Annotated in this window: 206 protein-coding genes, 3 rRNA genes, 3 pseudogenes and 1 riboswitch (1 of these 213 cut by a window edge); of the genes and pseudogenes, 129 read left to right on the forward strand and 83 right to left on the reverse strand. The window is 69.8% G+C overall.

Annotated elements, in window-relative coordinates; all coding sequences use genetic code 11:
* Nucleotides 1-17 precede the first annotated feature (17 nt).
* The 4 genes from secG (at nt 18) to pgi (ending at nt 3957) form a co-directional block, all read left to right on the forward strand.
* On the forward strand, nt 18-248 hold the full coding sequence (secG, locus tag OG787_RS37995) for a preprotein translocase subunit SecG (protein WP_055529234.1): 231 nt from the start codon (nt 18-20) through the stop codon (nt 246-248).
* A 243-nt stretch (nt 249-491) separates the two neighbouring features.
* Nucleotides 492-827, forward strand: a complete 336-nt coding sequence (locus OG787_RS38000) for an RNA polymerase-binding protein RbpA (protein ID WP_003957010.1) — start codon at nt 492-494, stop codon at nt 825-827.
* Between the two features lie 134 nt (nt 828-961).
* On the forward strand, nt 962-2248 hold the full coding sequence (locus tag OG787_RS38005; RefSeq protein ID WP_369033712.1) for an MFS transporter: 1287 nt from the start codon (nt 962-964) through the stop codon (nt 2246-2248).
* Nucleotides 2249-2304: 56 nt separating this feature from the next.
* Nucleotides 2305-3957: a glucose-6-phosphate isomerase gene (gene pgi / locus OG787_RS38010; protein ID WP_405538285.1), complete on the forward strand. Its 1653-nt coding sequence runs from the start codon at nt 2305-2307 to the stop codon at nt 3955-3957.
* Between the two features lie 282 nt (nt 3958-4239).
* On the opposite strand, the gene pgl is transcribed toward pgi, so the two are convergent.
* Genes pgl through tkt form a run of 5 tightly spaced genes read right to left on the reverse strand, consistent with a single transcriptional unit; the run spans nt 4240 to nt 10856 of the window.
* On the reverse strand, nt 4240-5025 hold the full coding sequence (pgl, locus tag OG787_RS38015; protein WP_369037489.1) for a 6-phosphogluconolactonase: 786 nt from the start codon (nt 5023-5025) through the stop codon (nt 4240-4242).
* On the reverse strand, nt 5022-6092 hold the full coding sequence (opcA, locus tag OG787_RS38020) for a glucose-6-phosphate dehydrogenase assembly protein OpcA (RefSeq protein ID WP_369037490.1): 1071 nt from the start codon (nt 6090-6092) through the stop codon (nt 5022-5024). Before opcA ends, pgl begins: the two co-directional genes overlap by 4 nt.
* Nucleotides 6089-7612: a glucose-6-phosphate dehydrogenase gene (gene zwf, locus OG787_RS38025; protein ID WP_369037491.1), complete on the reverse strand. Its 1524-nt coding sequence runs from the start codon at nt 7610-7612 to the stop codon at nt 6089-6091. Before zwf ends, opcA begins: the two co-directional genes overlap by 4 nt.
* 4 nt (nt 7613-7616) lie before the next feature.
* Entirely contained in the window at nt 7617-8735 is a 1119-nt protein-coding gene (tal, locus tag OG787_RS38030) for a transaldolase (protein ID WP_369037492.1), read from the reverse strand.
* A 33-nt stretch (nt 8736-8768) separates the two neighbouring features.
* Nucleotides 8769-10856 carry a transketolase gene (tkt, locus tag OG787_RS38035; RefSeq protein ID WP_405538286.1) on the reverse strand — a complete coding sequence of 696 codons (2088 nt, stop codon included), beginning with the start codon at nt 10854-10856 and terminating at the stop codon, nt 8769-8771.
* 428 nt (nt 10857-11284) lie between these two features.
* Here tkt and OG787_RS38040 point away from each other — a divergent pair, with 428 nt between their 5' ends.
* The 4 genes from OG787_RS38040 (at nt 11285) to OG787_RS38055 (ending at nt 14658) form a co-directional block, all read left to right on the forward strand.
* Nucleotides 11285-12202: a heme o synthase gene (locus OG787_RS38040; protein ID WP_405540709.1), complete on the forward strand. Its 918-nt coding sequence runs from the start codon at nt 11285-11287 to the stop codon at nt 12200-12202.
* A 130-nt stretch (nt 12203-12332) separates the two neighbouring features.
* On the forward strand, nt 12333-12647 hold the full coding sequence (locus OG787_RS38045; protein ID WP_369037494.1) for a hypothetical protein: 315 nt from the start codon (nt 12333-12335) through the stop codon (nt 12645-12647).
* Nucleotides 12648-12766: 119 nt separating this feature from the next.
* Nucleotides 12767-13894, forward strand: a complete 1128-nt coding sequence (locus OG787_RS38050; RefSeq protein WP_405538288.1) for an amidohydrolase family protein — start codon at nt 12767-12769, stop codon at nt 13892-13894.
* Nucleotides 13891-14658 carry a nucleotidyltransferase gene (locus OG787_RS38055; RefSeq protein WP_405538289.1) on the forward strand — a complete coding sequence of 256 codons (768 nt, stop codon included), beginning with the start codon at nt 13891-13893 and terminating at the stop codon, nt 14656-14658. The genes OG787_RS38050 and OG787_RS38055 overlap by 4 nt, the downstream gene beginning before the upstream one ends.
* A 15-nt stretch (nt 14659-14673) precedes the next feature.
* Here the strand turns inward: OG787_RS38055 and OG787_RS38060 are convergent, their stop codons facing one another.
* Genes OG787_RS38060 through OG787_RS38070 form a run of 3 tightly spaced genes read right to left on the reverse strand, consistent with a single transcriptional unit; the run spans nt 14674 to nt 17451 of the window.
* Nucleotides 14674-15690 (reverse strand): COX15/CtaA family protein, encoded by a 1017-nt coding sequence (locus OG787_RS38060; protein WP_405538291.1) that lies wholly within the window; start codon nt 15688-15690, stop codon nt 14674-14676.
* A gap of 58 nt (nt 15691-15748) precedes the next feature.
* Nucleotides 15749-16531, reverse strand: coding sequence for an ABC transporter permease (locus OG787_RS38065; RefSeq protein ID WP_405538292.1), 783 nt, complete (start codon nt 16529-16531; stop codon nt 15749-15751).
* Entirely contained in the window at nt 16528-17451 is a 924-nt protein-coding gene (locus OG787_RS38070; protein ID WP_369037499.1) for an ABC transporter ATP-binding protein, read from the reverse strand. The genes OG787_RS38065 and OG787_RS38070 overlap by 4 nt, the downstream gene beginning before the upstream one ends.
* Before the next feature lie 229 nt (nt 17452-17680).
* Here OG787_RS38070 and OG787_RS38075 point away from each other — a divergent pair, with 229 nt between their 5' ends.
* Genes OG787_RS38075 through OG787_RS38110 form a run of 8 tightly spaced genes read left to right on the forward strand, consistent with a single transcriptional unit; the run spans nt 17681 to nt 24286 of the window.
* Nucleotides 17681-18457, forward strand: coding sequence for a helix-turn-helix transcriptional regulator (locus OG787_RS38075; RefSeq protein ID WP_369037500.1), 777 nt, complete (start codon nt 17681-17683; stop codon nt 18455-18457).
* On the forward strand, nt 18454-19878 hold the full coding sequence (sufB, locus tag OG787_RS38080; RefSeq protein WP_369037501.1) for a Fe-S cluster assembly protein SufB: 1425 nt from the start codon (nt 18454-18456) through the stop codon (nt 19876-19878). Before OG787_RS38075 ends, sufB begins: the two co-directional genes overlap by 4 nt.
* 59 nt (nt 19879-19937) lie before the next feature.
* Nucleotides 19938-21125: a Fe-S cluster assembly protein SufD gene (sufD, locus tag OG787_RS38085; protein WP_405538294.1), complete on the forward strand. Its 1188-nt coding sequence runs from the start codon at nt 19938-19940 to the stop codon at nt 21123-21125.
* On the forward strand, nt 21125-21448 hold the full coding sequence (locus tag OG787_RS38090) for a non-heme iron oxygenase ferredoxin subunit (protein WP_105975095.1): 324 nt from the start codon (nt 21125-21127) through the stop codon (nt 21446-21448). The genes sufD and OG787_RS38090 overlap by 1 nt, the downstream gene beginning before the upstream one ends.
* Nucleotides 21449-21455: 7 nt before the next feature.
* On the forward strand, nt 21456-22220 hold the full coding sequence (gene sufC / locus OG787_RS38095) for a Fe-S cluster assembly ATPase SufC (protein ID WP_369037503.1): 765 nt from the start codon (nt 21456-21458) through the stop codon (nt 22218-22220).
* Nucleotides 22217-23473 (forward strand): cysteine desulfurase, encoded by a 1257-nt coding sequence (locus tag OG787_RS38100; RefSeq protein WP_369037504.1) that lies wholly within the window; start codon nt 22217-22219, stop codon nt 23471-23473. Before sufC ends, OG787_RS38100 begins: the two co-directional genes overlap by 4 nt.
* Nucleotides 23474-23489: 16 nt before the next feature.
* Complete coding sequence (gene sufU / locus OG787_RS38105; protein WP_369037505.1) at nt 23490-23957, forward strand: Fe-S cluster assembly sulfur transfer protein SufU; 468 nt, start codon at nt 23490-23492, stop codon at nt 23955-23957.
* Nucleotides 23954-24286, forward strand: a complete 333-nt coding sequence (locus tag OG787_RS38110; protein ID WP_053741509.1) for a metal-sulfur cluster assembly factor — start codon at nt 23954-23956, stop codon at nt 24284-24286. Before sufU ends, OG787_RS38110 begins: the two co-directional genes overlap by 4 nt.
* A gap of 76 nt (nt 24287-24362) precedes the next feature.
* Here OG787_RS38110 and OG787_RS38115 read toward each other — a convergent pair whose 3' ends face one another.
* Nucleotides 24363-25235, reverse strand: coding sequence for an AbfB domain-containing protein (locus OG787_RS38115; RefSeq protein WP_369037506.1), 873 nt, complete (start codon nt 25233-25235; stop codon nt 24363-24365).
* A 224-nt stretch (nt 25236-25459) separates the two neighbouring features.
* Here OG787_RS38115 and OG787_RS38120 point away from each other — a divergent pair, with 224 nt between their 5' ends.
* From OG787_RS38120 to OG787_RS38135, 4 genes are all read left to right on the forward strand, one after another.
* Nucleotides 25460-25780, forward strand: coding sequence for a multidrug efflux SMR transporter (locus OG787_RS38120; RefSeq protein WP_369037507.1), 321 nt, complete (start codon nt 25460-25462; stop codon nt 25778-25780).
* On the forward strand, nt 25780-26319 hold the full coding sequence (locus OG787_RS38125) for a TetR/AcrR family transcriptional regulator (protein WP_369037508.1): 540 nt from the start codon (nt 25780-25782) through the stop codon (nt 26317-26319). The genes OG787_RS38120 and OG787_RS38125 overlap by 1 nt, the downstream gene beginning before the upstream one ends.
* Nucleotides 26320-26600: 281 nt before the next feature.
* The gene (gene dapD / locus OG787_RS38130; RefSeq protein WP_369037299.1) at nt 26601-27590 is read left to right on the forward strand and encodes a 2,3,4,5-tetrahydropyridine-2,6-dicarboxylate N-succinyltransferase; all 990 of its coding nucleotides are present in this window, start codon (nt 26601-26603) and stop codon (nt 27588-27590) included.
* A 161-nt stretch (nt 27591-27751) separates the two neighbouring features.
* Nucleotides 27752-27976 carry a hypothetical protein gene (locus OG787_RS38135; protein WP_369037298.1) on the forward strand — a complete coding sequence of 75 codons (225 nt, stop codon included), beginning with the start codon at nt 27752-27754 and terminating at the stop codon, nt 27974-27976.
* 68 nt (nt 27977-28044) lie between these two features.
* Here OG787_RS38135 and dapA read toward each other — a convergent pair whose 3' ends face one another.
* Nucleotides 28045-28959 (reverse strand): 4-hydroxy-tetrahydrodipicolinate synthase, encoded by a 915-nt coding sequence (gene dapA, locus OG787_RS38140; protein ID WP_405538297.1) that lies wholly within the window; start codon nt 28957-28959, stop codon nt 28045-28047.
* A gap of 160 nt (nt 28960-29119) precedes the next feature.
* Between dapA and OG787_RS38145 the strand changes: the two genes are divergently transcribed.
* From OG787_RS38145 to OG787_RS38165, 5 genes are all read left to right on the forward strand, one after another.
* On the forward strand, nt 29120-29251 hold the full coding sequence (locus tag OG787_RS38145; RefSeq protein ID WP_369037296.1) for a hypothetical protein: 132 nt from the start codon (nt 29120-29122) through the stop codon (nt 29249-29251).
* Nucleotides 29248-29949: a hypothetical protein gene (locus OG787_RS38150; protein ID WP_369037295.1), complete on the forward strand. Its 702-nt coding sequence runs from the start codon at nt 29248-29250 to the stop codon at nt 29947-29949. The genes OG787_RS38145 and OG787_RS38150 overlap by 4 nt, the downstream gene beginning before the upstream one ends.
* A gap of 98 nt (nt 29950-30047) precedes the next feature.
* Nucleotides 30048-30752 carry a hypothetical protein gene (locus OG787_RS38155; protein WP_405538298.1) on the forward strand — a complete coding sequence of 235 codons (705 nt, stop codon included), beginning with the start codon at nt 30048-30050 and terminating at the stop codon, nt 30750-30752.
* 77 nt (nt 30753-30829) lie between these two features.
* Nucleotides 30830-31426 carry an ArsR/SmtB family transcription factor gene (locus OG787_RS38160; RefSeq protein ID WP_369037293.1) on the forward strand — a complete coding sequence of 199 codons (597 nt, stop codon included), beginning with the start codon at nt 30830-30832 and terminating at the stop codon, nt 31424-31426.
* A gap of 25 nt (nt 31427-31451) precedes the next feature.
* A complete protein-coding gene (locus OG787_RS38165; RefSeq protein ID WP_405540710.1) occupies nt 31452-32186 on the forward strand; it encodes an SRPBCC domain-containing protein in 735 nt (244 codons plus the stop codon).
* A 21-nt stretch (nt 32187-32207) separates the two neighbouring features.
* Here the strand turns inward: OG787_RS38165 and OG787_RS38170 are convergent, their stop codons facing one another.
* Nucleotides 32208-34037 carry an endonuclease/exonuclease/phosphatase family protein gene (locus OG787_RS38170; protein ID WP_405538299.1) on the reverse strand — a complete coding sequence of 610 codons (1830 nt, stop codon included), beginning with the start codon at nt 34035-34037 and terminating at the stop codon, nt 32208-32210.
* 515 nt (nt 34038-34552) lie between these two features.
* On the opposite strand from OG787_RS38170, the gene OG787_RS38175 reads away from it, so the two are divergent.
* From OG787_RS38175 to OG787_RS38195, 5 genes are all read left to right on the forward strand, one after another.
* On the forward strand, nt 34553-36016 hold the full coding sequence (locus OG787_RS38175) for a hypothetical protein (RefSeq protein WP_369037291.1): 1464 nt from the start codon (nt 34553-34555) through the stop codon (nt 36014-36016).
* Nucleotides 36017-36277: 261 nt separating this feature from the next.
* Nucleotides 36278-37717, forward strand: coding sequence for an alkaline phosphatase PhoX (locus tag OG787_RS38180; protein ID WP_405538300.1), 1440 nt, complete (start codon nt 36278-36280; stop codon nt 37715-37717).
* 471 nt (nt 37718-38188) lie between these two features.
* A complete protein-coding gene (locus OG787_RS38185; RefSeq protein WP_405538301.1) occupies nt 38189-39772 on the forward strand; it encodes a TROVE domain-containing protein in 1584 nt (527 codons plus the stop codon).
* 101 nt (nt 39773-39873) lie between these two features.
* Nucleotides 39874-40548, forward strand: coding sequence for a GntR family transcriptional regulator (locus OG787_RS38190; protein ID WP_369037301.1), 675 nt, complete (start codon nt 39874-39876; stop codon nt 40546-40548).
* A gap of 15 nt (nt 40549-40563) precedes the next feature.
* Complete coding sequence (locus OG787_RS38195) at nt 40564-41580, forward strand: 1-aminocyclopropane-1-carboxylate deaminase (RefSeq protein ID WP_369037288.1); 1017 nt, start codon at nt 40564-40566, stop codon at nt 41578-41580.
* On the opposite strand, the gene OG787_RS38200 is transcribed toward OG787_RS38195, so the two are convergent.
* Together OG787_RS38200 and OG787_RS38205 are read right to left on the reverse strand one after the other, a co-directional pair.
* Complete coding sequence (locus OG787_RS38200; protein WP_369037287.1) at nt 41577-42770, reverse strand: GDSL-type esterase/lipase family protein; 1194 nt, start codon at nt 42768-42770, stop codon at nt 41577-41579. The genes OG787_RS38195 and OG787_RS38200 overlap by 4 nt on opposite strands.
* 20 nt (nt 42771-42790) lie before the next feature.
* Entirely contained in the window at nt 42791-43372 is a 582-nt protein-coding gene (locus OG787_RS38205; protein ID WP_369037286.1) for a TetR/AcrR family transcriptional regulator, read from the reverse strand.
* A gap of 85 nt (nt 43373-43457) precedes the next feature.
* Between OG787_RS38205 and OG787_RS38210 the strand changes: the two genes are divergently transcribed.
* A complete protein-coding gene (locus OG787_RS38210; RefSeq protein ID WP_369037285.1) occupies nt 43458-43952 on the forward strand; it encodes an FBP domain-containing protein in 495 nt (164 codons plus the stop codon).
* 66 nt (nt 43953-44018) lie between these two features.
* Here the strand turns inward: OG787_RS38210 and OG787_RS38215 are convergent, their stop codons facing one another.
* From OG787_RS38215 to OG787_RS38245, 7 genes are all read right to left on the reverse strand, one after another.
* Entirely contained in the window at nt 44019-45212 is a 1194-nt protein-coding gene (locus OG787_RS38215) for a TerD family protein (protein ID WP_405540711.1), read from the reverse strand.
* Between the two features lie 339 nt (nt 45213-45551).
* A complete protein-coding gene (locus OG787_RS38220) occupies nt 45552-46541 on the reverse strand; it encodes a zinc-dependent alcohol dehydrogenase family protein (protein ID WP_405538303.1) in 990 nt (329 codons plus the stop codon).
* Nucleotides 46538-47398 carry a carbohydrate ABC transporter permease gene (locus OG787_RS38225; protein WP_405538305.1) on the reverse strand — a complete coding sequence of 287 codons (861 nt, stop codon included), beginning with the start codon at nt 47396-47398 and terminating at the stop codon, nt 46538-46540. The genes OG787_RS38220 and OG787_RS38225 overlap by 4 nt, the downstream gene beginning before the upstream one ends.
* Nucleotides 47395-48333, reverse strand: coding sequence for a carbohydrate ABC transporter permease (locus OG787_RS38230; RefSeq protein WP_405538307.1), 939 nt, complete (start codon nt 48331-48333; stop codon nt 47395-47397). Before OG787_RS38230 ends, OG787_RS38225 begins: the two co-directional genes overlap by 4 nt.
* Nucleotides 48330-49700 (reverse strand): ABC transporter substrate-binding protein, encoded by a 1371-nt coding sequence (locus OG787_RS38235; RefSeq protein WP_405538308.1) that lies wholly within the window; start codon nt 49698-49700, stop codon nt 48330-48332. The genes OG787_RS38230 and OG787_RS38235 overlap by 4 nt, the downstream gene beginning before the upstream one ends.
* A 92-nt stretch (nt 49701-49792) precedes the next feature.
* Entirely contained in the window at nt 49793-50560 is a 768-nt protein-coding gene (locus tag OG787_RS38240; protein WP_369037280.1) for a DeoR/GlpR family DNA-binding transcription regulator, read from the reverse strand.
* A 307-nt stretch (nt 50561-50867) separates the two neighbouring features.
* A complete protein-coding gene (locus tag OG787_RS38245) occupies nt 50868-51677 on the reverse strand; it encodes an NAD-dependent epimerase/dehydratase family protein (protein WP_405538309.1) in 810 nt (269 codons plus the stop codon).
* 257 nt (nt 51678-51934) lie between these two features.
* Here OG787_RS38245 and OG787_RS38250 point away from each other — a divergent pair, with 257 nt between their 5' ends.
* Nucleotides 51935-52930: a 5-dehydro-4-deoxyglucarate dehydratase gene (locus tag OG787_RS38250; RefSeq protein ID WP_369037278.1), complete on the forward strand. Its 996-nt coding sequence runs from the start codon at nt 51935-51937 to the stop codon at nt 52928-52930.
* Nucleotides 52927-54090 (forward strand): hypothetical protein, encoded by a 1164-nt coding sequence (locus OG787_RS38255; RefSeq protein ID WP_405538311.1) that lies wholly within the window; start codon nt 52927-52929, stop codon nt 54088-54090. The genes OG787_RS38250 and OG787_RS38255 overlap by 4 nt, the downstream gene beginning before the upstream one ends.
* Before the next feature lie 284 nt (nt 54091-54374).
* Here OG787_RS38255 and OG787_RS38260 read toward each other — a convergent pair whose 3' ends face one another.
* Nucleotides 54375-55589, reverse strand: coding sequence for an MFS transporter (locus OG787_RS38260; protein ID WP_405538312.1), 1215 nt, complete (start codon nt 55587-55589; stop codon nt 54375-54377).
* A 289-nt stretch (nt 55590-55878) separates the two neighbouring features.
* Between OG787_RS38260 and OG787_RS38265 the strand changes: the two genes are divergently transcribed.
* From OG787_RS38265 to OG787_RS38350, 18 genes and pseudogenes are all read left to right on the forward strand, one after another.
* Complete coding sequence (locus OG787_RS38265; RefSeq protein ID WP_369036988.1) at nt 55879-56631, forward strand: MBL fold metallo-hydrolase; 753 nt, start codon at nt 55879-55881, stop codon at nt 56629-56631.
* A 184-nt stretch (nt 56632-56815) separates the two neighbouring features.
* Nucleotides 56816-57484 carry a GntR family transcriptional regulator gene (locus OG787_RS38270; protein ID WP_369036987.1) on the forward strand — a complete coding sequence of 223 codons (669 nt, stop codon included), beginning with the start codon at nt 56816-56818 and terminating at the stop codon, nt 57482-57484.
* Nucleotides 57481-58392 carry a dihydrodipicolinate synthase family protein gene (locus tag OG787_RS38275; RefSeq protein ID WP_369036986.1) on the forward strand — a complete coding sequence of 304 codons (912 nt, stop codon included), beginning with the start codon at nt 57481-57483 and terminating at the stop codon, nt 58390-58392. Before OG787_RS38270 ends, OG787_RS38275 begins: the two co-directional genes overlap by 4 nt.
* On the forward strand, nt 58389-60128 hold the full coding sequence (gene araD, locus OG787_RS38280) for an L-arabinonate dehydratase (protein ID WP_405538315.1): 1740 nt from the start codon (nt 58389-58391) through the stop codon (nt 60126-60128). The genes OG787_RS38275 and araD overlap by 4 nt, the downstream gene beginning before the upstream one ends.
* 150 nt (nt 60129-60278) lie before the next feature.
* Nucleotides 60279-61214: a carbohydrate ABC transporter permease gene (locus tag OG787_RS38285; protein WP_369036984.1), complete on the forward strand. Its 936-nt coding sequence runs from the start codon at nt 60279-60281 to the stop codon at nt 61212-61214.
* Complete coding sequence (locus OG787_RS38290) at nt 61211-62110, forward strand: carbohydrate ABC transporter permease (RefSeq protein ID WP_405538316.1); 900 nt, start codon at nt 61211-61213, stop codon at nt 62108-62110. Before OG787_RS38285 ends, OG787_RS38290 begins: the two co-directional genes overlap by 4 nt.
* Nucleotides 62107-63405 carry a polysaccharide lyase family 1 protein gene (locus OG787_RS38295; protein ID WP_369036983.1) on the forward strand — a complete coding sequence of 433 codons (1299 nt, stop codon included), beginning with the start codon at nt 62107-62109 and terminating at the stop codon, nt 63403-63405. The genes OG787_RS38290 and OG787_RS38295 overlap by 4 nt, the downstream gene beginning before the upstream one ends.
* Complete coding sequence (locus tag OG787_RS38300) at nt 63402-64598, forward strand: Gfo/Idh/MocA family protein (protein WP_405538317.1); 1197 nt, start codon at nt 63402-63404, stop codon at nt 64596-64598. The genes OG787_RS38295 and OG787_RS38300 overlap by 4 nt, the downstream gene beginning before the upstream one ends.
* On the forward strand, nt 64598-65449 hold the full coding sequence (locus OG787_RS38305) for a PmoA family protein (RefSeq protein WP_405538318.1): 852 nt from the start codon (nt 64598-64600) through the stop codon (nt 65447-65449). The genes OG787_RS38300 and OG787_RS38305 overlap by 1 nt, the downstream gene beginning before the upstream one ends.
* Nucleotides 65446-66981, forward strand: coding sequence for a glycoside hydrolase 43 family protein (locus OG787_RS38310; protein ID WP_405538319.1), 1536 nt, complete (start codon nt 65446-65448; stop codon nt 66979-66981). Before OG787_RS38305 ends, OG787_RS38310 begins: the two co-directional genes overlap by 4 nt.
* Before the next feature lie 46 nt (nt 66982-67027).
* Nucleotides 67028-68970 (forward strand): annotated as a pseudogene (locus OG787_RS38315) (pectinesterase family protein).
* A 62-nt stretch (nt 68971-69032) separates the two neighbouring features.
* Nucleotides 69033-70370, forward strand: coding sequence for an ABC transporter substrate-binding protein (locus OG787_RS38320; protein WP_405538320.1), 1338 nt, complete (start codon nt 69033-69035; stop codon nt 70368-70370).
* 111 nt (nt 70371-70481) lie between these two features.
* Nucleotides 70482-71267: a rhamnogalacturonan acetylesterase gene (locus OG787_RS38325; RefSeq protein WP_369036978.1), complete on the forward strand. Its 786-nt coding sequence runs from the start codon at nt 70482-70484 to the stop codon at nt 71265-71267.
* Nucleotides 71268-71319: 52 nt separating this feature from the next.
* Entirely contained in the window at nt 71320-72642 is a 1323-nt protein-coding gene (locus tag OG787_RS38330) for a polysaccharide lyase family 1 protein (RefSeq protein ID WP_405538321.1), read from the forward strand.
* Between the two features lie 2 nt (nt 72643-72644).
* Nucleotides 72645-73766, forward strand: a complete 1122-nt coding sequence (locus OG787_RS38335; protein ID WP_405538322.1) for a pectinesterase family protein — start codon at nt 72645-72647, stop codon at nt 73764-73766.
* A 1-nt stretch (nt 73767) separates the two neighbouring features.
* Nucleotides 73768-74799 carry a pectinesterase family protein gene (locus tag OG787_RS38340; RefSeq protein WP_405538323.1) on the forward strand — a complete coding sequence of 344 codons (1032 nt, stop codon included), beginning with the start codon at nt 73768-73770 and terminating at the stop codon, nt 74797-74799.
* Nucleotides 74800-74859: 60 nt separating this feature from the next.
* Nucleotides 74860-75993 carry a right-handed parallel beta-helix repeat-containing protein gene (locus tag OG787_RS38345; protein WP_405538325.1) on the forward strand — a complete coding sequence of 378 codons (1134 nt, stop codon included), beginning with the start codon at nt 74860-74862 and terminating at the stop codon, nt 75991-75993.
* 123 nt (nt 75994-76116) lie between these two features.
* Nucleotides 76117-76914, forward strand: coding sequence for an HAD family acid phosphatase (locus tag OG787_RS38350; RefSeq protein ID WP_369036973.1), 798 nt, complete (start codon nt 76117-76119; stop codon nt 76912-76914).
* Between the two features lie 3 nt (nt 76915-76917).
* Here the strand turns inward: OG787_RS38350 and OG787_RS38355 are convergent, their stop codons facing one another.
* Nucleotides 76918-79188, reverse strand: a complete 2271-nt coding sequence (locus OG787_RS38355) for a family 43 glycosylhydrolase (RefSeq protein ID WP_405538326.1) — start codon at nt 79186-79188, stop codon at nt 76918-76920.
* A gap of 245 nt (nt 79189-79433) precedes the next feature.
* Between OG787_RS38355 and OG787_RS38360 the strand changes: the two genes are divergently transcribed.
* A complete protein-coding gene (locus tag OG787_RS38360; protein WP_405538327.1) occupies nt 79434-80588 on the forward strand; it encodes a right-handed parallel beta-helix repeat-containing protein in 1155 nt (384 codons plus the stop codon).
* 174 nt (nt 80589-80762) lie between these two features.
* On the opposite strand, the gene OG787_RS38365 is transcribed toward OG787_RS38360, so the two are convergent.
* From OG787_RS38365 to OG787_RS38380, 4 genes are all read right to left on the reverse strand, one after another.
* Nucleotides 80763-82445, reverse strand: coding sequence for a rhamnogalacturonan lyase B N-terminal domain-containing protein (locus OG787_RS38365; protein ID WP_405538329.1), 1683 nt, complete (start codon nt 82443-82445; stop codon nt 80763-80765).
* Nucleotides 82446-82477: 32 nt separating this feature from the next.
* Nucleotides 82478-83314, reverse strand: coding sequence for a pectate lyase (locus OG787_RS38370; protein WP_369036969.1), 837 nt, complete (start codon nt 83312-83314; stop codon nt 82478-82480).
* A 108-nt stretch (nt 83315-83422) separates the two neighbouring features.
* Nucleotides 83423-84304 carry a hypothetical protein gene (locus OG787_RS38375; RefSeq protein WP_405538330.1) on the reverse strand — a complete coding sequence of 294 codons (882 nt, stop codon included), beginning with the start codon at nt 84302-84304 and terminating at the stop codon, nt 83423-83425.
* The gene (locus tag OG787_RS38380) at nt 84301-84867 is read right to left on the reverse strand and encodes a SigE family RNA polymerase sigma factor (RefSeq protein ID WP_369036967.1); all 567 of its coding nucleotides are present in this window, start codon (nt 84865-84867) and stop codon (nt 84301-84303) included. The genes OG787_RS38375 and OG787_RS38380 overlap by 4 nt, the downstream gene beginning before the upstream one ends.
* 286 nt (nt 84868-85153) lie before the next feature.
* Between OG787_RS38380 and OG787_RS38385 the strand changes: the two genes are divergently transcribed.
* Nucleotides 85154-86605 carry an NCS2 family permease gene (locus OG787_RS38385; protein ID WP_369036966.1) on the forward strand — a complete coding sequence of 484 codons (1452 nt, stop codon included), beginning with the start codon at nt 85154-85156 and terminating at the stop codon, nt 86603-86605.
* A 90-nt stretch (nt 86606-86695) separates the two neighbouring features.
* On the opposite strand, the gene OG787_RS38390 is transcribed toward OG787_RS38385, so the two are convergent.
* The 3 genes from OG787_RS38390 to OG787_RS38400 all read right to left on the reverse strand — a co-directional run bounded on the left by OG787_RS38390 (nt 86696) and on the right by OG787_RS38400 (nt 89689).
* Nucleotides 86696-88150, reverse strand: coding sequence for a peptidoglycan D,D-transpeptidase FtsI family protein (locus OG787_RS38390; RefSeq protein ID WP_405538331.1), 1455 nt, complete (start codon nt 88148-88150; stop codon nt 86696-86698).
* 270 nt (nt 88151-88420) lie between these two features.
* Complete coding sequence (locus tag OG787_RS38395; protein WP_369033808.1) at nt 88421-88912, reverse strand: GNAT family N-acetyltransferase; 492 nt, start codon at nt 88910-88912, stop codon at nt 88421-88423.
* Between the two features lie 3 nt (nt 88913-88915).
* Nucleotides 88916-89689: an IclR family transcriptional regulator gene (locus OG787_RS38400; RefSeq protein WP_369033807.1), complete on the reverse strand. Its 774-nt coding sequence runs from the start codon at nt 89687-89689 to the stop codon at nt 88916-88918.
* A gap of 168 nt (nt 89690-89857) precedes the next feature.
* On the opposite strand from OG787_RS38400, the gene OG787_RS38405 reads away from it, so the two are divergent.
* From OG787_RS38405 to OG787_RS38435, 7 genes and pseudogenes are all read left to right on the forward strand, one after another.
* Nucleotides 89858-91387 (forward strand): aldehyde dehydrogenase (NADP(+)), encoded by a 1530-nt coding sequence (locus OG787_RS38405; RefSeq protein WP_369033806.1) that lies wholly within the window; start codon nt 89858-89860, stop codon nt 91385-91387.
* A 108-nt stretch (nt 91388-91495) separates the two neighbouring features.
* Nucleotides 91496-92104, forward strand: coding sequence for a DUF1349 domain-containing protein (locus tag OG787_RS38410; RefSeq protein ID WP_369033805.1), 609 nt, complete (start codon nt 91496-91498; stop codon nt 92102-92104).
* Between the two features lie 39 nt (nt 92105-92143).
* The gene (locus tag OG787_RS38415) at nt 92144-92650 is read left to right on the forward strand and encodes a GNAT family N-acetyltransferase (RefSeq protein ID WP_369033804.1); all 507 of its coding nucleotides are present in this window, start codon (nt 92144-92146) and stop codon (nt 92648-92650) included.
* An 86-nt stretch (nt 92651-92736) separates the two neighbouring features.
* Nucleotides 92737-93465 (forward strand): DsbA family oxidoreductase, encoded by a 729-nt coding sequence (locus OG787_RS38420; protein ID WP_369033803.1) that lies wholly within the window; start codon nt 92737-92739, stop codon nt 93463-93465.
* Between the two features lie 71 nt (nt 93466-93536).
* Nucleotides 93537-94631: an aminotransferase class V-fold PLP-dependent enzyme gene (locus OG787_RS38425; protein WP_405538332.1), complete on the forward strand. Its 1095-nt coding sequence runs from the start codon at nt 93537-93539 to the stop codon at nt 94629-94631.
* Nucleotides 94632-94677: 46 nt separating this feature from the next.
* A pseudogene (locus OG787_RS38430) lies at nt 94678-95300 on the forward strand (RNA polymerase sigma factor).
* A gap of 31 nt (nt 95301-95331) precedes the next feature.
* Nucleotides 95332-96423, forward strand: a complete 1092-nt coding sequence (locus OG787_RS38435; protein ID WP_405538333.1) for a maleylpyruvate isomerase family mycothiol-dependent enzyme — start codon at nt 95332-95334, stop codon at nt 96421-96423.
* A gap of 191 nt (nt 96424-96614) precedes the next feature.
* Here OG787_RS38435 and thpD read toward each other — a convergent pair whose 3' ends face one another.
* The 5 genes from thpD to OG787_RS38460 all read right to left on the reverse strand — a co-directional run bounded on the left by thpD (nt 96615) and on the right by OG787_RS38460 (nt 101091).
* A complete protein-coding gene (gene thpD / locus OG787_RS38440) occupies nt 96615-97502 on the reverse strand; it encodes an ectoine hydroxylase (RefSeq protein WP_369033799.1) in 888 nt (295 codons plus the stop codon).
* A gap of 1 nt (nt 97503) precedes the next feature.
* Nucleotides 97504-97914, reverse strand: a complete 411-nt coding sequence (locus OG787_RS38445) for an ectoine synthase (protein WP_369033798.1) — start codon at nt 97912-97914, stop codon at nt 97504-97506.
* Between the two features lie 33 nt (nt 97915-97947).
* Nucleotides 97948-99228 carry a diaminobutyrate--2-oxoglutarate transaminase gene (gene ectB / locus OG787_RS38450; protein ID WP_369033797.1) on the reverse strand — a complete coding sequence of 427 codons (1281 nt, stop codon included), beginning with the start codon at nt 99226-99228 and terminating at the stop codon, nt 97948-97950.
* 31 nt (nt 99229-99259) lie between these two features.
* Nucleotides 99260-99805 (reverse strand): diaminobutyrate acetyltransferase, encoded by a 546-nt coding sequence (gene ectA, locus OG787_RS38455; protein ID WP_369033796.1) that lies wholly within the window; start codon nt 99803-99805, stop codon nt 99260-99262.
* 185 nt (nt 99806-99990) lie between these two features.
* Complete coding sequence (locus OG787_RS38460; protein WP_405538335.1) at nt 99991-101091, reverse strand: pyridoxal-phosphate-dependent aminotransferase family protein; 1101 nt, start codon at nt 101089-101091, stop codon at nt 99991-99993.
* Between the two features lie 212 nt (nt 101092-101303).
* On the opposite strand from OG787_RS38460, the gene OG787_RS38465 reads away from it, so the two are divergent.
* From OG787_RS38465 to OG787_RS38485, 5 genes are all read left to right on the forward strand, one after another.
* Nucleotides 101304-102158 (forward strand): transporter substrate-binding domain-containing protein, encoded by an 855-nt coding sequence (locus OG787_RS38465; protein ID WP_405538336.1) that lies wholly within the window; start codon nt 101304-101306, stop codon nt 102156-102158.
* Entirely contained in the window at nt 102155-103003 is an 849-nt protein-coding gene (locus tag OG787_RS38470; protein WP_369033793.1) for an amino acid ABC transporter permease, read from the forward strand. The genes OG787_RS38465 and OG787_RS38470 overlap by 4 nt, the downstream gene beginning before the upstream one ends.
* Complete coding sequence (locus OG787_RS38475; RefSeq protein WP_369033792.1) at nt 103000-103794, forward strand: amino acid ABC transporter ATP-binding protein; 795 nt, start codon at nt 103000-103002, stop codon at nt 103792-103794. Before OG787_RS38470 ends, OG787_RS38475 begins: the two co-directional genes overlap by 4 nt.
* 10 nt (nt 103795-103804) lie before the next feature.
* On the forward strand, nt 103805-104902 hold the full coding sequence (locus OG787_RS38480) for an amidohydrolase family protein (protein WP_405538337.1): 1098 nt from the start codon (nt 103805-103807) through the stop codon (nt 104900-104902).
* A 179-nt stretch (nt 104903-105081) separates the two neighbouring features.
* Nucleotides 105082-105966, forward strand: coding sequence for an SCO1860 family LAETG-anchored protein (locus OG787_RS38485; RefSeq protein WP_405538338.1), 885 nt, complete (start codon nt 105082-105084; stop codon nt 105964-105966).
* 211 nt (nt 105967-106177) lie between these two features.
* On the opposite strand, the gene cobC is transcribed toward OG787_RS38485, so the two are convergent.
* The 5 genes from cobC to cobM form a co-directional block, all read right to left on the reverse strand.
* A complete protein-coding gene (gene cobC / locus OG787_RS38490; protein WP_405538339.1) occupies nt 106178-107257 on the reverse strand; it encodes an Rv2231c family pyridoxal phosphate-dependent protein CobC in 1080 nt (359 codons plus the stop codon).
* Nucleotides 107247-108188, reverse strand: a complete 942-nt coding sequence (locus OG787_RS38495) for a sirohydrochlorin chelatase (RefSeq protein ID WP_369033788.1) — start codon at nt 108186-108188, stop codon at nt 107247-107249. Before OG787_RS38495 ends, cobC begins: the two co-directional genes overlap by 11 nt.
* A gap of 124 nt (nt 108189-108312) precedes the next feature.
* Nucleotides 108313-110022, reverse strand: a complete 1710-nt coding sequence (gene cobJ, locus OG787_RS38500) for a precorrin-3B C(17)-methyltransferase (RefSeq protein WP_405538340.1) — start codon at nt 110020-110022, stop codon at nt 108313-108315.
* Nucleotides 110019-111290: a precorrin-6y C5,15-methyltransferase (decarboxylating) subunit CbiE gene (gene cbiE / locus OG787_RS38505; protein ID WP_405538341.1), complete on the reverse strand. Its 1272-nt coding sequence runs from the start codon at nt 111288-111290 to the stop codon at nt 110019-110021. Before cbiE ends, cobJ begins: the two co-directional genes overlap by 4 nt.
* Complete coding sequence (cobM, locus tag OG787_RS38510) at nt 111287-112126, reverse strand: precorrin-4 C(11)-methyltransferase (protein WP_405538343.1); 840 nt, start codon at nt 112124-112126, stop codon at nt 111287-111289. Before cobM ends, cbiE begins: the two co-directional genes overlap by 4 nt.
* 115 nt (nt 112127-112241) lie before the next feature.
* Here cobM and OG787_RS38515 point away from each other — a divergent pair, with 115 nt between their 5' ends.
* Entirely contained in the window at nt 112242-112970 is a 729-nt protein-coding gene (locus OG787_RS38515) for a ZIP family metal transporter (RefSeq protein WP_369033784.1), read from the forward strand.
* A gap of 5 nt (nt 112971-112975) precedes the next feature.
* Here OG787_RS38515 and cobI read toward each other — a convergent pair whose 3' ends face one another.
* From cobI to OG787_RS38565, 10 genes are all read right to left on the reverse strand, one after another.
* Nucleotides 112976-113719 (reverse strand): precorrin-2 C(20)-methyltransferase, encoded by a 744-nt coding sequence (gene cobI, locus OG787_RS38520; protein ID WP_405538345.1) that lies wholly within the window; start codon nt 113717-113719, stop codon nt 112976-112978.
* The gene (locus tag OG787_RS38525) at nt 113716-115191 is read right to left on the reverse strand and encodes a cobyrinate a,c-diamide synthase (RefSeq protein WP_405540713.1); all 1476 of its coding nucleotides are present in this window, start codon (nt 115189-115191) and stop codon (nt 113716-113718) included. The genes cobI and OG787_RS38525 overlap by 4 nt, the downstream gene beginning before the upstream one ends.
* A gap of 10 nt (nt 115192-115201) precedes the next feature.
* Nucleotides 115202-115801, reverse strand: coding sequence for a cob(I)yrinic acid a,c-diamide adenosyltransferase (cobO, locus tag OG787_RS38530; RefSeq protein WP_369033782.1), 600 nt, complete (start codon nt 115799-115801; stop codon nt 115202-115204).
* Entirely contained in the window at nt 115801-117816 is a 2016-nt protein-coding gene (locus OG787_RS38535; RefSeq protein ID WP_405538347.1) for a putative cobaltochelatase, read from the reverse strand. Before OG787_RS38535 ends, cobO begins: the two co-directional genes overlap by 1 nt.
* The gene (gene cobN, locus OG787_RS38540; RefSeq protein WP_405538349.1) at nt 117813-121469 is read right to left on the reverse strand and encodes a cobaltochelatase subunit CobN; all 3657 of its coding nucleotides are present in this window, start codon (nt 121467-121469) and stop codon (nt 117813-117815) included. Before cobN ends, OG787_RS38535 begins: the two co-directional genes overlap by 4 nt.
* On the reverse strand, nt 121466-123007 hold the full coding sequence (locus OG787_RS38545) for a cobyric acid synthase (RefSeq protein WP_369033779.1): 1542 nt from the start codon (nt 123005-123007) through the stop codon (nt 121466-121468). Before OG787_RS38545 ends, cobN begins: the two co-directional genes overlap by 4 nt.
* Nucleotides 123004-123951, reverse strand: coding sequence for a cobalamin biosynthesis protein (locus tag OG787_RS38550; RefSeq protein WP_405538350.1), 948 nt, complete (start codon nt 123949-123951; stop codon nt 123004-123006). The genes OG787_RS38545 and OG787_RS38550 overlap by 4 nt, the downstream gene beginning before the upstream one ends.
* 99 nt (nt 123952-124050) lie before the next feature.
* A riboswitch (cobalamin riboswitch) is annotated at nt 124051-124193 on the reverse strand.
* A gap of 90 nt (nt 124194-124283) precedes the next feature.
* Entirely contained in the window at nt 124284-124505 is a 222-nt protein-coding gene (locus OG787_RS38555; RefSeq protein ID WP_369033777.1) for a hypothetical protein, read from the reverse strand.
* A gap of 43 nt (nt 124506-124548) precedes the next feature.
* Entirely contained in the window at nt 124549-125793 is a 1245-nt protein-coding gene (locus OG787_RS38560) for an anion permease (protein WP_405538352.1), read from the reverse strand.
* 183 nt (nt 125794-125976) lie between these two features.
* Nucleotides 125977-126750 (reverse strand): lysozyme, encoded by a 774-nt coding sequence (locus OG787_RS38565; RefSeq protein ID WP_405538353.1) that lies wholly within the window; start codon nt 126748-126750, stop codon nt 125977-125979.
* Between the two features lie 195 nt (nt 126751-126945).
* Between OG787_RS38565 and OG787_RS38570 the strand changes: the two genes are divergently transcribed.
* From OG787_RS38570 to OG787_RS38580, 3 genes are all read left to right on the forward strand, one after another.
* Nucleotides 126946-127683, forward strand: coding sequence for a class II aldolase/adducin family protein (locus tag OG787_RS38570; RefSeq protein ID WP_405538355.1), 738 nt, complete (start codon nt 126946-126948; stop codon nt 127681-127683).
* Between the two features lie 184 nt (nt 127684-127867).
* Nucleotides 127868-129004 (forward strand): alpha/beta hydrolase, encoded by a 1137-nt coding sequence (locus tag OG787_RS38575; RefSeq protein ID WP_369033773.1) that lies wholly within the window; start codon nt 127868-127870, stop codon nt 129002-129004.
* A 254-nt stretch (nt 129005-129258) separates the two neighbouring features.
* Complete coding sequence (locus OG787_RS38580) at nt 129259-130665, forward strand: hypothetical protein (RefSeq protein WP_369033772.1); 1407 nt, start codon at nt 129259-129261, stop codon at nt 130663-130665.
* A 173-nt stretch (nt 130666-130838) separates the two neighbouring features.
* On the opposite strand, the gene OG787_RS38585 is transcribed toward OG787_RS38580, so the two are convergent.
* Nucleotides 130839-131252 carry a VOC family protein gene (locus OG787_RS38585; RefSeq protein WP_369033771.1) on the reverse strand — a complete coding sequence of 138 codons (414 nt, stop codon included), beginning with the start codon at nt 131250-131252 and terminating at the stop codon, nt 130839-130841.
* A gap of 265 nt (nt 131253-131517) precedes the next feature.
* Here OG787_RS38585 and OG787_RS38590 point away from each other — a divergent pair, with 265 nt between their 5' ends.
* The 9 genes from OG787_RS38590 to amaP all read left to right on the forward strand — a co-directional run bounded on the left by OG787_RS38590 (nt 131518) and on the right by amaP (nt 138625).
* On the forward strand, nt 131518-133116 hold the full coding sequence (locus OG787_RS38590; RefSeq protein WP_369033770.1) for an ABC-F family ATP-binding cassette domain-containing protein: 1599 nt from the start codon (nt 131518-131520) through the stop codon (nt 133114-133116).
* 353 nt (nt 133117-133469) lie between these two features.
* Nucleotides 133470-133691 carry a helix-turn-helix domain-containing protein gene (locus OG787_RS38595; protein ID WP_006123601.1) on the forward strand — a complete coding sequence of 74 codons (222 nt, stop codon included), beginning with the start codon at nt 133470-133472 and terminating at the stop codon, nt 133689-133691.
* 122 nt (nt 133692-133813) lie between these two features.
* Complete coding sequence (locus OG787_RS38600) at nt 133814-134620, forward strand: enoyl-CoA hydratase/isomerase family protein (RefSeq protein ID WP_405538356.1); 807 nt, start codon at nt 133814-133816, stop codon at nt 134618-134620.
* Nucleotides 134621-134959: 339 nt separating this feature from the next.
* Nucleotides 134960-136057, forward strand: a complete 1098-nt coding sequence (locus OG787_RS38605; protein ID WP_405538357.1) for a pyridoxal-phosphate dependent enzyme — start codon at nt 134960-134962, stop codon at nt 136055-136057.
* 140 nt (nt 136058-136197) lie between these two features.
* Complete coding sequence (locus OG787_RS38610) at nt 136198-136698, forward strand: Asp23/Gls24 family envelope stress response protein (RefSeq protein WP_369033767.1); 501 nt, start codon at nt 136198-136200, stop codon at nt 136696-136698.
* A 53-nt stretch (nt 136699-136751) separates the two neighbouring features.
* Nucleotides 136752-136937 (forward strand): hypothetical protein, encoded by a 186-nt coding sequence (locus tag OG787_RS38615; protein WP_369033766.1) that lies wholly within the window; start codon nt 136752-136754, stop codon nt 136935-136937.
* 54 nt (nt 136938-136991) lie between these two features.
* Nucleotides 136992-137342, forward strand: a complete 351-nt coding sequence (locus OG787_RS38620) for an Asp23/Gls24 family envelope stress response protein (protein WP_405540714.1) — start codon at nt 136992-136994, stop codon at nt 137340-137342.
* Nucleotides 137339-138040 carry a DUF6286 domain-containing protein gene (locus tag OG787_RS38625; protein ID WP_405538359.1) on the forward strand — a complete coding sequence of 234 codons (702 nt, stop codon included), beginning with the start codon at nt 137339-137341 and terminating at the stop codon, nt 138038-138040. The genes OG787_RS38620 and OG787_RS38625 overlap by 4 nt, the downstream gene beginning before the upstream one ends.
* 6 nt (nt 138041-138046) lie before the next feature.
* The gene (gene amaP, locus OG787_RS38630; protein WP_405538360.1) at nt 138047-138625 is read left to right on the forward strand and encodes an alkaline shock response membrane anchor protein AmaP; all 579 of its coding nucleotides are present in this window, start codon (nt 138047-138049) and stop codon (nt 138623-138625) included.
* A gap of 81 nt (nt 138626-138706) precedes the next feature.
* Here amaP and OG787_RS38635 read toward each other — a convergent pair whose 3' ends face one another.
* The 5 genes from OG787_RS38635 to OG787_RS38655 form a co-directional block, all read right to left on the reverse strand.
* Entirely contained in the window at nt 138707-139462 is a 756-nt protein-coding gene (locus OG787_RS38635) for an SDR family oxidoreductase (RefSeq protein ID WP_369033763.1), read from the reverse strand.
* A 5-nt stretch (nt 139463-139467) separates the two neighbouring features.
* Entirely contained in the window at nt 139468-141318 is a 1851-nt protein-coding gene (locus OG787_RS38640) for a glycoside hydrolase family 15 protein (protein WP_405538362.1), read from the reverse strand.
* A gap of 44 nt (nt 141319-141362) precedes the next feature.
* A complete protein-coding gene (locus OG787_RS38645) occupies nt 141363-142175 on the reverse strand; it encodes an SURF1 family protein (protein WP_405538363.1) in 813 nt (270 codons plus the stop codon).
* A gap of 55 nt (nt 142176-142230) precedes the next feature.
* Nucleotides 142231-142464, reverse strand: coding sequence for a hypothetical protein (locus OG787_RS38650; RefSeq protein WP_369033760.1), 234 nt, complete (start codon nt 142462-142464; stop codon nt 142231-142233).
* A gap of 79 nt (nt 142465-142543) precedes the next feature.
* Nucleotides 142544-143548, reverse strand: a complete 1005-nt coding sequence (locus OG787_RS38655) for a DEDDh family exonuclease (protein WP_405538364.1) — start codon at nt 143546-143548, stop codon at nt 142544-142546.
* Nucleotides 143549-143691: 143 nt separating this feature from the next.
* Here OG787_RS38655 and OG787_RS38660 point away from each other — a divergent pair, with 143 nt between their 5' ends.
* Both OG787_RS38660 and OG787_RS38665 read left to right on the forward strand, forming a co-directional pair.
* Nucleotides 143692-144564: a sterol desaturase family protein gene (locus tag OG787_RS38660; protein ID WP_405538365.1), complete on the forward strand. Its 873-nt coding sequence runs from the start codon at nt 143692-143694 to the stop codon at nt 144562-144564.
* Nucleotides 144561-145262, forward strand: a complete 702-nt coding sequence (locus tag OG787_RS38665; protein ID WP_405538367.1) for a lysoplasmalogenase — start codon at nt 144561-144563, stop codon at nt 145260-145262. The genes OG787_RS38660 and OG787_RS38665 overlap by 4 nt, the downstream gene beginning before the upstream one ends.
* On the opposite strand, the gene OG787_RS38670 is transcribed toward OG787_RS38665, so the two are convergent.
* From OG787_RS38670 to OG787_RS38685, 4 genes are all read right to left on the reverse strand, one after another.
* Nucleotides 145228-146301 carry a CopD family protein gene (locus OG787_RS38670; RefSeq protein WP_405538369.1) on the reverse strand — a complete coding sequence of 358 codons (1074 nt, stop codon included), beginning with the start codon at nt 146299-146301 and terminating at the stop codon, nt 145228-145230. The two genes, OG787_RS38665 and OG787_RS38670, sit on opposite strands and share 35 nt — an antisense overlap.
* Before the next feature lie 89 nt (nt 146302-146390).
* Complete coding sequence (locus tag OG787_RS38675) at nt 146391-147785, reverse strand: CoA transferase (RefSeq protein WP_405538371.1); 1395 nt, start codon at nt 147783-147785, stop codon at nt 146391-146393.
* A 78-nt stretch (nt 147786-147863) separates the two neighbouring features.
* On the reverse strand, nt 147864-149393 hold the full coding sequence (locus OG787_RS38680) for a S8 family serine peptidase (protein ID WP_369033754.1): 1530 nt from the start codon (nt 149391-149393) through the stop codon (nt 147864-147866).
* Between the two features lie 68 nt (nt 149394-149461).
* Nucleotides 149462-151003: a S8 family serine peptidase gene (locus OG787_RS38685; protein WP_405538373.1), complete on the reverse strand. Its 1542-nt coding sequence runs from the start codon at nt 151001-151003 to the stop codon at nt 149462-149464.
* Nucleotides 151004-151462: 459 nt separating this feature from the next.
* Between OG787_RS38685 and OG787_RS38690 the strand changes: the two genes are divergently transcribed.
* The 3 genes from OG787_RS38690 to moaA all read left to right on the forward strand — a co-directional run bounded on the left by OG787_RS38690 (nt 151463) and on the right by moaA (nt 154609).
* Nucleotides 151463-151819, forward strand: a complete 357-nt coding sequence (locus OG787_RS38690) for a DUF485 domain-containing protein (protein WP_369033752.1) — start codon at nt 151463-151465, stop codon at nt 151817-151819.
* Nucleotides 151816-153441: a cation acetate symporter gene (locus OG787_RS38695; protein ID WP_369033751.1), complete on the forward strand. Its 1626-nt coding sequence runs from the start codon at nt 151816-151818 to the stop codon at nt 153439-153441. Before OG787_RS38690 ends, OG787_RS38695 begins: the two co-directional genes overlap by 4 nt.
* 178 nt (nt 153442-153619) lie before the next feature.
* Nucleotides 153620-154609, forward strand: coding sequence for a GTP 3',8-cyclase MoaA (moaA, locus tag OG787_RS38700; protein WP_405538376.1), 990 nt, complete (start codon nt 153620-153622; stop codon nt 154607-154609).
* Between the two features lie 92 nt (nt 154610-154701).
* Here the strand turns inward: moaA and OG787_RS38705 are convergent, their stop codons facing one another.
* Complete coding sequence (locus tag OG787_RS38705) at nt 154702-154929, reverse strand: hypothetical protein (protein WP_405538377.1); 228 nt, start codon at nt 154927-154929, stop codon at nt 154702-154704.
* Between the two features lie 220 nt (nt 154930-155149).
* Complete coding sequence (locus OG787_RS38710) at nt 155150-155548, reverse strand: DUF3099 domain-containing protein (RefSeq protein ID WP_405538379.1); 399 nt, start codon at nt 155546-155548, stop codon at nt 155150-155152.
* A 244-nt stretch (nt 155549-155792) separates the two neighbouring features.
* Between OG787_RS38710 and OG787_RS38715 the strand changes: the two genes are divergently transcribed.
* A complete protein-coding gene (locus OG787_RS38715; protein ID WP_369033747.1) occupies nt 155793-156071 on the forward strand; it encodes a GlsB/YeaQ/YmgE family stress response membrane protein in 279 nt (92 codons plus the stop codon).
* 57 nt (nt 156072-156128) lie between these two features.
* Here the strand turns inward: OG787_RS38715 and tyrS are convergent, their stop codons facing one another.
* The 3 genes from tyrS to OG787_RS38730 form a co-directional block, all read right to left on the reverse strand.
* Nucleotides 156129-157394: a tyrosine--tRNA ligase gene (tyrS, locus tag OG787_RS38720; RefSeq protein WP_405538381.1), complete on the reverse strand. Its 1266-nt coding sequence runs from the start codon at nt 157392-157394 to the stop codon at nt 156129-156131.
* 74 nt (nt 157395-157468) lie between these two features.
* A complete protein-coding gene (locus OG787_RS38725; RefSeq protein WP_369033745.1) occupies nt 157469-158863 on the reverse strand; it encodes a metallopeptidase TldD-related protein in 1395 nt (464 codons plus the stop codon).
* Nucleotides 158860-160383, reverse strand: coding sequence for a TldD/PmbA family protein (locus tag OG787_RS38730; RefSeq protein WP_369033744.1), 1524 nt, complete (start codon nt 160381-160383; stop codon nt 158860-158862). Before OG787_RS38730 ends, OG787_RS38725 begins: the two co-directional genes overlap by 4 nt.
* A 257-nt stretch (nt 160384-160640) precedes the next feature.
* Here OG787_RS38730 and fabG point away from each other — a divergent pair, with 257 nt between their 5' ends.
* The 3 genes from fabG to OG787_RS38745 all read left to right on the forward strand — a co-directional run bounded on the left by fabG (nt 160641) and on the right by OG787_RS38745 (nt 162660).
* Entirely contained in the window at nt 160641-161345 is a 705-nt protein-coding gene (fabG, locus tag OG787_RS38735) for a 3-oxoacyl-[acyl-carrier-protein] reductase (RefSeq protein WP_369033743.1), read from the forward strand.
* Nucleotides 161346-161350: 5 nt separating this feature from the next.
* Complete coding sequence (fabI, locus tag OG787_RS38740; RefSeq protein ID WP_369033742.1) at nt 161351-162118, forward strand: enoyl-ACP reductase FabI; 768 nt, start codon at nt 161351-161353, stop codon at nt 162116-162118.
* Between the two features lie 182 nt (nt 162119-162300).
* Nucleotides 162301-162660 carry a hypothetical protein gene (locus OG787_RS38745; protein WP_369033741.1) on the forward strand — a complete coding sequence of 120 codons (360 nt, stop codon included), beginning with the start codon at nt 162301-162303 and terminating at the stop codon, nt 162658-162660.
* Here OG787_RS38745 and OG787_RS38750 read toward each other — a convergent pair.
* Nucleotides 162635-163324, reverse strand: a complete 690-nt coding sequence (locus tag OG787_RS38750) for a FadR/GntR family transcriptional regulator (RefSeq protein ID WP_369033740.1) — start codon at nt 163322-163324, stop codon at nt 162635-162637. The two genes, OG787_RS38745 and OG787_RS38750, sit on opposite strands and share 26 nt — an antisense overlap.
* A 58-nt stretch (nt 163325-163382) precedes the next feature.
* On the opposite strand from OG787_RS38750, the gene OG787_RS38755 reads away from it, so the two are divergent.
* From OG787_RS38755 to OG787_RS38770, 4 genes are all read left to right on the forward strand, one after another.
* Nucleotides 163383-164702: a CynX/NimT family MFS transporter gene (locus tag OG787_RS38755; protein ID WP_405538382.1), complete on the forward strand. Its 1320-nt coding sequence runs from the start codon at nt 163383-163385 to the stop codon at nt 164700-164702.
* Nucleotides 164703-164777: 75 nt separating this feature from the next.
* Nucleotides 164778-164894 carry an SGM_5486 family transporter-associated protein gene (locus OG787_RS38760; RefSeq protein ID WP_105974872.1) on the forward strand — a complete coding sequence of 39 codons (117 nt, stop codon included), beginning with the start codon at nt 164778-164780 and terminating at the stop codon, nt 164892-164894.
* 157 nt (nt 164895-165051) lie between these two features.
* The gene (locus tag OG787_RS38765) at nt 165052-165258 is read left to right on the forward strand and encodes a hypothetical protein (RefSeq protein ID WP_369033738.1); all 207 of its coding nucleotides are present in this window, start codon (nt 165052-165054) and stop codon (nt 165256-165258) included.
* An 85-nt stretch (nt 165259-165343) separates the two neighbouring features.
* The gene (locus OG787_RS38770) at nt 165344-165862 is read left to right on the forward strand and encodes a SixA phosphatase family protein (RefSeq protein WP_405538383.1); all 519 of its coding nucleotides are present in this window, start codon (nt 165344-165346) and stop codon (nt 165860-165862) included.
* Between the two features lie 219 nt (nt 165863-166081).
* Here the strand turns inward: OG787_RS38770 and serB are convergent, their stop codons facing one another.
* Both serB and OG787_RS38780 read right to left on the reverse strand, forming a co-directional pair.
* Complete coding sequence (gene serB, locus OG787_RS38775) at nt 166082-167284, reverse strand: phosphoserine phosphatase SerB (protein WP_369033736.1); 1203 nt, start codon at nt 167282-167284, stop codon at nt 166082-166084.
* 105 nt (nt 167285-167389) lie between these two features.
* Nucleotides 167390-169555, reverse strand: coding sequence for a streptophobe family protein (locus tag OG787_RS38780; RefSeq protein ID WP_405538385.1), 2166 nt, complete (start codon nt 169553-169555; stop codon nt 167390-167392).
* 238 nt (nt 169556-169793) lie between these two features.
* Here OG787_RS38780 and OG787_RS38785 point away from each other — a divergent pair, with 238 nt between their 5' ends.
* Nucleotides 169794-172313 carry an FHA domain-containing protein gene (locus OG787_RS38785; RefSeq protein WP_369033734.1) on the forward strand — a complete coding sequence of 840 codons (2520 nt, stop codon included), beginning with the start codon at nt 169794-169796 and terminating at the stop codon, nt 172311-172313.
* 76 nt (nt 172314-172389) lie between these two features.
* On the opposite strand, the gene OG787_RS38790 is transcribed toward OG787_RS38785, so the two are convergent.
* From OG787_RS38790 to OG787_RS38800, 3 genes are all read right to left on the reverse strand, one after another.
* Nucleotides 172390-173145, reverse strand: a complete 756-nt coding sequence (locus OG787_RS38790) for a transglycosylase SLT domain-containing protein (protein WP_405538386.1) — start codon at nt 173143-173145, stop codon at nt 172390-172392.
* 341 nt (nt 173146-173486) lie between these two features.
* Nucleotides 173487-174536, reverse strand: a complete 1050-nt coding sequence (locus OG787_RS38795) for an S-adenosylmethionine:tRNA ribosyltransferase-isomerase (RefSeq protein ID WP_405538387.1) — start codon at nt 174534-174536, stop codon at nt 173487-173489.
* Nucleotides 174533-175228: an SDR family NAD(P)-dependent oxidoreductase gene (locus tag OG787_RS38800; protein ID WP_369033731.1), complete on the reverse strand. Its 696-nt coding sequence runs from the start codon at nt 175226-175228 to the stop codon at nt 174533-174535. Before OG787_RS38800 ends, OG787_RS38795 begins: the two co-directional genes overlap by 4 nt.
* A gap of 186 nt (nt 175229-175414) precedes the next feature.
* Here OG787_RS38800 and OG787_RS38805 point away from each other — a divergent pair, with 186 nt between their 5' ends.
* The 4 genes from OG787_RS38805 (at nt 175415) to OG787_RS38820 (ending at nt 177975) form a co-directional block, all read left to right on the forward strand.
* Nucleotides 175415-176560: a GAF domain-containing sensor histidine kinase gene (locus OG787_RS38805; protein WP_369033730.1), complete on the forward strand. Its 1146-nt coding sequence runs from the start codon at nt 175415-175417 to the stop codon at nt 176558-176560.
* Nucleotides 176553-177194, forward strand: coding sequence for a response regulator (locus OG787_RS38810; protein WP_369033729.1), 642 nt, complete (start codon nt 176553-176555; stop codon nt 177192-177194). Before OG787_RS38805 ends, OG787_RS38810 begins: the two co-directional genes overlap by 8 nt.
* Before the next feature lie 147 nt (nt 177195-177341).
* On the forward strand, nt 177342-177587 hold the full coding sequence (chpE, locus tag OG787_RS38815) for a chaplin ChpE (RefSeq protein WP_330291998.1): 246 nt from the start codon (nt 177342-177344) through the stop codon (nt 177585-177587).
* A 148-nt stretch (nt 177588-177735) separates the two neighbouring features.
* The gene (locus OG787_RS38820; protein WP_369033728.1) at nt 177736-177975 is read left to right on the forward strand and encodes a chaplin; all 240 of its coding nucleotides are present in this window, start codon (nt 177736-177738) and stop codon (nt 177973-177975) included.
* Between the two features lie 240 nt (nt 177976-178215).
* Here OG787_RS38820 and OG787_RS38825 read toward each other — a convergent pair whose 3' ends face one another.
* The gene (locus OG787_RS38825) at nt 178216-178998 is read right to left on the reverse strand and encodes a hypothetical protein (RefSeq protein WP_405538389.1); all 783 of its coding nucleotides are present in this window, start codon (nt 178996-178998) and stop codon (nt 178216-178218) included.
* Between the two features lie 129 nt (nt 178999-179127).
* Between OG787_RS38825 and OG787_RS38830 the strand changes: the two genes are divergently transcribed.
* The 3 genes from OG787_RS38830 to OG787_RS38840 all read left to right on the forward strand — a co-directional run bounded on the left by OG787_RS38830 (nt 179128) and on the right by OG787_RS38840 (nt 181555).
* The gene (locus OG787_RS38830) at nt 179128-179919 is read left to right on the forward strand and encodes an ABC transporter ATP-binding protein (RefSeq protein ID WP_369033726.1); all 792 of its coding nucleotides are present in this window, start codon (nt 179128-179130) and stop codon (nt 179917-179919) included.
* Between the two features lie 104 nt (nt 179920-180023).
* A complete protein-coding gene (locus OG787_RS38835; RefSeq protein ID WP_369033725.1) occupies nt 180024-180455 on the forward strand; it encodes an NfeD family protein in 432 nt (143 codons plus the stop codon).
* Between the two features lie 149 nt (nt 180456-180604).
* Nucleotides 180605-181555, forward strand: coding sequence for an SPFH domain-containing protein (locus tag OG787_RS38840; protein WP_369033724.1), 951 nt, complete (start codon nt 180605-180607; stop codon nt 181553-181555).
* 133 nt (nt 181556-181688) lie between these two features.
* On the opposite strand, the gene OG787_RS38845 is transcribed toward OG787_RS38840, so the two are convergent.
* Nucleotides 181689-182195: an HNH endonuclease gene (locus OG787_RS38845; RefSeq protein WP_369033723.1), complete on the reverse strand. Its 507-nt coding sequence runs from the start codon at nt 182193-182195 to the stop codon at nt 181689-181691.
* Nucleotides 182196-182379: 184 nt separating this feature from the next.
* Nucleotides 182380-182919 (reverse strand): YbhB/YbcL family Raf kinase inhibitor-like protein, encoded by a 540-nt coding sequence (locus OG787_RS38850; RefSeq protein WP_369033722.1) that lies wholly within the window; start codon nt 182917-182919, stop codon nt 182380-182382.
* A gap of 112 nt (nt 182920-183031) precedes the next feature.
* On the opposite strand from OG787_RS38850, the gene OG787_RS38855 reads away from it, so the two are divergent.
* Complete coding sequence (locus tag OG787_RS38855; protein WP_405538391.1) at nt 183032-186397, forward strand: LamG-like jellyroll fold domain-containing protein; 3366 nt, start codon at nt 183032-183034, stop codon at nt 186395-186397.
* Between the two features lie 68 nt (nt 186398-186465).
* Here OG787_RS38855 and OG787_RS38860 read toward each other — a convergent pair whose 3' ends face one another.
* A complete protein-coding gene (locus OG787_RS38860) occupies nt 186466-187248 on the reverse strand; it encodes a sporulation protein (RefSeq protein WP_369033720.1) in 783 nt (260 codons plus the stop codon).
* 146 nt (nt 187249-187394) lie between these two features.
* Here OG787_RS38860 and OG787_RS38865 point away from each other — a divergent pair, with 146 nt between their 5' ends.
* The 6 genes and pseudogenes from OG787_RS38865 to OG787_RS38890 all read left to right on the forward strand — a co-directional run bounded on the left by OG787_RS38865 (nt 187395) and on the right by OG787_RS38890 (nt 196229).
* On the forward strand, nt 187395-188036 hold the full coding sequence (locus tag OG787_RS38865) for a DNA-3-methyladenine glycosylase (protein WP_369033719.1): 642 nt from the start codon (nt 187395-187397) through the stop codon (nt 188034-188036).
* A 532-nt stretch (nt 188037-188568) separates the two neighbouring features.
* A 16S ribosomal RNA gene (locus tag OG787_RS38870) occupies nt 188569-190095 on the forward strand.
* A 315-nt stretch (nt 190096-190410) separates the two neighbouring features.
* Nucleotides 190411-193532, forward strand: a 23S ribosomal RNA gene (locus OG787_RS38875).
* A 106-nt stretch (nt 193533-193638) separates the two neighbouring features.
* Nucleotides 193639-193755: ribosomal RNA gene (gene rrf, locus OG787_RS38880) — 5S ribosomal RNA — on the forward strand.
* Together the 16S, 23S and 5S rRNA genes form the textbook arrangement of a ribosomal RNA operon.
* Before the next feature lie 98 nt (nt 193756-193853).
* A pseudogene (locus OG787_RS38885) lies at nt 193854-195110 on the forward strand (hypothetical protein); the annotation flags it as partial.
* Between the two features lie 282 nt (nt 195111-195392).
* Nucleotides 195393-196229 carry a hypothetical protein gene (locus OG787_RS38890; RefSeq protein ID WP_405540715.1) on the forward strand — a complete coding sequence of 279 codons (837 nt, stop codon included), beginning with the start codon at nt 195393-195395 and terminating at the stop codon, nt 196227-196229.
* Nucleotides 196230-196293: 64 nt separating this feature from the next.
* On the opposite strand, the gene OG787_RS38895 is transcribed toward OG787_RS38890, so the two are convergent.
* The gene (locus OG787_RS38895; protein ID WP_369032955.1) at nt 196294-197598 is read right to left on the reverse strand and encodes a DUF1015 domain-containing protein; all 1305 of its coding nucleotides are present in this window, start codon (nt 197596-197598) and stop codon (nt 196294-196296) included.
* A gap of 73 nt (nt 197599-197671) precedes the next feature.
* Between OG787_RS38895 and OG787_RS38900 the strand changes: the two genes are divergently transcribed.
* The 4 genes from OG787_RS38900 to OG787_RS38915 all read left to right on the forward strand — a co-directional run bounded on the left by OG787_RS38900 (nt 197672) and on the right by OG787_RS38915 (nt 201758).
* The gene (locus OG787_RS38900; RefSeq protein ID WP_405538393.1) at nt 197672-198700 is read left to right on the forward strand and encodes an HAD hydrolase-like protein; all 1029 of its coding nucleotides are present in this window, start codon (nt 197672-197674) and stop codon (nt 198698-198700) included.
* A gap of 87 nt (nt 198701-198787) precedes the next feature.
* On the forward strand, nt 198788-199831 hold the full coding sequence (locus OG787_RS38905; protein ID WP_405538395.1) for a FecCD family ABC transporter permease: 1044 nt from the start codon (nt 198788-198790) through the stop codon (nt 199829-199831).
* Nucleotides 199828-200904: a FecCD family ABC transporter permease gene (locus tag OG787_RS38910; RefSeq protein WP_405538397.1), complete on the forward strand. Its 1077-nt coding sequence runs from the start codon at nt 199828-199830 to the stop codon at nt 200902-200904. Before OG787_RS38905 ends, OG787_RS38910 begins: the two co-directional genes overlap by 4 nt.
* Nucleotides 200901-201758 (forward strand): ABC transporter ATP-binding protein, encoded by an 858-nt coding sequence (locus OG787_RS38915; protein WP_405538398.1) that lies wholly within the window; start codon nt 200901-200903, stop codon nt 201756-201758. Before OG787_RS38910 ends, OG787_RS38915 begins: the two co-directional genes overlap by 4 nt.
* On the opposite strand, the gene OG787_RS38920 is transcribed toward OG787_RS38915, so the two are convergent.
* The gene (locus OG787_RS38920; RefSeq protein WP_369032950.1) at nt 201742-202089 is read right to left on the reverse strand and encodes an alkyl sulfatase C-terminal domain-containing protein; all 348 of its coding nucleotides are present in this window, start codon (nt 202087-202089) and stop codon (nt 201742-201744) included. The two genes, OG787_RS38915 and OG787_RS38920, sit on opposite strands and share 17 nt — an antisense overlap.
* 42 nt (nt 202090-202131) lie before the next feature.
* On the opposite strand from OG787_RS38920, the gene OG787_RS38925 reads away from it, so the two are divergent.
* The 5 genes from OG787_RS38925 (at nt 202132) to OG787_RS38945 (ending at nt 207470) form a co-directional block, all read left to right on the forward strand.
* A complete protein-coding gene (locus OG787_RS38925) occupies nt 202132-202443 on the forward strand; it encodes a hypothetical protein (RefSeq protein WP_369032949.1) in 312 nt (103 codons plus the stop codon).
* Nucleotides 202444-202450: 7 nt separating this feature from the next.
* Nucleotides 202451-203266, forward strand: a complete 816-nt coding sequence (locus OG787_RS38930; protein WP_369032948.1) for a TlyA family RNA methyltransferase — start codon at nt 202451-202453, stop codon at nt 203264-203266.
* Nucleotides 203263-204168 (forward strand): NAD kinase, encoded by a 906-nt coding sequence (locus OG787_RS38935; protein ID WP_369032947.1) that lies wholly within the window; start codon nt 203263-203265, stop codon nt 204166-204168. Before OG787_RS38930 ends, OG787_RS38935 begins: the two co-directional genes overlap by 4 nt.
* 185 nt (nt 204169-204353) lie before the next feature.
* On the forward strand, nt 204354-206096 hold the full coding sequence (gene recN / locus OG787_RS38940) for a DNA repair protein RecN (protein WP_369032946.1): 1743 nt from the start codon (nt 204354-204356) through the stop codon (nt 206094-206096).
* A 243-nt stretch (nt 206097-206339) separates the two neighbouring features.
* The gene (locus OG787_RS38945; protein ID WP_405538399.1) at nt 206340-207470 is read left to right on the forward strand and encodes a glycosyltransferase family 4 protein; all 1131 of its coding nucleotides are present in this window, start codon (nt 206340-206342) and stop codon (nt 207468-207470) included.
* A 15-nt stretch (nt 207471-207485) separates the two neighbouring features.
* Here OG787_RS38945 and OG787_RS38950 read toward each other — a convergent pair whose 3' ends face one another.
* The 3 genes from OG787_RS38950 to OG787_RS38960 form a co-directional block, all read right to left on the reverse strand.
* Nucleotides 207486-209129, reverse strand: a complete 1644-nt coding sequence (locus tag OG787_RS38950) for a PucR family transcriptional regulator (protein ID WP_405538400.1) — start codon at nt 209127-209129, stop codon at nt 207486-207488.
* Nucleotides 209130-209195: 66 nt separating this feature from the next.
* Complete coding sequence (locus tag OG787_RS38955) at nt 209196-210578, reverse strand: FAD-binding oxidoreductase (protein ID WP_405538402.1); 1383 nt, start codon at nt 210576-210578, stop codon at nt 209196-209198.
* A gap of 125 nt (nt 210579-210703) precedes the next feature.
* Nucleotides 210704-212506 carry a glycoside hydrolase family 15 protein gene (locus OG787_RS38960; RefSeq protein ID WP_369032961.1) on the reverse strand — a complete coding sequence of 601 codons (1803 nt, stop codon included), beginning with the start codon at nt 212504-212506 and terminating at the stop codon, nt 210704-210706.
* Between the two features lie 535 nt (nt 212507-213041).
* On the opposite strand from OG787_RS38960, the gene OG787_RS38965 reads away from it, so the two are divergent.
* The 11 genes from OG787_RS38965 to OG787_RS39015 all read left to right on the forward strand — a co-directional run bounded on the left by OG787_RS38965 (nt 213042) and on the right by OG787_RS39015 (nt 226139).
* Nucleotides 213042-214709 (forward strand): CTP synthase, encoded by a 1668-nt coding sequence (locus OG787_RS38965; RefSeq protein WP_369032942.1) that lies wholly within the window; start codon nt 213042-213044, stop codon nt 214707-214709.
* Nucleotides 214710-214801: 92 nt separating this feature from the next.
* Nucleotides 214802-215431, forward strand: a complete 630-nt coding sequence (locus OG787_RS38970; RefSeq protein WP_369032941.1) for an NUDIX domain-containing protein — start codon at nt 214802-214804, stop codon at nt 215429-215431.
* 171 nt (nt 215432-215602) lie between these two features.
* On the forward strand, nt 215603-217687 hold the full coding sequence (locus OG787_RS38975; protein WP_405538403.1) for a tetratricopeptide repeat protein: 2085 nt from the start codon (nt 215603-215605) through the stop codon (nt 217685-217687).
* 145 nt (nt 217688-217832) lie between these two features.
* Nucleotides 217833-218948 (forward strand): alanine dehydrogenase, encoded by a 1116-nt coding sequence (gene ald / locus OG787_RS38980; protein WP_369032960.1) that lies wholly within the window; start codon nt 217833-217835, stop codon nt 218946-218948.
* A 447-nt stretch (nt 218949-219395) separates the two neighbouring features.
* Entirely contained in the window at nt 219396-220532 is a 1137-nt protein-coding gene (locus OG787_RS38985; protein WP_369032939.1) for a ParA family protein, read from the forward strand.
* Entirely contained in the window at nt 220517-221113 is a 597-nt protein-coding gene (locus tag OG787_RS38990) for a hypothetical protein (RefSeq protein WP_405538405.1), read from the forward strand. Before OG787_RS38985 ends, OG787_RS38990 begins: the two co-directional genes overlap by 16 nt.
* A 17-nt stretch (nt 221114-221130) precedes the next feature.
* A complete protein-coding gene (locus OG787_RS38995; protein WP_369032937.1) occupies nt 221131-222189 on the forward strand; it encodes a ScpA family protein in 1059 nt (352 codons plus the stop codon).
* Nucleotides 222186-222836, forward strand: a complete 651-nt coding sequence (gene scpB, locus OG787_RS39000; protein ID WP_369032936.1) for an SMC-Scp complex subunit ScpB — start codon at nt 222186-222188, stop codon at nt 222834-222836. Before OG787_RS38995 ends, scpB begins: the two co-directional genes overlap by 4 nt.
* Nucleotides 222837-222847: 11 nt before the next feature.
* On the forward strand, nt 222848-223972 hold the full coding sequence (locus tag OG787_RS39005) for a pseudouridine synthase (protein ID WP_405538406.1): 1125 nt from the start codon (nt 222848-222850) through the stop codon (nt 223970-223972).
* Nucleotides 223973-224277: 305 nt separating this feature from the next.
* Nucleotides 224278-225120: an NUDIX hydrolase gene (locus OG787_RS39010; protein WP_405538407.1), complete on the forward strand. Its 843-nt coding sequence runs from the start codon at nt 224278-224280 to the stop codon at nt 225118-225120.
* Complete coding sequence (locus OG787_RS39015) at nt 225117-226139, forward strand: ADP-ribosylglycohydrolase family protein (protein WP_369032933.1); 1023 nt, start codon at nt 225117-225119, stop codon at nt 226137-226139. The genes OG787_RS39010 and OG787_RS39015 overlap by 4 nt, the downstream gene beginning before the upstream one ends.
* A 54-nt stretch (nt 226140-226193) precedes the next feature.
* Here OG787_RS39015 and OG787_RS39020 read toward each other — a convergent pair whose 3' ends face one another.
* From OG787_RS39020 to OG787_RS39035, 4 genes are read right to left on the reverse strand one after another with little or no spacing between them, the layout of a single operon-like run.
* On the reverse strand, nt 226194-226922 hold the full coding sequence (locus tag OG787_RS39020; RefSeq protein ID WP_405538409.1) for a DNA polymerase beta superfamily protein: 729 nt from the start codon (nt 226920-226922) through the stop codon (nt 226194-226196).
* Nucleotides 226923-226944: 22 nt separating this feature from the next.
* On the reverse strand, nt 226945-227355 hold the full coding sequence (locus tag OG787_RS39025; RefSeq protein WP_369032931.1) for a Rieske (2Fe-2S) protein: 411 nt from the start codon (nt 227353-227355) through the stop codon (nt 226945-226947).
* On the reverse strand, nt 227352-227936 hold the full coding sequence (locus tag OG787_RS39030; RefSeq protein WP_369032930.1) for a DUF6529 family protein: 585 nt from the start codon (nt 227934-227936) through the stop codon (nt 227352-227354). Before OG787_RS39030 ends, OG787_RS39025 begins: the two co-directional genes overlap by 4 nt.
* A 43-nt stretch (nt 227937-227979) precedes the next feature.
* Nucleotides 227980-228651, reverse strand: a complete 672-nt coding sequence (locus tag OG787_RS39035; RefSeq protein ID WP_405538411.1) for a hypothetical protein — start codon at nt 228649-228651, stop codon at nt 227980-227982.
* 233 nt (nt 228652-228884) lie between these two features.
* Here OG787_RS39035 and aroH point away from each other — a divergent pair, with 233 nt between their 5' ends.
* The 3 genes from aroH to cmk all read left to right on the forward strand — a co-directional run.
* Nucleotides 228885-229247 carry a chorismate mutase gene (gene aroH / locus OG787_RS39040; protein ID WP_369032928.1) on the forward strand — a complete coding sequence of 121 codons (363 nt, stop codon included), beginning with the start codon at nt 228885-228887 and terminating at the stop codon, nt 229245-229247.
* Nucleotides 229244-230329 (forward strand): prephenate dehydrogenase, encoded by a 1086-nt coding sequence (locus tag OG787_RS39045; protein WP_405538412.1) that lies wholly within the window; start codon nt 229244-229246, stop codon nt 230327-230329. The genes aroH and OG787_RS39045 overlap by 4 nt, the downstream gene beginning before the upstream one ends.
* Before the next feature lie 242 nt (nt 230330-230571).
* A protein-coding gene (gene cmk / locus OG787_RS39050; RefSeq protein ID WP_369032926.1) for a (d)CMP kinase crosses the window boundary here: on the forward strand, nt 230572-230686 show its start. The gene runs 563 nt beyond the window's last position; only the first 115 of its 678 coding nucleotides appear in the window; its start codon is at nt 230572-230574; its stop codon lies off the right edge, out of view.

A 230686-nucleotide genomic window follows, 5' to 3' on the forward strand; every position in this document is an offset into this window, starting at 1 on the left:
TTGGTCCAGCCGTGGTTTTGGGGTTCTCGATCGCCCTGATCGTCTTCAGCCTGCTGCTGATGCTGCTCGTGCTGATGCACAAGGGGAAGGGCGGCGGCCTCTCCGACATGTTCGGTGGCGGCATGCAGTCGTCCGTCGGCGGCTCCTCGGTCGCCGAGCGCAACCTCGACCGCATCACCGTCGTGCTCGGTCTGCTGTGGTTCGCGTGCATCGTGGTGCTCGGCATCCTGATGAAGGTGAACAACTGATCAGCGGCTGACACCGGTCGTCAAATACCGGTACGACAGCACATTACGCACGCACATTCCGCACGTAAGGCCCCATGTTCGGTACGCCCCGCCAAGGGCGGCCTATCATGGGGCTTGCGTCTTGGTGCGGGGCTGTAACTCCAAGCACTGGACGCGCGTTGGGCCTTACGTAGACTGAGGCGCTCGCAACGAAGCGAAAACGCCGACTCGCTTCGCGGCACCATTACGCAGGGAGTTACGACCGTGGCAAGTGGCAACGCGATCCGAGGAAGCCGGGTCGGGGCGGGGCCGATGGGCGAGGCGGAGCGTGGCGAGTCCGCGCCACGGCTGCGCATCTCCTTCTGGTGCTCCAACGGGCACGAGACGCAGCCCAGCTTCGCCAGCGACGCGCAGGTCCCCGACACCTGGGACTGCCCGCGCTGCGGCTTTCCCGCCGGACAGGACCGGGACAACCCGCCGGACCCGCCGCGCACCGAGCCGTACAAGACGCACCTGGCGTACGTACGGGAGCGGCGCAGCGACGCGGACGGCGAGGCGATCCTCGCCGAGGCGCTCGCCAAACTGCGGGGCGAGATCTAGGAATTGACGGCCGGCCAGGCACCGAGAAGGTGCCTGGCCGGACCCGTCTGACGGGGCGTCGCACACCGGCTCCCCGACCGATTGTCAGTGGTGCCCTCTACGGTTTGTGAATCGGCGAACCGCGAGGGGGAGTTGTGACGACGGTCGAGACGGCGGGAGCGTGTGCGCCCGCGTGGCGCGGGGGATTCGGGCGGCTGTGGAGCGCCGCCGTCCTCTCCAGCTTCGGCGACGCGCTGCGCACGGCCGCCCTGCCCCTGCTCGCCACGACCCTCACCGACCAGCCCCTGCTCATCGCCTCCGTGACGGCCTGCGGCTATCTGCCCTGGCTGGTCTTCGGACTGCTCGGCGGAGCCGTCGCGGACCGCGTGGACCAGCGGCGCGCGATGTGGACGGTCGATGCGGTACGAGGGCTGCTGGTCGCCTGCTTCGCCGTGGCCGTCGGCCTCGGGCACGCCTCGATCGGCCTGCTCATCGCGCTCGCCCTCGCGCTGACCACACTCCAGACCCTCTTCGACAACGCCTCGACGGCCCTGCTGCCGACCCTGGTCGACAAGGAAGCGCTGGGCGGCGCGAACGCCCGTCTGATGACCGGCCAGCGCATCGCGGGCGGTCTGCTGGCCGGCCCTGTGGTGCCCGTACTGCTCGTGCTGGGAGCGGCCGTGCCCTTCGCGGCCGACGCCGTCACCTTCCTGGTCGGGGCGGCCCTGGTCGCCTCGCTGCGGCCCGACGTGCCCGCGCGGACACCGAGACCGGCGGGCAGCACCCTGCGCGCGGAGATCACGGCCGGCCTGCGCACCCTGTGGCACGACAGACCGCTGCGTGGCCTGTGCGTGGCCACGGCACTGTGCAACGTCGGCATGGGCGCCCTCATCGCCACGATGGTCCTGCTGGTGACGGGCTGGCTGGACGCGGGCAACGGAGGGTACGCGGCGGCGATGACCGCGTACACCGTCGGCAGCCTCGCAGGCGGCGCGCTGAACGGCCGGCTCGTGAACCGGATCGGGCGGATACGGGCCGTGCTGCTCGCCGGTACGGTGCAGACCGGCGCGCTGGTCGTCATGGGGACGGTGCGCAGCCTGGCCGCGCTGGTGGCGGCCCTGGCGGTGTTCGGGGTCATGGGGATGGTGTGGAACGTCAACACGACGACCCTGATGCAGCGTCGCAGCCCCGCCGGGATGCTGGGCCGGGTCAGCTCGGCCTTCCGGACGCTGGCGGTCGCCGGAGCACCCCTGGGCGCGCTGCTGGGCGGAGCCGTCGCGACGGCGTGGGGACTGAACACGCCGGCGCTGCTCGCCGCGGCTTTCTTCGTCCTGTCGGTCGCCTCGCTGATACCGGGGCTGAAGCCGGACGTATCTGTGGGTGAGGACGTGTCTGTTGTTCGACCGGATGACGGTCCGACGACAGTTCGACCAGCGCGTTGATCAATTAGGTTGGGACCGGCAGCGGGGCCCAGGCACGAAAGAGGCGGAAGTCCGAGATGAACGCAGACAGCCGTAGCAGGCTCAACCAGACGCCCGAGTGGACGGCACTGGCCAAGCACCATGAGGAGCTGGCGGACACCCATCTGCGGGACCTGTTCGCGACCGACCCAGGGCGCGGCACCGGCTACACGCTCCAGGTCGGTGATCTGCACATCGACTACTCCAAGCACCTGGTCACGGACGAGACGCTGCGACTGTTGCGCGAGCTGGCCGCCGCGACGGACGTGTTCGGGCTGCGGGACGCCATGTTCCGGGGCGAGCGGATCAACACGACCGAGGACCGCGCGGTGCTGCACACCGCGCTGCGGGCGCCGCGGGACGCGGTGGTCGAGGTCGACGGGGAGAACGTCGTGCCGGCTGTGCACGGGGTGCTGGACAGGATGGCCGGGTTCGCGGAGCGGGTGCGTTCGGGTGCGTGGACGGGCCACACCGGCCGTCGTATCAAGAACGTGGTCAACATCGGTATCGGGGGCTCGGACCTCGGTCCGGCGATGGCGTACGAGGTGCTGCGGGCGTTCACGGCACGGGAGTTGACGTTCCGGTTCGTGTCGAACGTCGACGGTGCCGACCTGCACGAGGCGGTGCGGGACCTGGACCCGGCGGAGACGCTGTTCATCATCGCGTCGAAGACGTTCACGACGATCGAGACGATCACGAACGCGACCTCGGCCCGTTCCTGGCTGCTGGCGGGGCTGGGCGGTGAGGAGGCGGCGGTCGCGAAGCACTTCGTGGCGCTGTCGACGAACGCCGGGAAGGTCGGCGACTTCGGGATCGACACGGCGAACATGTTCGAGTTCTGGGACTGGGTCGGTGGGCGGTACTCGTACGACTCGGCGATCGGGCTGTCGCTGATGATCGCGATCGGGCCTGAGCGGTTCCGGGAGATGCTGGACGGGTTCGCGCTGGTCGACGAGCACTTCCGGACGGCTCCGGCGGAGGAGAACGTGCCGCTGCTGCTGGGGTTGTTGGGGATCTGGTACGGCAACTTCTTTGGTGCGCAGTCGCATGCTGTGCTGCCCTACTCGCACTATCTGTCGAGGTTCACGGCCTACTTGCAGCAGTTGGACATGGAGTCCAACGGCAAGTCGGTCGGGCGGGACGGGCTGCCGGTGGAGTGGGAGACCGGGCCGGTGGTGTGGGGGACGCCGGGGACGAACGGGCAGCACGCGTACTACCAGTTGATCCATCAGGGGACGAAGCTGATCCCGGCCGACTTCATCGGGTTCGCCGAGCCGGTGGGGGAGTTGAGCGACGAGCTCAAGGGTCAGCACGATCTGTTGATGGCGAACTTCTTCGCGCAGACGCAGGCGTTGGCGTTCGGCAAGACGCCGGAGGAGGTGCGGGCGGAGGGGGTGCCGGAGGAGCTGGTGGCGCACAAGACGTTCCGGGGGGACCATCCGACGACGACTGTGCTGGCTCGGGAGTTGACTCCGTCGGTGCTGGGGCAGTTGATCGCTTTGTACGAACACAAGGTGTTTGTGCAGGGGGCTGTGTGGAACATCGACTCGTTCGATCAGTGGGGGGTCGAGTTGGGGAAGGTGTTGGCGAAGCGCGTCGAACCCGCGCTCACCACAGGAGCTGATGTCCCCGGCCTCGACTCGTCCACCGTCGCCCTGGTGGCCACGTATCGGGAGTTGCGCGGGAGGTAGGGGTTGTCTCGCCCCCGCCGCCCCTACCCGTCCCATCCCGTTCCTGGGGGCTGCGCCCCCAGACCCCCCTTTCGGCCTGAACGGCCTCGTCCTCAAACGCCGGACGGGCTGGGTGGTGCCGGCCGGTGCTTGATCTTTTAGCCCGTCCGGCGTTTGAGGACAAGGCCCGTTCAGGGCCGTGGCGGGGGTTCGGGGGCGGTAGCCCCCGAGGATGGGAATGGGTAGGGGCGGCGGGGGCGAAGAAAACTCGCCCCCGCCGCCCCTACCCGGTGTCGACGTTCCTCAGGGGGACGCCGGTGGGTACAGCGTCCGTGGGAGTTGGGACGCTGCTGCCGCGTCCAGGAGCCACAGGGTGCGTTGTCTGCCGTACGCGCCTGCTGCGGGGGCCTGGATCTCGCCCGCGCCCGACAGCGCTATCGACGCCGCCCCCGCCTTGTCCTCTCCCGCCGCCAGCAGCCATACCTCCCTGGCCGCCCGGATCGCCGGGAGGGTCAGGGTGACCCGGGTCGGTGGGGGTTTCGGGGCGCCGTGGACGCCCACGACCGTGCGGTCCGTTTCCCGTACCGCCGGTAGCTCCGGGAACAGGGACGCCACATGCGTGTCCGGGCCCACGCCCAGCATCAGGACGTCGAACGTGGGGACCGGACCGTGGTTCTCCGGGCCCGCTGACTTCGCCAGCTCCGCCGCGTACGCCTCCGCCGCCGCGTCCACGTCGGAGCCGTACGGGCCGTCCGACGCGGGCATGGCGTGGACACGCGTCGGATCCAGCGGCACCGCGTCCAGCAGTGCCGCCTTCGCCTGGGTGACGTTGCGGTCCGGGTCGCCCTCGGGCAGGAAGCGTTCGTCGCCCCACCACAGGTCGAGCCGGGTCCAGTCGATCGCGTCCCGGGCCGGTGCGGCGGCCAGGGCGGCCAGCAGGCCGTTGCCGTTGCGGCCGCCCGTCAACACCACTGACGCCGAGCCACGAGACGCCTGCGCGTCCACGATCTTCGTGATCAGGCGGGCCGCGGCGGCCTCGGCCATCAGCTCCTTGTCGCGGTGGACGACGAGCTGCGGTGCCGTACTCACTTCGCCGACACCTTCTTCACCGGCGGCATCAGGGCGGGGGTGGCCCTGTCCGTGTCCTCTGCCGCAGGGGCCTTCCTCGCCGGTTCCAGCGCCAGTGCCGACGACGGTACCGGGGCCGCCTTCGGCGGTTCGGGGGGCGTCGGAGCCGCCAGTCGGTCCACCCCGAAACGCAGCGCCGACGCGTACGTGTCGTCCGGGTCCAGGCGGCGCAGTTCCTCCGCCATCAGCTCGGACGTCTCGCGGCGCTTGAGCGCCACCGCGCGGTCGGGCTGACCCTGGATGGAGAGGGTGGCGAGAGAGCCGTCGGCCCGGTCCAAGGTGATCGGGCCCGTGCTCGTCCGCATGCGTACCGCCGTCAGGCCGGGGCCCGAGGACAGGGAGCGCTTCACCGGGACGTCGAGGCGGTCCGCCAGCCACATCGCCAGCAGCTCGCAGCTCGGGTTGAACTCCTCGCCCTCCACCTCGACCGCGTCCACCTCGCAGGTGACCTGGTCCAGGGCGGCGGCCAGCATCGAGCGCCACGGGGTGATCCGGGTCCACGACAAGTCCGTGTCGCCCGGCGTGTACGCGTCCGCTCGCGCCGCCAGTTCCCTTACCGGCTGCTCTGCCGCGTACGTGTCCGTCACCCTGCGCTGTGCCAGGGCGCCCAGCGGGTCCTTCGCAGGGTCCAGCGGGGCGTTCACCGGCCACCAGACGACCACGGGGGCGTCCGGCAGCAGGAGAGGGAGGACCACCGAGTCGGCGTGGTCCACTACCTCGCCGTACAGGCGCAGGACGACCGTCTCGCCGGTGCCCGCGTCCACGCCGACCCTGACCTCGGCGTCCAGGCGGGACGTCGTACGGTCGCGGGGGGAGCGGGAGACGCGCTTGACGACGACCAGGGTGCGTGAGGGGTGCTCGCGCGAGGCGTCGTTCGCGGCCTTCAGGGCGTCGTACGCGTTCTCCTCGTCGGTGACGATGACGAGGGTCAGCACCATGCCTACGGCCGGGGTGCCGATGGCACGCCGCCCCTTCACCAGCGCCTTGTTGACCTTGCTGGCCGTGGTGTCCGTGAGGTCTATTTTCATGGGCGCCGCCAGCTCCGTCCGTCTCGTTCGAGCATTTCGTCGGCCTCGACGGGACCCCAGGTGCCCGAGGGGTACTGGGCGGGCTTGCCGTGCTTGTCCCAGTACTGCTCGATCGGGTCGAGGATCCGCCAGGACAGCTCGACCTCCTCGGTGCGCGGGAAGAGGTTCGAGTCGCCGAGGAGGACGTCCAGGATCAGGCGCTCGTACGCCTCGGGGCTGGACTCCGTGAAGGACTCGCCGTACGCGAAGTCCATGGACACGTCCCGGATCTCCATCGAGGTGCCGGGCACCTTGGAGCCGAAGCGGACCGTGATGCCCTCGTCGGGCTGGACGCGGATGACGATCGCGTTCTGGCCCAGCTCCTCCGTCGCCGTGTGGTCGAAGGGGGAGTGCGGCGCCCGCTGGAACACGACCGCGATCTCGGTCACCCTGCGGCCCAGGCGCTTGCCGGTCCTCAAGTAGAACGGGACGCCCGCCCAGCGGCGGTTGTCGACCTCCACCTTGATCGCCGCGTACGTGTCGGTCTTCGACTTGGGGTCGATGCCGTCTTCCTGGAGGTAGCCGATGGCCTTCTCGCCACCCTGCCAGCCCGCCGCGTACTGCCCGCGGACCGTGTCCTTGCCCAGGTCCGGCGGGAGCTTGACCGCGCCGAGGACCTTGGTCTTCTCGGCGGCCAGCGCGTCCGCGTCGAAGGAGGCCGGCTCCTCCATGGCCGTCAGGGCCATCAGCTGGAGGAGGTGGTTCTGGATGACGTCACGGGCCGCGCCGATGCCGTCGTAGTAGCCGGCCCGGCCGCCGATGCCGATGTCCTCGGCCATCGTGATCTGTACGTGGTCCACGAAGGACCGGTTCCAGATCGGTTCGAACATCTGGTTGGCGAAGCGGAGCGCCAGGATGTTCTGGACGGTCTCCTTGCCGAGGTAGTGGTCGATCCGGAAGACCTGGTCCGGGGCGAAGACCTCCTCGACGGTCGAGTTCAGCTCCTCCGCCGACCTGAGGTCGTGGCCGAAGGGCTTCTCGATGACCGCGCGCCGCCAGGAACCGCTGTCCTGGTCCGCCAGACCGTGCTTCTTCAGCTGCTTGATGACCACCGGGAAGGCGGACGGCGGCACGGAGAGATAGAAGGCGAAGTTGCCGCCCGTCCCCTGCGCCTTGTCCAGCTCGTCGATCGTCGAGCGCAGCCGCTCGAACGACTCGTCGTCGTCGAAGGTGCCCTGGACGAAGCGCATCCCCTGGATGAGCTGCTGCCAGACCTCCTCGCGGAACGGCGTACGGGCGTGCTCCTTGACGGCGTCGTGGACCTCCGCCGCGAAGTCCTCGTTCTGCCACTCACGCCGGGCGAAGCCGACGAGGGAGAAGCCTGGTGGCAGCAACCCGCGGTTGGCGAGGTCGTACACGGCAGGCATCAGCTTCTTGCGTGACAGGTCGCCGGTGACCCCGAAGATGACCAGGCCCGACGGCCCCGCGATACGCGGGAGCCGTCGGTCTGCGGGGTCACGCAGCGGGTTGCTGCTTGACAAGGTTTCAGCCCTCCGAGGGGGCGAGGCGCGCCAGTTCCGCCTCGGTCGACTTGAGCAGGTCGGTCCAGGACGCCTCGAACTTCTCGACGCCCTCGTCCTCCAGCAGCTGGACCACGTCGTCGTACGAGATCCCGAGCTTCTCGACCGCGTCGAGCTCGGCGCGGGACTGCTCGTACGTACCGGCGATGGTGTTGCCGGTGATCTGACCGTGGTCCTCGGTGGCGAACAGGGTCGCCTCCGGCATGGTGTTCACGGTGTTCGGCGCGGCCAGGTCGTCGACGTACAGGGTGTCCTTGTACGCCTTGTCCTTGACGCCGGTCGAGGCCCACAGCGGACGCTGCTTGTTGGCCTGCGCCTTGTCGAGGGCCGCCCAGCGGTCGGTCGAGAAGACCTCCTCGTACGCCTGGTAGGCGAGCCGCGCGTTGGCGAGACCGGCCTTGCCACGGGCGGCCTTGGCCGCGTCGGTGCCCAGGGCGTCGATCCGCTTGTCGATCTCGGTGTCCACGCGGGACACGAAGAAGGACGCCACGGAGTGGATCTTCGACAGGTCGAGGCCGCGGTCCTTGGCCTTCTCCAGACCGGCCAGGTAGGCGTCCATGACCTCGCGGTAGCGCTCCAGGGAGAAGATCAGCGTGACGTTGACGCTGATCCCGAGGCCGATGACCTCGGTGATCGCCGGGAGACCCGCCTTGGTGGCCGGGATCTTGATCAGGGTGTTCGGACGGTCGACGAGCCAGGCCAGCTGCTTGGCCTCGGCGACGGTCGCGGCGGTGTTGTGGGCGAGACGGGGGTCGACCTCGATCGACACCCGGCCGTCCTGGCCCTGCGTCGAGTCGAAGACCGGACGCAGGATGTCGGCGGCGTCACGGACGTCCGCCGTCGTGATCATGCGGATCGCCTCTTCGACGGTGACCTTGCGGGCGGCGAGGTCGGTGAGCTGCTGCTCGTAACCGTCACCGCTGCTGATCGCCTTCTGGAAGATCGACGGGTTGGTCGTGACGCCCACGACGTGCTGCTGGTCGATCAGTTCGGCGAGGTTGCCGGACGTGATCCGCTGGCGCGACAGGTCGTCCAGCCAGATCGCGACGCCTTCCTCGGAGAGGCGCTTGAGTGCGTCTGTCATGGAATTACATCTCCTACGTGTCGTATGTGAGCGTCAGCGCTGGGCGTCGGCGAGGGATTCCCGAGCCTTGGCGGCCACGTTCTCGGCAGTGAAGCCGAACTCCTGGAAGAGGACCTTGCCGTCGGCCGACGCACCGAAGTGCTCCAGGGAAACGATGCGACCCGCGTCACCGACGTACTTGTGCCACGTGAGACCGATACCGGCCTCGACGGAGACACGCGCCTTGACGGCGGCCGGGAGAACGCTCTCGCGGTACTCCGGGGACTGCTCCTCGAACCACTCCACCGACGGCATCGACACCACGCGCGTGGGCGTGCCCTCGGCCTCCAGCAGCTCACGCGCGGCGACCGCGACGTGCACTTCGGAGCCGGTCGCGATCAGGACGACCTCGGGGGTGCCGTTCGACGCCTCGAACAGGACGTAACCGCCCTTCGCGGCATCCTCGTTGGCCTCGTACGTCGGTACGCCCTGACGGGTCAGCGCGAGGCCGTGCGGGGCGCCCTTGCCGAAGACCTTCGTCCAGCGCTTGAGGATCTCGCGCCAGGCGATGGCCGTCTCGTTGGCGTCCGCCGGGCGGACGACGTTCAGGCCTGGGATGGCGCGCAGCGACGCGATGTGCTCGACCGGCTGGTGCGTCGGGCCGTCCTCGCCGAGGCCGATGGAGTCGTGCGTCCACACGTACGTCACCGGCACGTGCATCAGCGCGGACAGCCGTACCGCGTTACGCATGTAGTCGGAGAAGACGAGGAAAGTACCGCCGTAGACACGGGTGTTGCCGTGCAGCGCGATGCCGTTCATCTCGGCGGCCATCGAGTGCTCACGGATACCGAAGTGGATCGTGCGGCCGTACGGGTCCGCCTCCGGCAGCGGGTTGTCCGCCGGGAGGAACGAACTCGACGCGTCGATCGTGGTGTTGTTCGAGCCGGCCAGGTCGGCCGAGCCGCCCCACAGCTCCGGGATGACGGCGCCCAGTGCCTGGAGGACCTTGCCGGACGCGGCACGCGTCGCGACACCCTTGCCCGCCTCGAAGACCGGGAGCTTCTCCTCCCAGCCCTTGGGCAGCTCACCCGCGGAGATACGGTCGAACTCGGCGGCGCGCTCGGCGTTGTTGTTGCGCCACTCCTGGAACGACTTCTCCCACTCCGCCTTCGCCTGGCGCCCGCGCTCCAGGGCCTCACGCGTGTGGTTCAGCACCGCGTCCGAGACCTCGAAGGACTGCTCCGGGTCGAAGCCGAGGACACGCTTGGTGGCCGCGACCTCGTCGTCGCCGAGCGCCGAGCCGTGCGCGGCCTCGGTGTTCTGGGCGTTCGGGGCGGGCCAGGCGATGATCGAGCGCATCGCGATGAACGACGGCTTGTCCGTCACCTTCTTCGCGGCCTGGACGGCGTTGTAGATGGCGTGCGGGTCGAGGTCGCCGTCCGGCTTCGGGGCGATCCGCTGGACGTGCCAGCCGTACGCCTCGTACCGCTTGACGACGTCCTCGGAGACCGCCGTCTCGGTGTCGCCCTCGATCGAGATGTGGTTGTCGTCCCACAGCAGGACCAGGTTGCCGAGCTTCTGGTGGCCGGCCAGCGAGGACGCCTCCGCGGAGATGCCCTCCTGGAGGCAGCCGTCACCGGCGATCGCGAAGATGAAGTGGTCGAACGGGGACTCCCCTTCGGGTGCCTCCGGGTCGAACAGACCGCGCTCGTAGCGGGCGGCCATGGCCATGCCCACGGCGTTGGCGACACCCTGGCCGAGCGGACCGGTCGTCGTCTCGACGCCTGTCGTGTGCCCGTACTCGGGGTGGCCGGGGGTCTTCGAACCCCACGTCCGGAACGCCTTCAGGTCGTCCAGCTCCAGGCCGAAACCGGCCAGGTACAGCTGGGTGTAGAGGGTCAGGGACGAGTGGCCGGCGGACAGCACGAAACGGTCGCGCCCGACCCAGTCGGCGTCCGCCGGGTCGTGCCGCATCACCTTCTGGAAGAGGGTGTACGCGGCGGGGGCCAGGCTCATCGCCGTACCGGGATGGCCGTTGCCGACCTTCTGTACGGCATCGGCGGCCAGGACGCGGGCGGTGTCGACGGCCCGCTGGTCCAACTCGGTCCACTCGAGGTCTGTGGTGGTCGGCTTGGTGCTCACCCTGGGTCAGGGCTCCTCTCCACATGTCTAATGCCGGCGTCCTCGGTGTCCACCGGCTGCCGGGGGCTGACACCCTCGGCCTTTGTCGAGCCTACCCTCGTAAGAACGTGCAGCTTTTCGAGTCATTCCAGACTGCCGGGACTGCTTCGGATCCGCCTCCCGGCCTCTGCCGGACCGCTGCCCGACCAGTGTGATCGGCATTCGGCTGGTGAATACGAAGCGGGCGGTCCAACTGCTCAATCGAGCCACGTCACGCCCATCACAAAGCACCCCTCAACACGACCCCACCCCCGCGAAGGGCGGGGTCTGGGCAACGTCTAGAGTGGCGTGGTAAGCGCGAGCCTTTACCGGGACTTCACACCGGGAGGCTTGTTGGAATGTCTCTGTCAGGGGTGTGCGTGACGGCCGTTGAATCCCGTCCAGCGGGGATGATCGGGACGAGCCAGAGCCCGAGCCGACGGCCGTTCGGGGCCCGGGTCATGGCGTTCGTGGCATTGACGAAGCCGCGGATCATCGAGCTGCTGCTCATCACCACCGTTCCGGTGATGTTCCTCGCGGAGCAGGGGGTGCCGGACCTGGGTCTGGTGCTCCTCACCTGTGTCGGCGGCTATCTCTCCGCGGGCGGCGCGAACGCGCTCAACATGTACATCGACCGTGACATCGACGCGCTGATGGACCGCACGTCGCAGCGTCCGCTGGTCACCGGCATGGTCAGCCCGCGCGAGTGCCTGGCCTTCGGCATCACCCTCGCCGTCGCCTCCACCCTCCTCTTCGGCCTCACGGTCAACTGGCTGTCGGCCTGGCTGTCGCTGGGCGCCCTCCTCTTTTACGTGGTCATTTACACGATGATCCTCAAGCGGCGTACGTCACAGAACATCGTGTGGGGCGGCATCGCGGGCTGTATGCCGGTCCTCATCGGCTGGTCCGCCGTGACGGACTCGCTCTCCTGGGCGCCGCTCATCCTCTTCCTGGTCATCTTCTTCTGGACCCCGCCGCACTACTGGCCGCTGTCCATGAAGGTGAAGGAGGACTACGCGCGCGTGGGCGTGCCGATGCTGCCGGTGATCGCCTCCAACAAGACGGTGGCGCGGCAGATCGTGGCGTACAGCTGGGCGATGGTCGTGGTCTCGCTGCTGCTCACCCCGCTCGGTTACACCGGCTGGTTCTATACGTCGGTGGCGCTCGCGGCGGGGGGCTGGTGGCTGTGGGAGGCGCATGCCTTGCAGGGGCGGGCGCGGGCTGAGGTGGCCGGCGGGAAGCTCAAGGAGATGCGACTGTTCCACTGGTCGATCACCTATGTGTCGCTGCTGTTCGTGGCTGTGGCTGTGGATCCCTTCCTGCGGTGATGGGCTCATAGTCGGCTACGGGTTCGGTGGGGGCTGGTCGCGCAGTTCCCCGCGCCCCTGAAGGGCTCGTGGCCAAGGCCACTTCGCCCTGCCGTCGCCAGCCGGTCTACCCGTCGGTAGCATCCTCGGCATGGCAGATACGCAGGAGCGGACGGCGGCCAAGCTCGCCAAGCAGATCAACGGGTTCGCCAAGCAGCATGGTGGGGCCGAGGGGCAGGTGGCGTACATCGGGGAGCGTGGGGCCCGGATCGTGCTCGTCGGTGAGGACGGTGGCTGGGGCGACCTGGTGGCTCCCTCGTACGAGATCGCCCAGCAGGCCGTCGAGAAGGCCGGCATCACCGTCCACGAGGACTTCGACGGCGAGTTCGCGGCCAAGGTGACGACCGGCCCGTACGAGTGGACGCGCATGGCGGGGATCCAGGTCGGCGGGCCCAGCAACTCATGAGGCGTGGGGAGTGGCCGATCGGCGCCGCTCATTCCCACGGGGTGTGCGAGAGCAACACCTGACAGTCGGTTCACCCGTTAGGACCTTAGGAACACACGGTCCAGACACGGGGAGCCCGGATGATCGAAACGCCGTCCCTCGTGGACCAGTACTGCCACGGCGTACTGAGAACAGAGCTGGGCCTCGGCACCTTCGAGGCCCAGCTCGCGCGTACCGAGGGGCCGCCCGCCGCCGGGACGACCCTCTTCGACACCCAGACCGGGTTCGCCGTACGCCGTTGGTGCCCCCCGCTGCTCGGCCTGGAGCCGCACGCTCCCCCCGCCCGCTATCTCGCCCGGCGTCGTGAACTCGGCGTACTGGAGTCGGGCCGGCGGCTGCTGCGGGGCAGCGGAATCACGACATATCTGGTCGACGCGGGGCTGCCCGGCGACCTCACCGGGCCCGATGAGATGGCCTCCGCCGGCGCTGCCGAGGCCCATGAGATCGTCCGGCTCGAACTCCTCGCCGAACAGGTCGCCGACACCTCCGGCACCGTCGAGTCCTTCCTAGCCAACCTCGCCGAGTCGGTGCACGGCGCGGCCACGAGCGCCGTGGCCTTCACCTCCGTGGCGGGCGTACGGCACGGACTGGCGCTCGCGCCCGATCCGCCGGGGCCGGGAGAGGTGCGGGGCGCGGCGGGCCGCTGGCTGGCCGGACGCCGGGTCGGCGGCGCGCTCAGCGACCCGGTGCTGCTGCGCCATCTGCTGTGGATCGCGGTCGCCTCGGGCCTGCCGCTCCAACTCCACGCCGGGCTCGGCGAACCCGGCATGCGCATCGACCGTACGGACCCGGTCCTGCTCACCGACTTCGTCCGCGCGACGGCCGGACTCGGCACCGACCTGGTGCTGCTGCACGGATACCCGTACCACCGCCACGCGGCCCACCTCGCCGGTGTCTTCCCGCATGTGTACGCCGATCTGGGCGCCGCCATGGTCCGTACCGGTGCCCGGGCCGCCGCCATCCTCGCCGAGATCCTCGAACTCGCCCCCTTCGGCAAGATCATCTTCTCCAGCGGTGCCCAGGGCCTGCCCGAACTCCATGTGGTGGGCGCCCGGCTCTTCCGCGAGGCCCTCGGCCGGGTGCTCGGCGGCTGGGTCGCCGAGGGGGCCTGGTCGCTGGGGGACGCGCAACGGGTGGCCGGGTTGATCGCCGCGGGGAACGCGCGACGGGTGTACGGGCTGGGCCAGCTGTACAGACAGGGGGCATGACGACACACGGGACCCGGACGAACGCCCTGACCGAAGCCTTACTGGACCGCTTCCTGGGTGAGGTGCGCGCGCTCGCCCCGGTCGCCGTCTGGGCCCACGGATCACTGGGCGGCGGCGACTACCAGGAGGGCCGCAGCGACCTCGACATGATCGCCGTCCTGGCCGGGCCGATCGGACCGGCCACCGCCTGGAACGTGGCCGAGCTGCACGCCCGTCTCCGCACCCACCCGCTCGCCCCGCTGCTGCACTGCACCTACCTGTCCGACGCGACGACGGCCAATCCCGAGTGGCGGCACCTCACCTGGGCGCACAGCCAGCTGTTCCGGCGGACCGTCTCCCCGGTGACCCGGCGCGAGCTGCACTCCTTCGGACGGGTGCTGTACGGGAAGGTGCCAGGGGAGCTGCTTCCGCTGGTGCGGGACCGGCAGTTGACCGACTACGTCGTGCGTGACCTGCGCGACAATTACCGACCCGCTGTGGACAAGGCCCGGCTCTGGACGCGAGACGTGTGGGTCGACCTGGGCCTGGTCACCTTCGCGCGGGCGACCATGACCGTGCGGGAGGGCAGCCTGATATCGAAACGGGAGGCGCTGGACCTGCTGCCGGGGCTGGGGGCGCCGATGGAGGTCGTCGAGGACATCGCACGGCGGCGGTACCGGCAGGAGGGCCGGCCTGTGGGAGACGGGTGGCCCGAGCGGCGCGCAGAGCTGACGCGGGGCTTCCTGGGGCCCGCGATCGACCGCCTGGTGGCCTCGTACGGCTGATGTCCTGAAAAACGTCTACGCGCGCGTGCCGACCGTCGCCTCGGTCGCCGGGCCGGGTACGTCGGCCAGGGCGGCGGTGTCCCGGCGCTCGCGCAGGGCCAGCCGGACGCGGAGGACCGCGATCCACACCAGCGCCGAGCCGAGCATGTGGAGGCCGACCAGGACCTCGGGGAGGTTCGTGAAGTACTGGACGTATCCGATGATTCCCTGCGCGAGCAGGATCAGGAACAGGTCCCGCGTGCGGTCCAGCGGGCCCTTGGGGGAGTCGACCGCCTTCAGGACGAACCACAGGGCGAATGTCAGCGTCACCACGACCCAGGCGAGCACCGCGTGCAGCTTGCTGACGTTCTCCCAGTTCAGCGGCATGCGTTCGATCTCGCTTGAGTCGCCCGCGTGCGGGCCCGAGCCGGTCACCACCGTGCCGACCGCGATCAGCAGCACCGTGGCGGCCACCAGGAACCACACCAGCTGCTGCACGGCCTTGCCGACCAGCGGGCGGGGCGCCTCGTCGCCCTCCTTCGTGCGCTGCCACATCACCGCGGCGACCGCGATCAGGGCCGAGGAGAGCAGGAAGTGGGCCGCGACCGTGTACGGGTTGAGACCGACCAGGACGACGATCCCGCCCAGGACCGCGTTGCTCATGACGACCCAGAACTGCGCCCAGCCGAGCCGGGTGAGGCTGCGGCGGTACGGCTTCTCCGAGCGGGCGGCGATGATCGCCCAGCCGACGGCCGCGCACAGGACGTACGTCAGCATGCGGTTGCCGAACTCGATGACGCCGTGGACGCCCATCGCGCTGGTCGTCGTCAGCGAGTCGTCGGTGCACTTGGGCCAGGTCGGGCAGCCGAGCCCCGATCCGGTCAGCCGTACGGCACCGCCGGTCACCACGATGACCACCGACATGACGAGCGCGGCGAGCGCGGCGCGCTGCACGGTCCGAGGGGTCGGCGTCCAGCGGGCGGCGATGAAGGCGAGGGGGTTCCGCAGGGCGGACAGGGCCTCGGCGGGGGTCATCTTTGGCACGCGTCCCATCGTAGGCGGCTGCTTGTGCACGCTTTCACGAGGGGTACCCGGGGGTCTGCTCCCTCGGTCACTCCCAGCGGAAGAAGCGGCCCGCCGCCGCCAGCCCCACGACCGCCCACACTCCGAGGATCCCCAGGTCGCCCCACGGCATCCCGGCGCCGTGCTGGAGCACGTCCCGCAGGCCGTCCGAGAGGGCCGAGATCGGCAGCAGGGCCAGGGCGTCCTGGGCGCCGGGCGGGAACTTGTCCAGCGGGACGATCACCCCGCCGCCCACCAGGAGCAGCAGGAAGACGAGGTTCGCGGCGGCCAGCGTGGCCTCCGCCTTCAAGGTGCCCGCCATCAGCAGGCCGAGGCCCGAGAAAGCGGCCGTGCCGAGGAGGAGCAGAAGGAGCACGGCGAAGGGATTGCCGTGCGGGGACCAGCCGAGCGCGAAGGCGATCGCCGTCAGCAGGGCGACCTGGAGGATCTCGGTGACCAGTACGGATGCCGTTTTCGCCGTCATCAGGGCCCAGCGGGGGAGCGGGGAGGAGGCGAGTCTCTTCAGGACGCCGTAGCGGCGTTCGAAGCCCGTCGCGATCGCCTGGCCCGTGAACGCCGTCGACATCACGGCCAGCGCGAGGATGCCGGGAGCGAGGAAGTCGACCGCCTTGCCGGCTCCCGTGTCGACGATGTCGATCGAGCCGAACAGGAGGAGGAGCAGGGCCGGGATGATCACCGTCAGGAGCAGCTGCTCGCCGTTGCGCAGCAGCATCTTCGTCTCCAGGGCCGCCTGCGCCCCGATCATGCGGGGGAGCGGGGCGGCGCCCGGCTGCGGGATGTAGGTGCCTGTCGCGGTCGTGGTGGTCGTCATGAGCGCAGTTCCTTGCCCGTGAGCTCCAAAAAGACGTCTTCCAGGGTGTGCCGTTCCACCGAGATCCGGTCCGGCATCACCCCGTGCTGTGCGCACCACGACGTCACCGTCGCGAGGAGCTGCGGGTTGACCTTGCCGCCGACGCGGTAGGCGCCCGGGGTCAGCTCGGCTGCCGTGCAGTCCGCGGGGAGGGCCTTGAGCAGGGAGCCCACGTCCAGGCCCGGGCGGCCCGTGAAGCGCAGGGTGTTCTCGGCGCCGCCCCGGCACAGTTGTTCCGGGGTGCCCTGGGCGATGACCTTGCCGGCGTCGATGATCGCGACGTCGTCGGCGAGCTGCTCGGCCTCGTCCATGTGGTGGGTGGTGAGGATGACCGAGACGCCGTCGGTGCGCAGGTCGCGGACCAGGTCCCAGGTGGCGCGGCGGGCCTGGGGGTCCAGGCCGGCGGTCGGTTCGTCGAGGAAGACCAGTTCCGGGCGGCCGACGACCGCCATCGCGAGCCCCAGGCGCTGCTGCTGGCCCCCGGAGAGGCGGCGGTAGGTCGTCCGGCCGCAGCTGCCGAGGCCCAGGCGTTCGATGAGGGCGTCCACGTCGAGCGGGTGGGCGTGGAGTCTGGCGACGTGGCGGAGCATTTCGTCGGCGCGGGCGCCCGAGTAGACGCCGCCGGACTGGAGCATCACGCCGACCCGGGGGCGGAGAGCGGCGGCTTCCCGTACGGGATCGAGGCCCAGCACACGTACCGTCCCGGAGTCCGGTCTGCGGTATCCCTCGCACGTCTCGATGGTCGTCGTCTTGCCCGCGCCGTTCGGACCGAGTACGGCGGTGATGCCCGCCGGGGCCACCAGGTCGAGGCCGTCCACCGCGGTCTTCGTGCCGTACCGCTTCACCAGGGCCTGGACCTGGACCACGGGCTCGCTTCGCATGGGTCCAGAGTCTAGGTACGGGAGGTGTCACCCAGGTGCGCGGGGGCCTGATCCGGCATCGGTGCGGGCCAGGGGTCGGGCGTGCTCCCGTGCTGCTCGGGGGCGGTCCGGTGATCGATCAAAGATCGTTTGCGCAGGTCAGGTTAGGTGAGCCTAAGTGATGCAGGGCACCGTCGTGAGGGGTGGACGCGGCTTGCCGCGCTCTGAGGAATTACGCAACAATGGTGTTGTGAAATACGTCGGCGAGGATCGGGAGGCTCCCATGGGTGCCCCTCAGGAGGAACTCGCGACCGGTGAGCGCTCGACGCGCAACCGGGTCGCGCGGTCCATCCTGGACCACGGTCCGTCGACCGTCGCCGAACTCGCCGGGCGACTGGGCCTGACCCACGCGGCCGTACGCCGTCACCTTGACGCGCTGGTCGCCGATGACGTCGTACAACCGCGAGAGCAGCGGGTCTACGGGGCACGTACCCGTGGCCGGCCCGCCAAGGCCTTCGCGCTCACCGACTGCGGACGCGACGCCTTCGACCAGTCGTACGACACGCTCGCCATGGACGCGCTGCGCTGGATCGCCGCGCGCGAGGGCGGCGACGAGGCGGTGCTCGCCTTCGCGCGGGCCCGGTTCGCCGAGCAGGCCGAGGGCTACCGCGAGGCGATCGAGGCCGCAGGCCCCGAGAAGCGCGCCGAAGCCCTGGCCAAGGCCCTGAGCGCGGACGGGTACGCTGCTACGGCGCGCAGCGCACCGGTCGGAGAGCAGCTCTGCCAGCACCACTGCCCGGTGGGCCATGTCGCGGAAAAGTTCCCGCAGCTCTGCGAGGCGGAGACGGAGATCTTCTCCCAGCTGCTCGGCACGCATGTCCAGCGGCTCGCGACCATCGCCCACGGCGACGGTGTGTGCACGACGTTCATCCCCAAGGCCTCACACGCCTCAGCTTCACCCGCCCCACAGTTGTCCACCACCACCCATAAAGCATCTGCACGTACCGCCGGGAGGAACCCAGCATGACGCTCCCCATCGAGGAGACTGCCCACCCCGAGCTGGAGGGTCTGGGCACGTACGAATACGGCTGGGCCGACTCCGACGCGGCCGGTGCCGCTGCCAAGCGCGGCATCAACGAGGACGTCGTCCGCGACATCTCCTCGAAGAAGTCCGAGCCCGAGTGGATGACCAAGCTCCGCCTCAAGGGCCTGCGCCTCTTCGAGAAGAAGCCCATGCCGAACTGGGGCTCGGACCTGTCGGGCATCGACTTCGACAACATCAAGTACTTCGTGCGCTCCACGGAGAAGCAGGCGGAGTCCTGGGAGGATCTGCCCGAGGACATCAAGAACACCTACGACAAGCTCGGCATCCCGGAGGCGGAGAAGCAGCGCCTGGTCGCCGGTGTCGCCGCGCAGTACGAGTCGGAGGTCGTCTACCACCAGATCCGTGAGGACCTGGAGGAGCAGGGTGTCATCTTCCTCGACACCGACACCGCGCTGAAGGAGCACCCGGAGCTCTTCAAGGAGTACTTCGGGACCGTCATCCCGGTCGGCGACAACAAGTTCGCCTCGCTGAACAGCGCTGTGTGGTCGGGCGGCTCGTTCATCTACGTGCCCAAGGGCGTGCAGGTCGAGATCCCGCTCCAGGCCTACTTCCGTATCAACACGGAGAACATGGGCCAGTTCGAGCGGACCCTGATCATCGTCGACGAGGGTGCCTACGTGCACTACGTCGAGGGCTGTACGGCGCCGATCTACAAGAGCGACTCCCTGCACTCCGCGGTCGTCGAGATCATCGTCAAGAAGAACGCCCGCTGCCGCTACACGACCATCCAGAACTGGTCGAACAACGTCTACAACCTGGTCACCAAGCGCGCCGTCGCCTACGAGGGCGCGACCATGGAGTGGATCGACGGCAACATCGGCTCCAAGGTGACGATGAAGTACCCGGCCGTCTACCTCATGGGCGAGCACGCCAAGGGCGAGACCCTCTCCATCGCCTTCGCGGGCGAGGGCCAGCACCAGGACGCAGGCTCCAAGATGGTCCACATGGCGCCGAACACCTCCTCCAACATCGTCTCGAAGTCCGTGGCGCGCGGTGGCGGCCGTACGTCCTACCGCGGTCTCGTCGAGATCGGCGAGGGCGCCCACGGCTCCAAGTCCAACGTGCTGTGCGACGCGCTGCTGGTGGACACCATCTCCCGCTCCGACACGTACCCGTACGTCGACGTCCGCGAGGACGACGTGTCCATGGGCCACGAGGCGACCGTCTCCAAGGTCTCCGACGACCAGCTCTTCTACCTGATGAGCCGCGGTCTGACCGAGTTCGAGGCGATGGCGATGATCGTGCGCGGCTTCGTCGAGCCGATCGCCAAGGAACTGCCCATGGAGTACGCGCTCGAACTCAACCGGCTGATCGAGCTCCAGATGGAGGGCTCGGTCGGCTGACGTGCCGACCGTCCTCCCCATCAAGCCACTTACGCAGGAAAGAGAGCAGACCGACAGCCATGGCTGAGGTTCAGAACATCCCGGTGGGCAGCACCACCGCCGGCTCGATCGCGGTTGCGGCCGCGGCCGAGTCGACCGTCGCCACGCGCATGAGCGCGCCCCCCTCCTTCGACGTGGCGGACTTCCCCGTCCCCCACGGCCGCGAGGAGGAGTGGCGGTTCACCCCGCTGGACCGGCTGCGCGGGCTGCACGACGGCACCGCGGTCGCCACCGGCGCCGGAGTGAAGGTGGACGTCCAGGCACCCGAGGGCGTCACCGTCGAGGCCGTCGGCCGTGACGACGCGCGCCTCGGCCGGGCCGGCACCCCCGTGGACCGCGTCGCCGCCCAGGCGTACTCCTCCTTCGAGGTGGCCGGTGTGATCACCGTCCCCAAGGAGGCGGTCCTCGCCGAGCCGATCCGCGTCGCCGTGCACGGCGAGGGTGGTGTGGCCTACGGCCACCAGGTCATCGAGCTGGGCGCCTTCGCCGAAGCCGTCGTGATCATCGACCACACCGGTGACGCCGTGCTCGCCGCCAACGTCGAGTACGTCCTGGGGGACGGTGCCAAGCTCACCGTCGTCTCCGTCCAGGACTGGGACGACCAGGCCGTGCACGTCGCCCAGCACAACGCGCTGATCGGCCGCGACGCCACCTTCAAGTCCTTCGTGGTCACCTTCGGCGGCGACCTCGTACGCCTCCACCCGCGCGTCTCCTACGCCGGCCCCGGTGGCGAGGCCGAGCTGTTCGGCCTGTACTTCACGGACGCCGGGCAGCACCAGGAGCACCGCCTCCTCGTCGACCACAACACCCCGCACTGCAAGTCGAACGCCGTCTACAAGGGCGCGCTCCAGGGCCAGGACGCCCACGCGGTGTGGATCGGTGACGTGCTCATCGAGGCCAAGGCCGAGGGCACCGACACCTACGAGATGAACCGCAACCTGGTCCTCACGGACGGGGCCCGCGTGGACTCCGTACCGAACCTGGAGATCGAGACCGGTGAGATCGTCGGCGCCGGGCACGCCAGCGCGACCGGGCGGTTCGACGACGAGCAGCTGTTCTATCTGATGGCCCGCGGTATCTCGGCCGACGAGGCCCGCCGGCTGGTCGTGCGCGGCTTCTTCGCCGAGCTGGTCCAGCAGATCGGCGTCGACGACATCCAGCAGCGCCTTCTCACGAAGATCGACGAGGAGCTGGAGGCGTCGGTCTGATGTCGACCACCTTTGTGCGGGCCTGCGGGCTGAGCGAGCTGGACGAGGACACCCCGAAGCGGGTGGAACTCGACGGCACGCCGGTCTCGGTCGTCCGTACCGAGGGTGAGGTGTTCGCGATCCACGACATCTGCTCGCACGCGAACGTCTCGCTCTCCGAGGGCGAGGTGGAGGACTGTCAGATCGAGTGCTGGCTGCACGGCTCCAGCTTCGACCTCCGCACCGGCAAGCCGTCCGGCCTTCCCGCGACGCGCCCCGTCCCCGTATACCCCGTAAAGATCGAAGGGGACGACGTGCTCGTCTCCCTCACCCAGGAGTCCTGAGGAACCCATGGCAACGCTTGAAATCCACGACCTGCACGTCACCGTCGAGGCCGACAACGCCACGAAGGAGATCCTCAAGGGCGTCGACCTCACCGTGAAGCAGGGCGAGACCCACGCCATCATGGGCCCCAACGGCTCCGGCAAGTCGACCCTCGCCTACTCGCTCGCCGGTCACCCGAAGTACACGATCACCGGCGGTACCGTCACCCTCGACGGCGAGGACGTCCTGGAGATGTCCGTCGACGAGCGCGCCCGCGCGGGCCTGTTCCTGGCGATGCAGTACCCGGTCGAGATCCCCGGTGTCTCCGTCTCCAACTTCCTTCGTACGTCCGCCACCGCCATCCGCGGTGAGGCGCCGAAGCTGCGCACCTGGGTGAAGGAGGTCAAGGAGACCATGCAGCGTCTCAACATGGACCCCGCCTTCGCCGAGCGCAACGTCAACGAGGGCTTCTCCGGCGGTGAGAAGAAGCGCCACGAGATCCTCCAGCTGGAGCTGCTCAAGCCGAAGATCGCGATCCTCGACGAGACGGACTCCGGTCTGGACGTCGACGCGCTGCGGATCGTCTCCGAGGGCGTCAACCGCGTCCGCGAGACCGGTGAGGTCGGCACCCTGCTGATCACCCACTACACGCGCATCCTGCGCTACATCAAGCCCGACCACGTCCACGTCTTCGCGGACGGCCGGATCGCCGAGTCCGGCGGTCCGGAGCTGGCCGACAAGCTGGAGAACGAGGGCTACGAGGCTTACACGAAGGGTGGCGCATCCGAGTGACCCAGCTGCCGGGCCTCCTCGATACCGAGGCGATCCGTAAGGACTTCCCGATCCTCGATCGGGTGCTCCACGACGGCAAGAAGCTCGTGTACCTGGACAACGCGGCGACCTCCCAGACGCCCCGCCAGGTCATCGACACCCTCTCCGAGTACTACGAGCAGCACAACGCCAATGTGCACCGTGGCATCCATGTGCTCGCCGAGGAGGCCACGGCGCTGTACGAGGGCGCGCGTGACAAGGTCGCCGCGTTCATCAACGCGCCCAGCCGCGACGAGGTGATCTTCACCAAGAACGCCTCCGAGTCGCTCAACCTCGTGGCCAACATGCTCGGCTGGGCCGACGAGCCCTACCGGGTCGACCACGAGACCGAGATCGTCATCACGGAGATGGAGCACCACTCCAACATCGTGCCGTGGCAGCTGCTCGCGCAGCGCACGGGCGCGAAGCTGAAGTGGTTCGGCCTCACGGACGACGGCCGGCTCGACCTCTCGAACATAGACGAGGTCATCACGGAGAAGACGAAGATCGTCTCCTTCGTGCTGGTCTCCAACATCCTGGGCACGGTCAACCCGGTCGAGAAGATCGTGCGCCGGGCGCAGGAGGTCGGGGCCCTGGTCCTGATCGACGCCTCGCAGGCCGCGCCGCACATGCCGCTGGACGTACAGGCCCTCCAGGCCGACTTCGTGGCCTTCACCGGCCACAAGATGTGCGGTCCGACGGGCATCGGCGTGCTGTGGGGCCGCCAGGAACTCCTGGAGGACCTGCCGCCCTTCCTCGGCGGCGGCGAGATGATCGAGACCGTGTCGATGCACTCGTCGACGTACGCTCCCGCCCCGCACAAGTTCGAGGCGGGCACCCCGCCGATCGCCCAGGCGGTCGGCCTGGGAGCGGCGATCGACTACCTGTCGGCGATCGGCATGGACAAGATCCTCGCCCATGAGCACGCGCTCACCGAGTACGCGGTGAAGCGGCTCGGCGAGGTTCCCGACCTGCGGATCATCGGCCCGACCACGGCCGAGGACCGGGGCGCGGCGATCTCCTTCACGCTCGGTGACATCCACCCGCACGACGTGGGCCAGGTCCTCGACGAGCAGGGCATCGCCGTCCGGGTCGGCCACCACTGCGCCCGCCCGGTCTGCCTGCGCTACGGAATTCCCGCGACCACGCGAGCGTCGTTCTATCTGTACTCCACGCCCGCCGAGATCGATGCTTTGATCGACGGTCTGGAGCACGTACGGAACTTCTTCGGCTGAGGGGCTGGCTGGAATCGTGAAGCTGGATTCGATGTACCAGGAAGTCATCCTGGACCACTACAAGCACCCGCACGGCCGGGGCTTGCGGGACGGCGATGCCGAGGTGCACCACGTCAACCCGACGTGCGGCGACGAGATCACCCTGCGCGTGAAGTACGACGGCACGACGATCAGCGACGTCTCGTACGAGGGCCAGGGCTGCTCGATCAGCCAGGCCTCGGCCTCCGTACTGAACGAGCTGCTGGTCGGCAAGGAACTGTCCGAGGCGCAGAAGATCCAGGAGACCTTCCTGGAGCTGATGCAGTCCAAGGGCAAGGTCGAGCCGGACGACGAGATGGAGGAGGTGCTGGAGGACGCGATCGCGTTCGCCGGTGTCTCCAAGTACCCGGCCCGGGTGAAGTGCGCGCTGCTCAGCTGGATGGCGTGGAAGGACGCGACGGCCCAGGCCCTGGGCTCGGACGCCGCCGAAAGGAAGACGGCATGAGCGAGACCATTGAGATGAAGCCGGCCTCGGAGGACGAGGTCCGCGAGGCGCTGTACGACGTCGTCGACCCCGAACTGGGTATCGACGTCGTCAACCTCGGCCTGATCTACGGCATCCACATCGACGACGCGAACATCGCGACGATCGACATGACCCTGACGTCCGCGGCCTGCCCGCTCACGGACGTCATCGAGGACCAGGCCAAGTCCGCCACGGACGGCATCGTCAACGAACTCCGCATCAACTGGGTGTGGATGCCGCCGTGGGGCCCGGACAAGATCACGGACGACGGCCGGGACCAGCTTCGGGCGTTGGGGTTCAACGTCTGAGAAGCACTCGAACGACGCGTGCGACATACGAGAGCGGCGGCACCCTTGCTCGGGTGCCGCCGCTCTCGTATGCATATCAGGCCAGTGGGGCCACCAGGCGGAAGAGGAAGTCCTTCCGGTTGGTCGTGTTGTAGCCGTACGGGTCCAGGCGCAGCTGGAAGTTCTTGTGACGCAGCGCGTAGTTGGGGTAGTTCACCGACGTGAGCATCGCCTCGCCGGTGTACCCCGAGTACCCGCCGCAGAAGGTGGCGTCCTGCTTGAACAGCGAGGAGCCGTCGTTGCGTTCGGCGCGCAGGATGAAGTCGCGGTGGCGCAGGTACTTGCCGTCGTTCGTCTTGAACGAGTAGCAGGAGCTGTTGGACAGCCCCTTGACCACGTCGAAGGTGCTGTCCTCGCGGGATTCCGAGCCACGGACCTGGTCGAGCTTCACCAGGCCGTTCGACACGTGCCAGTACCGGCCGGGGTAGTTGACCGACTCGACGGACCTCGAGGTGGAGGCCGGCTTGGCGGGAGCGGCCGAGGACTTGCTGGGGGACGGGGAAGCGGCGGGCTTCCCCGGGGCCTCCGAGACGGCCGCGGAGGCGGAGCCCTCGGCGTTCGGGGCGGGGGCGGCGGGCGCGGGGGCCGTGGCGGCCGGCGTGGTCGGCTGCGCCGACGACAGGCCGCTCTTTCCGCTCGGCGGTGCGGCTCCGGTCGCCGACGGGGAGGCGTAGGTGAGGAGCCCGGGGTACGTGGAGCCCGGCGACGGCAGCGGGGCCTTCGCCACGGGCGTCGGCTCCACGGACTGCCGCTCCGTGACGATGATCGCGGTCACACAGGCGGCCACGACCGACAGGGCCAGGGTGCCCGCCATCCAGAGCCGCCGCGTCCCGGGCACACGTGAGGTGTCCGGGGCCCAGCCGTTCTCCCACGGTTGAGTTGGGATGAGCCGGGGCTTTTCTTCTGTCATGCGCTGTTCCTCCGGCGTCGCCTGTGGCGAACGTGTGAACGAGTAGTTGAAACAGTAATGGACGCGAGGCTAGGGGACTGTCCATTGCTGTGAGAAGGGTTGTTTCCTCAATGAGACCGGGGGGTGCGGGAGTTGGTGGTCGGTGCGGGCGGGGTGGGGTGGTTGGGGGTGGTTTTGGGCGGTGCTGTGTACGGGCGTACATATCGATGCGTACACTCGTACACATGGGATATCTGCTGCTGGTCGGAGCCATCGCCGCCGAGGTGGGCGCCACGACCGCCATGAAGTACAGCGACGGCTTCAGCCGGCTGTGGCCGTCCGTGCTGACCGGTCTGGGGTACGCCGTCGCGTTCGTGCTGCTCGCGCAGACGCTGAAGACCGTGTCGGTGGGGACGGCCTACGCGATCTGGTCCGGGATAGGGACCGCTGCCGTCGCGACGATCGGCGCGGTGTTCCTGGGGGAGGGGATGGGCTTGGCGAAGGTCGCCGGGATCGTGCTCATCATCGGCGGGGTCGTCGTGCTGAACATGGGCGGTGCGCACTGATGGGGCGGCGGTACGACCCCGAGCGGCGGCAGCGGATCATCGACGCGGCGATTCGGGTGGTGGGGAAGAAGGGGATCGCGGGGCTCAGTCATCGGTCGGTCGCGGCCGAGGCGGATGTGCCGTTGGGGTCGACGACGTATCACTTCAGCACGCTGGACGAGCTGCTCGTCGCCGCGCTTCGGCAGGCGAACGAGGGGTTCGCGAAGGTGGTGGCGGCGAGGGGTGGGCTGCGGGACGGGGCGGGGGATCTGGCGGGGGAGCTTGCCGGGTTGTTGGGGGAGTGGCTCGGTGGGGATCGGGCGGGGGTGGAGCTGGAGTGCGAGTTGTATCTGGCGGCGGTTCGGCGGCCGGCGTTGCGGCCTGTTGCGGCTGAGTGGGTGGAGGGGGTGGGGGAGTTGTTGGTGGGGCGGACGGATGCGGTGACCGCGCGGGCGTTGGTGGCGGTGATGGACGGGATGTGTCTTCAGGTGCTGCTCACCGGGCGGGAGTATGAGGAGGGGTTTGCTCGGGAGGTGTTCGGGCGGGTGTTGCGGGGGTGAGGTGGGGTGTTTTCTCGCCCCCGCCGCCCCTACCCGTCCCATCCTTCTGGGGGCTGCGCCCCCAGGCCCCCCTTGTCCTCAAACGCCGGACGGGCTGGAGGGTGGTGGCAGGCGGGTGGGTGGGAAGGTCGCGCTGAACGGCCTTGTCCTCAAACGCCGGACGGGCTGGAGGGTGCCGGACGGGCTGGATGGTGTCAGCCCGGCTGGATGGTGTGACCGGTCCTTGAGATCTGGTCTGTGCTGGTTCGCTCGGGTGGGGTCCCTCAAGTTAGGTTTTCTCTATGACCGATACGACTGCTTCTCGTACCACCGGCGCCGTGGCCGCCGGGCTTGCCACCGTCGCCGCTGACGGGACTGTTCTCGACACCTGGTTCCCCGCCCCCGTGCTGTCCGCCGAGCCCGGTCCCGCCGGTACCGAGCGGCTGTCCGTCGAGCGGGCCGTCGAGGCGCTCGGCGAGGGTGCGGCCAAAGCGGTCGGTCCTGACGCTCGCCGGGGTGTCGAAGTGGTCGCGGTTCGTACGGTCATCGCCTCCCTCGACGACAAGCCCCTCGACACGCACGACGTCTACCTCCGCCTCCACCTGCTCTCGCACCGGCTCGTACAGCCGCACGGGCAGAGCCTGGACGGCATCTTCGCCCACCTCGCCAACGTCGCCTGGACCTCGCTCGGCCCGGTCGCCGTGGACGACATCGAGAAGGTGCGCCTCAACGCCCGCGCCGAGGGCCTGCACCTCCAGGTGACGTCCGTCGACAAGTTCCCCCGGATGACCGACTACGTGGCCCCCAAGGGCGTCCGCATCGCCGACGCCGACCGGGTGCGCCTCGGCGCGCATCTCGCCGAGGGCACGACCGTCATGCACGAGGGCTTCGTCAACTTCAACGCGGGCACCCTTGGTACGTCGATGGTCGAGGGCCGTATCTCCGCCGGTGTGGTGGTCGGGGACGGGTCCGACATCGGTGGTGGTGCCTCCACCATGGGCACTCTGTCGGGTGGCGGCCAGGTCCGTATCACCATCGGCGAGCGCTGCCTGGTCGGTGCCGAGGCCGGAGTGGGGATCGCGCTCGGCGACGAGTGCGTGGTCGAGGCCGGGCTGTACGTCACCGCAGGCACCCTCGTCACCATGCCCGACGGTCAGATCGTCAAGGCCCGCGAACTCTCCGGCGCCTCCAACATCCTCTTCCGACGCAACTCCGTCACCGGCAAGGTCGAGGCCCGCCCGAACAACGCGGTCTGGGGCGGTCTGAACGAGGTTCTCCACAGCCACAACTGACGTATCCGTACCCGTATGGGTTCGTACGGCAACCCCCCAAGATCACGTACGGGTTGCTCCGCGTGACCTCGTCCGGCTTCTGGCAGATGAACGGGTGGACACAGTGTCCGACGATCAGATGTCGAATGTCGAATGTCGAAGCAGGACGAGGGGCGGATCTCATGACGAACGAGCGGGCCAGGATCGCCGCACGCTGGCTGACGGGGGCGGCCGCCGCGGCCGTGGTCTGCGGGCTCTCCGCAGGGACGGCGTGCGCGGACGAGTACAACACGAACTCGCACAACGGTCCCAAGATCGGGCTCGTCAACGTCGGTCAGATCGACGACCCGATGGAGGACGTGCTGGAGCACTTCCTCCTGCTGGGTGACGGGTATCGCTGGGATTGATTGATCCGTGGCTTTCTTGGGAGGGGCGAGGTTCGGTTCGGACCTCGCCCCTCTCTCGTCGCCGGGATCTACGCGGTCAACTCCTCGTACGCCGCCAGCAGTTCGTCCTTCGTCCGCTCGGTCGCCGGGCGCAGTGGTGGCCTCACCGGGCCCGAGGGCAGGCCCAGCCGGCCCAGCAGTGCCTTGGTCGTCACCGCTCCCGGCAGGTCCTTCGCCATCATCAACTCGGTGAGGGGGAGGGCTCGTTGCTGTAGGCGGGCCGCCTCGGCCGTCTCTCCCGCGTCGAACCTGTCGATGATCGACCGGAAGTGGCGGGGGGCCGCATTCGCCACCGTGCTGATGTACCCGGCGCCGCCCAGCGCGTACAGCGCCAGTACGTACTCGTCGCAGCCCGTGTAATACGCCAAGTCGGTCCGGGCCAGCACCTTCTGAGTGCCCATCAGGTCGTACGCACAGTCCTTCACGGCAACGATCCTCGGGTGACCGGCCAGGCGGATCATCGTCTCCGGCTCGATGCGTACGCCGGTGCGGCCCGGGATGTCGTACAGCGTGAGGGGGAGGGCGGTGGCGTCCGCCAGTTCTCGGAAGTGGGCCTCGATCGCGTCCTGCGGGGGTCGGCTGTAGTAGGGCGCCACCGCCAACAGGCCGTCCGCGCCCGCCTTTTCGGCCGCCCGGGCCAGTTCGACGGAGTGGCGGGTGTCGGCTGTTCCCACTCCCGCCACGATCGACGCCCGCGCACCGACCGCCTCCCGCACCGCCCGTACCAGCGCCGACTTCTCCGTGTCCGTCGTGGTCGGGGACTCGCCCGTCGTGCCGGAGAGCACCAGGCCGTCGCAGCCCCCGGCCACCAGCCGGTCGGCGAGCCGCTGGGCGCCGTCGAGGTCCAGGGCGCCTTCGGCGGTGAAAGGGGTGACCATCGCGCACAGGGCACGGCCGAAGGGCGTCGGTGTCCGTGTTGATGTCGGTGTCGGTGGTGTCTTCATACGGGTAGTCTCGGCGCGTTGTCGGTGAAGCTCTACTTAGTTTTTCTGCCTTTTATTGGTAAGTGATGCTACGTGGAAGGTGGAGGCACTAGTGCCAAATCGGGCTCCCATGAGTCACCATGGCCGGAACGGCAACCGAACAGCAGTCATGGGAGGCGTCATGAAGCTCGGCAAGGCACTCGCCACCGGTGTCGCGGAGGAGCAGGTTCCCGTCCAGGACGAAGAACTCCAACTGCCTGACGAAGTGCAGGAGTTGGCAGCCTCCGTCGAAGAGGCTCCGGTCGCCCGATGAGGCTGCGGCTCCCCGAGGAACGTCCGGCGGAGCCGCCGACCGGATACAAGATCGCCCACCCGGTGCTGTCCCAGGACGGCACCCGGGCCGGGTTCACCGGGGTGTCGCTGGGCGGCGCGCTGCCGTACGGAGTCCTCGCCGACGCGTCCTGCGTCTACGGGCTGCGGCACCGTGCGCCGAATCGCCGCTGCGACTGCGGGTTCCACTGTGTGCACGACCGGGCAACGGCTGAGGGGCTGCTGTGCACCGGCGAGCACCGGGCGGCCGTCCTGCTCGACGTCACCGTCCTCGGTGCCTACATCCGCTTCGAACTCGGCTTCCGGTACGCCCGTCAGCGGGTGCGCGTCGCGACCGTCGGGCCCTGTGCCTGCGGTGCGGTCGCCGTCGCGTTCGCCGACGCCGGCTGGGGCAGGCCCGGTTGGCTTGGCCTGGCCGCCGTGTGCGCGGGCTGCGTGCGAGGGCGTACGTCCGTGTCGCTCGCCGGGTTCGCCCGGCTCGCCGGGGACGGGCTGCGGGTCGTGGCGGGGGGCGGTGGTCGTGGGGTGGCGGGCGCTGTCGGTCAACTGGACTCCGCCGAGGGGCTCGGGGTGCCCGAACTCGTCGCCGAGGCCGCGCTGTTGCAGGCCCGGCTCGACTGGTTCCAGAGTCGGTTGGCGGGGCTGGAGGACGGCGGGTCCGGCAACGGGCCAAAGGGGTAGGGGAGTTGGTCTCGGCTTCCGGTAGGGCTTGACCTCAATCTTGGTCGAGGTCGGAGGCTGGTCGGCGTACACACGTTGCCGATCACCCGGAGGCCGCCATGGCCCGTCGTACGCACACACACCCCGATCTCACCCGCCCCGACGCCCGGGCGCCCTTCTTCAGCACCTGGCGGGTCGGTACACCCGAGCGGCAGCGGGAGACCGTCGAGGCCATCGCCGCGGCCTGGGAGCGCCGGGCCTGGCCCGCCGAGGGAGGGCTCGGCTACTTCGTCTACGCCGGGCACGACGGGACCACCCTTCTCCACCACTCCCAGTGGGCCCGCGAGCAGGACTACGAGGCCTTCGTCAAGACGCAGCGGCAGGAGCGCGTCGACGAGATCGACATCGCTGTGCCAGGGATCGAGCGGGTCGCCCTCGATCGGTACCGGCGGTACCGGAGCCGGGAGCGGGCCGTCGGTGACACGCGCGTGGCCGGGCTCGTCGTGATCGTTCGGATCGACTTCGAGGAGGGCGGAGTCGAGGAGCGGCGTCCGTGGGTCGATCTGGTGCTCGACGCCCTCGTCGAGCCGCCGGAGAGCGATCGCGGGCTCATCTCCGCGCACTTCCATCTGAGCCAGGACGGCACCCACGTCCTGAACTACGCCGAGTGGGAGAGCGTGGAGTCCTATGACGCGGCCATCGCCGCGCCGGGGGAGGGCATCGGCTCGCCCGGTCCGGAGTGGGAGCGCATTCGGACGTATCCCGCGGTGAAGGCGTTCACGGCCCGCCGGTACTCGTACGCCCTCGGACTCGTTCCTGAGTGATCCGGGCCTCCCGCCCGTCTCTCACCGAAGACTTTTCTCCCCTGGACAAAAAAAGTGTTCGGTGAGACGGTGGAGCCATGTTGGACGTCACCGTGATCGAGGACCCGGCCGCCGCCGCCGTCTCGCTGGATCCCATACGGGGCCGGCTGCTCGCCGAGCTGGCCGCCGGGCCCGCGTCGGCCGCCATGCTGGCCGGCAAGGTCGGACTGCCCCGGCAGAAGGTGAACTACCACCTCAAGGCGCTGGAGCGGCACGGACTGGTCGAGCTGGCCGGGGAGCGCCGCAAGGGCAATGTCACCGAGCGGCTGATGCGGGCGACCGCCGCGTCGTACGTCATCTCGCCGCTCGCCCTGGCCGCCGTACAGCCCGATCCCGACCGCTTCCGCGACCAGCTCTCCGCGCGCTGGCTGCTGGCGGTCGGGGCGCGGCTGGTGCGGGACGTCGGGGCGCTGATCACCGGCGCGACGAAGGCCCGCAAGGGGCTCGCCACGTACGCGCTGGACGGCGAGGTGCGCTTCGCCTCGGCGGGTGAACGGGCCGCGTTCGTCGAGGAGTTGACGGCGGGAGTCGCCGCGCTGGTGCGCAAGTACGACTCCCCGGATGTCGAGGGCGGCCGTGACCACCGGATCGTCGTGGCCGTCCATCCCACGCTCAAGCAGACCGAGTTGGAATAGTCAGGAGTTCGTCATGTCCGAGAAGGTGTCCAAAGAGTTCGAGATCGTCCGGGAGTTCGAGGTCGACGCCACCCCGGAGCAGGTGTGGGCAGCGGTCACCAGCGGAACCGACGGCTATCTGTGGCCGATGGAGCCGCCCGAGCCCAGGGTCGGCGGCAAGGGGCCCTTCGGGTCGACGGTCACCGCCTGGGACCCGCCGCACCGGTACACCAACCGGGTCGAGAACGTCGAGGGGATCCAGGAACAGACTCTCAACCAGCTCGACTACACCGTCGAGCCGCGTGACGAGGGCCGACGGGCCTGGGTGCGGTACGTGCACAGCGGGATCTTCGTCGACGACTGGGACAACCAGTACGACGGTGCCGCCAAGCACACCGACTTCTATCTGCACACCCTGCGCGAGTATCTCGTCCACTTCGCGCCCCGGTCGGCCGCCTTCGCCACCTTCGACGGGCCCGAGGGCTCGAAGGCGCCCGATGCGCTGACCGTTGTGGGGCGGGCGCTCGGCCTCGGGGAGGGCGTGGCCGCCGGTGCGCGGGTGACTGTCCAGGGGCCGGACGTGTTCGAGGCCGTGGTCGACTTCCGGGACCCGTACTTCATCGGGCTGCGGACGGACCGGGGGCTCACCCGGATCTTCGGGCGCAACCACTGGGGTTATCCCGTCGGCATCTCGCTGCACGACTTCACGCCGGACACCGACATCAAGGAGTGCGAGGCCGAGTGGCAGGCCTGGCTGAACGGTGTGTTCAACCAGGCCTGAACCACTGGGAGTTACAGCTGGTTACGGCTTGAAGCGCAGCACCTGCGGGTCGTGGTCGCTGATCTGGTCGTTGAACTCCGAGTTGATGTGCACGGAGTCGTAGTCGAAGTCGCAGCTGCGGCTGATCGACGGGCTGACCAGGATCTGGTCCAGGACCTGGCTGTTGCCCTGGTAGTCGTAGGTGTAACGCTCGCTCTTCGGCAGCGACTTGATCGCCGACCACAGCGCGCCGCCGTCCTCCAGCAGCTCGGTGGTGTCGGAGAACTCGAAGTCGTTGATGTCGCCGAGCGTGATCACGTGCGCGTTCTTCTGGACCTTCAGGATGTCCTTGACGAACGTGTTCACCGCGGTCGCCTGGAGGTGACGCTGGGTCTCCGAGCTGCGCGACGGCGGCTGGTACTGCGAGGTGAGGCCCTGGTCGCCGCCCTTCGAGGAGAAGTGGTTGGCGATCAGGATGACGGTCTTGCCGCGGAAGACGAACTCGCCCGCGAGCGGCTTGCGGCTGTTCGTCCAGGCCGCGTTGGCCGGGTCGATGCGGCCGGGGGAGACCGTCAGGGCCGCCTTGCCGTGGTCCTTGGTCACACCGACGGCGGTCGTGGCGTCGCCGCCCGCGCGGTCGGTGAAGGAGACCCGCGCCGGGTTGAACAGGAACACCTGACGGATGTTGCCGCCGGGCTCGCCGCCGTCCGCGAGGTCGACCGGGTCGATGGAGCGCCAGTCGTACGTCGGGCCGCCCGCCGCCACGATCGCGTCGATCAGCTTCTGGACCGTCTGGTCGGCGGCGACCGTACCGTCCTTCGTCGCGCCGTTGTTGTCCTGGATCTCCTCCAGGGACAGGATGTCGGGCGACTGAAGGTTGTTCACGATCGCGGCGGCGTGCTCGGCGAAGGTGTTGTCCGACGGGTCGAGGTTCTCGACGTTGTACGTCGCCACCGCCAGCTCGCTCCGCGACTGCTTGCGGGTCGTCTCGCGCTCCAGGCCGCCCTGCTTCAGGGTGCCGATCTCGTTGGCGACGAGGGTGTAGCCGCCGAACTGGTTGTAGTCCAGCGGGCCGGTGGTCGTACCGGTGAGGCTGTCGCCGACGTTCGCGGTCGGGAAGTCGGCCACCGCGCCCAGGGACTGGATCTGGATCCGGCCGGTGTTCTGCGAGGTGTACGAGCCGTACACCGTGCCGCCACGGCGGTTGGCGTTCTCGCGCGGCTTCACCGTGACCCACAGCTCGGTGTACGGGTCGGTGGCGGTGACCACGCGGGCGTCCTTGACCTGGACGTTCATGCCCTCGAGGGACTCGTAGTAGTCCAGGGCGTACTTCTTGGGCTCCAGCGTCAGGCCGTTCACCGAGCCGCTCGCGGCGGTGTCGCCGGCCGGGGTGTAGGCGGCCGGTACGGATCTGGCGTCGACGACCGTCGGGGCCGGGACCGCGTTGCCGCTGGAGACGACGGTGACCGTCGGCTTGACGATCTCCGTCAGCGCCTGGTTGCCGGACGAGGCGCCGCCCGGCACGTACTCCGAGACCGTGCCGGTGACGGTGACCGAGTCGCCGACGGCGACGGTCGGCTTGGAGCTGGTGAAGACGAAGACGCCCTCGCTGGTGGCCGGGTCGGCGTCCGGGGCCGTGTCCTGGATCCAGAAGCCGCGCGACGAACCGTAGGTACGGACGCCGGTGACGATTCCCGCCACGTCCGTGACCTTCTCGCCCGCGAGCGGGGAGAGGCGCGTGGTGCCCTGGATGTCATGAATACGCACGGTGTCGGCCTGCGCGGACGACGGGATCACCACCAGGGTGGCGACCGTGGAACAGACGGCGGCGACAGTGAGCGCGCCGAGGCGCGCGGAAGACTTGCTCGGCAACGGGATCCCTCCGGGGACAAACATGGGTGCCGGGACGAAGGTGGTGAAGAAGCTGTCAAGGGTGGTGCCGTGGGGGGAACGCGAGCTGCTGGGCGGCTGGCGACGCGCGTAGACATCCGGTGAACACTCGGCGCGAAAGGGTCCGCACCGAAGGCTCGGCACCGGGCGATCGACGGTGAACGCCCGGCTTGGGAGAACAGTGAACACGATGGGGCACGGCGGAAGGCAAGAGGATCCGGCGAACCGGTATCCACTCGACGCCCACTCGGCTTCCATCCACTTCTACGCGCGTCAATCTCCTGCCTGGTCAGGCCACTTGTCAAGGTTTCAGCCATCTGTCGCCTGTGACAGGTACATGAACCGGGCGGCATGGGGCCAAATCCGTCTAGGCTGAGCGGCTGAGTCGTACGGCCTTCAACGCAACGTCGTACGGTCGTCAGACGCCGTCGTCGGACTCCGGGCGCCAACCGGGTGCCGCCGTACGGCCTTTCGGGCGCCTGAGGAGAAAACAGCCGATGTCAGACAGCTCCCCCCTGCCGCCGGTGCGACTGCACTCCGAAGCGGAGCTGGCGCGGGACGCGCTCGCCGCCCCGCTGGTCTCGCGTGCCGTCCGGCTCGCCCGCTGGGCCGGGCCGGACACCCGGGTCGGGGCCGGTGGCGAACTCGTCGAGGAGCAGTTGCCCGCGGCGGCGGAGGTGCTGGGGCTGATCGGGGGCGGCGGCGCTGCGGCGGCTCTCGCGGTCGAGGACGCGCTCGCGCACGCCAGTGAGGCGTGGCGGGTCGCTGTGGACACCGGGCTCGTCGAGGTCGTCGACGAGGACGAGGGCACCGTCACGGCGGGCGAGGACCTGGCGCTGCTCACCTCGGGCGCCCCGCACGACGTGCTCGCGGTGTGGCTCGCGGCGCTGGAGACCGTTCTCGCCGACGCGAGCGTGCCCGACCTCGACGATCTCGTCGGTGCCATGGACGAGGGCGCCGAGGTCGACTTCTCCCAGCTGGAGTGGGACCCCGAGGCGGAGGCCGACCTCCTCGACGGGGTGCTCGCCAACCTGTACCTGCTGACCGTCAGTGAGGGCGGGCCCGCCGACAGTCCGGTGCCGCTGCCCGCGCTGGCCGCGTCCATCGTCGTACCGAGCGACATGAGCGAGCCCACCAACGACGTCCTGGAGCAGGTCTCGGACACGATGATGCGCCTCGACGACCAGTTCCGGCTGCTCGAACCCATCGGGCTCGTCGCCTACCGGCCCGTCGACGAGGCGCTCATGGCGGACACCGACGAACCCGCCGAGGGCGCGCTCGCGGGCGACGACACCGACGTCTCCCGCTACGGCATGGTCCGGCTGACCCCGCTCGGCCTGTACGGCGTACGGGCCCGGCTGCTGGAGTCCGGCTTCGTGGCGCCCGCCGTCGGGGACCTCGCGGACAAGGGGGCGGACGCGTTGCTCGACGGTACGGCGGCCTTCCCGGCGACGGCTGCGCAGGCCGAGACCGAGCAGTGGCTGACGCGTCGTGAACCCCTTGCCGCGGCGCGGGAGTTGCTCGCGGCGGCGCGGGGCGGTGACGCCGGTGGGCCGCTGCGGCGGCTGCTCTGCCAGCAGGCGCTGTCTCTTGTCGGCGCCGAGGCCGAGCCCGCGCTGCGTGAGGTGCTCGACGATGCGGAGCTGGGCGGGCTTGCCCGGGTCTGGCTCAGTGAGCACGGGGCGTCGGACGTGCCGGCGCCGTCCGAGGCGATGGTGTTCTGGCTGACCATCGACACGGTGGCCGCGCAGTTGGCTGCCGAGGGGAACTCGGCGGAGCTGCGGGGGCTGGTGGAGGGGTTGGCCCAGCAGCATGGGGGGTTCTTCGAGGCGGCCTGGCGTGTGGAGCATCCGGCTACGGCGGATGTGCTGGAGGCCATGGGGCGGTTGCATCCGGACAAGCGGGTGGCGAAGGAGGCGCGGAAGGCGGCGTTCAAGGCGCGGTCGCAGCAAGGGGGGTAGTGCTGCGGTGCGGATTCTGTGGGGGGTGCTGCGGATCGTTCCCGGGTGCGGGTGCGTCGTGGCTGGTCGCGCAGTTCCCCGCGCCCCTGTCGGCGCTGCCCCTGCGGGGCAGCTGCCTCCGGGACGGAAGCTGGTTCCGTGACGTCGCTCTCCGTTCAAGCCGCGTTCAAGCTCAGGCGGGACGGTTGCGCCGAAACGAGTGCGCCGCCCTCCACGTCCCGTTTGCCGCACGGCACGCCCACCGTCACAGGAGACATCACCATGTCGCTCACCCGCAGGGACTTCGCCAGACAGTCCGCGATCACCTCGGCCGGGGTCGCGCTGGCCGGCAGCGTCGGCGCCCTCGCCACCGCGCCCAACGCTCTCGCGTCCACGGAGACGGCTGCCACCGAGGAACGACACGGTGGGGGCGTCGGCTACGGGCCGCTGCTGCCCGACCCCAAGGGGCTGTTGGCGCTGCCCGCCGGATTCTCGTACCGCGTGATCACGTACAGCGGGAAGACCACGCTGGAGTCGGGTGAGATCACCCCGTCCAACCACGACGGGACCGCCGCCTTCGCCGGGCCGCGCGGTACCACCCTTCTCGTCAACAACCACGAGCTGAAGGGTCCGCGCGCCAACTGGAAGTACCCGGTGCCGCTCACCGAGGGCCTGGTCTACGACCCGGCCGCGTCCGGTGGCTGCACGGTCGTCGAGGTGCGTCCCGGTGGTCAGGTCGCCGAGTGGGTGGGCATCGCCGGTACCTCCACCAACTGCGCGGGCGGCAGTACCCCTTGGGGCACCTGGCTCACCTGCGAGGAGAACTCCGACCGCGCCGGCGTCAACGGCATGACCAAGGACCACGGGTACGTCTTCGAGGTCGACCCCTGCGACAAGCGCGCCAACAGGAACCCCAAGCCCCTGAAGTTCTTCGGGCGTTACGACCACGAGGCCGTCGTCATCGACCCCAAGCGCGGCCACGCCTACCTCACCGAGGACGCCGCCTCGCCCAACGGCCTCCTCTACCGCTGGACCCCGCCGCAGCACTTCCACTACGGCCACGGCGCCTTCCGTACCCTCACCGACACCGCGGGCACCCTCCAGGCGCCCAAGTGCTTCGACTCCGCGGGCAAGTTCGTCGACGACCTCTCCCGCGCGACGAAGATCGGCACGGTGTACGGCGTCGACTGGGTCGACGTACCCGACCGCGACGGCCAGACCGTCGCCGTGCGCAAGCAGTTCGGCGACGGGGAGATCACTCGGGCCCGCAAGCTCGAAGGCATGTGGTGGGGCGACGGCGGCACCTACATCGTCTCCTCGTACGCCCGTGCCGAGAGCCCCGTCCAGCACGACGGCCAGGTCTGGTTCTACGACCCCAAGCGCCGCACGCTCACCCTGAAGGTCCTGCTGGGCGTGAACCCCGACCCGTCGGTCGACGGCGCCTTCGACGGCCCCGACAACATCACCGTCTCCCCGTACGGCGGCCTGATCATCGCCGAGGACGGCGAGGGCATCCAGCACCTGTTCGGCGCGACGGACAGCGGGCGGACGTATCCGATCGCCCGCAACGAACTCAACGCCGGTACCGAAGACGAGCCCGAATACAGCGAGTTCACCGGCGTCACCTTCTCGCCCGACGGCAAGACCTTGTACGCCAACATCCAGACGCCGGGAATCATGCTGGCGATCACCGGCCCGTGGAAGCGCCAGAAGCGCGGCTGATTAATTCGCTCGCTCGGCCCGCGGTACGCCTCCTAGAGTGATGAACGTCCAGGTGCGAAGGCAGGACCTACTTCCACTCATAATGGGGCGGCCGCGGGTTCGAGTCCCGTCACCGGTACAACGCGCCGGTGTAGCTCAGGGGTTAGAGCACCTACGTCGGTTCCGCCGACTTCGATCTCTGGACACCCAAAACTTCATGCACCTCCCGGTGCGCGATCTGAACTCGGGAGGCGCAGCAAATGGTGGGTGCCCGGTGCGAAGGCAGCGGATACTTCGGGAACTGGTGGGGATTACTCCTCATGCGGGTTCGAATCCCGTCATCGGCTCAGGGCCGGTGTGGCGGAATGGAAGACGCGCCAGTTATAAGCAACCGTCGCCGATTTCGACCTCGGTCACCTTCCTCTTGCTGCGCCTCCCTCCATAAACAACCGTTCCACGCACGAAGTGCCGGCGAATGGGGGGGAATTCATCATGGCGCGATTCAACACCAAGGGCACCAAGGCGCAGCCCACTTCGCGGGTCACCTCGACGGGGCGTGTGCTCCGTACGTACGAGGGCGGCCGCGGCCGTGAGCGGGACGAGCGCTCGGAGCTGTTCCTGCTGTCGCTCGCCAACTTCGTCGCGCAGAAGACCTTCTACGAGAGCGGCGAGGACCGGGACGACCGGTTCGCCGCGCTCGTACGCCGGCTCGCCGTCACCGACCCGGCGTGGACGGCCGGCCTGCTCGGCTGGCTGCGCGGCGAGGGCAACCTGCGTACGGCCGCCATCGTGGGCGCCGCCGAGTACGTGAAGGCACGCCTCGACGCGAACGTCACCGACGGCCCGACCAACCGGCAGGTCATCGACTCCGTGCTGCGTCGCCCGGACGAGCCCGGCGAGCTGCTCGCCTACTGGACCTCGCGGTACGGCCGGAACATCCCCAAGCCGGTGAAGCGGGGCGTCGCCGACGCCGTACGTCGGCTCTACAGCGCCAAGTCGCTGCTGAAGTACGACACGGCGTCCAAGGGCTACCGCTTCGGCGACATCCTCAACCTGGTGCACGCGGCGCCGGACCCGGACAAGCCGTGGCAGGGGGACCTGTTCCAGTACGCCCTCGACCGGCGCCACAACCCGGACACGGCCGTCGTGCCCAAGTCGCTGCCCGTGCTCACCGCACACCGCGACCTGATGGCACTGCGGCCCGCCAAGCGGCGCAAGGTCGTGACCGGGTCGGGCGGCGCCGAGCGGCTGGCGGATGCCGGTATGACCTGGGAGGCGCTGGCCGGCTGGTTGCAGGGGCCGATGGACAGGGCCGCCTGGGAGGCGGTCATTCCGTCCATGGGGGCGATGGCACTCGTCCGGAACCTGCGGAACTTCGACCAGGCGGGGGTGAGCGACGAGGTCGCGGCGCGGGTCGCCGCCAAGATCAGCGACCCGGCCGAGGTCGCGCGCTCGCGGCAGTTCCCCTTCCGCTACCTCGCCGCGTACCGGCACGCGCCCTCGCTGCGCTGGGCGTACCCGCTGGAGCAGGCGCTCGGGCATTCGCTGGCCAATGTGCCGGCGCTGGGCGGGCGGACGCTGGTCCTCGTCGACCGCTCGGGTTCGATGTTCTTCTCGCGGCTGTCCGAGCGCTCGGAACTCACCCGGGCCGACGCGGCGGCGGTCTTCGGTTCGGCGCTCGCACTGCGGGCGGCGGACGCGGATCTCGTCGAGTTCGGTACGTCGAGCAAGGCCGTGAAGTACCGCAAGGGCGAGTCGGTGCTGAAGATCCTGGACCGCTTCGGCGACCTGGGCGGCACCGACACGACCGAGGCGGTCCGGCGCCACTACAAGAAGCACGACCGGGTGCTGATCGTCACCGACGAGCAGTACGCGTACAGCAGGCACGGTGATCCGACCGCGCAGGTACCGGCCGACGTGCCGGTGTACACCTGGAACCTCGCCGGGTACAAGGCGGGCCACGGCCCGTCGGGGGCGGCCAACCGGCACACCTTCGGGGGGCTCTCGGACGCGGCGTTCCGGATGGTTCCGCTGTTGGAGAGTGCCCGGAGCGCGGACTGGCCGTGGGTCGGCTGAGGCGCGCTTGAAGTGAGCTGACGGTGTGGCCCGTACTTCGGTGCGGGCCACACCCTTGTGCGTCGCCATGACTGACATCTAACATTTTAGTTGTGGAAGCGATGCGACCGGCGATACGGCCTGTGCCCCGGACCCTGCTCAGGGACCGGGCGTACTCGGCGATCCGGGACGCCATCGTCGCCGGGGAGATCGAGCCCGGCGCGGTGGTGCGGGATGCCGAGCTGGCGGAGCGGCTCGGGTTGTCCCGGGCGCCCGTGCGGGAGGCGTTCTCGCGGCTGGTCGACGAGGGGCTGCTGGAGAGCAAGCCGCAGAGCTATACGCGGGTGACTCCCGTCGTGGCCGCCGAGGTGCGGGACGCCGCCGCCGTGGTCGGGGCCATGCACGAGTTGGCGGTTCGGGTGGCCGTACCCCGGTTGCTGGGCACGGACGTTGACGTCATGCGCGCGGCCAACGCGCGGTTCGCCGCCGCCGTGCGCTCCGGTGATGTGGACGCCGCCCTGCACGCCGACGACGAGTTGCACGACGTCCTCGTGCGCGTCAGCGGCAACCGCGCCGCCGCTGCCACCGTCGCCCGCTACACCCCCCTCATCCGCCGGCTGGAACGGCGGCGCTTCGGGGAGGGCGGCAACTGCCGTTCGGCCGGGCTGCACGAGCAGCTGATCGAGGCCTGCGCGGCGGGTGACGTGGACAGTGCGGTCCGGGTCACCGCGGAGATCTGGCGGGGCCTGGAGGAGCTCGCCGACGAAGCCGGCGATGCCGGCCAAGAGGCTCACTGATACCTGGAGAACCCCATGTCCCTTTCCTCGTACGAGCGTTACCCCCTCCTCTTCGGCTCCTCGCCCGTGCATCCGCTGGAGCGGCTCACCGCGCATCTCGGCGGTGCCGCCCTCTGGGCCAAGCGGGAGGACTGCAACTCCGGTGTGGCGTACGGCGGCAACAAGACCCGCAAGCTGGAGTACCTCGTCGCCGACGCGCTCGCCAAGGGGTGCGACACGCTCGTCTCGATCGGCGGGGTGCAGTCCAACCACACCCGTCAGGTCGCGGCCTGTGCGGCGCGTGCCGGGCTCAAGTGTGTTCTGGTTCAGGAGAGTTGGGTGGAGTGGCCCGACTCCGTCTACGACAAGGTCGGCAACATCCTGATCAGCCGGCTCGCCGGGGCCGATGTGCGGTTGGTGCGTGCCGGGTTCGGGATCGGGTTCAAGGAGAGCTGGGAGCTGGCCCTGCGGGAGGTGGAGGAGGGCGGCGGCAAGCCGTACGCGATTCCCGCCGGTGCCTCCGACCATCCGCTGGGCGGGCTCGGGTTCGCCGGCTGGGCGTACGAAGTCGCCGAGCAGGAGCGGGAGTTGGGCGTCTTCTTCGACACGGTCGTGGTGTGCTCCGTGACCGGATCCACCCAGGCCGGGATGGTCGCCGGGTTCGCCGCGCTGGAGGAGGCGGGCGGCCGGTCACGGCGCGTGCTCGGCATCGACGCGTCGGCGGCGCCCGCCCGGACCAAGGAGCAGATCGCGCGGATCGCCCACAACACGGGTCAACTCATCGGCCTCAAGCGTGAGTTGACGCAGGACGACGTCGAGCTGGACGAGCGCTATCACGCGGGTGTGTACGGGATCCCCGACGACACGACCCTGGACGCGATGCGGCTCGCCGCCCGTACGGAGGGGATGGTCACCGATCCCGTGTACGAGGGGAAGTCGATGGCCGGGATGGTCGATCTCGTGGCGCGCGGGGAGATCGGGCGGGAGTCCACCGTGCTGTACGCGCACTTGGGCGGGCAGCCCGCCTTGAACGCGTACAGCGCCCTGTTCTAGTTCTTCGTGTTCCAGGAGCGCGGTTCCGTTGTGGCGAGGGCGAGTTCGGCGAAGCGTTCGCCGATGCGGCGGTGGGTCGCCGCGTCCGGGTGGAGCTGGTCGGGGAGCGGGAGTTCGGCGAAGTCGGACTCGCTGTAGAGGGCGCGGCCGTCGAGGTGGTGGAGGTTCGGGTCCTCTGCCGACCGCTCCTTCACGATCCGTGCCAGCTCCTCCCGGATGACGTTGAGCGTCAGCTTTCCGGCGGCACGTTCGGCCGGGTCGCCCATGGGCTGGAAGCGGAGTCGGCCGGCGCTGAGCGTGGTGAAGTCCAGGGCGGTGGGGCCGGGGGTGTCCTCGTGCATGGGGCAGTAGAGGGGCGAGATCACCAGGAGCGGTGTCGTGGGGTGGCCCTCGCGGATGGTGTCGAGGAAGCCGTGGACGGCCGGGGTGAAGGCGCGTAGCCGCATCAGATCGGTGTTGACCAGATTGATGCCGATCTTGACGCTGATCAGGTCGGCGGGGGTGTCACGCATCGCACGGGCGGTGAACGGGTCGAGCAGGGCGCTGCCTCCCAGGCCCAGGTTGATCAGTTCCACACCGCCGAGGGAGGCGGCGAGCGCGGGCCAGGTGGTCGTGGGGCTCGCGGCGTCCGAGCCGTGGCTGATCGAACTGCCGTGGTGCAGCCAGACTTTGCGGTGCTTGTGCGGTGTGGGTACGGGTTCGGTGGGGGCGTCGGTGCGGAGGGCCACGAGTTCGGTGGTCTCGTTGTGGGGCAGCCAGATCTCGACGGTCTTCATGGTGTCCGGCAGGCCCGTGAAGCGGAGGGTTCCGGGTGTGCCGGGGCGGTGCTCGGCGGTCCCGGCGGCCATGTCGATGGTCAGGGTGTTGCCGCCGGTGACGCTGCCGTGGCCGGCCTGGCGGCCGTCGACGAGCAGGTCGTACACGCCGTCCGGGCGGGGCGGGGCGCCCACGTAGGTGCGCTTGGTGGGCAGCGTGTCCAGTTCGACGGAGGTCGCCCGGGTGCGGAAGACCAGCCGTACGCCGGAGGGCTGGGCCTCCGCCATGGCGAGTTGGGGGTCCGTGTTCTGGGCGCGGGCCCGGGCGGGCAGGCGGTGGGGGAGTACGCCGTGGGGGGTGTGTTCCAGGTCCAGGGCGCCGCGTATGAGGTCCGCGGTGATGGGGGTGGTGGTCCACTCGGGTTCGGTGCGCATGTCTGTCCTCGGCCTGTGGGTCAACGGGGGGAAGGGGACGGCCAGTTGCGCAGCAGGGCGTCGAGGGCGTCCATGGTCCGGGTCCAGGTCTCCTGCGAGTCGGGGGCGCTGTGGCTGAAGCCGCCCGCCAGTTCCAGGCTGACGTAACCGTGGAAGACGCTGCCCAGGAGGCGGACCGCGTGGGTCTGGTCGGGCTCCGTCAGGTCGTAGCCGCGCAGGATCGCCCGGGTCATCTGGGCGTGCCGGACGCCCGCGCTGGCCGCCGCCGTCTCGGGGTCGAGTCTCATCCGGGCGGCTGCGGCCCGGCCGGGGTGTTCCCGGGCGTACTCGCGGTAGACGTTCGCGAAGGCGGTCAGGGCGTCCTTGCCCGCCCGTCCGGCCACGGCGTCGGCGGCCCGGTCGGCGAGTTCCTCCAGGGCGAGGAGGGCGATCCTGGTCTTGAGGTCGTGGGTGTTCTTCACGTGCGAGTACAGGCTCGCGACCTTGACGTCGAAGCGCCGGGCGAGTTCCGAGGCGGTCACCTGGTCGAAGCCGACCTCGTCGGCGAGGTCCGCTCCGGCTCTGGTCAGGCGTTCCGTGGTCAGTCCTGCGCGTGCAGCCATGGCCTCTCCCGTTCGTCCGTGGGGCCTGTTTGGCTAAGGAGAGTATGCGTTTGCCTAAAGTGTTTAGGCAAATTAGCCTGCCGTTATGGAGCCGCTGACTGAGCAAGAGATCCGTGCCGCGTTCGTGAACTGCACGAAGGGTGAGGCGCGGCGCCTGTCCGTGCCGCGTGATCTGGCCGACCGGCCCTGGGAGGACCTGGACTTCCTGGGGTGGCGGGATCCGCAGGCCCCTGACCGTGCCTACCTGGTCGCGGAGCTGGACAGCGGCCGTCCGTCCGGTCTCGTCCTGCGCAGCTCGGCGCCCGCCTTCGGGCAGACGCGGCGCAGCATGTGCTCGATCTGCCTGACCTCGCACACCGGGGGCGTGTCCCTGATGGTCGCGCCGCGGGCGGGGAAGGCGGGGAAGCAGGGCAACTCGGTGGGGGCGTACATATGCGGCGACCTGTGCTGCTCGCTGTATGTGCGCGGCAGGAAGGACGCGGGCGCCGGGGCGCGGCTCCACGAGACGATCACTCTGGAGGAGAAGATCCGGCGGACCGTGGGGAACCTTGCCGCCTTCATCGCCAAGGTGACGGGATGACGGCTTGACGGTTCGACGGGTGGCGGTGTTGCCCCACGGTCCGCTTCTGCGGGTGGTCGTGCGTGGCTACAGCGCTTGCGCTGCCGGCTTCACCATGCCCCTGACCGTGCGGGACTTCACGAAGTCGCCGATCGCCGTCATCTCCCACTCGCCCGAGAACTGCTTGATCATCTTCGCCATCATGACCCCCGTCTGCGCTTCGGCGCTGGTGAGGTCGAAGCGGACCAGTTCCTCGCCCGTCGCCGCGTCCAGGAGACGGCAGTACGCCTTCGCCACCTCCGTGAACTTCTGGCCGGAGAAGGAGTTGACCGTGAAGACCAGGCCGGTGACCTCCTGGGGGAGGCGGCCCAGGTCGACCACGATGACCTCGTCGTCGCCCCCGCCCTCGCCCGTGAGGTTGTCGCCGGAGTGCTTGATCGCGCCGTTCACGATGGAGAGCTTGCCGAAGTAGCAGCTGTCGATGTGGTTGCGCTGCGGGCCGTACGCGATGACCGACGCGTCCAGGTCGATGTCCTTGCCCCGGTACGCGGGCTCCCAGCCGAGGCCCATCTTGACCTGGGAGAGGAGGGGCTTGCCGCCCTTGACCAGGGAGACGGTCTGGTTCTTCTGGAGGCTTACGCGGCCCTTGTCGAGGTTGATCTTGCCGGCGCCGAGGGTGGGGGCGGGGGGAGCGGCCGGGGGCGCCGGAGGCGCCGGGGGCTGGACCGGGGTGGGGGGTTGGATCGGGGTCGGCTGCGCGGCCGGGGCGGGGGCCGGGGCCGGGGTCGGTTCCTCCACGCTCACCCCGAAGTCCGTGGCGATGCCGGCCAGGCCGTTCGCGTAGCCCTGGCCCACCGCGCGGGCCTTCCAGGCGCCGTTGCGGAGGTAGATCTCGACGATCACCAGTGCGGTTTCGGAGCCGAGCTGTGGGGGTGTGAACGTGGCCAGGACGGCGTTGTCGGCCGCGTTGCGGATCGTGGCCGTCGGTTCGATGCCCTGGAAGGTCTGGCCTGCGGCGTCCGGGCTTGCCGTGACGACGATCTTTTCGATGCCTGGGGGGACGGCTGTGGTGTCGACCGTGATCGAGTCGGGGGTGGTGCCGCCGCCGGAGCGGTACGTCACGCCCGGGCCGGTCGGCTGGTTGTAGAAGATGAAGTCGTCGTCGGAGCGCACCTTGCCGTCGGCGGTGAGCAGCAGGCTCGATACGTCGAGCCGCACGGGGGCGGTGACGTCCACCGTCACGCGTGTGGTGGAGAGAGGGATGTTCGAGCCGGGGGTCATAGCTGTCATGCCGAGTGAACGACCGGGCCCGTTTTACCGTTCCCTTACTTGGCGTCCGATTGGGGGAAGGGGGTGCCTGGTGATTGTTTTCGCCCCCGCCGCCCCTACCCGTTCCCATCCCTGGGGGGTGCGCCCCCAGACCCCCGCTACGGGCCTTGTCCTCAAACGCCGGACGGGCTAAAAGATCAACCTCGGCCGGCGTTCGAGGCCAACCGCGTTCAGCCCACCCTCCAGCCCGTCCGGCGTTTGAGGACGAGGCCGTTCAGGCCGACAGGGGGGGTCTGGGGGCGGCAGCCCCCAGGGATGGGAACGGGTAGGGGCGGCGGGGGCGAGGAGAAGCTACGGGACCACCACGATCTTCCTGCCCACCCCCGACGCGAACTGTTCCAGCGCCTGCGGGTAGCTCTCCAGTGGTAGGCGGTCGCTGATGAAGATCTCCGGGTTCAGTACACCCGCCGCGAACAACTCCGCCGCCCGTTCGAAGCTGTGCAGGACCGCCATCGAACCGGTGATGGTGATCTCCTGGTTGTAGATGCGGTACGGGTCGATCGTGACCCGGGTCGCGTAGTCCGCCACGCCGAACTGCAAGAACGTGCCCGCCTTCGCCACCCGGTCCAGGCCGTCCTGGATCGCCGCCGCGTTGCCCGTCGCGTCCACCACCACGTCCCAGCCCTGGGGGCGGTCCAGTTCGTCCGCGTTCGTCGCCGAGCCTGATACGCCCAGCAACTGGGCCGTGGACAGGCGTTGTGCGTTGATGTCGACCACGTCGACACTCGCCGCGCCCGTCCGCTTCGCCAGCTCCAGCATCATCAGGCCCATCGTCCCCGAGCCGTAGATCAGGACATGCGCGCCCAGGCGGGACTGGAGTACGTCGTAGCCCCGTACCGCGCACGACAGCGGCTCCACCAGCGCCGCGTCCTGGGTGCGGATGTGCTCCGGGAGACGTACACAGTTGGCGACTGGAGCCACTGCGTACTGCGCCGCGCCGCCCGCCGTCGTCACCCCGATCGCCGCCCAGCGTTCGCAGAGGTTGTTGTGGCCCGTGCGGCAGTAGCGGCACTCGTGGCAGTAGAGGGAGGGGTCCACTGCCACGCGGTCGCCGACTGTCAGTTCCGTGACCGACACACCCACCCCCACCACCGTCCCCGCGAACTCGTGCCCCGGCACGATCGGCAGCGTCGGTGCGAACTCACCTTGGAGGATGTGCAGGTCGGTGCCGCACAGGCCGCAGGCCGCCACCCCCACGACGACGTCGCGGGGGCCCGGTGTCGGGTCCGGGACCTCCAGGACGACGGCCTTGCCCACGGACTCGATGACGGCTGCCTTCACTTCACGGCTCCCAGTGACAGGCCCTGGACCAGTTTGTCCTGGGCGGCGAACCCCGCGGCGAGCACCGGCAGGGAGATGACGAGCGACGCGGCGCACACCTTCGCCAGGAACAGACCCTGGCTGGTGATGAAGCCGGTGAGGAAGACGGGGGCCGTCTCCGCGACCACACCCGTCAGCACCCGTGCGAACAACAGCTCGTTCCAGCTGAAGATGAAGCAGATCAGGGATGTGGCGGCGATGCCCGGGAGGGCTATCGGGGCTACGACCCGGGTGAGGATCGTGGGCAGCTTCGCTCCGTCTACCCTTGCCGCCTCGATGATCGCCACCGGGACCTCGGAGAGGAACGACTGCATCATCCACACCGCGATCGGCAGGTTCATCGACGTGTAGAGGATGACCAGCAGCCAGATGTTGTCCAGCATGTCCGTGTTCTTCGCGAACAGGTAGATCGGCAGCAGGCCCGCCACCACCGGCAGCATCTTCGTCGACAGGAAGAAGAACAGGACGTCCGTCCATTTCCGGACCGGGCGGATCGAGAGCGCGTACGCCGCCGGGAGGGCCAGCAGCAGGACGAACAGTGTTGATGCCAGCGACGCCACCGTCGAGTTGATCAGGGACGGCCAGGGGCTCGCGCCGCCTCCCGTGCCGAAGAACTCGCGGTAGCCGTCGAGGGTCAGGGCTGCGCCGAAGGACGGGGGGTTGGTCGCCGCGTCCTCCTCCGAGTGGAAGGACGTCAGGGCCATCCAGGCGATCGGGAGGAAGAACAGGATGCCCGCCAGCCACGCCAGCAGACCCAGGCCCGCTCCTCGGGTACCCCGGGTGCGGCGCGGACGTACACCTACAGCGGTATCGCTCATGCTCGGGACGCCTCCTCACGGAACAGGGACGACACCACGCGCAGGGCGAAGGTCGCGATGATGATCGAGCCGATGACCACCAGGACGCCGGCCGCGGAGGCCAGGCCGTTCTCATGAGCCTGGTAGAAGCTCTGGTAGACGGTGTAGGGGAGGTTGGCCGTGCCCAGGCCGCCCGACGTGATCGTGAAGACCGCGTCGAAGTTCTGGACGATGTAGATCGAGCCCAGGAGCGCGCCGAGTTCGAGGTAGCGGCGGAGGTGGGGGAGGGTCAGGTGGCGGAAGATCTGCCAGTCGTTCGCGCCGTCGACCTTCGCCGCCTCGATCTGCTGCTGGTCGCGGCTCTGTAGTCCCGCCAGCAGGATCAGCATCATGAACGGCGTCCACTGCCAGACCAGTGATGCCTCCACCGCCAGGAGCGGGGTGTTGGAGATCCAGTCCGGTTGCGGGCCGCCCACGTAGTGCAACAGGCCGTTCAGCAGGCCGTATTCGGGGTTGTAGAGCACGTGCTTCCAGAGCAGGGACGCCGCCACCGGGACCACCAGGAAGGGGGCGATGAGGAGGGTGCGGACGATGCCCCTGCCGCGGAACCTGCGGTCCAGGAGGAGGGCCAGGGCCAGGCCGAGGATCAGGCTCGCCAGGACCACCGCCACCGTCAGCAGGACCGTCGTCCACACCGACTGGCGCAGGTCCGCGTCGGTCAGGACCTCCGTGTAGTTGGCGAAGCCCGTGAAGTGGCGGGCCTTCGGGTACAGCGAGTTCCAGTCGAAGAAGGAGATCACCAGCGTGGCCACGAACGGGAGTTGGGTCACGGCGATCATGAAGATCAGGGCGGGGAGGAGTGGGGCTCGGGTCGCCCAGGCGCGCATGCGGCCCGACGGGGGCTTCACGGCGCGTACGGATGGTGCGGCTGTCGGGGCTGTCGTCGTCGCGGTCATCGTCCCTCGTACTCCTCGGAGATCTCCTCTGCCAGCTTCTGGGACTTCTTCAGGGCCGACTCGACGGACTGGCGTCCGGCGATGGCCGCGCTGATCTCCTGCGAGACCTTGGTGCCGAGATCGGTGAACTCGGGGATGCCGACGAACTGGATGCCGGGTGCCGGGCGCGGCTGCACTCCGGGGTCGTTGGGGCGTGCGCCCTCGATGGCCTCCTTCGTCATCTCCTGGAAGGCGGCGGCTTCTTGGCGGTAGGCGGCGTTCTCGTACGTCGAAGCGCGCTTGCCCGCCGGGACGTTGGACCAGCCGATCTCGTCGCCGACCAGCTGCTCGTACTGCTTGCTTGACGCCCACGACACGAACTTCCAGGCGTCGTCGGGGTTTCGGGAGGCCTTCTGGATGCCCCAGGCCCAGGTGTAGAGCCAGCCGGAGGACTCCGTCTTCTCGACGGGCGCCGGTACGTAGCCGATCCTGCCCTTGACCGGGGAGTTAGCCGACTCCAGGGAGCCGGCCGCGGAGGTGGCGTCGTACCACATGGCGACCTTGCTCTGGGTCATGTTGTTGAGGCACTCGGCGAAGCCGGCCTGGGGGGCGCCGGACTCGCCGTGCTCGCGGACCAGGTCGACGTAGAAGGTCACCGCCTGCTTCCACTCGGGGGAGTCGAGCCGCGCCTTCCAGTCCTTGTCGAACCAGGTGCCGCCGAAGGTGTTCACGACCGTCGTCAGCGGGGCCATGACCTCGCCCCAGCCCGGCAGTCCGCGAAGGCAGATGCCCTTCATGCCGGACTCGGCGCCGTCCACCTCCGCCGCCAGGTCGGCGACCTCGGTCCAGGTGGGGTGCGGGGGCATGGTGAGGCCCTTCGCCTCGAACACGTCCTTGCGGTACATCAGGAAGGACGACTCGCCGTAGAAGGGCTGGCCGTACAGCTTCCCGTCGTCCCCGGTGAGGGACTCGCGCATCGGCTTGAGGACGTCCTGTTCGTCGTACGCGCTGTCCTTCGCGACGTACGTGTTCATCTCGCGCAGCCAGCCGTTGCGGGCGTAGATCGGGATCTCGTAGTTGGAGAGGGTCGCCACGTCGTACTGGCCCGCCTGGTTGGCGAAGTCCTGGCTGATCTTGTCGCGGACGTCGTTCTCGGGCAGGACGGTGAAGTTGACCTTGATGCCGGTCTCCTTGGTGAAGTGGGCCGCGGTGAGCTTCTGCAACTCGACCATCTGCGGGTTGTTCACCATCAGGACGTTGACGGCGTCGCCGCCGGAACCGGACCCGCCCGCTCCGGCCCAGCAGCCGGAGAGCAGCGGGGCGAGCAGCGTCCCTGCGGCGGCCAGGGCGAGCGTGGCTCGCGGCCTCCGTCGGCTCGGGGTTCGCATGGATCGCTCCTGGAGGTATGGGGATATAAGGGGCGCTCTTGGGGGTGGGGTGGGGTGCCTGTGACGGGGGTGCTGTGGAGAGGGGAGGGGGTTCAGACTCGTAGGACCTGCGGTCCCTGTAGCGAATAGCGGTGCGCCTCCGCCGTCGGCAGCAGCGTGCTCGTGACGATCGTGTCCAGGTCGCCTATGTCGGCGAACCGGCAGAAGCTCACCGCCCCGAACTTGGTGTGCACGCCCGCGAACACCGTGCGCCGGGAGGCCCGCATCGCCTGTGCCTTGACCTCGCTGACGGCGGGGTCGGGCGTGGTCAGGCCGTGTTCGCGGGAGATGCCGTTGGCGCCGATGAAGGCCAGGTCGATGACGAAGCCGGCCAGCATCTTCGTCGTCCAGTGGTCGACCGTCGCGAGGGTGCCGGGGCGGACCCGGCCGCCCAGCAGCAGGACCGAGGTGTTCTCGGTCTCCGCGAGGGCGCCCGCGACGGGCAGGGACGCGGTGACCACGGTCAACGGCCGGTCCCTCGGCAGGGCCTCGGCGATGAGCTGCGGGGTGAACCCCTCGTCGACGAAGACCGTTTCGGCGTCCCCGAGCAGCTCGGCCGCCGCGGCGGCGATCCGGCGCTTCTCGGGGACGTGGCTGGTGGCGCGGAAGGCGAGCGTCGTCTCGAAACCGGCGCTCTCCACGGGGTAGGCGCCGCCGTGGGTGCGGCGGACCAGGCCGTGATCCTCCAGGGCGCGCAGATCCCGTCGTACGGTCTCCTTGGCCACGCCCAGATCGGCGGCGAGGGCGGTCACGTCGACCGAACCGGTGGCACGGGCGGCGCGCACGATGTGCCGCTGGCGGTCCTCTGCGGTGCCGGTCATGTCGTCACCCGCCTTCCTGTGCCATGTTGCCCGTTCGGGCCCTGTGGAGGAAGTTCTACAGCGGGCGAGTGGCGGTGACCAGGTCTGTTACGGGGGCGATAGTGACCGGCTGTGCCCGTTCGGGCGGGGTGCGCCCATGGGCTCGGGGGTGCCGTCATGTTGCGGGTGCGGGGTGGCTGCGGCTGGTCGCGCAGTTCCCCGCGCCCCTGAATCGCCGCTGTCGCGGCGGATTCCGTGCCATCGCCCATGCCCGAACAACGCTGCGGGCGGCCCGTTCGGCGCCCGTCCGCAGCGTGCTCTGGAGAAGCTAGTACGGCCAGATGGGCGGGTCGGTCACGAAGGTGCCGCCGAGGTAGGCGTGCGCCTCGTTGCCGGGCTGGAGTTCGCCCTGCTCGGCGATCAGTTTCTCGGCGTAGGGCTCGGAGTCGTCCTGCGGGTCGTAACCGAGCGCCCGCGCGGTGCCGAGGTCCCACCACAGGCGGGTGTTGGCGGAGGAGCCGTAGACGACGCTGTGGCCGACTTCCTCGGCGGTCAGGGCCGCGTGGAGGAGGCGGGCGCCGTCCGCGGGGCTCATCCAGATCGACAGCATCCGTACGGTCGTCGGCTCGGCGAAGCAGGAGCCGATGCGCACCGAGACGGTCTCCAGGCCGTGCTTGTCCCAGTAGAGCTGCGCCAGGTCCTCGCCGAACGACTTGGACAGGCCGTAGAAGGTGTCCGGGCGGTGCGGGGTGGCGACCGGGATCAGCGGGTCGGTCCCCTCGGGGCGGGGCGTGAAGCCGACGGCGTGGTTGGAGGAGGCGAAGACGATCCGTCCGACGCCCTCCTCGCGCGCGGCCTCGTACAGGTTGTACGTGCCCTCGATGTTCGCCTTCAGGATCTTGTCGAAGGAGGACTCCAGCGAGATGCCCGCGAGGTGGACGATCGCGTCGACGCCCCGCACGGCCTCGCGCAGCGCCGCCCGGTCGGTGAGGTCCGCGGTGATCGCGTCCGGCTCGCCCTCGATGGGGAGCAGGTCGAACAGGCGCAGTTCGTAGCCGTACGACGGGAGCAGTTCCCGCATGAGGGTGCCGAGACCGCCGGCGGCGCCGGTGAGCAGGACGGTGCGGGGAGCGGGCATTCTCGGTCTCCTGGAGTCGGCAGACACATTCCGGCAGGCGGCATCGCAGGCGCATTCGTGTATAGCATTCACATTCATGGACACGCTAGGGATCGTGGACCGGCCTCGTCAAGTGTGGCGCGAGGTGGCGGAATCCGCTCCTGTGTTGCGGGTTTGCGCGCTTGACCGCCCCTAAGGGGGCCGATTAGCGTGGCAGCGTTCAGACATGTAGACGTGGATCAGAAGCATGCACGCATGTGTATGTCTAGGGAGAGTCCGTGACGTCAGCCGCCCTGGCCGCCCGCCTCACCGTCCCGAGCGGGCCGCTGTTCTTCCCCGTCACCGCGTACGGCCCCGACGGCTCGCTCGACCTCGACGTCTACCGCGCCCATGTGCGCCGGGGGGTGGAGGCGGGCGCCGCGGCCGTGTTCGCCTGCTGCGGCACCGGGGAGTTCCACGCGCTGACACCCGAGGAGTTCCAGGACTGCGTACGGGCGGCGGTGGCGGAGACGGCCGGGCGCGTGCCCGTGGTCGCGGGCGCCGGATACGGCACCGCGCTCGCCGTGCGCTACGCGCGTCTCGCCGAGGAGGCCGGGGCCGACGGGCTGCTCGCCATGCCGCCGTACCTGGTGGTGGCCGGGCAGCAGGGGCTGCTGCGCCACTACCGGGAGCTGGCCGCGTCCACCGCCCTGCCGGTGATCGTCTACCAGCGCGACAACGCCGTGTTCACCCCGGAGACCGTCGTCGGGCTGGCGCGTACCGACGGGATCATCGGGCTCAAGGACGGAGTCGGCGACCTGGACCTGATGCAGCGGATCGTGAGTGCCGTACGGGCCGAGGTGCCCGGCGACTTCCTGTACTTCAACGGGCTGCCGACCGCCGAACTGACCGGGCTCGCCTACAAGGGCATCGGCGTCACCCTGTACTCGTCGGCCGTCTTCTGCTTCGCGCCCGAGATCGCCCTCGCCTTCCACAAGGCCCTCAACACCGGCGACGACGCGACCGCGAACCGGCTCGTGGACGGCTTCTACCGGCCGTTCGTCGAGCTGCGCGCGCAGGGGCGCGGGTACGCCGTCTCGCTCGTCAAGGCGGGCGTACGGCAGACCGGGCTGGACGTCGGGGAGGTCCGGCCGCCGCTGCACGAGCCGAGCGAGGAGCATCTGAAGCAGCTGGCCCGGCTCGTGGAGCGGGGTTACGCGTTGCTCGACGAGGGCACGGGCACGGGGGCCGCTTCGGGGGCCGTCGTCGATTCCGAGTTCGAGGAGAGCGTGTGAAGGCGTCCGCATTCGTCTATCCCTGGGACGTCAACGGCGACCCCGACGCCGCCCCGCGGATCGCCGCGCTCGGCGTGGAACAGGTGACGCTGGCCTCCGCGTACCACTCCACGCGCGCGTTGACGCCGCGCCACCCGCGCCACCGCATCGTCACCGCCGAGCACGCGGCCGTGCTGTACCCCCCGGACGAGCGCTGGGCGGGCCGTGAGCTGCGGCCGTACGCGGCCGGGGCGTGGGCCCCCGGGGAGGCCTACGGCGAGGCCGCCGCCGCCCTCGCCGACGCGGGCCTCGACGTGCACACCTGGGTCGTCCTCGCGCACAACTCCCGGCTCGGCGCCGAGCACCCGGACACCTCCGTGGTCAACGCGTACGGAGACCGCTACCCATGGGCGCCCTGCATCGCGCAGCCCGCCACGCGCGCGTACCTGGTGGATCTGGCGGCGGAGGCGGCGGTACGCCCCGGGGCGCGCGGTACGGAGCTTGAGTCGCTGGGCTGGTACGGACTCACACATCTGCACGCCCACGACAAGACCGGCGCCATCGGGCTCGGTGACGCCGGCCAGTATCTGATGGCGCTCTGCTTCTGCCCGTCCTGCCGGGCGGGGTACGGCGGGACGGGCCTCGATCCCGACGAGCTGGCGGCGGCCGTACGGGGCGCGCTGGAGCCGTTGTGGCGGGGCGCGCCGGACGACGGGGGGTGGGCGGGGGTCGAGAAGGCGCTCGGGGAGGAGAAGGCGGGCCTCACGCGCGCGTGGCGCGAGGAAACGGCCCGCACGCTTCAGGAGGCGGCGGTGGCTGCCGTTCGGGCGGTGGCTCCGGCCGGCTTCCAGGTGCTGCTGCACGCGGACCCGGTCGGCTATCACGTCGGTGCGAATCCCGGTGTGGATCCCGCGCACATTCTGTCTGTCGCGGATGGTGTGGTGGTGCCGTGTACGGGTGGGGCGGGGTTGCTGTCGCCGTTCGCGGAGGTGGGGCGGCGGGGGGCTGTTCTGGCCGCGAACCTTGTCGTGGTGTCGGGGATGGGGGGGAGTCCGGGGTCGCTCGGGGTGGATGTGGAGCGGGCGGTGGGGTTGGGGGCGACGGAGTTGCGGCTTTATCACGCGGGGTTGGCTTCGGATGGGGATTTGGGGTTGGTGCGGGGGGCGCTTGGGCGGGGGTGAGTTTGTTTCGCCCCCGCCGCCCCTACCCGTCCCATCCTTCTGGGGGCTGCGCCCCCAGACCCCCCTTTCGCGCTGAACGCGCTCGTCCTCAAACGCCGGACGGGCTGGGGGTGCCGGGGCGGGTGGGAAAGTGCGGGTGGGAGGGCGGGAAGATCGGTCTGAACGGCCTTGTCCTCAAGCGTCGGGCGGGCCGGAGGTGCTGGTCGGCGCTGATGGGGTATCGCCTGTGCTTGTGATCTCCGGTCGGCTGGGGCGCCCCTTCAGGGGCGCGGGGAACTGCGCGATCAGCCCCCACCGGGCCTGCGGCCAGGCAGCAGGGGTGCTGCGGTCAGGAGGAGGGCCAGGCCTAGTGCGGGCAACAGCGCTCGGTGGTCCACCGGTTCGACCAGGGCCGCGCCTATCGCCAGGCCTATCGCCGTGGGCGCGAACATCAGGGTGTTGGCGGTGGCGGCGGTACGGCCCAGGAGTTCGTTCGGGGTCTCGCGTTGTACGGCCGTCAGGCCCGCGATGAGTGCGCAGGGCAGGCCGATGCCTGTCGCCACGCCGGAGATCAGGAACACCGCGTCGGACGGGACTGCCTTGAGCGTGGTCGCGACGGCGGTGAGGGCGATGCCGTACGCGGCGAACTTGCGCTCCCCCAGGCGTCGTAGGAGCGGGCCCGAGGTGAGGCCGACGAACACGGAGCCGACGCCCTGGAGGACGTACAGGGGGCCCGCGTAGGTGGGGGAGTGGCCCAGGGACTCGATGACGGCGTAGAGCAGGGCGCTGGCGATGCCGGTGAGGAGCATCGTGGTGCCGGCCGCCAGGACGAGGGGGCGGAGGGTGGGGTGGTGGCGTAGGTGGTGGGTGCCTTCGGTGAGTTGGGTGCGCCAGGTGGTGGTGGCTGCTTTGGGTGCTGCTTCTGCTGCTTCTGCTGCGTCTACGCGCACTCGCGCGTAGACGATCGCTGCGAGGACGAACGTCAGTGCGTCGAGGAGGGCCACGGTCGGGCCGCCGTACGCGGCGTAGAGGCCGGCTCCGGCCAGTGGGGCTATCAGTTTCATGCCCTCGTTCGCCGTCATGCGCAGGCCGTTGAAGTCGCCCAGGAGTGATTTGTCGACGGCTTGTGCCATCAGGGCTGACTCCGCGGCGTCGTGCACGACCCCTGCCGTTCCGTACAGGAAGAGGACGGAGAAGAGGATCCATACGCGGTCCGGGGAGTCGACGGCGAAGAGGGTGAGGAGGAGTGCGGCCAGGGTGAGGTTGGTGCGGATGAGGAGGGGTTTGCGGGGGACGCGGTCGGCGATTGTGCCGAGGAAGGGGCCGGCGAGGGTGGGGGCCCACATCGTGAGGAGGCAGAGGGCGGCGAGGGTGTTGGAGCCGGTGAGGTCCTTCACCCAGATGCCGGAGGCCAGCCAGAGGGCGGAGGTGCCGAAGCCGGAGAGGACGACTGCGGCGAGGCAGGGGGCGGTGGTGGGGTCGCGGAGGATGCGGAGGGCTGTCGGGTTGCTGGGCGTCATGGCTGGTCATGGTGGGGCTAAGGGGTGCGGGCCGGGATCGGTAAGGTGCCTTAGATTCGCCCCCGCCGCCCCTACCCGTTCCCATCCCTGGGGGCTGCGCCCCCAGACCCCCCTTTCGGCCTGAACGGCCTCGTCCTCAAACGCCGGACGGGCTGGTAGTCAGCCCCTCCGGCGTTTGAGGAGCGGGGGTTCGGGGGCGGAGCCCCCGAGGACGGGACGGGTAGGGGCGGCGGGGGCGAGAAACTCCGAGCGGCCCCGGGCGGAGCCCTCCGCGCCGTACGCTCCCCGCATGCCCCTGAGCCTCACCGTCCTCGGCACAGCCTCCCCCCACCCCACGCCAGGACGCCCCTGCTCCGGCTACCTCCTGCGCGGCGGCGGCGCCGAGATCTGGGTCGACGCCGGGCCCGGAACCTTCGCGGAGTTGCAACGGCACACCGATCCCTCCCGGCTCACCGCGATCTGGATCTCCCACCTCCACGCCGATCACAGCGCGGATCTGCTTGCCGCCGTGTACGGGTTCGCGTACGGCGGGCTCACCCCGCCCGCGCCCATCCCCGTCTACGCCCCGCGTTCCTGCGCCCTCCGCCTCGCCGGTTTCTTCGGGCGGGCCGACACCTCCTTCCTCAGCGGAATCCTCGACTTCAGGCCCCTGTACGACGGCCACACCGTCCGGCACTGGAACCTGCGGCTCACGACCCGCGCGGTCTCTCACGGCACCGAGGCGTACGGGCTGCGCGCCGAGTCGCAGGGCAAGGTGTTCGCGTACTCCGGTGACACCGGACCCTGCGACGCGCTCGCCGAACTCGCCCGGGGCGCCGACCTGTTCCTGTGCGAGGCCGACATCGACCGGCATGGTGATCGCGATGGCGAACAGGTGCATCTGACTCCGGAGGACGCCGGCGCTTACGCGAAGGGGGCCGCTTCGTTGCTCATCACGCACGTAGGGCCCACGCTCACCCCCGACATCGCGACCGAGCGCGCCGCCGCCGTCTTCGGCGGGCCCACCGACACCGCGTACGAGGGCACGACCAAGATCATCTGATCCGATTCCCTCGGCTCCTTCTCGGCTTCCCCTCTCCTCTCCTCTCCCTCCTCCCTCTCTCCTCCCTCTGTCAACTTCCTTTGTCAGAAGCGTTGACGAAACACACGGCCGCTCCTACCTTCAACCCGTCGTACTTCGTACGTCATATATGAGACGCGATATGTGAGATATTCGAGAGGCGCGCATGACCTCTGTGCCCATGCCGATCCCGTCCCGCACCCAGTTCGTGCTGGAGGGGATCAAGCACCGCATCCTCACCGGGCAGTTGACCCCGGGACAGGCCCTGGTCGAGACCGAACTCGCCGCACAGTTCGGGGTGTCGAAGACCCCGGTGCGCGAGGCGCTCAAGACGCTGGCCGGTACCGGGCTCGTCGTGATGAACCAGTACAAGGGCGTCACGGTGCGCATGGTGGACGCGGACATGGCGCGTGAGGTCTACGACGTACGGCTGCTCCTGGAGCCGGAGGCCCTCAAGCGGTCCGTGCGGAGAGGAGCTTCGCTCGATGCCGCCCGTGACGCGCTGACCCGCGCCGATCAGGCCGCCGACACCGCCGAACGCTCCCTGGCCAACCGGGAGTTCCACCGTTCCCTCTATGTGCGGTGCGGCAATCCGCTGCTCGGCCGGATGCTCGACGAGGTGCGCGACCAGGCCGCCCTGGTCTCGGCCGTCGCCTGGGCCGCCAACCCCTCCTGGGAGCGGGAGGCCGACGAGCACCGGGAGATCCTGCGGCTCGCCCTCGACGGAGACGCCGACGGCGCGGCGCGCGCCCTGCACGCCCATATCGAGTCGTTCGTCCAACGGGCTTACCCCGCAGGGGAGTCCGAGGTCCAGCGAGAGGACGGTCAGGAATGAGCGGCGTGGCCTTCGAGACCCAACGGGCGGCCCTGGCCGACGTGGTGGCGATCCCGGTGACCCCGTTCGCCGAGGACGGCACCGTCGACCAGCCCGCCCACCGGGCCCTGCTGCGCCGGCTCCTCGACGGAGGCATCAACACCCTTACGCCGAACGGCAATACGGGCGAGTTCTACACCCTCACCCCCGAAGAACGGCTCCTCGTCACCGAGTTGACCCTCGACGAGGTGGGCGACCGGGCCGCGATCCTCGTCGGCGTAGGACACGACGTACCGACCGCCGTGGCCGCCGCCCGGCACGCCCGCGACAGCGGCGCCTCGATGGTGATGGTCCATCAGCCCATCCATCCGTATGTCTCGGAGGGCGGGTGGGTCGACTATCACCGGGCCATCGCCGAGGCCGTTCCGGAGCTTGGCGTCGTGCCCTACATGCGCAACGCCTCGCTCAGCGGTCTGCGGCTCGCCGAACTCGCCGACGTCTGTCCCAACGTCATCGGTGTGAAGTACGCCGTCCCGGACGCCGCCCGCTTCGCCGCCTTCGCCCGTGACGCCGGGCTCGAACGGTTCGTCTGGGTCGCCGGGCTCGCCGAGCCCTACGCGCCCTCCTACTTCTCCGCCGGCGCCACCGGCTTCACCTCCGGGCTCGTGAACGTCGCCCCGGCCGTTTCGCTGAACATGATCGAAGCGCTTCGATCGGGCGACTACCCGGCCGCCATGAAGGTCTGGGAGCAGATCCGCCGCTTCGAGGAGCTGCGCGGCGCCAACGCCTCAGCGAACAACGTGACCGTCGTCAAGGAGGCCCTCGCCTCGCTGGGACTGTGCCGACGCGACGTCCGCCCGCCGAGCCGCGCCCTGCCCGAGCACGAACGCGCCGAGGTCGCCGCCATAGCCTCCGGGTGGTCCATATGACCGGCGACAGGGTCAGGAAGCGGCCCGAAGACCTCAGAAGTCATCAGTGGTACGGGACCGACGGGCTTCGTTCCTTCAGCCATCGCGCCCGTACCCGCCAGCTCGGCTACCTCCCCGAAGAGCACCTCGGCAAGCCCGTCATCGCGATTCTCAACACCTGGTCGGACATCAATCCCTGTCATGTGCACCTCCGTGACCGGGCGCAGGCCGTGAAGCGGGGCGTCTGGCAGGCGGGCGGATTCCCCCTGGAGTTCCCGGTCTCCACCCTCAGTGAGACCTTCCAGAAGCCGACCCCCATGCTCTACCGCAACCTCCTCGCCATGGAGACCGAGGAGCTGCTGCGCTCGTACCCGGTCGACGGCGCCGTCCTGATGGGCGGCTGCGACAAGTCCACGCCCGCCCTGCTCATGGGGGCTGCCTCCGTCGATCTGCCCGCTGTTTTCGTGCCTGCCGGGCCCATGCTGCCGGGCCACTGGCGCAACGAGGTCCTCGGTTCCGGCACCGACATGTGGAAGTACTGGGACGACAAGCGCGCCGGGCTCATCGGCGACTGCGAGATGACGGAGCTGGAGAGCGGGCTCGCGCGTTCGCCCGGGCACTGCATGACCATGGGTACGGCGTCCACGCTCACCGCCGCCGCCGAGGCGCTCGGGGTGACCGTGCCGGGGGCGTCCAGCATCCCGGCCGTCGACTCCGGGCACGACCGGATGGCCGCCGCGTCCGGTCTCAGGATCGTCGAACTGGTCCACCAGGACCGGAAGTTGAGCGACATCCTCACCGCCGATGCCTTCACCGACGCGGTCACCACCGTGCTCGGCCTCGGCGGCTCCACCAACGCCGTGATCCATCTGATCGCCATGGCGGGCCGGGCCGGCGTCCGGCTCACCCTGGACGACTTCGACCGCATCGCGCGGACCGTGCCGGTGCTGGCCAACGTACGGCCGGGCGGACAGACGTACCTCATGGAGGACTTCCACTTCGCCGGTGGCCTGCCCGGATTCCTCTCCCGGATCACCGACCTGCTGCATCTCGACCGGCCGACCGTCTCGTACGACAGCATGCGCGAGCAGCTCGACGGCGCCCAGGTGCACAACGACGAGGTCATCCGGCTCCGGGACAACCCGGTCGCGAAGGAGGGCGGGGTCGCCGTCCTGCGCGGCAACCTGTGCCCCGACGGTGCCGTCATCAAGCACATCGCCGCCGAGCCGCACCTGCTCAAGCACACCGGACGCGCGGTCGTCTTCGACGACTACAGGACCATGCAACGCACCATCAACGACCCGGAGTTGGGCATCACCGCCGACACGGTCCTGGTGCTGCGCGGCTCCGGTCCCAAGGGCGGTCCAGGCATGCCCGAGTACGGGATGCTGCCCATCCCCGACCACCTGCTCAAGCAGGGCGTACGGGACATGGTGCGGATCTCCGACGCCCGGATGAGCGGGACCAGTTACGGCACGTGCGTGCTGCACGTGGCACCCGAGTCGCATGTCGGCGGGCCCCTCGCGCTCGTCCGCACCGGGGACTCCATCACCCTCGACGTCGAGGGACGGTCGCTTCAACTCAACGTGGATGAGGGCGAGTTGGCGCTTCGGCGGGCGGAGTGGACGCCGCCGGCCGAGCGGTACGAGCGCGGCTACGGGGCGCTCTACAACGAGCAGATCACCCAGGCCGACACCGGCTGCGACTTCGAGTTCCTGGCCCGGCCGGGCAAAGTGCACGACCCGTACGCGGGCTGACCGCAAGCAGAGCACGACCTCGCACGACCCCGTACGGCCATGCGCCACTCGCACGCCACTGCACCACCCGCACACCCCTGCACCAGGAGAAAGCGCTTCCCGTACGACGCACGCACGACGCACGCACGACGTACTGAACGGAGAACAGTCATGGCCCAAGCCGCAGCCGTGGCGAAACCGCCCGCGCCACCCCGGCGGCGACGTGCCTCCGCGACGCCGCGCAGGCTCCCGTATCTGCTGATCGCACCGGCCGCCCTGCTCATGCTGGGCTTCATCGCCTACCCGGTGATCAGCGTCTTCTACTACAGCCTTCAGCACTTCAACCCCACCAAGCCGTGGCGCAACGGCTTCGCGGGTTTCGACAACTTCACGCACGCCTTCACCGACGACCCCCAGTTCTGGGACACGCTGATCTTCAGCGGGAAGTGGGTCGTCGTCGAGGTCGGCCTGCAACTGATGTTCGGTCTGGCGCTCGCGCTCATCGTCAACCAGACCTTCGTGGGGCGGTCGATCGGCCGCGCGCTGGTCTTCTCGCCCTGGGCCGTCTCGGGCGTACTGACCTCCGCGATCTGGGTGCTGCTCTACAACTCCCAGACGGGCATCACTCGTTACCTCGCCGACGCGGGCATCGGGACGTACGGCACGAGTTGGCTGTCGGACACCTCCACCGTGTTCCCGGCGGCGATCGTCGCCGACCTCTGGCGAGGCGTGCCCTTCTTCGCGATCCTCATCCTCGCCGACCTCCAGTCCGTGTCGAAGGACCTGTACGAGGCCGCCGAGGTCGACGGGGCCAGCCGGCTCAAGCAGTTCTGGCACATCACGCTGCCGCACCTCAAGGACGCCATCGTCCTGTCCACGCTGCTGCGCGCGGTCTGGGAGTTCAACAACGTCGACCTCCTCTACACCCTCACGGGCGGCGGACCGGCCGGCGAGACCACGACACTCCCGCTCTACATCGCCAACACCAGCGTCGACGCCCACAACTTCGGCTACGCCTCCGCCCTCACCACGGTCGCGTTCGTGATCCTGCTCTTCTTCTCGATCGTCTACCTGCGGCTGAGCAAGTTCGGAGGGGAGAACAAGTGATCACCAAGGAAGCCACCGTGATCGTGCCCACGCCCGTGGACGACATCCCCGAGCCGCCGCGCCCGCACAGGAAGCAGCGTCGCGCCTGGGACGAGGCTCCGCGCTGGCAGATCTACCTCCCCCTCGGGATCTACCTCGTCTTCACCCTCATCCCCTTCTACTGGATCCTCCTCTTCGCGCTGCGTCCCGCCGGTTCGACGTCACTCGTCCCCTGGCCGATGACCCTCGACCACTTCGAGAAGGTGTGGACCGAGCGGGCCTTCGGCACGTACTTCGAGAACAGCATCCTCGTCGGCGTCGCCACCCTGCTGATGACGACCCTCGTCGCCCTCGCCGGCGGCTACGCCCTCGCCCGCTTCGACTTCAAGGTCAAGCGTGCCTTCATGCTGGCCCTGCTCTGCTCCCAATTCGTGCCGGGCGCACTGCTGTTGGTGCCGCTGTTCCAGATCTTCGCCGAACTCCAGATGATCAACTCGCTGGGCAGCGTCATCATCGCCGAGACGGTCTTCCAGCTCCCGCTGTCGATGATCCTGATCAGTGGATTCATCAAGAACGTGCCGTACTCGCTGGAGGAGGCCGCCTGGGTCGACGGCTGCAACCGGTTCACCGCGTTCCGGGTCGTCGTACTCCCGTTGCTGCGGCCCGGGTTGATCGCCGTCGGCTCCTTCGCCTTCGTGCACTCCTGGAACCACTTCCTGTTCGCCCTGATGTTCCTCAGCGACCAGGGCAAGCAGACCATCCCGGTCGGTCTCAACACCCTGATGAGCGCGGACAGCGTCGACCTGGGCGCCCTCGCGGCGGGCGGCATCATCGCCGCCGTACCCGTGGTGATCGTCTTCGCCTTCATCCAGAAGTGGCTGATCACCGGCTTCAGCGCGGGGGCGGTGAAGGGATGAGACGCCTTCTTCAAATCACGTCGGTAGTAGGCCTGTTGGGTGCCGTGCTCAGTACGCCCGCCGGTGCCGACGCCCGCGATCTCGGCCGCGACACCCTCTCCGCGAACGACGGCTGGGCCGCCGCCGACGGTGGCACGACCGGCGGTGCGGCAGCCGACGACGCGCACGTGTTCACCGTACGCAGCCGTGGTGAACTCGTCCGCGCTCTCGACGGCGGCAGCGCCACCCCGAAGATCATCCGGGTTGTGGGTGCCATTGATGCCAACTCCGCTGACGACGGTGGGAAGTTGGGCTGCGGGGACTACTCGGACGGGACCGGGTACAGCGTGCCGAAGTACCTCGCCGCGTACGACCCCCGCACCTGGGGTTCCGCCAGGCCGAGCGGAGTCCAGGAGGAGGCCCGGCAGGCCGCTGCGGCTCGGCAGGCCGAGCGGGTCGTGCTGGCCGTCGGGTCCAATACGACGATTGTCGGGCTCGGTTCGGGTGCTGTCCTCAAGGGCGCGAGCCTCCAGGTCAAGAACGCGGAGAACGTGATCCTCCGGAACCTCGAACTCCGCGACGCCTACGACTGCTTCCCCGTCTGGCAGCCCAACTCCGGTGGCCTGGGCGACTGGAAGACGGCGTACGACAACATCTGGCTGAACGGCGCCACCCATGTCTGGGTAGACCACGTCACCGCCTCCGACAAGGGGCACGCCGACGCCGACGAGCCCACCTACTTCGCCCGCAACTACCTGCGCCACGACGGGCTGTTGGACATCACCAACGGCTCCGACCTGGTCACCGTCTCCTGGAGCTGCTTCGCCGACCACGACAAGGCGATGCTCATCGGCAGCGGGGACACAGCCACCGGCGACCGGGGGAAGCTCCGCGTCACCCTGCACCACAACGAGTTCCGCTCGGTGACGCAGCGGGCTCCGCGCGTCCGCTTCGGACAGGTGCACGTCTACAACAACCGCTACCTGATCGACCACGGCGACGACTACCGCTACTCGGTCGGCGTCTCCACCGAGTCCGCCGTGTACGCCGAGAACAACGCCTTCACCGCCCCGGGGCACGTCGAGGTCGCCGACCTGGTCAAGAGCTGGAACGGCAGCGCCCTGCACCAGACCGGCACCCGCTTCAACGGCTTCCCCGTCGATCTTCTGACCATCTACAACGCCTACAACTCGGGCAGCGAGCGCGACCTCACGGCCGACGTCGGCTGGACGCCTACCCTGCACACAAAGATCGACAGCGCCGACACGGCCGACCGAGAGGTGGCACGCGGCGCGGGCGCAGGGAGGCTCACATGAACACGACAGAGACGGCCGCATCGACGACCATCCGCCTGACGACCCCGGTTCCGGTGGTTCTCGCGGGAGCGCGCGGGCACGGCCACTGGCATCTCGCGAACATCCGCCGGCTCCAGGACAAGGGGCTCGTACGGCTGGCAGGCGTCTGCGAGCTGACCCCGCTGGCCGACGAGGAGCTGGACGGGCTCGCCGCGCCGGAGCAGTCCGCCGACTTCGGCGCGCTCCTCGACTCCACCGGTGCCGCCGTCGCGGTGATCTGCACGCCGATCCCCACCCACACCGACCTCGCGCTCATCGCCGCCGCCAAGGGCGTGCACCTGCTCCTGGAGAAGCCCCCGGCGCCGTCGTACGCCGAGTTCCGCCGGATGGCCGACGGGGTCGCGGCGGCCGGGGTCGCCTGCCAGATCGGGTTCCAGTCGCTGGGCTCGCACGCCCTGCCCGCGATCCGGGAACTGATCGCCGAGGGCGCCATCGGCACGGTGACCGGCGTCGGCGGAGCGGGCGCATGGGCGCGCGACGAGGCGTACTACCGGCGTGCGCCCTGGGCGGGCAAGCGCAGGCTGAACGGCGTGGACGTCATCGACGGCGCCCTCACCAACCCGCTCGCGCACGCCGTCGCCACCGGCCTCGCCCTCGGCGGCAGCACCCGCGCCGAGGACGTCACCGGCATCGAGACCGAGCTGCTGCGCGCCAACGACATCGAGTCCGACGACACCTCGTGCGTCCGCGTCAGCACCGCGAACGGCGTCCCGGTCACCGTCGCCGCCACCCTGTGCGCCGAACACCCGGACGACCCGTACGTCCTCGTGCACGGCACGAGCGGCCGGATCACCTTCTGGTACAAGCAGGACCGCGTGCTCCTCCAGCGCTCCGGACACGGCCCGGAGGAGTACGAGTACGACCGCACCGACCTGCTGGAGAACCTCGTCGACCACCTCACCGAGGGCGCCGAACTGCTCGTCGAGCCCGACGCGACGGGCGCCTTCATGCGGGTCGTCGAGGCGATCCGGCAGGCCCCCGACCCGGTCGAACTCCCGGCGGAAGCATGGGAGTTCGTGCCCGGCGAGGCCGGGAGCGTGCGCCGCCGCGTGGTCCCCGGCATCGACGGCCTCGTCGTCGCCGCCGCAGACACCCTCTCCCTCTACTCCGAGCTGGGCGCCTCCTGGGCGCTCCCCAAAGAGGTGAGCACCTGATGAACCAGATGCCCAACGAGTCGCTGGTCCTGCGGGTCGCGGGCCGCCCGGTCGGCCGCTACACCGGCCGGCCGGAGCTGCCGCCCCGCCACGCGCCCCGCCCGTATCTGCACCCCGTCACCACCCTGGCCGGCACCGCTGTCACCGAACTCAGCCCCGCCGACCACACCCACCACCTCGGCGTCGGTGTCGCCATACCCGACGTCGAGGGGCACAACTTCTGGGGCGGGCGCACCTATGTACGGGACCAGGGGCCGACCGAGCTGGACAACCACGGCACCCAGCGGCACGCCGCCTACCAGCTCCGCGACCCCGACGGCTTCGTCGAGGAACTGCGCTGGATGGTCGGCGGCGGTGAACTGCTGCGCGAGCGCCGTACGGTCGCCGCCACCGAACTGACCGGTGCCGCCTGGGCGTTGGACTTCACCTTCTCCCTCACCAACACCACCTCCGCCCCGCTCTCCATCGGCAGCCCGGCCACGAACGGCCGCCCGGGAGCGGCCTACGGCGGCTTCTTCTGGCGGGCGCGGAAGGAGGCCACGGCCCCCGACGTCTTCACGGCCTCGACGGAGGGCGAGTCGGCGGTCCACGGCAGCCGCGCCGACTGGGTCGCCCTGGCCGGCACCACCTGGACGCTCGTCTTCGCCGGCGCCACCGAACAGACGCGCCGCGACCCGTGGTTCGTCCGGGCGGAGGAGTATCCGGGGGTCGGCTCGTCGCTCGCGTTCGACGAACGGCTGCCGATCGGGCCGGGCGAGACCGCCGTACGCCGGATCGTCACCGTCGTCGCCGACGGGCGGCTCGACCGGGGCGAGGCCGCGGCTCTCGTACGCAAGGCGGTGAGCCCGTGATCACCGGTGCCGATCTCGGGGACGGGACCTACCGCAACCCGGTCCTGAACGCCGACTGGTCCGACCCGGACGTCGTCCGCGTCGGCGACGACTTCTACCTCACCGCGTCCAGCTTCGGCCGGGCGCCCGGCCTGCCCCTCCTGCACTCCCGCGACCTCGTCAACTGGACCCTGGTCGGCCATGCCCTCGAACGCCTGCGACCGGCGGACGAGTTCAGGGTTCCGCGCCACGACTGCGGTGTCTGGGCACCCTCGTTGAGGTATCACGACGACCGCTTCTGGATCTTCTGGGGCGACCCCGACCATGGCATCTACCAGGTCAACTCCCCGGAGATACGCGGCCCTTGGACCAGCCCGCACCTCGTGAAGGAGGGCAAGGGACTCATCGACGCCTGCCCGCTGTGGGACGAGGAGACCGGCGAGGCGTATCTCGTGCACGCCTGGGCCAAGTCCCGGTCGGGCGTGAAGAACCGGCTCACCGGCCACCGAATGCACCCCGAGGGCACGGGAGTTCTGGACGAGGGCAAGGTGATCGTCGACGGCGACCGCATCCCCGGCTGGTTCACCATCGAGGGCCCCAAGCTCTACAAGCACGACGACTGGTTCTGGATCCTGGCGCCCGCCGGGGGAGTGGAGACCGGCTGGCAGGGCGCGTTACGCTCCCGCGAGTTCTTCGGACCGTACGAGGAGCGGATCGTCCTGGAGCAGGGGGACACCGACGTCAACGGACCCCACCAGGGCGGCTGGGTGCGCACGCCGACCGGCGAGGACTGGTTCCTCCACTTCCAGCAGCGCGGCCCGTACGGCCGTGTCGTGCACCTTCAGCCGATGCGCTGGGACGGCGCGGACGGCTGGCCCGTCATGGGTGACGCCGGTGCCCCCGTCGCCGTACACCGCAAGCCCGATCTGCCCGCGCAGCCGCCCGCCGCGCCCGCCACCGACGACGACTTCCCCGGCGGACGGTACGGCCGACAGTGGCAGTGGACGGCCAACCCGCAGGACGGCTGGGCCACCCAGCACTCGGGCGACGGGCTGCGACTGAGCTGCGTACGCCGGTCCGACATCCATGACCTGCGGAAACTCCCGAACGTCCTCACCCAGCGGTTGCCCGGCATCACCTGCACGGCCGAGGTGGAGCTGCGGCTCGACAGCGAGGAGCCGGGGGCGCGGGCCGGGCTCGCCGTGCTGGGCGACTCCTTCGGCTGGATCGGCCTGGAACGGGCGGACGACGGGACGGTCCGGCTCGTCCACCGGTTCGCGGAGTCCGTCGCCGAGCGCGAGCGGGACGCCGATCGGCCGAGGGAGGCTCCGGAGGGGCGGGTCCGACTGCGGATCCGGATCGGGGCGGGGGCGCGCTGCCGGTTCTCGTACGACCTCGGCGTCGGGGACGGCTGGGAGGCGTCCGGGCCGGTCTTCGCGGCCACGCCCTGGCGCTGGGTCGGCGCCCTGCTCGGGCTCTTCGCGCTCGCGCCCGTCGGCGGGGGACACGCCGGTGCGGCCACGTTCACGCAGTTCAGAGTCAGTCCTTTGTAACTCGCCTTATTCGTAAGCCTGATCCGTATGCCTGTTGGGAGCCGCAATGACGCACTTCCCTAGCAAGCGCTTGCCGGGCGCCGGCAGAACCTTGGCCGCCGTCGTGGGCCTGGTGGTCGCTCTGACCCTCGGGGCGGTCAGCGAGGCGACGGCCACTCCCTCTGCCGCCGCCGACCCGACCACGACGACGGCCGCCCGTTGGACCGACCGACCGCACGGCTTCGCCTCCCTCGCCGGTGGCACCTCCGGCGGTGCGGGCGGCAAGGTCGTCACGGTCACCGATCAGGCCTCGCTGGTGAGGTACGCGGCGGCCGAGGAGCCGTACGTCATCCGGGTCGCGGGCTCGATCGCGGTGGCGCCCTTCGGGGCGGACGTCGTCGTGGCCTCCGACAAGACGATCATCGGCGTCGGCGACACCGGCGAGATCGTCCACGGGGAGCTGCACCTCAACCCCGGTACCAGCAACGTCATCATCCGCAATCTGACGATCCGCGACTCGTACGTCGAGGGCGACTGGGACGGCAAGACGACCGACTTCGACGCCATCCAGATGGACACCGTCGACCACGTCTGGATCGACCACAACCGCTTCACGCACATGGGCGACGGGCTGCTCGACATCCGCAAGGACAGTCAGTACATCACCGTCTCCAACAACCAGTTCGCCAACCACAACAAGGCGTTCGGGATCGGCTGGACGACCAACGTCCTCACCCAGATCACGATCGACCACAACTGGTTCACGGGGACGAAGCAGCGCAACCCGTCCGCCGACAACTGCGCCTACGCGCACCTCTACAACAACTACGTGTCGGCACAGGTCGCCGACGGCGATCCCGTCTGGACGTACGGCAACTGGTCGCGCGGCAGGACCAGGATGGTCATCGAGAACAGCTACTACGACGGTGTCCAGCACCCCTACCAGGCCGACGCCACCGCCGAGTTGGTGCAGCGCGGGTCGATCCTGAAGAACGTCAGCGGACGCCAGGACGCGTGGGGCACCGCCTTCGAACCGCGCGACTTCTACGCCTACCGGCTGGACCCGGCCGCCGCCGTACCCGCGCTGGTCAAGCGCTTCTCCGGGCCGCAGCGGCGGATCGGCGACGTGGTCACGCTGCACGTCCCCGCCGACTACCCGACCGTCCAGGCCGCCGTCGACGCCGTGCCCGACGGGAACGACAGCCCGGTGACCATCGCCGTCGCGCCGGGCACGTACCGCGCGAAGGTCCTCATCCCGGCGACCAAGCCGAACATCCTGCTCCAGGGGACCGGGCGCAGTCGCTCCGACACCGTCATCGTCTACGACACGCCTGCCGCGTACGGCGGTTCGACGGGGAGCGCGACGGTCCGGATCGCCGCGAACGACGTCACCGCCCGCAACCTCACCTTCAGCAACGACTTCGACGAGGCCGCGGTCGAGCTGAACGGCGAGCAGGCGCTGGCCATGGGGGCGCCCCGATGAGGCGTCCCCATGGCCAGTGGGTAGGTGCAACCAGGACACCCTGTTGGCCTGACCTCGCCAGAGACGAGACTCCGGTCATCGCTGACTCGGCTTCCTGCTTCGCAGCGCCCAGCCGCCCACGCGTACGTGCAAGGGACGGTGTGCCGCCCAACGGTCTTACGTTCGCTCCACAGGCCACATCCACCAGTCCGGCGGAATACTCGTCAACTTGGCTGTCGCCGACGAGCGTTTCCCAACGTATCAGAGTGGCCACTCTGTGTTGCCGCGTTGTGGAGAGGGTGCCGCTCATGTGGTCCCGCAAGCACCCCGCGTTACCGAGTCGTTCGCCGCGGTCAAGGCCTCGCCGTGGACCGACATGAGGGGGCTTCTCGTGGCGCGACGCGCGCTTCGCCGAGTACCGGACGTACGGGCCCGGTGTCCAAGTGACCGCTGACCGCCCGCAGTTGAGCGACGCCGACGCGGTGACGCACACCGTCGCCGACTATCTGCGCGGTACCGACGGCTGGGCTCCGTACGCCCGCCGCTGACCCCCCACAACTTCACAGTTCCGTCTGATCCAGAAGAGATCCAGAAGAGAGAGTGCCGACCAATGAAGATCAGCATCCGCAGAAGCAGGCGCGCGGCCATCGCGGTCGCCCTGGGTTCCGTGCTCGCGCTGACCGCCACCGCCTGCGGCGACGACGGCAGCGGAGCGGGCGGGGACAAGGGCAACGAGGGCTCGGGCAAGGGCGAGATCACCTTCTGGGACAACAACGGCGGTGTGCGAACCGACGTCTGGAAGGAGATCATCGCCGACTTCGAGAGCGCCAACCCCGACATCAAGGTCAAGTACGTCGGGATACCGTCCGAGAGCATCCAGTCCAAGTACGACACCGCGATCCAGGGCGGTGGCCTGCCCGACGTCGGCGGGGTCGGCGCGGCCATGCTCGCCGGCATCGCCGCCCAGAACGCCCTGGAGCCGCTGGACGACCGGCTCGCGAGCAGTTCGCTGAACGGCAAGCTGACCCCGGGCATGATCGACAGCGTGCGCAGCGCGGGCGGCGGCGACGAGCTGTTCACCGTCCCGACCTCCGCGAACAACGGCACGCTCTGGTACCGCACCGACCTGTTCGAGGCGGCGAAGCTGGAGGCGCCGACGACCTGGTCGAAGTTCTACGCCGCCGCCGACAAACTCACCGACGCGGACAAGAACAAGTTCGGTTACACCATTCGCGGCGGTGAGGGGTCGATCGCCCAGGCCCTCGACGCGATGTACGGGCAGTCCGGTATCACCTCGTTCTGGAAGGACGAGAAGACCACCGTCAACGACCCGAAGAACGTCGAGGCGCTGGAGAAGTACACCGCGCTGTACAAGAAGGACACGCCGTCCGCCGACGTCAACAACGACTTCAAGAAGATGGTCGCGCAGTGGGACAGCGGCGACATCGGCATGCTGAGCCACAACCTCGGCTCCTACCAGGACCACCTGAAGGCGCTGGACGGCAAGTTCCGGGGAATTCCGAACCCGACGCAGGACGACGGTACGCGGGTCCAGGTCTCCAACCCCGTTGACGGGCTCGGGCTTTTCAAGTCCAGCAAGAACAAGACGGCCTCGTGGAAGTTCATCGAGTTCGCGGTGTCGCACGCGTCGAACAGCAAGTGGAACGAGTCGGCGGGGGCGATTCCGTCCAACACGGAGGCGGCGAAGGATCCGTGGATCCAGTCCGCCGAGGCGACGAAGCTGGCCGCCGAGTCGTTGAACAGCGGCACGATCAAGATCGTGCAGTTGCCGTACTACCTGCCTGACTGGAACACGATCTCGAAGGCGGACAACGAGCCGAACTTCCAGAAGGTGTTGCTGAAGAAGATGAGTGCGAAGGAATTCCTGGACACGTTGGCTGAGCAGCTCAATGCTGCTCAGGCTGAGTGGAATGAGCAGATGGGTTAGGTCGGTGGTTGGCCGCGGGTTTCGCCGTGGCTGGTCGCGCAGTTCCCCGCGCCCCTAAAGACAAAAGACGGGGCGCGGGGGTTCTGCCCCCATTCCTGAAAGGAACTGTTCGTGTCTCTTAGTCGTCGACAAGTCGCCTCCGCTGCTCTTGCCGCCGTGCCGATGGTCGCTCCTTCCTACGGAAGGTCTCGGCCTGTGCGCACCCTCTATATCGCCGGGGATTCCACCGCCGCCCAGAAGTTCGCTGATGCCGCTCCGGAAACCGGGTGGGGAATGGCGCTTCCTTTCTTTCTCGGGAAGGGCGTCGCCGTGTCCAATCATGCGGTGAACGGGCGCAGTTCCAAGAGTTTCTTCGATGAAGGGCGGCTCGACGCCGTTCTTGGTGTCATCGCGCCCGGTGATCTTCTGCTCATTCAGTTCGGGCACAACGACGAGAAGGTCGCCGATCCTGTTCGGTACACCGAGCCCTGGTCGACCTACCAGGACTATCTGCGGCTGTACGTCGACGGTGCGCGGGCCCGTGGGGCGCGGCCGGTGCTGGCCACCTCCGTCGAGCGGAGAAAGTTCGACTCGGGCGGCAACGCTGTGCCGACCCACGGCGACTACCCGGCGGCGATGCGTGCGCTCGCCGAGGAGGAACACGTGGCGCTGCTCGACATCCAGGCCCAGTCGATCGCGCTCTGGCAGGAGTTGGGGGTCGAGGAGACGAAGAAGTACTTCAACTGGACCGAGACCGAGCAGGACAACACGCACTTCAATCCGCCGGGTGCCATCGCCGTGGCCCGGCTCGTCGCCGCCGGGCTGGTACGGCGCCGGGTGCTGGCGCACCGGGACGTGCGCCGCCTCGACGACGTGATCCCGGAGTCCTGGATCACCTGGCCCCCAGCCGCCGCGTAGTCCGCTTCCCCCCAACCTCCCCCATCACTTCCTCCAGAAGGAGAGCCGCACCATGAACGCTCGTGCATGTCATGATCATGCCATCACGAAGGCCGCCGTCCTGCTCGGCTGCACCGCCCTCGTCCTGACCGTCACCGGGCCCGCCGCCCAGGCCGCCGCACCTCAGGCCCGTGACCTCGGCCGGCAGACCCTCGCCGCCGGAGACGGCTGGGGCTCCGACGCCGGTGGCACGACCGGCGGTTCGGCCGCCGACGCCGAGCACGTCTACACCGTCACCACCTGGGCGGAGTTCAAGGCCGCGCTGAAGGACGGCGGCAGCGCACCCAAGATCATCAAGGTCAAGGGCATGATCGACGCCGTGTCCGAGGGCTGCGAGGCCTTCGTCACCGGCGGGTACGACCTCCAGCAGTACCTGAAGGACTACGACCCGGCCGTCTGGGGCAACGACGAGGTCGCCAGTGGTCCGCAGGAGGACGCGCGGGTCGCGTCCGCCGCCAACCAGGACTCGGTGATCAAGGCCAACATCCCGAGCAACACCACCATCGTCGGCGTCGGCAGGAACTCCGGCATCCTCGGCGGCAGCCTCCAGATCAAGGGCGTCTCCAACGTCATCCTGCGCAACCTCACCATCGAGGCCCCGCTCGACTGCTTCCCGAAGTGGGACCCGACCGACGACAACAACACCGGCAACTGGAACTCCGAGTACGACGCCGTGGTCGTCTACGGCACCGACCACGTGTGGATCGACCACAACACCCTCAGCGACGGCCGCTACCCCGACAGCGAGCGGCCGAGCTACTTCGGCAAGGTCTTCCAGCAGCACGACGGGCTCACCGACATCGTGCGCGGCGCCAACTACGTGACCGTGTCCTGGAATTCGTTCAAGGACCACGACAAGAACATGCTGATCGGGAACAGCGACAGCACCGCGACCACCGACGCGGGCAAGCTCAAGGTCACCATGCACCACAACGAGTTCGACGGGATCCTCCAGCGCTCCCCGCGCGTGCGCTTCGGCCAGGTCGATGTCTACAACAACCACTACGTGGTGGCCGAGGAACAGGCGTCCGACTACTACCTCTTCGGCGTCGGCATCTCGTCCCAGCTGTACGCCAGCGACAACGCGATCTCGCTTCCGGCGAGCGCCAAGGTCGGCAAGGTCCTGAAGAAGTGGAACGAGTCCCCGCTCACCGCCGAGAACAACTACGTCAACGGCAGGCTGACCGACCTGATCGCCGTCCACAACGCCGAGATCCCCGCCGAGACGCTCCAGTCGGGCGCGGGCTGGACGCCCACCCTCCGCACGAAGGTCGACTCGCCGCGAGCCGTGCCGTTCGTCGTCAACCGCGGTGCCGGCGCGGGCAAGGTCTGCTGATCATGGCCGGCTCCCAAGTCCCGTCGAGCAGACGGTCGTTCCTCGTCGCGAGCACCGGGGCCGCCCTGGCCCTGGGGCTCGCGGCCCCCGCCCGCGCGGCCGGCCGCACCCGCTTCGGCCGCTACGGCTCCCCGGCCCGCCGCCTCAACGCGCAGACCCTGTACGTCGACGCGGCGGGCACCGGCGACTTCACCACCGTCCAGGCCGCCGTGACCGCCGTCAGCGGCACCGGATCCACGCTGGTCATCGCGCCCGGCGTCTACCGTGAGACCGTCGCCGTCGACATCACCCGTACGGAACTGACCTGGATCGGCGCCTCCGAGAACCCGCGCGATGTCGTCATCGTCTACGACAACGCGGCCGGTACGCCGAAACCCGGGGGTGGCACCTACGGCACCACCGGTTCCGCCACCACGCTCGTCCAGGCCGCCGGCTTCACGGCCCGCTGGATCACCTTCGCCAACGACTGGCTGCGCGCCGACCATCCGGGGATCGCCGGGACGCAGGCCGTCGCCATCAAGGTGCAGGGCGACCGTTCGGCGTTCCACCACTGCCGGTTCCTCGGTCACCAGGACACCCTGTACGCCGACTCGATGAACAGGGACGCGTACGCCCGCCAGTACTTCGCGCACTGCTACGCCGAGGGAGACGTCGACTTCGTCTTCGGCCGGGCCACCGCCGTGTACGAGCACTGCCACTTCCGCACCCTGAACCGCACCGACCTGACAGGCGCCCCCTACGGCTTCGTCTTCGCGCCCTCCACGGTCGGCACGAATCCGCACGGCTACCTGGTGACCGACAGCCGTGTGACGAGTGAATCCCCGGACGCCTACTACAAGTTGGCCCGCCCCTGGGTCCCCAGTTCCGACACCACCGCCCGCCCGATGCTCACCGTCCGGAACACCCACCTGGGCCCCGGTATCGACGCGGTCGCGCCCTACACCAACATGTCGGACACCTACCCGTGGCAGAGCCAGCGCTTCGCCGAGTACCGGAACACAGGCCCGGGCGCCGTGATCTCGGTGCCGGAGAACCGACCGCAACTCACGGCCGTAGAAGCCGAGTCGGCGACCCGCGAGGCCTACCTGGGCGACTGGACACCCTGGCAGGGGCGGTGGTGCTGAGATGCGCCGACGTACGCTGCTCACCGGATTCGCCGGGGGACTGATCGCCGGTGGCACGGCACCCGCGTTCGCGTCCGCCGCCCGCCGTGTCCTGCACGTCCGCCCCGGAGGGTCGGTCCAGGCCGCCGTGGACACGGTGGTGGCGAGGGGCGGCACCGGATGGACGGTCGTCGTGCACCCGGGGACCTACCGCGAAGTCGTCAACATCCCTGTCCAGGCAGCCGAGTTGACCCTGCGCGGCGCCACCCGCGATCCGCGCGACACCGTCATCGTCTACGACAACGCCAACGGCACCCAGAAACCCGACGGTTCGGGCACCTACGGCACCGCCGGCTCCGCCACCTTCACCTCGGCGGCGCCCGGCCTGACCGTACGCGACCTGACCCTCGCCAACGACTGGCTGCGCGCCGACCATCCTGAGATCACCGGGACGCAGGCAGTCGCCGCCTATGTCACCGGGGACCGTTCGCAGTTCACCCGGGTCCGGCTCCTCGCCCACCAGGACACCCTGTTCGCGGACACGACGGCACTGACCGCTTTCGACCGCCACTACTACCGCGACTGCTACATCGAGGGCGACGTCGACTTCGTCTTCGGACGGGCACGGGCCGTCTTCGAGCACTGCCACTTCCACACCCTCGACCGGGACGTCGCCTTCAAACCCGAGGGCATGGTCTTCGCGCCCGCCACGGCCCGCGCCAACCCGTACGGCTTCCTCGCCGTGCGCGGCCTGGTGACCTCGGGCGCGGAGGACGGCGCGTACAAGATCGCCCGTCCCTGGGTCCCGTCGTACGAGACAACTGCCTGGCCCTCCCTGGTGGTTCGGGACACCTGGCTCGGCCCGGGCATCGACGCGGTGACCCCGTACATCAACATGCGTGACGCCTACCCCTGGCAGACCATGCGCTTCCGGGAGTACGGCAACTCCGGCCCGGGCGCGGTGATTTCGGTGCCCGAGAACCGGCCGCAGCTGACCGCCGCCGAGGCCGACGAACATACGCGGCACACGTATCTCGGGGACTGGTGCCCGTAGCCGAATCCCTTCCGCAGTCCCCGACTCCCCTCCCCGTTACGACGAAAGGACCCGCACGTCATGCGTCGTATCACCTGCTCCACCAGCGTCAAGAGCTCGCTCACCGCTCTCGCCGTCGCCACCGCCGGTGTCGGTCTCGCGGTGCTCCCCACCCCCGCCCAGGCGGCCACCGTGGTCGTCGACACCTCCGCCGAGCTGAGCAGTGCCATCTCCGGCGCCGCCGCCGGGACGGTCATCCAGGTGCGCGCCGGGACGTACTACCCGACGGCCACCCTCCAGTCGACGGCCAACGGCACCTCCGCCAGCCGGATCTACCTCCAGCCGTACGGCTCGGAGACCGTCAAGATCGACGGGTCGAACCTGCCCGACGGCGACTGGATCTTCAAGCTGACCGCCGACTACTGGACCGTCTCCAACATCACCTTCCAGAACTCGCCGGACAGCGCGGTCGTCTGCCAGTCCTGCGCCTCGACGGTCTGGAGCAACATCAAGACCATCAACGGCGGCGACTCCGGCTTCACCCTCACCGGCGACAGCACCACCAACAACACGGTGAGGAACATCGACTCGTACGGCCACTACGACCCCGCCAACCACGGCGAGAACGCCGACGGCATCGCCGTGAAGTACGGCTCCGGCACCGGCAACCTCATCACCGGGGCCCGCCTCTACAACAACTCGGACGACGGGCTGGACTTCTGGTCCTTCTCCTCGCCCGTCACCGTCGAGCACACCTGGGCGATGGGCAACGGCAGGAACCGCTGGTCCGACTCCGCCTTCGCGGGCGACGGCAACGGCTACAAGCTCGGCGGCGACGGCGAGGTGGTCGCCCACGTCATCAACAACTCGGCCGCCTGGGACAACGCGGGCAACGGCTTCACCGAGAACAGCAACACCGGAGCCATCGTCATCAACCGCACCACCGCCTACGCCAACGCCAAGTGGGGCTACTACTTCGCCACCGGCGCGGCCAGGCTCGGCAAGAACCTCGCCGTCAGCAACAGTTCGGGCTCGGTGAGCAAGGGCTCGTCCGTCGTCTCGGCCGGCAACAACTGGGACTCGGGGATATCGACCCCGTCCTTCGTGTCCACGAACGCGTCGACCACGTACAACTCCCGTGCGTCGGACGGGACGTTGCCCGCCACGACGTTCCTGACGACGGGCAGCACGACGATCGGCTCGACGATGAACTGAGCCCGCCATCGCCGCACGGCACTGCTCCGTTCTGAGGGCGCGAGGCCAAGTTTGTCTGTGGATTTGGTATCCATCAGGCAAACGGGCCTCGCGTTCCTGGGGTGACGCGCGTAGAAACCTGTCATGCATAAGCCATTCCGCTTCGCGGCGCTCGCCGTTGTCTGTACCGTCGCGGGCGCCGCCCTGTACGGCACCGGCGCGGCCACCGCCGGCCAGTCCACGGCGAACTCCACCCAGGAGCCCCACAACATCGGGCTCCTGGTCCAGGAGATCGACACCTACTACGGCACCACGCTCGACAGCGCCGGTGTCTACCAGGCCTCCGCCACCAGCCCGTACGCCAAGGACCTGGCGCGTATCGAGTCCGCGGCCAAGAAGGACATCGACAAGGCGGCGCGCAAGGCGCTGCACAAGGGCGAGAAGCCCGCGGTCGTCTTCGACATCGACGACACGCTGCTGCTCTCCCTCGACTACGAGAAGAGGACCAACTACACCTACAACTCGACCACTTGGGCCGAGTACGTGGCCAAGGCCGACCGTCCGGCCGTCTTCGGCACGCCCGCGCTGGTCGCCTACGCCGAGGCCAAGGGCGTCGAGGTGTTCTACAACTCCGGTCTGAAGGAGTCGCAGCGCGCCGCGGCCGTCGCGAACCTGAAGAAGGTCGGCGCTGACATCAACCTCGACGCCGACCACATGTTCCTCAAGGACGCGGCCAACCCGCCCGCCTACCTGAGCAGTTGTGCCACGGCCGGCACCTGGACCTGCACGACCGTGCAGTACAAGTCCGGCACCCGCAGGCACATCGAGAAGGACCTCGGGTACGAGATCATCGCCAACTTCGGCGACCAGTACTCGGACCTCCAGGGCGGCTACGCCGACAAGACGTACAAGCTCCCGAACCCGACGTACTTCGTCAGCTGAGCCTCACTTCTTCACCGGTCTGATCGACTCCAGGGTCGGTACGACCGGCAGGATCGTCCCGTCGGCCGCGAACCGCATGCGGTCGACGGTGGTCTCCCGGTGCATGCCGTCACCGCCCGCCTTTCCGGGGCCGCTGAGGGCGAACCGGTGGTACACCATGTACCAGTCGTCGGTGCCGGGCACGTTCACCACCGAGTGGTGGCCGGTGGCCTTGATGCCGTACTCGGGGCGCTTGGACAGGATCGTCCCCCGCTTGGTCCACGGGCCGAGCGGGGACGGTCCGGTCGCGTAGGCGACGTGGTAGTCCTCGCTGCGGGTGTCGTCCTCGGACCACATGAAGTAGTACGTCCCCTGCCGCTTCACCACGAAGGAACCCTCACGGAAGTTGTCCGGGGTGATGTCCTTCACCTTCGCCGCGTCGAACGACACCATGTCGTCGTTCAGCGGCACGACGTATCCGTGTCCGTTGCCCCAGTAGAGATACGCCTGTCCGTCGTCGTCCGTGAACACGGCCGGGTCGATCATCTGGCCGCTCAACTGCCCTTTCGCCACCAGGGGTTTGCCGAGCGCGTCCTTGAACGGGCCCGCCGGGGAGTCGGCCACCGCCACCCCGATCGCCTGCTCGGCGCAGAAGTAGAAGTAGTACTTGCCGTTCCGCTCGGCGATCGCCGGCGCCCAGGCGTTCTTGTCCGCCCACGACACATCCGGGCCCAGGTCGAGGATCACGCCGTGGTCGGTCCAGTGGACCAGGTCCTTCGACGAGAACGCCTTGAACCGCGTGCCGCTCCAGCCCTGGAAGCCGTCGGTGGTCGGGTAGATCCAGTAACGGCCGTCCAGGTACTGGATGTCGGGGTCGGCGTACAGCCCCGGCAGGACCGGACTGCGGGTGGGTACGGCCTCGACGGTCCAGGTGCGGCGCGTCCCGTCGGCCGCCGTCACCGTGTACTTCTGCGGCCCCCGGAAGTCACGCCGCGTACCGGACGCGGGGCTCACCTTCGCGCCCTCGCCGACCCACAACTTCGGTGCCAGACGCGACAGTTCGGCGTCGGGCCGCATCGGCAGCACGACCTTGGCGGCGGCCTCCGTGACGACCGCGTACCCCTTCTGCCCACTGGCCGTCGCGTCCACGACGGACGTCGGGGTCTCCGGGTAGGCGGCCAGCAGCCGGTCGTACTCCGCCTGCGTCACCGGCATCACCGTGCCGTGTCGGGGGCTGGCGGGCAGCTGGTAGTTCGCGGACATCGTCCACCGGCCCGAGTCGAGGTCGGTGGTCTCGAAGGGGACGTACCCGCGACCGCCGTACTCGTCGATGAACAGGTACCACTTCTCCTCGGTGTTGGACTTGAAGACCGTCGGCCCCTCACCCCGGTCGATCGACCCGCTGCCGACGCAGTCGGAGACGAAGTCGTACGAAGTATCCGTGAGCGAGGTCGACTTCTCGGCGGTGATGAACTTCGAGCAGGGGCTGGAGGAGGTGGGGTCCCGCTCGTCCTTCGTGTAGCGGTAGTAAGTCCCCTTGTGCTCCACGACAGTTGAGTCGATGACCGAGTAGCCGGGGTCGTCCCAGACCTTCGGCTCGCTGAAGGTGCGGAAGTCCTTCGTCGTCGCGTACATCATCTTGTTGTAGGTCGAGCCGGTGTGGTCCGGGTCGTCGTCGGCGTACAGCTTCGACGCCCAGAAGACGACGTACTCGCCGAGCGTGTCGTCGTAATAGGCCTCCGGCGCCCAGGTGTTGCCGGCCGCGTCGGGGGAGACCTTCACCAGGCGCTGGTCGGTCCAGTGGACCAGGTCGGTGGACTCCCAGACCATGATGGACTTGCTGCCGTGGCGCTGGACGTAGTCCCAACTGCCGCTGCTGTTCAGGTACATACGCAGATCGGTCGCGATCATGTAGAACTTGTCGCCCTCGGGGGAGCGGATCACGAACGGATCGCGCAGCCCCTTCTCACCGGTGGTGGAGGTGAGGACGGGCTTGCCCGCGTTCAACTCCCGCCAGTGCAGCGGGTCGTTGCCACGGCTGAGGGCGTACCGGATCTGCTCGCCGTCGGCCGTGCCCTCGCCGGTGAAGTAGGCGAAGAGATAACCGGCGTACTTCTGCGCCGACTTGGACTCGGTCTGCTGCGTCACGGGTGGCGCTCCTGAGGCGGCGGGGCTGGGCGGGGCGGCGAGCAGGGAGAGAAGGAGAGCCGCCAGGGCGACGAGGGGCAGGAGGAGGGTGCGGGGGTGCGGAAAGCTGCGGGGGAGCAGGAAGGTGCGGGCGTGGTGGGGGCGCATGACACATCCTGTGGGAGTCTGATGGTTTCTGTTGGGTGATGATCCTCGGAGTCTCACCAGCAGGGGAGCGGCGCGTCAATCGGTGCGTACGAGGCCGGTGGTACCGAAAGTTTCGATCGCTTTCGTACGGACCACGGCAACCCTTTTCAGCCGGGCGGCAACAGGACAGCAGAGCCGGGTTGCGGCCCCACCTCATCGAGGCCGCAGCCCGGTTCCGTCCCCAGTCCTGAGGAAAGGAACGTTCCGTGCGCATCGGCACCGGTCGTCACCGCAGAACCCGCACCCTCTCCATCGCCGCCGCGGTGGCCCTCGCCTCCGGTGCGGGCGGCGCCTACCTCGGCTTCTCGACCGATGGCGCCAGCGCCGCCACCACCACGGTCACCGTCTCCAGCACCGCCCAGCTGGAGTCCGCGGTGAAGAACGCGGCGGCCGGTACGGTCATCCAGGTGCGCGCCGGCACGTACTACCCGACGGCCACCCTCAAGTCGACGGCGAACGGCACGAGTTCGGCCCGGATCACGCTCCAGGCGTACGGCAGCGAGAAGGTGAAGATCGACGGTTCCAAGCTGCCCGCCGGTTCCTGGCTGGCCGGGATCTACGGCGACTACTGGACCGTCCAGAACCTCACCTTCCAGAACTCCCCGGCCCAGGGCTTCGTCGTCACGTCGTCGGTCGGCGGGATCTTCAAGAACCTCGTCACCGCGAGCAACGGCGACTCCGGCTTCACCCTGCGCGGCGACGGCACCACCGACAACCTCGTGCAGAACCTGGACAGTTACCTCAACTACGACCCCGCGGGCCACGGCCAGAACGCCGACGGCATCGCCATCAAGTTCGGCTCCGGAACGGGGAACAGGATCACCGGGGCCCGCCTCTACAACAACGCGGATGACGGGCTCGACCTCTGGCAGTTCTCCACGCCGGTCACCATCGAGCACACCTGGGCCTTCGGCAACGGCAAGAACCGCTGGAACGACTCGGCGTTCGAGGGCAACGGCAACGGCTTCAAGCTGGGCGGGGGCGGTGCGTCGGTCGCGCATGTCGTCAACAACAACGCGGCCTGGGACAACAACCTGCACGGGTTCACGGAGAACTCCAACACGGGAGCGATCCTGCTGAACCGGAACACGGCGTACGCCAATGCGCAGAGTGGGTTCTACTTCGCGACGGGCAAGGCGCGGCTGGCGAGGAATCTGGCGGTGAGCAACAAGGCGGGGTTGTCCAAGCTTGGCGCGTCCGCTGTCTCGGCGGCCAACAACTGGGACAGTGGCGTTTCTGCGCCGGCGTTCAAGTCCACGGATGCGACGACGGCGTACGGTGCGCGTCAGTCGAACGGGTCGCTGCCTGCGACCACGTTCCTGACGGTTGACTCCACTGTTATCGGGTCGACGATGAACTGAGCGTGAAGGGCGGGTCGTTGAGTGACTGCGGGCCGGTGGGGGCCGGTCGCGCAGTTCCCCGCGCCCCTAGCGGGGCGCGAGCGCCCCAGCCATCCCCGCGCCTCCTGGCGCGGGACGCGAGCGCCCCGCCGGTCGTCACCGGCGGGGGCGCTCTTCTGACTGGCCGAGGGGGGCTCAGGCCAGCAGATCCAGGCAGTCGAACGAGGTGCCCGGGCTGAGGAATGCCGTGCCGCTCGATCCACTGACGATGCTGATCTTCAGGACGTTGTACTGGCTCACGTCCGTCTTCCACGCACTACTAGGGACGCTGTAGGTGAACGAACGGTTGTTCCCCCGGTATGAACCCGTGGTGAGGGAACGCGTCGAGGGTTGCGCGGGTGCCGCGGGGATGGCCGACACCCAGTCGTTCACCGTGACGCGCGGGCGGCCGTTGGAGAAGGCGTCCGTCACGCCGATGCGCAGGGTGTGCGCTGCGGCGGCCTGGGCGGCCGTCAGCTTGAAGTACACGAGGATGCCGTCGTTGACGCCGTTCCACATGTACGCCGGGAAGGACGCCGCCTCCGAGCCGCTGCCTATGGTGACGTTGCCCGTCCACTTCGCCGCCCTGGCGTCGGACGGGTGCGCGTACGTCATCAGCTTCGCGTTCTTGAACTCGCCGGGCGTGCCGTCCCAGTCGCCGAGCCGCCAGATCGTCTTCGCGGCGGACGGGTCCCCGGTGACGGTGATGCTGTTCAGCGCGGTCGCGCCGCCCGCCTGCACCGTCACCGACCGTGTGTGCACGGCCAGTTCGCCCTTGAACACGGTCAGCGTGTACGTCCCCGGCAGCATCCCCTTGCAGGAGAACGCACCGGTACCCGAGGCGGCCTTCGCCCAGTACTGGGCGTCGTCGTTCGCGAAGCCCACGGTGTACGGGTACTTCGCGTCCATCCCCTTGATGCCGACGCCGGCCACCTTGCCGCGCCCGGCCGCCCCCACCCAGCCCGTGATGCCGAGCCCGTCCACCCAGGAGGTGTCGAGGTTGGCGGCGGCGAGGGAGGACGAGGGGGCGCCGCCGTCCGTGAAGGCGAGGACGTACGGGCCCTGCAAGCCGAAACGTTCCTTCTCTGTCTGGGCCTGGTTGTAGTGCAGGATCTCGTACAGCCCCGCGCCCTTGTCGTTCGAGTGGCGCAGCAGTGAGCGGTAGAACGGGCCGCCGGACGCCTTCTCGTGGTTGGAGCGCACGATCCACAGACCGACCGAACCGGTGGTGAAGCCGATGTGGTCGTAGTCGACGACCCGCTTGCCCGAGTAGTGCTTGGAGTGCGTGGTGCCGTCCGCGCGCTGCCAGACGTCCCCGGCCTCGATGACCTTGTCGGAGGCCTCGATCCAGGAGTCCGACCCCTCGTTCGGGAACAGCCCCGGCTTGAGGCGGACGAGGAAACGGGTCGCCGTGAAGGAGGCGTCCGCCTTGTTCGTCCACAGGTAGACGTTGTTCTGGCCGCTGCGCGCCGCGTACCACTGGGTGATCGCCCCGTGCACGACCTTGACCAGGATCGTCGAGCCCGACTGCTTCACGGTCACCGTGGACGCGCCGAGCCCCGACTCGACGTGCGAGTGCTTGCCGCCGTACCCCTCGTACTCCTTGCCCCGGTACACCAGCGACGTGAGGTCGCCGGTCGACTTCGAGACCTTGAAGACGAGTGAGGCTCCCGTGTTGATCACATGGTTGGAGCCGTCGTCGGTGTGGCCGAAAGCAGCCGCTGACGCGGACGACAGCAGGCCGCTGCCGGCCGCCACCGCCGCACCCGTACCGGCCACGCCGACCGCGGAAGCGGCCAGTAGCCTGCGGCGACTGAGGTGTCTCTTGTGCGTGCTCAAGTGTCCTGGCTCCGTCGTACTTGAAGACTCACTTACTTGTACGTGATGTCAGATGGCGAGAACTTGCAGGTGGTTCCGTCGGCGCCGCTGCCGATCTCGGTCGGCTCCTTGCCGGTGTTGTTGCCGTTGAAGCGCACACACGGCTTGATCTTCTTCTTGGTGTCGCCGTAGATACGGATCTTGCTCAGCGTCGCGGTGTCGCCGTAGTTCGCGTTCACCCCGACCAGCACCTTGCCCGGCGCGGTCGCGTCGATGTCGCTGATCACGATCGTGCGCTTGAACTGCGTCTTGCAGTTGCCGCAGGAGCGCACCAGCTTGCCGAAGTTCTCGACGTGGAAGCCGGTGATGCTGAGCTTGCCGGCGCCGTTGAACTGGAACACCTTGTCGGAGGCCGACTTCGCGCCGCCGCCGACCACCTTGTACACGGCCGTCGACTTCTTGCTCTTGAAGCTGGCGGCGTCCTCGCCGACGTCCAGCCACCACACGTTCTCCAGCGTGCAGGAGCCGGTGCAGTGGACGCCGTCCGCGCCCGGGGTGCCGATGATCACGTTCTTCAGGACCGCGCCGTCCGCCAGCTCGAAGATCGGGTCCTGGCCCTCGTCCTGGCTGGCGTTGCCGAGCGCACCGCTGCCGAAGAACTTCTTCAGCTTGCCGTCGTACGTGCCCGACACCTTGATCGTCGACGACACGGCCTTGCTGCCGTTGGCCGTCGGCCAGGTGGCGGCGGCACCGGCGGACGACATCAGCGTCGTCGTCAGGATCGCTCCGGCCGTGAGGCCGAGAGCGGCGGCACCGCCGATCACGGCACGCCGGCCGGTGACCCGACGACGGTGCCGGACGCGCTGTTCAACTGGTGCAGTCGCAGTCATGAACCGTGTTCCTTGGGTGGTGAGGAGATGTGTGCGTCTCCTGGTCGCCACCCGTGCGGAAAGGGTTGCCGAGTCTGCTGAATTTCTTTACGAGTTGGTACTAGCGCTTCACGAATCGCCGTCGTCTGACTCGTCGTTGCCGTCCTGGCCTGCGAAGTCGCCCTTCACGGCGTGCTGTTGACCCGCCGCCTTCGTCTTCGCCGTCACCGAGTACGAGTCGTCCTTGGCGTTCCGGCCACCGCGTGTGTGGTCGTACTGGCCCGCGAAGACCCACTCGCCCGGCCAGACCGTGTGGCCCTCCTTGAGCACCCACGTGTAGACCAGGAAGCCGTCCTTCTCGGCGACCGTCAGCGCGAAGTCGTCCTCCGGAGCCGACCGCCAGGCACCCGCGGAGGTGACCCCGCCGGTCTGGGCGACCTTCAACTCGACGGTGAGCGAGGTGAGTTCCTCGGAGGTCTTGATGGTGACGTTGCTCTGCGCCCAGAAGTCGTTGCTGTGCGGATCGACCGAGCCGTCCGACCACAGCGGCCCGTCCTCGCTGCCCTCTGCGGCCGGGGCCGCCGCCGTGTTCGAGGCCTTCGGGGTCGGAGTGGGCGTCGGTGTCGGCGTCGAACTCGGTTCCTCGTCCTGGGCGTTGTCGCCCGAGGGCTCCGGGGCCGGCACGATCGGCGCACGGCTCGTCGCGTCCGGCGACGGGGTCGGCAGGGGCGAGACCGAGACGGTCGGATCGGCCGGGGTCTCGTCGCTCTTCACGACCGAGGCCAGCGCGTACCCGCCCATCGCGAGAATCCCGGAGACCGCGGCGGTCGCACCGGCGACCCGTGCCCAGCCCAGCAGCGGAGGGAGCGTGGCCCGGCGCCGGGTGCGCTTCTCCTCGGGGCCGGCGGCCATACCGCGCTCGACCCGCGCGAGGATGCGCGCGCGGTCGGGCTCGTACGCCTCGGCCGCCTCGCGCAGCCCGGCACGCAGCTCGTCGTGCGGCGTCCTCATCGGTTCGTTCCTCCCGCTCCGCCAGGGGTACGCACAGGGGTACGCATTCGAAGCGGGGCCTCGTCGGTGCCAAGGAGCCGCTGCAGTTCGGCCATTCCCTTGGACGTCTGGCTCTTCACCGTACCGACAGTAACTCCCAGCGCGAGCGCGGTGTCCTTCTCCGAGAGGTCGAAAGCGTGCCGAAGCACCACACATGCCCGCTTACGGAACGGCAGCCGACGCAAGGCCTCCTGGACATCTATGACGCCAGGTATGTCGGGATTCTCCGTCTTCTCTTCTCTCTGCGACCAGAACAGGGTGATTCTCCGGCGCTCCCGAACCGCGCTGCGGATACGGGTCTTGGCGAGATTCGCCACCACGCCCCGCGCGTATGCCACCGGATGATCGGCGGCCCGCACCCGGTCCCAGCGGTGCCACAGCGCGAGCAACGCGTCGGCCGCCAGGTCGTCGGCGGCGTCCGCCTCGCCCGTCAGCAGGTGGGCCAGGCGCGCGAGTTCGGCGTAGTGCCGCTCGAAGAAGGCATGGAACTCGACGGAGGCTGCGTCGTCGACAACAGTGCCCACGGGCGACCTCTCCCCCTTAGATTCGCTGAGTTTTCCCTGGCCAGCGGCGGCTGCCGACCGAAGCCGGGCGTCTGCGTATACGGCCACTGTGGTGCGCCGGTGAAGAGGTGGTGATCGTTTGGCGCGAGAGCCGAGAGAGTATCAGGCATGCGCACGGCCCTTCGAGTGTCGTACGACAGATCGAGCCCGATTCTGTAACACGGAGAAAACCTGAAAACCGTTCAACACAGGAACAATCCAGCCAGCATCCGCACACAGATCATTCAGGCAACGAGGAGTAACCGCCATGTCCGAACCACAGAAGGTGGCTGACCGGCCGGGCGCCGCGCCCCCCGCGGCGAACAGCGTCGACAGCTTCTTCAAGATCTCCGAGCGGGGATCCACCTTCGCCCGTGAGATACGCGGCGGCTTCGCCACGTTCTTCACGATGGCCTACATCCTTGTCCTGAATCCCATCATCCTGGGTAGCGCCAAGGACAAGTTCGGGCACCAGCTCGACAGCGTCCAGCTCGTCACCGCCACCGCCCTGGTGGCCGCGGTGATGACGATCATCATGGGCGTCGGCGGCAACCTCCCGCTCGCGCTCGCCGCGGGCCTCGGCCTCAACGCGGTGGTCGCCTTCCAGATCGCCCCGCTGATGAGCTGGGACGACGCGATGGGCCTGGTCGTCCTGGAGGGCCTGCTGATCTGCGTCCTTGTGGTGACCGGCCTCAGAGAAGCGATCATGCACGCGATCCCGGGGCCGCTCAAGGCGGCGATCGGCGTGGGCATCGGCCTGTTCATCGCTTTCATCGGCTTCGTCGACGCCGGCTTCGTCACCCGTATCCCGGACGTCGCGAGCACGACTGTCCCCGTGCAGCTCGGCGGCACCGGCACGCTCAGCGGCTGGCCGGTCCTGGTCTTCTGTCTCGGCGTCCTGCTGACCATCGGCCTCATCGCGCGCAAGGTGAAGGGCGCGATCCTGATCAGCATCGTCACGATGACGCTCGTCGCGCTGATCATCAACTCGATCGCCGACGTCAAGAGCTGGGGCCTCACCACCCCGGCCTGGCCCGACAAGATCGCGGACACCCCCGACTTCGGGCTGATCGGCGACTTCAGCCTGTTCGGCGCGTTCGGCGAGACCACGGTGATCACCGTCGTCCTGCTGATCTTCACCCTGATCCTGTCGGACTTCTTCGACACCATGGGCACGGTCGTCGGCATCACCGCCGAAGCAGGCCTGCTCGACAAGGACGGCAACGTCCCCAACCTCGGCCGCGTGCTCCTCATCGACGGTGCGGCCGCGGTGGCGGGCGGCGCGAGTTCGTCCTCTTCGGCGACCTCGTACATCGAGTCGGCGGCGGGCGTCGGCGAGGGTGCCCGTACCGGCTTCGCCAACCTGATCACCGGCGGCCTGTTCGCCTGCGCGCTCTTCCTGACCCCGATCCTCACGATCGTCCCGATGCAGGCCGCCGCCCCCGCCCTGGTCGCGGTCGGCTTCCTGATGATGACCCAGGTCAAGCACATCGACTGGGACAAGTACGAGATCGCCATCCCCGCGTTCCTGACGATCGCCGTGATGCCCTTCACGTACTCCATCACCAACGGCATCGGCGCCGGCTTCCTCGCCTACGTCCTCATCAAGACGGTCGTGGGCAAGGCCAAGGAGGTCCACTGGCTCCTGTGGGGCACGAGCGCCCTGTTCCTGATCTACTTCGCGATCGACCCGATCGAGCAGCTTTTCGGCACGAAGTAAACGGGGGCTGAGGTTCCCCGCGCCGCTTTTGTCTTTTTAGGGGCGCGGGGAACTGCGCGATCAGCCACGACGGCGCAGCACCCAACCAACTCACCCAGCCAACGCAGCCTGCATCATCGCCTTGGCGACAGGCGCGGCCAGCCCATTCCCACTCACCTCGGACCGAGCCGCCCCGGACTGCTCAACCAGCACAGTCACGGCAACTTCCTTACCGTTCGAATCAGACTTCGCATATGACGTGAACCACGCATAAGGCGTCTGACTGTTGTTCTCCCCATGCTGAGCAGTACCCGTCTTGCCCCCCACCGTCGCCCCGGAAATCTGCGCGTTCGTCCCCGTACCGTCGGAGACAACCGTCTGCATCGCCGACTGCAACTGCTCGGCGGTCCCCGAGCTGATGACCTCCTTGGTCGACGCCGAACTGTCGAGGTCCTCCAACGCATCCCCGCCGGAGGTAACCACCTGCGACACCATGTGCGGCGACACCAGCTTGCCGCCGTTGGCTATCGCCGCGGACACCATCGCCATCTGCAACGGCGTCGCCGTGACATCGAACTGCCCGATCCCCGTCAGCGCGGTCTGCGACTTCTCCATGTCCGACGGATACACGCTCGGATACGCCCGCACCGGCACGTCCTGCGACTCGTCGTTGAAGCCGAACTTCTCCGCCATCGCCTTCACCTTGTCCTGCCCGAGGTCGACGGCCATCTTCGCGAAGACGTTGTTGCAGGAGTACTGGAGCGCGACCCGGATCGTCGCGTTCTCGCAGGGCGCGTTCGGGTTCTCGTTCGACAGCTCACGTGTCGTACCCGGCAGCGTGTACGGGTCCGGGCTGTCCGTACGGTCGTCCACCGACCCGTACAGCCCGTCCTCCAGAGCCGCCGCCGCGACCACCAGCTTGAACGTCGAACCCGGCGGCAGCGGCTGCCGTATCGCCCGGTTGACCAGCGGTTTGTCGGGGTCCTTGTTGAGCGCGGTCCACGCGTCGCCGTCGCTCGCCCCGGTGATCGTCGACGGGTCGTACGACGGCGTGGAGACCATCGCGAGGATCCTGCCGGTCTTCGGGTCGATGGCGACGGCCGCGCCCTTCTTGTCGCCGAGCGCCGCGTAGGCCGCCTTCTGTACGTCCGGGTCGATCGTCGTGATCACGTTCCCCGGAGTGGCGTGCTCGTTGGTGACCGTGTCCATGACCGTCGTCAGTCTGCTGTCCGAGCCGTCGAGGACGTCCTTGTAAATACCCTCCAACTGCGTCGGCGCGAACAGGGGCGAGCTGTACCCGGTCACGGCCGCGTAGAGCTTGCCGTCCGTGTACGTCCGCTGGTACTTGAGATCCCCGCTGCTCGTCTCCTTGGAGCCGGTGACCGACTCGCCGGCCACGATGATGTTCCCGAGCGGGTTCGCGTACAACGCGATCGCGTTCCGCCGGTTCTTGCTGTCGTCCGCGAGCGCCTGGCCGTCGTAGAACTGCACCCAAGTCGCCCTGACCAGCAGAGAGAGCACGAGCAGCAGCGAGAAGACGGAGGCGCGCCTGATCGTCCTGTTCATCTCTCTCAAGGACGAACGGCACTGGACGGCGCGTTCCCCGCCGCCCGATTTCTCATGGGCTGTTCATGGAGACCCTTAGGGGTTCAGGGCCTGTCCGGCGGATCATGTCGCGGACGCGGGGTCTGGCACGCACATCTGCGGCGTTGTCGTCGGTTGCCGACGCTCCGCGTCGACGCCCTCCTCCGCCTTGCAGCTGCACGCACCAGACCCCGCTCACCGGCGCTGATGAGGCGCCGCTGATTCCCCGCGACCTGACCCGCCGGACAGGCCCTAGGCCTCCAGCGTCAGCACGACCTCGTCGATCTCCGTCCGGCGGGCGTTCGCGTACCCCCGGTCGTGCCCCGAGACGCGGAAGCCGCACTTCTCCAGGACCCGCAGCGAGCCCGCGTTGTCGGCGGCGGCACGCGCGTGCAGCGGGCGTTCCGGGACGGCGGCCAGGAGGGCGCGCAGCGCGGCCGTCGCGATACCGCGCCCCCAGTAGGCGCGGTCGATCCAGTACGTCACCTCGCGCTCGCCCGGTTCGCCGTACACCGCCGCGCTGCCCACCACGTCGCCGTCGACGAGGACCGTGCGGTTCAGTACGTCCGGTGCGGCACGGATCCGCTCCCAGTGGGCGTCGAAGGCGTCCCGGTCGGTCGGGTCCTTCGCCGTGAACGCGGCCATCCACAGCGACTCGGGGTCGTTGGTCTGCCGGAAGAAGACGGGCAGGTCACTGTCGTGGACCTCGCGGAGTTCCACGTCCGTGGAAGCCGAGTACCGCATCGTTCAGAGCCTCCGGGTGGCCAGGGTCAGCCGGTCGCGCGCGTCGAACAGGGCGTCCTTGACCATCTGTTCGTGGGCCGGGGTGAGCCGGGCGACCGGCACGGAGCAGCTGATCGCGTCCCGCGCGGGGGTGCGGTACGGGATCGCGACGCCGAAGCAGCGCAGCCCCAGCGTGTTCTCCTCGCGGTCCACCGCGAAGCCCTGCTCGCGCACCAGGCGCAGTTCCTCGATGAGCTTCTCCCGGTCGGTGATCGTGTGCTCGGTCAGCGCGGGCAGCGTCTCCGGGAGCAGCTTGCGGACCTGCTCGTCGGTGTGGGTGGCCAGCAGCGCCTTGCCGAGGGAGGTCGAGTGGGCGGGCAGCCGGCGGCCGACGCGGGTGAAGGGGCGCAGATAGTGCTGCGACTGGCGGGTGGCGAGGTAGACGACGTTCGTACCGTCGAGCCGGGCCAGGTGGATGGTCTCCGTCGTGTCGTCGGAGAGCCGGTCCAGGGTCGGGCGGGCCACCGCGACCACCTCGTCGCCGTCGATGTACGAGGTACCGACCAGCAGCGCCCGTACGCCGATGCCGTACCGCGTGCCCGTGGCGTCCGTCTCCACCCAGCCGAGGTCGACAAGAGTGCGCAGCAGCATGTAGAGACTGGACTTGGGGTAACCGACGGCCTCCTGGACCGCCGCCAGGGAGTGCATGCCGGGACGTCCGGCGAAGTATTCCAGCAGTTCAACGGTCCGTACCGCGGACTTGACCTGCGCCCCGCCGCCTGTCTCGGCTGCCGACATCGCCCTTGACCCCTTCGTTCGACGGGAAATAGTCTCCAACAGCATATTCATCACCAGAGACGCTGTTCAGCATATCGAACGCGCCTGGTGAATGACGCGGGAATGCACATCACAAACGGCATCACAAAACGGCATCACCAATGGCAACACAATCTGGAGGGACCCCCGGTGGCAGCAGCACCAGTCTGGAGTGTCGACCCCCGTACCGGGAAGCAGCGGGAGCAGGTCGCGGTCGAGGCCACAGCCCAGGAGGTGGACGCCGCCGTCCGCGCGGCGCACGCCGCCCGCCCGGCCCTCGCCGACCGCACGGTCCGTGCGGCCTTCCTGCGCAGCGCCGCCGAGCAGCTCGAAGCGGCCAAGGACCACCTCGTCGAGGCCGCCGACGCGGAGACCGCGCTCGGCCCGGTCCGGCTGACCGGCGAACTCGCCCGCACCTGCTACCAGCTGCGGGCCTTCGCGGACATCGTCGACGAGGGCGCCTTCCTCGACGTCGTCATCAACCACCCCGACGACACCGCGACCCCGCCGATCCCGGACCTGCGCCGCTACAAGGTCCCGCTGGGTGTCGTGGCCGTCTACTCGGCCTCCAACTTCCCCTTCGCCTTCTCCGTCCCCGGCGGCGACACCGCGAGCGCGCTCGCGGCCGGCTGCCCGGTCGTCGTCAAGGCCCACCCGGACCACCCGGGCCTGTCCGAGCTGGTCGCGTCGGTCCTGCGCCGGGCCGCGGCCCAGCACGACATCCCCGAGGGTGTCCTCGGCCTGGTCCACGGCTTCGAGGCGGGCGTCGAGCTGGTCAAGCACCCGCTGGTCGCGGCGGCCGGCTTCACCGGTTCCGTACGCGGCGGCCGTGCCCTCTTCGACGCGGCGGCGGCCCGGCCGACGCCGATCCCGTTCCACGGCGAGCTGGGCTCCCTGAACCCGGTGGTGATCACGGAGGCGGCGGCCGCCGAGCGCGCCGAGGCGATCGGTACGGGGCTCGCGGGCTCCATGACGCTGGGCGTCGGCCAGTTCTGTGTGAAGCCCGGCCTGGTGCTGGCGCCGGAGGGCGCGGCGGGCGACCGCCTGCTGAAGTCCCTCACGGACGCCGTGAGCAACACGGACGCCGGTGTCCTCCTGGACCACCGGATGCGCGACAACTTCGTCGCCGGGGTCGCCGAGCGCGCCGAGCTGCCCGAGGTCGAGTCCCCGGTGACGCCGGGCTCGGGCGGCGAGCACACGGTCAGCGCGGGGTTCCTCACGGTGGCGGCGGAGAAGCTGGTGTCGGAGGGGGCGTACGACCTGCTCCTGGAGGAGTGCTTCGGGCCGGTCACCGTCGTGGCCCGCTACGCGGACGACGCCGAAGCGAACGCCGTTCTCTCGCGGCTGCCGGGGAACCTGACGGCGACGGTTCACCTCTCGGCCGAGGAGGCCGCGGGGGAGGGGCGTGGGGCGGAGATCCTGGCCGAGCTGACGCCGCTCGCGGGGCGTGTGCTGGTGAACGCGTGGCCGACCGGGGTCGCTGTGGCCGCGGCCCAGCAGCACGGGGGGCCGTACCCGGCCACGACGTCGACGTCGACGTCGGTCGGCGGGACGGCCATCGAGCGGTGGCTGCGGCCGGTGGCCTACCAGAACACGCCTGTTGCGCTGTTGCCGGTGGAGCTGCGGGACGAGAATTCGCTGGGGCTGCCTCGGCGTTTCAACGGTCGCCTGGAGCGCTAGCGTCGTTGGGGTGCGGGGGAATTTCGCGGCTGCGGGCTCGTCGTGGCTTGTCGCGCAGTTCCCCGCGCCCCTGTCGGGGCGCCCATCGCACCCTGCGATAATCAGGCAATGGACTTGGAGCTTTCCCCGCTGCCCTTTTCTCTCCGTACTTATGGGCCCGATGGGCACTGGTCCTTCGAGGACGGGGTGCTCACCGGGTGGGCAGGGCCCCGGCAGGACCGGTTCGTGCCGCCCACCGGGGAGGCGTTGGACCCCGCTGCCGACGCGCCCCGGCTGCTGGGTGCGCCGCACGGGGACTTCCAGCTGATCGCCCGGGTCACGGTGGGGTTCGCGGCCTCCTTCGATGCCGGGGTGCTGTACGTCCACGTGGGCGAACGGGCCTGGGCCAAGCTCTGTCTGGAGTACTCCCCGGATGTGGCCACCGTCTGCACGGTGGTCACCCGGGGACACTCCGACGACGCCAACTCCTTCACCGTGGACGGCAGTTCCGTCTGGCTCCGGATCAGCCGCACCGGCCGCGCCTTCGCCTTCCACGCCTCCCGCGACGGCGAGAAGTGGACCTTCATCCGCCTGTTCACCCTCGGCGACGAGAAGGAGACGGACGCGGCCCTGGTCGGTTTCATGACCCAGTCCCCGATGGGGGAGGGCTGCGTGGTGACGTACGACCACATCGAGTTCCGCCCGGAGTGGCCGAAGGACCTGAGGGACGGCAGCTGAGCCGGAACCGTTCCGGCCGCCCGCCACGTCTTCCGGTGCATGATCAATGACCATGTGACCGGAAGCCGGGTGATCCGGGCCGCGCTGCCCGCCGAGGCCGCGGCTGTCGCGGAGCTGCACGTCTGCGCACGGTCCACGTACTACCCGGACGGGGTGCCGGGAGGCGACATCGACTACGTCGCGCTCTGGCAGGGCACCATCGAGCGCCCCGACGCCCAGGTCCTGTGCGTCGTCGAGGAGGACCGCGTCATCGGCGTCGCCTCCTTCCGTACGGCCGAAGGCGCCCCCGCGGACACGGTCAAGCTCTACCAGTTCCACGTCGATCCCGACCGCTGGCGGGCCCGCATCGGCACCGATCTGCACGCCGCCTGCGTCGAGCGGTGGCGGGCCGACGGCAAGCTGGCCGCCACCCTCGACGTGCACGTCGACAACCAGCGGGCCCAGGCCTTCTACCACCGCCTCGGGTGGGTCCCGGACCCGGAGAACCCGCCCGCCGAGGGCGACCACCACCTCTTTCTGCGGTACGGAATCAGCGGCACGGAATGAAACCGGCCGCTTGAACGTTCACATACCCATGCGGAGGGAGTCTCCGCGCCCTCATCCACACCCGTACGACCTGGAGAGCCGAAGACATGCGCGTCGAGATCTGGAGCGATATCGCCTGCCCCTGGTGCTACGTCGGCAAGGCCCGCTTCGAGAAGGCGCTCGGCGCCTTTCCGCACCGGGACGGTGTCGAGGTGGTGCACCGGTCGTTCGAGCTGGACCCGGGGCGTGCCAAGGGTGACATCCAGCCCGTGCTCAAGATGCTCACCAAGAAGTACGGCATGAGCGAGGCGCAGGCGCAGGCCGGTGAGGAGAACCTGGGGGCGCAGGCCGCCGCCGAAGGGCTCGCCTACCGGACCCGGGACCGTGATCACGGCAACACCTTCGACATGCACCGGCTGCTCCACCTCGCCAAGGACAAGGGCCGCCAGGACGAGCTGATCCAGCTCTTCTACCAGGCCAACTTCGCCGAGGAGCAGTCCGTCTTCGGCGACGACGAGCGGCTCGTCGAGCTGGCCGTCGCCGCCGGGCTCGACGCCGACGACGCCCGGGGCGTACTCGCCGACCCGGACGCGTACGCCGACGCCGTGCGCGCCGACGAGCGCGAGGCCGCCGAACTGGGCGCGAACGGCGTGCCGTTCTTCGTCCTCGACCGGAAGTACGGCGTCTCCGGCGCCCAGCCCGCCGAGGTCTTCGCCCAGGCCCTCACCCAGGCATGGGGCGAGCGACCCGCACCCCTCAAGATCGTCCAGGCGGAAGAGGGCGATGGCGCCGCCGAGGTCTGCGGACCCGACGGGTGTGCCGTACCCCAGAAGTAGGACCTGTCGAGAAACCGCAGGTCAGGGTGTATGTATAAGCGGTGCTTCGCGGTGCCGTGCAGAAATCGGCGATGGACGAGCAGATCTTCGGGCCGCACAGTAGTGGCATGGAGACCTCCGAGAACCTCCGCAACCTCGTCCGTGCCGAGTTCGCTCCGAAGAACACCTATCTGAACACCGCGAGCACCGGCCTCCTCCCGGCCCGCTCGGTGGCCGCCATGCACGCCGCCGTGCAGTCTGTGGCCGACGGCCGGTCGCAGGACATGTTCGCCGACGTGGAGGCCGCGCGCTCCGCGTTCGCGCGGATCGTCGGGGTCTCCGACCGCAGGGTCGCGGCCGGCGCCTCGGTCGCCGTCTACAGCGGGCTGATCGCCGCCTCGCTGCCCGCGGGCGCCGAAGTCCTCACCGCCGAGGACGACTTCACCTCCGTCCTCAACCCGTTCCACGTCCGCGGGGACCTGAAGGTCCGGACCGTGCCCCTGGAACGGATCCCCGAGTCCGTCCGGCCCGGCACCGCGCTGGTCGCCGTGAGCGCCGCCCAGTCCGCCGACGGCCGCATCCTCGACCTGCCCGCACTCCGCGAGGCCGCACGCGAACACGGCGCCCGTACGTACGTCGACGCGTCCCAGGCCACCGGCTGGCTGCCCGTCGACGCGGACGCCTACGACTACGTCTCCTCCGTCGCCTTCAAGTGGCTCGTCTGCCCGCGAGGCGTGGCCTTCCTCGTCGTACCGGAGGACCTGGGCGGACTGACACCGGTGTTCGCCGGCTGGGTCGCGGGCGAGGTGCCCTGGGACAGCTGTTACGGCCCGGTGCGCGAACTCGCCCACTCCGCCCGCCGGTTCGACGAGAGCCCGAGCCTGTTCTCCTACACCGGCGCCCGCCACTCCCTCGCCCTCATCGAGGAGTTGGGCGTGGATGCCGTACGCGCCCATGACCTCGCGCTCGCCGACCGGTTCCGCGCCGGACTCGCCGGGATCGGTCACCAGCCCGTACCCGCGCCCGGCTCGGCCATCGTGTCCGTCCCGCAACTCGGCCACCTCCAGCCCGAGTTGAGCCGCGCCGGGGTCGAGGTCTCCGACCGGGCCGGAAATCTGCGCGCGGCCTTCCATCTCTACAACACGACCTCGGACGTCGACCGACTCCTGGACGTCCTGTCCGGCTGAACCGGTGGCGCGAGAACCCCAGGGGCGCTAGGAAGGTCACCAAGGGGTGGTGGTGCCGGTGGAGTCGACGCCAGACAGGACCGTCAGGTCCGTGAGACCGCCCGCCGACGCGGAACTGCATCGGCGGCTGGTGTACGGGGACGAGTCCGCGCTGGCCGAGGCGTACACGGCGTACGGCGGGCTGGTGCGCGCCGTCGCCGCACGCGTCACGCGCAGCACGGCCGCCGCCGAGGACGTCGCCCAGGAGGTCTTCGCCCAGCTCTGGACCAGGCCGTACGCCTTCGACGCGCGCCGCGGCTCACTGCGCACCTGGCTGTCGATGCTCGCCCACCGGCGCGCCGTCGACTGGGTGCGCAGCGAGGCCCGGCACCGCAGGGACGCCCGCGCCGACGACTCCGCGCTGCACGCCATCCCGGACACCTCACCGGGCCCCGACGAGACCGTCGTCCATCGCGAGCGCTCCCTGCAACTGCACACGGCCCTCGCCGAACTCCCGCAGCCACAAAGGGAAGTCGTGCACCTCGCCTACTTCGCCGGCCGCACGTACCGGCAGGCGTCGAACTCGGCATCCCCGAGGGCACGGCCAAGACCCGCCTGCGCACGGCACTTCGTACCTTGGCGGAGACTTTGGCCGAGCCGCCCGACCCGGCACTGGAAAGAGGCGCATGATGGCAATGGCGGGCGAAGGAGGAGGTGCGGGGTGACCACGGATCATGAGGGTGTACGGGAGTTGCTGGCCGCCTGGGCCTTCGGCGCCCTGCAACCGGGCGACGAGCAGGCGGTCCGGCCGCATCTCGCCGAGTGCGCCGTCTGTGCGGCGGAGGCGGAACGGCTGAGAGAGACCGTACGGTTGCTGGACGGGCCGTCCTCAGGTGTCTCGTCAGAGGGCTCCGCCGTGTCCCTGAACGGGAGTGCCCCCGCCCGGGCGCCGGAGGCGGGCGGTGTGCTCGCCCTCGCCCTCCGCTCCCGCCGCCCGGCCGCCGTGCCCGGCATCGCCCCGCACGCCGCCCCCTATGCCGCCGCCGTCTCCGGGCTCCAGGCACTTCTGCGCGAACTGGACGGAGGGGACGGAGAGGACGGCCACAGGAACAGCGCCTGGGGCACGCCCGTCGTCCACGACTGGGACGTGCACGACACCGTCGCTCACCTGCTCGCCGCCGACGAGCCGTTGGCACTGCGGCTCGGCCTGGACCCGAGCGTCCCCGGGGCGGCCTCGCCGGCCGAGGAGGCCGCCGACTGGGCGGACGCCTGGGCCGTGCGCACCGCCGAGGTGATCGCCCACGAGCAGCGCCGCGAACCCGGGGAGACCGTCGCCGCCTGGGCCGCGCAGGCCGCCGCACTGCTGGCCACACCCGAGGCCCGCGACCCCGAACTCGCCTCCATCGCAACGACGTTGATGGGCGCCCGGCTGCCCGTCGCCGACCACTTCACGGTCCGCGCCTTCGAGGTGTGGATCCACACCGACGACATCGGCCGCGCCCTCGGCCTCGCCGTACCGCCACCGCCGGAGCCGCACCTGTGGCGGCTCGTCCACCTGGCCGTCCGTATCCTCGGCACGGCCCTGGGACCCGACGCGCCCCCGGTCCTCTTCGCCGTGACCGGCGGAGCGGAGGAGTGGGTGCTGGGCTCCGAGGACGAGCCCGTACGGGCCGAACTCGTCCTGGACCCGGTCGACTTCTGCCTGCTGGTCGGCGGCCGCTACGCACCCGACGAGGTGCCGCGCGGCGAGACCGGCGACAGAGAGGCCGCACGCAACGTACTGGAGCGCGCGGCCGCCCTGTCGTGGCTCTGACCCCGAGCCACACAGGGTCACTTCACCGGCGTGAAGTCCCTCGCTCCGATGCTGTATCCGATTGCGGCTTCGCCGCGGGTCGGCTCCGCCGGCCGGAGGAGATGTCACTTCACCGGCGTGAAGTCCCTCGCTCCGATGCTGTATCCGATTGCGGCTTCGCCGCGGGTCGGCTCCGCCGGCCGGAGGAGATGTCACTTCACCGGCGTGAAGTCCCTCGCTCCGATGAACTCGGGCCTACGCACCGGTGCCGCGAACGGCTCCACCGCCTCGTTCTCCACGCTGTTGAACACGATGAACACGTTGCTGCGCGGGAACGGCGTGATGTTGTCCCCGGAGCCGTGCATGCAGTTGCAGTCGAACCAGGTCGCCGAACCCGCCCTGCCCGTGAACAACTTGATGCCGTGCTCGTCGGCAAGCGAGGTCAGCGCCTCGTCGGACGGAGTGCCCGCGTCCTGCATCTGGAGCGACTTCTTGTAGTTGTCCTCGGGCGTCGCCCCCGCACAGCCGAGGAACGTGCGGTGCGAGCCCGGCATGATCATGAGGCCGCCGTTGGTGTCGAAGTTCTCGGTCAGCGCGATCGAGACGGACACCGTCCGCATGTTCGGCAGACCGTCCTCCGCGTGCCAGGTCTCGAAGTCGGAGTGCCAGTAGAAGCCGCCCGCCCCGAACCCCGGCTTGACGTTGATCCGTGACTGGTGGACGTACACGTCGGAGCCGAGCAGTTGCCGGGCCCGTCCGACGATCCGCTCGTCCCGCACGAGCTGCGCGAACACCTCGCTGATCCGGTGGACCTCGAAGACCGACCGGATCTCCTTCGACTTCGGCTCGATGATCGAGCGTTCGTCGGCCCGGACCGCCGGATCGGTGATCAGCCGCTCCAACTCGGCCCGGTAGAGCGCGACTTCGTCGTCGTCGAGGAGCCGGTCGAGCGCCCGGAAGCCATCACGCTCGTACGCCATGAGGTCCGCCTTGGCGAACGGCCCGGGCGTGTCCGGCGCGCCCCAGACGACCGGGTCCTGGCGGGGGACGGACACCTCGGCGGCGCCACGGGTGGGGTACAGGTCGGTCAGGGTGGACATGTCAGACCTCCTCGGTGTCGGGCTCGGTCAGCAGGGGATAGACGCCGTTCTCGTCGTGGTCCTCCCGGCCGGTGACCGGCGGGTTGAACACACAGACACAGCGGAAGTCCTCCTTGACGCGCAGCGTGTGCCGCTCGTGCCCGTCGAGGAGGTACATGGTGCCGGGGGTGATCGTGTACGTCCGCCCGGTCTCGTCGTCGGTCAGCAGGGCCTCGCCCTCGACGCACACGACGGCCTCGACGTGGTTCGCGTACCACATCGACGTCTTCGTGCCCGCGTACAGGACGGTCTCGTGGAGCGAGAAGCCGACCCGCTCCTTGGCGAGGACGATGCGTTTGCTCTCCCAGGTGCCGGACGCGGCCCTCACATGCCGGTCGGTGCCTTCGATGTCCTTGAACGAACGGACGATCACGTGCTCAACAACCCCTTTCTGAGACGGGTTTTCTCAGCCGGCTTCTACGGTTTCGCGGACGGCGCGGGCCACGATCCGCAGCCCCTCGTCCAGTTCCTCGGGCGTGATCGTGAGCGCCGGCAGCAGCTTCACGACCTCGCTCTCCGGGCCGGACGTCTCGATGAGCAGCCCGAGTTCGAAGGCCCGCCGCGCGACCCGCTCGGCGCGCGCCTTCTCGTGGAACTCCATGCCCCACACCAGCCCGCGGCCCCGGTACTCCTTGATGTCGGCGAGGTTCTCCTCGGTGATCGAGATCAGCGCCTCCTCGACCTGCTCGCCACGGGCGCGGGTCTGCTTCTCCATGGCGGAGCCGTCGGCCCAGTACGTCTCCAGCGCGGCGGCGGCCGTCACGAACGCCGGGTTGTTGCCGCGGAACGTGCCGTTGTGCTCGCCCGGCTCCCAGATGTCCAGCTCGGGCCTGAACAGGCAGAGGGACATGGGGAGTCCGTAGCCGCTGATGGACTTCGAGACGGTGACGATGTCGGGCACGATGCCCGCCTCCTCGAAGGAGAAGAAGGCACCGGTCCGTCCGCAGCCCATCTGGATGTCGTCGACGATCAGCAGCATGTCCTGGCGTTCGCACAGCTCGGCCAGTGCCCGCAGCCACTCCGGGCGCGCCACGTTGATGCCGCCCTCGCCCTGCACGGTCTCCACGATCACGGCGGCCGGCTTGTTGAGACCGGAGCCCTGGTCCTCCAACAGCCGCTCGAACCACAGGAAGTCGGGGACGGTCCCCTCGAAGTAGTTGTCGAACGGCATCGGCGTCCCGTGCACCAGCGGAATGCCCGCGCCGGCCCGCTTGAAGGCGTTGCCGGTCACCGCGAGCGAGCCGAGGGACATGCCGTGGAAGGCGTTGGTGAAGGAGACGATGGCCTCCCGGCCCTTCACCTTCCGCGCCAACTTCAGTGCCGCTTCAACGGCGTTGGTGCCCGTCGGGCCCGGGAACATGACCTTGTACGGCAGTTCGCGGGGCCGCAGCACCAACTCCTGGAAGGACTCCAGGAAGGCGCGCTTGGCGGCGGTCGACATGTCGAGCCCGTGGGTGACGCCGTCCCGTTCCAGATAGTCGATCAACGCCCGTTTGAGTACGGGGTTGTTGTGGCCGTAGTTGAGTGATCCGGCGCCCGCGAAGAAGTCGAGGTAGGCGTGGCCGTCCTCGTCGTACATACGGCTGCCCTGCGCACGGTCGAACACGGCGGGCCAGCTTCGGCAGTAGCTGCGGACCTCCGACTCGACGGTCTCGAAGACACTCAGGTCGGGCTGGGTGATGGTCACGGCGGTGAACTCCTTGAGGTGGGGGGTGAGATCAGCCGGAGAGGGCGGAGGGATCGGCAGGATCCGAAGGGCTGGAGAGCGGGCCGATGCGGTACAGGACCTCGGGGTCGTGGGCCCCGCTCTGCGGGAACAGGCCCGCGTCGAACAGCACTTCACGCTCGACGACGGCGTCGTGGCGCTCGGCGAACGAGGTGAACAGCCGCTCCGAGGCGGTGTTGCCCGGCGTGATGGTGGTCTCGACGGCGGTGATCCCCTGCTCGCCGGCGACCCGCCGGGTCAGCCCGTCGAGCAGCGAGCCGGCGAGCCCACGCCCCTGATGGCCGGCGTCGACGGCGACCTGCCAGACGAGCAGGGTGTGCGGGAGGTCCGGCCGGACGTACCCGGTGACGAAGCCGACCGGCCGCCCCTCGGGGTCCCGGGCGACGGCCGAGGTGGCGGCGAAGTCCCGGCACCAGAGCAGATAGCTGTACGACGAGTTGAGGTCGAGAACTTCCGAGTCCCTGGCGATCCGCCACAGCTCGGCCCCGTCGGCCACCACCGGACGGTCGATTTGCAGGTCTGTCAGTACGGCACTCATGCAAATGCAACTTACCGAGTGGAAATCAAAAATGCATGGCCGTCAGTGGTTTTCTGTTGTTGGTTGAATCACACTCATTTAATTTGCTTGATTTGTTCGCAAAACCTTGTGTTTAGGTCGGGGAGAAGCGGGCAGAAGAGCACGGGGAGCTGCTCTGAATTGAATTGCCGAATTTCGGCGAGAATTCACAGGGATTTCGCGACCGTTTGCCGGGCCCCCGCGACGTCCACCACGAGCCCCCGGTCGGCCAGTGCGGCGCCCAGCGCGACCAGACTCCCGAGCACCGCCTCGCGCGTCGCGTCGGCCCCGTAGTGGTTGACCCGGATCATCTCCTTGGCCAGCGCGCCCCCGCCCGCCGCCAGCGGCAGCGTCGGATCGGCGGCCAGCGCGCTCGCCACCAGCTCCGACGCGACGACCCCGGAGGGCGCCCGCAGGGTCGTGGCGACCGGCGCCGCGTCCTCGGCCTCGTACACATACGGCTCAAGACCGCCGCCCAGCGCGAGCACGCCCGCCCGGGTCGCCGCCGCCGCGGCGGTGTGCCGGGCGATCACCGCGTCCAGGCCCGCCGCCTCGATCCGCTCGACACACGCCTCCAGCGCGAGCATCTCCAGTTGGGCGGGAGCGTGCAGGAGCGTCCGCCGGCCGCCGTCGATCCACCGCTCCTTCCAGTCCAGCAGTGAGAGGTACGACCGTCGCGGCGCCCCCGGATTCGCCGCCATCCGCGCCCACGCCCGTTCGCTCACCGACACCGCCGACACCCCGGCAGGACCGCCCATCGCCTTCTGCGCCCCGATCACACACAGGTCGACACCCCATGCGTCCGGCAGCACCGGCTCGGCGCCGACCGACGCGACGGCGTCGAGATAGAAGAGGGCGCCCTGTTCCCGTACCGCCTCGCCGATCTCCGCGACCGGGTTGGTGTTGCCGGTCGCCGCCTCCGCGTGCACCAGCGAGACGAAGTCGATCTCCGGGTGCTCGGCGAACGCCTCCCGGACCTGCGCGGCCGTGACCGCCGCGTGGAACGGCACCGCGAGATCGAAGACCGTCGCGCCGCAGTCCCGCAGCCAGTCGCCGAAGGTCTGCCCGTAGGGGCCCGTGATGATGTTGAGGGCCGTCGTGCCCGGACCCGCGGTACCCCTGATGGCACCTTCCAGTGGCAGCAGCGCCTCGCCCTGCATGATCACGACGTCCTGCTCGGTGCCGAGCAGCCGCGCCACGCGGTCCTCGATCGACGCGAAGCGGGCGGCCGTCAGGGGCGCCAGGTCCAGGAAGGGATGCGTGGTCATGGTGGTGCTCTCTTCGGATAGCGGGGTAGGTAAGCCGAGTCGAGACTAGGGCCTGTCCGGCCGGAGAGCTTCCTGATCCTCGGCCTGGCGGGATGAGAGGCCGAACGGCCTCGAAACCGCAGGTGGCACGGCATCACGACCATGGAAATGGTTTGAGAGAGTCAAACGTCTCCTTATAATCAGAACCCACAGTCCCCCCACAGGAGGTCCCCGTGAACACGGTGCTCGGACGACGGTCCCGCATCCTGGCCGCCACCACCGCGACGGCCGGGCTCCTGCTCGTGGCCGGCTGCTCCTCGGACGACGACGGCGGCAGCGCCGCGAAGACCGCCGCCGGCGGGGTCGAGGTCGTCAAGGCCGGGCAGCTCACCGTCTGCACCCACCTGCCCTACCCGCCCTTCCAGTCGGAGATCGACGGCAAGGTGCAGGGCTTCGACGTGGCGCTCGTCGACCTCGTCGCCAGGAACCTCGGCGTGAAGCAGGAGATCCTCGACACGCCGTTCGAGAACTTCAAGACGGGCGCCTTCCTCAACGCGGGACAGTGCGACCTCGGCGCCGCCGGGATGACCATCACCGAGGAACGCAAGAAGAACGTCGACTTCTCCGACCCCTACTTCGACGCCACGCAGGCCGTCCTCGTCGACAAGAAGAGCGGCATCACCTCCTTCGACGGCCTCAACGGCAAGAAGGTCGGCGCCCAGGCGCAGACGACCGGCGAGGACTACGCCAAGGAGAAGGGCCTCGACCCGGTCTCCTTCGAGTCCTCCGACGCCGTCCTCAACGGCCTGCGCACCGGACAGGTCGACGCCGTGATCATCGACTACCCGGTCGTCCAGGGCTGGCTCAAGGACAAGGCCAACGCCGACGCCTTCCAGGTGGTGGACAACCTCAACACCGGTGAGCAGTACGGCTTCACGGTGAAGAAGGGCAACACCAAGCTGGTCGCCGCCATCAACAAGGTGATCACCGACGCGAAGGCCGACGGCACGTACAAGAAGCTGTACGAGCAGTGGATCGGCCCGTACGACGAGTCCGCGGCGTCCGCGTCTCCGTCCGCGTCCTCATGAGCGGCGACACGAAGCCGACACTGACGCCCGAAGTGCAGCCCCGCAAGAGGGGGTTGACGAGGCGTCAGAAGCGGCGCCTGTCGCGCGGCGTCCAGTACACGCTCTTCGTCGCTGCCTTGATCGCCTTCGCGGTCTCGGCCGACTGGGACCGGCTGCGGAACCAGTTCGCGCAGACGGACATCGCCGACCAGATGTTCCCGGACGTCATCACGCTGGCGCTGAAGAACACCGTGCTGTACACCCTGTCCGGCTTCGTCTTCGGACTGGCCCTCGGCATGCTTCTCGCCCTGATGCGGCTGTCGTCCGTGGGCCCCTACCGCTGGCTGGCCGGCGTCTACATCGAGATCTTCCGAGGGCTGCCCGCCCTGCTGATCTTCATCTTCGTCGGCGTCGCCGTCCCCCTCGCGTTCCCCGGTACGGAGATCCCGGGTGGGACGTATGGCAAAGTGGCCCTCGCGCTCGGCCTGGTGGCGGCCGCGTACATGGCGGAAACGTTCCGGGCGGGCATCCAGGCGGTGCCCAAGGGGCAGCTGGAGGCGGCCCGTTCGCTGGGCTTCTCGCACGCCCGGGCCATGGTCTCGATCGTCGTCCCGCAGGCGTTCCGCATCATCCTCCCGCCGCTGACGAACGAACTGGTGCTCCTGTTCAAGGACTCCTCGCTGGTGCTGTTCCTCGGTGTCACCCTGGAGGAGCGCGAACTGTCCAAGTTCGGCCGCGACCTGGCCAGCCAGACCGCCAACTCCACGCCGATCCTGGTCGCGGGCCTGTGCTATCTGCTCATCACGATCCCGCTCGGCTTCGTCGTACGCCGTATGGAGACGAAGGCCCAGGAGGCCGTCAAATGAGTCGTCCAGAAATCCAGGTCCGGGACCTGTACAAGTCGTTCGGCGACAACGAGGTGCTGCGCGGTATCGACCTGGAGATCGGACAGGGCGAAGTCGTGTGTGTCATCGGCCCGTCCGGCTCGGGCAAGTCGACCCTCCTGCGCTGTGTGAACCTGCTGGAGGAGCCGACGAAGGGCCAGGTGTTCGTCGGCGGGACGGAGGTCACGCACCCGGACGTCGACATCGACGCGGTCCGCCGCCGGATCGGCATGGTCTTCCAGCAGTTCAACCTCTTCCCGCATCTGACGGTGACGGAGAACCTCACCCTCCCGCAGCGCAGGGTGCTGAAGCGGGACAAGGCGGAGGCGGCGAAGGTGGCCGCCGAGAACCTGGAGCGCGTGGGCCTGTCCGAGAAGGCGACCGCGTACCCGGCGTCGCTCTCCGGAGGCCAGCAGCAACGGGTGGCGATCGCGCGGGCGTTGGCGATGGGCCCGGAGGTCATGCTGTTCGACGAGCCGACCTCGGCACTCGACCCGGAGCTGGTCGGCGACGTCCTGGCGGTGATGCGCAGACTGGCGAACGAGGGCATGACGATGATGGTCGTCACACACGAGATGACGTTCGCCCGCGAGGTCGCCGACCGGGTCGTCTTCATGGACGGCGGAGTGATCGTCGAGGAGGGCACCCCCGCCCGGGTCATCACCGCCCCGACCCACGAACGCACCCGCCACTTCCTCTCCCGCCTGCTGGACCCGGCGATGGCGGAGGTGGAGGAGGAGTCGGGGAAGGATCGGGCCGAGGGGCCGAACTAGGGTGCCGTCCATGAGCGAGCAGACGCAGACGGTGCTGCATGTGAAGGGGCGGGTGCTGGTCGGCCCGGAGGAGATCCGGGACGAGCTGTGGGTGGTCGGCGGGCGGATCTCGTACGACCGCCCGCCCGGCGCCCGTGACATCCGTACGGTGGAGGGCTGGGCGCTGCCCGGCCTGGTCGACGCGCACTGCCATGTGGGCCTGGGCCCGCACGGCGCGGTGGACGTCGATGTCGCCGAGAAACAGGCGCTGACGGACCGGGAGGCCGGCACCCTGCTGATCCGCGACGCGGGTTCCCCCTCCGACACGAGGTGGGTCGACGACCGCGAGGACCTGCCGAAGATCATCCGCGCCGGCCGGCACATCGCCCGCACCCGCCGCTACATCCGGGGCTACGCCCACGAGATCGAGCCCGACGACCTGGTGGCGTACGTCGCCCAGGAGGCCCGGCGCGGCGACGGCTGGGTCAAGCTGGTGGGCGACTGGCTGGACCGGGGCACCGGTGACCTCGCCGCCTGCTGGCCGCGCGAGGCCGTGGAGGCGGCGATCACGGAGGCCCACCGGCTGGGCGCGCGCGTCACGGCCCACTGCTTTGCGGAGGACTCCCTGCGGGACCTGGTGGAGGCGGGCATCGACTGCGTCGAGCACGCGACGGGCCTCACGGAGGACACGATCCCCCTGTTCGCCGCACGAGGCGTGGCGATCGTCCCGACCCTGGTGAACATCGCGACGTTCCCGAACCTGGCGGCAGCCGGCGAGACCAAGTTCCCCGACTGGTCGGCCCACATGCGCCGCCTCCACGAACGCCGCCACGACACGGTGCGTTCCGCGTACGACTCGGGAATCCCGGTGTACGTCGGCACGGACGCCGGCGGCACACTGCCGCACGGGCTGGTCGCGGCGGAGGTCGCGGAGCTGGTGACGGCGGGCATTCCGGCACCGGCGGCCCTGTCGGCGACGACGTGGGGCGCGCGGGAGTGGCTGGGCCGACCCGGGCTGGTGGAGGGGGCGGTGGCGGACCTGGTGGTGTACGAGGCCGATCCGCGGGCGGACGTACGGGTGCTGGGGGCGCCGCTGAGGGTGGTACTGAACGGCCGGATCGTGAGCTGACATTGAGGACTGACACCGGCCACCCGAGTGAATGTGGAGAACGTACGTGCCGTCTGATTCGAAGATCTGCGCGGAAACATCACGTAGGAGTGAAGTCCCGTCAGATTGCTGACCGTTGACTGCCTGTACGTAATTCTTACCGGGTCCCAAGCGTGTCTCTTCCGAGGGGTCCCCGAACCTTGAACGCCAACAACTTCCGCCTGCCCGCACGCCGTCTGGCCACCGTCGTGGCGGCGACGGCCCTGGCCGCCGGTCCCGCGAGTCTGGCCCATGCGACGGAGGACCAGGGCCGCGCGAGCGCGGTCGTCCTCCGCACCGGGCTGAACGTGTCCCTCCTCAACAAGAGCGTGAACGTTCCGCTGGAGGTCGCCCTCAACGAGGTGCAGGCACCCCGGAGCGCCGAACAGACGGCGCTGACCGCGAAGTTGGACGGCGTGGACGGGGGGAAGCCGTTCACGGTGCTGGACGCGGAGGTCGCGGAGTCGAAGGCGACGGTGACGGAGGGGAGGGCAGAGGCGTCGACCACCCTCGCCCACGCGAAGCTCCACGTCCCGGGCCTCCCGCTCCTCTCCCTGATCGAGGTCGAGCAGGTCACGTCGAAGGCGACCTGCGTGGCGGGGGAGAAGCCGGTCGCCACGGCCGACCTCCTGGGCTCGGTGACGGCTCTCGGCAAGAAGGTGACGCTGACGCCGAGCGGCCCGGTGGAGGTGAAGGTGCCGGCTGTCGGCGAGGTCACGCTGGCGCTGTCCCAGACGGAGACGACGACACGTACGGCGGCCGCGACCGCGCTCGAACTCAAGGTGTCCGTCAACCCGTTGGACCTGAACGTGGCGGAGGTCGAGGGGACGGTGACCTTGGCGAAGGCGACGTGCGAGGCACCGGAGGAGCAGTCGGCGACGCCTCCTGCACCGGCCTCTGATGTGAAGCCCCAGGGGGTACAGGCGGAGGCGGGCCTCGCGGAGACGGGCGGCAGCTCGACGACGCCGTACCTCGCGGGCGGCGCACTGGCGTTGCTCGCGGCGGGCGCGGGAGCGGTCGCACTGGCGCGCCGCGGCAAGAGCTGACGCAGGGACCGTCTTTTCTTCGCCCCCGCCGCCCTTACCCGTTCCCATCCCTGGGGGCTGCGCCCCCAGACCCCCGCTCATCGGCCTGAACGGCCTCGTCCTCAAACGCCGGACGGGCTGAGATGCCCCGGCCGGCGTTTGAGGACAAAGGGGGGTCTGGGGGCGCAGCCCCCAGGGATGGGACGGGTAGGGGCGGCGGGGGCGAATAAACTCACCGCCCCGCCAACATCACCGCCCGATCAAACGCCTGCAAAAACCCATTCACCGTCACCCGATCCCGCACAGCCACCCGCAACCACTCCTCCCCCAACCCGGGAAACGTGTCCCCCCGCCGCACCGCATACCCCAACCCCCGCAGATGCCCCCGCACCACATCCGCCCGATCCACCCGCACCAGCACGAACGACCCCTCCGCAGGCCCCACCACCCGCACCCCGTCCGCCCCGAACTCGGCCAGCCCGGCCACAAGATGAGCCCGGTCCGCGGCGATCCGCCGAGCCGCCTCCTCCGCCTCCGCCAGCGCCGGCCCGGACACACACGCCTCCGCCGCAGCCAACGCCGGCGCGGACACCGGCCACAACGGCTGCGCCCGCTCCAGCTCGACCACCGTCGACGGCGCCGCCAGCACGTACCCGATCCGCAGCCCCGCCAGCCCCCACGTCTTCGTCAGACTCCGCAGCACCACAAGCCCGGGCACATCCGTACGCCCGGCCAGCGCCTCCCGCTCACCCGGCACCGCGTCCATGAACGCCTCGTCGACCACCAACGTCCGCCCAGGCCGGGCAAGTTGGGTAACGACACCCGCGGGATGCAGCACCGACGTCGGATTCGTCGGATTGCCGATCACCACCAGGTCGGCCTCCTCGGGCACGAGCGCCGCGTCCAGCCGGAAGTCGTCCTCGGCCCGCAGCAGCACCCGCTCCACACGATGCCCAGCGTCCCGCAACGCCGCCTCCGGCTCCGTGAACTGCGGATGCACGACCACCGGCCGACGCACCTCCAGCGCACGCGCCAGCAGCACGAACGCCTCCGCGGCCCCGGCGGTGAGCAGCACCCGCTCCACCGGGACCCCGTGCCGGGCCGCCACCGCCGCCCGCGCGGCCCGCCCGTCGGGATACGCGGCGAGCCCGTCAAGCGACCTGGCGATGTGCTCGCGCAGCCAGGCCGGGGGAGTGCCGGCCCGGACGTTCACGGCGAGGTCGACCAACTTGGCGCCGTCGTCACGGACTTCGGCGTCCCCGTGGTGCCGCAGATCATGTGTACCGCTGCCGGTGTCTCTGTCAGTGCGCATGAGAGTGCGAGTGCCCGTGTGAGTGCTGCCCATGATGGTGACCGTCGTGATGGCCGTCGTCGTCCGGATGGAAGTGCGGCTGCTGAGGCATTCCGACCTTGTCCTCGAAACCGGGCAGCGCGATCCGGTACACGCACGAGTCGCAGTTCATCCGCAGATCGCCCTGCACGGCCTCCCGGTACCGCTCCATCACCAGATCGAGCAACTCCGGCTCCGGACCGATGACTTCGGCGGACCGCACGTCGATCTCCGGGTGCGCGGCGGCCCAGCCCTCGGTCTGCTGCCGCACCCGGTCCGGCAGGATCCCGGTGAACAGGAAGTAGGGCAGGACAACGATCCGCCGCGCACCCAGCTTCACGCACCGGTCGAGGCCCGACGGCACGTCCGGCGCCGCGAGCGACACGAACGCCGTCTCCACACCGGCGTACCCGCGCCCTTCCCAGAGCAGCCGCGCCGCCTTGAGCACCTCGGCGTTGGCGTCCGGGTCGGTGGAGCCGCGCCCCACCAGCAGCACGGTCACATCGGCCCGGTCGGCGGGCGTACGCGCCCCGACGCCCCCCAGGGCCTCCTCCAGACGTCGCTCCAGAACGGCCAGCAGCGCGGGATGCGGGCCCAGCGGACGCCCGTACGTGTACGAGATCCCCGGGTGCCGTTCCTTCTCGCGGGACAACGCCGCCGGGATGTCCCCCTTGGCGTGCCCGGCGGACACCAGCATCAGCGGAACGGCCGCGAACCTCCGTACCCCCCGCTCCACCAGCTCGGTCACGGCGTCGCCCAGCGGCGGTGGCGACAGCTCGATGAAGCCGCCTGCGACGGGCAGTTCGGGATTGCGGCGCCCCAACTCCCGTACGAAGTCACGGAAGGCCTCGGCTCCGGCCTCGTCCCGGGTGCCGTGGCCGGCGATGAGCAGGGCGGGCGGCGGGGTGGTCACGATTTCTCCTCGAACGGTGAAGCGGACTGTGCAGTGGACTGTGAAGAGGACTGTGAAGTGGGGTGAAGCGTATGAGACGTAAGGGTGTTGAGACGTGGGCCGGGCAGCCGCGCGGCACGGATGATCATCGCACCGCCTCCTGCCAGCGATAACCCCGAGGCGTCACCATACGGCCCGCGATGTTCCTGGTCGCGGTGTTGCCGACGGTCACGACCGTCATCATGTCGACCGTCGCCGGGTCGAGGCCGGTCAGCGTCGTGACGCGGCTGGACTCGTCGGGCCGGGACGCGTTCCGTACGACGCCCACGGGCGTCGTCGGCTCCCGATGCGCCCCGAGGATCGCGAGCGCTTTGGGCAGCTGCCAGTCACGGCCTCGGCTGCGCGGGTTGTAGAACGTCACGACGATGTCCGCCTCGGCCGCCGCCCGCACCCGCCGCTCGATGATCTCCCAGGGCGTGTGCAGGTCGGAGAGGCTGATGGAGACATGGTCGTGGCCGAGCGGCGCCCCGAGAATCGCACCGGCGGCCAGGGCCGCCGTGACACCCGGCACCCCGACCACGTCGATGTCGTCGGAGGCCTCGGCGAGCGCGGGCGACGCCATCGCGTACACGCCCGCGTCCCCGCTGCCGATCAGCGCGACCGCCTGCCCCTTCCGGGCCTCGGCCACCGCCGTCCGCGCCCGCTCCTCCTCGGCCCCGAGCCCCGATTCCAGGATCCGGGTACCGGGCCGCAGCAGATCACGGATCTGGTCGACGTACTGATCGAGCCCGACGAGCACGGACGCCCGCCGCAACTCCGCCTCGGCACGCGGCGTCAGCAGATCCCGCGCCCCAGGCCCGAGCCCGACGACCGCGAGCCGCCCGCGCCCCGGCCGCCGTACGACGGCACAGGTCGCCATGGCCGGCGCCCCGTCCGCACGCTCCGACTTCCGCTTGGGTACGAGGAGTTCGCCCCCACCGACGAGTGCCGCGGCTTCCGCCACGGACGGTGTACCGACGGCGGCGAGCGGCGCGGCGGACGGGTTCGGCACGTCGACCCCGGCCAACTCCTCGGCGGAGTACGTCAGTACGGGCACGCCGAGCCGCTCGGCGGCCCCGACGATCCCGGGCTCGCCCGCCTTCGCGTCGACGGTGGCCAGCGCGGCGACGGAGGCCACGGAGAGCCCCGCGTCCGCCAACGCGCCCTGAACCAGCCCGAACACCTCGTCGACCGGGGCCCCCTTCGAGGCGCCCACACCGACGACGAGGGACGGCGGCCGCAGCACGACCTCGGACGGCCCGGCCGGCTCAACGGCCCTGTCCGTCACCCGGATCGTCGGCCCGCCACCAGGCACCCCACTCCCGACATTCGACGGCAGCGCGGGCAGCGGCCAGCTCGACTCCAGCTCCAGCGCGACGGGTTCACCGTCGAGCAGCGCCCGCGAGACCCCCGCGACATCCCCCTCCACGGGAATCCCGAGCGTGTCGAGCCCCGGCACCCCCACGGCGTCCGTCGCCGTGGTCACCACCGGCTCCGCACCCAGCAACGTCCCCACCGCGAGGGCGAGTTCATTGGCCCCGCCACCATGCCCGCCGACCAGCGAGACGGCGAACCGCCCGCCCTCGTCGACGCACACCACACCGGGATCGGACGCCTTGTCGGAGAGCAGCGGTGCGACCAGCCGTACGACCGCTCCCGTGGCCAGGAAGCACACGAGCTGCTCGCACTCACCGAACGCGCGCCGGACGGCGTCGGCGACCGGCCCCTCGTACACACGCGTACGGTCGGGCCAGGCGGCGGCGAGCCGATCACGCGCCGCCGCGCCCGCCGCCGTCGCGGAAATCAGGCCGATCACAGGGCAACTCCTTGTTCGTCCAGGTGTGTTGCGGGGCGGGTGCCCCAGAGCAGGAAAACGGGATTGGTGGCCGCGAGGCGGGTCACCCCACCCGGCAGGGGTGCCAGCCGGGACGACTGGAGCAGCACGCCGTCGCAGTCGAGTCCGGCCCCGGTGAGGGCCTCGCGGACCGCCGGTACCCGGTCGAGGGCGGCCAGCGCGACCACCACCGACCGCCGGGCCCGCCGTGCGCACGCGGTGACGATGGCGGGCAGCTCGCGCCCGCCCCCGCCGATGAACACGGCGTCGGGATCGGAGAGTTCGTCGGCGGGCGCGGGCAGGTCATCAGGTGCGACCCCCTCCACCACCCGCACATCGACACCGTGCGCGGTGGCGTTGGCGCGCACCCGCTCCGCGCCGTCCGGCGTCTTCTCGACGGCGACGACGGCGGCCCCGAGCCGCGCGCACTCCACGGCCACCGAACCCGAGCCCGCACCGATGTCCCAGACCAGATCGCCGAGCCGCGGCCCGAGCCGGGCCAGCGCCAGGGCCCGTACCTCGAACTTGGTGATCATCGAGTCCCGGTGGGCGAACTCGCCCTCGGCCAGGGCCCATCGACCGGGACCGACGGCCTCCCCGGCGACCGTGACACGCACCGGCGCGAGAACACGGGCCTCGTCCAGACAGAGCACCACACTCACCGCGTCGCCCCAGTCGCGCGCCGCCGCCTCGGCGGGCGTGACCCGCTCGACGCGTTCGCGGACGGGGTCGCCCAGAGCGGAGGCGACGACCAGGACGCGCCCGTCCGGACCGTCGGCCAAGGCCGCGCCCAGCTCGGCGGGCCCGGCCCCCGGCCCGGTCAGCACGGCTACTTTCGGCCGCGCCCGGCACACATTGACCGCCGTACGCAGCGCCCGCCCGTGCGCGCTGACGACCACCGCGTCGTCCCAGGTCAGCCCGGCCCGCGCGAACGCCGCCGCGACGGAGGACACCCCGGGCCGGACATCGAGCCGCCCGGTCCCGAACCGCTCGGCCAGCGCCCGCACGATCCCGAAGAACCCGGGATCACCGGAGGCGAGCACGACAACGGCCCGCTCCTTCCCGACGTACTCCTCGATGATGTCGAGGGCAGGGGCCAGCGCACCGAGGACGAACTGTTCCGCGCCCTCGGGCACCGGGGCCGCCGCCAGATGCCGTCGGGCGCCCACGACCAGGGCGGCCCCGGCAACGGCGGCCGTGGCCTCCGGCAGCAGCGGCGCCCCCGTCCCCGTACCGATGACGGTGATCACGTACTCGCCCCTCGCTCGCGCAACGCCCGGCGGGCGGCCGGGTCGGCCTTGCGGAAGCCGTGGAAGTGGCCGGGGTGGTAGAGGTGCGAGCGGGTGCCGCTGGCGTCGAGGGCCGGGCCGATCAGGAACAAGGTGTGCTTCCACAGCTTGTGCTCCTTGACCGTCTCCTCCAGCGTCTCGATCGTGCACCGCACGACCAGCTCCTCGGGCCAGGTCGCCTGGTAGGCGATGACGACCGCCGTCGTGGACGGATAGCCGCCCTCCAGCAGCTCCCGCACCAGCTGTCCACTGCGCGCGGCGGACAGGAAGATCGCCATGGTCGTCCCGTGCCGGGCGAACTCACGCACCTCCTCACCCGGCGGCATCGGCGTCTTGCCGCCGCCCAGCCGGGTGAGGATCACGGACTGCGCGACCTCGGGAATGGTCAGCTCGCGCTGGGCGAGCGCGGCGACCGCAGAGAAGGAGGAGACACCGGGCACGATCTCGGTCTCGATGCCGATCTCGGCACAGCGGTCGACCTGCTCCTGGGTACCACCCCAGAGCGCGGGATCGCCGGAGTGGATACGGGCCACCCGCAGACCCTCGCGCACGGCACGCTCGTACACGGCGACGACGTCTTCGAGCGACATCGTCGCCGAGTCGAGGATCTCCGCCCCCTTGCGCGCGTGTTCGAGAACGGCCTCCTGTACGAGGCTGGCCGCCCAGATCACGACATCCGCGTCGGCGATGGCGCGGGCGGCGCGGAAGGTCAGCAGATCGGCGGCGCCGGGGCCGGCACCGACGAACGTCACCTTGCCGGTGGGAGCGCCAGTGGGAACGTCGGCCGTGGGAGCCATGGGGCGGGATCCTCTCGTACGGAACATGCTGCGTGAACCAGTGGACTAGTGGACTAGGGGGACTTCAGGGAAGTCGGAGGTGCGCGAAGGCGGGTTGATCGGATAGCAAGAGCACATGGCGGTCTTCGTCGCGCTCGGCGCGTTCCTGATGACGCTGGCCGGCGGCTGGACGGCACTGCGTGTGACCGACCGCCGCCATCTCGTCCTGGGCCTGGCCGGCGGCCTGATGCTGGGCGTGGTCGGCCTCGACCTGCTGCCCGAGGCACTGGACGCGGCGGGCGAGGAGGTGTTCGGCGTACCGGCCGCGCTGCTGCTGTTCGTCACCGGCTTTCTGCTGGCCCATCTGGTGGAACGTCTGCTGGCGGTACGACAGGCGGCGCACGGCGCCGACGAGCACAACGGCCGGGCGCCTCAGGTCGGTCTGACGGCCGCCGCGGCCATGGTCGGCCACAGTGCGATGGACGGCGTCGCGATCGGCGCCGCCTTCCAGGTGGGCGGCGGGATGGGCCTCGCGGTCGCGCTCGCCGTGATCGCCCATGACTTCGCCGACGGTTTCAACACGTACACGATCACGAGCCTGTACGGGAACGCCCGCCGCAAGGCCCTGGCCATGCTGTTCGCCGACGCGGTGGCACCCGTGGTGGGCGCGGCCTCGACGCTTCTCTTCACGATCCCCGAACAGGCGCTGGGCTGCTATCTCGGTCTCTTCGGCGGCGTTCTGCTCTATCTCGCCGCCGCCGAGATCCTGCCCGAGGCCCACCACGAACACCCCGCGCACTCGACGGTGCTGTGCACGGTCGCGGGCGTGGCGTTCATCTGGCTCGTGGTGGGTGTGTCGGGCTGAGGTGATCACAACTTGCCGCCCCGCCCGCCGTCGCGCGGCGCGGGCGCGATGAGAGTGGAGAGATAGGGGAGGGGCTCGTCGCCGAGTTCACCGGCGGGCCGGATGGACTCGCCCTCCAGCCCGAGAGCCGACCCCCACACGGCGTCGTCGATCCGCCCGCTCTCCCGCAACGCCTCGGCGACCTCCTGGGCCTGCCGCCCGAACTTGTACGCCACGACCGTGCCGGGCCCGGCGAGGGCGTCCTTGAGCGTGGCAGCCCCGGCGGTGACGGGCACGAGGGTGAGCGGCTCGGTCCCCTCGGTGAGCACAGCCCCCGAACGCGCCGCCAGATCCTGCATGGCGGTGATCCCGGGAACGGTCTCGATGACGACGCCGGGCGCCAGCTCCCCGATCGTCTGGGCGAGATAGGTGAACGTCGAGTACACGTTGGGATCACCGATGGTCGCGAACGCGACGACCGAGTGAGCCCCGAGCAACTCGGCGACCCGAGCACCGGCGGCATCCCAGGCGGCCTCGCGCCGCGCCCGGTCGGACCGCTCGTTCAGCGCGAAGACGACCCGGACGACCTTCTCCACGGGCACGTAGTGCAGCACGGTGGCCTCGGCACGCCCCCGCTCGCCGCTGTCCATGACAGGTACGACGACCACATCGGCGGCACGCAACGCGTTGACGCCCTTCACGGTCACCAGCTCGGGATCACCGGGCCCGACCCCCACACCGACAAGCCTGCTGCCACTCTCGCTGCTCATGACGTACGGCACCTCTCCACGAACCGACGGGCGACACCGGGCTCCGACGCCCAGTGCGTGTGCAGATAGCTTGCGTGCACACCTCGCTGTACAAATCCCTCGACCCGCCGGGTAGGGGCGAGCACGCCCCAAGCGGGCTCGGCCCCCGCCCCGGGCTCGACAACGGTCCGATGGAACTCGTGCCCCCGCATCCGGGTCCCGGCAACGGCCAGGGCACTGTCACTGACGGCCACGGCATCGCGATACCCAAGGGTGAGCCGCTCGCTCATCCGCGCGGTGGCATCGAGCACCCCGCACATCGGCAGCCCGTCCAACTCCCGGCACAGATACAGCAGTCCGGCACACTCGGCGGCAACGGGCGCACCACTCTCCGCGAGGGCGGCAACGGACTTGCGGAGCGTCTCATTGGCGGACAACTCACCGCCGTACACCTCGGGAAACCCACCCCCGACAACCAACCCACGCGTCCCATCGGGCAGTTCCTCATCCCGAAGCGGATCGAACACGACGACGTCGGCCCCGGCGGCCCGCAACAGTTCGGCCTGCTCGGCATAGGAGAAGGTGAAGGCGGCCCCACCGGCAAGAGCGACGACGGGCGGCATTTTCAGCCCGTCCGGCGTTTGAGGACGAGCGCGTTCAGCGCGACAAGGGGGGTCTGGGGGCGCAGCCCCCAGGGATGGGACGGGTAGGGGCGGCGGGGGCGAGGAAACCAACACCTCACCCGCATCCCAAGCCGCACAAGACAACGCCCCCGCACTCCGCGCCAGCGCCAACAACCCCTCAAGATCACACCCGGCACCGACCTGCGCGCCCATCGCGGCCACAGCCTCCACAGCCGCCCCCCGCCGCTCACCAACCGGCACCAACCCCAGATGCCGGGAAGGCGTATCCACCTGAGCCACCCGCCGCAACACCCCGAGCACCGGCACCCCGGCCGACTCCAACGCCTCCCGCAGCAACGCCTCATGCCGATCGGACGCGACCTTGTTGAGGATCACCCCCCCGACCCGAACCTCCGGATCCCACGACGCGAACCCATGCACCAGCGCGGCAACGGACCGAGACTGCGACGACGCGTCGACGACCAGCACCACCGGCGCCCGCAACAGCTTCGCCACATGCGCGGTGGACGCCAGCTCACCTTCCCCCGCCGCCCCGTCGTACATCCCCATGACACCCTCGACGACCGCGAGGTCACACCCCCGCGCCCCGTGCAGGAACAACGGTCCGACAAGCTCCGGACCGCACAGATACGCGTCGAGGTTCCGCCCCACCCGCCCGGTGGCGAGCGAGTGATACCCGGGATCGATGTAGTCAGGCCCCACCTTGTGCGGAGACACGGCAAGCCCGCGCGAGGCGAACGCGGCCATCAGCCCCGTGGCGACGGTGGTCTTGCCGCTGCCGGAGGAGGGCGCGGCGATGACCAGCCGAGGCACGGAGGCCAAGACCGATGAGGATGACGATGAGGTCAGCACGGCGATGTCACCACTCGATCCCCCGCTGCCCCTTCTGCCCGGCGTCCATCGGATGCTTGACCTTGGACATGTCCGTCACAAGATCCGCGAACTCCACCAGCTTCTCCGGCGCGTTCCGCCCGGTGATCACCACATGCTGGTTCCCCGGCCGATCCCGCAGCACGGCGACGACCTCGTCGACATCGACCCACCCCCAGTGCATGGGATAGGCGAACTCGTCGAGCACGTACAGCCGATACGTCTCGGCGGCGAGATCCCGCTTGACCTGCTCCCAGCCCTCCCGAGCCTTCTCCTCGTTGTCGAGCTGCTCATCCCGCTGAACCCAGGACCACCCCTCGCCCATCTTGTGCCAGTCGACGGACCCGCCCTCCCCGCTGGCCCCCAGCACCCGAAGCGCGTTCTCCTCGCCGACCTTCCACTTCGCCGACTTGACGAACTGGAACACCCCGATGGGCCACCCCTGATTCCAGGCGCGCAGCGCAAGCCCGAAAGCGGCGGTGGACTTGCCCTTCCCGATGCCCGTATGCACGACGACCAGCGGCCGATTACGCCGCTGTCTGGTCGTCAGCCCATCGTCCGGCACGACACTCGGCTGCCCCTGAGGCATTACGCGGCCCTCCTCTGTACGTCCTTGACCAACCCGGCGATGCTGTCGGCCCGCAGCTCGTCCAATGTCACCGCGGTACCGCCCAGTTCACCGGCGAGCTGCCCGGCCAGCCCCAGCCGCACCGGCCCCGACTCACAGTCGACGACCACGGAGGCGACCCCCTCGGCGGCGAACAGCCGAGCCGCCCGCCCGGCCAGCGCGACCGGCTCGGGCCCACCCGTGGCCCGCCCGTCGGTCACGACCACCACCAGCGCCCGCCGGGCCGGGTCCCGCATCCGCTCCACCCGGAGCACGTCGTGCGCCTTCAACAGCCCGGCCGCGAGCGGCGTACGCCCACCGGTCGGCAACGACTCCAGCCGTACGGCCGCGGCGTCCACGGAGGAGGTCGGAGGCAACGCGACCTCCGCACTCGCCCCCCGAAAGGTCACGAGCCCGACCTTGTCCCGCCGCTGATAGGCATCGAGGAGCAGCGACAGCACAGCCCCCTTCACAGCACTCATCCGCTGCCGAGCGGCCATCGACCCTGAGGCATCCACAACGAAAAGCACGAGATTCCCCTCGCGCCCCTCCCGAGTCGCCTGCCGCAGATCGTCCCGCCGCACGACCAGCCCACGCCCGACTCGCCCCCGCGCCCGCTGATGCGGAGCGGCGGCCTGCACGGTGGCCGCCAAGTGCAGCTTGGTGAGCGCCCCTTGGGGCCGCCGGGACCCGGTCGTACGCCCCCGCTCGGTACGCGCCCGCGAACGCCGCCCGGCAGCACCCTCACCCACACCGGGCACGCTCAACACCTTGGTACGAAAAGGCTCACCGGCCCGCACAGGCTGCTGCTCACCGGCCCCGCCCCCCGAGGGCTGCGGCTCCCCGCCTTCCCCGGCCTCGGGCCGCGCACCGGAGTCGTCCCCCTGCGGACCGTCAGACTCCGGAGCCTGCCCACCGCCGCCACCTCCACCGGGCCCGTCCGACCCAGGATCGGGATCCTCGTCCTCCCCAGACCCCGACCCCTGCCCGCCGAACTCCTCCAACGTCTCGTCGAGCTTGTTCTCGTCAAGTCCGGGCGCGTCAAAGGGATTCCGCCTCCGGCGATGCGGGAGCGCAAGCAACGCGGCCTGCCGAACATCCTCGGCAAGCACATCGGTACGCCCGGCCCAGGCGGCCAGCGCAACAGCGGTCCGCGCCATCACGATGTCGGCACGCATCCCGTCGACCTCGAAAGCGGCGCACGTCGCAGCGATCTGCCGCAACGCCCCGTCCCCGAGCCGCACGGACGGCAACAGCTCCCGCGCGGCGACGATCCGGGCCCGTACGGCGGACTCCTCATCGGCCCACCGAGCGGCGAACCCGGCAGGATCGTCGTCGTACGCCAGCCGCCGCCGCACGACCTCGACCCGCTGATCGGGCTCCCGCGAGGCGGCGACCTCGACGGTGAGCCCGAACCGGTCGAGAAGCTGCGGCCGAAGCTCACCCTCCTCGGGATTCATGGTCCCGACGAGCAGAAACTTCGCCGCATGCCGTACGGAGACACCTTCGCGTTCGACGTAGGAGGCACCCATGGCAGCGGCGTCCAGCAACAGGTCGACGAGATGGTCATGAAGGAGATTGACCTCGTCGACGTACAGAATCCCGCGATGCGCATCGGCCAACAGGCCCGGCTCGAACGCCTTCACGCCCTCCGCAAGCGCCCGCTCGATATCAAGAGCACCGACAAGCCGGTCCTCGGAGGCACCGACAGGCAGCTCGACCATTCGGGCGGCCCGGGATTCATAGGCCCCGGCCTCGTGCGGCCCATCAGGGCAGGCCGGATCGGGCCCTCCGGGGTCGCACGAGAACCGGCACCCGGCAACAACATCAACCGCGGGCAACAGCACCGAAAGGGCCCGCACAGCAGTGGACTTGGCGGTGCCTTTCTCGCCGCGTACCAGCACACCTCCCACCGCCGGCGAAACCGCGTTCAGCAGCAGCGCGAGCCGCAGATCCTCCTGGCCGACAACGGCCGTGAACGGAAACGGGGTACTCACTTGTCGTCGCCCTCCAGGTCGCCTTCGAGCTCCAGGTAGGTCGCGCGCAGCCGCTCGATCGTCTCGGTGTCCGGCTCGGCCCACAACCCACGGTCGGCGGCCTCGAGCAGCCGTTCCGTGATCCCGCGCAGCGCCCACGGGTTGGACTGCTTCATGAAGTCCCGGTTCTCGGGATCGAAGACGTACTCCGCGCTCAGCTTCTCGTACATCCAGTCGTCCACGACCCCGGCCGTGGCGTCGTACCCGAACAGATAGTCCACAGTCGCGGCCATCTCGAAGGCACCCTTGTACCCGTGCCGCCGCATCGCCGCCATCCAGCGGGGATTGACCACCCGGGCCCGGAAGACCCGGTGGGTCTCCTCGCCCAGCGTCCGGGTCTTCACCTGGTCGGGAGTGGCGGAGTCACCGACGTACGCCTCCGGGCTGGCCCCCGTCAGATGCCGCACCATCGCGACCATGCCGCCGTGGTACTGGAAGTAGTCGTCCGCGTCGACAAGATCATGCTCACGCGTGTCGACGTTCTTCGCCGCCACAGCGATCCGCTTGAACGCCGTCTCCATGTCCCCCCGGGCCGCACGCCCATCCAGCCCGCGCCCATAGGCATAACCGCCCCAGACGGCGTACACCTCAGCCAAATCAGCATCGCTGCGCCAGTTCCGCGCATCGATCAACGGCAGCAGCCCAGCCCCGTAGGCCCCCGGCTTCGACCCGAAGATCCGAGCCGTGGCCCGCCGCCGGTCACCGTGCTCCGCAGCATCCGCATCCACATGCGCCCGCACATAGTTGGACTCGGCAGGCTCCTCCAGCTCGGCCACCGCCCGTACCGCGTCGTCGATGAGCCCCACCACATGCGGGAACGCGTCCCGGAAGAACCCGGAGATGCGCACCGTGACGTCGATCCGAGGCCGCCCCAGCTCCGCCACCGGCACCACCTCGAACCCGGTCACCCGCCTCGACGCGTCGTCCCACACCGGACGGCAGCCGAGCAGCGCCAGGATCTCGGCGATGTCGTCGCCCTGGGTCCGCATGGCCGACGTACCCCAGACCGTCAGGCCGACGGACTTCGGGTACTCGCCGTTGTCGGTCAGATACCGCTGCACGAGAGAGTCGGCGAGCGCCTGGCCGACCTCCCAACTCAGCCTGGACGGAATGGCCTTGGGGTCGACGGAGTAGAAGTTGCGGCCGGTCGGCAGGACGTTGACGAGGCCGCGCGTGGGCGAGCCCGACGGCCCCGCCGGGACATAACCCCCGTCAAGTGCCTTGAGAATGTGGGTGATCTCGTCCGTCGTACGGGCCAGCCGAGGCACCACCTCACGGCACGCGAACTCCAACACCGCGACGGCGTCCGGGAGTTCGAGGCCCAGTACGTCCCGCACCAGACCGGGAACCGTCGCGACCTCCCACGCCCGCTCCTCCATGCCCTCCGCGAGCCGTCGGCACAGCTGCTCCAGCAGATCGATCGCGTCGGCGGCCGAACGCGAGGGCCCGTCCACCAGATCCGTCAGCTCGACCGGCAGCTTCACCGGAGCCCCCGGCTCGGCCAGCAACTCCTTCTCCACCAGGCCGAATTGAGCGGCGAGCGCGGCCCGCAGCCCCGGCAGCGCGTTCGCCGTGCCACCCCACACCTGCGAGGCACGCAGCACGGCCAGTACGAGGTTCACCCGCGCCTCGTCGACCGGCCCACCACCCAGGATGTGCAGGCCGTCGCGGATCTGCACGTCCTTGATCTCGCACAGATAGCCGTCGATGTGCATGACGAACTCGTCGAACGCCTCGTCGTCCGGCTGGTCGTCGACGTGCAGGTCGTGGTGCAGCTCGGCGGCCTTGACCAGCGTCCAGATCTGCGCGCGCACCGCCGGCGCCTTCGTCGGGTCCAGGTCGGAGACGAGCGCGTACTCGTCGAGAAGCTGCTCCAGCTTCGCCAGGTCGCCGTACGTGTCCGCGCGGGCCATCGGCGGTACGAGGTGGTCGACGACGGTGGCGTGCCCGCGCCGCTTGGCCTGGGTGCCCTCGCCGGGGTCGTTGACGATGAACGGGTAGACGAGGGGGAGTTCACCGAGCACGGCGTCCGGTCCGCACCCGCGACTCAGACCGAGTCCCTTGCCGGGCAGCCATTCCATCGTGCCGTGCTTGCCCATGTGGACGATCGCGTCCGCACCAAACGAATTCTCGAGCCACCTGTAGGTCGCCATGTAGTGGTGGGAGGGCGGCATGTCCGGGTCGTGGTAGATCGCGATCGGGTTCTCGCCGAAGCCGCGCGGCGGCTGGATCAGCACGACGACGTTCCCGAACTGGAGGGAGGCCAGGACGATGTCGTCCCCGTCGACGTACAGGGAGCCGGGCGGCTCGCCCCACGCCTCCAGCATCCCGTCCCGCAACTCGCCGTCCAGCTTGTCGAACCACGCCCGATAGTCGGCGAGCGGCACCCGCGCGGGCGCGGCGGCCAACTGCTCCTCCGTGAGCCATTCGACGTCGTGGCCACCGGCGTTGATGAGCCGGTGGATCAACTCGTCGCCGTTGTCGGGGTGTCCCTCGACGACGTACCCGGCGTCCCGCAGCGCGTCCAGCACCCGTACCGCCGAGGCGGGCGTGTCCAGGCCCACCGCGTTGCCGACGCGCGAGTGCTTGGTCGGGTAGGCGGTGAAGACGAGCGCGAGCTTTTTGTCCGCGTTCGGCTTGTGCCTCAACTGGGCGTGCCGTACGGCGATTCCGGCGACGCGGGCGGCCCGCTCGGGGTCGGCGACGTACACCGGGACGCCGTCGGGGCCGTCCTCCTTGAAGGAGAACGGCACGGTGATCAGCCGGCCGTCGAACTCGGGGATCGCGACCTGCATCGCCGCGTCCATGGGGGAGAGGGCGGCGTCGGACCCGTCCCACGTGGCCCTGGACGACGTAAGGCAAAGTCCTTGCAGTACAGGCACGTCGAGGTCGGCGAGCGCCCCGATGTCCCAGGCCTCCTCGTCACCGCCGGCCGAGGCCTCGGAGGCGTGCGTGCCGCCGGCGGCGAGGACGGTGGCGATCAGGGCGTCGGCCCCGGCGAGCAGCTCGTACAGTCCCGCGTCGGCCCCGCGCAGTGAACCGCAGTACACGGGAAGGGCGTTGACGCCCCGCGCCTCGATCGCCTCGCACAGGGTGTCGACGAACCCGGTGTTGCCGCTCAGCTCGTGGGCCCGGTAGAAGAGCACGCCGACGGTAGGACGGCCGCTCTCGCGCGCGTACGAGCCGTGCACCCCGTACTCGGGCATCTTCTGCGGCTCGACGAACCCCTCGCCGGTCAGCAGCACGGTGTCGGACAGGAACCGCGCCATTTCCACCAGGTTGTCGGGCCCGCCCTCGACGAGATACCGCAGCGCCTCCGCCACGACACCCGCGGGCACCGACGACTCGGCCATCAACTCGGCGTCGGGCACGGCCTCGCCGCCGAGCAGCACGGTGGGCACACCGGACGTCTTCAGATAGGCGAGCCCGTCCTCCCAGGCCCGCTTCCCGCCCAACAGCCGTACGACGGCGATGTCCGCGCCCTCGACGAGCGCGGGCAGCTCCTCGGCGACGTCCACGCGGGTCGGATTGCCGATCCGGTACGAGGCACCGGTGGCGGCCCGGGCCGCCAGCAGGTCCGTGTCGGCGGTCGACAACAACAACACTGTGCTCATGCGGGCGCTCCCGGTGGAATGAAAGGCAGTCCTAGTGGCGCGCCCGACTCGATGAGCCGCAAGAGCGCGTCCGTGTCCGCGTGCTGTTCGATGAGATCGCCGAGCAGGTCGAGCTGTTCCTCGCGCAGCCCGGCGAAGGAGGTGTCGGGGGCCGGTACGAAGCGCCGGCCCGCGGCGGCGGCGACCTCGCGGAGGAAGGCCCGCCGGAACCCGTCGGATTCGAGCGACCCGTGCCAGTGCGTACCCCAGACGGCCCCGACCCGGCACCCGTCCAAGAAGGCTTCCCCGCCTGTGACTTCGGCGACCCCGTGATGGATCTCGTACCCCTCGACGTCCTCGCCGAGGGCGGTGCCGACGGGCCGGGTGAGGGTCTTCTCGCGCGCGAACCGCACCCGTACGGGCAGGACCCCGAGCCCTTCGACAAGGCCCTGGCGACTCTCGACGTCGTCCTCGATCCGCTCACCGAGGATCTGGAAGCCACCGCAGATGCCGAGCACGGGCCGTCCCTCGGCAGCGCGGCGCACGAGAGCGTCCGCGAGCCCGCGCTGACGCAGCCACTCCAGCGCCCGCACGGTCCCCCGAGTCCCCGGTACGACGACGAGATCGGCGTCGGCGAGTTCCTCCGGCCGGTCCACGAACCGCACGACGACGCCCGGTTCGGCGGCGAGCGCGTCGACGTCGGTGAAGTTGGACATCAACGGGATCGCACAGACGGCGACCCGCAGGATGTCCTCCCCGACGGGCGGGGAGACGTTGGACTCCCGAACGGTGCCGCGCAGGGCTGTGTTTGATTTGAAAGCGGGCCGAAGCCCGTCCTCTTCATCGATCCCGAGCCCGTGCCGGAAGGGCAGGACGCCGTACGTCGGCCGCCCGGTGAGCCCGAGCAGCATGTCGAGCCCTGGTTCGAGCAGGGAGACATCCCCGCGGAACTTGTTGACGAGGAACCCGGCGACGAGCGCCTGATCCTCGGGGGACAGCAGGGCGACCGTCCCGAAGAAGGAGGCGAAGACACCGCCACGGTCGATGTCGCCGACGACAAGCACAGGGAGCCGGGCATTGCGCGCGATCCCCATGTTGACGATGTCGGTCCGCCGCAGATTGATCTCGGCCGGACTCCCGGCCCCCTCACAGATCACCGCGTCATACGTGCCCCGCAGTTCGGCGAGGCACTCCAGCACGGTCCCGAGAAGCTGCTGCTGCCGCCCTCCGTGATACCCGCGCGCACTCATCTCACCCACGGGCTTCCCCATGAGCACGACCTGACTGCTCTGATCGCTCCCGGGCTTCAGCAGGACGGGATTCATGAGGGCGGTGGGCTCGACGCGGCAAGCCTGCGCCTGCATGGCCTGAGCCCGCCCGATCTCGGCACCTTCACGCGTGACAAAGGAGTTGAGGGACATGTTCTGAGCCTTGAAGGGCGCGACTTTCACCCCCTGCCGCACGAGCCACCGACAGATCCCGGCGGTGACGACACTCTTCCCGGCATCGGAGGTGGTCCCGGCGACAAGCAGCCCGCCACCGACAGTTCCGCCACTCATGACGTACGCCCCTTCGCTACGAGCCGTGCGGCGGCGACACTGACCCCGAGGGCCAGCCAGGTGACCCGCCGGGACAGCCGTACGGCCCGTTCGACGTCCTGGACACCGACGGCACGCCCGTACTCTCCGTTGAGCACGGGCCGGTGCTCGACCCGCCCCCCGTACGACAACGTCCCCCCGAGCCGCACACCGAGGGCCCCCGCGAAGGAGGCCTCGACAGGCCCGGCGTTGGGACTGGGATGGCGGCGGGCATCGGCACGCCAGGCCCGGACGGCCCCGCGCGGATCACCACCGGCGACAGCGGCGAGTACGGCGGTCAGCCGCGCCCCCGGCCACCCGGCGAGGTCGTCGAGCCGGGCGGATGCCCACCCGTACCGCCGATACCGAACGGACTTGTGCCCCACCATGGCGTCAAGGGTGTTGACGGCCCGGAACCCGACCAGCCCCGGCACGCCACCCAGGGCGCCCCAGACCAGCGCGCCCACAACGGCGTCGGAGGTGTTCTCGGCAACGGACTCGACGACGGCCCGGGCGATCCCGTCGGAGTCGAGGGCCTGCGGATCACGCCCGCAGAGATGGGGGAGCCGCTCCCGGGCCCCGTCGACATCCCCGGCCTCCAGCGACCGCCCGATGGCCCGGGCCTCCCGCCCGAGGGAGGTCCCCCCGACGACGGCCCAGGTGGCGGCGCCGGTGAGCACGACGGAAGCGGCACGGGACGGACGTACGACGGAACGGGCCACCGCGGCGAGCGAGACGGCACCGCCCACACACACGGCGGTGTGCAGCGCGCCCCACCCCCGGTGGTCCCGCCACAACACCCGCTCGACGGCACCGGCGGCCCGCCCGAACGCGGCGACCGGATGCCCTCGGCGCGGATCGCCGAGAACCAGATCACCGAGGAGTCCGAGGGCGGCGCCGTACGCGAAGACGCGATCGGCACGCATCGGCTCAGCCGGCCGTGGGGTCGGGAAACGACCTCGTGCTGTACCTCGAACGGCAGGCGAGCATGGCGATATGTCCTCACTCAGGGTGTCCACGCCCTGGTTCGACGAGACCGACGGCGAGAGTTCCTGGCTCCCGGGGTTACCTACCCCGGTGACAGTGGCGGGACCGCGCCGGATTCACACCGGCTTCCTCTTCTGCCGCCGTACATGGCTCCGGCAGTCCACCACGGGCCCGGAACACCCGTCAACTTGCCGTTGACCTGGAAAGGAGGACTGTGCTGAGCCCCACACCGCCGACGCGACGGCGGTGCGGGAACACGCTTTTTCGGCCCTCAGGCCACGATCAGATAGATCCCGTATGCCACAACTGCCGCGCAGGCGGCAAAACATGCGTAAGCCCCTGTGACGGCGAGCCCGGCCGACTCCCCCTGTGTCGCCGCCCGTTCGCGCATCGAGAGCCCGACGATGCCCAGGGTGAACACACCCACCATGGCCACGGTGATGACGAGGCTGACGCCGAAGACGGAACCGAGGGCGGCCCAGTCGATCTTCATGTTGCTTCCTTCTGCTTCCTTCTTGCTCGGACCGGGGCTGGGCTCAGAGGGCCGTTGCCGACGGCTTCGCCGTGGCCTCGGCCGGGCTGGGGATGGTGGCCGTGAGGTCGTCGGTCACGGTGCCCGCCGGGGGAGGGGTCACGGCGGCGATGGCCGTGGTCACGACGCCCGCGGGCTCCTCGCTCTCGGCATCGTTGACGTTCGTGTGGTCGATCACCTCGCGGCGCGACACGACCCAGATCGCCGCGCTCGAAGCGACCAGGAAGACGGCCACCAGTGCCGTACCCCAGTCCCCGAAGCCGGTCACCCACTCCGCCACCGCACCGACCAGCGCCGCCGCGGGCAGGGTCAGGCCCCAGGCCACGAACATGCGGGTCGCCGTCGACCAGCGGACCACGCCGCCCTTGCGGCCGAGGCCCGCGCCCATCACCGAGCCCGACACCGAGTGGGTGGTGGAGAGGGAGAAGCCGAGGTGGGAGGAGGCCAGGATGACCGTCGCCGCGCTGGTCTGGGCGGCGAAGCCCTGCTGGGGCTGGAGGTCGGTCAGGCCCTTGCCCATCGTGCGGATGATGCGCCAGCCGCCGAGGTACGTGCCGAGCGCGATGGCCAGGCCCGCGGAGAGGATGACCCACACCGGCGGGTCCGAGTCGGGGGCGACGGCGCCACCGGCGACCAGGGCGAGGGTGATGATGCCCATCGTCTTCTGCGCGTCGTTCGTGCCGTGGGCCAGCGACACCAGGCCCGCGGAGGCGATCTGGCCGGCCCGGAAGCCCTTCTCCGCCGCCTTGCCCTCGGCGTGGCCGACGCTGAGCCGGTACGACAGCCGGGTCGCCAGCATGGCCGCGATGCCCGCCACGATGGGGGCGGCGATCGCCGGGATCAGCACCTTCGTCACCAGGACGTCGCCGTGGACCGCGCCCGCGCCCGCCGAGGCGATGGTCGCGCCGATCAGGCCGCCCATCAGGGCGTGCGAGGAGCTGGAGGGCAGGCCCACCAGCCAGGTCAGCAGGTTCCAGAGGATCGCGCCGACCAGCGCGGCGAAGATCACCTCGGGACGGATGCCGCTCTCGTCGACGAGGCCCTTGGAAATCGTGTTGGCGACCTCCACGGAGAGGAAGGCGCCCACGAGGTTGAGGACGGCGGACATGGCCACCGCGACCTTGGGCTTCAGTGCGCCGGTCGAGATGGTGGTGGCCATCGCGTTGGCGGTGTCGTGGAAACCGTTCGTGAAATCGAACGCGAGCGCGGTGACGACCACGATCGCGAGGATCAGCGAGAAGCTTTCCATTTACCCATTACCCAGATTTCTTCGGGACGTCAGTGGCTGGTGGACCGTAAGCAATCTGGATGAACGGAAGATGAACTGGCGGCAGATGGAGGGTGACCTTGCGCGAGGCGCCGTCCCTCCGGCTGGGCCGGACGGACGGCGCCTCGTACTCGGATGCCTGTCGGGAGCTTGTCGGGCCCCGCCTCACGCCCCCTTCGCGAACCGCTTGAGCTGGGCCGATGTCCCGTTGAAGAGATTCTGGTCACCCGGCAGCGTGCCGCTGTTGTCGTACTGCCAGAACGTCCAGAGTTTCCAGCCGCCGGACGGCAGCGCCCCGGCGTCGGCCGCGTTGTAGCGGGCCAGCCACAGGGCGTGCTTCGAGGTGAAGACAGGGCTGCTGTTCGTGCAGTTGTTCCACCAGTGGGCGGTCGTGTAGATCACCGGGCGGCGGCCGGTGAGCCGGTTGACCTCGTTGCTGAAGGCCGTGATCCAGCTCGCCATCTTCGCCTTGCTCAGGCCGTAGCACTTCTTCTTGCCGTACGGGTTGTACTCGATGTCGAGCGCGGGCGGCAGCGTCCAGCCGTCCGCGCGCCAGGCCCCGCCGTTGCGGATGAAGTGCCGGGCCTGGGTGATGCCGGACGACTTGTCCGGCAGCGCGAAGTGGTAGGCGCCGCGGATCAGGCCCGCGGCCCGTGAGCCGTTGTACTGCTGGCCGAAGTACGGGTTGCGGTACGTGTGGGACTCGGTCGCCTTGACGTACACGAAGGTGGCGCCCTTCGCCTTCGCGGACTGCCAGTCGACGTTCTTCTGGTGCGACGAGACGTCGTGCCCCTTGGGCTTCGCGGCCGCCGAGACCGGAACCTCGGTCAGGACGGTTCCCCCGATGGCGAGCGCCGCCGCGGTGGCCGCGAGGGCGCGGGAGCGGCGGCGTAATGGTGTGCGACGGACAGGCTGGAACGGCTTGGGATCGCGGGCCATGTGTCCCCCCGGAATGGCTGCGTACGGAAAATCTCCCAGAGGCTACTGGAAGATCGACAAATCGCCATCGGACTCCGGCCAAAGCGCGCCCACGCGCCGATGCGTGCCCATATGCGCCCTTACGGTCAACGGAGTTCGGACCTACAGTGCCCTCACCCGGCGGCGGCCCGGGACCGCGCCTGGCAGGATCACGGCATGGCCGATCAGCGACGGGACGGGCGTGACGTGCGGGGCAGTGCACAGGAGACGGGTACGGCGGAGGGGCGGGCCGTGCCCGACGAGACGGCGCGCGCCTGGGCCGCGCTCGTCGCGACGGCCCGCCGCACGGTGGCCGACGGACTGGTCGTCGGCACCTCCGGCAATGTCTCCGTACGGGTCGGTGACACCGTCCTGGTCACCCCGTCCGGCGTTCCGTACGAACGGCTCGTCCCCGCCGACATCGTCGGCGTCGACCTGACCGGCCGCCAGGTACTCGGCACCCTCACCCCGACGAGCGAACTGCCCATGCATCTCGCCGTCTACCGCGCCACCGGGGCCCGCGCGATCGTCCACACCCACGCCGTCCACGCGACGGCCGTCTCGACGCTCGTCCGAGAGGTGCCGCTGATCCACTACATGGCGGCCGATCTCGGCGGCCCCGTCCGAGTCGCCCCGTATGCGACCTACGGCACCGAAGAGTTGGCCGAGAACACGCTCCAGGCCCTGACCGACCGCACCGCCTGCCTCCTCCAGAACCACGGCACGGTCGCGTACGGCGACACCCTCGACCAGGCGTACGACCGCACCGCCCAACTGGAGTGGATGTGCCGCGTCTGGCTGACGGCCTCCGCCCTGCCCGGCCTCTCCCCGACCCTCCTGACGGAGACCCAGGTGAACGAGGCGGGGAAGCGGCTCAGGGGGTACGGACAGCCCTCGCGGCCGTCCGGCGCTTGATCTTTCAGCCCGTCCGGCGTTTGAGGACGAGCGCGTTCAGCGCGACAAGGGGGGGCTGGGGGCGCAGCCCCCAGGAACGGGATGGGACGGGTAGGGGCGGCGGGGGCGAAGAAACCGCCCACGCGCCTCCACCCGCCCCGTCCTCCCGCTGGCCCCCGGAGGGCTCCACCCCGAGACTGGACCCGTGCGCCCAGTCACCGCGACGGCCGCTGCCGTCACCGCAGCCCTGGCGGCCGGCGCCGCCAGCGTCGCCGCAGGCCGCTACGCCAGCGACGCCGCGCTCAAGGCGCCGCCGGGCAAACCCCTGCCCACCGAACCCCGGCTCACCGTGCACTCCACCGCGGCCGGCCGCGTCACCCTCACCCGCGCCCTGGCCTCCCAGCGCCCCGGCACCTACGGCCTCGCCGGCGACGGCTCCCACGCGGTCGTCGGCGCCGTCCTGAACCACGCGGCCCACTCCGCCGACACCGTCGTACGCCGCCTCGAACGGGTCTCCCACGGCTCCCTGGAACCCCGCGACAAGGTCTGGCTCACCCCGAACGTGCACGTCGGCGACCCCGGCACCGCCCTCGGACTCGACCACCACGACATCGAGATCCCCGGCGAACTCGGCGCCCTGCCCGCGTGGTTCGTACCCGGGGTGCGCACCACCTGGGTGATCACCGTGCACGGTCTCGGCGCCACCCGCGAGCACCCCCTGAACGTCCTGCCGTTCCTGCACCGCCAGCGCTTCCCGGTCATCGACCTCGCCTACCGGGGCGACCCGGGCGCTCCCCGGCCCCAGGACGGCCTGGGCCACCTCGGCGAGACCGAGTGGCGCGACCTCGACGCGGCCATGCGGCACGCCCTGAGCCACGGCGCCGAGCACGTCGTCCTGTACGGCTGGTCCACCGGCGCCACCATGGCCCTGCGCGCCGCCGCCCACTCCGCGCTGCGCGACCGGGTCTCCGGGCTGGTCCTGGACTCGCCGGTGCTCAGCTGGGAGACCACCCTGCGCGCCCTCGCCACGGCCCGCCGCACCCCGGGCGCGCTGCTGCCCCTGGCGGTGCGCGCCGCCCAGGGCCGGACCGGGCTGCACGGTGGCCCTTATGGACCCGCCGCCGAGGCCGCCGACCCCGCCCGGCTCACCGTCCCGACCCTGATCCTGCACGGCCCCGCCGACACGATCGCCCCCTGGACCCCCTCCCGGCGCCTCGCGGCCCGCCGCCCCGACCTGATCACCCTGCACCCGGTCCAGCACGCCCCGCACGGCGCGATGTGGAACGCGGACCCGGCGACGTACGAGGAAGCCCTGCGCCGTTTTCTCACCCCGCTGATGTAGCCGACGCGGCCCGAGCGGGCGATCCGGTTGCCGAGGTGGAGGGTGGCTCCGACCGTCGTCCGCTCGCGAAAACACCTGGTCCGCAGCGCCTCGCCCATGCGCCGCCCGATCGCGGACCTCCTTCCGTTTAATGCCGGACCACTGGCTTGAACACCCCCCTCGGCCCCTGCCCGAACCCCCTCCCTTGGCCAGCCCTGTGGCCCGCCGTGACATTCCGTTTGGGTTTTCGGACCGTCAACCGGAAGACTGCACCCGTGACGTCCCGTATCCCGCGCGACTCCAGGCTTCGACTCGTCCGCCCGCGACCCCTGGCCGCCGCCCCACGAGCGATGAACCAGCGGCGCTCGCGCCGCCCCGCACCACGTCCGCCCGAGGGCACACCGGCGCCGTCGGAACTGGCCCGAATGGCTCGTTCCGGTCTGGCCGGCGCGGCCCGCGTCGCCCGCTGGGCCGACCCCGCCCTGCGGCCCGGCCATGACGGCGAGGCCTCCGACGGCAGGGGCACCCTGTCCGACGCCACCGCCGAACGGGCCGCCGCCGAACTGGGGTTGACCCCGGATCAGGTCCGCCACGACTGGGACACCGCCCGGCTCGCCGGCCTCGTCGAGGTGCACGGCGACACCGCGCGCCCCGGCTGGCGACTGCGTGCCTGGAACCGTGACGACAGCGCCGTACTGCGCGGCTGGGTCGCCCTCTTCGACGCCTGGTCGCTGGCCCACCCGGAGGCCGCCGACCACGAGCCCGCCGCCGTCGCCGAGGTCGTCTCCGCGATGCCCCAGGTGCTCTCCTTCCTCCAGCTGTCCGCAGGGCCCGTCCCCATGGAGCAGCTCCTCGACCTACTGGAGCAGCGGGTCACGGAACTGCGCACCGAGCGCTGCGAGATCCCGTACGGCCCCCAGCCCGAGCCGCTGCCGCAGCAGCCGGAGGCCGGCGCCGTCGACACCCCGCTCGCCCCCCTCCTCGACTGGGCGCTGCACGCCCTGGCCTCCGTCGGCGCCCTCACCTACGGCGACGGCCATGCCACGCTGACCCCGCTCGGCAGCTGGGCGGTGTGGGTCAAGCTGGAGCAGATCTGCGTCGCCGCGCAGAGCCCGGCCGGCAACATCGAGCAGAACGCCGAGGACATGCTGCGCGGCTGCTCCCAGCTGCGCCCCAACGCGGCCCGCGCCGAGTACCGCGCCTGGCTCGCCGCCCGCCCCGTCGGCAGCGCCGTCGCCGAACTCCTCGACGCCGCCCGGGGCGAGGACGCCCTGCTGCGCGGTCTCGCCTTCGAGGCGCTCCGCGTGGTCGGCGGCCCCGCCGAGCCGGATGTGCGTGCCGTCGCGGAGAAGACCCCGCTGCGGCCTTACGCCCTGCTGTGGCTGGCCGAGCACGACGGGATCGACCCGGAGGACGCCCACGAGGTGCTCACCCGCGAGGAGGCCACCTGGATGTGGGTCGACACCGCCGCGGCCGTCGCCGACCACGGAGAGGCACCGCTGCTCGTACGGCACCTGGAGTCCGCGGTGCAGCCCACCATCCCCGCGCTCCTCGACGAGGTCCGCGCGGTCGGCCACCCCCGCACCGTCCAGGTCCTGGTCGCCCTGGCCGCCGCCCACCCCGACCCGGCCCTCGCCAAGGCCGTACGCCGGGCCGCCTTCCAGGTGCACACGGGAGGCTGAAGGCTCCGCCGGCTGTGCGGTTCGGCTTGCCGCGGGCCGGTACAGCCCGGCCGCGCCCTCCGGTGGAGCCACGCACGCCACGGCCGCCCGCCCTCTCGCGGGCCGCGGTGGTGCACCGGGCTTCCACGAGGCCGCTCAGCCCTACCGCCCGGCGGCCTCGGGAAGGGACGGGATCAGGCCTGTATCTCGGGCGCGTACGTCCCGAAGCTCCAGATGTTGCCCTCGGTGTCGCGGGCCATGTAGTCGCGCGAGCCGTAGTCCTGGTCCGTCGGGGGCATCAGGATCTCCGCGCCGTGCTCCACGGCCTGCTGGTGGTGTGCGTCGACGTCGTCCACGACGACGTACACCCCGCACGGGCCCGCGCCCTTCATCGCCGTGTCGAAGACACTGCCGGTGCCCTTCGAGCCGAGCATCACCGCGCCGTTGCCCTGCACCAGCTCGGCGTGCAGCACCTTGCCGTCCTCCCCCTCGTACACCGACGCCTCGGTGAAGCCGAAGGCCTCCGTGAGCTGCTTGATCGCCGCCTTCGCGTCCGCGTACACCAGCGTCGGATAGATGCTGGGACGCCCGCCGCCCGCGCCTGCCATGCCCATCACTCCCTCGCACCGGAACCGGAGACCGGGAAGCCGGAAACCGGAAAAATCGTCTGCGCCCAGTCTGGCACCGACCACTGACAACGCCCCGTCGGGAAGCCCACGGGGAAGATCGCTCCCGGCTCGAACACCAGAACGCAGGAAAAGTGCTTGCACGACCCCGTTAGACTGGCCCCCATGGCCTGTCTCCTCGCGCATTAGACGGCGGGAACGCCCTCAGCCGTCCACCCCGCCAACAACCCTGCCCTGGAGTCTGTCCGTGATCTCCGCCTCCGGTATCGAGCTGCGCGCCGGCGCCCGTGTCCTCATCGAGTCCGCCACCTTCCGTGTCGCCAAGGGCGACCGCATCGGCCTGGTCGGCCGCAACGGCGCCGGCAAGACCACCCTCACCAAGGTCCTGGCCGGCGAGGGACAGCCCGCCGGCGGCACCGTCACCCGCTCCGGCGAGGTCGGCTACCTCCCGCAGGACCCCCGCACCGGCGACCTGGACGTGCTCGCCAGCGACCGCATCCTCTCCGCCCGCGGCCTGGACGTCCTGATCCGCAAGATGCGGGAGAACGAGCAGCGCATCGCCAACGGCAGCGGCGCCACCCGCGAGAAGGCCCTCAGGCAGTACGAGCGCCAGGAGACGGAGTTCCTCACCAAGGGCGGATACTCCGCCGAGGCCGAGGCCGCCACCATCGCCGCCGCGCTGAGCCTGCCCGACCGCGTGCTCGGCCAGCCGCTCCATACGCTCTCCGGCGGTCAGCGCCGCCGTATCGAGCTGGCCCGCATCCTGTTCTCCGACGCGGACACGCTTCTGCTCGACGAGCCCACGAACCACCTCGACGCCGACTCGATCGTCTGGCTGCGCGACTACCTGAAGACGTACCGCGGCGGCTTCATCGTGATCTCCCACGACGCCGACCTCGTCGAGACGGTCGTGAACAAGGTGTTCTATCTGGACGCCAACCGCTCCCAGATCGACGTCTACAACATGGGCTGGAAGCTCTACCAGCAGCAGCGCGAGGCCGACGAGAAGCGCCGCAAGCGCGAGCGGCAGAACGCCGAGAAGAAGGCCGCCGCCCTGCACTCGCAGGCCGACAAGATGCGCGCCAAGGCCACCAAGACGGTCGCCGCGCAGAACATGGCCAAGCGGGCCGACCGGCTGCTCGCCGGGCTCGACGCGGTCCGGGTCTCCGACAAGGTCGCCAAACTGCGCTTCCCGGAGCCCTCGCCCTGCGGCAAGACCCCGCTCATGGCGGAGGGCCTGTCGAAGTCGTACGGCTCACTGGAGATCTTCACCGACGTCGACCTGGCCATCGACAAGGGCTCCAGGGTCGTCATCCTCGGCCTGAACGGCGCCGGCAAGACGACCCTCCTGCGGCTCCTCGGCGGCGCCGAGAAGCCCGACACCGGCGAGGTCATCGAGGGCCACGGCCTCAAGCTCGGCTACTACGCGCAGGAGCACGAGACCCTCGACCCCGAGCGCACGGTCCTGGAGAACATGCGCTCCGCCAACCCCGACCTGGACCTGGTCGAGGTCCGCAAGACGCTCGGCTCGTTCCTGTTCTCCGGCGACGACGTCGACAAGCCCGCCGGCGTCCTCTCCGGCGGCGAGAAGACCCGCCTCGCGCTCGCGACCCTCGTGGTCTCCTCCGCGAACGTGCTGCTCCTCGACGAGCCGACGAACAACCTCGACCCGGCCAGCCGCGAGGAGATCCTCGGCGCGCTGCGCACGTACAAGGGCGCCGTCGTCCTCGTCACCCACGACGAGGGCGCCGTCGAGGCCCTCCAGCCGGAGCGGATCATCCTGCTCCCGGACGGTGTCGAGGACCTCTGGGGAGCCGACTACGCGGACCTGGTGGCCCTCGCCTGACGGGCACGGTCATGTGATCGAATCGCTGATCCACTCCATCTGGATCATTCGGCCGATCCGTGATCCATCATCTGTGTGAGATCTCCTCATACCGAGGTGTGTCCTACATCCATTTCACGGCCGGGCCCTTCATCGGCAAGGGCCCGGCCGTCGCACGTTCCTGACCAGGCAATTCGCGAAACAACTCGTTCGGCCGTACGGACAACGCGCTCCGGAATTACTAATTCCGCTTGTGGGGATGCGCTCCTGTCGTCAAAACCTTGCCTCACGGACCTTGCCGAATGGGTGGCCATGAGGCGCTCGAGGGGTGATCATGAGAGGAACCAGAGCGCACTTCCCATGAGGAGGCACGGGTGGCCGAGACTCTGAAGAAGGGCAGCCGGGTAACCGGCGCCGCGCGCGACAAGCTCGCGGCAGACCTGAAGAAGAAGTACGACTCCGGTGCGAGCATTCGAGCGCTGGCCGAGGAAACCGGTCGCTCGTATGGCTTCGTACACCGGATGCTCAGCGAGTCGGGCGTCACGCTCCGTGGGCGGGGCGGGGCGACCAGGGGCAAGAAGGCCGCTTCGGCCTGACCCCGGCGACTCGTCGGCTTCGATGGTGGCCACCCGGTCGGTCGGCTGACCGGCCGGGTGGTTACTGTGCAGTCACTTAGCTCTACTCGGCTCTGCTGACCGCACACATCGGAGGCGCCCCCATGGCTTCGCCCGAAAAGGACCCCCTCGGTCCCGTACTCGACAAGGACGGCGTCCGGCTCACCGTCGACGACTCGATCGCCACGGTGACGCTGACCAACCCGGCCAAGCGCAACGCCCAAAGTCCTGCTCTGTGGCGGGCGTTGGCGGAGGCCGGGCGGTCACTGCCGGGCACCGTGCGCGTCGTCGTGCTGCGTGCCGAGGGCAAGTCGTTCTCGGCCGGACTCGACCGACAGGCGTTCACGCCCGAGGGGTTCGACGGCGAGCCGTCGTTCATCGATCTGGCGCGCAGCGACGACGCCACGCTCGACGGCACCATCGCCGAGTACCAGGAGGGTTTCACCTGGTGGCGGCGGAGCGACCTCGTGTCCATCGCCGTCGTGCAGGGGCATGCCGTCGGCGCGGGCTTCCAACTCGCGCTCGCCTGTGACCTGCGCGTCGTCGCCGACGACGTGCAGTTCGCCATGCGCGAGACCAGCCTGGGCCTGGTCCCCGACCTGACGGGCACCCATCCGCTCGTCGGCCTGGTCGGCTACGCCCGCGCCCTGGAGATCTGCGCGACCGGCCGCTTCGTCGCGGCCGAGGAGGCCGTGAACACGGGCCTCGCCAACATCGCCGTACCGGCCGAGCGGCTCGACGACGCCGTACGCGATCTGTCGACCGCGCTGCTCGCCGCACCCCGCGACGCCCTCATCGAGACGAAGGCGCTGCTGCGCGGCGTCCAGGGCCGGATGTACGACGAACAGCGCACCGCCGAGCGCGCCGCCCAGGCACGCCGGCTGCGCGACCTGGCAGGCGTCGGCGACTGAGCCTCCGGCACGCGCGCAGGTGAGGGCCATCACCGGGCCGCCGCGGCATCCGCGCTGCTGAGCCTTCGGCCCGCGCGCGGGTGGGGGGTGGGACATGTCGCCGGTGCCGAGGACGCCGGTCGAACCCCTCACCCGCGCGCGGGTGAGGGGAGGCTCGGCGCATCGGCCCCCACAACCAGGGTCGACTGTCCTCCCGCGCGCGGGTGAGGGGAGGGGTTCTGCCCGTCGGCGGTGGCTCCTCACCCGCGTGTCCGCGGCAGCGGGGTGTCGCCCGCGCTCGCCGTGCCCTGGCCGTGGAAGCGGCCCGCGAGATGGCTGTACCGCACTACCGTCGGCACGGTGACCGTCGCCCAGAACCCCGCCCTGCGCTCCCTCGTCTGCCTCCGCTGCGGCGCCCGCCACCGCGTGGCGGACCTCCCGCGCGGCTGCCCGGCCTGTCTCGCGGGCGGTACTCCCGCCAACGTGGCGTGCGTGTACGAACCCGCCAAGGGCGCGTCCGGCGTACAACTGCCGTACACCGTGCCCTTCACCCTCGGTGAGGGCCGGACCCCGCTGCTGCGCGCCGACAACGACCTGGACGTCGATCTGCGGCTCAAGTGGGAGGGCGCCAACCCGACCGGCTCGCACAAGGACCGCTTCAGCGCGCTCGCCGTCGCCCGCGCCCTGCACGCCGGCTACCGGGCCGTCGCCGCGGCCTCCTCCGGCAACGCGGGCGTGTCCCTGGCCGCCTACTGCGGACGCGCCGGGCTCGGCTGCGAGATCGCCGTCACGGACGACATCCCCGAGCGCGTCGCCACGCTGATGCGTGACCTCGGCGCCCATGTCGTCTCCTTCCCCCGGGCGGCGGCACGGTGGCGGCATCTCGCCGCGCACGTGGGCTCGCCTACCGTGCTGCCGGTCACCAACTTCCAGCTGCCGCCGGTCGGCAGCAGCGCGTTCGGCATCGAGGGCTACAAGACGCTCGCCGCCGAGATCCTCACCGATCTCGCGGGCGCCTGGCCGGACTGGGTGGTCGTCCCGACCTCGCGCGGGGATCTGGCCTGGGGCATGTATCTGGGCTTCCGCGAGGTGTGCGGGGAGCGTCCGGTGCCCCGGCTGTGCCTGGTCGAGCCGTACCCGAGGGTGTCGGCCGTCCTCGACGGCGCCGATCCGCACGGCGACTTCCCGGGCGCGACCGCCGTGATGCCGTCCCTCGGGGGCAACTCCGTGGCGCTCCAGGCGGTGGAGGCCGTACGGCGTTCCGGCGGGCGGGCGCAGGTGGTGGACGACGACACGGTGACCGCCGAGACCCACCGGCTGTGGCGCACAGGACTGCCACTCGAACCGAGCAGCGCGGCGGCCCTGGTGGCGGTCGCCGACGCCCGCGTCTCCGGAGCGATCGAACCCGGCTCACTGGTGGTGGCGGTCGCGACGGCCCACGGCCTCAAGGGAATGTGACCGGCGCCGGAGCACTGCCCGGACCCGCCCCTTCGGCCCGCGCCCCCGCACGCGTCGCCTGCCTGCCGCATCCCCGGCGCGCGTCCGTCGGACCCCGCCTACTGTGGATGGTGGAGGACGACCGAAAGGGATGTACGGCTATGACCGACACGACCCCACGGAAACGGCCGGAGCAGCCCGGGAGCGAGGGCGACGGCCCGACGCCCACCCAGCTCCGTAAGACGAACGTCACCAAACGCGGCGGCGGCGACCCCGCCGACCGGGGACGCACCACGATCGCCGACGGAGTCGTCGAGAAGATCGCCGGGCTCGCCGCCCGGGACGTCCTCGGCGTGCACGCCATGGGCAGCGGCTTCTCCCGGACCTTCGGCGCGGTCCGCGACCGGGTGCCCGGCGGCGGCTCGAAATCCGTCACCCGAGGAGTGAAGGCCGAGGTCGGCGAGGTGCAGACCGCCCTCGACCTGGAGATCGTCGTCGAGTACGGCGTCTCGATCGGCGATGTCGCCCGGGCCGTACGCGAGAACGTCATCGCGGCCGTCGAGCGCATGACCGGCCTCGAAGTCGTCGAGGTCAACATCGCGGTGACCGACGTGAAGCTGCCAGAGGAAGAGGAAGAAGAGTCCGAGCTCCGTCTGCAATGACGGATTCGGGGCATCGGCAAAAGGACCGGGAAGGAACCGGGAAGGCAGGCAGCATGAGCATCGCCGTCATCGGCATGATCGCCGGAATGGCGCTGGGATTCGCCGGATACTTCGGCGGCTTCGGCGCGTTTCTGCTGGTGGCCGCCCTGGGCGCCCTCGGCTTCGTCGTCGGCCGGTTCCTGGAGGGCGACCTGGACCTCGGCGACTTCTTCCGCACCCGTAACGACAAACGGCGGTGAGGTCCTGTGACCGAGGAGCAGCCCGGGCAGCCACGTACGCCCGGTACGGCCACGATGGCGGTGCCGCCGGGCGAACGCGGCGCCACCCGGATCGCCGACCGGGTCGTCGCGAAGATCGCCACACAGGCGGCCCGTGAGGCACTGGCCGGGCTGCCCCCGGACGCGGTACCGCCGCACGCCACGGTCGTGGTCCACCACGACAGGGCCCGCGTCCGCGTGAGCCTCGAACTCCCGTACCCCTCCGACATCGGTGACCAGTGCGCGACGGTGCGTCGTCGGGTCGCTTCGCGGGTAGAGGCATTGGCGGGAATGGAGGTGCCGGAGGTCGCCGTCGAGATCGAGCGGCTGCACCTGGCACAGACACACGGCGTGACACCGGGGAAGGCACAGGGGAGGACGCGATGAGCGAGCCCCAGGGCTCCGACGGCTCGGACAGCACCCAGCGACTGCCGGTACTGGAGAAAGAGAGCGACCCGGCGGCCGACACCACCGGACTGGGCCAGTCCTCGTCCGCCGCCGCCTACGACCCCCTGCCCACCCTCGCCGACGGGGAGGACAGGAACGGCCGCTTCTGGTCGGCGCGCAGAGTCCCCGCGACAGTCCTCGCACTGCTCCTGCTCGTCGGCGCGGGCGCGTTCCTCTACGACATCACCGCGGTACGGGCCGACCGCCCGGCCATGAGCTGGCGGAAATCGCTGGCCAGGCAGCTCGCGGAACGCCCCCTCGACGACACCTGGGTCCTGGTCGGCGCCGGGATCGCCGTCGCCCTCGGCGCCTGGCTGCTGATCCTCGCCGTCACGCCGGGCCTGCGCGGTGTCCTGCCGATGCGGCGCACCCACGTGGACGTCCGGGCCGGCCTGCACCGGGCCGCCGCCGCGATGGTGCTGCGCGACCGGGCCATGGAGGTGTCCGGCGTGCAGTCGGTCCAGGTCCGGATGACCCGCACGAAAGCCGACGTCCGCGCGGTCTCCCACTTCCGCGAGCTCGACGACGTACGGGCCGATCTGGACGACGTGCTCGCCGACGCGATCAGGGGCCTCGGCCTGTCCCGGCCGCCCGCCCTGTCGGTGCATGTCGGCCGCCCCGGCCGGAAGAAGGGGTGAGGACGGATGCAGCGCATCGTCAACCGAGTCCTGCTGGGGCTGGCGGGCCTGGCCCTGATGGTGACCGGCGGCTCGGTCCTCGCGATCGGCCTCGGCGGCAGCTGGCCGACCTGGTGGATCCACGACGACAAGAAGGACGTCCTGCTGAGCACCGCGGAACGCACCCACTACCGGGACGCCGGCTGGTGGTGGCCGACGGTACTCGCGATCCTGGCCGCGTTGGTCCTGCTGTCCCTGTGGTGGCTGGCCGCGGTCCTGCGCCGACGCCGCCTGAACGAGGTCCTGGTCGACACGGGCGACGGCGAGGGCGCCCTCCTGCGAGGCCGCGCCATGGAGAGCGCGGTGGCGGGGGAGGCGGCCCGCCTGGAGGGCGTGGAACGCGCCCAGGTGACCCTGACGGGCCGCCGCACGTCCCCCGGGGCCCGAGTCCAACTCCTCCTCCAGCCCCACGCGTCCCCAGGCGACGCGGTGGTCCGCCTCACAGCCGAGGCTCTGACAAACGCCCGAGACTCGGCAGGCCTCAAGTCACTCCCCACAGAGGTGGATCTGCGGGCGGTGAAGCACCGCGCGGAGAGGGTCAACTAGCAATCAGGGGACGCGGGAATTCCCTAGGGGCGCGAGGAACTGCGCGACCAGCCCCCACGCACCCGCAGTCAACAACGGCGCTCAAAACCCGTGCCGCATACCCCCGTCGACAGGCACCATGACCCCAGTCAAATAGCTCGCCGCAGGCGAGAGCAAAAACGCGGCGGCACGCCCGAACTCCTCCGGCCTCCCATACCGCCGCAAGGGAATCCGCGACTCATTGGCGACCCGAGTCGCCTCGGGGTCAGCCGACAACCCGTCCAGCTCGCGCACGCGATCCGTATCGATCCGCGCCGGCAGCAACCCCACCACCCGAATCCCCCGAGGCCCCACCTCGTCCGCGAGCGACTTCGCGAACCCCGCAAGCCCGGGCCGCAGCCCATTGGAGATGGTCAGCCCGGGAATCGGCTCGTGCACCGACCCCGACAGCACGAACCCCACGACCCCACCCGCCTCCAACTCCGCCACCGCCGCGCGAGCGAGCCGCACCGCGCCCAGGAACACGGACTCGAACGCGGCCACCCACTGCTCGTCCGTGCTGTCGGCGACGAATCCGGGCGGAGGCCCGCCCACGCTGACGAGAATGCCGTCGAACCGCCCGAAGTGCTCACGGGCCACCGCGACGAGCCGCTCCGCGACCTCCGGGTCGGAGTTGTCGGCGGCGACCCCCACCACGCCGGGGCCCAGCGCAGCCGCCGCCTCCGTGACCGTCTTCTCGTCCCGCCCGGTGATGACCACCTTCGCGCCGTCGGCGACCAGCTCGCGCGCGGCGGCGTTGCCCAGTCCACGGGTGGCTCCGGTGACGACGTACACCCGGTCCTTCAGTCCAAGATCCATGGTCCCTATCCTGCCCGGTCCCCGCCGTACAGGGCGAGGGCCGTGTTGACGAGGCCGATGTGGCTGAACGCCTGCGGGAAGTTGCCGAGCTGCCGGCCGGCGACCGGGTCGTACTCCTCCGCGAGCAGCCCCACGTCGTTGGTGAGGCCGACCAACCGTTCGAACAGAGAACGTGCCTCCTCCGTACGGCCGATCATGTGCAGCGCGTCCGCCAGCCAGAACGAGCAGGCCAGGAAGACACCCTCGTCACCGGGCAGCCCGTCGACCACGGGACCTTCCGTGCTGTAGCGGCGTACGAATCCGCTGTGCCCCAGCTCGTCGCGGACGGCGTCGACGGTCCCGACGATCCTCGGGTCGTCCGGCGGCAGGAAGCCGACGCGGGGCAGGAGCAGGACGGCGGCGTCGAGTTCGCGGGAGCCGTAGAACTGGGTGAACGTGTTGCGCTCCGGGTCGTACCCGCGTTCGCACACCTCCTGGTGGACCTCGTCGCGCATGGCCCGCCAGCCGTCGATGTCGCCGTCGGTGAGCTTCGGGTTGAGTTCGAGCTGACGCACCGCGCGGTCGGCGGCCACCCACGCCATCACCTTCGAGTGCACGAAGTGCCGGCGCGGCCCGCGCACCTCCCACAGCCCCTCGTCGGGCTGCCGCCAGGTCTTCCGCAGGAACTCCATGAGCGCGACCTGCACCCGCCACATGTGCGGCTTGGACGGCAGCCCCGAACGCCGGGCCAGCGCCAGCGAGTCGATGACCTCGCCGTACACGTCGAGCTGGAGCTGGCGTACGGCCGCGTTGCCGATCCGTACCGGGGCCGAGCCGCCGAACCCGGGCAGCCAGCCCAGCTCGAACTCGGGCAGCCTGCGCTCACCGGCGAGCCCGTACATGATCTGGAGGTCCGCCGGGTCGCCCGCGACCGCGCGCAGCAGCCAGTCGCGCCAGCACTCGGCCTCCTCGTGATAGCCCACCGACAGCAGCGCGTTCAGGGTGAGCGTGGAGTCCCGCAGCCAGCAGTAGCGGTAGTCCCAGTTGCGTACGCCGCCCAGCTCCTCGGGGAGCGAGGTGGTGGGGGCGGCGACGATGCCGCCGGTCGGCGCGTACGTCAGCGCCTTCAAGGTGATCAGCGAGCGTACGACGGCGTCCCGGTGCGGCCCGTCGTACGTACACCGTGCCGACCAGGCCTCCCAGTCGGCGACGGCCGTGTCCAGTGCCTCGTACGGGTCGACGAACGGCGGATGCTCCTCGTGCGAGGGATGCCAGGTCAGCACGAACGCGACCCGCTCGCCCTCCGAGACCGTGAACTCCGAGTACGTGGTGAAGTCCCGCCCCCAGGTGCGCACCCCTTCCTCGGTGCGCAGCCACACCGCGTCCGGCCCGGCGACGGCCACCCGGTGCCCGTCCTTCCGGCGCATCCACGGCACGATCGACCCGTAGTCGAAGCGCAGCCGCAGTGTGGAGCGGACGGTCACCTCGCCGCGTACGCCCTCGACGATCCGTACGAGATCGGGGGCGACGTCGCGCTGCGGCATCAGGTCGGTGACGCGGACCGCGCCCTCGTCGGTCTCCCATTCGGTGTCGAGGACGAGGGTGCCCGGCCGATAGGCGCGCCGGACGCACCGGTCGGCGCCCTCGGGGGCGATCCGCCAGTGTCCGTTGCGTTCGTCGCCGAGCAGTGCGGCGAAACAGGCGCCCGAGTCGAAGCGGGGCAGACAGAGCCAGTCGACGCTGCCGTCCATGCCGACGAGCGCGGCGGTCTGGTGGTCGCCGACGAGGGCGTAGTCCTCGATGCGAGGGATGTGGGGATCGCGGTGGTTCCGGTGAGGGTGCACGTCGGGCGGGTTCCCTGCACAGGGCATGCGCATTCGGGCGTGAAGGCCCCGTCCCTCGCCGAGAGCCCTCGATTACGTCACACGGCGGCGGGCTCGCCGTCCGGCGACTCCTGTGCCTCACGCGCCGCCGACTCGGCCGCGGCCTCCGTCAGGTCCCGGCGTTCCCGGCGCACCAGGATCACCCAGCCCAGGGGGACGGCGGCGGAGAACAGCCACCACTGGATGGCGTAGGCGTAGTTCAGCGCGGCGTTCTCGTTGCCCGGCTTGCCGAGCAGTTCGGGCGTGTCGCCCTTCGGCTCGGGTGTCGTCAGCACGATGTAGCCGCCGAGCACCTCGGCGCCCAGGCGCCGGGCCTCCTGCTCGCTGTTGATCAGCATGATCTGGCGGTCCGGCAGGCCCTTGAGGTCCTTGATGCCGCTCGCCTTGGTCGTCTCGGCGGGCATCAGCCGTCCGGTGACGGTGATCTCGCCCTTCGGGGGCGCCGGGATGCTGGGGAACGCGGTCTGGCTCGGGCCGTCCGCGGGGATCCAGCCCCGGTTGACCAGCAGGACCTTGCCGTCGTCGAGGACGAAGGGGGTCAGGACGTGGTAGCCGACCTCGTCGTCGGAGTTGGTGCGGCGCCGGACGACGACCTCGTCGTCGGTGTCGAACCGGCCTTTCGCGCTCACCGAGTGGTACCGCTCGCCGGTGGTGACGGTGTGTCCGGGGGAGGTCAGCTTCTCCACGGCCACCGGGTCGGCGGACAGCGCGTCGGCGACCAGCTGGTTGCGGGCGGTGCGCTCTTCGTAGCGGTGCATCTGCCAGATGCCCAGCCTGATCATCGTGGGGATGAGGAGGAGGGCGACCAGCGTGAGGATCACCCACTGCCGGGACAAGAGGAAGCGGTACACCCCACTGACGGTACAACTCGCCCGTGGGGTGCATCGAGGGGGGTACGGACTCGGCTCAGACTTTGTCGATGATCCCCACCCTTCCCTCCGCGCGGGCGCAGTGCGCCCCGCAGTACCAGTGGCCGTCGGCCTCCACGCCCTGCCCGATGATCTGGACACGGCAGTGCTCGCAGATGGGTGCCATGCGGTGGATCGCGCAGGAGAAGCAGTCGAAGACGTGCACCGCACCCTGCGCGTGCACCTCGAAGGTCATGCCGTAACTGTTGCCGCAGACTTCACAGGTCGCCATGCGCCACAGGGTGGGCCGTCGGTGGCGCCCGAGCGAGACCGTGCCGGGCGAGTCGGGCGCCAATCACCCGTCCGTACGGTCATCCCTCCGCCGCCGGTTCCACATCCCGCAGCAGCTGACCGAAGGCCGCCTCGTCGACGACCGGGGTGCCGTACTGCCGGGCCTTGACCACCTTCGAGGTCATGGAGTCGGGGTCGTTGGTGACGAGCAGGCTGGTCAGCCGGGACAGGCTCGTCGCGACATGCAGGCCCGCCTCGACTGCCCGGTCCTCCAGCAGGTCCCGCTCGACCGAGGTGTCCCCGGAGAACGCCACCCGCATGCCCTGCTTCAGCGGCCTGCCGTCCTCGTAGCGCCCCGGATTGGGGTACGGACACGCGGGCCGCTTGCGGGACGGCCGCCAACTGGTCGGCTGGTAGCCGCCGTAGCCCCCGGAGGCCTGCCGTCCGATCTGGGGCCGCGCGGCACCGGCCGTGGAGGCCGACCACTCCGTCAGTGGCCGGCACTCCAGCAGCGGCAGCCGTACGCCGCCCCGGGCAGCCGCGTGCAGACTGGGCCGGAACGCCTCGGCGAGCACGCGCGCGTCGTCCAGGGCGTGGTGGGCGCGCTGCTGGACGACCCCGTAGTGCGCGGCCAGCGTCTCCAGCTTGTGGTTGGGCAGCGGCAGCCCCAGCTCCTTGGAGAGCGCGATCGTGCACAGCCGCTGACGCACCGGAGCCTCGCGCTCCGCGCGCGCGTACTCCCGGGCGATCATCGACCAGTCGAAGACCGCGTTGTGCGCGACGAGCACACGGTCGGCGAGCCGGGACGCGAACTCCTCGGCGATCTCGACGAAGAGGGGCGCTCCCTCCAGCACGTCACTCGTCAACCCGTGGATCCACACCGGCCCGGGGTCCCGCTCCGGGTTGACGGTCGTGTACCAGTGGTCCTCGACCTCACCGCGCGCGTCGAGCCGGTAGACGGCTGCGGAGATTATCCGGTCGTCCCGGGACAGACCGGTGGTCTCGACGTCAACGACCGCGTATCCCTGGGGATATGCGGGCGGCCACGGTACGGGGGACGGCGTCGGCGTCAGGTCTTCGAGCATGGTCCCAGAGAATACGGGCCGCGACTGACACTCCGTCGGCCGCCCGGTTGGTGGAGACCACCAACAAGCAAGCGCGTACTGCACTGAATACTTGTCAGTAATAACGGCTGTGCGCCACCCGTGAGCCGTCCTAACGTGCAGCCATGCCCAACCTCCCCGATGTCGTGGCCTGGTCGATACCCGCCTTCGTACTGCTCACCGTCATCGAGATGATCAGTGTCCGAATACACCCCGATGAGGACGCCGCCGGGTACGAGGCGAAGGACGCCGCGACCAGTGTCGGCATGGGACTGGGGAGCCTGGCCTTCGACTTCCTCTGGAAGATCCCGATCGTCGCCGTCTACACGGCGATCCACGAACTCACCCCGCTCCGCGTCCCGGTGCTGTGGTGGACCGTCCCGCTGATGCTGCTCGGCCAGGACTTTTTCTACTACTGGTCGCACCGCGGGCACCACGTCATCCGCATCCTGTGGGCGTGTCACGTGGTCCACCACTCCAGCCGGAAGTTCAACCTCACGACCGCGCTGCGCCAGCCCTGGACCACGCTCACCGTCTGGCCGTTCTACGTCCCCCTCGTCGCCCTCGGTGTGCACCCGGCCGCGCTCGCCTTCTGCTCCTCCGCGAACCTCGTGTACCAGTTCTGGATCCACACCGAGCGGATCGACCGCATGCCCCGCTGGTTCGAGTACGTCTTCAACACGCCCTCCCACCACCGCGTCCACCACGCCTCCCAAGGCGGCTATCTGGACCGCAACTTCGGCGGCATCCTCATCGTCTGGGACCGGCTCTTCGGATCGTTCGTCGCGGAGACCGAACGGCCTGTCTACGGGTTGACGAAGAACATCAACACGTTCAACCCGGTCAAGGTCGCCACTCATGAGTACGTCGCGATCGTCAAGGACATCAAGGCGGCGGGCAGTTGGCGCGAGCGCGCCGGGCGGGTGTTCCGGGGGCCGGGCTGGCAGCCCGCGTCCGTGCGGCGGGAGCAGCAGGCCGAAGAGACCGCCGTCGCGTGAGTCCGGCCCGCGCTCTCCTGGCCGCCTTCGCCCTCGCCGCAGCCGCCGACCTGATCTGCCTCGCCGCCGGCTCCGACACCGGCCACGCCCTCGCCAAGCCCCTCCTGATGCCCCTCCTCGCCGCCCACGCCCAGCTGCGCGGCGCTCCCCGACTCCTCACCGGCGCCCTCCTCCTCGGCTGGGCGGGCGACGTCCTGCTGCTCTCCGACGCAGACCCGGCGTTCCTGGCGGGCATGGCTTCCTTCGCGGCCGGGCACGTGTGCTACCTCGTCCTCTTCCGGAGGTACGGCAACGAGGACCGCATGTCGAACGGCACCCCACGCGCGCGTGCAGCCCGCCACGGCCTCGCGGGCGCCTGTGCCCTCGCCCTGGCCGTCACCCTCGCCGTCCTCTGGCCCGGCCTCCCCGCCGAACTCCGCGTCCCCGTCGCCGGATACAGCCTCCTGCTGACCGCGATGGCCTACCGAGCCACCGCACTCGGCCTTCTCACCGGCGCGGGCGGTGCGCTCTTCCTGCTCTCCGACACGCTCATCGCGATCGGCGTCGCGGACCTGCCCCAGCTCCCGAACCCCGACTTCTGGATCATGCTCACGTACCTCGCGGCCCAATGGCTCCTGACCGCCGGTGTACTCACGGCGGCGAGAACCGCTGAGCGGTCACCCCTCACGTCCAGCGGATCGGCACCGGCAGCGCGGTGAGCAGCCCCGACACCGTGACCACCAGCCCCAGCGCGACGACCTCCGCGCGCGCGGGGGAGCAGGCCGTCAGCGGGTCTGCCGCCCGGCTCAGCCGCAGCCGCGCCCACAGGGCAAGGACGGCGACGGCGGCCACGACGATCACCTTGGCGAGCAGCGTGCGGCCGTACGCCGTCGACGTCAGCTGCTCCAGGACCGTGTCCGCCGGCATCCGGCGCAGCGTGCTCCAGATGCCCGTCGCGGTGATCAGCGCGAGCAGAACGGCCGCCACGCGCGCGTAGAGGCCCAACAACGCCACGCGCGCCTCACTCGCGGCCCCCCAGAGGGGCAACGTCCGCAGCACGTACAGCAGTCCGCCCACCCACAGCGCCGCGCACGTGAGGTGCACGAACGTCAGCACCGAGCCGGTCAGCGGATCCAGCTCCGGCGCCGGATGGGCCCGCAGCGCCTCCGCCACGGCCACGGCGGCCAACGGCCAGACCTGCATCACCGGGCGGGCCGAGAGGGCGCACAGTCCCGCCGCCGCGAACCCGTTGACCTCCAGCAGCGCGAGCTTGCCGTCCCGGGACTCGTACAGTCCGCCCACATCGATCGCGGCCAGGCTGTGCGGCACGAGGTTGCCCGTCGACACCACCGACGCGAGCCCCAGCGCGGCGACGAAACCGACACCGGTCGCGTACGGCGCCCAACTCCGCGCCCGTTCCGGCGGCGCCCCGGGCAGCCTTCCGGCCAGCTGCCGCACGAACAGCTCGCCCACCGGAACGCACAGCGCGGCGAACAGCACCGTCCGCAGCAGGGCGATCCCGGGGACGCCGGGCGCGGAGGCCTCACCGGTGCCGTCCAGCGCGGCGGACGGGCCGAGCAGCGGTATCAGCGCGGCCAGTGCCACCAGCACGAGCACGGCGACGGCCCGCCCGGTACCAGGGCGCCCGGTATCGGGGCTCCCGGGTCCAGGTCGTCCGTTGCCAGGCTGCCCGGCACCGGGCGTTCTCGCGGGCCCGCCCTCGTCGGACGCCCCGTCAGTCGGTCGTATCAAGCCCACCCCAAGATCCTCACCAGCCGTAGGTACGTCTCCGGTCGCCCGGTGACTCACCCCGGCGCCCCTCCCCAAGGGCCCACGCTGTGTTTATCTCACAACGCCCACTGCGGTCTGTCTTTCCCCCAAACCCCGGGAGGTCGCGCCCAGTCGACCGGCCCGCCCGCGAAGGAGACCGGCGGCAGCGCGTACCGCAGCCGCCCCAGCGCGCTGTCCCGCTCGGCGAGCCATGCCTCCGGCCCGTCGTACGCGTCGTCGTACGCGGAGCCGCTCACCGGCGTCTGCTGCCCCTGCGCCGCCCCGCTCATCAGCCACCCCGCCGTCCGGGCCAGCGCCAGCCGTACGAACCGGCTGCCGCCCTCCCGTACCTGGTCGCTCAGCGCCCGCAGCACCCCGGCCGCCAGGAGGTACCCCGTGCCGTGGTCGAGCGCCTGCGCGGGCAGCGCACCCGGCTCCGCCGCCGACCCCTCGATCGCCGCGATGCCGGTGGCGACCTGCACCAGGCTGTCGAAGCCCCGCCGTTCACCCCAGGGCCCGTACGCGCCCCACGCCGACAACTGCGCCACGACCACCCCGGGCCTGCGCTCGGCCAGCGCCTCCGGCGAGAGCCCGAACCGGTCCAGGGCGCCGGGCCGGTACCCGGTGACGACGACGTCCGCACCGGCGAGGAGTTCCTCGAAGGCACTCCGGTCGGCCGTCAGATCCAGTACCGCCGACCGCTTCCCGAAGCCCGTGTCGGCGTGCTGGTCCGGGAGTTCGGGCAGTCGGGGCGCGTCCACGCGCAGGACGTCCGCGCCGAGCAGGGCGAGCGTACGGGTGGCGACGGGGCCCGCGATGACCCGGGTCAGGTCCAGGACGCGGATCCCGGCGGCGGGCAGCAGGGGAGCGGTGCCGATCGGCGCGAGCACGCGCGCGGGTGCCGAGTCGAGCCGCCCGCGCTCGACCAGGGGGCGCGCTGCCACCGCCGCGCCCTGCTCGTGCGCGGCCCACTCCTTCGCCGTACGCAGCGCGACGGCGAGGCCGCCGGCCGCGTACACGGTCTTCTCGGCCTCCGCGGAGGTGCGTTCGGCGAACGCGGCCGAGACGGACGCCGGGTCCTCGGACGTGTCCAGGGCCGTGAGCAGACGTGCCCGGTGGTGCGGGTAGTTGGCGTGCGTGCGCACCCAGCCGTCCGCCGTCCGCCAGAAACGCGACAGCGGCGCGAAGGTGACCGGTGCGCGTCCCTCGACCAGCAGATGCCGCTCGCTGACGAGGGCGGTGGCGACCGCGCCGTCGTCCACGCGGACCCCGGGCAGCTCCGGCAGCCCGGCCCGGAGGGCGCCCAGTTCGGCGGCGGCCAGGGCGCAGGAGCCGACACAGGCCCGCGCCAACTCCCGTACCGGCAGCCGTGATGCGAGCACTCCGGTGCGTGCGACGGTCGAGACCCGGGCGGGGGCGGCGGGATCGCCGCCCAGCGCGGCCCAGGTGTACTCCGTGGTCAACACAGTCATACGGTCACTATGCCGCGTGTACTGGATCAATACGGTGGGTCGGGCAGCTCGACGCTGCCCGACCCACCGACAGAAGTGCTACCTCGTCACCGCGTCCAGTGCGTCCGCGGTGCCGTGGCCGTAGAAGCCGTTGTAGTTCTTCGGGCCCTCGCACACCGCGTCGACCTTGCCGTCGCCGTTGATGTCGTACGGGTCCGTGCACGTCGTGGCGTCCGCCTCGGCGTACAGGAGCGCCTTCACCAGGCGGGCGGAGGCGTGCGGGTGCGTCGACTTGATGAGGGCGGCCACGCCCGCGACATGCGGCGACGCCATCGACGTACCGGCCATGTAGCCCCACGTACCGCCGGGCAGCGGGCCGAGGATCAGACCGCTCGTGGCCGGCGGGGCCGGGGTCTGGTAGCGGGTCGAGTCGCCGCCCGGGGCGGCTATGTCGATGACGCCCAGACCGTGGTTGGAGAACGACGACTTGATGCCCTTGGCGCCCGTCGAGGCGACCGTCACGACGCCCGGGAGCTGGGTCGGGATGTCGTAGCACTCGGAGGGGTCGATGACCCGGTCCGACGGCGTCGCGTCGTTCGGGGAGACCGGGTCGGTGATCTCGTCGGCCGCGAGGTCGTAGTTCTCGTTGCCGGCCGCCGCGACATTGACGACACCCTTGTGCTCCGCGTACTGCGTGGCGCGCGTGATGGCGTCGACCAGGGCCTTCTGGTCCGGGTCGTTCTTGCAGTTGAAGTACCAGGGGTCCGTGTAATAGCTGTTGTTCGTGACGTCCACGCCGTGCTCGGCCGCCCACACGAAGCCGCAGACGACGGCCTCCGTGTAGAAGTAGCCGGCCGTGGTCGACACCTTGATGCCGGACACCTTGACGCCCGGCGCGACGCCCGTGACGCCCACGCCGTTCTTCGCGGCGGCGATCTCACCGGCGACGTGCGTGCCGTGCGGGCTCTCGCCCGTGGTCGGCCGCCAGGCACCGTCGGTCGTGTCGGGCTTGCCCGTCACGCAGTTGACGGAGGCCGCGCGGTCGAAGTTCGGCGCGATGTCGGGGTGGGTGTCGTCGACGCCGGTGTCGATCACGGCGACGGTCACCTTGGAACTGCCGAGCGACTTCTCGTGCGCCTTGTCCGCCTTGATGGCGGGCAGGTCCCACTGCAACGGCTCCAGCGGGTCCTGGGCGGCGGTGGCGTCGGCGGTGGCGCTCGCGACCTCCGCCGCGGAGAGCACCTTCGGGGCGCCCATGTCGGTGGTCGACTGCGCGGGCAGCGGCGCGTTGCGCGTGTTGCCGGCCGACTGCACTCCGGGCACCTTGCGGACGATCTTGGCGAAGTCGGGGTTCGCCGAGTGGACGACGATCACGCCGATCCGGTCGTACGACGTCACGATCGTGCCGCCGGCCTCGGCGATGGCGTTCTTCAGGTACCGGGCGTGGCCGAGTCCCGGGAGCACATTGACGACATAGCTGAGCGATGTCGCGTCGGCGGCGGTGGCAGCCACGGGCGTGGCGTCGGCCGCGACGGCGTCGATGTTCGGCAGAAAGGCGAACGCCGTCGCCATGGCCATCCCGACCGGGATCGCCACGGCGCGACGGGAGCGCGGGTGGGGGGCTGTCATAGGGGTCTCCAGTTCCTTCGTTCGAGGGACGTGCGGACCGTGCGGGAAGACTCGGAGGACCGTGCCGGTTACTGGACCGCGCGCAGCGCGTTGACGATCCCGGCCCCGAAGAATCCGTTGACCCGTGCGCCGCCCTCGCACACCGCGTCCTGCGTGCCGTCACCGTCCTGGTCGTACGACTCGGGGCAGCCCGGGTTGTCTGCCTGGGCCTTGAGCAGCCTCTGGAGCTGGGCCGGGGTCGCCCACGGGTGCTTCGACTTCAGCAGCGCGGCGACGCCCGCGGCGTGCGGCGAGGCCATCGAGGTGCCCTGAAGGAAGGCGTACTCGCCGTTCGGCATGGTGGACAGGATGCGGCCGTTCTGCGACGGCGTGTCAGGTATCTGGTACTTGCGGTCGCCGCCGGGGGCCGCGACATCGATGACGCCGTTTCCGTACGTGGAGTAGTACGACTTGACGTTGTCGACACCCGTGGCACTCACCGTGACGACACCCGGGAGCTGGGTCGGTACGTCGAAGCACTCGTGCGGGTCGATCGTGCGCGTGACCGGCGTCGAGTCGTCGGGGCTGCTGTCGTCGACGATCGCGTCGGAGTCCAGGTCGTGGGCGGAGTTACCCGCCGACGCCAGGTTGAGGATGCCCTTGTTCTGCGCGTACAGCTGTGCCCTGTTGACCGCGTCAACAATGGCCCGCTGGTCGGGGTCGTCCACACAGTTGTACAGCCACGGATCAACGTAGTAGCTGTTGTTGGTGATCTCGACGCCGTGGTCGGCGGCGAACACGAAGGCACACACGACGCTCTCCGGGTAGAAGAGCCCGTTGTCCGGGTCGCTCACCTTGATGCCGGAGACCTTCACGCCGGGCGCGACACCGGCCACACCGATGCCGTTGCGGGCGGCGGCGATCTCACCGGCCACATGGGTGCCGTGGTAGTCGTCGGCGGTGTACGGGCGCCACGCACCCGCGCTGGTGTCCGCGACGCCGCCGACGCAGTTCGCCGACTGGGACGCGGAGAAGTTCGGGGCGAGGTCCGGGTGGGTGTCGTCGACGCCGGTGTCGATCACGGCGACGGTGACCTTGCTGCTGCCCGGGTTGATCTTCGCGGCCTTGTCGGCGCCGATCGACCGCAGGTCCCACTGGTCGGCTTCGAGGGGCTCGCTCTCGGGGACCGTGGCCGACGCGGCCTCGACCTTGGCTGCCTCGGCGGCCGTCAGATAGTCCGCCGCACCCTCGTCGGTCGTCCCGGCGGCCACCAGCGGCGTGGTCCGCGTGGCACCCGCGGACTTCACCCCGCGCACCGCGCGGATCTCCGCCCCGAAGGAGGGGTTGGTGGAGTGGACGACGATCACACCGATCTTCTTGAACGTGACCACGACGGTCCCGCCGGCCGCGGAGATCGCCTTCGTCACCGCCCCGATCGTGTGGCGGTCGGTGCTCTTCGTGTTGACGACATACGCGAGGTTCGGACCCTCCGCGGCCGTGGCGGCGGAGGCGGCCGGCTCGGCGGCCGACGCGGCCACGGGCATGAAGCCGAGGAAGCTGAAGGAAGCGGTCAGGGACAGCACGACCGGCACCGCGAGAGCGAGCCGACGTCTGGAGCGCAGATGAGCCATGGGATCTCCACATCATCCGGAAACGAGGCCGGCCCGGACAAGGATGGTTGCCGGGCAGGCGCGTAGCAGGGACGGTCAACAAAGTGAGTACGCGCGAAAAGGCGGGCGCGGGCGCATGGCCCGCACCGCCGATATTGCAGGTACATGACGGGTGGTACAGGCCGAAGCTATCCCGCGTCGTCGCTGGCCAGCAATGACTTCCGGAGACCAGTTCGGAAAGAAGCGCGGGGAGTTGAACCTGCCCTTGCGTGGCGCCGTGACCTTGGACAGGGAGCACGAGCACCATCGAGCCCCCTGTCGGATCACGCGTGTGGGCCCTACCATCGCGAGCCGACCCCGTGATCCAGATCACCGCGAGGTCAGAAAAGAGCCATGTCCGTACCCAGCCCGACCCCGTCCCCGAACGACCACTCACCCCCGTCCGCTGTCGTCACCGCACCCGCAACGCGAGGAGACTCCGTGGCTACCGACGCACCGCCCCCCTCGAAGACAGAGCCCCATTCCCCGTCCACGGCGGAGTTCGTCGAGGTGCAGGAGAGCGCCGAGTTCGGTGAACTGCGCCGCGCCCACCGCTCCTTCGCCTTCCCGCTGACCGTCGGCTTCATCAGCTGGTACCTGCTGTACGTCCTGCTGTCGAACTACGCGGGCGGCTTCATGGGCACCAAGCTCTTCGGCCACATCAACGTCGCCTTCGTCTTCGGCATCGCCCAGTTCGTCACCACGTTCCTCATCGCCTGGTGGTACGCGCGGTACTCCTCGGCGAACCTCGACCCCAAGGGTGAGGCGATCAAGTCCCGGATGGAGGGCGGCGCATGAGCCCCGTACAGCAGAGTGTTCTCGCGGCGGGTGAGGCCAGTGAGCACCGGCCGCTGATCATCTCCCTGTTCGCGGTGTTCGTCGTCGCGACCCTCGTCATCACCGTCTGGGCGGGCCGCCAGACCAAGAGCGCCGCCGACTTCTACGCCGGCGGGCGCCAGTTCAGCGCCTTCCAGAACGGCCTCGCGGTCTCCGGCGACTACATGTCCGCCGCGTCCTTCCTCGGCATCGCCGGCGCGATCGCCCTCTTCGGGTACGACGGCTTCCTGTACTCCATCGGCTTCCTCGTCGCCTGGCTGGTCGCCCTGCTCCTGGTGGCCGAACCGCTGCGCAACTCCGGCCGCTACACCATGGGTGACGTCCTCGCGTACCGCATGCGCCAGCGCCCGGTCCGCACGGCCGCCGGTACGTCGACGATCGTCGTCTCGATCTTCTACCTGCTGGCGCAGATGGCCGGCGCGGGCGTCCTCGTCTCGCTCCTCCTCGGCATCACCTCCGACGCGGGCAAGGTCGCCATTGTCGCCCTCGTCGGCGTCCTGATGATCGTGTACGTCTCCATCGGCGGCATGAAGGGCACCACCTGGGTCCAGATGGTCAAGGCCGTGCTGCTCATCAGCGGCACGATCCTCATTACGTTTCTGGTGCTGCTGAAGTTCAACTTCAACATCTCCGATCTGCTCGGCACCGCCGCCGAACGCAGCGGCAAGGGCGACGCGTTCCTGGAGCCGGGCCTCCAGTACGGCGCCACCGGCACCTCCAAGCTGGACTTCATCTCCCTGGGCATCGCCCTGGTCCTCGGCACCGCCGGTCTGCCGCACATCCTGATCCGCTTCTACACGGTGCCCACGGCGCAGGCCGCCCGGAAGTCCGTGATCTGGGCGATCGGCATCATCGGCGGCTTCTACCTGATGACGATCGCGCTCGGCTTCGGCGCCGCCGCGCTGATCGACCAGAAAGAGATCACCGACTCGAACCCGTCGGGCAACACGGCCGCGCCACTGCTCGCCCTGCACATCGGCGGCGTCGACTCCGCCTGGGGCGCGGTACTGCTCGCGACGATCTCGGCGGTCGCCTTCGCGACGATCCTCGCCGTCGTCGCCGGCCTCACGCTGGCCTCGTCGTCGTCCTTCGCGCACGACATCTACGCCAACGTCATCCGCAAGGGGAAGGCCACCGACAAGGAGGAGATGAGGGCCGCCCGCTGGGCCACCGTCTTCATCGGCATCGTCTCCATCGCCCTGGGAGCCCTCGCCCGCGACCTCAACGTGGCCGGCCTGGTCGCACTGGCGTTCGCGGTGGCCGCCTCCGCCAATCTCCCGACGATCCTCTACAGCCTGTTCTGGAAGCGGTTCACCACCCAGGGCGCCCTGTGGTCGATCTACGGCGGTCTGATCGTGGCGGTCGGCCTGGTGCTGTTCTCGCCGGTCGTCTCCGGCGACCCGAAGGCGATGTTCCCGGACGTCGACTTCCACTGGTTCCCGCTGAAGAACCCCGGCATCATCTCGATCCCGTTCGGTTTCCTCATGGGCTGGCTCGGCACGGTCCTCTCCAAGGAGGAGCCCGACACCGGCAAGTACGCGGAACTGGAGGTCCGGTCCCTCACGGGAACCGGCGCGCACTAGGCGTTCCGCCGCGCACACGGAGCGGGGCCGTCGTAGGGATCTACGGCGGCCCCGCTCCACGTCTTGTGGCATCGGGGCGGTCTCGATGTCAGTGGGGTCACGTAGGCTCGCAGGTGTCGGAGAAACTGTGCTCCGTCACGCGATCCGCACGGGATCCGCTACGAGGGAGGGGGCCCACGTGCTCATCGACACCTACAACCGAGTGGCCACCGACCTGCGTGTCTCGCTGACCGACCGCTGCAACCTGCGGTGCACGTACTGCATGCCCGAGGAGGGCCTGCAGTGGCTGGCCAAGCCGGACCTGCTCACGGACGACGAGATCGTCCGCCTCATAGACATAGCCGTCCGCCTGCTGGGCATCGAGGAGGTCCGCTTCACCGGCGGCGAGCCCCTGCTGCGCCCGGGTCTGGTCGGCATCGTGGAGCGGGTCGCAGCGCTGGCCCCGCGCCCCCAGATGTCCCTGACGACGAACGGCATAGGTCTGGTCCGTACGGCGGCGGCGCTGAAGGCGGCGGGCCTGGACCGGGTCAACGTCTCCCTGGACACCCTGCGCCCGGACGTCTTCAGGACGCTCACCCGCCGCAACCGCCACAAGGACGTCATCGCGGGCCTGGAAGCCGCCCGCGAGGCCGGCCTGACCCCGGTGAAGGTCAACGCGGTCCTGATGCCGGGCCTGAACGCCGACGAGGCCCCGGACCTGCTGGCCTGGGCGGTCGAGCACGACTACGAGCTGCGGTTCATCGAGCAGATGCCGCTGGACGCGCAGCACGGCTGGAAGCGCGAGGGCATGGTGACGGCGGGCGACATCCTGGCCTCCCTGCGCACCCGTTTCGAGCTGACGGAGGAGGGCTCGGAGAAGCGGGGCTCGGCCCCGGCGGAGCGCTGGCTGGTGGACGGCGGCCCGCATGTCGTGGGTGTCATCGCGTCGGTCACCCGCCCGTTCTGCGCGGCCTGCGACCGCACCCGCCTGACGGCGGACGGCCAGATCCGTACCTGCCTCTTCGCCCGCGAGGAGACCGACCTCCGCGCGGCCCTCCGCTCGGACGCCCCCGACGAGGAGATAGCCCGCATCTGGCGCGAAGCGATGTGGGGCAAGAAGGCGGGCGCCGGCCTGGACGACCCGTCCTTCGTCCAGCCGGACCGCCCGATGTCGGCTATCGGGGGCTAGCTGGAGCGCCCCGACAGGGGCGCGGGGCTGTGACATTTGCGGCTCCGCCGCGGGGCGCGACCAGCCACAACGGACCCGCAGACGAAAACGGCTCACCCCTCCGGAGGAGACTCCCACTCCTCCAGCCGAACCACGTCCTTCAAAAACCCCCGCACCCCCAGAAACTGCGACAAATGCTCGCGATGCTCCTCGCACGCCAGCCACGTCTTCCGCCGGTCAGGCGTATGCAGCTTCGGGTTGTTCCAGGCAAGGACCCACACGGCGTCCGCCCGGCATGCCTTGGCGGAACAGATGGGGGAGTCAGGGTCAGGGCCGATCATCTGCTGACCCTAACCCGGCCGAAAACCCGGCGGAAACAGGGCTCAAAAGGCGACGCCGAGCAGCCACGGGGGGAGCTGCCCGGCGTCGGTCTGTCGCTCCGACGGGGGATGCGGAGCGCGTACGAAGTATGTCACGGGTAAGCGTCCGACCGGCACTGGAACAACATGATTGATCTGAGCTTTTCTTGAGCTTGGCGAAGCCTTCGGCGTTGACTTTCGGTCAGGCCCGCTCGCGCGGATTGCTCCCCACGTCGGCCCCCTGATCGCCCCCGGAGTCTTCCGCTGAGGGTTCCGCGAACCCCTCTTCCGGCCGCGGCGGCGCGATCATCGGCCGCCCCGGAGCCGTCACGAACGTCGACGGCAGCCCCGGCGCGTTCTCCCGGCCGGCGTTGGCGATCACCACGGAGATATAGGGGAGAACCATGCCCAGCACCAACGCCACGAACGCGACGTGCCGTTCGACGTTCCAGAGCACCGCCGCGAGGATCACGGCCACCGTGCGCACGGACATGGAGATGACGTACCGACGCTGTCTGGCGCGCACATCGTCCGCGAGCCCCTGCCGGGCCCCGGTGATCCGGAAGACCTGGGCGCCGCCACTGCTGCTCTGCTTCCGCATCACGTTCCACCGTCCACCCGAATCGGACACGCCCCGGCCCGTACCCGCGCCGAACCCGGTGGGGAACCAGGATCCGGACAGCTTCCACGTTACGCCGCGCCTGCGTCGCCTACGAGACCGGGGCACCTTCCGTCGGGGTGACCGCTCTGCGTCGTACCGCGTACCGAGGGCCCCGACATGCGCCGTAGCGCGAACGGACCGACACTGGGCGTAATGCTCACCAGAGCGGTACGAGGAGGCAGCCATGGGCTGGTTGTGGGCGATCATCGTGGGATTCGTGCTGGGTCTGCTGGCCAAGGCGATCATTCCGGGCAAGCAGCACAGCCCGCTCTGGCTGACGACCGTCTTCGGCATCATCGGCGCCGTCATCGGCAACGCGATCGCCCGCGGCTTCGGCGTCGAGGAGACAGCGGGCATCGACTGGTGGCGACACCTCTTCCAGCTGATCGCCGCGGTCGTGGTCGTGTACCTGGGCGACAAGGCGTACATGGCGACGCTGGGCAAGCGCAAACAGCGGGCCTGACCGGACCCACGCAAAGAGGCGGCTCCCCTGGGGAAGCCGCCTCTGCCGTACGATCGGTCAGCCGGTGACCTCCACCGCCGCAAGGTTCTTCTTCCCTCGGCGCAGGACCAGCCACCGCCCGTGCAGCAGGTCCTCCTTCGCGGGAACCGCGTCCTCGGTGGCGACCTTCACGTTGTTCACGTATGCGCCGCCCTCCTTCACGGTGCGCCGCGCGGCCGACTTGCTGGCCACAAGGCCGACCTCGGCGAACAGGTCGACGACCGGTACCGCCTCGGCGACCCGGATGTGCGGTACCTCGGAGAGGGCCGCGGTCAGCGTCCGCTCGTCCAGCTCACCCAGTTCGCCCTGGCCGAAGAGGGCCTTGGACGCGGCGATCACGGCGGCCGTTTGCTCGGCGCCGTGCACCAGCGTCGTCAGCTCCTCGGCGAGGGCGCGCTGCGCGGCCCGCGCCTGCGGACGCTCCGCGGTCTGCGCCTCCAGCGCCTCCAGCTCCTCCGGGGACTGGAAGGACAGGATGCGCATGTAGGTCGAGATGTCCCGGTCGTCCACGTTCAGCCAGAACTGGTAGAACGCGTACGGTGTCGTCATCTCCGGGTCGAGCCAGATGGCGCCGCCCTCGGTCTTGCCGAACTTGGTGCCGTCCGCCTTGACCATCAGCGGCGTCGCCAGGCAGTGCGCCTCGGCGTCGGGCTCCAGCCGGTGGATCAGGTCGAGGCCCGCCGTGAGATTGCCCCACTGGTCGCTGCCGCCCTGCTGGAGCGTGCAGCCGTACCTCCGGTACAGCTCCAGGAAGTCCATGCCCTGCAACAGCTGGTAGCTGAACTCCGTGTAGCTGATGCCCTCCTGGGACTCCAGCCGCCGGGCGACCGAGTCCTTGGTCAGCATCTTGTTGACGCGGAAGTGCTTGCCGATGTCCCGGAGGAACTCGATGGCCGACAGACCGGCCGTCCAGTCCAGGTTGTTCACCATCACCGCAGCGTTCTCGCCCTCGAAGGACAGGAACGGCTCGATCTGCGCGCGCAGCCGGGTCACCCAGTTCGCGACCGTCTCCGGGTCGTTCAGCGTGCGCTCAGCCGTGGGCCGCGGGTCGCCGATCTGGCCGGTCGCCCCGCCCACCAGGGCCAGCGGACGCAGGCCCGCCTGCTGGAGGCGGCGCATGGTGAGCACCTGCACCAGGTGGCCGACGTGCAGACTGGCCGCCGTCGGGTCGAAACCGCAATAGAACGTGACGGGACCGTCCGCGAGCGCCTTGCGCAAAGCGTCCTCGTCAGTGGACAGGGCGAACAGCCCCCGCCACTTCAGCTCGTCGACGATGTCCGTCACGGTTCTCGTATCTCCTTGTGGATGGTCTTCGTACAGTCAGTTGTACGGCAGTCGAGTGACTACCGGCTACGAGGTTATACGCCCTGACTGACAGAGCTCATATTGAAGTCCGGCACCCGCAGGGCGGGCATCGCAGCCCTGGTGAACCAGTCGCTCCACTCCCGGGGCAGCGTCTTCTCCGTACGCCCGGCCTCGACGGCCCGCCCCAGCAGATCCACCGGCGACTCGTTGAACCGGAAGTTGTTGACCTCCCCGCTGACCTCGCCGTTCTCGACGAGGTACACCCCGTCGCGGGTCAGGCCGGTCAGCAGCAGGGTGGCCGGGTCGACCTCGCGGATGTACCAGAGGCAGGTCAGCAGCAGCCCGCGCTCGGTGTTCGCGACCATCTCCTCCAGGGACTTGTCCTCGCCGCCGTCCAGGACGATGTTCCCGATCGCCGGGGACACCGGCAGGCCGGTCAGTCCGGCGGTGTGCCGGGAGGTGATCAGCCGGTTCAGCTCGCCCTCGCGGATCCACTCCGTGGCGCTCAGCGGCAGCCCGTTGTCGAACACCGACTGGTCGTCGCCGGAGGAGTGGGCGAGCAGGAAGGGGGAGGCCTCCAGACCCGGCTCGTTCGGGTCGCTGCGCAGGGTCAGCGGCAGCTCGGTGAGCTTCTCGCCGATGCGTGTCCCGCCGCCCGGCTTGGAGAACACCGTGCGCCCCTCGGCGGCGTCCCGCGCGGACGCCGACCACAGCTGGTAGATCAGCAGGTCGGCGACGGCCGTCGGCGGCAGCAGCGTCTCGTACCGCCCGGCCGGCAGCTCGATCCGGCGCTCCGCCCAGCCGAGGCGTACGGCGAGTTCCGCGTCGAGGGCGGCCGGGTCGACGTCCTTGAAGTCCCGCGTCGACCGCCCGGCCCAAGCGGACCGCGTACGGTCCGGGGACTTGGCGTTCAGCTCCAGCGTCCCGTTGGGCTGGTCATGGCGCAGGCGCAGCCCCGTCGACGTACCCACATAGCTCGACACCAGCTCGTGGTTGGCGAAGCCGTACAGCTCTCGGCCGCCCGCACGCGCGCGTGCGAACGCCTCGCCGAGCGCCGGCGCGAAGTCGGCGAACACCGCGGACGAGGTCTCGGACGGCGCGTCCGTGAAGTCGGGGGACGACGGCACACCCGCGACCAGCGGCTGGGCGTCCTCCGCGGGGCTCGCACCGCGCGCGGCGGCCTCGGCGGCCCGTACGAGCGGTTCCAGCTCGTCGGAGGTTACGGCCGCGCGGGAGACGACCCCGGAGGCCGTGCCCTGCTTGCCGCCGACGGTCGCGACGACGGTGAGCGTGCGCCCGCGCGTGACGCCGTTGGTGGTGAGGGCGTTGCCCGCCCAGCGCAGGTTGGCGCTCGACTCCTCGTCGGCGATGACGACACACCCGTCGGCCCGGGACAGCTCGAGGGCCCGCTCGACAACCTCGTGCGGCTTGTTCATACGGGCGCTCATCGACCGGCCTCCTGCGTGGTGTTGAGGATGTTGACGCCCTTGAAGAGGGCCGACGGGCAGCCGTGGGACACGGCCGCGACCTGGCCCGGCTGGGCCTTGCCGCAGTTGAAGGCGCCGCCCAGGACGTACGTCTGCGGACCGCCGACGGCCGCCATGGAGCCCCAGAAGTCGGTGGTCGTCGCCTGGTAGGCCACGTCCCGCAGCTGCCCGGTGATCCGGCCGTTCTCGATCCTGAAGAACCGCTGTCCGGTGAACTGGAAGTTGTACCGCTGCATGTCGATGGACCAGGACCGGTCCCCGACGACATAGATCCCGCGGTCGACCCCGCCGATGAGATCCTCGGTCGCCAGCCCGGCCGGGTCTGGCCGCAGCGACACATTGGCCATGCGCTGCACGGGCACATGCCCGGGCGAGTCGGCGTACGCGCACCCGTTGGACCGCTCGAACCCGGTCAGCTTCGCGATCCGCCGGTCCAGCTGGTAGCCCACCAGCGTCCCGTCCTTCACCAGGTCCCACGACTGACCGGCGACGCCCTCGTCGTCGTACCCGATGGTCGCCAGGCCGTGTTCGGCGGTGCGGTCGCCCGTGACGTTCATCAGGTCGGAGCCGTACCTCAGTTTGCCGAGCTGGTCGAAGGTGGCGAAGGAGGTACCGGCGTACGCGGCCTCGTAACCCAGTGCACGGTCCAGCTCGGTGGCGTGGCCGATGGACTCGTGGATGGTCAGCCACAGGTTGGACGGGTCGACGACCAGGTCGTACAGCCCCGCCTCGACGCTCGGTGCCCGCATCTTCTCGGCGAGCAGTTCGGGGATCTGCTCCAGCTCGGACTCCCAGTCCCAGCCCCGGCCCGTGAGGTACTCCCAGCCGCGCCCCACGGGCGGCGCGATCGTCCGCATCGAGTCGAACTCGCCGCTCGACTCGTCGACCGAGACGGCCGTGAACTGCGGGTGCAGCCGCACCCGCTGCTGGGTGGTGACGGTCCCCGCGGTGTCGGCGTAGAACTTGTTCTCGTGCACCGTGAGCAGTGAGGCGTCGACGTGGTTGACGCCGTTCGCCGCGAGCAGCCGGGCGCTCCACTCGGCCAGCAGCCCGGCCTTCTCCTCGTCCGGCACGGTGAACGGGTCGATCTCGTACGACGAGATCCACGTCCGGTCCGCGTGCACGGGCTCGTCGGCCAGCTCCACCCGCTCGTCGGACCCCGCCGCCTTGATCACCTGGGCGGAGAGCTTCGCCATGGCCACGGCCTGCGAGGCGACCTTCGCGGCGGCGTCCATGCTCAGATCCACGCCCGACGCGAACCCCCAGGTACCGCCGTGCACCACCCGCACCGCGTACCCCAGGTCCGTGGTGTCGGACGATCCGGACGGCTTGGCGTCCCGCAGCCGCCAGGACGCGCTGCGCACCCGCTCGAACCGGAAGTCCGCGTGGTCGGCACCGAGCGCACGCGCACGTGCGAGGGCGGCGTCGGCCAGGGCACGTAGGGGCAGTGCCAGGAATGACTGATCGACCTCATGGGCCATGAGCGGCCTCTCCTTGTCACGGTGAGTGTGATGCGTCTGTCTCGCAGTGAATCATGCAGGTCCGACAGTGAGGCTTCCAACGGATTCACATCGATCCGTCCGGGCCCACCGACTGTAGAGACCCGACAGGACCAGGGGTGAGCCACTGTCGGTGCCCGATTGTCCGCGGGTGCGGGCGGACCGATAGGTTTTTGGAGAAGCAGCCTGTCAGCCGGGTGTTCGGACAGGTGTTGAACCGCTAACGAAAGGGTGATCCGTTGAGCCGCTCGGTTCTCGTCACCGGAGGCAACCGGGGCATCGGCCTCGCCATCGCCCGCGCGTTCGCCGATGCCGGCGACAAGGTCGCCATCACATACCGATCCGGTGAGCCGCCGACAGGCTTCCTCGCAGTCAAGTGCGACATCACCGACACCGAGCAGGTGGAGCAGGCCTACAAGGAGATCGAGGCCGAGCACGGCCCGGTCGAGGTCCTCGTCGCCAACGCCGGTGTCACCAAGGACCAGCTCCTGATGCGCATGTCCGAGGACGACTTCACGTCCGTCGTCGACACCAACCTCACCGGCGCCTTCCGCGTCGTCAAGCGTGCCAACCGCGGCATGCTGCGCGCCAAGAAGGGCCGCGTCGTCCTCATCTCCTCGGTCGTCGGTCTGTACGGCGGTCCCGGCCAGGCCAACTACGCCGCCTCCAAGGCCGGTCTGGTCGGCTTCGCACGGTCCCTCGCCCGTGAGCTGGGCTCGCGCAACATCACCTTCAACGTCGTCGCGCCCGGCTTCGTCGACACCGACATGACCAAGGTTCTCACCGACGAGCAGCGCGAGACCATCGTGAAGCAGGTACCGCTCGGCCGGTACGCGCAGCCGGAGGAGATCGCCGCAACGGTGCGGTTCCTCGCCTCGGACGACGCCTCGTACATCACTGGAGCCGTCATCCCCGTTGACGGCGGACTGGGAATGGGTCACTGATCACCATGAGCGGAATTCTCGAGGGCAAGCGCGTCCTGATCTCCGGTGTGCTGATGGAGTCGTCCATCGCCTTCCACGCCGCCAAGCTGGCCCAGGAGCAGGGCGCCGAGATCATCCTGACCGCGTTCCCGCGGCCCACGCTGACCGAGCGCATCGCCAGGAAGCTGCCCAAGCCCACCAAGGTCATCGAGCTCGACGTCACCAACGACGAGCACCTCGCACGGCTGGCCGACCTCGTCGGCGAGGAGCTCGGCGGCCTCGACGGCGTCGTCCACTCCATCGGCTTCGCCCCGCAGGACGCCCTCGGCGGCAACTTCCTGAACACGCCGTTCGAGTCCGTCGCCACCGCGATGCACGTCTCGGCGTACTCCCTGAAGTCGCTCACCATGGCCTGCCTGCCGCTGATGCAGAACGGCGGCTCGGTCGTCGGCCTCACCTTCGACGCCAAGTTCGCCTGGCCGCAGTACGACTGGATGGGCCCGGCCAAGGCCGCCCTCGAGGCCACCAGCCGTTACGTCGCCCGTGACCTGGGCAAGCAGAACATCCGCTGCAACCTCGTCTCCGCCGGTCCCCTCGCCTCCATGGCCGCCAAGTCCATCCCGGGCTTCGGCGAGCTGGCGTCGGTGTGGGACGCCCGGTCGCCCCTGGAGTGGGACCTCAAGGACCCCGAGCCGGCCGGCCGCGCCATCGTCGCCCTGCTCAGCGACTGGTTCCCGAAGACCACCGGCGAGATCATCCACGTGGACGGCGGGCTGCACGCGATCGGCGCGTGACCACCGCTGCCGCCTCCTGAGGCTCGGCCGACATCCGAGGGCCCGCGTTCCGTTCCGGCGCGGGCCCTCGGCGCGTCACCCGTTCGGCTCATCCGGCCGAGCGGGGGAGAGGGCCGACTGGGCACTCTGGATTACGCGTTCACCTCGCGTTCCTCCCGAGCACGGCCGAGGAGGTCTTCCTTGTGCGCCTGTCTCGCAGCTTCGCCCCGCTGCTCGTCGCCGTAGCCCTCGCCACCGCCCTTCCGTACGAGGCCGTTCCCCACGCCCACGCGCGCGTGGAGGCACGGCAGCCGGAGCGGCCCGAGCCCTTCGGCGCCACGTGCCACACCCGGATCGCCGGCTCCGGGGTGACCGCGTACTGCCACAACCCCTACGTGGCCACCGACCGCGTACGTCTGCACATCGAGTGCGACCGCTGGTGGGACCTGGACAGCGACGGCGCCTCGGTCGAGGCCGGGCCCGCGCAGACCGTACGGCTCACCGGCCGCTGCTGGAAGGAGGTCCGCTCGGTGTGGGTCAGCCACCAGAAGCGGCCGGCCTGAGCCGGCACGAGAACGGATAGCCCGCCGCCTCCCTGGCGGCGGCCGCCGCGTCGCCCGCGCGGATCGCGTCCACGAGCGGGGCGTGGTCCACCAAGGAGTCAGGGGTCAGCTCCTCGCCCACGTCGTCGCGCAGCCACTCCCGCAGCACCTCGCCCAGGTCCGCGTACATCGCCGTCATCACGTCGTTGTGGGACGCGGCCACCACGGCCATGTGCAGGCTCGCGTCGGCCGTCACGAACGCCTCCGCGTCGCCGGACGCCCAGGCCTCGTCCCGGCGCACCAGGAGCGCGTCCAGCTGCCTGAGGTCGCGTTCGGTGCGGCGCAGGGCCGCCAGCTCGGCGGCGCCCGACTCCAGCGTGGACCGCAGCTCGGCGATGTGCCGGGGGTCCGCGTCGGCGAACCGGCGGTGCATCACACCGGCCAGCTCACTGGTCGCCACGACGTAGGTGCCCGAGCCCTGGCGGATGTCCAGCAGCCCGTTGTGCGCGAGGGCCCGGACCGCCTCGCGGATGGTGTTCCGGGCCACTCCGAGCTGCTCGACCAGCTCCGGCTCGGTCGGGATACGAGCACCGACGGGCCACTCGCCCGAGGTGATCTGGCCCCGCAGCGAGGCGATGACCTGCTCGGACAGGGCCGATCGACGGGGGTGGCTCAGCGGTGGCATGGCACATCTTCGCACGGGGGGCTACAACCAATCATCCCATGATTCTATGATAGTCGGCATGGTGAGCGAGGAAACCCGGACGACGACGTCCACGCCCATGTCCACGTCCATACGGAGTTCCGCCGGGCCGGAGAGCGAAGCCGGGGGAGCGGCCACGCGCGCGTGGCTCACGCGGCTGGTCGTCGTCGGCATCGTGCTGGCCGCCCTCAACCTCCGCCCCGCCATCGCCAGCTTCGGCGCCCTCCTCGAAGAGGTACGCGACGGAATCGGCATGAGCGGCACCCTGGCCGGAGTGCTCACCTCCCTGCCCTCGTTCTGTTTCGCCCTGTTCGGGGTCATGGCACCGCGCCTGGCCCGCCGCTTCGGCGTCGGCGCGGTCGTCTGCGGGGGCATGGCCGCCATCGCCGCAGGACTGGCGATCCGGCCCTACACGGGCACCACCGCCGGCTTCCTGGCCGCCAGCGCGCTCGCCCTCATGGGCATCGCGGTCAGCAACGTCCTGATGCCGGTCGTCGTCAAGCGCTGGTTCCCGGACCGGGTCGGTTCCATGACGGGCCTGTACTCGATGGCCCTCTCCCTCGGGACCGGCGCCGCGGCGGCGGTCACCGTGCCCATGACCGAGGTGCTGGGCGGGAGCTGGCAGGCGGGACTGACCGTCTGGGCGGTTCTCGCGGCGGTGGCCGTGGTGCCCTGGATCCCGCTCGTACGGGAACGGGGCCCGGGCGGCGACCAGCGGGAGGCCCTCCACGCGCGCGGGACGTCCGCCACCGGCCGGCGGGCCGGCACACTGCGCATCACCCGCAGCCGTACCGCCTGGGCGCTCGCCGTGTTCTTCGGACTCCAGGCCACCGCCGCCTACATCACCATGGGCTGGCTGGCACAGATCTTCCGGGACGCGGGCGTCCCGGCCGGCACCGCCGGACTGCTGCTCGCCGTGACCATGGCGATGGGCGTGCCGCTCGCCTTCGTCATCCCGCGCGTCGCCACCCGCCTGCCCCATCAGGGCCCGATCGTGGTCTTCCTCGGCGTGTGCGGACTCCTCGGGTACGCGGGCCTCTACTTCGCGCCGGCCGGTGGCGCCTGGGCCTGGGCGGTCCTGCTCGGCACCGCCAACTGCGCCTTCCCGCTGGCCCTCACGATGGTCGGGATGCGGGCCAGGACGGGCGCGGGCGTCGCCCAACTGTCGGCCTTCGCGCAGAGCACCGGCTATCTGATCTCGATCCCCGGACCGCTGCTCGTGGGCGTGCTCTACCAGCACAGCGGCGGCTGGGGGCTGCCGCTCGCACTCATGGCCGGTCTGATGCTGCCGCAGATGGTCGTGGGTGTACTCGCCGGACGCGATCGCACGGTCGAGGACGAGGCGGAGGCGGCCCGCTGACCCCACCCCAGGGCTTGCGGGCACCCCGGGGACCCCGGAGGCACGGGCAGGTGCGACGGGTGCGAGACTGGCCGTATGCCAGTGCTCGACCCGAACCCCCAGAACGGCCAGAAGAAGATGCTGCTCGTCTTCGGCTCCTTCTTCGCCATCTTCGTGATCATCGCCGTCATCGCGACCATCGCCTCACCGTGAGGGCCGTTGGTGGGGGTATCCCCACCATCCCCTAGGGGGCGAGTCTCAGGGTCAAGTGGGTGGATCTCCGGATGGGTTGAGGCCCGTCGGTTCCGTAACTTCGAGGTGTGGCCGCGAGATCCGGGCCACCGACGGCTCGAAGACCCACGGAGGCATCATGTCGGCCCGCACGCACTCCCGGCCCCTTCCGGCGACCACGCGTGGAGTCGACATACGGCTGCCATGGTGGGCCCTGGCCCTGCCGACGCTCGCGTTCGTCGTGCTGCTCGCCCTGATGCTGAACCCGACCGACGCACAGGCGGCGACGGGCGACCCGGTGATCGCCCACTTCCTTGAGCGCGCGCGGGAGCTGGTGGTGCGTTGAGCGCCGTAAATGCCTCATTCCCACCTGCGGAGCCCCCCGTCAACTCCCTGCGCCCCATGGCGTGTTTCATGCGAAGCTGGGTGCCATGAGCGTCGCAGAATCCCGCAGGATCGTCCTCTTCCGGCATGCGAAAGCCGACTGGCCCCAGGTGGCCGACCACGAGCGCCCGCTCGCTGACCGGGGCCGGAAGGACGCCGCTGTCGCCGGACGAAAACTGGCCGACACCGGCACCCCCTTCGACCTGGCCCTGTGCTCCACTGCCACCCGGACCCGCGAGACATGGAAACTCGCGGTCCAGGAACTCCCGCAACGGCCGAAGACCGTCTACGAGGAGCGGATCTACGAGGCCTCACCCGGCCAGCTCATCGCCCTGCTCAACGAAACCCCGGACGACACCCGCAACGTGGTCCTGATCGGCCACAACCCCGGAGTACAGGCCCTCACCGACATCCTGGCCGGCGACTCCGAGAGCGACACCCGCACCAAGCTGACCAACCGGGGCTTCCCGGCAGCGGCCTTCGCGGTACTGACCTTCGAGGGCCGCTGGAAGGCCCTGGAACCGGGCACGGCGACACTGTTGGATTACTGGGCACCGACGGAGTAAATCCTGGTTCGGTGGCGGCAGGCGGCAGGCGGCAGGCGGCAGGCGGCAGGCGGCAGGCGGCAGGCGGTACAGGCTGTGGGCGGGCGTTCCGCAGGGCGATGGGGGTCCCCCGCTCGAACGAAGTTGAGAGTGGGGGAGGGTGGACACAGCCGAACCCGCACCCGGCGACGAAACAGAAGCCCCACCGAAGAGCAGCCGCCCCGCCAAGCTCCCAGAGGGCTACTCGTGGGTGTCCGCTGCCTCGACCTCTTCCCGAGTAACCCCCAGCAGATACAGCACGGTGTCCAGGAACGGGAAGTTCACCGCAGTGTGCGCAGCCTCCCGCACCACCGGCTTGGCGTTGAACGCAACGCCGAGCCCCGCCGCGTTCAGCATGTCCAGATCGTTCGCCCCGTCACCGATCGCCACGGTCTGATCCAGCGGCACCCCCGCCTCCGCGGCGAACCGCCGCAGCAGTCGAGCCTTGCCCGCCCGGTCCACGATCTCGCCGACGACCTTGCCCGTCAGCTTCCCGTCGACGATCTCCAACGTGTTGGCCTGGGCGAAGTCGAGCCCGAGCCGCTCCTTCAGATCATCCGTGACCTGGGTGAACCCACCCGAGACGACCCCGACCTCGAAACCGAGCCGCTTCAGCGTACGGATCAGCGTGCGCGCCCCCGGCGTGAGCCGGACCTCGCTGCGCACCTTGTCCACCACTGACGCGTCGAGCCCCTTGAGCAGCGCCACGCGCGCGTGCAGCGACTGCTCGAAGTCCAGTTCCCCGCGCATCGCGGCGGCGGTCACCTTGGCGACCTCGTCCTCGCAGCCCGCGTGCGCGGCGAAGAGCTCGATCACCTCGTCCTGGATGAGCGTCGAGTCCACATCCATGACGACCAGCCGCTGCGCCCGCCGGTGCAGCCCCGCCGCCACGACCGCGACATCGACACCGAGTGCCGCCGCGTCGGTGACCAGGGCGGTGCGCAGCGGCCCGGTCGCGACACCGGAGACGGCGAACTCGACCGCCGTCACGGGGTACTTGGCGAGCCGGAAGATACGGTCGATGTTGCCGCCGGTCCTGGTGATCCGCGCGGCGATGGCGGCGGTCGACTCGGCGGTCAGCGGATGCCCGAGCACGGTGACGACCGAACGCCCGTGCCCGCGCGGCCGGTTGTCACCGAGCCCGGAGATGATCTCCGCCTGCATCTTCATGGACTCCGCCCAGCTGTGGACGGTGGCCCGAAGATCACCTTCGAGCCCGGCAGGCGGCTGCGTCACGAGCGCGCACAGCACCATGCGGCCACGCGTGACGACCTGCTCGATGTCGACCACGTCCACGGAGTAGGCGGCAAGCGTGTCGAACAGACCGGCGGTGATGCCCGGTCTGTCCTTGCCGAAGATTTTGACGAGAAGAGTAGGTACGTCAACGGTCTGCGCAGCGTTCATGGTGTTTCCACCGTATCCGGCACCCAGTGCCCACCGCGCACGCGGTCCGCCTGACGGACGGGGAACAATACGTTTCGGGCGCGTGACGAAAGGCTTACGCGCAGGTCAGCGCCGTCCCTTGGGGGTGCGTGGCGGTGGGGGCGGAGGCGGCGGTGGCGGGGGAGGAGTGCGTTTCTCCGGCGGGGACTCCGGCGAACCGCCCCTGCGCCACCCCGGCCGTCGAGGCGGCGGCGTCACCGGCCTGGCCATGGTGGGAAGGCCGTACAGGTTCTCGGGCGGCTGCTCGCCTTCACCTGAGTCGCGACCCTCACCCGGGCCGCGCCTCTCGCCCGGACCGCTCCCGCGCTCACTCCGCTCACCGGGATCGTCACCGGAACCGGCCCGCTCCGGCCCACTGCTCCTTTCGGGCGACCCCGCTCCCGTACGCGGGGCATCGGGCGGCCACCCGCCCTCGTACGACTGGCGGCCGTACGGGACCCGACCGCTCGCGGGTGGCCGACCGGATCCGGCCCCCGGCTGCTGCCCGCCCTCGTAGGGCCGCCCCGGCTCGGCCGGCCGGGCGTCCTCGGGTTCCAGGAGCCCGCCGGGCAGCCGCAGATACGGATTGGTGTCGCGGTTGGGCGGCCGGTACGGCGAACCGGGCGCGTAGGGGCCGGACGGCGGTCCGAAAGGTGGTCCGGAAGGCGGTCCGGGATACGGACCCGGCCCGCCGGCCTGCTCCGGGTGACCTCCGTACCGCGCCTCCTCGGCCGCCGTACCCGTCACCCCGGTCGTCCCCACAGCTCCCAGCGCCCCCGTGGTCGCCGTCGCCGCTCCCGGCCCGACCGGCCCCGTCCATGTGTCACCCAGTGCCAACGGCACCGCCCGCCACCCCGCCGCCCCGCTCGCGTACGCCAGCAGCGCGCCGGCGGCTCCCGCGGCGGCGCCCCACAGCGCGCCCAGCAGCACAGCCGCGACCAGTTGGCCGTGCAGTTGGATTCCGGCGCCGAACGCGTCGAAGCCCAGGACCGAGATCGAGGCGTCCACCGACACCTCCGCCAGCCAGGCGAGCAGCGGCAGCGCCACCGCCGTCACCACCCCCAGCCGCAGCGCGCAGCGACCGGCGAACCGCAGGGCCCCTGGATCCCGTACGGCGAGAGGCACCCGTCCATTGACGTCGTCCGGGCCGACACCCCGGGCCAGCGGTGTCCGGGCCGCCGCGAGGATGCCCGCGAGCAGCATCATCAGGACCGCCGCGACGCCCAACAGCCACACCCGGCTGTCCAGTTCGGCCAGTTTGCCGAGGCTGACCGACTGATCGGTCTCCGAGCTGCTGAGGAGCCGGTCCAGGGGGTCCGGCAGGACGTTCACCAGGATGCCGGACGCGCTGCCGTCGAACGGGACGAACAGGCCGATCGGGACGCCCAGCCAGACCCCGTTGGGTGCGCCGAGCAGGGCCGCGCCCGCGATGCGCTTGGGATGGTCGTCGCCGATCGCCGCGTACGCCGCAGCCGCGAGCCCGGCGGCCACCGCCACCAGCAGTACCGTGACCAGGGCGGACGTAGCCGGACGTACGACACGGTGGACCGCTTCCCAGCCGGGCGGCAGGGGAGTGCGGCGGGAGGCGAGCAGGGCGACCGTCAGGACTCCGGCCGCCCAGACGAAGCCGCCGAGCAGGGTGGGGAGCGTGTCGACGGTGAAGCCGACCGCCGCCTTCGCGTCGATCAGGTCGCCGACCCGGTCGGGCAGCAGACCGCTGATGTCACCGAGCCCGGGGACGTCGATGCCCCCACCTCCGCCGCCCGTGCCCGGCAGATCGTCGAGGCCCAGAGCGCCGCCGTCGATCGTGATGACGTCGTGCCCCGCCCAGGCCAGCCCGCCCAGGGTCGCGACGAAAAGGGCGATCACCGCACCCGCGCGCGCGAGGAGTTCGGACGGGGAGATCACAACTCCCGCCCCGCGCAGGGACCGTAGGAAGAACCACGACAGGAGCACCGCACCCACCAGGCCGACGCCCAGTGGCGTGATCTCGATGGCGGTGGCCGCCTCCGCTCCTTTCAGGCCGAAGGCCGACACATCACCGGACGGGGTGACCGAACCACCCGCCCCAAGTGCCACAACCGCCGCGGTCATCGGACCGAGCGAGGCCGTGGAGTCCGCCTCCAGCAGATGCAGTCCGAGCGCGGCCGTGCCCGCCATTCCGATCAACGCCCAGCTCACAGCGGCGATCGCGGAGAGCAGCACGTCTCCCCACGGCAGCCTCCTGCCCTGCTCGGCGGTCTCGATGCCCATCGTCAGCCCCCGATCCGCGCGGCGGCGGTCCACCCCGCGTGTCCCCCTCGCGTGGGATTACCACTCTCCGGGCCGGTTTCCACCCCGTCAACGGCGCGTCGCTGTCCGCTTGCACGCTCCGTCCGCAAGGCCCGACTTTCGGTCAGGGGCTGAGCCTGAAATAGTTCCCCACGATGTTCGACATCCCTAGACTCCCCGTGTTGGGGCAAATTTCGGGGGACAACTCAGTGGGGCTGGAGTGCCTGAACTCGTACTCGAATTGAACGGACGGACCTGGACGCTCGATTCGTCCAGGCCCTACACCCTCGGACGCGATCCGCAGGGGGACATCGTGCTCGATGACGCCAGGGTCTCCTGGCGGCACGCCACGATCAGCTGGGGGGGCCGGAGCTGGGCCATCGAGGACCACGGCAGCACCAACGGCACCTTCGTGCAGGGGCAGCGCATCCATCAGATGGAGATCGGGCCCGGCTCGGCCGTCCATCTCGGCAACGCCACCGACGGCCCGCGGCTGAACCTCTCCAGCAGTGCCGCCTCGGTCGCGACACCGCAGGTGGCGCAGCCTCAGCAGCAGCCGTTCGCGGCCCAGGGCGCGAGCCCCGGCTGGGCTCAGCAGCCGCCGCCGCAGCAGCAGGCGCCGGAGCAGAGCTGGCCGCGGTCCGAGCCGCAGCAGGCCGCCTCGGTCCCGCGGCAGCAGGGCCCCGGCGCGGGCGCGGGGGCGCCGCCGGTGTACGGCGACCGCAGCCCGACCACCTTCCACCAGCTGCTCCTCGGCCGCGTGATGCGCATAGGCCGCGCGCTGGAGAACGACCTGGTCGTCTCCGACCTCCAGGTCTCCCGCAACCACGCCGAGTTCCACGCGGCGCCCGACGGCCGTTTCGAGATCCGTGACCTGGGCTCGCACAACGGCACGTACGTCAACGGCATGCCGATCGCCAAGGGCGGCACCGCGCTGCTCGGCCCGAACGACATCGTCGGCGTCGGCCACTCCACGTTCCGTCTGGTCGGCGACCGTCTCGAGGAGTTCGTCGACACCGGCGAGATCTCCTTCTCGGCCCGCCATCTGACGGTCACCGTGGACGGCGGCAAGGACATCCTCAAGGACGTCTCCTTCGGCGTACCGGAGAAGTCCCTGATCGCGGTCATCGGCCCGTCCGGCTCCGGAAAGTCGACGCTCCTGAAGGCGCTCACGGGCTACCGGCCGGCCAACAAGGGCGATGTCCTCTACGACAACCGGAACCTGTACAAGCAGTTCGCCGAGCTGCGCCAGCGCATCGGTCTGGTCCCGCAGGACGACATCCTGCACAAGGAACTCACCGTCAAGAAGGCCCTCAAGTACGCGGCCAAACTGCGCTTCCCCGCCGACACCACGACGGAGGAGCGCGAGCACCGCATAGACGAGGTGCTGCGCGAGCTGAAGCTCGACATCCACAAGGAGAAGAAGGTCACCTCCCTCTCCGGCGGCCAGCGCAAGCGCGTCTCGGTTGCCCTGGAACTGCTCACCAAGCCGTCGCTGATCTTCCTGGACGAGCCGACCTCCGGCCTCGACCCGGGCATGGACCGCGACGTCATGCAGCTGCTGCGCGGCCTCGCCGACGACGGCCGTACGGTCCTCGTCGTCACGCACTCGGTGGCCGAACTGGCGCTGTGCGACAAGCTCCTGGTGATGGCGCCGGGCGGCGCGGTGGCGTACTTCGGCCCGCCCGAGGAGGCCCTGAACTTCTTCGGCTACGACACCTGGGCCGATGTCTTCTCCGCCTTCGAGAACTACCGCGACTACGACTGGGCGGGCCGCTGGAAGGGCTCGCAGCACTACCAGATGTACGCCGCGGACATCGACGCCGTCGCCCCGCAGTCCGTACACATGCCGCCCGCACAGGCCATGCGCCCGCCCAAGCCGCAGGGCTGGGGCTCCCAGCTGATGACCCTGATCCGGCGGTACACGGCGGTCATCGCCTCCGACAAGGGCTTCCTGGCGCTGACGGTGATCCTGCCCGCGGTCCTCGGCGCGGTGAGCCTGCTCATCGACCCGGACAAGACCCTGCTGCCGGGCAAGGTGGCCAGGAACGGCGTCAACATCCCGAACGGCACGGCCACCACCGTCCTCCTCATCCTCGCGGTGGGTGCCTGCTTCGCCGGCGCCGCCAACTCCGTCCGCGAGCTGATCAAGGAACGGGTCATCTACGAACGGGAGCGCGCGACCGGTCTGTCGCGCTCCGCGTATCTGATGTCCAAGGTGATCGTCCTCGGCTTCATCACGATCCTTCAGGGCCTCATGGTCGGCGCGATCGGCTTCGCCAGCCGCACGGTCCCCGAAGAGGGCCTGATCTTCGGCAAGCTCGTGCTGCTGGAACTCTCCATCCCGATCATGGCGCTCGGCTTCACGTCGATGATGTTCGGCCTGGTCATCTCGTCCCTGGTGAAGACCTCCGAGAAGACCATGCCGCTGCTCGTCATGTTCGCGATCATCCAGGTCGTGTTCACCGGCTGTCTGTTCATCCTGCACGGCAACATCGGCGTCAACGAGTTCTCGTACCTGATGCCGTCCCGCTGGGCGGTCGCCGCCGCCGGTGCCACGCTCGACTTCAACAAGATCAGCCCGAACGTCGACGACCCCGGCAGCACGGACCCCCTGTGGGACCACACGGCCATGGCCTGGGGCATCGACATGGCCGCCCTGATCGCCCTCGGCGTGATCTGCGGCTTCTTCGTGGCGCGCTTCCTGCGCCGCCACGAGCCCGAGGTCATGCGCAAGTGACCGGGCCCGTACGACGGTGAAGGGCGGCACCCCGGTGGGGGTGCCGCCCTTCGGCGTACGAGAGGTCCGCGCTGCCTCAGTACGCGCCGTTGACGTTGTCCATCGAGCCGTACTTGTCGGCCGCGTAGTTCGCGGCGGCGGTGATGTTGGCGACCGGGTCGTAGATGTTCCAGGACGTGCCCGACACGTGGTAGGCCTTGAAGGTCGGCGGGATGACCTGGAGCAGGCCCTTCGACGGGATGCCGTTGATGGCGTTGATGTCCCAGTTGTTGATCGCGTTCGGGTTGCCCGAGGACTCCCGCATGATGTTGCGGTACAGACCGTTGTACGAACCCGGTATGCCCTTGGACTTCATGATGTCCAGGGACTCCTTGATCCAGCCGTCCAGGTTGTTGCTGTACGACTTCACGGCGGCCTTCTTGAGCGCGGCGCGCTTGGCGGCCCGGCTCGCGGCAGCCTTCGCCGCACGCTCCTTCGCCGCCTTGGCGGCAGCCTTCTTGGCAGCGGCCTTCTTGGCGGCAGCGGCCTTCTTCGCGGCGGCCTTCTTGGCGGCAGCGGCGTCGGCTGCCTTCTTCTTCGCGGCGGCGGCCTCCGCCTTCACGGTCGCGCCGGCCAGCTGGTCGGTGACGCTCGCCTTCACGTCCTTGACCTGTTCCTGGCTGAACACCACGGGAGCGGTGACGGAGGCGACCTCGGAGGTGGTCTGCGCGTTGCCCGGCACCGCGGTGAACGCGAGGACGGCCGCGCCGAGCGTGGCGACTCCGGCGATCGAGAACTTGTGGGCCCTGGTCAGCTTGCGACTATGACCGGAAGTGGCGGTGTTCTTGGGCATGGCGGTGGACCTCTTCGAATAGCGCGGAGGTCGCTCGGCGTCCGGTGGGGACATTGGTGCTTCCGGCACAAACGCCGCGGGCGGAACCCGCGGCGCTGAGCGACGGCTGCCATTCTTAGCGGCCGCAAAATTGTGTGGCAAAGGTGTGACGTACTAGGAGGGGTAGTGGACCCATGAAGGGCAAAATAGGACAGACCGGAGCGTCTTTCCCGCTCACCGTGTGAGTGTTTGTCTCCTATGACCCCTAGTAAGTGATGTGCGTCCTATGTGCGGGGTCACATCGGCCGCACGCGCATCTCACCAGTAGTTGCGAGAGCAATGCTCAGCGTGAGGCCTCTGTTTCAGGCCTCCGCCGGAAGGAGGAGGTGCACGTCCCCGAACTCGTGCCACAGGTACCGCTCGCGCAGCGCCTCCTCGTACCCACGGTCGATCGCCGCCCGCCCCGCGACGGCCTCCAGCATCAGCAGATGCGACGCCTGAGGCTCGTGCAGCCCCGTCAGCAGCCCGTCGACGACCCGTACCCCGCGCTCGGGCGTCACCACCAGATCGGTCCACCCCTCGGCCGCCCGGACCACACCGTCCGGCCCGGCCGCGGACTCCACGGCCCGCACCGCCGTCGTTCCGACCGCCACGACCCGCCCGTCCCCGGCCCGCACGGCGTTGATCAGCCGCGCGGAGGTCTCCGGCACCGCGAACCGCTCCGGATACGGCGGCTCGTGTGCCTCCGTGGACGCGACCCCCGTGTGCAGCCGGACAGGCGCGAACTGCACACCCCGGCTGACCAGCTCCGCCACAAGGCGTGCGGTGAAGGGACGCGCGGCACTCGGCATCTCCGCGCTGCCCGCCCCGTCGCGGGACGGCAGCGCGAACACCGTCTGATAGACGGCCAACGGCTGGTCCCGTTCCGTATAGGAGTAACGAATGGGCCGCCCGTGCGCCCGCAGGACAGGCGGCACCTGCCCGTCCGCCCGCGCCCACCACAGCCGGGCGGCGCACGCCGTCAGCGGCTCCTCCAGGACCAGCCGTACGCCCCCGGGCAGCCGTACGCCCGTTCCCTCGGGTCCGCCCGCACGCGCGCGCGTGGTGCCCGTTCCGTCGGGATCCCGCAGCTCGACGGCCCACCGCCCGTCGTCCCCGCATGTCGAGAAATGCACCACCACGCGCGCGTGCCCGACCCACCCGTCCACGGCGGCGGCCAGCGTCGGCGACGTGTTGACGACGAGCAGATCCCCGGCCCGCAGCTCCCGGGGCAGCTCGGCGAACGCGTGATGCGACACCGCGGTCCCCCGCGACACGAGCAGCCGTACGTCGTCCCGGTCAAGACCCGGCCCACGCTGCTCGGCCGGCACCCGCGCCGACAACTCCTCCGGCACCCGCACGGTCAGCGTCATCGCACCTCCAGCAGGGACGGCGCCGAGTACCGCCCGCTGGCCGGCCGCTCGTCCAGCAGCCGCAGAAACGCGGGCACGACACTGCCGGGCTCGGGCCGCGGATCGTCGTCGTCCGGTACGGCCGCCGCGTACAGGTCCGTCCCCATGTCACCGGGGTCCACCGCCCAGACCCGCACCCCGGGCTCCTCCTCCCCGAGCACCGCCGCCAGCTGGTCGAGGGCCGCCTTGGACGCCCCGTAGCCGCCCCACGTCTCGTACGCCTCCGCCGCCGCGTCCGAACTGACGGCGATCACCGTCCCGGCCGCCGACTCCCGCAGCAGCGGCAGCGCCTCCTGGACCAGGCCCAGCGCGGCCACGACATTCACCTCAAGCGCCCGTCGCAGCCCCTCCAGGGGCAGCCCCTCCAGCCGTACGAGGGGTTCGGCGCCCAGCGCGCTCGCGTTGCTCACCAGGAGATCGACGCCGCCCAGGTTCCACGCCGCCGAGACCAGCCCTTCCCGGTGACCGGCGTCCGTGACATCCCCGGGAAGGGCCTCCACCCGCCCTCCGTACTTCGAGAGCGCCTCGGCGGTGGCTTGCAGGGCCTCGGGGGTTCTGGCGTCCAGGACGAGATCCCAGCCGCGTTGCGCGAGCGCCGACGCCAGCGCCCGCCCCAGCCCCTTGGAAGCCCCCGTGATGATCGCTACCGGCATGACATGCGTCCCCTCGTCCCAGGCCGCCGTGATCGGCGGCGCACCCAACGTAGGAACGGGACCGTCCCGGCCGCCTCGTCCGGGGGCCGCAATCCGGTGGGGCCCTTTGCCCTAGGCCCTTCGGCCCAGGCCGGGGCCACCACTGGGCGGATACGCACTGTCACACCCCGCCGGTACCGTGAGGGCATGAGTCAAGGACCACGGTCCGGTCTGTCCGCGGTGAGCGCCGCGCTGCTGGCCATGAGCAGGCACCTGGAGGTGCGCGACGTCCTCAAGACGATCGTCGCCTCCGCCAGAGAACTGCTCGACGCGCAGTACGCCGCGCTGGGCGTCCCGGACGACCACGGCGGCTTCGCCCAGTTCGTGGTCGACGGCGTCAGCGACGCCCAGTGGAAGGCCATCGGCCCGCTCCCGCGCCGGCACGGCATCCTCGCCGCGATGCTGGACGAGGCCAGGCCCGAGCGCCTCGCCGACGTCCGCAAGGACCCGCGCTTCGAGGGCTGGCCCTCCGCCCACCCCGACATGTCCGACTTCCTGGGCCTGCCGATCCGGGACGGCGACGAGGTGCTCGGAGCCCTGTTCCTGGCCAACAAGAACTGTGCGAAGCCGGACGGCGGCTGCGGCTTCACCGAGGACGACCAGGAACTCCTGTCGATCCTCGCCCAGCACGCGGCGATCGCCCTGACCAACGCCCGCCTCTACGAACGCAGCCGCGAACTGACCATCGCCGAGGAACGCTCCCGCCTCGCTCACGAACTGCACGACGCGGTCAGCCAGAAGCTGTTCTCCCTGCGCCTGACGGCCCAGGCCGCCGCCACCCTGGTGGACCGCGACCCCGACCGCGCCAAGGGCGAGCTCCAACAGGTGGCGGCGCTCGCCGCGGAGGCGGCCGACGAACTGCGCGCGGCGGTCGTGGAACTGCGCCCCACGGCCCTGGACGAGGACGGCCTGATCGCCACGCTCCGCACCCACGCCCAGGTCCTCGACCGAGCGCACTCCGCGCGCGTGACCTTCGACAGCCGCGGGGTCCGTGCCCTGCCGGCGGCCCAGGAGGAGGCGCTGCTGCGGGTCGCCCAGGAGGCCCTGCACAACGCGCTGCGGCACTCCGGGGCGGCCCTGGTGGAGGTGACCCTCACGAAGCGCGGCCAGGGCGCGGCCCTGCGCATCACCGACGACGGCGGCGGCTTCGACCCCACGGCGGTACGCAGCGCCGGACGCCACCTCGGCCTGGTCTCCATGCGGGACCGGGCGAGCGGGGTCGGCGGCCGGCTGGATGTGCAATCGGCGCCCGGAAAGGGCACCACCATCGAGATGGAGGTCCCCGGTGGCTGACGCGATCAAGGTGCTGCTCGTCGACGACCACCAAGTGGTCCGCCGCGGCCTGCGCACGTTCCTCGAAGTGCAGGGCGACATCGAGGTCGTGGGCGAGGCGTCGGACGGCGCCGAGGGAGTCGACCGCGCGGAGGAACTCAAACCCGACGTCGTCCTCATGGACGTCAAGATGCCGGGCATGGACGGCGTCGAGGCGCTGCGCAAACTCCGCGAACTCGCCAACCCCGCGCGCGTGCTGATCGTCACGAGCTTCACCGAACAGCGCACGGTGGTCCCGGCCCTGCGCGCGGGCGCCGCCGGGTACGTCTACAAGGACATCGACCCCGACGCCCTCGCCGGCGCCATCCGATCCGTCCACGCCGGGCACATCCTGCTCCAGCCGGAGGTCGCGGGCGCGCTGCTGACCCAGGAGGAGACGCACTCGGGCCAAGGGAGGGGCGGTTCGCTCACCGAGCGGGAGCGGGAAGTACTGACACTGATCGCGGACGGCCGCTCGAACCGGGAGATAGCCAGGGCCCTCGTCCTGTCCGAGAAGACGGTGAAGACACACGTCTCGAACATTCTGATGAAACTCGACCTGGCGGACCGCACCCAGGCGGCGTTGTGGGCGGTACGTCACGGTGTGACCGGATGACCGGCAATTCGGAGCGTTCCCTTCCGGGCTGAGATTCATACCGTCGTGGGAATGTCCCCCGGATGGCGCATCCTTCGTGGATCTCCGGCGTTCTTCAGTGCGTGCCGCGGCGACCTGCCGCGGTGAACGCAATGGGAGGGCTCAGAAGTGAAGAACCTGAAGAAGGCCGCCGCTGTCACGATGGTCGCGGGTGGCCTGGTCGCCGCCGGCGCCGGTTTCGCCTCCGCCACGGACGGTGCGCACGCGAACGGCCAGGCCGTCGGCTCGCCGGGTGTCGCCTCGGGCAACCTCATCCAGGCCCCGGTGCACATCCCGGTGAACGTGGTGGGCAACAGCGTCAACGTCATCGGCGCGCTGAACCCCGCCTTCGGCAACCTCGGCCTCAACCACTGAGAAACCGTGGGGAGGTCGGTCGGGCGTCGCGGATTGCACCGAACGGGCATTTCACCACAGGGATCCGTATCGCCCGGCACCTCTCCCGCGTTGCGCAGCGTACGACCCGCGGCCGGGTCGCCCACGCAATCGCAGGAGGACGCTTCCCATGAACATCGCCAAGAAGGCCGCCGTCGCCGTCACGATCGCTGGTGCCGCCGCGGGCGCCGGTGCGGGTGTCGCCGCCGCCGACTCGGACGCCCACGGCGTGACCGCGAAGTCCCCGGGCGTGGCTTCGGGCAACCTCGGCCAGGTCCCCGTGCACGTCCCGGTCAACGCCGTCGGCAACACGGCCAACCTCATCGGCGCCCTGAACCCGGCCTTCGGCAACACCGGCGTGAACGACTGACGCCGGACGTAACGCCGAGAGCCCCGCGAACAAGAACGGTTCGCGGGGCTCTCGGCGTTGTCATGTCAGGTTGTCCGGTGTCCGGTGTCCGGTGTCCGAGGGCGAGCCGCCCAGCGCGGGCCGGGGCATTTCAGCCCGTCCGGCGTTTGAGGACGAGGCCGTCCAGGCCGACAGCGGGGGCGTGGGGGCGGCAGCCCCCAGAGACGCCCACCCCAACCAACCCGCACCCCCGAACGAACCTCACCGCACCCCCCGCTCCACCACAACGGAGTTGTACGCCGCGACCTGCGCCCGCCGAGCCGTCCGTTCCACCGGCCGCAACGCCTCGGCCCGCGCCGCGATCTCCGACGCGCTCACCGCCCCGCCGGGCCCGTTCTCGGACGCCACCGAGATCAGCAGCCCCACCCGCTGCGCCAACTCCAGCACCCGTACCGCCCGAGGCGGATACCCCGGCGCCAACACCTCACGCCCCACCTCCGCCCGCGCCCGGTACGCGTCGATCGCCGCCTCCGCGACCGGCCCCGACCCGGCGACGTCCAGCCGCGACAACACCGCCGTCGCGTCCCGCAACGCCTCCGCCAACTCCCGCTCGGCCTCCCCGAGGGACGGCACATCGGCGGGCGGCGCCTCCCGCACGGGCAGACAGTGCCAGACGACCTCGACGTGCACGTCCCCGGCCGGCCCGGCCTCGTACACCTCCGGCACCAGACCCAGCGCGGCGCCCTCGCAGATCACCGCCTCCTCCGCGTCCAGCGCCCGCGCGTTGAACTCGGGGGGCCCGCTCAGCCCGAGCGGATGCCCGGGCGCGGGCAGCGCGATCCGCAGCCCGGACGCACCCAGCGTCCGCAGCCGCCCCAGCGCGAGCGTGAGACCGACGGGCGCCGCTTCACCGGGCAGCCCCTCGACCCGGTGCACGGCGTCCTCCCCGACGACGGCCACTACCGCGTCGTCCGGCGAAACAAGTCCGGCCAACAGGGCATTTCCCCATGCGGCCAGTCGTCCTGAGCGTGGTTCCGAGAGCATGCCTCCACCCTAAGGACCGACCGAGGGGCGGGACCGGCCGACCGGTGGCGTAGATTTCGTGGGGGGCTGCGCCCACAGGCGCACACGAACGCGAGACTGGCCGACACTGCAATGGGAGACAACCCGCTCATGAGCGATGTTCTGGAGCTGGAGGACGTATCCGTGGTCCGCGAGGGCCGGGCTCTGGTGGACCAGGTCTCCTGGTCGGTCAAGGAGGGCGAGCGCTGGGTCATCCTCGGCCCGAACGGCGCCGGGAAGACGACCCTCCTGAACCTCGCGTCCAGCTACCTCTACCCCAGCCAGGGCACCGCCACCATCCTCGGCGAGACCCTCGGCAAGGTCGACGTCTTCGAACTGCGCCCGCGCATCGGCATGGCCGGCATCGCCATGGTCGACAAGCTGCCCAAGCGCCAGACCGTGCTCCAGACGGTGCTGACCGCCGCGTACGGCATGACGGCCGGCTGGCAGGAGGAGTACGAGGACATCGACGAGCAGCGTGCCCGCGCCTTCCTCGACCGCCTCGGCATGAGCGACTTCCTCGACCGCCGCTTCGGCACCCTCTCCGAGGGCGAGCGCAAGCGCACCCTCATCGCCCGCGCCCTGATGACCGACCCCGAGCTGCTGCTCCTCGACGAGCCCGCCGCCGGCCTCGACCTCGGCGGCCGCGAGGACCTCGTACGCCGCCTCGGCCGGCTCGCCCGCGACCCGATCGCACCCTCCATGATCATGGTCACGCACCATGTCGAGGAGATCGCCCCGGGCTTCACCCACGTCCTGATGATCCGTCAGGGCAAGGTGCTCGCCGCCGGCCCCCTGGAACTCGAACTCACCTCGCGCAACCTGTCGATGTGCTTCGGTCTCCCCCTCCTCGTCGAGCAGCGCGGCGAACGCTGGACCGCGCAGGGCCTGCCGATGGCCTGACGGCGCACGGCACATGAGCCGCCTTGTCGAACAACTGGAAGAAGCCTGTGCCAAGTTGATCGGCGCCCTGTCGGTGACCAGGCCCGCGGACCTACCATGACGATGTGAACGACATCGACGCATGGGTGTGGTGGCTCGTCGGCGCCGTGGCGCTGGGTATCCCGCTCGTGGTGACCGCGATGCCGGAACTCGGCATGCTCGCCGTGGGCGCCCTGGCGGCCGCCGGCACGGCCGGACTGGGCGGCGGACTCGTCGTCCAGGTGCTGGTGTTCGCCGTCGTGTCGACCGCGCTCATCGCCGTCGTACGGCCCATCGCGACCCGGCACCGAGGCGATCGGCCCCAACTCCTGTCGGGAATCGACGCGTTGAAGGGCAAGCGGGCCGTCGTCCTGGAACGCGTCGACGGCTCCGACGGCCGGATCAAGCTCGCCGGAGAGATCTGGTCGGCCCGTTCCCTGGACGCCCAAGTCGCCTACGAGGTAGGCCAAGAGGTGGACGTCGTCGAGATCGAGGGGGCCACGGCGATCGTCATGTGACCTCGCACGACGCAAGTGAACGGAACGTGCACGAGGCAGCCGACGGTCTGTCACACTCGACCAGCAAGATCTTCAACAAGCAAGATCTTCAACAGGCATAAGATCTTTCCGTAAGCGCGCCGAGGCGGAGAAGGGTACGGGGAGCCACGATGGAGCCCATCATCATCGTCCTGATCATCCTGGTGGTGTTGGTCTTCATCGCCCTGATCAAGACCATCCAGGTCATTCCACAGGCGAGTGCAGCGATCGTGGAACGGTTCGGCCGCTATACGCGCACGCTCAACGCCGGCCTGAACATCGTCGTCCCGTTCATAGACACCATCCGCAACCGCATCGACCTCCGCGAGCAGGTCGTGCCGTTCCCGCCGCAGCCGGTGATCACCCAGGACAACCTGGTCGTCAACATCGACACCGTCATCTACTACCAGGTGACCGACGCCCGGGCCGCGACCTACGAAGTAGCCAGCTACATCCAGGCAATTGAGCAGCTCACCGTCACCACGCTCCGCAACATCATCGGTGGCATGGACCTGGAGCGGACCCTGACCTCCCGCGAGGAGATCAACGCGGCCCTGCGCGGAGTCCTCGACGAGGCCACCGGCAAGTGGGGCATCCGCGTCAACCGCGTCGAGCTGAAGGCGATCGAGCCGCCGACCTCCATCCAGGACTCGATGGAGAAGCAGATGCGCGCCGACCGTGACAAGCGCGCCGCGATCCTCACCGCCGAAGGTATCCGCCAGTCCCAGATCCTCACGGCGGAAGGTGAGAAGCAGTCCGCGATCCTGCGCGCCGAGGGTGAGGCCAAGGCCGCCGCCCTGCGCGCCGAGGGTGAGGCCCAGGCCGTCCGTACGGTCTTCGAGGCCATCCACGCCGGCGACCCGGACCAGAAGCTCCTCTCCTACCAGTACCTCCAGATGCTCCCGAAGATCGCCCAGGGCGACGCCAACAAGCTCTGGATCGTCCCCAGCGAGATCGGCGACGCCCTCAAGGGCCTCTCCGGAGCCATGGGCAACTTCGGCGGCATGGGCGGCGGTTCGGGCGGCGGAGGCAACACGGACACCCCCACAGAACGCCGAGAAAAGCCGTCAATCACAGACTGACGGCTCATCAAAACTCCGGCACCTGTCCCCGCGCCCTGTCTTTAGGGGCGCGGGGAACTGCGCGACCAGCCACGAACGACCCGCGGCCAACGAACAAACCAGTGGACCCCAAACAAGGTCCCACCCGCACAAACTACGCCGCCGGCTGCCCCAACCACTCAGGCAGCGCATCAAAGTCATCCTGCCCAAGAGCCAACAGCATCGCATCAGCCGGCGTCGGCTCGAACGGCTGCCGCAACAGCGGCATCCCCGCCTGCTCAGGCGTCCGCGCAGCCTTACGGTGATTGTCCTCCGCACAAGACGCCACCGTGTTCAACCACGAGTCCTGCCCACCCTGCGCCCGAGGCACCACGTGATCGACAGTGGTCGCCCGCCGACCGCAGTACGCGCACCTGTGCCGGTCCCGGACCAGCACACCCCGCCTCGACCACGGAGCTTGTCTTCGGAAGGGCACCCGGACATAGCGGCAGAGCCTGATCACCCGCGGCGCGGGTATGTCGACCGCCGCTCCGCGCATACGGATCTCGGGGTGGGCCTGCTCGACAACAGCCTTGTCCTGCAGCACCAGAACGACGGCCCGGTTCAACGTCACCGTCGACAGCGGCTCGAAGCTCGCGTTCAGTACCAGCGTGTCCCGCATCCAGCCCACCTCCTATGCTCACCGGCCCACCGCATGGCGGGCTTGGATCAACTCTGGCCGGGCACGCCGAGATGGACAACGCAATATCTGTGCTCACCGGGGGACACCCCCCGGACCCCCGGCACAAAAAATGCCCGCCTCTGATCACTTCCAAGACCAGAGGCGGGCAAACGTTCAATGAACGTCAGTCTTCGGCGGGAACCTCGTACTCACCGACGAGTTGGGCACGCGCGATCGCGTGGAACCGCAGATTGAACCCGACGTACGCGGGAGACGCGTCCGCGTCCGGGCCCAGCTTCTCCTGGTCCACCGCGTACACCGTGAACACATACCGGTGCGGACCGTCCCCGGCCGGCGGCGCCGCACCGCCGAAGTCCTTCGTGCCGTAGTCGTTGCGCGCCTGGACCACCCCCTCGGGCAGCCCCTCGAACTTGCCGCTGCCCGCACCCGTCGCCAACTCGGTCACGGAGACCGGGATGTCGAAGGCGACCCAGTGCCAGAACCCGCTGCCCGTGGGCGCGTCCGGGTCGTAGCAGGTCACGGCGAAACTCCTGGTCTCCGGCGGGAACCCCTCCCACCGCAGGTGCGGCGAGGTGTTGCCGGACGCGTAGACCTGAGCGTCCTTGAGCGTCGCACCCGCCTCGACATCCTCACTCGTGACCGTGAACGACGGCACGGGCGGGTGGAAGTCGTGCGGCAGCGGCGGCCTCTTCAGCTCGGTCACGTGGATACCTCCTGATGGGAACGGATGGGATCGGACGGGGACCGGATCGACTGGGAAAGCCCCGGGCATCCCGCGTCACCGAGCTGTCAACTGCGTTGACTACGTTGGCCCGATGATCTGTTACGTACGCCGAAGAACCCTGATCACAGCCCTGATGGCCCTGGCCGCCAGCCTAGTTGCCATCCCGCCCGCGGAAGCGAGCGGCGCCCGAATATCCACCGACCGGATCGTCGGCGACCAACAGGTCCTCTTCCGCTCCGGCACCGCCGGCTACGGCTGCTTCCGCATCCCCACCCTGATCCGCACCAAGGCCGGCACCCTGCTCGCCTTCGCCGAGGGCCGCTCCTCACCTTCCTGCGCCGACCGCGGCCCCATCGACATCGTGGTCCGCCGCTCCACCAACGACGGCCGTACCTGGGGCCCCGTCAAGGTCGCCCTCGCGGGCACCGCCACCGACCCGGACGCCCCGTACACCCGCGACAACGCCTCGCCCGTCGCCGACGAGGTCACCGGAGACGTCTTCCTGGTCTCCACCGGCGAACCCGCGAGCCGCGGCACACGCATCCCGTACGTCCAGAAGAGCACCGACGACGGCCTCACCTTCGGCGCCCCGAGCGCCGTCACCCGCCTCAGCGGCAGGACCAGCGGCTGGTTCGCGACCGGCCCCGCCCACGGCATCCAGCTGAAGAACGGCCCGTACGCAGGCCGCCTCGTCGTCGGCGCGTACGAGAGCCCGAACTCCACGACCCAACTCGCCGGCGTCCTCTACAGCGCCGACCACGGCGAGACCTGGCAGGCGAGCGCGACTGAAAACTCGTACGTGGCAGGGGAGTTGAAGCCCACCGAGACCTCCGTGGCCGAACTCACCAACGGCGACGTCTACCTCGCCACCCGCAACGAACAGGACGACACCAAACCTCACCGCACCCACGTCATCAGCACCGACGGCGGCACCACGGTCGGCGTGCACACAGTCGCGGGTGTCACCACACCCCAGATCCAGGCCTCCGTCCTGGCCCTGAGCCACACCTACCAGTCCACCCCGGGCGACACCCTGATCCTCGCCGCCCCGCTCGGCCCCGGCCGAGCCAACCTCGGCATCCGCTACTCCACGAACCGCGGCGCCACCTGGACCGACGCCCCGAGCGGCCGGATCAACGCCGACCGCGCGGGCTACTCGGACCTCGCCGAACTCACCGGCGGCGAGATAGGCCTGGTCTACGAGGGAGGCCAGGACTTCTCCGCCGCCAACATCTACTTCAACCGCCTCGCCCCCACGGCGATCGGGCTCCCCGGCACCTTCGACGGCACGGTCCTCCCGCAGAAGTCGCGGGACGCCGGTCCCACCACCCCCGACACCACCCCGGACGCCAACGACGCCTACCTGAGCGGCAGTCCGGCCGGCGTGAGCGGCAGGTTCCGGCAGGCGCTCGACTTCCCGAGCCCCGGCGGGTACGCCGACATCCCGTACAGCCCGACCGTCGACCCGGGCTCCGGCGACGTCACGTACTCGCTCTTCTTCAAACACACGGCGACCTCCACCACGGCCCAACGCGCCCTGCTCTGGGCGTACGGCTACAACGCGGCCAAACCGCAGTTGTGGATCCGCGCCGTGCCCAGCACCAACCAGATTGTCGCCTGGGCCGAGGGCTCCGGCGGCAGGGTCAGCGTCACCCTCCAGGCCCCCGACGGCTCCGCGGCCTACGGCGACAACACCTGGCACCATCTGACCCTGGTCCGCTCCGGCGACCAGGTCAGCCTCGCGGTCGACGGTACGACCGTCACCAGGACCGGCGTCACCGGCTCGCTCACCTCACCCCGCGCCTCCGGCGTCGACGGCATCCGCCTCGGGGCGAAACCGGACGCCGGCGCGAGCGACGTCTTCACCGGCGCCCTCGACGAGTTCCGGATGTACGACACCGCCCTCACCGAGGCCCAACTGACCGAACTGCGCACCCAGAACACGGCCACCGGCGCGGTGGACACCCTCGCCGCCCACCTCCCCTTCCAGACCGTCGACACCGCCACGGACCCCGATCCGCTCACCACGGTCGCCATCGAGGACGACATCTCCGGCAACTGCGCCGACGGCACCCTCCTGCTCGCCACCGACGCCACCCCGCGCGTGACGGACGAGTACCGCATGGGCGCCTCGGCCCTCCCGGTCGCCGTGGACCGTCCGGGCGTCGAGGTCCCGTACGTACCCGCCGTCGACCCGGGCACGGGCGACTTCACGTACGCCCTCTGGTTCCGCTACAGCGCCACGCCCACGACACCCGCCGCGGCCCTCCTCTGGGCGTACGGCACCGCCTCGGGCCAACCCTCCCTGTGGATCCGCGCCCGCCCCGGCGACGACGGCCTCTACGCCTGGGCGGAGACGAACGAGGGCCGGGCCAACTTCGCGATCCCCGACCCCGACGACACCCGCACTGCCTTCGGCGACAACCAATGGCACCTGCTGACCGCCACGCGCGCGGGCAGCACCTTCACGGTCGAGGTCGACGGCACCCACACCACCCAGGCCACCGGCCTCACCGGCTCCTTCACCGAGGGCCGCACCACCGTGCCGGGCCTGCGCATCGGCTCCCGCCCCGGCACCACCGAGATCCTCACCGGTACCCTCGACGACCTCCGCCTCTACCACCGCGCCCTCACGGACAACGAGACCGACAAGATCGCCGCGTCCGGATCGGGCACGAGCGCCTATCCCACCGACAGCAAGGTCTGGTGGCCGATGGAGAACGGCACCACCCAGGCCCACGAGATCGCCCGCCCCACCACAGGCCCGGCCACCCCGGACACCACCACCCACTGCAACAACGCCTACGTACGCGGGACTCCAGCCCTCGTGAGTGGCGCCTTCGGCGGCGGCATCACGCTCGACGGCACCGACGACGCGGTCGAACTCCCGTACAGCGACTCGGAGTCCCTAGGCGCCGGCGACTTCACCCTCGCCACCTGGGTCCGCTACGACGCCACGACGGCCACCGGAACTCCGGTACTGGCGTGGGCGTACGGCCAGGGCGCCACCGAACGCCAACTCTGGCTGCGCGCCGAACCGGCGAACGGCCGTCTGGCGGCCCTGATCCAGACGGAGGCGGCATCCACCACGGCGTACGCCCCCGACACCGCGTTCCGCTCCGGCATCGCCTGGCACCACGTGGTCCTGCAACGCGAGGGGACCCAACTCACCCTGTCCATCGACGGCGTGACCGGCACCACGGGCACGGTCCCGGCCGGCTCGCTCACCTACGGCGACGCGTTCACCGTGACCGGCGTCCACCTTGGCGGCCGCCCGGACGGCGCCTCCACGTACCGCTTCAAGGGCTCCCTGGACGAGTTCCGCCTCGTCCGCCGCGCCCTCACCACCACCGAACTCACCACCCTCCGCGAACAGAACACCGACCCGACGGACCGCTCCACCACGGCCCGCCTCTCCTTCGAGAAGGTGACCACACAGGGCTACGCCCGCATGTGACGGAACAGAGGGAACGCGGGAGGGGCAGGCAACGCCGAACGGCGTCGCCTGCCCCTCCTCCGCTTGTCCTAGAACCAGTTGCGCTTGCTGCCGACCGCGGCCAGCCACTGGTTGAGGTACGCCGCCCAGTCGGTGTTCTGGTAGTCGTGCAGGCCCACCTGGAACGACCGGAAGGTGTCACTGCCCTCGCTGAACAGACCCGGCTTCTTGTCCATCTCCAGCACGACGTCCATCGCGTTCTCGTCGGCGACGAAGCTCAACTCGACCTGGCTCAGGCCCTGGTACTGCGACGGCGGGAAGAACTCGACCTCCTGGTAGAAGGGCAGCTTCTGCCGCGTACCGCGGATGTGACCGCGCTCCAGGTCGGCGTTCTTGAAACGGAAGCCCAGCTGGAGGAACGCGTCCAGGATCGCTTTCTGCGCGGGCAACGGGTGCACGTTGATGGGGTCCAGGTCACCGGAGTCGATGGCACGCGCGATCGCCAGCTCGGTGGTCACCCCGATGTTCATCCCGCGCAACGCCTGACCGTCGATCATCGTGACCGGCGTCTCCCAGGGGATCTCCAGCCCGAACGGCACGGTGTGCACGGCACCGGCCTGGACCTCGAAGGCACCGCCCAGGCGCACCTTGGTGAACTCGACGTCCTGCTTGTACTCCTGGTCGCCGCCCTCGACCTCGACCTTGGCCTGGAGCCCTACGGACAGCCCTTCGATCTGCTGGTTGACGGAACCGCCCTGGATCCGCACCTCACCCTGGACGACACCGCCCGGAACGACGTTGACCTCCGTCAACACCGTCTCGACCGAAGCCCCACCGGCACCCAGGCTCGCGAGCAGCTTCTTGAACGCCATGTCTCTCCTTCTCCAGCGATCCTTGCGATCCCTTGATCCTTAGAAACGCGATCCGACCGTGGCCGGTTCCGTGCCTCACCCTGGCAAGGCGGACGCTTCCTGGCCACCCCGTTCACCGGGACACGCCTGCACTACGCTCGGACGGCATGATCGCGCCCGCTGACCGTACGCCCCTCCGCAGGGAGTTCTTCGACCGGCCGGTACTGGAGGTTGCCCCCGACCTCCTGGGTCGCGTCCTGGTCCGCACCACCCCGGACGGTCCGATCGAACTCCGCCTCACAGAGGTGGAGGCGTACGACGGCCCGAACGACCCCGGCTCGCACGCCTATCGCGGCCCCACACCCCGCAACAGCGTGATGTTCGGTCCGCCCGGCCATGTGTACGTCTACTTCACCTACGGCATGTGGCACTGCATGAACCTGGTGTGCGGCCCCGAGGGCACGGCGAGCGGGATCCTGCTCCGCGCCGGCGAGATCATCGAGGGCGCCGAACTCGCCCGCAAACGTCGAATTTCAGCCCGAAACGACAAGGAACTGGCCAAAGGCCCGGCCCGCCTGGCCACAGCCCTGGACGTGGACAGGGCCCTCGACGGTACGGACGCCTGCGCTCCCGGGGCCGCACCGATCACGGTCCTGACCGGCACCCCGGTCACCTCCGGCCAGGTGAGCAGTGGTCCGCGCACCGGCGTCGCCGGCGACGGGGGCGTCCACCCCTGGCGCTTCTGGATCACCAACGACCCTACGGTGAGCCCTTATCGGGCCCATGCGCCCCGTCGTCGCTCAACTTGACGAGCTCTTGGGGGGTCCGTAATGTAGCCCGAGCCGCTTGAACCGGGTACGGCGATCGCCTGCAGCCGGAAGTGGCCAACCCACTACCTACGACTCCCTCTCAGCAGGGGCGATTTCGGTGTGCCCGCACACTGAATTGCGAACCTGCGGAACTCGATTATGAGTCGCCGAGGGAATCGGCTAACGTAGTGAATGTCGAAAGGGCGACGGGCGAAAGCCGGAAGACCAAAGACAATCCCGCCGACAGGGAATCGGGTCAGAAAATGATCTGATAGAGTCGGAAACGCAAGACCGAAGGGAAACTGCCCGGAGGAAAGCCCGAGAGGGTGAGTACGAAGGAAGCGTCCGTTCCTTGAGAACTCAACAGCGTGCCAAAAATCAACGCCAGATATGTTGATACCCCGTCCATCACATTCGTGGTGGTCGAGGTTCCTTTGAAGTAACACAACACAGCGAGGACGCTGTGAACGGTCGGGCTTATTCCGCCTGACTGTTCCGCTCTCGTGTGTGTGGTCCCGATTACGGGAAAACATTCACGGAGAGTTTGATCCTGGCTCAGGACGAACGCTGGCGGCGTGCTTAACACATGCAAGTCGAACGATGAAGCCTTTCGGGGTGGATTAGTGGCGAACGGGTGAGTAACACGTGGGCAATCTGCCCTGCACTCTGGGACAAGCCCTGGAAACGGGGTCTAATACCGGATGATACTTCTGCTCGCATGGGTGGGGGTTGAAAGCTCCGGCGGTGCAGGATGAGCCCGCGGCCTATCAGCTTGTTGGTGAGGTAGTGGCTCACCAAGGCGACGACGGGTAGCCGGCCTGAGAGGGCGACCGGCCACACTGGGACTGAGACACGGCCCAGACTCCTACGGGAGGCAGCAGTGGGGAATATTGCACAATGGGCGCAAGCCTGATGCAGCGACGCCGCGTGAGGGATGACGGCCTTCGGGTTGTAAACCTCTTTCAGCAGGGAAGAAGCGCAAGTGACGGTACCTGCAGAAGAAGCGCCGGCTAACTACGTGCCAGCAGCCGCGGTAATACGTAGGGCGCAAGCGTTGTCCGGAATTATTGGGCGTAAAGAGCTCGTAGGCGGTCTGTCGCGTCGGATGTGAAAGCCCGGGGCTTAACCCCGGGTCTGCATTCGATACGGGCAGACTAGAGTGTGGTAGGGGAGATCGGAATTCCTGGTGTAGCGGTGAAATGCGCAGATATCAGGAGGAACACCGGTGGCGAAGGCGGATCTCTGGGCCATTACTGACGCTGAGGAGCGAAAGCGTGGGGAGCGAACAGGATTAGATACCCTGGTAGTCCACGCCGTAAACGGTGGGAACTAGGTGTTGGCGACATTCCACGTCGTCGGTGCCGCAGCTAACGCATTAAGTTCCCCGCCTGGGGAGTACGGCCGCAAGGCTAAAACTCAAAGGAATTGACGGGGGCCCGCACAAGCAGCGGAGCATGTGGCTTAATTCGACGCAACGCGAAGAACCTTACCAAGGCTTGACATACACCGGAAACGGCCAGAGATGGTCGCCCCCTTGTGGTCGGTGTACAGGTGGTGCATGGCTGTCGTCAGCTCGTGTCGTGAGATGTTGGGTTAAGTCCCGCAACGAGCGCAACCCTTGTTCTGTGTTGCCAGCAACCTCTTCGGAGGGTTGGGGACTCACAGGAGACTGCCGGGGTCAACTCGGAGGAAGGTGGGGACGACGTCAAGTCATCATGCCCCTTATGTCTTGGGCTGCACACGTGCTACAATGGCCGGTACAATGAGCTGCGATGCCGTGAGGCGGAGCGAATCTCAAAAAGCCGGTCTCAGTTCGGATTGGGGTCTGCAACTCGACCCCATGAAGTCGGAGTTGCTAGTAATCGCAGATCAGCATTGCTGCGGTGAATACGTTCCCGGGCCTTGTACACACCGCCCGTCACGTCACGAAAGTCGGTAACACCCGAAGCCGGTGGCCCAACCCCTTACGGGGAGGGAGCTGTCGAAGGTGGGACTGGCGATTGGGACGAAGTCGTAACAAGGTAGCCGTACCGGAAGGTGCGGCTGGATCACCTCCTTTCTAAGGAGCATCTAGGCGCCAGCTCTTCGGAGTCGGCGTCCAGGGCCATTACGTCGGCACACGTCCGACGGTGGTTGCTCATGGGTGGAACGTTGATTATTCGGCACACTTGATCGTCTTCTCCTTCCAGTACTGTCCTTCGGGGCGTGGAACGAATGAGGGAAGCGGCGAGTGGGCCGGGCACGCTGTTGGGTGTCTGAGGGTATGGCCGCAAGGTCTGTCTTCAGTGCCGGCCCCAGTGAACTCGCCTGTCAGGGTGGGGTGGTGGGTGGTTGGTCGTTGTTTGAGAACTGCACAGTGGACGCGAGCATCTGTGGCCAAGTTTTTAAGGGCGCACGGTGGATGCCTTGGCACCAGGAACCGATGAAGGACGTGGGAGGCCACGATAGTCCCCGGGGAGTCGTCAACCAGGCTTTGATCCGGGGGTTTCCGAATGGGGAAACCCGGCAGTCGTCATGGGCTGTCACCCACATCTGAACACATAGGGTGTGTGGAGGGAACGCGGGGAAGTGAAACATCTCAGTACCCGCAGGAAGAGAAAACAACCGTGATTCCGGGAGTAGTGGCGAGCGAAACCGGATGAGGCCAAACCGTTTACGTGTGAGACCCGGCAGGGGTTGCGTATGCGGGGTTGTGGGATCTCTTTCACAGTCTGCCGGCTGTGAGACGAGTCAGAAACCGTTGATGTAGGCGAAGGACATGCGAAAGGTCCGGCGTAGAGGGTAAGACCCCCGTAGTCGAAACATTGACGGCTCGTTTGAGAGACACCCAAGTAGCACGGGGCCCGAGAAATCCCGTGTGAATCTGGCGGGACCACCCGTTAAGCCTAAATATTCCCTGGTGACCGATAGCGGATAGTACCGTGAGGGAATGGTGAAAAGTACCGCGGGAGCGGAGTGAAATAGTACCTGAAACCGTGTGCCTACAAGCCGTGGGAGCGTCGCGTTGAGTACTTGTACTCAACGTCGTGACTGCGTGCCTTTTGAAGAATGAGCCTGCGAGTTTGCGGTGTGTTGCGAGGTTAACCCGTGTGGGGAAGCCGTAGCGAAAGCGAGTCCGAATAGGGCGGTTTAGTAGCGCGCTCAAGACCCGAAGCGGAGTGATCTAGCCATGGGCAGGTTGAAGCGGAGGTAAGACTTCGTGGAGGACCGAACCCACCAGGGTTGAAAACCTGGGGGATGACCTGTGGTTAGGGGTGAAAGGCCAATCAAACTCCGTGATAGCTGGTTCTCCCCGAAATGCATTTAGGTGCAGCGTCGTGTGTTTCTTGCCGGAGGTAGAGCACTGGATAGGCGATGGGCCCTACCGGGTTACTGACCTTAGCCAAACTCCGAATGCCGGTAAGTGAGAGCGCGGCAGTGAGACTGTGGGGGATAAGCTCCATGGTCGAGAGGGAAACAGCCCAGAGCATCGACTAAGGCCCCTAAGCGTACGCTAAGTGGGAAAGGATGTGGAGTCGCAGAGACAACCAGGAGGTTGGCTTAGAAGCAGCCACCCTTGAAAGAGTGCGTAATAGCTCACTGGTCTAGTGATTCCGCGCCGACAATGTAGCGGGGCTCAAGCGTACCGCCGAAGTCGTGTCATTCATACAACAGCCCCAACGGGTGTGTGGATGGGTAGGGGAGCGTCGTATGCCGGGTGAAGCGGCGGCGGAAGCCAGTCGTGGACGGTTTACGAGTGAGAATGCAGGCATGAGTAGCGATACACACGTGGGAAACGTGTGCGCCGATTGACTAAGGGTTCCTGGGTCAAGCTGATCTGCCCAGGGTAAGTCGGGACCTAAGGCGAGGCCGACAGGCGTAGTCGATGGATAACCGGTTGATATTCCGGTACCCGCTGTGAAGCGTCAAACATCGAACCAGGCGATGCTAAGTCCGTGAAGCCGTTCCGGACCCTTCGGGGAATGGAAAGTGGTGGAGCCGGCGAACCAGATCTGTAGTAGGTGAGTGATGGGGTGACGCAGGAAGGTAGTCCATCCCGGGCGGTGGTTGTCCCGGGGTAAGGGTGTAGGACGTGGTCTAGGCAAATCCGGATCACACATAGTCTGAGACCTGATGCCGAGCCGATTGTGGTGAAGTGGATGATCCTATGCTGTCGAGAAAAGCCTCTAGCGAGTTTCATGGCGGCCCGTACCCTAAACCGACTCAGGTGGTCAGGTAGAGAATACCGAGGCGTTCGGGTGAACTATGGTTAAGGAACTCGGCAAAATGCCCCCGTAACTTCGGGAGAAGGGGGGCCATCACTGGTGAGGGGACTTGCTCTCCGAGCTGGGGGTGGCCGCAGAGACCAGCGAGAAGCGACTGTTTACTAAAAACACAGGTCCGTGCGAAGCCGTAAGGCGATGTATACGGACTGACGCCTGCCCGGTGCTGGAACGTTAAGGGGACCGGTTAGTCACTCTTCGGGGTGGCGAAGCTGAGAACTTAAGCGCCAGTAAACGGCGGTGGTAACTATAACCATCCTAAGGTAGCGAAATTCCTTGTCGGGTAAGTTCCGACCTGCACGAATGGCGTAACGACTTCTCGACTGTCTCAACCATAGGCCCGGTGAAATTGCACTACGAGTAAAGATGCTCGTTTCGCGCAGCAGGACGGAAAGACCCCGGGACCTTTACTACAGTTTGATATTGGTGTTCGGTTCGGCTTGTGTAGGATAGCTGGGAGACTTTGATCATCGGACGCCAGTTCGGTGGGAGTCGTCGTTGAAATACCAGTCTGGTCGTGCTGGATGTCTAACCTGGGTCCGTGATCCGGATCAGGGACAGTGTCTGATGGGTAGTTTAACTGGGGCGGTTGCCTCCTAAAGAGTAACGGAGGCGCCCAAAGGTTCCCTCAGCCTGGTTGGCAATCAGGTGTTGAGTGTAAGTGCACAAGGGAGCTTGACTGTGAGACCGACGGGTCGAGCAGGGACGAAAGTCGGGACTAGTGATCCGGCGGTGGCTTGTGGAAGCGCCGTCGCTCAACGGATAAAAGGTACCCCGGGGATAACAGGCTGATCTTCCCCAAGAGTCCATATCGACGGGATGGTTTGGCACCTCGATGTCGGCTCGTCGCATCCTGGGGCTGGAGTCGGTCCCAAGGGTTGGGCTGTTCGCCCATTAAAGCGGTACGCGAGCTGGGTTTAGAACGTCGTGAGACAGTTCGGTCCCTATCCGCTGCGCGCGCAGGAACATTGTGAAGGGCTGTCCCTAGTACGAGAGGACCGGGACGGACGAACCTCTGGTGTGCCAGTTGTTCTGCCAAGGGCATGGCTGGTTGGCTACGTTCGGGAGGGATAACCGCTGAAAGCATCTAAGCGGGAAGCCTGCTTCGAGATGAGTGTTCCCACCCCCTTTGAGGGGTTAAGGCTCCCAGTAGACGACTGGGTTGATAGGCCAGATCTGGAAGCCCGGTAACGGGTGGAGGTGACTGGTACTAATAGGCCGAGGGCTTGTCCTCAGTTGCTCGCGTCCACTGTGTTAGTTCTGAGACAACGAACAGTTGTCGGCTAGAGCTTGAACCACACAAAAGAAAAGTGTGCTTGTTCGCTCGAAACCATTAGGGTTTCGGTGGCCATAGCGTGAGGGAAACGCCCGGTTACATTCCGAACCCGGAAGCTAAGCCTTACAGCGCCGATGGTACTGCAGGGGGGACCCTGTGGGAGAGTAGGACGCCGCCGAACAATATTTGGAGGACCCCTGGTCCCAGCGTTCACGCTGGGACCAGGGGTCCTTTTTGTTTTAAAATAGCTTGCGGTACCGAAGACAGGAGTCACCCATCATGTCCACCAACTCTCCCGACGAGCGCCCGGAGCGCGACCAGCGCCGCCGGGACAGTGGTGACCGCGGCGACCGTGGCGGGTTCCGAAGCGGTCCTCGCCGCGACGGTGATCGCCGTGACAACGACCGTGGTGGTTCCGACCGTGGTGGCCGACCGACGGGTGGTGGTTACGGCCGCCGTGACGACCGGCCGGCAGCTCCCCGCCGTGACGACCGGGGCGACCGGCCCGGTGGCGGTGCCGGTGGTGGCGGTGGCGGATTCCGCCGGGACGACAACCGCGGTGGTGAGCGCGGTGGTTTCGTCCGCCGTGACGACCGCCGTGATGACCGTCGCGACGGCGATCGTGGGGCTCGTCCCGCTTTCCGGCGTGACGAGCGTTCGGACCGGCCGGACCGCTCGGACCGTCCGGCGGGACCCCGTCGTGACGACCGAGGCGACCGTGGTGGTTTCCGTCGGGACGACAACCGTGGTGGTGGCGGTGACCGCGGTGGCTTCGTTCGGCGTGATGATCGTCGTGACGACCGGCGTGATGACGATCGTGGTGGGTTCCGTGGTCGGAGTGATGACCGTGGGGATCGTGGCGGGTTTGTCCGTCGGGACGATCGTCGTGATGACCGTGGTGGTCGTCCCGCCGGTGGTGGCACTGGCGGTGGCTTCCGTGGGCGCGACGACAACCGCGGCGAGCGTAGTGGCCGTCCCGTAGGCGGCGGTTATCGCGGGCGGGACGACGACCGCGGTGGTCGTCCCGCCGGTGGTGGCACTGGCGGTGGCTTCCGTGGGCGTGACGACCGCAGGGACGACCGGCGCGATGACCGTCGGGACGGTGACCGTCGGGACGGTGACCGTCCCGCTTTCCGGCGTGATGACGATCGCGGTGGGTTCCGTGGCCGGAGCGATGACCGTGGGGATCGTGGCGGGTTCGTCCGTCGGGACGATCGTCGTGATGACCGTGGCGGCCGTCCCGCCGGCGGCGGCGGTGGGTTCCGTCGCGACGACAACCGTGGTGACCGCGACAACCGTGGCGACCGTGGGGGCCGCCCCGCAGGTGGCGGTTTCCGTCGTGACGACGATCGCGGTGGGCGTCCTGCCGGTGGTGGCGGTGGCGGTGGGTTCCGTGGACGTGATGACAGCCGTGGTGACCGTCCCGCCTTCCGCCGTGATGAAGACCGCCGCGAAGGCGACCGTCCCGCCTTCCGGCGTGACGACAGCCGTGGTCGGGACGACAGCCGTGGTGACCGTCCTGCTTTCCGGCGTGATGACGATCGCGGTGGGTTCCGTGGCCGGAGCGACGACCGTGGTGGCCGTCCAACCGGTGGTGGCGGTGGCTACCGCGGGCGTGACGACCGTGGCGGGCGGCCCAGCGGTGGCGGCGGCGGTTACCGGGGACGTGACGACCGTCGGGGCGACGACCGACGTGACGACCGGCGTGGTGGAGGGTTCCGTGACGAGCGTGACCGGGACCGGGAGCCGATCAAGCGGCTGCCGATCCCCGAGGACGTCACGGGCGACGAGATCGACAAGGACGTACGCCAGGAGCTGATGAGCCTGCCCAAGGGGCTCGCGGAGGAGGTCTCCAAGAACCTGGTCATGGTCGCCCGGCTCATCGACGAGGACCCCGAGGGTGCCTACGGGTACGCACGGGTTGCTCTGCGGCTGGCCTCGCGCGTGGCCGCCGTACGTGAGGCGGCCGGATTCGCCGCGTACGCGAACCAGAAGTACAGCGAGGCGCTGGCCGAGTTCCGTGCGGCTCGCCGCATGACCGGGAACGTCGAGTTGTGGCCCGTCATGGCCGACTGCGAGCGTGGGCTCGGGCGGCCCGAGAAGGCGCTCGACATGGCCGGGGCGCCCGAGGTGCACAAGCTGGACAAGGCCGGTCAGGTCGAGATGCGTCTCGTCGCGGCCGGTGCCCGGCGTGACATGGATCAGCTCGACGCGGCCATCGTGACCTTGCAGAGTCCCGAGCTGGCCTCCAACTCCGTACAGCCGTGGACCGCGCGACTGCGGTACGCGTACGCCGACGCGCTGCTGGCCGCCGGGCGTGAGGACGAGGCGCGCGAGTGGTTCGCCAAGGCCGTCGAGTCCGACAAGGACGGCAGCACGAACGCGTCGGACCGGCTCGCCGAGCTGGACGGGGTGGAGTTCGTCGACGCCTTCGACGAGAGCGAAGACGACGACGAAGATGAGGACACGGACACGGACACGGACACGGACACGGACACGGACACGGACACGGTCGTGGACGGGGTCGACCTTGTTGACCTCGATGACGACGAGGACAAGGGCGTCGAGTCTGCGTCTGTCGAGGTCGAGACCGAGCCCGTCCAGGCCGAGTCCGTCGACGACAGTGCCGACGGTCCTGCGGACGACCTTCGGTAAGCGGTGACAGCGTGAAGGGCGGGACCCCGGTCAGGGGTCCCGCCCTTCTGCGTTTCGGCGTGTTTCAGTGCGCCAGGGTGCGCAGCACCAGGCCCGAGGCGGGCTTGGGGCCGAAGGACGTCGACTTGCGGGGCATGGTGACGCCCTGGCGGGCCAGGTCCCGTACGACCTCCTCGCGGACCGGGTGCATCAGGACGGCCGTACCGCCGTCCTGTTCCGCTTTCTCCACGGTCGCCGCCGTGTCGTGGATGTACGCGATGTGCGCCGGTGAGTCCTCGGGGATGTGCCAGATGTGGCCGAGGAGCGTGGCGTGCAGGACTGTCGCGTCCAGGGTGCGCCAGGCCTGCGGGTGGTCGGCCGGGACCGTACGGGCCAGGAGGGCCTCGTCCGGGTGGTCCACGAGGTGGAAGGCGCCGTCGCCGGCCAGGAGGAAGGCGTTGCCCTCGGTGGCCGCCTCCGCGAGGGCGGTGAGCGCTTCGCAGAGCGGGACCGTGAGGTGACGTACGCGGAAGTGGCCCTCCAGGGAGGCCAGGGCCTCGGCGACCGGGAGGCCGTGCAGGAGGCGGTGGATCGCGCGGACGCGCAGGGGGTAGCGGGCGGTGTCCACGAGGAGTACCAGGCCGTGGTCCCAGGGGCTGGGGGACGGATGCTCCGCGCGTAGACGCAGATACGTCGCCCAGCGGTGGTGGCCGTCGGCGATCAGGGCCTGGTGATGTGTCAGGTCCGCCTGGATCCCGGCGAGTTCGGCGGGGTCGGTGATCGCCCAGAGGCGGTGGCCGAAGCCGTCCTCCGTGGTCGTCGACAGGAGTGGGGGGCGGGCTGCCGCGCGTTCGACCACGGCGCTTGTGCTGTACGGCGACACGCCTGCGGAATCGTTGCTGCGGTAGGTCAACAGGAGGGGTTCCAGGTTCGCGGAGGTGGCGCGCATCAGGGCCGCGCGGTCCGCCACGACGTGCGGCATGACGTCCTCGTGCGGCAGGACGACGCCCTCCGACGGCTCCGACAGGCGCAGGGCTCCTATGACCCCGCGTTGCAGGTGGCCGGTCGTGTCGCGCTGCTCGTAGACGTACAGGGCGGGCTCGGGGTCGGCGGTCAGGATGCCCTCGGAGAGCCAGTCGTCGAGGGTGTCCGCCGCCTGTTCGTTGCGGATGGACGGGGTCGCCGCCTGGGGGAGGATCAGCCGGACGATGTTGTGCGGGTCGGCCGATTCGAGGTGGATCAGGCCGTCCGGGCGCACGATGACGTCGTACGGCGGAGAGGTCACGGCTGCCAGGCTGCCGACCCGGTCGGGGTCGTAGCGCAGTCCCCGGAAGGGGGTCAGTTGAAGGCCCATGCGTGCCGGTACGTCCGCGGGACCTGCAGTGTTCATTGGTGCATCGTAGGGCTGTCAGTGGCATGGGGGATGATCGGGGGAAAGCCGGGCGAACGAGGAGCGATGCACAATGAGCCAGACCGTCAGGACGCGGCCCGAGGGCAGTGCGCGGGCGCTGAGCGAGGCGTACGACACGGCGCTGCTCGACCTGGACGGGGTGGTGTACGCGGGGGGCAGCGCGATCGTGCACGCCGTCGAGTCGCTCGGCGTCGCGCGTGACGGCGGGATGCGGCTCGCGTATGTGACCAACAACGCGCTGCGTACGCCTGATGCCGTGGCCGAGCACCTCACCGAGCTGGGCATAGCGACCGAGGGCGCGGACGTCATCACCTCGGCGCAGGCCGTGGCGCGGCTGATCGCCGACCAGGTGCCGACGGGCGCGCGCGTGCTGGTGATCGGCGGCGAGGGGCTGCGGGTCGCACTGCGCGAGCGGGGGCTTGAGCCCGTCGAGTCGGCCGAGGACGAGCCGGTGGCGGTCGTGCAGGGGTACGGCGGGCCCGAGTTGCCCTGGGGGCGGTTCGCGGAGGCGTGCTTCGCCATCGCGCGCGGGGTGCCCTGGTTCGCGTCGAACACCGACCTGACGATCCCCAGCGCGCGCGGGATCGCGCCGGGCAACGGGGCCGCGGTGGAGGTCGTACGCATCGCGACCGGCGCCGAGCCCCAGGTGGCGGGCAAGCCGCTGCCGCCGATGCACCGGGAGACGGTGCTGCGGACCGGGGCCGAGCGGCCCCTGGTAGTCGGGGACCGGCTGGACACGGACATCGAGGGCGCGTTCAACGGGGACGTCGACTCGCTGCTCGTGCTGACCGGCGTCACGGACGGCGCGCAACTGCTGGCCGCGCCACCGCAGCACCGGCCCACCTATGTCGACGCCGACCTCAGGGGGCTGCTGACCGGGCAGCCCGAGGTGACGCCCGCGGGCGAGGGTTTCCGGTGCGGGGGATGGACGGCGACCGCGGGGGAGGAGCGGCTGGAGCTGGAAGGGGAGGGGGAAGCCCTCGACGGGCTTCGTGCGCTGTGCGCGGCGGCCTGGACTGCGGCGGGGGACGGCGTGTGCGCGCTGGACGGGGGGAAGGCGCTGGCGCGGCTGGGGTTGTGAGGGGCCGACCGCGTCGAGGGGCCGTGCTCAGGCGCCCTCTCGTGGACGGACAGTGAGGCAAATAGGAGGGTAGGCTAACCTAACCTGGTGTTTGTCGATAGTCCTCCTGAGCAGCGCGCGGAGACCGCCCCCGCGCCCCCGAAGCGTCAGGCGATACGGGCCGTTGGACTCCTCGTCTCCCTGGGGATCCTGGTTCTTGTCGCCCTCGCCAGCATCGCGATCGGCGCGAAAGAGCTGTCCCTGGAGCAGGTCTGGCATGGGCTGTTCCAGGACTCGGGGACCTATGGGGACGTCGTCGTCGGTGAGCGGGTCTCGCGGACCCTCCTCGGGCTGCTCGCCGGTGCCGCGCTCGGGCTGTCCGGCGCCGTTCTCCAGGCGCTGACCCGCAATCCGCTGGCCGATCCAGGGCTGCTCGGCATCAACGCGGGCGCCTCGGCCGCCGTCGTCACCGCCATCACCTTCTTCGGCGTCACCTCGCTGAGCGGCTATGTGTGGTTCGCCTTCCTCGGGGCCGCCGCCGTCGGTGCGCTGGTCTGGTTCCTCGGCGGCAGCCGGGGTGCCACGCCCGTGCGGCTCGCGCTCGCCGGCACCGCGATCAGCGCCGCGCTCTACGGCTATCTCCAGGCCGTGATGATCACGGACGACGCGGCGCTCAGCGGGATGCGCTTCTGGACGGTCGGTTCGCTGGCCTCGGCCACCGACGACACCATCACGCAGGTCCTGCCGTTCATCGTGGTCGGCACGGTCCTCGCGCTGCTGCTGGCCCGGCCCCTCAACGCCGTGGCGATGGGCGACGACACCGCCCGTGCCCTCGGCGCCGACCTGAACCGCACCCGCGCGCTGTCCATGGCCGCCGCGACCGTGCTGTGCGGGGCCGCCACCGCCGCCTGCGGTCCGATCGTCTTCGTCGGCCTGATGGTCCCGCACGTCGTGCGGTCCTTCACCGGGCCCGACCTGCGCTGGATCCTGCCGTACGCGACCGTCCTGTCGCCGGTGCTGCTGCTCGGTGCCGATGTCGTCGGGCGGATCGTCGCCCGGCCCGCCGAACTCCAGGTAGGCATCGTCACCGCGGTCATCGGCGGCCCGGTCTTCATCTTTCTCGTACGACGGCGGAGGACGGCGCAGCTGTGAAGAGCAACCTTCCTGTCCGGCCCGCCCGGGGCGCCGGCCGCGCCGGCCGTGTCGTGCGGACCCCGGGGGGAGTGTCCCTCCGGCTGGACGTGCGGGCGCTGGTCGTCGTCGTGGCGCTGCTGCTGGCCGGGCTCACCGCGAGCGTCGTGCTGATCGGTACCGGCGACTTCCCGATCCCTGCCGGAGACGTTCTCAAGACGCTGTTCGGTGACGGGAACGCGGGCCAGGAGTTCATCGTCAGCGAGCTGCGGCTGCCGCGCGTCCTGGTCGGACTGCTGGTCGGGGCCTCGCTCGGGCTGGGCGGCGCGCTGTTCCAGTCCATCTCCCGCAATCCGCTGGGCAGTCCGGACGTACTCGGCCTCAGCCAGGGCTCGACCGCCGGTGCGCTGATCATGATCGTGCTGTTCTCCGGGAGCGCGGGCGCGGTCACCCTCGGGGCACTCGTCGGGGGGCTGGCGACCGGGCTCGCCATCTATCTGCTGGCCTGGAAGCAGGGCGTGCACGGCTACCGGCTGGTGCTTGTCGGCATCGGGGTCTCCGCGGTCGTCACGGCGGTCAACGGCTATCTGATCACCAAGGCCGACCTCGTCGACGCGACCCGAGCGGTCGTGTGGATGACCGGATCCCTCAACGGGCGGGGCTGGGACCAGGTCTGGCCGCTGCTCTGGCTGTGCCTCGTCCTCGTACCCCTGGTGCTCGCGAACGCGCGCGGCCTGCGGATGACGGAGATGGGCGACGACGTGTCGTACGCCCTCGGGGTGCGCGTCGAGCGCGTACGGCTGGTGCTCATGCTGGCCGCCGTGCTGCTCACCGCCGCCGCCACGGCCGCGGCCGGACCCGTCGGCTTCGTGGCGCTGACCGCGCCGCAGCTCGCCCGGCGGCTGACCCGCTCACCGGGGCCGAACCTGGTGCCGTCCATGTGCATGGGAGCCACCCTGCTGATCGTGGCCGACTGGGCCTCGCAGCGGCTCTTCGGCGCCGATCAACTGCCCGTGGGGGTGGTGACCGGAGTGCTCGGCGGGGTGTATCTGCTGTGGCTGCTGGTCACCGAGCGGAAGGCGGGCCGGATATGAGCGACTCCACGAACGAGAACGTCAAGAAGGGCACCAACACCGTGAACCGCCTGTCCGCCGAGAGTGTGACCCTCGCCTACGACCAGCGCGTGATCGCCGAGCAGTTGTCGGTCGAGATACCCGACAACTCCTTCACGGTCATCGTCGGCCCGAACGCCTGCGGCAAGTCCACGCTGCTGCGCGCCCTGTCGCGGATGCTCAAGCCCAGCGAGGGCCGGGTGCTGCTCGACGGGCAGCTCATCCACTCGATGCCCCCGAAGAAGGTCGCGCGGACCCTGGGGCTGCTCCCGCAGTCGTCGATCGCGCCCGACGGGATCACCGTCGCCGACCTGGTGGGCCGGGGTCGCTACCCGCACCAGGGCATCCTGCGCCAGTGGTCCCACGACGACGAGCGGATCGTCCAGGAGTCCATGGAGTCGACCGGCGTCGCCGAACTCGCCGATCGCTATGTCGACGAACTCTCCGGCGGCCAGCGGCAGCGCGTGTGGATCGCGATGGCCCTCGCCCAGCAGACACCGCTGCTGCTCCTCGACGAGCCGACGACCTACCTCGACATCCAGCATCAGATCGACGTCCTCGACCTCTGCGCCGAGCTGCACGAGGAGCAGGGGCGGACCCTGGTCGCCGTGCTGCACGACCTCAATCACGCGGCCCGGTACGCCACGCATCTCATCGCACTGCGCGAGGGTGCGGTCATTGCCGAGGGCGCGCCGGGGGACATCGTCACGGCCGGGCTGGTCGAGGAGGTGTTCGGGCTGCGCTGCCAGGTCATCGAGGATCCGGAGACCGGCACTCCGCTGGTGGTGCCGGCTGCGCGCAAGGCCCGTACGAAGCTTGCTACAGAAGTTTCCTGAGGCGGAACAGGTCCCGCAGGCCCGCCTCCAGTTTCACGCGGCCCGAGCCCCAGGCCTTCGCGAAGTTCAGCTCGCCGGCGACCAGCGCGACCAGGTCGTCGCCGGACATGGTGAGCCGGATCTCCGCCTTGTCCCGCGGCGGGCCCTGGAGGGTGTCCTGGACCTCGATACGGCCGCCTTGGAGGCGTCCCACGAAGGTGACGTCCAGGTCGGTGATACGGCAGCTCAGCGAGCGGTCCAGGGCCGCCGCCTCGCGTGCGTCCCCGGTCGCGCCCGCCATGTTGTCCGAGAGCTTGTCGAGTGCGCTGCGGCACTCCTCAATCGTGGCCATCGCGAACGACGGTACCTCAGCGGTTCGAGGTAGCGTCGGGGCATGAACGACTCAGTGCCCCCGGCCGAGGGCCCGGCGGAGCCGCCGGCTCCGGATGCGGTCCCGGAGACGGTCGTCGAACCCGGGTACGACGACCCCGCCGCCCCGGCCCCGCTGAACATCCCCCGCGTCCCCACGGGCGACGCCGAGGTCGACGCCCAGCTGGACCGGCTCGGTGACGCCGACCACCTCGCCACGGACGGCCATGTCGAGGTGTACGAGGATGTACACCGGGGGCTGCGCGACACGCTCACCGCGCTCGACGCCCGCCCGGGACCTCCGGCGCCCCCGACGACGTACGGCAATAGGAGCTGAACCGAACGTGGCAGGAGTGGCACGCCGCCGTCTTGACGCCGAACTGGTGCGGCGGAAGCTCGCCCGCTCGCGCGAGCACGCGAGCCAGCTGATCGCCGCCGGGCGGGTCAGCGTCGGCAAGACCGTCGCGACCAAGCCCGCCACCCAGGTGGAGACCGCCGCCGCGATCGTCGTCACGGCCGACGACAGCGATCCCGAGTACGTCTCCCGGGGCGGCCACAAGCTCGCGGGCGCCCTGGAGGTCTTCGTACCGCAGGGGCTGAAGGTCGGCGGCCGGCGGGCGCTGGACGCCGGCGCGTCCACCGGCGGATTCACCGACGTACTGCTTCGTGCGGGCGCCGCGCACGTCGTCGCGGTCGACGTGGGGTACGGACAACTCGCGTGGTCTCTCCAGAGCGATGAACGCGTCACCGTCAAGGACCGTACGAACGTACGCGAGTTGACGCTCGAAGCGATCGATGGGGAACCAGTGGATCTTGTCGTGGGGGATCTGTCCTTCATCCCGCTCGGCCTCGTGCTGCCCGCCCTTGCGCGGTGTGCGGCGCCCGATGCCGACCTGGTGATGATGGTCAAGCCACAGTTCGAGGTGGGGAAGGAACGGCTGGGGAGTGGAGGAGTCGTACGCAGTCCCGAGCTGCGTGCCGAGGCGGTACGCGGAGTCGCCGCCCGCGCCGGTCAGTTGGGGCTGGGCGTGCAAGGTGTGACCGCCAGCCCGTTGCCCGGGCCGTCGGGGAATGTCGAGTACTTTCTGTGGCTGCGGGCCGGCGCACCCGAACTCAACCCGGCCGATGTCGAACGTGCAGTGGCGGAGGGGCCTCGTTGACTCAGACCCGAGATCGTACTGTTTTCCTGCTCGCCCACACCGGGCGGCCGGCCGCGATCAGAAGCGCCGAACTCGTCGTCCAGGGGCTGCTGCGCTCCGGGCTCGGGGTGCGGGTGCTGGAGGCGGAGGCGGCCGAAGTGCCGTTGCCGCCGGAGGTCGAGCTGGTCAAGGAGGCCACTGCCCAGTGCCTCGACGGGTGCGAGCTGCTCATCGTGCTCGGCGGTGACGGCACGCTGCTGCGTGGCGCCGAGTTCGCCCGGGCGTCCGGGGTGCCGATGCTCGGCGTCAACCTCGGCAGCGTCGGCTTCCTTGCCGAGGCCGAGCGCGACGACCTCGACAAGGTGGTCGACCGGGTGGTGACGAAGGCGTACGAGGTCGAGGAACGGATGACCGTCGACGTCGTCGTGCACCAGAACGGGAACATCGTCCACACGGACTGGGCGCTGAACGAGGCGGCCGTGCAGAAGGTGTCCGCGGAGAAGTTGCTCGAGGTCGTGCTGGAGATCGACGGGCGGCCGGTGACGGGGTTCGGGTGTGATGGCATTTGTCTGTCGACGCCTACCGGGTCTACCGCTTATGCCTTCTCCGCCGGTGGGCCTGTGGTGTGGCCTGAGGTCGAGGCGTTGTTGATGGTGCCGATCAGTGCGCACGCGTTGTTCGCGAAGCCGTTGGTGACCTCGCCGGATTCTGTGCTGGCTGTGGAGGTTCTGCCTCATATTCCGCCGGGTGTTCTGTGGTGTGACGGGCGGCGGACCGTGGAGTTGCCCCCCGGGGCGCGGGTGGAGGTTCGGCGGGGGGCTGTGCCTGTGCGGTTGGCTCGGCTGCACCATGCGTCGTTCACTGACCGGCTGGTGGCCAAGTTCGCGTTGCCGGTGTCCGGGTGGCGAGGTGCTCCTCACTAGCGCCCTGTGGGGGGTGGTGGGGATCTGCGCGCGTGTGCAGGTTCGCTGTGGCTTGTCGCGCAGTTCCCCGCGCCCCTGAAAACATCCACTCACCCGGGTGACATGGGCGACCCGTGTGCATTCGTTCACCTGGGCCTTCTCATCTGTGGGGTGGGGGGCGTCGCACTTGGGGTGGCTGACCTCGTATGGTCGTGTTCGTGTTGGAGGAGATGCGGATACGGTCGCTCGGCGTGATCGACGATGCGGTCGTCGAGTTGTCGCCCGGCTTCACCGCCGTCACCGGTGAGACCGGTGCGGGCAAGACCATGGTCGTGACCAGCCTCGGGCTGCTGCTCGGTGGGCGGGCCGATGCGGCGTTGGTGCGGATCGGGGCCAAGAACGCGGTCGTGGAGGGGCGGATCACCGTGCCTCCGGGCGGTTCGGCCGTCGTACGGGCCGAGGAGGCAGGCGCCGAGCTGGACGACGGGGCGCTGCTCATCAGCCGTACCGTTTCCGCCGAAGGGCGGTCCCGGGCGCATCTGGGCGGGCGGTCCGTGCCCGTGGGGGTGCTGGCCGAGCTGGCCGACGAACTGGTGGCCGTGCACGGGCAGACCGACCAGCAGGGGCTGCTCAAGCTGTCCCGGCAGCGGGCGGCGCTCGACCGGTACGCGGGGGACGCGGTCGCCGCGCCCCTCACCAAGTACGGGGAGGCGTACCGGCGACTGCGGGCCGTCGCAGCCGAGCTGGACGAGATCACCACGCGCGCGCGGGAGCGGGCCCAGGAAGCCGACATGCTGCGGTACGGGCTCGACGAGATCGCCGCCGTGGAGCCGCGCGCCGGTGAGGATGTCGAGCTGGCCGAGGAAGCCGAGCGGCTCGGGCACGCGGAGGCGCTGGCCTCGGCCGCGACCGTCGCTCATGCGGCGCTGGCCGGTAATCCCGAGGATCCCGAGGGCATCGACGCCGCCACGCTTGTCGCGGGGGCCCACCGGGCGCTCGAAGCCGTACGGTCGCACGATTCCGCCCTCGCCGCGCTCGCCGACCGGATCGGCGAGGTCGGCATCCTGCTCGGGGACGTCGCCGGGGAGCTGGCCGGGTACGCCGACGACCTGGACGCCGATCCGCTGCGCCTGGCGGCCGTCGAGGAACGGCGGGCCGCCCTCACCGCGCTGACCCGGAAGTACGGCTCCGATGTCGCAGGAGTGCTGGCGTGGGCCGAGACAGGCGCCGCGCGGCTGCTCGAACTCGACGGCGACGACGAGCGCATCGGTGAGCTGACCGCCGAGCGGGACGCGCTGCGCGGCGAACTGGGCGGGATGGCACAGGCGTTGACGGACGCGCGGACGGAGGCCGCCGAGCGGTTCGCCGCCGCCGTGACCGCCGAGCTGGCCTCGCTGGCCATGCCCCACGCGCGCGTGTCGTTCGAGATCCGGCAGACCGAGGACCCCGAGGGGGTCGAAGTCGGCGGGCGCACGGTCGCCTACGGGCCCTCCGGTGCCGACGAGGTCGAACTGCTGCTCGCCCCGCATCCCGGGGCGCCCGCCCGGCCCATCGCCAAGGGCGCGTCCGGGGGTGAGCTGTCCCGCGTGATGCTGGCCGTGGAGGTCGTGTTCGCGGGGACCGATCCGGTGCCCACCTATCTGTTCGACGAGGTCGACGCAGGTGTCGGCGGCAAGGCGGCCGTCGAGATCGGGCGCCGGCTGGCCAAGCTGGCGAAGAGCGCGCAGGTCGTCGTCGTGACGCACCTCCCGCAGGTCGCCGCCTTCGCCGACCGGCAGCTGCTGGTCGAGAAGACCAACGACGGGTCGGTGACCCGGTCCGGCGTGAAGGTCCTGGAGGGCGAGGAGCGGGTACGGGAGCTGTCGCGGATGCTGGCCGGGCAGGAGGACTCGGAGACGGCGCGGGCGCACGCGGAGGAGCTGCTGGCGGCGGCCCGGGCCGACGGCTGACGTTCGAACAGTTGACGTTCAGTGGGTTCTCTCTCACCCGTGTGGGTGACATCCCGCACCCCTCCGTGGTTCGGAACACCCGTACGTACTGGCATCCTTGAAGGAGCATGGAAAACCTCCCGTACAGGGAGGAAGCCGCGCGGTACACCCCTTCCGCCCGATCCTTCTGTACGTTTCTCCGTGTCCTTTCTCCAAGTCCTTCCTTCGTGACCGCCCGACGCCGAACCAGGAGCCCTCGGCCACGTGACCCCCGTGACCAGCCACTCACCGCACGGCCAGTCGCCGCTGCGCACCGTCCAGGTGCTCGGCGGCGGCAACGCCGGCAGCAGCGCGCACGTGCGTTCGCTGGCCGCGGGGCTCGTCGCGAGAGGTGTGCGCGTCAGCGTGTGCGCCCCCTCCGATGCCGACACCGCCTACGACTTCACGGGCGCCGGTGCCGAACACGTGCCCATCCCGCGCAGCAGCGACCCCGCCTCGGTGGCGGCGCTGCGCATGGCCTGTTCGAACGCCGACCTCGTGCACGCGCACGGGCTGCACGCCTCCTTCCGGGCCGCCCTCGCGCTCAGCGGGCGCCGCACCCCGCTCGTCGTCACCTGGCACAACCGCGCGTACGCCGAGGGGCCGCGCGCCCAACTCCTGAAGGTGCTGGAGCGGCGGGTCGTGAAGGCCGCCGCCGTCGTCCTCGGGACCTCCTCCGACCTCGTCGACCGGGCCAGGCGGCGCGGCGCCAGGGACGCCCGGCTGTCCGCCGTGGCGCTGTCCGCGCCGCCCGGGAGCACGGGGTGGGACGAGGCCGAACGGCTGAAGACCCGGGCCGAACTCGGCGCCACCGACCGCCCGTTGCTCATGGCCGTCGGCTCCCTCGACCGGCACCGGGGGTACGACGTCCTGCTGGACGCCGTACACGCGTGGCGCGGTCTCGATCCCGAGCCGCTCCTCGTGATCGCCGGGGAGGGGCCCCTGCGGGCGGAGTTGCAGGGCCGCATCGAGAACGAGGGGCTGCCGGTCCGGCTCATCGGGCGCCGTGACGACGTGAGCGAACTGCTCGTCGCCGCCGATCTCGCACTTCTGCCCAGCCGTTGGGAGTCGCGGTCCGTTCTCGCCCAGGAGGCCCTCCACGCGCGCGTGCCGCTCATCGCGACCGCAGTGGGAGGCGTTCCCGAGTTGGTCGGGGACGCGGCCGAACTCGTCCCGTACGGCGACGCGTCGGCGCTCGGCAGGGCCGTCGTACGGCTTCTCGGGGATCCGGAGCGTCAGGAACTCCTCCGCGAGCGGGGCGTGCGGCAGATCGCCACCTGGCCCACCGAGGACGAGACCGTCGCCCAAGTGCTCAGCGTCTACGACGAGTTCACCCAGCCCCGGCTGCTCTCCTAGGGGAGCAGGCTCGGCTCAGGTCACGTGCCTGCGGGCCCGCAGGGCCAGGCTCAACGCCAGTACCGTCTGCGGGTCGTCCAGGTCCGTGCCCAGCAACTCCCCGATCCGCGCGAGGCGGTTGTAGAGCGTCTGGCGGTTGAGGTGGAGTTCACGGGCCGTCTCCGCCTTGCGGCCCGCGTGCGCCAGGTAGGTCTCCAGAGTGGGCAGCAGCGGCGGCTTGGAGCGCTGGTCGTGGGTGCGCAGCGGGCCGATCGCGCGGTCCACGAAGGCCGCCAGGTCCGGCTGGTCGCGCAGCCGCCACAGCAGCAGGTCGATGTCCAGGCGCCGGGCGTCGTACCAGAGGCGGTCCGGCAGCCCCTGGGCCGCCGTCGCCGTCTCCGCCGCGTGCCGCAGACCCGCCGAGGCCGCCGCCCAGCCCCCGGCCACCCCGACCACGACGACCGGCGGCGGTGCGCCCGGGCGCTGCATCCCGGCGCGCTCCACACCGGCCCGCAGCGCCGTCGCGACCCGGTCGGCGACCACCGGGCGCTCCGCCTCCGTACGCAGGCCCACGAGCAGCGGTACGCGTCCCTCGACCGGCCGTACGCCCAGCAGCACCGGCACGCCCACCGACGCCAGCTCCTCCGCGACCGCGCGGGCCAGCACCGCCCAGCCACCGCCCGGCGACATCGTGTCGCCGAGCCGCATCACCAGGGGCAGCAGCGGGCCCGTGCCGGGCTTGAAGCCGAGAACGCGGGCCTGCGCGGGCGCCGCCTCCGCGTCGATACGGCCCTCCGCGAGGTCGGTGAGGAAGTCGCCCCGGCCACGCGCTGCCAGCTCCTCCTCCTGGCGGGCCTGCATCAGGACGACGGCCAGGATGCCCGCGGCCCGCTCGGCGGCGATGCGGTGCACGGGGGCGAGCGGTTCGAGGACGGGCAGCAGGACCAGCCGCGCGCGGACCGAACCGGTGCCGTGGCCGCCCCCGGGCACGTCGACGAGCACGGAACCGGCGGGCGGCGGCGCGTCCTTCTGCTGGGCGCGCAGCCCCTCCCACACCTGGAGCGGGTCGGCGCCCTCGGGGCCGGCTCCGGCGGCGTACAGGAGCTGGCCGTCCGTCGTCTCCAGGAACACCGGGTTGCCGCTGAAGTCGGCCAGGATGCCCAGGACCTGCGGAATGCCGCCACCGCCCAGCAGGGCCTCCGTACAGCGCCGGTGGACCTCCTCGGCCCGCTGGAGCAGCGCGTAGTGGCCGTTGACGATCTCGGTGTGGATCTCCTCGGTGACGGCCACGAACGCCACCTCGCGGTGCAGCTGCACCAGCGGCAGACCGGTCGAGCGGGCCGTCTCCACCAGTGCCGCGGGCAGCCGCGTGAAGCGCGGGCCCAGCTCCACGACGAGCGCCGCGATGCCCCGCTCGGCGAGGGTACGGACGAACGCGCGCTGCTCGGCCGGACGTGTGCCGAGCCCGTACCCGGTCGTCAGGAGCAGTTCGCCGCCCTTGAGCAGCGAGGCGATGTGCGGGACCTCGCCCGCGTGCACCCACCGCACGGTCCGCCCCAGCCGCTCGGCGCCCGCGAGGATCTCGGGCAGCCCGCTGCGCAGCCCGGGCAGATCGAGGGCCCGCCGCACGGTGATCCCGGCGCCCTGGCTCTCCAAACGGCTGTCCGTACGGCTGTCCATGCAGCGGACGCTACCTGCACCTACGTACGGATGACGACCTGCCCGTCGGCGGCACCGGCGGCTTGCCTACGCCGGAACGATGTTGTGGTTGAAGCGGAACACGTTGTCCGGGTCGTACTGGCGCTTCACCGACGCCAGCCGGCGCGTGTTCTCGGCGCCCAGGCCCGCGATCACGCGTTCCGGGCCCTCGTCGCCGATGAAGTTGAGATAGACCGCGCCGCTGCTCCACGGCTGCACGTCGGTACGGACGTCACGGACCCATTGGACACAGCGCTCGTCGTCCGCCGGGTCCTCCCAGATGCCGAAGGGGTGCACGGCCCAGGGGGAGTCCCGGTAGGGCACGGGGTACTCGGCCGGGCCGTCGGCGACCGCGCCGCCCATCGGGAACAGCACGTGAGTGGTCGGTGTCGGGACCGGTACGGAGTTCCCGGCGGCGCAGAACACGGCCACGAAGTCGTCGGGGGCGCCCGTCAGGTACTCGGCCGACCAGTAGTTCCGCATCCCGGGCGGGTCGTCGAGCATGCACTGCAGGTCGGCGTACGGGATCGCGGTCACGACCGCCGACTCGTGCGGCAGCGCCAGCAGCGGTTCGGCGAGCTTGCGCATGTCCTCCTCGGGGCCCGCGTACGTCAGCAGGGCGGCGCACAGCAACTGTCCGACCAGGTGCGGCGGGACGAACTCCTCGGGCGGGCCGGTGAGATAGATGACCGCGCCGCTCGCCTCGACCGGGCCCGCCTCGATCACGTCGCGGTAGATGCGGGTCGCCTCCTGGCCGAGCTCCGGGAGGTACAGCACCAGGGCCATGGAGACCACGGGCAGCTCGTGCAGCCTCAGGGTCAGTGAGGTGGCGACGCCGAAGTTTCCGCCGCCGCCGTGCAGGGCCCAGAACAGGTCCGGGTTCTGCCCGTCGCTCGCGTGCACCGCGGTACCGTCGGCGGTGACCAGGTCGACGCCGATGAGGTTGTCGACGGCGAGGCCGCAGGAACGCTCCAGCCAGCCGCTGCCGCCGCCCAGCACGAAGCCGCCGACCCCGGTGGTGGAGACCCGGCCGCCGGTGGTCGCCAGCCCGTACGGCTGGGTCGCCCGGTCCAGGTGGCTCATCAGGGCCCCACCCTGGACCCGTACCGACTGGGCCGCGCGGTAGACGGTCACCTCGTGCATCCGGCGCAGGTCGATCACCAGACCGCCGTCGTTCAGCGCCATGCCTGCCACGCTGTGGCCGCCGCCGCGGACCGCGATCTTGAGGTCCAGATCACGGGCGAAGCGGATGGAACGGGCTACGTCGGCGTCGTCCGCGCACTGCGCGATCACCGCGGGGCGGCGGTCGATCATGGCGTTGTAGACGGTTCGGTTGTCGTCGTACCCGGGATCCCCCGGGGCGAAGACCTCGCCGGTGAGATCGTCGCGCAGGGCGGAGAGGGCTGCGCCCGCCTTTGAGGGGGAGGCCATGGCGGTCCCCTTCCGATAAGGGGCATTTAGTGCTCTCAGCCTATGCGCTTCACCACGAGGGCGCCGTTTTGACGTGCGGCGCCGTCGTGGCTGGTCGCGCAGTTCCCCGCGCCCCTTTGGGGCGCTCAGCCGCCGTAGGCCCCTGAAGCCGTCAGGCGCAGGGCCGTGTCGATCAGTGGGACGTGGCTGAAGGCCTGGGGGAAGTTGCCCACCTGGCGCTTGAGGCGGGGGTCCCATTCCTCGGCCAGGAGGCCCAGGTCGTTGCGGAGGGCCAGGAGCTTCTCGAAGAGTTTGCGGGCCTCGTCGACGCGGCCGATCATCGCGAGGTCGTCCGCCATCCAGAACGAACAGGCGAGGAACGCGCCCTCGTCGCCCGGCAGACCGTCGAGGTTCTCCTCGCCGCCCGTGGTCGGGTAGCGCAGGATGAAGCCGTCCGAGGTGGACAGTTCGCGCTGGATGGCCTCGATGGTGCCGATGACCCGCTTGTCGTCGGGAGGCAGGAAGCCCATCTGCGGGATGAGGAGCAGCGAGGCGTCCAGCTCCTTCGAGCCGTACGACTGTGTGAAGGTGTTGCGCTCCTTGTCGTAACCCTTCTCACACACGTCCCGGTGGATGTCGTCGCGCAGTTCGCGCCACTTCTCCAGCGGGCCGTCCGCGTCGCCGGACTCGATGAGCTTGATCGTGCGGTCCACCGCGACCCACGCCATGACCTTCGAGTGCACGAAGTGCCGGCGCGGACCGCGCACCTCCCAGATGCCCTCGTCGGGCTCGTCCCAGTGCTGCTCCAGATAGCGGATCAGCTTCAACTGGAGCAGGGAGGCGTAGTCGTTGCGGGCCAGACCCGTCATGTGCGCCAGGTGCAGGGCCTCGGTGACCTCGCCGTACACATCCAGCTGGAGCTGGTGCGCGGCGCCGTTGCCGACCCGGACCGGGCCCGAGTTCTCATAGCCGGGCAGCCAGTCCAGCTCGGCCTCGCCCAACTCCCGTTCGCCCGCGATGCCGTACATGATCTGAAGGTTCTCGGGGTCGCCGGCGACCGCGCGCAGCAGCCACTCGCGCCAGGCGCGGGCCTCGTCGCGGTAGCCGGTGCGCAGGAGGGAGGAGAGGGTGATGGCCGCGTCGCGGAGCCAGGTGTAGCGGTAGTCCCAGTTGCGCACGCCGCCGATGTCCTCCGGGAGGGAGGTGGTGGGGGCGGCGACGATCCCGCCGGTCGGCGCGTACGTGAGTGCCTTGAGGGTGATGAGCGAGCGGACGACGGCCTCGCGGTAGGGGCCGTGGTACGTGCACTGCTCGACCCACTCGCGCCAGAACTCCTCGGTGGCGTCGAGGGACTGCTCGGGCTCGGGCAGCGCGGGCGGCTGCTTGTGCGAGGGCTCCCAGGAGATGGTGAACGCGATGCGGTCACCCGGTGCCACCGTGAAGTCGGCGTACGTCGTCAGGGACTTGCCGTACGTCTCGGCGGTGGTGTCGAACCACACCGAGTCGGGGCCCGCGACGGCGACCGTCCGGCCCTCGTGCTTGTGCACCCACGGCACGACGCGGCCGTACGAGAACCGCATGCGCAGGGCCGAGCGCATCGGCACGCGGCCGCTGACGCCCTCCACGATGCGGATCAGCTGGGGGGCGCCGTCGCGAGGGGGCATGAAATCGGTCACTCTGACCGTGCCGCGCGGGGTGTCCCACTCGGATTCGAGGATCAGCGAGTCGCCCCGGTAGCGGCGGCGTGCCGCGGTGGGGGGTTCTGCGTCCGTCGCGTGCGCGGGGCCGAGGCGCCAGAAGCCGTGCTCCTCGGTGCCGAGCAGTCCCGCGAAGACGGCATGGGAGTCGAAGCGGGGCAGGCACAGCCAGTCGACTGTGCCGTCCCGGCAGACCAGCGCGGCGGTCTGCATGTCTCCGATGAGTGCGTAGTCTTCGATGCGCCCGGCCACGTGCAACTCCAGTCGAACGGCCACGTCGCCCCCCGTAGAGAAGGAAAAGGGGGGTCTCGCTCTTGCGGTCAAGGGTTCGTTGTAAAGCGTCGTTGAGCGGTGGAGCAAACACCAATCGGTGCTCAACGGACTGACGAGCTCTCGTTGTTCCGGGGTTACGGGCGGGGGTGGTGCCGTGTTGCCGGCCGGGCTCGGCAGCGAGTGTCCGAGGAGCATACGACGCACGCAGATGATCCGCGTGCCGCTCTCGACAACCCGGGTCCGCTGAACGAGTGAAGCTCGGTTGAGCGGGCACAGTTTCGGGTGAGCGCTGGACGAGGTGATGGTGACTCGTGTACGGGATGCGTGTCCGGGTGTGCGCGGAGCGTGGCCGGAAGCCTTCTCCCCGGGTCGCTGATACCCTGGTAGCCCGTGGACCGGTGGGCACGAAACCCCCGAACCGCAGCGACGGCTCCTCCAGCGAAAACCCGGAAATCTCCGGGCCGGGTGGCCGTACCGCACCCCAGACCGCGACCACGGGAGCCCCGCCTTGGCCATGACACCCGCTGCTTTCCGAAACAGCAACGCCACGACGACCAAGCACATCTTCGTCACCGGGGGTGTCGCCTCCTCGCTCGGCAAGGGTCTGACGGCCTCCAGCCTGGGCATGCTCCTCAAGGCGCGCGGCCTACGTGTGGTCATGCAGAAGCTCGACCCGTACCTGAACGTCGACCCGGGCACGATGAACCCCTTCCAGCACGGTGAGGTGTTCGTCACGCACGACGGCGCCGAGACCGACCTGGACATCGGCCACTACGAGCGCTTCCTCGACCGCGACCTCGACGGCTCGGCCAACGTCACCACCGGCCAGATCTACTCGACGGTGATCGCCAAGGAGCGGCGCGGCGAGTACCTGGGCGACACCGTCCAGGTCATCCCGCACATCACCAACGAGATCAAGCACCGCATCCGCCGTATGGCCACGGACGAGGTCGACGTCGTCATCACCGAGGTCGGCGGCACGGTCGGCGACATCGAGTCGCTGCCGTTCCTGGAGACCGTGCGCCAGGTCCGCCACGAGGTCGGCCGGGACAACGTGTTCGTGGTCCACATCTCGCTGCTGCCCTACATCGGCCCGTCCGGCGAGCTGAAGACCAAGCCGACCCAGCACTCGGTCGCCGCCCTGCGGAACATCGGTATCCAGCCGGACGCGATCGTGCTGCGCTGCGACCGCGAGGTCCCGACCGCGATCAAGCGCAAGATCTCGCTGATGTGCGACGTCGACGAGGCGGCCGTGGTGGCCTGCCCCGACGCCCGCTCGATCTACGACATCCCCAAGACCGTGCACCGCGAGGGCCTGGACGCCTATGTCGTCCGCAAGCTGGACCTGCCCTTCCGGGACGTGGACTGGACGACCTGGGACGACCTCCTGGACCGCGTCCACAACCCCGCCCACGAGATCAACCTGGCCCTGGTCGGCAAGTACATCGACCTGCCCGACGCGTATCTCTCGGTCACCGAGGCGCTGCGCGCGGGCGGATTCGCCAACCACGCGCGCGTGAAGATCAAGTGGGTCACCTCGGACGACTGCAAGACCCCGGCCGGCGCGAAGAAGCAGCTGGCGGACGTGGACGCGATCTGCATTCCGGGCGGCTTCGGCGACCGCGGTGTGTCCGGCAAGGTCGGCGCGATCCAGTACGCCCGCGAGCACAAGATCCCGCTGCTCGGACTGTGTCTCGGCCTCCAGTGCATCGTCATCGAGGCGGCCCGCAACCTGGCCGGCATCGAGGACGCCAACTCCACCGAGTTCGACGCCGCCACCGCCCACCCGGTCATCTCGACCATGGCCGAGCAGCTCGACATCGTCGCGGGCGACGGCGACATGGGCGGAACGATGCGCCTGGGCATGTACCCGGCCAAGCTCGCCGAGGGCTCCATCGTGCGCGAGGTGTACGACGGCAAGGAGTACGTCGAGGAGCGCCACCGCCACCGCTACGAGGTCAACAACTCCTACCGCGCCGAACTGGAGAAGAAGGCCGGCATCCAGTTCTCCGGCACCTCCCCGGACGGCAAGCTCGTGGAGTACGTCGAGTACCCGCGTGAGGTGCACCCCTACCTGGTGGCCACGCAGGCCCACCCGGAGCTGCGCTCCCGCCCGACGCGCCCCCACCCGCTCTTCGCGGGCCTCGTCAAGGCCGCCGTCGAGCGCAAGACGGGCAAGTAGTCCAAGGGCTGTACGGTGACCGGGGTGCGCGCCTTTAGGGGTGCGTGCCCCGGTTTCTTTGGCACGTGCGGGATGTGGGAGGACAAGTCGACATGACCACCATCGAGGACACTCCGGAGGAGTGGGAGATCCGGGCGACGGAGACCCCCTTCGTGGGCAACAAGACCTCCGTGCGCACCGACGAGGTGGTCATGCCCGACGGCTCGGTGGTGGGCCGCGACTACCAGGTCCACCCCGGTTCCGTGGGCATCCTCGCCCTCGACGACGAGGGGCGGGTCCTGCTGATCCGCCAGTACCGCCACCCCGTCCGTCAGCGGATGTGGGAGATCCCGGCCGGCCTGCTCGACGTACCTGGCGAGAATCCGCTGCACGCCGCCCAGCGCGAGCTGTACGAGGAGGCGCACGTCAAGGCCGAGGACTGGCGGGTGCTGACCGACGTCTACCCCACGGCGGGCGGCTGCGACGAGGCCGTACGGATCTTCCTGGCCCGGAATCTGTCCGAGGCCGAGGGGGAGCGCTTCGAGGTCGAGGACGAGGAGGCCGACATGGAGCACGCGCGCGTGCCCCTCGACGAACTCGTCCGGGGCATCCTCGCCGGCGAGCTGCACAGCAACTGCCTTGTCGTGGGCGTCCTTTCGCTGGTGGCGGCCGAGAAGGGCGACGGACTCGACGCGCTGCGCCCGGCCGAGGCGCCCTGGCCGGCCCGGCCTTTCGAGGCCTGAGGCACCTGCGTGGGCCAACTGCCGACTCCGGTGTGACCATCGCCTGATCCGATCGGGCGACCTGCTCGTCGTGCTCCGCACAGATCGTCGCAGAGCGTGAACTAGGCTCTGGAAACGCCCGAACCGGAGTCCCGGCGGGCTTGCGCGTGCAGGTGGACGGGAGTGTGGCCCGTGACGGATCAGGCGGTGGACACAGACGGCACGAAGCTGTCCGGAAACGATCGGCCGCCCGCTCCCACGGTCAGTCAGTTCCTCGGCCGGACAAGAGAGTTGAAGGAGCTGCGCGCCGACATCGAGCGCGCCGGACTCGACACCCTCGCCGGCCGGAAGGCGCCCCGCGCGCGTGTGCTGCTCATCGCGGGCAAGCCCGGCTCGGGCCGCACCGCCCTCGCCGAGGAGCTGGCCCGGCAGGTCGCGGACAGTTACCCGGACGGCATCATGCGCGCCCGGCTCGCCGAACCCGACGGCACCCCCGTACCGACCGAACGCACCGCCCGCGAACTGCTGACCACCCTGGAACTGCCCACCCCGCCCGGCGCCGACGCGGACGAGCTGTCCGAGGCACTGCGCGACGCGCTGGCCGACCGGCGGATGCTGCTCCTGCTCGACGACGCGGCCGACCCCGAGCAGGTCGACGCGCTGCTGCCCGACAACCCCGACTGCCTCGCCGTCGCCGTCTCCGGCGGCCCGCTGACCGGGATCTCCGACGTCCGCCCCTGCACCCTGGGCGGCCTCGACACCAAGTCCGCCGTGGAACTGCTCGAACGCTTCACGGGGTCGGTGCGGATCACCGTGGACCCCCGCTCCGCCGAAGGACTCGCCGAGGCGTGCCAGGGCCAGCCCGCCGCACTGATGCTGGCCGGCGGCTGGCTCGCGGCCCGGCCCAAGGCGGCCGTCTCCGACCTCGCCAAGCAACTGCACGCCGAGAGCGACGAGGGCACCCCCCTGAGCCGCGTCTTCCGCCTCGTGTACGCCTCGCTGCCCGCCCCGGCCGCCCGGATACTGCGACTGCTCGCCCTCGCCCCCGGCGGCCTGGTCGACCCGCAGACGGCCTCCGCGCTGGCCGGCTGCTCGGTCGGCGGCGCCCGCGCCACCCTGGACGACTTCGTCGCCCTGAGCCTCCTGACGGCCGTGGACTCGCCGCTGCCGCAGTACGAGGTCCCCGGCTGCCTGCTGCCCCTCCTGCGCCCCCTCGCGGAGTCCCAGGACCGCCCGGCCGAGCTGCAACTGGCCCGCGCGCGGATGCTGGAGCGGACCGTACGGCTGCTGGTGTCCTGCCGGGCCATCACCGAGACCGACAGCCCGACGGCGCGCGAGAAACTCCTCGGCACGCCCAGCGCGCTGCGCTTCCCCAACCCGAGGGCGGCGGCGGACTGGCTGACCATCCGCAGGCCCGCCCTGCTCGCCGCGGCCCGCATGGCGGTGGCCGACGGGGAGCTGGACACACTGGCCCGCCGTCTGATGTCCGCCCTGGTCAAGGCCATGGTCGCGCACATCGGCACCCAGGCCGCCGCGCCCGACCTGTACGGCGTCCACCGTCTCGTCCTCGATGTCGCCGAACGCCGGAAACTGCCCCGCGAGCGGGCCGCCGCCCTGCTGAACCTAGCCGACCTGGACGCGCAGACCGGCCGTACGAACGACGCGCTGGCCCGCTACCGGGCCGCCCTGGACGCCGGACGCGAGGCGAACGACCCGTACGCCACCGGGCGCGCGATGGAATCCGTAGGGGGCGCACACCAGGAACTCGGGGACCACGACCGCGCCGCCGACTGGTACGGGCGTGCGCTCGCCCAGCGCCTGGCGCGCGACGAGCGCGAGGACGCCGCCCGGCTGTACGGCCGTATCGCCACCGCGCACACCTACGCGGGCCGCTACGGCGAGGCACTGCGTAACTGGCGTGCCGCAGTGGCCGGTTACCGCAAGAACGGCGATGTGGCCGCCCACGCGCGCGCGTTGAGCGAGCTGGCGCGGGTCCAGGAGTACGCGGGGCGGCCCGAGGAGTCGCTGCGCACCTGCCAGGAGGCCGTGGAGTGGGCGCGGCGCGCCGACGACGTACGGCTTCAGGGCGCGCTCCAGCTGCGGCTGGCCGACACGCTGGAACACCTCGGCGATCCGGCCGCGGCACGGCTGCACCGGAGCGCCGCGGAGCGGCTGCTGGGCGACGATCCGGAGGCCCAGGAGGGCCCTGAGGGTGATCCGGACCCGGAACACGGTGCTAACGCCTACGAAATCCGTAGTACATCAGTCGAAGATTGATGCATTGAAAGGCTAGACACCGAGAACGCCTTCATTAAACTGGCTCTACCGCGCCTTCTCCTGCGGTCTCCTGGTGTGCCCCCGCACGTCCGGGTATGTATTGCTATGCCCCCACACACCCTCTGAGCCAAGGACCGTGATCGACGTGAAGGTCGGCATCCCCCGCGAGGTCAAGAACAACGAGTTCCGCGTGGCCATCACGCCCGCCGGAGTGCACGAACTGGTGCGCCACGGCCACCAGGTCGTCATCGAGCACGGCGCCGGCGTCGGCTCCTCGATCACGGACGACGAGTTCGTGGCCGCCGGGGCGCGGATCCTGCCCACGGCCGACGAGGTGTGGGCCACCGCCGACCTGCTGCTGAAGGTCAAGGAGCCCATCGCCGAGGAGTACCACCGCCTCCGCAAGGACCAGACGCTCTTCACCTACCTGCACCTGGCCGCGTCCAAGGAGTGCACCGACGCGCTCGTCGCGTCCGGCACCACGGCGATCGCCTACGAGACCGTCGAACTGCCCGGTCGCGCCCTGCCGCTGCTCGCCCCGATGTCGGAGGTCGCCGGCCGGCTGGCCCCGCAGGTCGGTGCCTACCACCTGATGCGCTCGGTCGGCGGGCGTGGCGTGCTCCCCGGTGGCGTCCCCGGCACGCAGCCCGCGCGGGCCGTCGTCATCGGCGGTGGCGTCTCCGGCTGGAACGCCACGCAGATCGCCGTCGGCATGGGCTTCCATGTCACGCTGCTCGACCGCGACATCAACAAGCTGCGCGAGGCCGACAAGGTCTTCGGCACCAAGGTCCGGGCGATCATGTCCAACTCCTTCGAGCTGGAGAAGGCCGTCCTGGACGCCGACCTCGTCATCGGCGCGGTGCTGATCCCCGGCGCCAAGGCCCCGAAGCTGGTCACCAACGAACTCGTGTCGCGGATGAAGCCGGGGAGCGTTCTCGTCGACATCGCGATCGACCAGGGTGGCTGCTTCGAGGACTCGCGCCCCACGACCCACGCCGAACCGACCTTCCAGGTCCACGGATCGGTCTTCTACTGCGTCGCCAACATGCCCGGCGCGGTGCCCAACACCTCGACCTACGCGCTCACCAACGCCACGCTGCCGTACATCGTGGAACTCGCCGACCGCGGCTGGGTGGCGGCGCTGCGCCGCGATCCCGCGCTCGCCCGGGGCCTCAACACGCATGACGGCAAGGTCGTCTACCGCGAGGTCGCGGAGGCGCACGGGCTGGAGCACGTCGAGTTGGACTCGCTGCTCGGCTGATGGTGTCACCTGACGTTCCCGGCCGTCCCGCAGGGGCTCTCGGTCGACAAAAAGACCAAGTCATCAGCGGGTAAAAGGCGATACGTCAACAGGCATCGTCAACGCCCCGCGCCCCGCCGGACCTTGCCCGACAAGGTCCGGCCGGATGTGTGTATGGTCACTTTGCGACACTCGTTCAACTCGCCTCGAACGTAACGCTTCAACCGATTCGCGCACCGGTGAAACCTGCCGTGCGACGGCCGTACGCCCTTGACAGAGGGATGTTTCATTGCCGACACATCGGGCCGGGTACGGCGGATTGTGTTGCTGCGAACGGCCGACACGCCATAGAGTCGCCAACCGTCGGCATGGTGCCACGCTGACCTATCGAGAAGTTACCTGGTCACCAAGGAGGTAAGACGACTTGTGAATGAGTCGACATTTACTCCCGGGGGTGGTCAACCAGGAATGCCGGCGCGGGGCTCGGGCCCCACGGGGCTCGCGGCTGTCGGCTCCGTCGCGGTCCGCACCTTCGCAGCCCACCAGGGTCACCAGATGCCGGTGGTGACTCAGCCCGCACACATGAGCATGGATGGCCATCACGTGAACGCCATGGCCGGCGACGGTAGTGGCGGGGTCCACAACCACTTCGCCGACTACGACGAACTGCCCGACGGGCACTTCTACGACCCCGACGCCGAGTACGAGCCCGATCCGGAGTACGCGGCCACGCTCGCGCCCGACGCGGCCCGTCAGCGCCGTGAGCGCATCGGTCCCACCGGACGCCCGCTGCCGTACTTCCCGATCCCGGGTCCGCTGACCAGTCACGGGCCCGCGACGATCGTCGCGATGTGCAACCAGAAGGGCGGCGTGGGCAAGACCACGTCGACCATCAACCTGGGTGCGGCGCTCGCGGAGTACGGACGCCGGGTCCTGCTGGTCGACTTCGACCCGCAGGGCGCCCTCTCCGTGGGCCTCGGTGTGAACCCGATGGAACTCGACCTGACGGTCTACAACCTGCTCATGGAGCGGGGGATGTCCGCGGACGAGGTCCTCCTGAAGACCGCGGTCCCGAACATGGACCTGCTGCCGAGCAACATCGACCTGTCGGCGGCCGAGGTGCAGCTGGTGTCGGAGGTCGCGCGCGAGTCGACGCTCCAGCGCGCCCTGAAGCCGCTCATGGCCGACTACGACTACATCGTGATCGACTGTCAGCCCTCGCTCGGTCTGCTCACCGTGAACGCCCTGACGGCGGCTCACAAGGTGATAGTGCCTCTGGAATGCGAGTTCTTCGCGCTGCGCGGTGTCGCGCTGCTGACGGAGACCATCGAGAAGGTCCAGGAGCGGCTGAACCCGGAGCTTGAGCTGGACGGGATCCTCGCCACGATGTACGACTCGCGCACGGTGCACAGCCGTGAGGTGCTCGCACGTGTCGTCGAGGCCTTCGACGACCACGTCTACCACACGGTCATCGGACGCACGGTCCGCTTCCCGGAGACCACGGTCGCCGGCGAGCCGATCACCACGTACGCCTCCAACTCCGTCGGCGCCGCCGCTTACCGCCAGCTCGCCAGGGAGGTGCTCGCCCGGTGTCACGCCGAGTGAGTCTGCCGGGGGCCGACGAGCTGTTCCGTACCACCGGGGGCATGGCGCTCCAGTCGTCCACGCCCAGGCGCCAGGCCAACGGCGAGGCCCGCGTGCCGGCGCCCGCAGGCGAGAGCGACGGGGCCGCCGCTTCGGAGGACGCGCCGCACTCGGTGCCCGTCCAGGGCGGTGACGGCGACGGCGACGAGCATGTCGCCGCCGGCGCGGACTCGTCCGATGCCGGGGAGTCGCGCAGCCGGGGGGCCACCGCGGAGCGTCCCGCGCGGCGGCAGGGCGAGCAGGAAGGTTCTGCCTCCGGGCAGGGCCCCTCGCCGCAGTCGGTGTCGGCGTCCCGCAAGCGCGGCGGACGGGCGGCCTCGCGGCGGCCCAGCGGCCGTGAGCGGCACGACGAGAAGATCACGGTGTACGTCTCCGCCGAGGAGCTGATGGACCTGGAGCACGCGCGTCTGGTGCTCCGGGGCGAACACGGGCTCGCGGTCGACCGCGGCCGGATCGTGCGCGAGGCGGTCGCGGTGGTGCTCGCGGATCTCGAGTCCCGTGGGGACGCGAGCATCCTCGTACGACGGTTGCGCGGGCGCTAGCGGTAGCCTGCGGGGCCATGACCTCGAACGACGCCCCCGCATCCGGCCCCGGCTCCGCCGGCCGTCGGCGTGTGCTGGGGCGGGGGCCGGGGGGCTCGCCGCCGGTTCCGGTCGAGGAGCCGGTGGAAGTCGTTCCGGTGGCCGAGGACGTACCGGAGCCCCCGGTTCCGGCAGTGGAACCGGAAAGCGAGCCGGAGCCCGCCCCGCTTGCGGAGGCCGCCTCTCCTGCCGAGGCCGCCCCGCCCGCCGAACCCGATGACGGGGTTTTCCGGATTCGGCTGGCCAACTTCGAGGGGCCGTTCGATCTCCTCCTCCAGCTGATCTCCAAGCACAAGCTCGACGTCACCGAGGTCGCCCTCTCCAGGGTGACCGACGAGTTCATGGCGCACATCAGGGCGATGGGCCCGGACTGGGATCTCGACCAGACGACCGAGTTCCTGGTCGTCGCGGCCACCCTGCTGGACCTGAAGGCCGCGCGGCTGCTGCCCGCCGCCGAGGTCGAGGACGAGGCCGACCTGGCCCTCCTGGAGGCCCGCGACCTGCTGTTCGCGCGGCTGCTCCAGTACCGCGCGTACAAACAGATCGCCGACATCTTCAGCCGCCGTCTCGACGACGAGGCCCGGCGCTACCCCCGTACCGTCGGACTGGAACCGCACCACGCCGAACTGCTGCCCGAGGTCGTCATCAGCATCGGGGCCGAGGGGTTCGCGAAGCTCGCCGTGAAGGCGATGCAGCCGAAACCCAGGCCCCAGGTGTACGTCGACCACATCCACGCGCCCCTGGTGAGCGTCCAGGAGCAGGCCGGGATCGTCGTCGCGCGGCTGCGGGAGCTGGGCGAGGCCACCTTCCAGGAGCTGGTCGAGGACACCGACGACACGCTGACCGTCGTCGCGCGCTTCCTGGCCCTGCTGGAGCTGTACCGGGAGAAGGCGGTCGCCCTGGACCAGGAGACCGCCCTGGGGGAGCTGGTGGTGCGCTGGACGGGCGGGGAGGGCGATCAGGAGCCGACGGTCACCGACGAGTTCGACCGGCCGCCAGAGGTGCCGGAGGAGAAGGCGAAGGAGGAGAAGGCGTGAGCGAGGAGACCACCGAGGTGCCGGCCGGGCTGCGGACCGTCGCCGATCTCGATCTCAGGCCCGCCCTGGAGGCCGTCCTCATGGTCGTGGACGAACCCGCGACCGAGGAACACCTCGCGAAGATACTGCAGCGGCCCCGGCGGCAGATCGCGGACGCCCTGCGCGCGCTGGCCGACGACTACACCGTCCAGGGCCGCGGTTTCGAGCTGCGGATGGTCGCCGGGGGCTGGCGTTTCTACTCCCGGCCCGAGTACGCGGCGGCCGTCGAGGGCTTCGTCCTGGACGGCCAGCAGGCCCGGCTCACGCAGGCGGCGCTGGAGACGCTCGCGGTCGTCGCGTACCGCCAGCCGGTCAGCCGCAGCCGGGTCTCGGCCGTCCGTGGAGTCAACTGCGACGGGGTCATGCGGACCCTGTTGCAGCGGGGTCTGGTCCAGGAGGCGGGCACGGAACCCGAAACAGGTGCGATCCTGTACACGACGACGAACTACTTTCTGGAGCGAATGGGCCTGCGAGGCCTGGACGAGCTCCCGGAGCTCGCGCCCTTCCTTCCGGAGGCGGACGCGATCGAGGCCGAGACGCAGGAAGGTGTTCCGTCGTTCGATCCGGACGCTCCTGATGCTCCGGGTGCAGACGACGCAGACGACTAGACGGAACTTTGATGCGAAGCAGTAGCGGCAGGAACAGCAGCGGAAACAACGGCGGGAGCCGTGGTGGCAACAGCGGCGGCCGCGGCGGGAGCAGCGGGGGTCGCGGTAACAACCGCGGCGCCGGCAACGACCGCGACGACAAGCCGGGCGGCCGGCCGAAGAAGCCGCGTCCGGAGGAGCGTCGTTACGACGTGGGACCGGCCGCGACGCCGGACGGTCCGAAGTCCGGGCGCGGTGCCTCCGCGCGCGGGGGCGCCAAGGGCGGCCCCAAGCAGGGCCAGGGCAGCACCGGGCGGGGCCGCTGGGCCCCGGCGACCTCCCGTGAGTACGACGCGCGGGCCGAGGAGCGCAACCGGGAGCGGTACGCCGGGAAGAAGGACGTCAAGCTCCCCAAGACGTTCCCGGGCGCCGAGCAGGAGGGCGAGCGGCTCCAGAAGATCCTCGCGCGCGCGGGCTACGGCTCCCGGCGGGCCTGCGAGGAGCTGATCGAGCAGTCCCGCGTCGAGGTCAACGGCGAGATCGTGGTGGAGCAGGGGCTGCGCGTCGACCCCGAGCGCGACGAGATCAAGGTCGACGGGCTGACCGTGGCCACGCAGTCGTACCAGTTCTTCTCGCTGAACAAGCCCGCGGGCGTCGTCTCCACGATGGAGGACAACGAGGGCCGGCAGTGCCTCGGCGACTACGTGACGAACCGCGAGACGCGGCTCTTCCACGTCGGACGGCTCGACACCGAGACCGAGGGCGTCATCCTGCTCACCAACCACGGCGAGCTGGCGCACCGGCTGACCCACCCCAAGTACGGCGTGAAGAAGGTCTACCTCGCGCACATCGTGGGCCCGATCCCGCGCGACCTTGGCAAGCAGCTCAAGGAAGGCATCCAGCTGGAGGACGGGTACGCGCGTGCGGACCACTTCCGGGTGGTCGAGCAGACCGGCAAGAACTACCTCGTAGAGGTCACCCTCCACGAGGGCCGCAAGCACATCGTGCGCCGCATGCTCGCGGAGGCCGGCTTCCCGGTCGACAAGCTCGTGCGTGTCGCCTTCGGTCCGATCACCCTGGGCGACCAGAAGTCGGGCTGGCTGCGGCGGCTGTCCAACACCGAGGTCGGCATGCTGATGAAGGAAGTCGATCTCTAGCAGTACCGGGCGCCTCCTGAGCGTCTCCTGCACTCGTCGGCCGGTTCCGGAGTTCTCCGGGGCCGGCCGCCTGCGTTTGCCGGGAGGGCCGTCGGCGGGCTCCTGGGCGTGCTGGAGAGGATTTGGTGCCCGTCCGGGCCTCTCCGGGTCTCGCGGCCCCTCCTGGGCGCCTGAGAGGCCGCTGAGGGGCTTTTGGCGTATGGGAGTCGTCAAGAAGGCTTGTGCGGGGTGCCCGCGCTCTTTATAGTCGGTATGACTATTGGTCATGGTGACCATAAAGGGCGACTGTGAGGGGGCGGGCGGGCATGACGGCACCTTTGAACGGAACAGCGCGGGGCCGGGCCCCCGAGGGGTACGACAAGTACGCCTTCGAACCCTTCGCCGTCACCGTCGATCTGGCCGTCCTCACCCTCCGCGCGGGCGCGCTGCACGTGCTGCTCGTCGAGCGCGGGCACGAGCCGTACGCCGGACGCTGGGCGCTGCCCGGAGGATTCGTCCTGCCCGACGAGTCCGCGGAGACGGCGGCCCGGCGCGAACTCGCCGAGGAGACCGGCCTGTCGGACGTGTCCGGGCTGCACCTGGAGCAGCTGCGCACCTACAGCGAGCCCGACCGCGACCCGAGAATGCGGGTCGTGTCCGTGGCCTTCGCGGCCCTGCTGCCGCATGCGCCCGAACCGCACGGTGGCGGGGACGCGGCACAGGCCCAATGGCTGCGGTACAACGCGCTCGGGCCGCTCGCCTTCGACCACGACCGCATCCTGGCCGACGCCCACGACCGGGTCGGCGCCAAGCTGGAGTACTCCTGCATCGCGACCGCGTTCTGCCCGCCAGAGTTCACCCTCGGCGAGCTGCGGCAGGTCTACGAGACCGTGTGGGGCACCGCCCTCGACCCGCCCAACTTCCGCCGCAAGGTGCTCGCCACGCCGGGCTTCGTCGAACCGGTACCGGGTGCCGCACGTCTCACCGGCGGCCGGGGCAAACCCGCCGCGCTCTACCGCGCGGGCACCGCGGCCACCCTGCACCCGCCGCTGCTGCGCCCGACCACGTCGGTGTCGCCGTCCTCGCCCCCGTCGTCCCCTTCGCCCTCTCCCTCAGAACCGTCTCCCTCGTCACCGTCACTGACGTCACCGGAAGGACGCCCCGAATGACCACCACGACCGTCAGGAAGCGTGCCGCGAGCGGGGCGTTGATCGGGCTCGCGCTCGGCGACGCACTGGGCTTCCCGACCGAGTTCAGCGACATCCCGTCCATCCTCGCCAAGTGCGGTCCATGGCGGCAGATGGAGCTGCCCACGCCCGCGATCGTCACCGACGACACGCAGATGACGCTGGCGCTCGCGCACGGTCTGCGCGCGGCGACGGACCGGGGGCTGCTCACCCCGGCGGGGATGGAACGGCCGGTGCGCGAGGAGTTCGTGAAGTGGTTCCGGTCGCCGGACAACAACCGGGCGCCGGGCCACACCTGCCTGGTCGCCTGCAACCTGCTGGAGAAGGAGCGGCTGCCCTGGCAGGAGGCCAGCCAGATCGGTTCGAAGGGCTGCGGCGCCAACATGCGCGTGGCGCCCCTGGGCCTGCTCCCGGGCCTGAGCGACGAACAGCGCGCGGGCGCCGCCCAGTTGCAGGCGGCCCTCACCCACGGCCACCCGACGGCCCTGGCCGCGTCCGACCTCACCGCGCATGCCGTACGGCTGCTCGCGCAGGGCGCCGACCCGGGCGTGCTGGTGACCCTGCTGCGCACGTACGCGCACGAGAGCCGCAGCCACTACTACCACCGCTGGCTGGGCGACCTGTGGACGCACAGCCACGATCCGAGTCCCGAGGAGTTCATCGCCCGCGGCTGGGACGAGTGCCTGGCGATCCTGGACCGGCTCCAGCGCGCCGTCCGCACCGCCTCGCCCGAGGACGACCCGTGCCTCGCCACCGGCGCCGGCTGGACCGCCGAGGAGGCCCTGGCCACCGGCCTGCTGTGCTTCCTGCTCTTCCCGGGCGAGCCCCTCACGGCCCTGCGCCGGGCCGCCTGTACGTCGGGTGACTCGGACTCGATCGCGTGCCTCACCGGAGCGTTCGCCGGTGCCTGGCACGGCACCGACGCGTGGCCCACGCGGTGGGCGGACCGGATCGAGTACGGGGGTGACCTCCAGACGCTCGGGGCCCTCTGGGACAGCTGACGGGATGCTGGGGGCTGTGCCCCAGGCCCCCTTTCGGCCTGAACGGCCTCGTCCTCAAGCGCCGGACGGGCTGAAGACGCCGGGACCGGCTTGGAGGGCCGATGCGCGGCGCGTGCGGACCAGGAAGTCCTCCACGCGTCGCCGGTCCGGCTCCTCCGGGAGCGGGCTGTGGTGGGACGCCTGTTCCGCTTCCGTCGCCAGGCGGGTCATCCGGGACTCGATCTCCGGCCACGGCACCTCGCCCCGTTTCACCTCCAGCAGCCGTTCGCGCTCGTCGCCGACGTCGATCGTCAGCGTGCCCGTGCGCAGCAGGTCGCGGCAGCTCATGAGGAGGCGCAGCAGGTGCATCGCGTGTTTCCAGCGCGGGGCGCCGTGGATGCGGACGTCGGCCTCCAGCTTCTTGTGCTGGCCGAGCGCGTAGCGTGCGAACGTCTCGTGCGCCTGACGGGAGAGGAACGCCCCGCGCAGGGCCAGGAGTTCGCGGCCGGTGTCGTCGGCGTACTCCACGAGCGGGGAGTGCAGGCACTCCAGGATGTTCGGGTTGGCGCGCAGAGCCAGTGTGCAGAAGCGCTCCAGCTCCCAGCTGAACTGCTCCTCCCCGGGGCCCTCCACATGCGTGGGCGGCTTCTCGAAGCGCCAGAACAGGGGAGTGGGCGCGAGGAACACCCCGCGCCGGTCCGTGTCGCTGCCGTCCGTCGCCAGGCCGAAGGCGCGCGAGCCCATCACGCAGGCGTAGATCGTGTGATCGCGTACGAGGGCTTCTGGGGTGGAATGCGGGCGCATTCCGGGAGCGTACGCGTGGTGTTCACGCCAGGCGGATCGAATTTCCGGTGACCGTGATCTTCTTCTCGGCCAGCGGCTGTGTCGCCGGGGGGTTGGCCACCGAGCCGTCCGTGATGCTGAACTTGCTGCCGTGGCAGGTGCAGTTGATCGTGCCGTCCGAGACGTTCGCCACCGGGCACTTCTGGTGCGTACAGATCGACGTGAACGCCTTGAACTCGCCGTCCTTCGGCTGCGTCACCACGACCTGCTCGTCCTTGAAGATCTTGCCGCCGCCGACCGGGATGTCGGCCGTCGTGGTCAGCTCCTGGCCAGGCGTCCCGGCGGAGGTCTCGTCGGAGGACGAGGATTCGTCGCCGTACTCGCTGCATCCCGCCGTGAGCGCCGCCGCGCCTGTCGCGAGGAGGACCGTGCGTCGCGTCGGGCCTTGCGTCATGTCGTCACTCCGAAAGTGCGGAAGAACCAGAGGGCGGAAGTCAGCCAGATGATCGTCAGGACCGTGAAGACCAGTCCGCCGACGACTGGCAGCAGCCAGCCGGGCAGTCGATCCCAGCGAAGCAGCAGCATCTTTGCACTGAAAGCGCCGAAGAAGAAGCAACCCAGGAGGGAGTGCCACATCACTCGTGAATCGTATGTTTGATATCCGAAAGCGTACAGACAGTGCACCGCCACCGGGACCGCTGTCAGGAACGCGATCCGGCCCGACCAGCGGTGCAGCGTTCCCGACCAGCTCGGGCCCGGCAGCTTCCCGTACACCATGGCCGCCGACACGACCTGCACGAGCGCGAAGCCGAACGCCGCCGTCGCGAGCCAGGACTTCACCGCGCCCGTGCTGCTGAACCCGGCCAGGTTGAAGGCGGTGCCCTCCGGGTCGTGGACCTTGCCGTACACGCCCAGGGCCAGCGCCACGGCGGCGGCGACGAGTGCCGGGACGAGGTAGCGGACCGCGCTCGGGCCGCCGGGGGCCGGCGGGCGCGGCGGGAAGCTCTGGGTGGCGGCGTTCGGGTCCACGGTCATGTTCGGCTCCCTGTACCTGTCCCTGGTGGCTCGAGGCGGTGCTTCACGGGGTGACCGGGCGGGCCGTCAGCCGCTCGCCGTCGATCGTCACCGCGCCGGTCTCCGGGTCGATCCGGGGCGCGGGGGAGGGCTTGCCGTTGCGGTTGACGATGCCGACCTGGTCCCCGGTGGACAGCACGATCCAGCCGCCGTCGATCTCGGCGTTCCGCACAGTCGCGGTCGCCCGGTAGAGCCCGGACGGTTTGACCGCCTTGTCCGCGGTGAAGGCGTAGTGCCCGCCCTCGATGTCGACCGTGCCGCGGATGCTCTTGCCCTTGAGGGTGCCGTTCAGCACGGAGCCGCCCTTGCCGGTGAGCTTCATGGAACCGTCGGCCTCGACATCGCCCTTCAGCCACGACTCCTTGTCACGGCCGTCGCAGAAGTACGCGATCGCCCTGCCGTCGCGCAGCGAGACCGACACCGCGGAGGAGTCGTCGTCCGTACGGCCCGCGTAGTCGGCGTTCGGTGCGGGGTTCCTGGTGGGCGACGGGGACGGGGTCGGCGATGGGGACGCCTTCGTCTTCGTCGGTGCCGGGGACGTTGACACCTTGTCTGCGGGTGTGTCCGCCTGGGACGTGGACGCGGGCTTCGTCCCTGTCGTCGCGTTGAGCGACAGCATGAACAGGGCCAACAACAGTCCCGCGAGCAATGTGAAAAGTGGTCCGGTGCGCTTCATCGGGCCTCCCCCGAGGCGAGCTTCCTGCCATGAGAGCGGACCCGCGCCGCCGCGTCCAGAGCGCGTGGGCGTGTTCGCACGCCAACTCGCGGATTGGGGCGAATCGGGTGACATTGGCAAAGCCCCGTGCGGGTCGCGTCGCGCGTCTCAGCGGGCGGGCGCCACGCATCCGTTCCGCACGGGCTGACTAGGCTGGACGTACCAAGAGCCGTACATCAGCAAGGAGCATCACCGTGGCGGTACGAGCGGTCCGGGGCGCCGTCCAACTGGATCGGGACGAGGCCGGGCACATGGACGAGCGGGTCAGCGAGCTGCTCACCGCGGTCCTGGAGCGCAACAGCCTCACCGCGGACGACCTGATCAGCGTCTGGTTCACGGCCACCCCCGACCTGCACAGCGACTTCCCGGCCGCCGCGGCCCGCAAGCTCGGCATCGTGGACGTACCGCTGATCTGCGCCCAGGAACTGGACATCGAGGGCGCGATGCCGCGCGTCGTCCGGATCCTCGCCCACATCGAGTCCGACCTGCCCCGCGCCGACATCGCGCACGTCTACCTCGGTGCCGCGGCGGCCCTGCGCAAGGACATCGCCCAGTGAGAACCGCACTCGTCATCGGCACGGGCCTCATCGGTACGTCCGCCGCGCTCGCCCTCGTCTCGCGCGGTGTCGTCGTCCACCTCGCCGACCACGACCCCGAGCAGGCCCGTACGGCAGCCGCCCTCGGCGCCGGCACGGACGAGCCGCCGGAGGGCCCGGTCGACCTCGCGATCGTCGCCGCGCCGCCCGCGCACGTCGCCGGCGCCCTCGCCGACGCGATGCGCCGGGGTGTCGCGCGCGGCTACCTCGACGTGGCCAGTGTCAAGGGCGGACCGCGCCGCGAGCTGGAGGCGCTGGGCCTCGACCTGGCGTCGTACATCGGCTCGCACCCCATGTCGGGCCGCGAGAAGTCGGGCCCGCTGGCCGCCACCGGCGACCTCTTCGAGGGCCGCCCCTGGGTGCTGACGCCGACCCGGGACACCGACACCGAGGTTCTCAACCTCGCTCTGGAGCTGGTCTCGCACTGCCGTGCGGTCCCCGTCGTGATGGACGCCGACGCCCACGACCGTGCCGTCGCCCTTGTCTCCCACATGCCCCACCTGGTCTCCAGCATGGTCGCCGCGCGGCTGGAGAACGCGGAGGAGGCCGCCGTACGGCTGTGCGGGCAGGGCATCCGGGACGTCACCCGGATCGCCGCGTCCGACCCCGGCATGTGGATCGACATCCTCTCCGCCAACCCCGGGCCGGTCGCCGATCTCCTCACGGACGTCGCCGGCGACCTGGAGGAGACGGTGCGGGCGCTGCGGTCCCTCCAGTCCTCCGACGAGGAGAAGCGCCGCGAGGGTGTCTCCGGGGTCGAGGACGTGCTGCGGCGCGGGAACGCGGGGCAGGTGCGGGTGCCCGGCAAGCACGGGTCCGCTCCGCGGGTCTACGAGGTGGTTGCGGTGCTGATCGACGACCAGCCCGGGCAGCTGGCCCGGATCTTCGCCGATGCGGGGCGGGCGGGGGTCAACATCGAGGATGTGCGGATCGAGCATGCGACGGGGCAGCAGGCGGGGCTTGTGCAGTTGATGGTGGAGCCGAAGGCTGCACCGGTGCTTTCGGCTTCGCTGCGGGAGCGAGGGTGGGCTATTCGGCAGTAGGGGGTGGGTCGCCGTTGCTGGGGGCTCCGCCCCCGGACCCCCGATCGGCCCTGAAGGGGCCTCGTCCTCGATCGCCGGACGGGCTGGAGATGCGGGCCGGCGGTGAAGAGTCCCCGCACGAGCTCTGAAGGCACCCGGCATGACGACACATGCGGCCGGACGAGTGACCCGCACCCAGTAACCTTGTCCGGGGCACCAACCGCCCCCACCCCACCACCCCGGACCAGGAAGGTGCCTCCACAGTGGATCGCGCCGCAGTGATTGTCGCCATTGACGGGCCCTCCGGCACAGGCAAGTCGAGCACGTCCAAGGCCGTTGCCGCGCAGCTCGGGCTCAGCTACCTGGACACCGGGGCCC

This window comes from Streptomyces sp. NBC_00075 (assembly GCF_045041225.1).
Lineage (GTDB): Bacteria > Actinomycetota > Actinomycetes > Streptomycetales > Streptomycetaceae > Streptomyces > Streptomyces adonidis.

Bases quoted from the DNA above. Each gene is read 5' to 3' on its own strand.
- pgi (WP_405538285.1), top strand. From the start codon at position 2,305: ATGAACGCAGACAGCCGTAGCAGGCTCAACCAGACGCCCGAGTGGACG.
- opcA (WP_369037490.1), bottom strand. From the start codon at position 6,092: ATGAAAATAGACCTCACGGACACCACGGCCAGCAAGGTCAACAAGGCG.
- tal (WP_369037492.1), bottom strand. From the start codon at position 8,735: ATGACAGACGCACTCAAGCGCCTCTCCGAGGAAGGCGTCGCGATCTGG.
- OG787_RS38040 (WP_405540709.1), top strand. From the start codon at position 11,285: ATGATCGGGACGAGCCAGAGCCCGAGCCGACGGCCGTTCGGGGCCCGG.
- OG787_RS38045 (WP_369037494.1), top strand. From the start codon at position 12,333: ATGGCAGATACGCAGGAGCGGACGGCGGCCAAGCTCGCCAAGCAGATC.
- OG787_RS38050 (WP_405538288.1), top strand. From the start codon at position 12,767: ATGATCGAAACGCCGTCCCTCGTGGACCAGTACTGCCACGGCGTACTG.
- OG787_RS38055 (WP_405538289.1), top strand. From the start codon at position 13,891: ATGACGACACACGGGACCCGGACGAACGCCCTGACCGAAGCCTTACTG.
- OG787_RS38060 (WP_405538291.1), bottom strand. From the start codon at position 15,690: ATGGGACGCGTGCCAAAGATGACCCCCGCCGAGGCCCTGTCCGCCCTG.
- OG787_RS38065 (WP_405538292.1), bottom strand. From the start codon at position 16,531: ATGACGACCACCACGACCGCGACAGGCACCTACATCCCGCAGCCGGGC.
- OG787_RS38070 (WP_369037499.1), bottom strand. From the start codon at position 17,451: ATGCGAAGCGAGCCCGTGGTCCAGGTCCAGGCCCTGGTGAAGCGGTAC.
- sufB (WP_369037501.1), top strand. From the start codon at position 18,454: ATGACGCTCCCCATCGAGGAGACTGCCCACCCCGAGCTGGAGGGTCTG.
- sufD (WP_405538294.1), top strand. From the start codon at position 19,938: ATGGCTGAGGTTCAGAACATCCCGGTGGGCAGCACCACCGCCGGCTCG.
- OG787_RS38090 (WP_105975095.1), top strand. From the start codon at position 21,125: ATGTCGACCACCTTTGTGCGGGCCTGCGGGCTGAGCGAGCTGGACGAG.
- sufC (WP_369037503.1), top strand. From the start codon at position 21,456: ATGGCAACGCTTGAAATCCACGACCTGCACGTCACCGTCGAGGCCGAC.
- OG787_RS38110 (WP_053741509.1), top strand. From the start codon at position 23,954: ATGAGCGAGACCATTGAGATGAAGCCGGCCTCGGAGGACGAGGTCCGC.
- OG787_RS38115 (WP_369037506.1), bottom strand. From the start codon at position 25,235: ATGACAGAAGAAAAGCCCCGGCTCATCCCAACTCAACCGTGGGAGAAC.
- OG787_RS38120 (WP_369037507.1), top strand. From the start codon at position 25,460: ATGGGATATCTGCTGCTGGTCGGAGCCATCGCCGCCGAGGTGGGCGCC.
- OG787_RS38125 (WP_369037508.1), top strand. From the start codon at position 25,780: ATGGGGCGGCGGTACGACCCCGAGCGGCGGCAGCGGATCATCGACGCG.
- dapD (WP_369037299.1), top strand. From the start codon at position 26,601: ATGACCGATACGACTGCTTCTCGTACCACCGGCGCCGTGGCCGCCGGG.
- OG787_RS38135 (WP_369037298.1), top strand. From the start codon at position 27,752: ATGACGAACGAGCGGGCCAGGATCGCCGCACGCTGGCTGACGGGGGCG.
- dapA (WP_405538297.1), bottom strand. From the start codon at position 28,959: ATGAAGACACCACCGACACCGACATCAACACGGACACCGACGCCCTTC.
- OG787_RS38145 (WP_369037296.1), top strand. From the start codon at position 29,120: ATGAAGCTCGGCAAGGCACTCGCCACCGGTGTCGCGGAGGAGCAGGTT.
- OG787_RS38150 (WP_369037295.1), top strand. From the start codon at position 29,248: ATGAGGCTGCGGCTCCCCGAGGAACGTCCGGCGGAGCCGCCGACCGGA.
- OG787_RS38155 (WP_405538298.1), top strand. From the start codon at position 30,048: ATGGCCCGTCGTACGCACACACACCCCGATCTCACCCGCCCCGACGCC.
- OG787_RS38160 (WP_369037293.1), top strand. From the start codon at position 30,830: ATGTTGGACGTCACCGTGATCGAGGACCCGGCCGCCGCCGCCGTCTCG.
- OG787_RS38175 (WP_369037291.1), top strand. From the start codon at position 34,553: ATGTCAGACAGCTCCCCCCTGCCGCCGGTGCGACTGCACTCCGAAGCG.
- OG787_RS38180 (WP_405538300.1), top strand. From the start codon at position 36,278: ATGTCGCTCACCCGCAGGGACTTCGCCAGACAGTCCGCGATCACCTCG.
- OG787_RS38185 (WP_405538301.1), top strand. From the start codon at position 38,189: ATGGCGCGATTCAACACCAAGGGCACCAAGGCGCAGCCCACTTCGCGG.
- OG787_RS38190 (WP_369037301.1), top strand. From the start codon at position 39,874: ATGCGACCGGCGATACGGCCTGTGCCCCGGACCCTGCTCAGGGACCGG.
- OG787_RS38195 (WP_369037288.1), top strand. From the start codon at position 40,564: ATGTCCCTTTCCTCGTACGAGCGTTACCCCCTCCTCTTCGGCTCCTCG.
- OG787_RS38200 (WP_369037287.1), bottom strand. From the start codon at position 42,770: ATGCGCACCGAACCCGAGTGGACCACCACCCCCATCACCGCGGACCTC.
- OG787_RS38205 (WP_369037286.1), bottom strand. From the start codon at position 43,372: ATGGCTGCACGCGCAGGACTGACCACGGAACGCCTGACCAGAGCCGGA.
- OG787_RS38210 (WP_369037285.1), top strand. From the start codon at position 43,458: ATGGAGCCGCTGACTGAGCAAGAGATCCGTGCCGCGTTCGTGAACTGC.
- OG787_RS38215 (WP_405540711.1), bottom strand. From the start codon at position 45,212: ATGACCCCCGGCTCGAACATCCCTCTCTCCACCACACGCGTGACGGTG.
- OG787_RS38225 (WP_405538305.1), bottom strand. From the start codon at position 47,398: ATGAGCGATACCGCTGTAGGTGTACGTCCGCGCCGCACCCGGGGTACC.
- OG787_RS38230 (WP_405538307.1), bottom strand. From the start codon at position 48,333: ATGACCGCGACGACGACAGCCCCGACAGCCGCACCATCCGTACGCGCC.
- OG787_RS38235 (WP_405538308.1), bottom strand. From the start codon at position 49,700: ATGCGAACCCCGAGCCGACGGAGGCCGCGAGCCACGCTCGCCCTGGCC.
- OG787_RS38240 (WP_369037280.1), bottom strand. From the start codon at position 50,560: ATGACCGGCACCGCAGAGGACCGCCAGCGGCACATCGTGCGCGCCGCC.
- OG787_RS38245 (WP_405538309.1), bottom strand. From the start codon at position 51,677: ATGCCCGCTCCCCGCACCGTCCTGCTCACCGGCGCCGCCGGCGGTCTC.
- OG787_RS38260 (WP_405538312.1), bottom strand. From the start codon at position 55,589: ATGACGCCCAGCAACCCGACAGCCCTCCGCATCCTCCGCGACCCCACC.
- OG787_RS38265 (WP_369036988.1), top strand. From the start codon at position 55,879: ATGCCCCTGAGCCTCACCGTCCTCGGCACAGCCTCCCCCCACCCCACG.
- OG787_RS38270 (WP_369036987.1), top strand. From the start codon at position 56,816: ATGACCTCTGTGCCCATGCCGATCCCGTCCCGCACCCAGTTCGTGCTG.
- OG787_RS38275 (WP_369036986.1), top strand. From the start codon at position 57,481: ATGAGCGGCGTGGCCTTCGAGACCCAACGGGCGGCCCTGGCCGACGTG.
- araD (WP_405538315.1), top strand. From the start codon at position 58,389: ATGACCGGCGACAGGGTCAGGAAGCGGCCCGAAGACCTCAGAAGTCAT.
- OG787_RS38285 (WP_369036984.1), top strand. From the start codon at position 60,279: ATGGCCCAAGCCGCAGCCGTGGCGAAACCGCCCGCGCCACCCCGGCGG.
- OG787_RS38295 (WP_369036983.1), top strand. From the start codon at position 62,107: ATGAGACGCCTTCTTCAAATCACGTCGGTAGTAGGCCTGTTGGGTGCC.
- OG787_RS38300 (WP_405538317.1), top strand. From the start codon at position 63,402: ATGAACACGACAGAGACGGCCGCATCGACGACCATCCGCCTGACGACC.
- OG787_RS38305 (WP_405538318.1), top strand. From the start codon at position 64,598: ATGAACCAGATGCCCAACGAGTCGCTGGTCCTGCGGGTCGCGGGCCGC.
- OG787_RS38320 (WP_405538320.1), top strand. From the start codon at position 69,033: ATGAAGATCAGCATCCGCAGAAGCAGGCGCGCGGCCATCGCGGTCGCC.
- OG787_RS38330 (WP_405538321.1), top strand. From the start codon at position 71,320: ATGAACGCTCGTGCATGTCATGATCATGCCATCACGAAGGCCGCCGTC.
- OG787_RS38335 (WP_405538322.1), top strand. From the start codon at position 72,645: ATGGCCGGCTCCCAAGTCCCGTCGAGCAGACGGTCGTTCCTCGTCGCG.
- OG787_RS38340 (WP_405538323.1), top strand. From the start codon at position 73,768: ATGCGCCGACGTACGCTGCTCACCGGATTCGCCGGGGGACTGATCGCC.
- OG787_RS38345 (WP_405538325.1), top strand. From the start codon at position 74,860: ATGCGTCGTATCACCTGCTCCACCAGCGTCAAGAGCTCGCTCACCGCT.
- OG787_RS38350 (WP_369036973.1), top strand. From the start codon at position 76,117: ATGCATAAGCCATTCCGCTTCGCGGCGCTCGCCGTTGTCTGTACCGTC.
- OG787_RS38355 (WP_405538326.1), bottom strand. From the start codon at position 79,188: ATGCGCCCCCACCACGCCCGCACCTTCCTGCTCCCCCGCAGCTTTCCG.
- OG787_RS38370 (WP_369036969.1), bottom strand. From the start codon at position 83,314: ATGACTGCGACTGCACCAGTTGAACAGCGCGTCCGGCACCGTCGTCGG.
- OG787_RS38375 (WP_405538330.1), bottom strand. From the start codon at position 84,304: ATGAGGACGCCGCACGACGAGCTGCGTGCCGGGCTGCGCGAGGCGGCC.
- OG787_RS38385 (WP_369036966.1), top strand. From the start codon at position 85,154: ATGTCCGAACCACAGAAGGTGGCTGACCGGCCGGGCGCCGCGCCCCCC.
- OG787_RS38390 (WP_405538331.1), bottom strand. From the start codon at position 88,150: ATGAACAGGACGATCAGGCGCGCCTCCGTCTTCTCGCTGCTGCTCGTG.
- OG787_RS38395 (WP_369033808.1), bottom strand. From the start codon at position 88,912: ATGCGGTACTCGGCTTCCACGGACGTGGAACTCCGCGAGGTCCACGAC.
- OG787_RS38400 (WP_369033807.1), bottom strand. From the start codon at position 89,689: ATGTCGGCAGCCGAGACAGGCGGCGGGGCGCAGGTCAAGTCCGCGGTA.
- OG787_RS38410 (WP_369033805.1), top strand. From the start codon at position 91,496: ATGGACTTGGAGCTTTCCCCGCTGCCCTTTTCTCTCCGTACTTATGGG.
- OG787_RS38415 (WP_369033804.1), top strand. From the start codon at position 92,144: ATGATCAATGACCATGTGACCGGAAGCCGGGTGATCCGGGCCGCGCTG.
- OG787_RS38420 (WP_369033803.1), top strand. From the start codon at position 92,737: ATGCGCGTCGAGATCTGGAGCGATATCGCCTGCCCCTGGTGCTACGTC.
- OG787_RS38425 (WP_405538332.1), top strand. From the start codon at position 93,537: ATGGACGAGCAGATCTTCGGGCCGCACAGTAGTGGCATGGAGACCTCC.
- thpD (WP_369033799.1), bottom strand. From the start codon at position 97,502: ATGTCCACCCTGACCGACCTGTACCCCACCCGTGGCGCCGCCGAGGTG.
- ectA (WP_369033796.1), bottom strand. From the start codon at position 99,805: ATGAGTGCCGTACTGACAGACCTGCAAATCGACCGTCCGGTGGTGGCC.
- OG787_RS38460 (WP_405538335.1), bottom strand. From the start codon at position 101,091: ATGACCACGCATCCCTTCCTGGACCTGGCGCCCCTGACGGCCGCCCGC.
- OG787_RS38470 (WP_369033793.1), top strand. From the start codon at position 102,155: ATGAGCGGCGACACGAAGCCGACACTGACGCCCGAAGTGCAGCCCCGC.
- OG787_RS38475 (WP_369033792.1), top strand. From the start codon at position 103,000: ATGAGTCGTCCAGAAATCCAGGTCCGGGACCTGTACAAGTCGTTCGGC.
- OG787_RS38480 (WP_405538337.1), top strand. From the start codon at position 103,805: ATGAGCGAGCAGACGCAGACGGTGCTGCATGTGAAGGGGCGGGTGCTG.
- cobC (WP_405538339.1), bottom strand. From the start codon at position 107,257: ATGCGCACTGACAGAGACACCGGCAGCGGTACACATGATCTGCGGCAC.
- cobM (WP_405538343.1), bottom strand. From the start codon at position 112,126: ATGGCTCCCACGGCCGACGTTCCCACTGGCGCTCCCACCGGCAAGGTG.
- OG787_RS38515 (WP_369033784.1), top strand. From the start codon at position 112,242: ATGGCGGTCTTCGTCGCGCTCGGCGCGTTCCTGATGACGCTGGCCGGC.
- cobI (WP_405538345.1), bottom strand. From the start codon at position 113,719: ATGAGCAGCGAGAGTGGCAGCAGGCTTGTCGGTGTGGGGGTCGGGCCC.
- cobO (WP_369033782.1), bottom strand. From the start codon at position 115,801: ATGCCTCAGGGGCAGCCGAGTGTCGTGCCGGACGATGGGCTGACGACC.
- cobN (WP_405538349.1), bottom strand. From the start codon at position 121,469: ATGAGCACAGTGTTGTTGTTGTCGACCGCCGACACGGACCTGCTGGCG.
- OG787_RS38545 (WP_369033779.1), bottom strand. From the start codon at position 123,007: ATGAGTGGCGGAACTGTCGGTGGCGGGCTGCTTGTCGCCGGGACCACC.
- OG787_RS38550 (WP_405538350.1), bottom strand. From the start codon at position 123,951: ATGCGTGCCGATCGCGTCTTCGCGTACGGCGCCGCCCTCGGACTCCTC.
- OG787_RS38555 (WP_369033777.1), bottom strand. From the start codon at position 124,505: ATGAAGATCGACTGGGCCGCCCTCGGTTCCGTCTTCGGCGTCAGCCTC.
- OG787_RS38560 (WP_405538352.1), bottom strand. From the start codon at position 125,793: ATGGAAAGCTTCTCGCTGATCCTCGCGATCGTGGTCGTCACCGCGCTC.
- OG787_RS38565 (WP_405538353.1), bottom strand. From the start codon at position 126,750: ATGGCCCGCGATCCCAAGCCGTTCCAGCCTGTCCGTCGCACACCATTA.
- OG787_RS38570 (WP_405538355.1), top strand. From the start codon at position 126,946: ATGGCCGATCAGCGACGGGACGGGCGTGACGTGCGGGGCAGTGCACAG.
- OG787_RS38585 (WP_369033771.1), bottom strand. From the start codon at position 131,252: ATGGCAGGCGCGGGCGGCGGGCGTCCCAGCATCTATCCGACGCTGGTG.
- OG787_RS38600 (WP_405538356.1), top strand. From the start codon at position 133,814: ATGGCTTCGCCCGAAAAGGACCCCCTCGGTCCCGTACTCGACAAGGAC.
- OG787_RS38610 (WP_369033767.1), top strand. From the start codon at position 136,198: ATGACCGACACGACCCCACGGAAACGGCCGGAGCAGCCCGGGAGCGAG.
- OG787_RS38615 (WP_369033766.1), top strand. From the start codon at position 136,752: ATGAGCATCGCCGTCATCGGCATGATCGCCGGAATGGCGCTGGGATTC.
- OG787_RS38620 (WP_405540714.1), top strand. From the start codon at position 136,992: ATGGCGGTGCCGCCGGGCGAACGCGGCGCCACCCGGATCGCCGACCGG.
- OG787_RS38625 (WP_405538359.1), top strand. From the start codon at position 137,339: ATGAGCGAGCCCCAGGGCTCCGACGGCTCGGACAGCACCCAGCGACTG.
- amaP (WP_405538360.1), top strand. From the start codon at position 138,047: ATGCAGCGCATCGTCAACCGAGTCCTGCTGGGGCTGGCGGGCCTGGCC.
- OG787_RS38635 (WP_369033763.1), bottom strand. From the start codon at position 139,462: ATGGATCTTGGACTGAAGGACCGGGTGTACGTCGTCACCGGAGCCACC.
- OG787_RS38640 (WP_405538362.1), bottom strand. From the start codon at position 141,318: ATGCGCATGCCCTGTGCAGGGAACCCGCCCGACGTGCACCCTCACCGG.
- OG787_RS38650 (WP_369033760.1), bottom strand. From the start codon at position 142,464: ATGGCGACCTGTGAAGTCTGCGGCAACAGTTACGGCATGACCTTCGAG.
- OG787_RS38655 (WP_405538364.1), bottom strand. From the start codon at position 143,548: ATGCTCGAAGACCTGACGCCGACGCCGTCCCCCGTACCGTGGCCGCCC.
- OG787_RS38660 (WP_405538365.1), top strand. From the start codon at position 143,692: ATGCCCAACCTCCCCGATGTCGTGGCCTGGTCGATACCCGCCTTCGTA.
- OG787_RS38675 (WP_405538371.1), bottom strand. From the start codon at position 147,785: ATGACTGTGTTGACCACGGAGTACACCTGGGCCGCGCTGGGCGGCGAT.
- OG787_RS38680 (WP_369033754.1), bottom strand. From the start codon at position 149,393: ATGACAGCCCCCCACCCGCGCTCCCGTCGCGCCGTGGCGATCCCGGTC.
- OG787_RS38685 (WP_405538373.1), bottom strand. From the start codon at position 151,003: ATGGCTCATCTGCGCTCCAGACGTCGGCTCGCTCTCGCGGTGCCGGTC.
- OG787_RS38695 (WP_369033751.1), top strand. From the start codon at position 151,816: ATGAGCCCCGTACAGCAGAGTGTTCTCGCGGCGGGTGAGGCCAGTGAG.
- OG787_RS38705 (WP_405538377.1), bottom strand. From the start codon at position 154,929: ATGATCGGCCCTGACCCTGACTCCCCCATCTGTTCCGCCAAGGCATGC.
- OG787_RS38710 (WP_405538379.1), bottom strand. From the start codon at position 155,548: ATGCGGAAGCAGAGCAGCAGTGGCGGCGCCCAGGTCTTCCGGATCACC.
- OG787_RS38715 (WP_369033747.1), top strand. From the start codon at position 155,793: ATGGGCTGGTTGTGGGCGATCATCGTGGGATTCGTGCTGGGTCTGCTG.
- OG787_RS38725 (WP_369033745.1), bottom strand. From the start codon at position 158,863: ATGAGCGCCCGTATGAACAAGCCGCACGAGGTTGTCGAGCGGGCCCTC.
- OG787_RS38730 (WP_369033744.1), bottom strand. From the start codon at position 160,383: ATGGCCCATGAGGTCGATCAGTCATTCCTGGCACTGCCCCTACGTGCC.
- fabI (WP_369033742.1), top strand. From the start codon at position 161,351: ATGAGCGGAATTCTCGAGGGCAAGCGCGTCCTGATCTCCGGTGTGCTG.
- OG787_RS38750 (WP_369033740.1), bottom strand. From the start codon at position 163,324: ATGCCACCGCTGAGCCACCCCCGTCGATCGGCCCTGTCCGAGCAGGTC.
- OG787_RS38755 (WP_405538382.1), top strand. From the start codon at position 163,383: ATGGTGAGCGAGGAAACCCGGACGACGACGTCCACGCCCATGTCCACG.
- OG787_RS38760 (WP_105974872.1), top strand. From the start codon at position 164,778: ATGCCAGTGCTCGACCCGAACCCCCAGAACGGCCAGAAGAAGATGCTG.
- OG787_RS38765 (WP_369033738.1), top strand. From the start codon at position 165,052: ATGTCGGCCCGCACGCACTCCCGGCCCCTTCCGGCGACCACGCGTGGA.
- OG787_RS38770 (WP_405538383.1), top strand. From the start codon at position 165,344: ATGAGCGTCGCAGAATCCCGCAGGATCGTCCTCTTCCGGCATGCGAAA.
- serB (WP_369033736.1), bottom strand. From the start codon at position 167,284: ATGAACGCTGCGCAGACCGTTGACGTACCTACTCTTCTCGTCAAAATC.
- OG787_RS38780 (WP_405538385.1), bottom strand. From the start codon at position 169,555: ATGGGCATCGAGACCGCCGAGCAGGGCAGGAGGCTGCCGTGGGGAGAC.
- OG787_RS38790 (WP_405538386.1), bottom strand. From the start codon at position 173,145: ATGCCCAAGAACACCGCCACTTCCGGTCATAGTCGCAAGCTGACCAGG.
- OG787_RS38795 (WP_405538387.1), bottom strand. From the start codon at position 174,536: ATGACGCTGACCGTGCGGGTGCCGGAGGAGTTGTCGGCGCGGGTGCCG.
- OG787_RS38800 (WP_369033731.1), bottom strand. From the start codon at position 175,228: ATGCCGGTAGCGATCATCACGGGGGCTTCCAAGGGGCTGGGGCGGGCG.
- OG787_RS38805 (WP_369033730.1), top strand. From the start codon at position 175,415: ATGAGTCAAGGACCACGGTCCGGTCTGTCCGCGGTGAGCGCCGCGCTG.
- OG787_RS38820 (WP_369033728.1), top strand. From the start codon at position 177,736: ATGAACATCGCCAAGAAGGCCGCCGTCGCCGTCACGATCGCTGGTGCC.
- OG787_RS38825 (WP_405538389.1), bottom strand. From the start codon at position 178,998: ATGCTCTCGGAACCACGCTCAGGACGACTGGCCGCATGGGGAAATGCC.
- OG787_RS38830 (WP_369033726.1), top strand. From the start codon at position 179,128: ATGAGCGATGTTCTGGAGCTGGAGGACGTATCCGTGGTCCGCGAGGGC.
- OG787_RS38840 (WP_369033724.1), top strand. From the start codon at position 180,605: ATGGAGCCCATCATCATCGTCCTGATCATCCTGGTGGTGTTGGTCTTC.
- OG787_RS38845 (WP_369033723.1), bottom strand. From the start codon at position 182,195: ATGCGGGACACGCTGGTACTGAACGCGAGCTTCGAGCCGCTGTCGACG.
- OG787_RS38855 (WP_405538391.1), top strand. From the start codon at position 183,032: ATGATCTGTTACGTACGCCGAAGAACCCTGATCACAGCCCTGATGGCC.
- OG787_RS38860 (WP_369033720.1), bottom strand. From the start codon at position 187,248: ATGGCGTTCAAGAAGCTGCTCGCGAGCCTGGGTGCCGGTGGGGCTTCG.
- OG787_RS38865 (WP_369033719.1), top strand. From the start codon at position 187,395: ATGATCGCGCCCGCTGACCGTACGCCCCTCCGCAGGGAGTTCTTCGAC.
- OG787_RS38890 (WP_405540715.1), top strand. From the start codon at position 195,393: ATGAGCCTGCCCAAGGGGCTCGCGGAGGAGGTCTCCAAGAACCTGGTC.
- OG787_RS38895 (WP_369032955.1), bottom strand. From the start codon at position 197,598: ATGAACACTGCAGGTCCCGCGGACGTACCGGCACGCATGGGCCTTCAA.
- OG787_RS38900 (WP_405538393.1), top strand. From the start codon at position 197,672: ATGAGCCAGACCGTCAGGACGCGGCCCGAGGGCAGTGCGCGGGCGCTG.
- OG787_RS38915 (WP_405538398.1), top strand. From the start codon at position 200,901: ATGAGCGACTCCACGAACGAGAACGTCAAGAAGGGCACCAACACCGTG.
- OG787_RS38920 (WP_369032950.1), bottom strand. From the start codon at position 202,089: ATGGCCACGATTGAGGAGTGCCGCAGCGCACTCGACAAGCTCTCGGAC.
- OG787_RS38925 (WP_369032949.1), top strand. From the start codon at position 202,132: ATGAACGACTCAGTGCCCCCGGCCGAGGGCCCGGCGGAGCCGCCGGCT.
- recN (WP_369032946.1), top strand. From the start codon at position 204,354: ATGGTCGTGTTCGTGTTGGAGGAGATGCGGATACGGTCGCTCGGCGTG.
- OG787_RS38950 (WP_405538400.1), bottom strand. From the start codon at position 209,129: ATGGACAGCCGTACGGACAGCCGTTTGGAGAGCCAGGGCGCCGGGATC.
- OG787_RS38955 (WP_405538402.1), bottom strand. From the start codon at position 210,578: ATGGCCTCCCCCTCAAAGGCGGGCGCAGCCCTCTCCGCCCTGCGCGAC.
- OG787_RS38965 (WP_369032942.1), top strand. From the start codon at position 213,042: ATGACACCCGCTGCTTTCCGAAACAGCAACGCCACGACGACCAAGCAC.
- OG787_RS38970 (WP_369032941.1), top strand. From the start codon at position 214,802: ATGACCACCATCGAGGACACTCCGGAGGAGTGGGAGATCCGGGCGACG.
- OG787_RS38985 (WP_369032939.1), top strand. From the start codon at position 219,396: ATGCCGGCGCGGGGCTCGGGCCCCACGGGGCTCGCGGCTGTCGGCTCC.
- OG787_RS38995 (WP_369032937.1), top strand. From the start codon at position 221,131: ATGACCTCGAACGACGCCCCCGCATCCGGCCCCGGCTCCGCCGGCCGT.
- OG787_RS39005 (WP_405538406.1), top strand. From the start codon at position 222,848: ATGCGAAGCAGTAGCGGCAGGAACAGCAGCGGAAACAACGGCGGGAGC.
- OG787_RS39010 (WP_405538407.1), top strand. From the start codon at position 224,278: ATGACGGCACCTTTGAACGGAACAGCGCGGGGCCGGGCCCCCGAGGGG.
- OG787_RS39015 (WP_369032933.1), top strand. From the start codon at position 225,117: ATGACCACCACGACCGTCAGGAAGCGTGCCGCGAGCGGGGCGTTGATC.
- OG787_RS39020 (WP_405538409.1), bottom strand. From the start codon at position 226,922: ATGCGCCCGCATTCCACCCCAGAAGCCCTCGTACGCGATCACACGATC.
- OG787_RS39025 (WP_369032931.1), bottom strand. From the start codon at position 227,355: ATGACGCAAGGCCCGACGCGACGCACGGTCCTCCTCGCGACAGGCGCG.
- OG787_RS39030 (WP_369032930.1), bottom strand. From the start codon at position 227,936: ATGACCGTGGACCCGAACGCCGCCACCCAGAGCTTCCCGCCGCGCCCG.
- OG787_RS39035 (WP_405538411.1), bottom strand. From the start codon at position 228,651: ATGAAGCGCACCGGACCACTTTTCACATTGCTCGCGGGACTGTTGTTG.